Genomic DNA, 230,686 nt, shown 5'->3' with positions numbered 1-230,686 from the left:
AACCAGATGTTTCTGTATCTATAACTAGAAAAAAATCTTTCACTATCCCGAAAATATAACTTTATTACTCATGTTTTAAATAATTAAGAGATATAAAAAAATAGGTACAATTTTTAGTGTTATTGATGCTGATTTAATATTTAGCTATCATTCACAAAAAAAACATCTATGAATATAAAAGTATATCCAGGCAAGCCATACCCATTAGGAGCAACCTGGGATGGAAAAGGCGTTAATTTTACCTTATATGCTGACCATGCTACTGGTGTAGACCTATGTCTGTTTAACACTACAAAAGACGAGACAGAATCGGTAAAAATCAGGATAAAAGAAAGAACACATCAGATTTGGCATTGTTATGTACCCGATTTAAAACCAGGGCAACTTTATGGCTTTAGAGTTTATGGACCTTATGAACCAGCAAATGGACATCGGTTTAATCCACATAAATTATTGATAGACCCTTATGCCAAAGCTATTGCAGGCACTTTACAATGGCATAATGCTTTATTTGCCTATCAGGTAGGGCATGAGGACGAAGATTTCTCTTTTAGCGAGGAAGATAGTGCGCCTTATATTCCTAAAGCTGTGGTTATTGATTCTCATTTTGATTGGGAAGATGATACATCGCCAAATACCCCTATGCATAAATCTATCATTTACGAAACCCATGTAAAAGGTTTTACTATGCAACATCCGGATATACCGGAAGAAATAAAGGGTACTTACAAGGCTTTAGCACACCCAGCAACAATAGCTTATTTAAAAGATTTGGGTATTACCGCTGTAGAATTAATGCCGGTTCACCATTTCGTGAGCGATATGAATTTGCAAGACCAAGGTTTAAATAATTATTGGGGTTACAGTACCATAGGCTTTTTTGCGCCAGATGTAAGGTATTCATCATCAGGAGTATTGGGCCAGCAGGTACGCGAGTTTAAAGAAATGGTTAAGGCCTTACATAAGGCCGGTATAGAAGTAATTTTAGATGTGGTTTATAACCATACAGCAGAAGGAAACCATTTAGGGCCTACCTTATCTTTTAAAGGTATTGATAATTGTAGCTATTATAGGTTAACAGAAAATCCGAGGTTTTACATGGATTATACCGGAACTGGTAATACCTTAAATGCCCGTTTACCTAATGTTTTAAGGCTCATTATGGATAGTTTGCGCTATTGGATTACCGAAATGCATGTAGATGGCTTTAGGTTTGATTTAGCTTCTACGCTTGCCAGAGAACTTCACGAGGTACAGAAATTAAGTTCCTTTTTTGATATCATCCACCAAGATCCAATTATTTCGCAAGCTAAATTGATAGCAGAGCCTTGGGATGTTGGCGAAGGTGGTTATCAGGTGGGAAAATTTCCACCGGGTTGGGCCGAGTGGAATGGCAAGTATCGCGATTGTATCAGAGATTACTGGATAGGTGCTGATAGTATGTTGGGAGAGTTTGCAGATAGATTTACCGGAAGCTCAGACCTTTATCAGGACGATTACCGTAAGCCTACAGCCAGTATTAATTTCATAACCGCTCATGATGGTTTTACTTTAAATGATTTGGTTTCTTATAACGAGAAGCATAACGAAGCCAACGGAGAAAACAATCAGGATGGTGAAAGCCATAACCGATCTTGGAATTGTGGCGCAGAAGGCGATACAGATGATGAAGCTATCATCGCCCTAAGAAATCAGCAAAAAAGAAATTTCTTAACCACGCTATTTCTTTCGCAAGGCGTACCCATGATAGTTGCCGGAGACGAGTTTGGCAGAACCCAACAAGGAAATAACAATGCCTACTGCCAAGATAATGAGATTTCTTGGCTCAATTGGGAAAAAATGGATCATGAGCTACAGCAGTTTACCGCATCACTTATCAGGTTAAGAAAAGAACATCCTACTTTTTGCAGACGTAAATGGTTTCAAGGGATGCCCGTAAAAGGCGTAGGTTTAGAAGATATTGCTTGGTTTTTGCCAGAAGGTATAGAAATGGATGATGAGCATTGGCAACATGATTTTGCCCGTTCTTTGGCTGTTTATTTAAACGGAAAAGGCATCAGATCTTTAAATCAGCAAGGCGAAAAAATTATAGATGATGATTTTTATGTGATGTTTAATGCCCATCATGATACCATTATTTACCATTTACCGCCCGATAAGTATAGCAAAAAATGGTTAAAGGTTTTGGATACTTCTGAAGCTAAGTTTGATGAAGAAACAGTACTTCAATCAGAAGATGAAATTCCGGTAAAGGGCAGGTCGGTAGTTTTACTTAAAGCCGTATAAGTATGACGAAAGCTTGCAGAAAAATAGGCGTAAATTATTGCTACGGTACTACAAAGATTAATTTATGGTGCCCCAATGCAAACAAAGTATCGGTTCTAAAACCTAAGGATGAAACCATTATCCATTTAGAAAAGGCCGATTTTGGTTATTGGCAAAAAACTACAGATTTACTACAGCCAGAAGACGAATATTTTATACTGCTTGATGATAAAACTTTGCCAGACCCTACAGCTTTGCAGCAGCCTGATGTTCATCAAGCCTCAAAAGTAGCAAATTTACATGCTTTTGAATGGACAGATGAGCATTGGCAAATTCCAGCCATGCAAGATTTAATAATTTATGAGTTGCATGTTGGAACTTTCACACCAGAAGGAACTTTTGAAGCTATCATCCAAAAGCTAGATTATTTGCTTGATTTAGGTGTCAATGCCATAGAATTGATGCCTGTTGCCCAATTCCCCGGAAATAGAAATTGGGGTTATGATGGTGTTTTTCCTTTTGCCGTTCAAGATAGTTATGGTGCTTATACAGGTTTGCAAGAGCTGGTAAACGCCTGTCACGAAAAAGGTGTGGCCGTTATTTTAGATGTAGTATACAACCATTTAGGTCCGGAGGGGAATTATTTAAACGATTTTGGACCGTTTTTTACCGATAAATATCAAACCCCTTGGGGTAAAGCCATCAATTTTGATGATGCCCATTGCGATGCTGTACGTACTTTTTATATCGAAAATGTATTGCTATGGCTAAGAGATTTTCATATAGATGGCTTACGTTTAGATGCTGTACATGCCATTAAAGATTTTAGTGCTAGGCATATTTTGGCAGAAATTAAGGAGCATGTAGATGCCTTTAATCAGGAACATCAAAAAACACATTTCTTAATTGCCGAGTGCGATTTAAACGATAAAAGATATTTAGAACCTTTGAGCCAAAATGGTTTTGCGATGGATGCTCAATGGATAGATGAGTTTCATCATGCTTTACGGGTAAGTGCCGGAGGAGAGAAAAAAGGTTATTATGAAGATTTTGATGGGATTTCTTCTTTAGCTAAAGCCTATCAAGATGCTTTTGTTTTTGATGGCTTATACTCGCCACACCGCAAAAAGAAATTTGGTAGTAGTACAGTTGGATTGGCAGGAGAGCGCTTTGTGGTTTTCTCTCAAAACCACGATCAAGTGGGTAACCGTATGTTAGGAGAGCGTAGTAGCCAGCTTTTTAGTTTCGAGATGCAAAAACTCATGGCTGCCGCAGTTTTTATTTCGCCATATATCCCCATGCTGTTTATGGGCGAGGAATGGTCGGCAAGTTCTCCGTTTCAATACTTTATCAGCCATACGAATGAAGAGTTGATAAAGGCCGTACAGGAAGGTAGAAAGAAAGAATTTGCAGCATTTGTAAGCGAACAAGAAGTACCAGACCCGCAAGCTATCTCTACTTTTGAAGCTTCTAAACTCCGCTGGGACGAGCTAAACTTACCGCAGCATAAAACCATGTTGGCCTACTATAAAGCCCTCATACAGCTTCGTAAAACGCACCCAGTATTTAAAAATACCCAAAGAACAGGTTTAAAAGCTTACGCTGATGAAACGCAGCAAATGCTTTACATCAGCAGAAGTAGTGAAGATGTAAAGGTGTTATGCGTCCTCAATTTTTCAGCTAGGCAACAAAGCATTCAGAATTCAAAAATTCAAGCTTATGAATTGATTTTTGATTCTGCCGATGAAAAATGGGCTGGTCATCCTGTTGAGAAGGATGAAATTAGCCCTACAGCTGTTAAAATCTATCAATCCAAGTCATAAAAAACGCAACGCTACCTATGAAATATCCTGCTCAAACTTATCGTCTACAGTTCAACCATCAATTTACCTTCCAACAGCTTAAAGAAGTGTTAAGCTATTTTAAAAGGATGGGGGTTGATACGTTGTATGCTTCGCCTATTTTTAAAGCTGTAAAAGAAAGCGTACATGGTTATGATGTGGTAAATCCACATCAGATAAATCCAGAAATAGGCTCTTTATCAGAATTAAAGACTATCCAAAACTTCTTGAAAAAGAACCAGATGATGTGGTTGCAAGATATTGTACCTAATCACATGGCTTTTCATCCGGATAACGAGTGGCTGATGGACGTTTTAGAGAAAGGAAGCAAATCTAGGTTTAGAAGTTTTTTTGATAATCCATTTAGCTCTAATTTCTTCAACGGAAAACTGATGGTGCCTTTTTTAGGCAGACCATTGCAAGAAGTTATCAAGAAACAAGAGCTGCAGTTAATTTATAAAATGGGTAGGTTTTATTTTCAATATTTTGATGCCTGTTACCCACTTAATTTAGCCTCTTATAAAAGTTTAATCAAATATGTAAAGCTAGATAAACTGCTACAACAGCTAGAAGGTTTAGAGGACATTAAAAATAAAGAAGCCTTTGCTAAAGCTTGGGAAAATTTTATTCAGGAAAGTCATAAAAAACTAAAAGATAAGAAGATACAGGTTTTACTAAATCAAACACTTCAAGATATTAATCAATCGCAAACCTTATTAAAAGCCATCATCAATAAGCAATATTACGAGTTTTGTTATTGGCAAGATACCAGTCAGCGTATCAATTACAGGCGTTTTTTTACCGTCAATGGCTTGCTTTGTTTAAACATTCAGGATGAGGTAGTTTTTAAATATTATCACCAGTTTATCAATAATCTTTTAGATCAAGATCTAATTCAAGCTTTACGTTTAGACCATATTGATGGTTTATATAACCCTACAAAATACCTGCAACAGCTTAAAAAGCTTGTTGGTGATAAATATATTGTCGCAGAGAAAATCCTTGAAAAAGGTGAAGAATTACCGACAGAATGGGAAATAGCAGGAACTAGCGGGTATGATTTTTTAGGTTTGGTGAATAACTTATTGACTTACAGTCCCGCAGAGGAAACATTTAATGCTTTATATCAAGAAATCATCCCTCAAGTAAAAAGTTTTGAAGAACAAGTACTGGAGAAGAAAGCTAATTTCTTATTCCAAAATATGCAGGGCGAATTGTATAACCTTTGCAAATACTTCCATACTTTAAAATTAGAAACAGATGCTAGTGCCGAAGATATCAAACAAGCCATTGCTTGGTTTTTGGTTTATATGCCTGTGTATAGGTTTTATGGGGATAGTTTTCCATTAGCAGAAGAAGAGTTTAAGCGTTTAAAAAGCATTTTCATCAGGCTTAAAGCCGATAAACCTAAACACCTTTTAGGGTTTAATACTTTAGAGGATGTTATTTTAAATAGGTCGCAAGAGCAGGAAGACAAGCAAATAAGAAGCACAGCAAGTTTGTTTTATAAGCGTTTAATGCAGTTTAGCGGCCCCTTAATGGCCAAAGGTGTAGAAGATACCTTGATGTATACCAATTTTAGGTTTATTGGGCATAATGAAGTGGGCGACCATCCCGAATGTTTTGGCATTTCTACCGCTTATTTTCATGAATGGATGCAAAAGCGACAAGCGCTGATGCCTTTAACTTTAAATACCACTTCTACCCATGATACCAAAAGGGGCGAAGATGCCCGGGCAAGGCTAAACGTTTTAACCCATTTACCCAATTTATGGATAGAAAAAATTAGGCAATGGCGTAAAATGAATCGCAATTTGGTACAGAAGTTTAAAATTGAGCCAAATGATGAGTATTTCATTTATCAAAATTTAGTGGGTAATTTCCCTATTTCTAGTAATATTTCAGACGATTTCTTGCCACGCTTTGAGGCCTATTTGATTAAAGCTTTAAGGGAAGGCAAAATACAATCAGACTGGAATAAACCCAACGAAAGCTATGAAAACAGTGTGAAGCAATTTGTGGCTGCGCTATTAAATCCAGAGCATCTGTTTATGGCAAGTTTTCAAGAATTTCATCAGAAAATAGCCCCTTATGGGGTTTATAATGCTTTGGTGCAATTGTTATTAAAATTTACTTGCCCCGGTGTGCCAGATGTTTACCAAGGCACAGAGCTTTGGGACTTTACTTTTGTAGACCCAGATAACAGACAACAGATAGATTTTAAGCTTAGAAATCAATATCTGGATGAGATACAAGAGCTTAAACCTCATCAAATCAAAGATTTATTAAATCATCCCAATGATGCTAAAATCAAATTATGGCTAACACAATTTTTGATTCATCAGCGTAAGCGAAAAAAAGAATTTTATGCCCATGCTAACTACCAAGCTGTAAGTATAGCAGGAAAGTTTAAAGAGCATTTAATTGCATTTAAAAGGGTGTTTAATGAGCAGGAAGTTTTGGTTGTTGCGGTATTGCATCCGGCATTGTTGTGCGAAAAACATCAGTGTAAACTAGAAGATATAGATTGGGGCGATACACAATTGCTTGACACCCAAAACAAGCCCTGGAGAAATTTAATAACAGAAGAACCCACTGAAGCTGTTTATGTTAAAGATGTTTTAAGCTATTTACCTTTTGCCATTTTAGAAAGTAAAAAGCAAAATCAGCGTTCTGCTGGGGTGCTTTTACATATCAGTTCTTTGCCTTCTGCCTATGGTATGGGCAATTTAGGCGAGCAAGCCTACCAGTTTATAGATTTTTTAAAACAGGCCCAACAGCGCTATTGGCAAATATTACCGCTAACACCTTTGGCAGCTTCAGAGTCTTTTTCGCCTTATAGCAGTTGGAGCAGTATGGCCGGTAATAATTTGTTTATAGCCTTAGAACCGCTAGTAGAAGAGGGCTATCTGCAACAAAAGGATTTAGATAAGGCTGCTATACATCCGGGAAACCGGGTAGATTATTTGCAAGTAGAAAAGCATAAAAAGTTACTGTTGAAAAAAGCTTGGCAGCAAGCTAAACAGCAATTACGACCTGCTTTTCAGCAATTTTGCCATCAAGAAAGCTATTGGTTAAATGATTATGCACTTTTTATGGCTTTACATCAGCAATATAAAAAGCCTTGGTACCAATGGCCTAGCGCTATAAAAAAGCGAGAATTGAAGGCTTTAACTGTAGAAACTGAAAAACACCAAGAAGCCATAACAGAAATTAAATGGCATCAATATCTGTTTGATTTGCAATGGCGACAGTTAAAAGCCTATGCCAAGCAAAATGATGTGGAAATTATTGGCGATTTACCTTTTTATGTCAACCATCAATCGGCAGATGTATGGGCGCAGCAAGATATTTTTGCTTTGGATGAAGAGGGGAAAATCAAAGGTATTGCAGGTGTACCGCCCGATTATTTTAATGAAGATGGTCAGCTTTGGGGCATGCCCGTTTTTAGGTGGGATGTTTTAAAAAAGCAAAATTACGATTGGTGGTTAAAACGCTTGCAAAAGAATATCCAATGGTTTGATGTTTTGAGACTAGACCATTTTAGGGCTTTTTATGATTATTGGGAAGTGCCAGCAGGTGCGCAAACAGCTAAAGATGGCACTTGGAAGGAGGGACCGGGAGCTGATTTTTTTGATTTTATTTTAAAACACTTTCCAGAAAAACCTTTTATAGCCGAGGATTTGGGCGATGTTAATCAAGGTGTTTTTCAACTAAGAGACCAATTTGAACTAGCTGGAATGAAAGTTTTACAGTTTTCTTTTGGGGATGATATGCCGCAATCTTTGCATATACCGCATCATCATCAAGAAAATTTCTTTGTTTATACAGGTACACATGATAATAATACCTTGCTGGGATGGTATAAAGAAGCCGGAAATAACATCAAAGCTAACCTGAATTTGTATTGCAACAAGAAAATAAGCCAGCATAATGTGGCTGAAGAAATCATCCGCATGGCCTATGCTTCGGTTTGTAAAACGGCCATCATCCCTTTACAGGATGTTTTAAATTTAGATGAACAAAGTAGGATGAACCTGCCCGGTACTACAGAACAAAATTGGTCTTTTAAGCTCGTGGGCGATGAATTAAAGCCTCAAATAGCTGCTAAATTGGCTGTGCTGACTAAAATATTTCATCGCAGTTAGCAGCCCTGATTAAATTTAATTGTCTTTTTCTTTAAATTTGATGTAGATTAAAGCCTATATGAATATTAAAGATATCACAGCTAAAGAAAGAAGTACCACTACAGAGCTCCTTGTGATTTTTATTAAGCTTGTTGTTTATGCTACTTTGGTATATTTTAATATCAACCAGCCAGAAATTTATGCTAAAGTGCCCATTATTGGTAAAGTAGCTTACTCTTTACTGATTGTTACGGGGGCAAGTTTCTCTATTTCGGTAGTACGTTTAATCATCATTTATTGGTATGTACGTAAAAATAACCTCAAGGCTAATATCAAAGACAATTTTATTTTAGGTATTAACCGCATTGTTTCGGTTTTAAATACAGTTTTCCTCATCATAGCCATTATGGTTTTTATGGGGATAGACCCTATCAAGTTTCTAACCAGCATTACCATTGTTGCGGCAGCTATTGCTTTGATATTTAAGGAGTATGTAACCAACATGATTAACGGCCTAATCATCATGTTTTCAGACCGTTTGTCTTTAGGAGATCATATCAAAGTATTAGATCAAGAAGGGAAGATTTTAGATATTACCTTAATCAATATCATCATCCAGAATGAAGATAACGATATGGTGCTGATACCTAACTCGGTTATTTTTACTTCTTTAATTGTTAACCAGTCGAAACAAAATATTAAAAAACTTACAGTAGAGTTTGAATTGGATGTTCACTTAAACCAAACCCCAGCAAGTTTAGAAGCATATCTAGAAAGTGTCATCAAACCATATGAAGATTATACCATGAAAGATGGTTTTTCTGTAAAAACCCTCGAAATCAGGAAAGATTATACCAAATTTAAAGTGCAAGTATTGCTCAATTACCACGACAGAGCCAAAGAAAAAGAAATCAGAAGAAAGCTAAATACGGCAGTGTTAGAGTTGAGAAGTGGAGTTTAGTTGGTTAGTTTGTAGTTGGTTAGTTTGTTAGACTGTATTATTGATTGATTTTTGAATGAGAGAATGAGTGATTTGAATCAGTTATCGGTTACCAGTTTCCAGTTGTGGGTGATAACTTTTCTGTTTTTGAATTTTGAATTTTTCCTTTTGAATTTTGAATCAGTTTCCAGTTCTTAATGATGACTTTTCTGTTTTTGAATTTTGAATTTTTCCTTTTGAATTTTTAATCAGTTTCCAGTTCTGGATGATGGCTTTCCTGTTTTTTAATTTTGAATTTTTCCTTTTGAATTTTTAATCTAATTAAGCTTTTCGCCTTTTGCTTTCCGCTTTAAGCCTTCAGCCTTCCTCCGTACCATGTTCGAGACTTGTTCGGGAAATAGCCCCATTTTGCCGAAGGTGTTACGAAGAAATCTGGGAGAAGCACCGAAGGAGACGTGGATAAAATACGGATAAAAGGTGGGGTATAGGTGGGCTATATGTGGACTTATATTAATAAAATTTTAGATTTTGCTGATTTTGTTTACTTTAGGTTAATCAAAACTATTGAAAAATTGGCAGAAAAAAAAGGATAATTTAATTTTCTGAAAAATTAGAAAACATTAATATTAAAAAATAAATTGATGATGAAAAGTTCTTTATACAATGCACAAGTACACTGTTGCAAACGGCTAAGGTTACATACTTTGCGCCATAGTAGGTATTCTTGTATAATTCAACTACAGCCTAAACTGCTATTTTAGGATAACATTACATGACTATGAAATTTCTAACATTTATAACATTATGGTTTTGTTTTAACAATGTTAAAGCAGAACAAGCCATTAAAAGTGAAAAATTAGCAACTAAAATTTCACAAGCAGCATCACCTATAGAGGTTTTGCCTGTTAGTTTATTAAGTTTTACATCAGAACGTAATTTAGAAACTGTTACCATAAAATGGTCAACTATAAGTGAGGCAAATAATAGCCATTTTATTGTACAGGCTTCAGAAGACGGTGTAATTTGGCATGATCTAGGCCAAGTAGCTAGTAGCGCTATTAATGCTAATTCTAATGAGCTTATAAATTATAGTTTTAGTATACCTATAAACGATATTTTTAAAGAAAGCATAGCTTTATTATTTTTTTTAGGATTAAGTTTTCGGAAAAACTTGAAGTTTTCGTTAATTATACTCGGTATTTTTCTTTTGGCAGCGTGTAATGATGAGGATGAAATAGCTAAAAAAAATGTGTTTGTCAGACTGGTTCAGGTTGATTACGATGGTCAGCAAAGTATTTCATCCGTTATTGTTGTCCCATAATCTTCATACATAATTATTTTGCTTGCCTAAATATTTAAAACAGGTAAAAATAGTTTTAAATGATAAGCGTTTTCATTTCTGCTTATTTAAGTAGGGCAGAAGCACACCATAATAAGGGTGCTTGACCATGATAATCTCCATTTACTTTTCTGGCGTTTAAATAACCAGCGGCATCTACTCTTTGACCCATGCCAGCACAAACATCCTGTATATTGCCTTGATTATCAATTTTATCCACCAAAGCTTTCCAAGCTTTTTGTGTTGCCGGAATGTATTTTGAAGGGTTTAACCAGCCATTTTTTACGCCTGTGATGAAGGCGAATGTAAACATACCTGATGATGATGTTTCTTCCCAAGCTTCAGGATAATCTACCAATTGATGCCATAAACCTTTTTCATCCTGATGAGATAATAGAGCAGTCATCATTTTCTGGTAACCATCCATTATTTTAGCATAATGTAAGTTGTTTTTGGGTAAATCTGTAAGTAGTTCTGTTATTCCAGCGGCCATCCATCCATTTCCCCTTCCCCAGAAAAATCGGCCTTTAGCACCATGAAAAAACAAGCCATTATCTTGCTGCAAAGAATCTAAATAAGCTATCATTTGAAGTGCCGCTCTTTCTAAATAAACAGGGTTTTTTGTAGCTCGGTAAGCTTGAGCTTGTAAAACAGATATCATATACATATCATCTATCCAATACCTGGTTTACTTACTCATGCCGTTGGGTAGCGGATTTCTCCATTGTATATCTGCCTTTTCTTTACCAAAGGCAAGTTTTTCTTTGTTTTTAGTTTGAATAGCTATTTCTAAAGGAATAATACCAAACACGTTATAGTCTACATGTTCTTTGCTAGGGATAATATCTTGATTTAGCATGAGTGTATCATACTTATCAATCAGTTGTTTTTGTAGGGATTTATTTTTAGTGATATGAGCAAAAGTTAAACTGCCATACCAAATACATACTTGTGCATAATGTATGGTAGTATCTTGTGGTGTTAGCATATTTGGTCGTGGTAGGAAATTACTAACTATTTTTAAGCCTACTTCTTTTGGGTGATAGCCTTTAGGCCATTCCTGAAGCGTAGATAATGGTTGTTGAGCTTGTACATGTACTACAAAGCTTAAAAAAATAAGTTGTAAAGCTAGTTTTTTCATGGTTATTGATTTGCCATTGGTTATGATTGGAAATATAAGATGAATGGCGGATTTTGTATTGTAACACTACTAGCAATGTATTAAGTTAAATTGGCAATAATTTTAGAGTTAGAATAGGATTAGAAAAGAGGTTTCTATTTTTAGAAAATAAAACAAAAAGCCTTAAAATCATACGATTTTAAGGCTTTTTATACTGGGCGGAGAGTGAGGGATTCGAACCCCCGGACCTGTTACAGTCAACAGTTTTCAAGACTGCCGCAATCGACCACTCTGCCAACTCTCCGCCGCAAAAGTACAAAAGCTATGGCTTTACACAAATTTAATTTTAACTATTTTTTAATGTATTGATAATCTTACAGATAAAGTCTAAAAATCGAAATTTAAACTTAGTGACAGATAGCACCTTCGCTTAAAACCGGACTTAAAAACGGAATATTTAAATTAGCACCTCTTAAAACAAGCCATAATCCCATCAAAAGCATAAACCAAGGAAGGGTATTGTTAATGGCTTTTCTTAAACTAGGTTTTGCGAAATTAAAACCTAAAGTGGCAATAAGCATTAATGGGAGGGTGCCTAAACCAAAGAAAAACATAAATAAAGCAGATTGTGTAGCGCTACTGGTGTTTAAGGCGGTAGCTAGAGCTAAGTAAACAAATCCGCAAGGCAAAAAGCCGTTTAGCATCCCAATTATAAAATGTCCGCTTCTAAATTTTATAGCTTTTATAATGAGTGACTGGACAGGGTTAAAACTAGAGAATTTACCGAAGCCAATTTTACTGTTTAACCTAGGGATAAGTTGTATCATAGCTGCCATCATGATTAAAGCACCGCTTATGATACTTAAACTTTGTTGGAAACCGGCAATCCACAATTGTTTACCTAATAAGCCTATTAATAAACCTAAGAAAGCATAAGAAATAGATCTGCCTAAATTATAGCTAAGTTTTTCTAGTACTAAAGTAGTTTTATTGGTGTTACCGGGTATGGCAAAAGCCAAAGGCCCACACATCCCTACACAATGCCAACTACCTAATAAACCTATAATAAAGGCTAGTTGTAAGTGGTTCATGGTAAGAATAAGTTTTCTTCATGCCAGTAGCTTTTATCTTGTTTTTGCCATCTGATGATAAGTTTCCATTCGCCTTTAGTTAAACTTGCTCTTGGTATTTGTACTTGCTTATCTTTTAAATCAAAGGTTTTGTCTAGAGCTTTGTCAGAAGGTCTTTTAAATTCTACAGTACCTGTGCTTAAACCTTTAAAGCTGATGTAAACAAAATCATCATTCACCTGTACTTTTGGTGTGGCTTGGTCTGTTACAACCTGCTTTTTCTGATCAAATTCTTTATCATAAGCCAAGCCTTTTTCATAATAGTCTTTATCGTAGCTATCGTCTGGTGCTTTAAACATCATCACTACAAGAAATATCACAAAGCTCATAAAAAGCCCCAATCCAATAACTAATCCTTTTCCCCAATTCATATTCTGAAATTAATTTACCGGTCCTAAAAAATTTGTTTTAATGGTGTATTGTTTCTCGTCACCACGATACACATCCAAACTGATATTGGTTTTACTTTCCTTTATCATGTTTGAAGGTACTAATAAAAAGAATGTTGTCTTACTAACGCTTTCTTTTTCTACATCATTTACGGCTTGTATCCATTTTATTTTGATTCGGTCATCAAGCGGTTTAATAGAAATATGAAGTTTTTCTGTTGTTTTATTGATGATTTCGGCATGATACAGGTTACTTACATAGCCTCCAGGTTGCTCTTGATAAAGCATACCTGCGGCTCTTAAAACGGTAATATCAATATCTTTTCTGCTCATGATGAAATAGGTAAGTACAGAAGCTAATAATAAAATAATCACAGAATAAGCTTTCATTCTTGAAGTAAACCTAGGGCTAGTTTGGTTTTTAATCATCTCTTCAGAATAAAAACCTATTAAGTTTCTAGGCTTGTGTATTTTATCCATCACTTGGTCGCAGGCATCAATACAAGCGGTACAGTTTACGCATTCTAATTGTGTTCCTTTTCTAATATCTATCCCGGTAGGACACACAGCTACGCATAAGTTACAATCCACACAGTCACCAAGATTTTCTTGTTTCTCTGCTTTTCTAATTCTTCCCCTTGGTTCGCCTCTTAAATAATTATAAGCAACTACCAAAGAGTTTTTATCTAGCATCACACCTTGTAAACGACCATAAGGACAAGCCACAATACAAACCAATTCTCTTACTTTGGTAAATACCAGGTAAAACACCAAAGTAAATATCCAAATACCAATAAAACCTACCAGGTGTTGGGCAGGAGGCTCAATCATGATTTGAATCAACTCATCGCTACCAATAATATAAGCTAAAAAAGTATTAGCTATGAGGAAGGATATTAATAGAAATAAGCTGTGCTTAATTGTTTTCTTGATGATTTTATCGCTAGTCCATGGCCCTTCATCTAGCTTTTTTCTTGCAGCAGGTTCTCCTTCTATCCAAATTTCAATTTTTCTGAAAACCATTTCCATAAAAATGGTTTGAGGACAAACCCAGCCACAAAACACCCTGCCAAAAGCAATGGTAAAAAGCACAATACACACCAAAAATAGGAGTGTGGCTAATACAAAAATGAAAAAGTCTTGCGGCCAAAAAACATGAGAGAATAGAATAAATTTTCTATCGATGATGTTGAAAAGCAGAAGTTGATGCCCTTGTATTTTGATATGTGGCGCAGCAAATAAAAATAAAAGAAGGAAATAGCTTAGATAGCTTCTGTATTTATACCATTTATCTTTCCTCACTAATGGATAAAGCCATCTTCTTTTTCCGGTTGCTTCTACAGTGCTATGATAAGTTATTTCTTCCATATTCATTTAATATTTTGAAGCCTTGTTTTTAGGTAGATGATGTAAGATTTACGATTTTAGAATCATCCTAAAATCGTAAATCTAAATGCTAAAAATCCTTAGGATTCTTTATCTCCTTGCGGTTCTTTCCCGTTAGGCGGATTGGTACCCCCTAAAGATTTGATGTAATTAGCAACATCAGAAATTTGTTTTGGTGTAAGCTGTTTCTCCCAAGAAACCATACCTTTTTCTGGTACACCATATTTAATGGTTTTAAATACGTTATTGATTTTGCCGCCATGTATCCAATACTCATCAGTAAGGTTTGGTCCAACAGTACCTTCGCCATTTGCACCATGGCATGCTACACAGTTTTTAGTGTAAATAGCTTTCCCTTCTGCAATAACACCAGCATCTGTACTTAATGCCACAGTATTTTCATCAACATTATTGGCAGATTGTGCTAAGAAAGCTGCTTTTGCAGTTTCTGCTTCTTTAACCTCAATAGCGTATTCTTCATCTTGTAACTTCCCTAAATTAAACACATGGAAGTTTAAGATGTACACAAAAGCAAAAGCAATAGTTGCATAAAAAAGGTACATAAACCATCCTGGTGTAGGGTTATCTAACTCTTGTATACCATCATAATCATGGTCTATCATCATGTCTTTTTCCTCCGATAGAGGTTTTAAAGACAGTACTTTTTGCCAGAAAGTTGGTTTAGCAGGTTTTTCTGCTTGAAGAACAAACTCATAATCGGGGTTATTTTGGGCAGCCGCTGCTTTTGCTTCTTCTGGTTTTAATAGTAAAGCAGCCATTACTCTAAAAGTTTTAAGTAGTACCAAACAAACGATACCAATTAAAACTAGCATAGCTAAAATGGCAACCAACGCTATATTATTCATCAACTCGCCAGTAGTGGCAAAGGTTGATTGTGCTATTAACAGCAACATCATGAGAACAAATATGGGTTTTATAAATTTCATGTTCTTGAGTATTAATCGTTATCAGATTCTAATGGAATGTTTTCCATATAGTTTACATGGCTCTTTTTCATTTTGATGAGCGCTATAGTAGCCCCAACAAAGAAGGTGAAAAAGATGAACAGCGATAATAGCATGTATATCTCGTTTCCGTTTAGATCATTCAATTGTTTAAACATGGCCGTATTTTTTAATTTTTAGCTTTAATATCTGTTCCTAATCTCTGTAAATAGGCAATAATGGCTACGATTTCTTTATTGCTACCTACCTTAATTTTGTCTTTAGCCAAGTTCTCGCTTATACCTTTAGCTTGTTTATCTAAATCTTGGTTAGCGATAAGCTCATAGCCATCAGGATAAGGAACACCTAGAGAACGCAGTGCTTTAATTTTAGATGCCGTTGTAGTAGTATCTAGCTCTTGGCTGATTAACCAATCATAAGCTGGCATAATACTACCTGGCGACATGGTTCTAGGGTCTAGCATGTGGTTGTAGTGCCAAGCATTGCTGTATTTACCACCTTGTCTGTGTAAATCTGGCCCGGTACGTTTAGAACCCCACAAGAATGGATGATCATAAACAAACTCACCAGCTTTGCTGTACTCGCCATAACGTTCTGTTTCAGATCTAAATGGTCTAATGGTTTGCGAGTGGCAGTTTACGCAACCCTCTCTGATGTATAAATCTCTACCTTGTACTTCTAAAGCTGTATATGGTTTTACAGAACTGATAGTTGGTACGTTAGAAGAGATAAAGAAAGTAGGAATCATCTCTACAACACCACCAATCAATATCACAATTAAGCTGAATACCAATAAAGCCATTGGCTTACGCTCTAATTTGCGGTGCCAGAATTCTTTTTTAGCTTCAGTTTCATCCATTTTAGGTAATGGTAAAGCCTCAGCAGCTTCGTTTTCTACCAATTTACCTAAAGTCATGGTTTTGTAGATGTTATATGCCATTACAATAACTCCGGCAAGGTACATGGTACCACCAATAGAGCGCATAATGTGCATTGGGATTATTCTTAAAGTAGTTTCTAAGAAATTTGGATATTTTAATAAACCTTCCGGCGTAAACTCTTTCCACATTAAACCTTGGGTGAAACCGGCCCAATACATCGGTATAGCATAAAATAAGATACCTAAAGTGCCAATCCAGAAGTGGAAAGAAGCTAATTTTTGCGAGTATAAACCGTTTTTATACATTCTAGGAATCATCCAATAGATTACACCAAATGTTAAAAATCCGTTCCAGCCTAAAGCACCCACGTGAACGTGTGCCACTATCCAGTCTGTAAAGTGTGCTACCGCATTTACTTCTTTTAAAGAAAGCATAGGGCCTTCAAATGTTGCCATACCATAAGCGGTAAGTGCAACCACCATAAATTTTAGGGTAACATCATCTCTAACTTTATCCCAAGCGCCACGTAGGGTTAGTAAACCGTTTATCATACCGCCCCAGCTTGGTGCAATAAGCATGATAGAGAAAACTACGCCTAAAGATTGCGCCCATCCTGGTAAAGAAGTATATAATAAGTGGTGTGGACCTGCCCAGATGTAAATAAATATTAAAGCCCAAAAGTGTAAAATACTTAAACGGTAAGAGTATACCGGTCTGTTAGCCATTTTAGGTAAGAAGTAATACATCATCCCTAAATAAGGTGTGGTTAAGAAAAATGCAACGGCATTGTGCCCATACCACCATTGTACCAAAGCATCTTGTACACCAGCAAATAAGTAATAGCTTTTAAAGGCAGAAATAGGTAGTTGGAAAGAGTTTACAATGTGTAAAACAGCAACTGTTACAAAAGTGGCTATGTAAAACCAGATAGCTACGTATAGGTGTCTTTCTCTTCTTTTGATGATGGTACCAAACATATTAATACCAAAAACCACCCAAATTAAAGTAATAGCAATATCAATAGGCCATTCTAGTTCTGCATATTCATGAGAACTGGTAAGTCCTAAAGGTAAAGTTATAACAGCCGAGACGATGATTAATTGCCATCCCCAAAAATGGATACGGCTTAAGACATCACTAAACATTCTGGCTTTTAATAACCTTTGTAAAGAGTAATAAACGCCCATGAAAATGGCATTGCCAACAAAGGCGAAAATTACCGCATTGGTGTGTAAAGGACGTACACGCCCAAAAGTGGTGTACTGCGAGTCTAGGTTGGCTGCCGGTGCATACAATTGTACGGCTACCAATAAACCAACCAACATACCAATAATACCCCAAACAATGGTGGCAATGGTAAAGTCTCTTACAATTTTGTTGTCGTAATAAAATTTATCTGGCTGCATAATTAAAGATTAGCTTTTTTGATGGTGTAAAATTACTTTGGCTCTAATGACAATAGAATGACTTTGCTTATTCATAAAAGTGAGCCATATCACATTTTTAGGTAAGTGCTATTTGGAATTTAAAATCTTATCAGAAATACAAGTATCTCCTGCGTTTCCCTCTCTTTCGGAGAGGGATTGAGGGTGAGGCTTATCGTCAGCGTCATCCATTAAAATTCTTATAGATGGCGTATATAAATCTGTATGCTGTCCGTTATTTTGTGCCCATAAAAAGGCAAGTAAAAAAACAATAGCTACCAAAACGCTGCAGCCTATTAAAAAGAAAATGGTACTCATGATAATTGGTGTTTTTTAGCCATGTAATGTGTTGCCAGGCTGGTGAATGATATAATGGTGACTGTACTTAAAGGCATTAAAATAGCTGCAAAAAGTGGCGATAATTGCCCAGTAACAGCTACGCTTAACCCTATAATGTTATAAGTAAGAGATATCCCAAAAGAAATATGAATAACTTTTACTGCCGATTTTGAAAATTTCAAGAATTGTGGCAGTAGGTGTAAAACCGAACCATCTAAAATTGCATCGCTACCAGGGGTGAAATTATTGATATGATCTGTTACGGCAATACCAGCATCACTTTGTTTCAATGCTCCAGAATCGTTTAGGCCATCACCAATCATCATCACTTTGGCTTTTTGTTCTTGTTTTTCTTTAATGAAATTGAGTTTGTCTTGCGGAGATTGCTTAAACTGCAAATGAAACGGACTCTTAAAATAAGATTGTAATACCTCGGCATCCTGGTTAGAATCACCAGATAATAAATAAGTATGATAATTTTTATTGATGTTGCTTAACAGCTGATTTAAATCTTTCCTGAACCTTTGTTTAAGTTCGAAAAAGCCTATATACTGCTCGCCAATTTTAATATGTACCTCAGGAAATTCTTGTTTAGCATCTTTTTGGCCTGTAACCAGTTGTCTGCTACCTATTAAAACTTCTTTACCATCATATATAGCAGAAATTCCTTTTCCAGTGAGTTCTTGATAATGGGAGATAGCCACCGCATTTCTGTGCCCTAAAAAAGAGCAAATTCTTCTGCTATGTGGGTGAGAAGAGTTTTTACAGGCAGCATAAATAATATCTTTTGTTATATGATTTAACTGCCCTTTAAAGATAACACCTTGATTTTCTGCTATACTTACCGTACCTGTTTTATCAAACACGATGGTATCTATGGCGGCTAATTGCTCAACCACATCGGTATTTTTAAGGTAGAATTTGTTTTTATCTAAGATGCTTAAGGCGGCCGACATGGTAAAAGGTGTGCTTAACGCCAATGCACATGGGCATGCAATAATCAATATCGCGGTAAAGGCAGATAATCCTGTACGCCAGTCTTGTGGTAGCCAAAATAATAAAGTGCCAAAAGCCAAAGCCAGCAATACAATACTGAAGTAATGGCTCACTTTAGTAGAGAAGGTTTTAATTTTAGTGGATTCTTGCTTTTGGAAAACCTCGTTATTCCACAATTTGGTTAAATAACTCTGCGAAACCGGTTTAATCACTTCTAATTCTAAAGCACTACCTGTTTGTCTGCCACCAGCATAAATAATCTCGCCCAAAGTTTTGCTTACAGGTAAAGATTCTCCGGTAACAAAACTAAAATCAATTAAGGCATCGCCTTTTAACAAAATAGCGTCAGCAGGTATTATTTCTTGGTTTTTGATGAGGATTCTATCTCCTTGAACTAATTTTTCAAGAGCTACAGATTTTTCACTTCCATCCTCATTTAAAACTTGTACCGCAACAGGGAAAAAAGAACGGTAATCTCTTTCAAAAGATAAATGATAATAGGTTTTTTGCTGCATAAACCTACCTATCAATAAGAAAAACACTAAACCTGTTAGGGTATCAGCAAAGCCATGACCGGTATTGAAAACATATTCTACAATGGTTCTAACAAAGAGTACAAGAATGCCTAGTGCTAGGGGGAAATCAATATTTAAAACACCAACTTTTAGGTTTTGCCAGGCATTAACAAAATAATCTTTACCTGAGTAAAAGAAAGCCGGAATACAGAATAAGATATTCAGTAAGCTAAAGAACTCGCCAAACTTAGCCTCCGTTTCTGATAAACCAAAATATGCCGGAAAGCTTAGTAACATCACATTACCAAAACAAAACCCAGCAACAGCAATTTTTTTAGAGAGGTTATCTGTTTGTCTGCTATTTTTTTTAACTACATCTTGTAAGCTAATTAAAGGCTCGTAGCCTATGCTGCTCATCAGCTCAACCAAAGCTCTTAGGCTAATTTGTTGAGGATTAAATTGGATATAAACTTGTTTTTTAAGAAAATCAACACGGTTTTCTAAAATACCGGGATGCAAGGTATACAAATGCTCTAATAACCAAATACAAGAACTGCAATGTATAGCAGGAACGTAAAGAGAGATGATGGTTTTTTGTTCATCGGTATAATCAATAAGCTGTTGGATAATTTCTGGTTCATCCAGATAAGCAAATTGTTTATTTCCTGATGCTTGAGTTTCACCAGGATGTTGGTTTAACTGATAATAATTACCTAGTTTACTTTTAGATAGGATGGTGTAAACACTTAAGCAACCTGTGCAACAAAAAGATTTCTCATCTTTTTGATGTTCTTCTGTATAACAATCATTACCACAATGGTAGCATGTAGTTCCGGTTAGTATAGCCATAAAACAAAACTGCTAATTTGGGGTGGGCAGGGAAATGATTTAATTGGTTAACAAAATATGATTATCGTCATATTTATACTGTTAAATTGGAGATGAGGTTTTAGCTGTTGTTAGATGATAGGGACAATGAAGCTTGACAAGCTAAGGTTTTAGCCTAAAAATAATTGAAATGTATTTCTATATTTGCAGCTATTGCCTCCGTAGTTTAATGGATAGAATGATGGTTTCCGGTACCATTGGTAGGGGTTCGAATCCCTTCGGGGGCACAGCTTTATTTTATAGGGATTGATTTTTGATTGATTGAAGGATTGATTTTTTAATTTTTCCTTTTGAATTTTCCTATTGATTGATTTTCCCGTTATTGCGATGAAAAACGAAGAAGCAATCTTTTTTTATTGATTGAAGGATTGATTTTTGAATGAGCGATTGAAGCCTTCAGCTTTTCGCCTTAAGCCTTAAGAGCTTTTCAACCCCTTCGGTACATACTGTTCCATCACTAAAATAGCCGAGCCTATTAATTCTGCATCAAAACCAATATCAGAAATGTAAATATCAGTATCTCTAGATAAACGCGGTATACAATGCTGGTTTAAAGCTTGCTGAATAGGAGGTAAGAGTAAATTTCCGGCTTTAACACCACGACCACTAATCACAATAGCTTTAGGATTGGTAATATGTATCAGGATGGATAAACCTTTACCAATTTTATAAGCAGCCTCAGAAATAAGTTCTATAGCGTATTGGTCACCTTGGTTGGCAACTTCCATTAAAGCATCAGCAGAAGCTAGTTTAGACTCTTCTTCCTGATATTTGAAATTAGATTTTCTACCGTCTTTTAAACCTTGTATTGCTTTTTCTGTAACAGCCAATAAAGAGGCTTCCACCTCTAAACAGCCCTGTTTACCGCAAGAGCATAAAACTCCATTTTCTGAGATGGGGATATGACTAAACTCTCCGGCAAACCCGTTTTCACCCCTAAAAAGTTGTCCGTTGATAATCATCCCTAAGCCAATTCCCCAGCTTAAATTTACAACCATCACGTTTTTGATAGCTTTTGCCAATCCAAATTTTAACTCAGAAAGTGCAATTAAACTCGAGTCGTTATCTATAAATACCGGTAAGCCAATAGCTTTACTAATTGGTTTGGTAATGCTTTTTTCTTTGTGAGTTAAGTAGGTGTAGTTGATACCTTCATGTGTATTTACAAAACCAGGCATTCCAATACCTACACCAATAATTTTTTCTCTATCAATACCCGATTTTTTGATGTGCGTATCTATAATTTCGGTAAGCTTTTCTAAAGCGTTTGGGTTATCTTTTAGTTTAAGGCTTACAAACTCAACCGGAGATACGTAATGATTGGCTAAATCTATAATACCAATTCTGGTTAAAAGCTGATCCATCGCAACTGTAACAATAAATAGCCTATCATGCTTAACCGCATACATTAATGGTCTGCGGCCACCGCTAGATGCTGCATAACCCTTTTCTACCACAAAGCCAGTTTCTATAAGATGGTTTAACGACTTGGTAACTAAGGGTATACTCTTATCAATTAAAGCGCTGAGGTCTGCACAAGATAATATCCCACCATAATACAATTGTTGTATAATGTCGAAATAGAGCTTAGCATTTTTCTTATTGGTATTAAACATTGCTGCAAATTTAGCTTTCTAAACTTATCTGGGCAATATAAAAATTTAACGATAAATTTTTATTAAAAGACCTAACTTTAAAAATATTTAATAATAATCTTAAATCTTTTTAATATTTTTTTTAAGTTTTCATTTCTTTTTTTATTTTTGGTATTATAAAGTTTCAATAAGCTCATGAAATTTTATATCATAAACTATTTAAAAAACAAGCATGATTTTAATTGCAGATAGTGGTTCTACAAAAACCAGTTGGTGTTATTTACAAAAAGATAAAAATCCTATTTATTTCAATACAGAAGGATTTAATCCATATTATGTTGATAGTAAATACATTGCAGATGCTATTTCTACCCATTTACCAGCTGATGTAAGAATAGAACAGGTTTCTGCCATCTATTTCTACGGGGCAGGTTGTAGCGCAGATAAAATCCCTGTTGTAGAACAAGCCTTAAAAGCTGTCTTTAAACATGCCGAAAATATAAGTGTACAGTCTGATTTATTAGCCGCAGCCCGTTCTGTTCTTGGTAATAAGCCTGGTTTTGTAGCTATTTTGGGTACAGGAACTAATAGCTGTTTATTTGATGGTGAAGACATGATTTATCAGGTAGATTCTCTAGGTTTTATTTTAGGTGATGAAGGTAGTGGGGCATACTTGGGTAAACAACTGCTTATAGCTTATTGCAGAGCTTTATTACCAAAAGATTTGCAAGAACTTTTTTGGGATACTTTTAAAATTACTGCCGATGAAGTAATCAATCAAATTTATACCAAACCTTTACCCAACAGGTTTAGTGCAAGTTTTAGTAGGTTTGTTGGCGAGCATATTACACATCCTTATATTATAGATTTAGTAAAAAATGCTTTTAGAGCTTTATTTACCAATATCATTTGTCATTACCCAGATTATCAGCAATATAGTTTTAATTGCGTAGGGTCTGTAGCACACAATTATTTACCTTTTTTAAGAGAGGTGGCTACCGAGTTTAATATGCCAGTAGGAAATATCATTAGAAACCCAATTGATGGGTTAATCAAATATCACGAAACTTTAATTAATAAAGATCAGGTTGTTTAGTTTGGAAAGCCATTGTTAATCCCCGGAGATGTTCTGGGGGTTGACTAATGGTTTCTTGCATCAATACTCTGCCCAATCAGTTGCACATTTTCTGCGCTTAAAACTTCTTTATACTGCTCTAACAAACGCCAACCCCCATTTTCTTTAACAATAGTCCCAATTTTAACAGCATTTAACGTAATGGTGTATATACCATTTTTTTCTTCCTTAGCTCGGCAAATATCATTATTGAAAATACCCGGCACTTGAAATAGCTCCATAAGTCACAAAGTTATCAATTATAGAAACACAAAGACTTTAATACATCATATTTTGGCATTAAAACTGTCATATTAAACATATTTATTTGAATATTGTTAAATCTGTATCATGAAAAAAGTAAGAACATTAGCTTGGCTAAACTTTATAGTTTACGTTTTGGCCTTTACCGTTTCTCAGTTATCGCAACTTAACCTTATTGGAAATGGTAATATGGGCGATATTTCTAAAAAATACGACACTGTTTTCACCCCAGCGGGCTTAACTTTTGCCATTTGGGGAATTATTTATCTAGGTTTATTCGCCTTCACGATTTATCATCTTAGACAAGCCTACCAAAAAGATATCCATGCAGAGCCCAATCAAGTAATACAAAAAATAGGTTATTGGTTTATCATTAATAATGCTGCAACTTTTATTTGGGTTTTTGTTTGGTTAAACGAATATATTGGTCTTGCTTTAGTGATGATGATTATACAGTTGATTTCATTAATAAAAATCAATATCCGTATCAATACATTTAACCCTGCTAAAAGCTTATCTTCTAGGTTGTTTACCCAAATCCCTTTAAGTATTTATTTCGCTTGGATTTGTATAGCAACCATCGCCAATACATCTGTTTTTTTATATAGCATCAATTGGGATGGAGGTGTTTCTGGCTCCTTATGGACTATTATCCTGATAGCTGTAGCTTCATTATTAGCTTTTTATATCATCCGCTTTAAGCGTAACCCTTATTTTGGTTTGGTAGTGATTTGGGCTTTTTATGGCATACAATTAAAAAGAACGCAGGTAAACCCAAGTTTGTATGAAAATGTTATTCAGGCTGCTTGGTTTGGCTTAGGTTTCGTAACAATTGCTGTTATCATTCAATTCATCAGTAACTATTATATATCCAAGAGAGAAAAACCTGCCGAATTGGTTTCTTAACACAGATGATAAGCTTATTTTCGTTGATAAATTTCTAAACTTTTAATGCTTAAAATAGCTTACGACTCTATTTATGCCCATCCTTTGCCAGAAGGACATCGTTTCCCGATGCTGAAATACGAGCTTATTCCGCTACAACTTGAGCATGAAGGTATCATCACGCAAGAGAATTTATACGCTCCCGATATTTTAGATGAAGAAATTGTACTCTTAACCCACGAAAAACAATACTGGGAAAAGCTTAAAAATTTATCATTAACCTATCAGGAAGAGAAAAGAACAGGTTTTCCGCTATCAGCACAATTGGTAGAAAGAGAATTGCGTATTGCCCAAGGTACTATTGATGGCTGTTTTTATGCTATTGAAAATGGCGTGGCTTTTAATGTTGCTGGTGGTACACACCATGCGGGCAGCAATTGGGGAGAAGGTTTTTGTTTGTTAAACGACCAAGCTATAGCAGCTAATTATCTTATACATAAGCAAATATCCAAATCTATTTTAATTGTTGATTTAGATGTTCATCAAGGCAATGGTACCGCTCAAATATTTCAAAATAATCCTCAGGTTTTTACTTTTTCTGTTCATGGCGATAAAAATTTCCCTTTCAGAAAAGAACAGTCTGATGTGGATGTTCCCTTGTCAGATGGGGTAGAAGACGATGAATATTTAGCTATGCTAGCTCAAAAATTAAATGAAGTATTTGATAAGGCTAAGCCCGATTTTGTTTTTTACCTTTCCGGAGTTGATGTTTTAGCTACCGATAAATTGGGTAAACTGGCTTTAAGTCCCGCAGCCTGCCAAAAAAGAGATGAAATGGTATTTAAAAAATGCTTAGCTCAACAGCTTCCTGTTCAGGTAAGTATGGGTGGAGGCTACTCGCCTAATATAAAAGATATTGTTGATGCCCACTGTAATACCTTTAAAGTGGCAAATGATTTATATTTTTAGGGCATGATTACATTTTTTGAATCCGATTTAGAACATATCTCTGTTCATAAAGTAGGAAATAAAGTGCAAGACGAATATTTTACCCTTTCTGATAGCACCTTACACATACAAGACGAGTTTCTGCTTAATTTATTGATGCAGTATTTCTTAAAACCTTTTGAAAAGGTAAATGAAGTATATCGTTTTATGCATTCTAGTGATTTAGCTTTAAATGAAATCTATCACTTTGCAAGTCAGATTTTTAAAGATACCACCAAGTTTCACGAAGTTAGTCAGCAAATTACCCGTCATTTATACGATATTTCAAACCATCCAAAAATAAAATCTGGCGAGGTTTACATTGCTTTGTTTCACGATGTACAAATAGAAGGAGAGCTTCATCAAGCTTTAGGTATCTTTAAATCAGAAACCAAAGAAACTTACATGAAGGTTTACCCTGATGCTGGCGGCTTTGCTTTAACCTACGAACAAGAGGCTATCAACATCCAAAAATTAGATAAAGGCTGTTTAATTTTAAATACCGATAAAGAAGAAGGCTATAAAGTGGTGGTGATAGACCAAACCAACAAAACACAAGAAGCCGCAGTGTATTGGAAAGATGATTTCCTGAAATTAAAAATCAGAAACGACAACTTTAACCAAACCAATAATTACCTAAGTTTATACAAGAACTTTGTTAACGAGAAAATAGACGAGCAATTTGAAGTATCAAAACCAGATAAGATTGATTTATTAAACAAATCCATCAAATACTTTAAAGAAAAAGAACAGTTTGATTTTAACGAGTTTTCTGAAGAAGTTATTGGAAACGAAACCGCTGCAACATCATTTAAAGCAATGGTTCAGAATTTTGAGCAAGAGTTTGATACCCCCATAGGAGAGCGCTTTGATATTTCTACACAAGCCGTAAAAAAGCAAAGTAGCGCCTATAAAACCGTTTTAAAGTTGGATAAAAACTTCCATGTTTATATCCATGGCGATAGACAATTGATAGAAAATGGCTTTGATGATAGCAAAGACATGAATTATTATAAAATTTATTATAAAGAAGAAAAATAGCTGATATTTAGCTTGATGATGGAATTAAGGAAAGTAACGGTCACCAGATATGTAACCCCTTTAAGAGAAGGAGGTTCTATGCCTGCTATTGCCGAAGCGGATGATGGTTTTCTCTACGTTTTAAAATTTAGAGGTGCTGGCCAAGGTACCAATGCTTTAATTGCCGAAGTAATAGGAGGGGAATTAGCCCGAAAATTGGGTTTTAAAATACCAGAGCTTGTTTTTGCAGATTTAGATGAAGCTTTTGGTCGTACCGAGCCCGATGAAGAAATTCAGGATTTACTAAAATTTAGTACCGGGTTAAACCTAGCTTTACATTACCTGTCTGGTTCTATCACCTACGACCCTGGTGTGTATCAGGTAGACCCTCTTTTGGCCTCAAAAATTGTTTGGTTAGATGCTTTCTTAATGAATATGGACCGTACCGCCAGAAATACCAATATGCTATGGTGGCACAAAGAGCTTTGGTTAATAGACCATGGTGCTTCTTTATATTTTCATCATTCTTGGGATAATTGGCAAGAGCAAGCAAAAAAGCCCTTTACGCTAATTAAAGACCATGTTTTATTAAAGCAAGCAACCAAGCTTGATGAAGTACATGCCATTTTTAAAACACAAATTACACCCAATATTTTAGAAGAAATTGTACAGCTTATTCCTGATGATTGGTTAAAAGGAACTTATTTTGATAGTCCGGAAGCTTATAGAGATGCTTATGTAGCATTTTTAACCAGTCGCTTAAATCATGCTGATCACTTTTTAGAAGCCGCCAAAAATGCAAGAGCGTAATTTATATGAATATGCGATTATTCGCCTTGTCCCTAAAGTAGAAAGAGAAGAATTTCTAAATATTGGGGTGGTATTGTATTGCGCTAAAAGCAAGTTCTTAAAAGCAGCTTTTTATGTTGATGAGAACCGATTAAAAGCCTTTGCATCAGCACTAGAAGTAAATGATTTAAAGCAACACCTTCATATTTTTGATTGTATTTGTAAAGGAGAAAATTGCAATTCGCCCATTGCCCAGTTGGATTTACCATCTCGTTTTAGATGGTTAACGGCCACCAGAAGCACTATTTTACAATGTTCTAAAGTACATCCGGGTTTAACCCAAAACCCTGAGGAAACTTTAAGCCAATTACTAGAGCAGTTTGTGAAATAACTAATTCATTTTTCCTTTTACATACAACGTTACCAAAGAAGCATGCTTAATGCCTAAAGTATTTCCCGGCTCAATCTTTAGCATATTGGCTAAATAAACATCCAAAATACCTTGGAAAACTTTTCTTTGAGCTTTTTCGGTATCCTCATCAAAAGTAGGGAAATCATACACCGTTAATTTACCCGATGTTTCTACAATAACCCTAAAAGCAAAATTAAATTCTTTATAAGCTTTGCTGATGTTTACCTCGTATTCTGGATATAAATAAGCATAAGATTTACTTTGCGATAAAGCTTTATCAAACGTACTGGTTTTCTCTACGCTAATATTTTTACTGATGGCTGTAAACTTTACAGGGTTACGGGCTGCAAATAAATAATTAGAATCTAGCGGATGTAAATTTGCTTGTTTAGCTCTTTCGGTAACAAATAAAGTATCTTGTTTACTTGGTTTTCTTAGTTCTGCAATAGTAGTTTTAAGCTTGTTTTTGATGTAATTATCTGCATAAAAAGTCATGTAAACATTAGAGCGTACATCGTTTTTAACACGTAAACTTTGTACTTCTAAACGCTGTAAAACAATACTATCTTTTGCTAAAGAAATTACACTAAACCATTCTTTAGCGAAATTATAATAGCTTTTATGATCGTGGTGAAGGTAAAAACCAACCATTTTATTCATGGTAGGACTAAAAACATCAACAGAATCTTGAGCTTGGAAAGCTAAAGTCCACTCGGGTTCTTGCTGAAAACCTATTTCATTAAAAGATAATCCGTTTTTAAATTCCCTTCTCACTTCATGGAAAACTATCCCTTTTAAGTCTTCAAAAGTAAGTTCAGAGTTATTAACCGTATTTTTATCAGATGAAGAGCAAGCCGTTAGCCATACACAAAAAACGATAAGTAAATAGGAGAGCGCTTTAATTTTTGATGTCATATAAATTTTTGGAAACGCAAAAATAAGATGTTTTTATATTTCTAACGAGTTTATGGTCAGTTATGGGTGGAGATTTTTATTTATTGAAGGATTGATTTTAGAATGAGTGATTGAAGCTTTCCGTCTTGGCTTTCCACTCAGAGGATTGATTTTTTCTTTTTCTTAACCACGGAGTTCACAGAGCACACAAAGCTGGTTGTAGATTTATAAAAGCCCTCTGCGAACTTTGTGTTCTCCGTGGTTAAAACAATTCTAAGTTTTTATAAGAAAGGATAGATTGAATAAGGGAAATAGTCAGTATTCTTATGATGATTGAAGCTTTCCGCTTTAAGCTTTTAGCCTTCTGCTTTTTTTGGTTGATTTTTGATGGATTGAATGATTGATTAAGAGATTTTTTTGTCATCGTAAGTTTGTAGAGAAATGTTTGGATAAGCGAAAACAGAATATAATTTTGTTCAGTTTAAAAAGATCCAGCAGAGAGAAGGAATAAGACTTTAGTTTGTCATTAGTCATCAAAGACACTTCGCAATGTTAGTCCCCTTCTCTCATCGCGATGAGGAACGAAGAAGCAATCTATTTATGATGATTTTTTATTTAAATATTTTGGGTTTAAATGCTATTTTATGAAAAATACCTATGTAATATAATGTAAATTTATGTGTGTTTTGTAGAAAATTCCCAGATGTAGAATTTTAATAATTTCACACATAGGCATAGACTGCATACTTTACGTCATTTCGGTGCTATAGGGAAAATTAATATAAGAGAATATGACATACGAAGATTTTATCAAGAAATTTAATAGGACAAATTTTTTAGACAAGTATTGGAGTTATTTCATCTCAATTGGAGCACTCGGAATTGGGCTATATTTTCTGTATCTACTCAATTTTACCGAATGGTATCAGCTTAAGAAAGTGACAACAAAAAATATTACGCCTCTTTGGGCTATATATGCCTTTTGCGGACTTTTCATATTCTTAGGACTTTATGGGTTTTGGATAATTCCGAAAAATTATGGAATAACTTATATAAAATCAGATTCTCCAATTGATAAGAAAGCTGAAATAATCAATCAACTAATCCATGATTTAAACTGAAGGAAGTTGAAAAAAAAGAACAATATCAACATTTTAAATATGTAGGACGTTTTTGGAGTAGTTTTAATATTTATATATTTTATGATATAAACAATTTCTACTTAAATGTTCAGCCAATAGATTTTGCAGATAAAAGTGGTTTCATCGACTTTGGAGTCTCAAAAAGAGTTACCCTAAAAATAAAAAAAACCATCTTAGCCCATGGTTGAAACCCTAGGCTTTTAAAACCCCAAACATGACCTATAAATAACTTGATAATGAAACATTTATCAAACCTTATCGTTTTTAAGATGTTATAAGTTTACATCATCAATAATAAAGGAAAGCATATCCTCCATATCATGAAAGCAAATTATTTAATAACGCTGGGTTTTTGTATCCTTTTGCTGAATAGCGTGAATGCCCAAAGTTTAATCATTCCTGCAAAAGGAAAACACATCATAAAAGATAAAGCTATTAATGAATTAAGGTTAGACTCTTTGGTGCTCAATAAAAAGTCATCCTTAGAAATACAGGGTAAAAAAGATTTTACCATTTATGCCAATCATATCATCTTGGCCGATAAAACTTTTATTACCGCACATGATGGAAAAAACAATGGTACAAATCTAAAGCTATCAGGCAAGTTTATTAAAATTGGTAAAACGGTTATAGATGTATCTGGCAGAACTTATGAAGTAGGAAATAAAACCGAAGCCAATGGAAATGGAGGTAATTTACTTATCCAATACAATCAGGATGGGTTAATACCTCAATCAGATAATAATAAAGAAAAAAATTACATCGAAACTTTGGCTAAAGGTGCTTCTACCAGTACAAACCCTTATGTTGATGTTCAAAATTTGTGGTACCGGGTAGCATTAGGCTCGGGTATGGGACGCTCGCCCATGGGTTTGCCTCAAGGAAAAGTTTATGATGCCAGTGAAGGTAGTCAAGGGAATATAGAAATTAAGCCATTAAATGAAAAATAATTTCTTTAATTATTTTATTTGTTAACTCGAATAATCAATTAAAAAAAAAAACAAAAAAAATCTGTTAAAATTTTATAAATATTTTGGTAATAATAAAAATGTTCCTACATTTGTAATGCCCTCCCAAAGGGCATGTTTTTCATAGGTAGATGTAGGGTCGAATACTTGTTATTCGGCCCTTTTTTATTTCAAACTAAATCTTAGCTTAGTCGTTTATATCATCATGAGAAAAAGAAAGATTGTTGTAGCCATTACCGGGGCTAGTGGAGCTATTTATGCAAAAATTTTGTTAGATAAATTAGTGAAACTGCAAGATCAAATAGCAGCTGCAGGTGTTGTGATGTCTGATAATGCAAAAGACGTTTGGCAATACGAGTTGGGTCATCAAGATTACCAAAACTATCCTTTTACGTTTTATTCTAAATCAGATTTCATGGCTCCCTTCGCATCTGGCTCTGCCAAATACGACACCATGATTATTGTGCCTTGCTCTATGGGTACGATGGGGCGCATTGCAACGGGAATTTCTAACGATTTAACTACCAGAGCTGCTGATGTTATCCTTAAAGAAAGAAGAAAATTAATCTTAGTTGCTCGTGATACACCTTTGAATCTTATCCATATTACCAATATGAAAACAGTAACAGAAGCAGGAGGTATCATCTGTCCGGCTATACCATCTTTTTATAGCAGACCCCAAACTATTGAAGAAGTAGCTTTAACCGTGGTTAACAGAATTATTGATTTAGCAGGTTTAGATGATGATACTTACCGCTGGGGAGAAAATCAAGCTTAATGCTGAGCTGATTTAAAATACCTTTCAACCAAAATTAGTATCTTTGCCGCCATTAATAGAGATGAATAAAAAAGTTGCTTTTTACACTTTAGGTTGTAAGTTAAACTATTCTGAAACTTCAACCATTGGCAGGCAGTTTAGTGCGGCTGGTTTTGATACGGTAGATTTTACCGATCAAGCTGATATATATATTATCAATACCTGTTCTGTAACAGAAAATGCCGATAAAAAGTGTAAGAAAGTAGTTAAGGAAGCTTTAAAGCACTCGCCATCTGCCTATATTGCTATTGTTGGCTGTTATGCACAACTAAAACCTCAGGAAATTGCCAATATAGAAGGTGTAGATGTGGTTTTAGGTGCTGCCGAGAAATTTCAGCTGATAGAGCATATTACCGATTTAACCAAGAAGCCCAAAGCAGAAATTTATAATAAACCTATACATGAAGCCACAAGCTTTGTATCGGCTTTTTCTATTGGCGACCGTACCCGTACTTTCTTAAAAGTACAAGATGGCTGCGATTATTCTTGTACTTTTTGTACTATTCCCTTAGCCCGTGGTGAAAGTAGAAGCGATACCATTGCCAATGTTGTGAAACAAGCAGAAGAAATTGCTGCTTCTGGTATTAAAGAAATTGTACTTACAGGTGTAAACTTGGGAGATTTTGGTATTCGTGACGGCAAAAGAGAAGACAAATTCTTTGATTTGGTTAAAGCTTTAGATGAAGTGGAAGGTATCAACCGTATTCGTATATCATCTATAGAACCTAATTTATTAAGTACTGAGATTATTGAGTTTGTAGCACAGTCTAGCAAATTTGTACCTCATTTCCATATCCCATTACAATCAGGCACCAATAAAATATTAGCTTTGATGAAAAGGCGTTACCGCCGAGAGCTGTATGCGGATAGGGTAGCTACCATAAAAAGTATCATGCCTAATTGCTGTATTGGTGTTGATGTTATTGTTGGTTTTCCCGGAGAAACTCGTCAGGATTTTTTAGATACCTATGAGTTTTTAAATCAATTAAACATATCATATTTACACGTTTTTACCTATTCTGAAAGAGAAAATACGCCTGCCGCAACTATGGAAGGTGCTGTGCCTATGCATGAAAGGGCAGAACGTAGTAAAATGCTCCACATCTTATCAGATAAAAAAAGAAGGGCTTTTTACGAAACCGAAGTGGGCAACATAGCTGAAGTTCTTTTTGAAGGAGATATTAAAGAAGGTTTTATGCATGGTTTTACCAGAAATTATGTAAAGGTAAAAGCCAAGTATGATCCTATTCTGGTAAATGAAATTAAAACTGTTAAGTTAGAACAAATCAGTGCCGATGGGGATATGGAAGTTGCTGAAGTTCAAGAAATTCTTACCCACTAAAAACCAAAATTATTTATGTTTCCTACGCTATCTTATCTTATCGAGTATTTAACAGGTGTAAATATTCCTTTGCCAATACAAACTTTTGGTTTTTTTGTTGCCTTAGCTTTTATGGCAGGGTATTGGGCTTTCTCAGAAGAGTTTAAAAGAAGAGAGAAATTAGGCGAGGTACATCCTTTTCAAAAAACGGTAGTTATAGGAAAAGGGCTTAGCACCAATGAAATTATCATGAACGGGATATTTGGCTTTTTAATAGGCTTTAAACTGGTATATGGTATTTTTAATTATGCTGAGTTTGTAAACAGTCCGCAAGACGTTTTATTATCTACTAAAGGGAATTTTGCTGCTGGGTTATTGATTGCCATTTTATTTATTTATTGGGCTTATACCGAGAATAAGAAACAAAAACTTGCTCAACCTAAAACAGTAGTTCAAACGGTTCATCCTCATGAATTAATGGGAACTTTAATTGCTTGGGCAGCTATTGCAGGAATTCTTGGAGCTAAAATTTTCGATAATCTAGAATATTGGGATCGCTTTATGCAAGATCCTATTCAAAACCTATTATCATTTAGTGGTTTAACTTTTTACGGTGGTTTAATTTGTGGTGGTGCAGCAGTGTTGTACATCGCTAATAAAAATGGTATTAAACCAGTTCACATGCTGGATATTGGCGGGCCGGGTATGATGTTAGCTTACGGCGTTGGGCGTTTAGGCTGTCAGTTATCTGGTGATGGAGACTGGGGTATAGAAAATTTGAGTGCTAAACCTAACTGGTTAACTTGGTTGCCAGACTGGGCTTGGGCTTCCAAATATCCACATAATGTGATTAACGAAGGTGTACCAATTGCCGGTTGCGAAGGTAAGTTTTGTTTCGAGTTGGCTAATCCAGTTTATCCTACACCATTGTATGAAGCTTTTATCTGCATCCTACTTTTTGCCTTTCTTTGGGCTATAAAAGATAGAATTAAAGCTCCGGGTTTGTTATTCTCTATTTACCTTATTTTAAATGGTATAGAGCGTTTTTTAATAGAAAGTATACGTGTAAACTCTAAATATGAAGTTGCCGGACTTTCCTTTACACAAGCCGAATTAATTTCCTCTATCATGATATTAGCAGGTATAGGAGGCATCATTTGGTCTTTTAAGAACTATAAATCGGGAAGGGCGGTAGCCTAATGCCTGTTTTATCAAAATCAGAAACTTTAAATGCTTTCTATCAACATAAAATGGTGCGTTTTTTCCTTTCAGCAGGGATAGCCACTGTTACCGATGTTTTGGTTTATTATACCATCATCAACTACATATTAAAGCATCAAAGCATACAATTTAACCAGTTTAGAGCAAGTGCACACGAGTTTACTTTAACCATTTCTTATTCGGTTGGTATTATTGTTAATTTCTTAATTACTAAATATACCGTATTTAATGAATCTAGCTTAAAAGCCCGAAAACAATTTATACGCTTTGCCACTATCGCTTTTATTGGATTTTTTGCCAATTATGCTTTATTAAGATTTTTTGTAGAGCTATGTGGTTTCTGGCCTACGGCTGGGCGTATCAGTTCTGCTTTAAGTTTAGGTTTTGCCAGTTATTACATCCATAAATTATTTACTTTTAAAGTTCGTACCCATGCTTAACTATCAGGAATTGTGTGTTGAAGTTATCCGTATTGCTAAAGAAGCCGGAGCTTTTATTAGAAAAGAATCAGATCTATTTCAATCATCAAAAATAGAATATAAAGGCACTAATGATATGGTTTCTTATGTGGATAAAACCTCTGAAGAAATGATTGTATCAGCTTTAGCTAAAGTTTTACCTGGTTCTGGTTTTATTGCCGAGGAAGGAGAACATCATGAAGCCGAAACTTTTAATTGGATTATAGACCCTTTAGATGGTACAACCAATTTCATCCACGGTATTCCGGCCTTTGCGGTAAGCATAGCTCTGCAAGAAGGAGACGAACTGGTTTTAGGTGTAGTTTATGAAATTGGTAAGGACGAATGCTTTTACGCTTGGAAGGGAAGCGCTGCTTTCTTAAATGGCAAAGAAATAAAAGTATCTACAAATACTAAAGTTGCCGATAGCTTACTGGCAACAGGTTTTCCTTATTATGATTTTACCCGCAAAGATGCTTATATGGCTTTATTTGGCGATTTAATACAAAGCTGCCACGGTTTAAGAAGAATAGGAGCTGCTTCTGTAGATTTGGTTTATACAGCTTGTGGTCGTTTTGATGCTTATTTTGAATATAATTTAAAACCTTGGGATATTGCTGCAGGGATGTTTATTGTACAACAAGCAGGTGGAGAAAATTTTGATTTTGAAGGTGGAAAAAATGCTTTAAAAAATTGCGATATTGTCTCCACAAACGGACACATATCACAAGAATTATTAACCACTATAAACAAGTATTTTAAATCATGAAGAAGAAAATTTTATTAGGCTTACTGGCTGTTTTGGTCATCATACAATTTATCAAACCAGAAAAAAATATAAGTACTACACCATCTGTTAACAGTATACATAATAAGTTTCCAGCTAATGAGGAAACCATGCAGATTTTAAAAACTGCTTGTAATGATTGCCATACCAATAATACCGTTTATCCTTGGTATGCTAATATACAGCCTGTTGCCTGGTGGTTAGATAGCCATGTAGATGATGGAAAAAGACATTTAAACTTTGATGAGTTTTTAACTTATAAGCTTAAAAAGCAAGATCATAAACTAGAAGAATTAATAGAGTCTCAGGAAGACCACTGGATGCCTTTAGATTCTTATACTTGGATACATCAAGATGCTAAATTGAATGAAACACAAAGGTTAGCATTGGTAAATTGGGCAAAAGAAACACGTTTAAAAATTCAAAGCGATCCTGCTTTTGCATTAGAGGAAAGTAAAAAATAAAGAACATGTTTAATGGCTTCTATAAAATATTCACCCACGTATCAATCGGCAAAAATTGTTGCTCCTAAAATATCAGAGCACTTTCTGCATCATATTGCTTTAGCTCATGATCAAGAGCCGCAAGATATAGCTACCATACCCAAGGTAAATATTATAGAAGCTATTATTGATGTATGCTTTTGGGCAAGTTTCAGAAGCGAGGAAGGCAAATACCCTCGTATTTCTTTAGCTTTTCTATCGCCAGAGCAAGCCTTGCACCCAGTTGTATTTCAAGAAAAATTAACTTTAAACGCTTATGTGCTTTCTAAACTAGCTCCGGGTATAGAAGGTGCGGGTATACATTTAGGTGTTTGGTTTCAAGATGGCGAACTTTTTGTTTGGGGCTCTACTACTTATATACCCGATTATTGTTTCGTATTAGATGTTTCTGAACCCGGTTTGCTGGTTATTAAGCATAAGAGGATTAATGGCTATGGAAAATTCACTAACGTAGTTATCCTCAAGGGCGATGAAATTAAAATCGTAAATGAAGAAAGTGGAATATTACCAGATAGTCCGCAGATTTTAAAATCACTTTTAGGTTTTACTGCACCTTATTTAAGAAATGATACTACCAATATTCTTATCCAATTAGCAGTTTTTATGCGTTCTCATGGTAGAGGAGGTACTTTGCTATTAACACCTTCTGATGATGAACAGTGGAAACAATCATTAATATCACCTTTTCGCTATCAATTAAATCCACCATTTGAAGGTTTAGCTAATTTAATTTTAAAGGATGGCAGTAACATCAGCGAAAGCTTATGGATAAGTAAGTTAAAAAAAGAGGTTGACCATATTGCTGGTTTTACAGCTATTGATGGCGCAACCATCATGAATGATAAGTATGAATTATTAGCTTTTGGTGTTAAAATTGGTAAACGCGAAGGAAACAGTAGTGTAAAAAAAGTAGCTTTTATTGAACCTGTAATCGGGGGAGAGGCCTCTCTAATAGATATTGCCCAACTAGGTGGAACCAGACATCTTTCTTCCGCTCAATTTGTTTATGATAATCATGATTGCATTGCTTTGGTTGCATCACAAGATGGCCATTTTACGGTATTATCTTGGTCTATAACGATGAAATGCGTACAAGCCCATCGCATAGAAACTCTACTTTTTTAAACTCTTTTTGGTCGAGCTTTCATTAGTTGTTTCAAAAACAGAAACAGGTTTATTAGCCTTTTCAGTATTTCTTTTCACTAGTAAATCTCTCTTAGCTTTCTGCTTTTTCCAATCTTTCCTGTTAGCTTGTGGTTCATCAAAAGTCATAGCTTAAATTTTAGTATGTTTAAAAATGAGTAAGTTAACGGTTAATACTGCTGTACCTAATAAAAACTGAAAGACATCACCAAAAGGTAATATTTTCAAAGAAATTATCCAGCTAGCAATACTTAAAATAGATAAAACATACAGCAAACTGGTGTACAAAACATGATGTTTGTCTTTACTCATTTCTTCACTTAAACTATGCTGATGCTTAGCAAAGTTTGTTTGCAGTGCGTTTTTACTTTTTAGGACTTTTACATTACCGATGATATTGATTTTCATGATGCTAAAATTTTAGTAGACTATTTATGATAATCGATAACTGTACCAAAAAATCTGTTTTTTAGGTTTTTAAGAAAATATATTAAAATGATGATTTAAAACACGTTTAGTATACGGTTTTTATAAATTTTCATCCTCAATGATGAATTGTTTTAAAAAAAAATAGTACAGTAATTAATTTCCTATTATCTTCGTGGCGTTATGGTTCTCGTTTTAGAACGAGATTAAAAGGGAATGAAGTGTAATTCTTCAACTGTCCCGCAGCTGTAAGCTCTTTAAGACTGCTTCTAAATTTTGCCACTGGTTTGATACTTAAAACTGGGAAGGCTGGAAGCAGAGAGTAAGTCAGAAGACCTGCCTAACGATTAAAAATTCATAGCTTTCGGGGATTGAAGCGTTTGAATGCGAGTACTACCACAAGGTATTTCCATTTCAAAACCAATTTTCTGTTTGCTGTGGGCTAAAACTCACAACAAAATGAAAAGAAAAAACATTTACGTTGCAGCAAGCCTAGGGCTTGTTCAACTGGCATTAGCAGATGCCCGGCTTTATGCGCAATCGCAAAAGCCCAGTTCTTTAAACGAGGTAGTTGTTACGGCTTCTCGTTCTCCAAAAAAAATCAGTGATATTGGTAAAATGGTTAGGGTAATCTCTAGAGAAGAAATAGAACGCTCACAAGGCAGAACATTACCAGAATTGCTAAACACTGTACCCGGTTTAAACGTTACAGGTAGCGGTAGTGCTTTAGGAGAAGTAAAATCAGTTTATTTAAGAGGAGCTTCTTCTGCCAATACGCTTATTTTAATAGACGGTATTCCAGTGAATGATGCTTCTGGAATTTCTGGTGAGTACAACTTAGCCGCAATTGCCATAGACCAAATCGAAAGAATAGAAGTATTAAAAGGTGCAAGCTCTACCTTATATGGCTCAGATGCAGTTGCTGGTGTGATCAATGTCATCACTAAAAAAGGAGAGGGTAAGCTTAAAACAAATGCCTTGTTAAGTGGTGGTACTTACAATACTTATAAACAAGCTGTTGGTCTTAATGGTAATATCAATAAAACAGCAGTAGCATTTAATTTTTCTAATTTAGATAGTAAAGGATTTTCATCGGCCCAGCCTTTAAACACACCTTCTCCATTCGAGAAAGACAAATTTAGTCAGCAAGGTTTAAGTCTTAATTTATCACAATATCTCAATAGCACAGTAAAAATATTAGGTGGTTTACAACTTAATAATAATAAATCTGGTTTAGATGGTGGAGCTTTTCAAGACAATACCAACTATAACTACAATAAAGTAGCTTTATTAGGAAATATTGGTGTTAATGTAGCTTTAAGAAAAGGTAATTTAAGCTTAATAGCTAGCCAAAATAATGTATCTAATAAGTTTGATAATAATGGCGCTAATAGTTATTATAAAGGTAGTATTACCAATATAGAAAGTATATTCTCATACAAAGTGAATAACTTTTTAGATTTAACATCAGGGGCTAATTATAAATACAGTGCTACCGACCAATTTAGTGGTTTTGGTGCACCACTTACTGCCGGAAATGCTAATAACAATATCGCTAGTCTTTTTACCTCTCTATTCTTTAACGTAAAAGATGTTTTTAGGATGGAGCTAGGCGGTAGGTACAATAACCATAGCGCTTTTGGAGATAATTTTACTTATACTTTTAATCCTTCTGTATTACTATTCAATAGTGTTAAGGTTTATGGTAATATTTCTTCTGCTTTTAGAGTACCAAGTTTATATCAGTTAACCTCACCAGAATATTCAAACCCAGCGGGATTAGCACCAGAAACATCTTTTAACTATGAGGCTGGCTTTAGTACAGATTTATTCCAGAATAAATTAAACATCAATACCAGCGTCTTTTTCAGAGAGATTGATGATGTGATTGATTTTGGTTCTAGAGCAGATGGTAGCTTTGGTTATTTAAATCAGAACCAGCAAAATGATGAAGGTATAGAAACCGAAATTGGTTTTAAACCCCATAATAATTTAAGTATTAGCGCATTTTATGCTTATGTATATGGTAGGGTAGTTAAATCTCCGGGTACGCCGGGGGCTTTTAATCTTTCTAGAAGACCAGTAAATTCATCAGGCGCTAATGTGAGCTATAACTTGAACAAAAACCTAAGCTTTAGCCTATTGTACAAATGGACAGATAGTAGAAGAGATATTTATTACGATACCAATTTTAACGAACAAAATGTAGTTTTAACATCGTATCATAAGTTTGATGCCTATGTACAGTATAAAGCAAAGAAAAATATTACGCTTTTTGCAGATGTAAAAAATCTCTTTGATGCCAGATATAATGATTTTGCAGGCTATAATACCATGGGTACAAACTTTAATGCAGGTATAAGCTTTCTTTTTCAATAAGATTTAATAAATTTACCATCATAAATTATAATGTATGTCTTTAAATAAAATAAACGTAAGAAACTGGGTATTGGTAATGATGATTCTTGCCGCAGCTGCTACAAGATTTTTAAGTTTAGGCGAACAAACTGCTTGGTCTAATTTTACACCCGTAGGTGCAATTGCCATGTTTGGTGGTACTTATTTCACCAATAAATACAAAGCTTATTTAGTTCCTCTAATTACTTTGTTCATCAGTGATTTGTTTGTGACTTATTCTTATACAGGCGAATTTACTTTGTTTTATGATGGCTTTGTTTGGGTTTATATCTGCTTTGTAGCGATGGTATTTATTGGTAGCTTAATTAAAACAGTTAATGTAAATACTGTTTTATTAGGTTCATTAGCTGGTGTTTTAATTCATTGGTTAGTTACTGATATTGAACCTTGGTTAGGTGGTACTTTATACAATAAAGACATTACAGGTTATTACCAATCTTTAATTGCAGCAATTCCTTTTGAGAAAAACCTATTGTTAGGAAACTTAGTGTTTGGTGCAGTTTTATATGGTGGTTTTGAATTAGCAAAATCTAAATTCACGATTTTAAAAAGTCAAAAAGAATTGGCATACTAATGCCAAATGGTATACCTTAAAGAGGTTGTCTAAATAATCGTATTTGTCACATTGAGCGGAGTCGAAATGTACTCTGAATTACTCAAAAAAGGCTTCGACTCCGCTCAGCCTGACAAAAAATGATGTTGTAAGACAACCTCTTTTTTTATGTTTAAAATTCAAGAACTATCATGATTTACTATATATCTGGGGGTGCCCGTTCTGGGAAAAGTAGTTATGCACAAAATCTTGCTTTATCTTTAACCAATAGGCCTGTTTATTTGGCTACAGCCCGTAATTGGGATAAAGATTTTGAAAAACGTATCATCAGGCATCAACAAGATCGAGATGAGCGCTGGGAGAATATAGAAGAAGAGAAATATCCCGCTAAAATTGATTTTACAGGCAAAGTAGTAGTTATAGATTGTGTAACCTTATGGCTTACCAATTTTTTTGTTGATACTAAATACGATGTAGAAGCATCTTTAGAACAAATAAAACAAGCTTTTGATGATTTAACACAACAAGAGGCTACTTTTATCGTCATCTCTAATGAATTAGGAATGGGCTTACATGCCGATACAGAATCCGGAAGGAAGTTTACCGATTTACAAGGTTGGTGTAATCAATACATTGCTAGAAAAGCGGATAAAGCTATCTTTATGGTGTCAGGTTTACCACTTATGCTAAAGTAAATTGCCTTATGAAAAAGAAAATCATTGTTTTAACAGGTGCCGGTATCAGTGCAGAAAGTGGTTTAAAAACCTTTAGAGATGCTGATGGCTTATGGGAAGGTTATGCTATAGAAGATGTTGCTACGCCAGAAGCTTGGCAAAGAAACCCTGCTTTAGTACAGCAGTTTTATAATGAAAGGAGGAGGAGTGTTTTAGCTGCTCAGCCTAATGCGGCTCATCTCGCTTTGAAAAAATTAGAAGAAAAGTTTAATGTTTTAATCATTACCCAAAATATTGATGATTTACATGAGCGAGCAGGTTCTTCAAATATGATGCATTTACATGGAGAAATTGTTTATGCCCGTTCTTCACAAAACCCGGCCTTGCTTTATAAACTAGACAAGCCAGATATAGAAATGGGAGAGTTGTGCAAGTTAGGCAGTCAGTTACGTCCGCATGTAGTGTGGTTTGGCGAGGCTGTACCTATGATTACCAAGGCTATGCATGAAATGCCTTTGGCAGATATGGTTATCCTAATTGGCAGCTCATTAGCGGTGTATCCAGCTGCTGGTTTATTAGAGCTTGCTCGTAAGGAGGTGCCTGTTTATGTGGTAGATCCTAAAATACCAGAAGTTAGAATCTCTAATCCATTGATTAAAATAGAAGAGAAAGCTAGTCTTGCTGTTCCTCTTTTAGTTGAAAAACTGCTGAAACATGAATAGGAAACCTTGTATTTTCAATTGGAGCGGCGGTAAAGACTCGGCTTTAGCTTTATATTATCTTTTGCAAAACCCAGATTATGAGGTTAAATACTTGGTAACTACTGTAAATGATAGTCTGAATCGTATTTCTATGCATGGAGTGCGAGAATCGCTTTTACTAAAACAAGCAGAAAGTTTAGGTATTCCATTATATCAAATTAGATTACCAGAAATGCCCGGTATGAAAGAATATGATGAAATCATGCATCAAAATTTAACCATCCTGAAAGAAGAAGGAATTACACATGCTGTTTTTGGAGATATTTTTTTAGAGGATTTAAAAGCTTACCGCGAATCGAAATTACAAGAAGTAGGGATGGAGGCCGTATTTCCACTGTGGAAGAAAGATACTAAAACGTTAATTCAAGACTTCTTGAATTTAGGTTTTAAAACTGTAATAGCTTGTACCCAAGAAAATTTAGGAGCTTATGCAGGGAAAGTTATTGATATAGCTTTCATAAACAGTTTGCCAGAAAATATAGACCCATGCGGAGAAAACGGAGAATTCCATACTTTTGTGTTTGAAGGCCCGATATTTAAAAACGCTATTACTTATACTTTAGGCGAGAAAGTTTTTAAAAGCTATCCAACACCCAAAAACGAAGACGATGTATGCTTCACTAAAGACGACAAACCCAAAAACCTAGGCTTCTGGTATGTTGATTTGGTGGGGTAGATGTACTAGTTTGTTAGGGGGGTAGTTGGTTAGTTTATTAGTAGGTTAGTTAGAGGGTTTAGTTCATTGGTTCACTGGATTATTAGGGCCTATAAAATTGTATAATCATTGGTTCACTAGGTTATTAGGACCTATAAAATTGTATAATCATTGGTTCACTAGTTGATTAGGACCTATAAAATTGTATAATTAGTCTTAAAAACAAAAATTGCTTAAACTCTACAGAATTTAAGCAATTTGAATTTTTATTTTTGAATTTTTACTTTATTAAGCACTTTTGAATTTTCACTTTTGAATTTTGAATTTTCAATTAAATATACCCTAGAATCTTCAAAACTTGTTTACTGTTTTGCTCTTCGCCAAAAACCTCGTAGTTAAAAGTTTCGTCTCTATTTCTTCTGATGATAACATGCTTAGGAGAAGGTAATAAGCAATGGTGTATACCTCCATAGCCACTTAATACTTCTTGATAAGCCCCCGTATGGAAGAAACCTAAATACTGTACTTTACGTGTTTTAGGCATGAAAACGCTGTTCATGTGTGCTTCTTGGTTGTAATAATCTTGTCCGTCGCAAGTAATACCACCCAAGTTAACACGTTCATATTCAGCATCCCAATTATTAATAGGTAATAAAATATAACGCTGATTTAAAGCCCAAACATCAGGAAGATTGGTAATGAAAGAACCATCAAGCATTAACCACTTTTCACGGTCGTTTTGCTGTTTTCTACCTAGTACTTTGTATAAAATACCCGAAGCCTCGGCACAAGTATATTTACCAAATTCGGTAATAATATCTGGTTCCATTACTTCATGCTCGGCACAAATTTCTTTAATACGTTTTACAATCTCGTTAATCATGTATTCATAATCGAAATCAAAAACTAAAGAATCTTTAAATGGCATACCACCACCAATATCTAAAGTATCTAATTCTGGATTGATTTTCTTAAACTTACAATATAAGGTAACGTATTTTTCTAACTCGTTCCAATAATAAGGTGTATCAGAAATACCAGAGTTAATAAAGAAATGCAGTAATTTAACTCTGAAATTAGGGTTTTTACTGATTTTTGAGTTATAAAAATCTATAACATCTTCTTGTCTTACTCCTAAACGTGAAGTATAAAACTGAGAATCTGGTTGCTCTTCTGCTGCAATTCTGATACCCAAATTACAAGGGATATCTAATTCAACCTCATCATCATATAAATTAAACTCTTCCTTATTATCCAGTACGGGGATGATATTTGTAAAACCATCATGCAGCATATCAATGATATATTGCTTGTATTGGAAAGTTTTAAAACCGTTGCAAATAACCGTAATATCCTTTTTTACAGCACCTTTTTTCTCCAAAGCATCAATCATAGGCATATCAAAAGCCGATGATGTTTCTAAGTGAATATCATTCTTTAAAGCTTCCTCTACAATATGTTTAAAATGCGAACTTTTAGTGCAATAGCAATATTTATAGCTACCACGATAATTGTTTTTAAGAATAGCAGTTTGAAATAGAATCTTGGCCTGCTGAATTTTTTTACTGATGATAGGTAAATAGGTGAAACGCAGGGGAGTACCGTACGTTTCAATCATCTCCATTAAGTTTAGATCATGAAAATATAATTCATCATCAATAATGTCAAAACCTTCTTGTGGAAAACCAACACTGAGGTCTAAGAATTCTTCGTAACTCTGCATTCTTTAGAATAAAATTTTCGCAAAAATGTAATTAAAAATCGAAAAAATGTTAGTCTTATTGTAATTTTAATTTGTTGTGCCTTTTGAGTGCTTATATAAGCGGTAAATGAACTTCAGCTATCATACAGCGGGCACTTCCTCCGCCATTTTTTTCAATGGTTTCTAAAGGTGCTTCCAAAATCTTAACAAACTGTTCTATTTGCTGTTTCTGATTGTTATTTAAACTTTTATAGGCACTTCTAGACATTACCAAAAAATGTTCTCCCTTCATGTTTTCTAGCTCTAGCATATTACCTGCAAATTGGTTCATTTGTGCTAAAGAAATGTCAATCAATAATTTCCCAGTTTTACTTAAACTATCTTTAATAAGTTGTTGCTCTTTTAAATCTTTAACAGCATCCATACAAACAATAGCAAATTTTGTAGCTACGCACATCATCACATTGGTATGATAAATAGCTAAACCTTGGCTGTCTTCTGCATGAAACATAAGAGCTTCAAAACCAATCTGTTTACAAAATTCATGTAAAACTTCTTGATGCGTTCTGGCTGATAAGCAAGCATAAGCTATTTTATTTTCACGGTCTAGCACCATGCTACCCGTACCTTCTAAAAATTTATGCTCTTTCTCGTAAAAGCTTAAATCTTTTATTTCACTAACTTGGTAATGTTCTCTTAAACTTTCAATTATATCTAATCTTCTCTCTTGTCTACGGTTTTCTGCCAACATGGGGTAAAGAAAAACCTGACCGTTTTCATGAAAAGAAATCCAGTTGTTGGGAAAGATAGCATCTGGTGTATGAGGTTCTAAAGTATCTTGTATGATATTGATATTGATTTGATTAGCTTTTAGTACTTCAACAAAAGCATCAAATTCTTGTAAAGCCTTTTCTTGTACATTTTCTTGTTCAGTTTGTACACGCTGGAAAGCATTACTAGCTACCGTTTGCTGGTTAAGGGCAAAGGCTACAGGTCTAATCATTAAAATTTGAGAAGTGGTTTGCATGATGTTTCTTATTGATCAATAATTAAATATCTGCTCTTAGTAAAGGCATACTCATACAATGGAAACCACCACGAGCTCTTGATAACTCTGCTGATGGCATGGTGATGAAAGTATCTGTTAAATCTTCTACCTGTAACTCGTTGTTTTCTAGCTTTTGCAGCAGTTTCTTTACAGGGATAACTTTAAATCCTTTTTGCTTAAAAGCCTCTAGGGTATGGTCGTTTCTATCATAACCCAAAACAACACCTTCTTTAATGGCAAGCAGGTTACAAGAATCTGTCCATTGTTCACGAGAATCATAAGGGAATTTCTCATTACCAGAATAAATAAATTCTACTTTTTCTGTTGATTTTAAATCGTTTACACTGATGTCTTGTAGTAAATCTTCAATACAAGCAAATTTTTTAGGGTACTGAATTTTACCTTTCACAAATTGCGTAATTTCAGCTTTTTCTGATACTTGTTCTTTTAATAAATGATCTATAGGTTCAGAGCCATCGCCACTAAAATCTGCTTTTCCAATAGCGTGTAAAATCACCCAAACATTGCGCTTAACCTGAGTAAACACAGTGTCTATATGCATAAAATCTCGCTTATGCGGAATTTTAACTACCGAAACTTTATCTACCACGTTCTTCTCAAATAGTATCTTTATAGCTTCATTAATACCACGAGCGGATGTTCTTTCGCTATGCCCAATAATTACATGGTTTTTGCTTACCACCATAACATCACCACCTTCTAGGGTGTTTTTTTCTATTTGCTCTTCACCAGGCCTCAAGAAATACTGCAAAGAATCAGGTATTTCAATAATGTTGGCTTTATAAGCTTTAAATAAAGGATGATTAAAGAAAATATATTTTGCTAAAAGAGCTTCTCTAGAACGAGCTTTTTTAGCAGGTTTATTAAGCAAAACAAAATTATTGATGGTGATACCAATATCCCTAGTAAAAATAAGATTTGGGATAGGCGCAAAAATCATGGTATCATCGTTTAAAGAACCAGAAATCATCACTTTAGCCAAATCCTCTGGCGATGTCTCTAATAACTCCTGCTGCAAAAGGTAATTACAGTCTTCTATAGCGCAAACGGCAGCTACAAGTTTCTTTTTGATATTTTCATCCCCCAAAATGTCTTGAAGTAGGACCTGTATTTCTATAACTTTGTCTGATTTATAAAAGTTAGCATGACCCGGTTTATAAAAGGCTCTGCTTTTATCGCCATCAATATCTTTAAGCTTACCTTTTATTTTTGATGGATCTAAGAAATACAAAAGTAGCTTTACGTAATAATCGTACTCGTCTTTTCTGATGGTATCTAAATGAACAATATCTTCAAACAACCAATCTTGCGCTTTAGAGGGTACTACACGCCCCAATCCACTATCAGGACTATGGATGAGTAATCTTTCTAAAGTTCCAATTTCTGAGCTTACCTGTAATCTAAAATCTGAGTTGAATAGCATAATTTTCATCTATATACCCAATTTAACAGATTTACCTCAAATTATGTGTTAAGCCTACATAAAATTTACAATAATAGGGTTCAACATCATCTAACATAAAACAATATCTTTGCAGGTATATGTCTTTACATCAAGAAGAAACCATTGTTGCACTAGCAACACCAGCAGGAATAGGGGCTATAGGCGTTATCAGGTTATCAGGACCAGAAGCTATTAGCATTACCAATAAAGTTTTTTATGGTAAAAATTTAGAAACCCAAGACTCGCATACCATACATTTTGGAACCATAAGAGATGAGGGTTTTATTATTGATGAAGTTTTAGTTTCGCTCTTTGTAGCTCCAAAATCATATACCAAAGAGAATGTGGTGGAGATTAGCTGCCATGGCTCAGATTATATCATTGCCAGCATCATTAAATTGATGATAAAAAATGGTGCGAGAGCAGCAAAAGCGGGCGAATTTACTTTAAGGGCTTTTTTAAATGGTGGCTTAGATTTGTCTCAGGCAGAAGCTGTTGCAGATTTAATTGCTTCAAGTTCAAAATCAGCACACCAGCTGGCTTTACAGCAGATGCGTGGTGGTTTTTCTAACGAGTTGAAGAATTTAAGAGAGCAACTCATTCATTTTGCATCTATGATAGAGCTGGAATTAGATTTTAGCGAAGAAGATGTAGAATTTGCAAACCGCGACCAGCTTAAACAACTTATTTTGGCTATTAATAAAGTTGTTTCAAGGTTGATACAATCATTTGAGATGGGTAACGTGATTAAAAACGGTGTACCCGTTGTAATTGCAGGAAAGCCCAACGTTGGAAAATCTACCTTGTTAAATGTTTTATTAAATGAAGAAAGAGCCATCGTTTCTGATATTGCTGGTACTACCAGAGATACCGTAGAAGACGAAATTACTTTGCAAGGTGTGCGTTTTAGATTTATTGATACCGCAGGGATAAGAGAAACAGCAGACATTATTGAAGCAAAAGGAGTAGAGCGCACTTTTGAGAAGATAAAATCATCAGCCATTGTGCTTTATCTGTTCGACCCAAGAGAGACATCCTTAACAGAATTAAAAGCTATTATTGATGATTTACAACAAGTTATCCAAGAAAATAATAGCAAGTTACTTTTGGTAGCCAATAAAATCGATGAAACACAGGTTAACGATGCCTTAAGTGGCTTTGAATCTTTAGGCGAGATTTTATATATCTCAGCAAAGGAAAAACACAATATTCAATTATTAGAAGATGAGCTTTTAAAAGCAGCAAACCTTAGTCAAATCAATAAAGATGAAGTGATTGTAAGCAACATCCGTCATTTAGAGGCTTTACAAAAAACAGAAGCATCCTTAAGCCGAGTTTTAAATGGTATAGATAACCCTGTAACTTCTGACTTTTTAGCTATGGATATTAAACAGGCTTTATACTATTTGGGTGAGATAACAGGCACTGTTACTACGGATGATTTGTTGGAGAATATATTTAGTAAGTTTTGTATAGGGAAGTAATTCACCTATTCTCGTTTGTTAACTGCTTGTTTTTCAATTGTTTGTTTATTTTTACTTGTTGCTTGTTTACTGTTTATTTAGTAAATTTGTTGCTATAATGCTGTTAAGCAACAATGTTTATATGACAATAAGCGTCTATTAATCTACAGCCTATAGAAAACATCGTACGCCACCAATTAGCTCCTCATATGTATAAAAAATTATTGAAGATAATTTACTTAAGGTAGAAGTGGCTTTGGCAGATTTAAAAAAAGCTCGGGAAGAAAGCTTGCAGACAGAACAAAAGTTTAAAGAAAAACTTAAAAATTATATCTGATAACATATAAATTACTGTTTAATCAATATTTTATATTTAATTGCATATAAATAACTTATTTTTGTTATTATTGTATGTAAAAGCATATAAAAATGAATCCTTTAGCAGACTTTGTTAAAAACAGACGTAAGCAATTAAAATGCACACAGGAGGAGTTTGCCGCAAAGGCAGGCGTAGCTCTTACCGTAATAAGAAAAATTGAACAAGGTAAAGAAAACCTTAGTTTGTCTAAAGTTAATCAAGTATTAAGAATGTTTGGGCAAGTTTTAGCTCCTGTAAATCAGAAACAAGCATGAGACAAGCTCTTGTAAAATATAACAATAGCAATGCAGGCATTTTAACAGAGCTAGACTCTGGCGAGTATGAATTTGTTTATGATGAAAAATATATTCAAAATCATGCTGATTTGTTTATCACTTTTCAAATGCCTGTAAGAACAAGTCCATACAAAAGTAAAAGGCTTTTTCCTTTTTTTGATGGCTTAATTCCAGAAGGTTGGTTATTAGCAATAGCGGCCGAAAGTTGGAAAATCAATAGAAACGATAGGATGGGCCTGCTGTTAGCGTGTTGCCAAAATACTATTGGTGCAGTAAGTGTTCATCCTGTAACTGAAAACCAAAATGCTTAAGTGTTTATATTGTTACCAGCCATTAGATACTAGCCACACAGCAGACTATCATCCTAAATGTATCAAAGCTTTTTATGGAACAAGTGGGGCACCAAGTTTACCATATCAATTACAGGATATGGAAATGCTGGCTAAACAAGCGGTAGAATTATCTATTACCGTACCTGGGGTACAGCCAAAACTATCATTAGCTTGGATAAAAGATACCTTAGAAAATGGGCATAAAGGCCGTTTAACCATTATGGATGCTTTAGAGGGACTGTATATTTTAAAACCACAAAATTCGCAGTATTCGCAAATGCCAGAAAACGAACATTTATCCATGAAATTGGCTGCATTATTTAAAATAGAAGTAGTGCCATCTACCCTCATTCGTTTAGCCTCTGGCCAATTGTGTTACCTAACCAAACGTATAGACCGTAAGAAAGACCATGCAAAAATACACATGATAGACTTTCTGCAAATTTTAGAACTAGAAGATAAGTATTTAGGTTCTATGGAAAATTTAGGTAAAACCATCGGAGAATTATCTGTAAATACCCTGATGGATAAGTTGCGCTTTTTTGAGCTAACGCTTTTTAACTTTATCATTGCTAATAACGATATGCACTTAAAAAACTTCTCTATGTGGCTTTCAGACATGGGTTGGGTGCTAGCGCCAGCTTATGATTTGTTAAACGTAAAACTTATTTTACCAAAAGATACTGATGAAACAGCCCTATTGTTAGGAGGTAAAAAGAAAAATTTTGATAAGGGCTATTTTGATAGGTTTGGCCATGTTTTGCAATTAAATAACAAACAAATTCATGCTGTTTATAAAAAGCTTGGTAGCTGGCTTCCAAAAGCCATCCAACTGATTGATGATTCTTTTTTAAACGATGAAAATAAAAAACAATATAAAGCCATTATTAGCCAACGTATAAAATATTTTAACACTGCTGTATGACCCAACAAGAACTAGAAAAATACCTTTAGGGTGCTGCAAAAGTATTGCATGGTACCATAGATACCGGAGATTATAAATAATACATTTTTCCGCTTTTATTATTTAAAAGAATATGCGATGTATATGATGAAGAATTTGAAAAAGCTTTAAAAAAGAGCCAAGGAGAATACTCAGTTTTTGTAGAACATCACCATTTCTTAGTAACCTCCAAGAAGCACATTGGAATATCGTAAGGAAAACTAATACCAACGTAGGTAGGGCTATACAAAGTGCCATGCGAGAAATAGAAAAAGCTAATCCCAATACTTTCTATAGTATTGATCCGGTAACCATACCGCTGCCTGTTTACGGAATACGGGCTTCGAAATCACATCCTGCAACATTTGCTTGTCCAAGCTAAGGTCAGGAACCAGTTTTTTTAATTTTGATTTTTTCATCGCAATTATTTGTTTCAAGTTATAAATAATTACCCTTATTCTTTAATTTTGATTGTTGCTGTATAGTGAGAGGCATTCCCTGGCGTTTACAAGCCAATAATGAAGATGAAATAATTATTGGTATTGGAGCATTTAAACCAGCAGACAAAGAAGAAAGATTTGTTGGTAGTGCCTTTTGTTTCGGAAAGTGATATGTCATATTAAACTTTCTCATCATCGTTTTTCATTATATTTGTTTTGATGGATACTACAACTTGGAAAATCTCTTATCCCGAAAAATTTATTGCAGAAATAGAACATTATCCTTCTGTACAACATAATCATCAAAATCAGCAAATACAAGCGCATACACAAGATTTACGTACCACTTTTCAATATGAGAAAATAGAAGAAGGGTGCTATTTATTTGTGGTAGATATGGAAGCTTTAGAAGCAACAAAAATTGCTATTTTAGGTGATCGTGAAGTAGAATACTTTTGCCTTTCTTATCAACTGATTAGGGGTGGGGTAAACAAAACACCTCATAAAGATAATTATCAACAATCTAAAGCCCTATCCTTACCCAGAATATGTAGTTTTTATAACAATGCGTTTGATTACGAGACTAATTTTGAGGAGAAAGCAGGTATTAGAGCCTTTATATTTTGCTTTAAGAAAGAATGGTTAATGCAACATATAGATTTGAGTAGTGTTGATAAGCAAGCTGGTTTTATGAAAGTATTGGCAAAAGAAATGGATGGCATAGCTTATTTTAACGATAGCTTTTATAAAGACACCTATGACGAGCTGAACCATGTTTTATCCAGTCATAAAAGATCACCAGTTTATAGCTTGGTAGTAAAAAAATTATCCATGGCACTGATAGCCGATTTCTTTAGTATCGTAACTGATCCTTTATCCGTTTTAAATGTACCTGCACAGCCAGAAGAATTTGATGGTATTGAAAATATCAAAGACTATATCCATAACCATTTCAGAAAGGGCTTCCCAGGTTTAGATTATTTGGCAGAATTAGGCAAAATGACAGTACCTACCATGCGCAGGCAGTTTAAAAGGCAAACTGGTAAAACCGCTTTTGATTATTTTAGAGAAGTACAAATGCGATATGCTTTTGAACTACTACAACAAGGCCACAGGGTTAAACAGGTAGCATATTTACTTAGTTTTAGTAATGCTTCTAATTTTAGCAGAACATTTAAAGAAGTGTATCGTTTGCCCCCAGCAGCTATAGTGAAATTAATTGATGAGTAGGATGTAGGTGTGTGTATTGAAAAATACATGTTAGCCAGTTGAAGAGTTTCTAAAATCATCAACTAATTCTAAACTAAAAAAGAAAAGTCGGAACTTTTTCAGAATATATCAGATGATGCTCCGACTTCTTTTTCACAGGTACATAATATAACAATTAGAGGTTAAAAACGCTTCATTTGATAGAATTATGGAGTTTAGATAACAGAAAAAAAAACTTATCTAAACCTTATTTAACCAATACTTTAATTTTAGCACCATTTTCTTGAAGTATTAAAAAATAAGCACCAGGATTTAACTTCTTGCTTAGCTTAAAAGTTGCATTTCCGTTTGAAAATGGGATATATCCTTTAAAAACTTCCCTTCCTAAAAGATCATACAGCATCAATACTTGATTACCCTCTAAACCGGCATAATTAATATTTATGGTATCATCAGTAATCGGATTTGGGTAAACCAAAAGTTCTTTTTGTGATAAACTTGCAAAAGTTATGGGTCTTATACCCAATACTTCTGTTTTACCATTTACATCCGTTTGGTTTAGTTGATAATAGCTTAAGCCATTAGATGGATTAAAGTCTATGGTTTCGTAAATAGCACCATTACCTTTAGATTGTACGACACTTAAAGTTTCAAATATTTTGCCATCTCTACTTTTTGAAACTGTAAAGTGGCTATTATGATGCTCTGTTGCCGTTTCCCACGTTAAATTAACCTGTTTATCAAATTTAACACTTGCCTTATAATCCTTAAGTTTTACAGGTAAAGTACCTAAAGGGAAGCTCTTGGCAAATGCGCCATTAAAAGAAGCGTAAGCTACCACAAGCTCGCTACCTGTAGAAATTATATTGGTGTAATTAGCTTGTTTTAGAGAGAAGCCAGCACTACCTACATTTTCCCAAATTGTTCCGTTAAACTTCTGAACAGTAGCTCTACCACCATTTGCGTTATCGCCATAAACCAAATAAGGTGTATTCCCATAAAACATGATATTGGTGTAGGATGCTGAACCAGGTGAAAATCCTGCAGTACCAACAAGTTCCCAAGAAGTACCATTAAACTTTTGAACGGTAGCTCTAAAAGAGTTAGCAGCATCTTGATAAGCTACATAAGGTGTTAAGCCATCAAAAGCTATACTGGTATATATAGCTTCCCCGGCAGAAAAACCAGCTGTACCTACAAGCTCCCAAGTGGTTCCATTAAATCTTTGTACAGTAGCCTTGCTTGAATTTGCACCGTCACCATATACAACATAAGGCTTATCATCAGAAAACGCCAAATTAACATAAAATGCTACACCAGCAGAGAAGCCAGCAGTACCTACTTGTTCCCAACTGGTACCATTAAACCTTTGTACAGTAATTTTATTGGAATTTGCCACATCTCGGTAAGCTACATAAGGAATATGATTATTGAAACTAATAGTTGTATATAAAACTCCTCCGGCAGAAAAACCCGCATTTCCAACAACTTCCCAAGTTGTACCATTAAATCTTTGTACGGTAGCTTTATTTGAGTTTGCAGCATCTTGATACACTACATAAGGTGTACTTCCATCAAATGTAATCTGATTATAAGCTACCTGACCAGCAGAAAAACCCGCATTACCTACAATTTCCCAAGAAGTACCATTATATTTTTTTACAGTTGCTTTATATTGATTCTCTTCATCACGATAAAACACAAACGGTGTGGTACCATCATGTCCCAAGCTCAAATACAGGGTTTGACCTGTAGTAAACCCATTGATAAGCCCTACAAATTCCCATGTATTACCCTCATATTTTTGTACAATAGCTTTGTTTGATAACCCCCCATCTTGATAGATAATATAAGGGGTATTTCCATTAAAAGCTATATGAGTCCTAGTTGAGTTACCAGCTGAAAAACCAGCATTACCTACCAATTCCCAAGTATTACCATTAAATTTCTGTACGGTTATCTTACTAGAATTTGCGCCATCACTGTAAATAATGTAAGGTGTACTACCGCTCATAGCTAAATTTATATGAAAAGCAGTATTGGTAGAAAAACCTACGTTACCAACCAGTTCCCAAGTGGTTCCATTAAATCTTTGTACTGTAGCTTTGTTTGAGTTTGCAGCATCTGTATAAGCTACATAAGGAGTAGTCCCATCAAATGCGATATTTGCATAAGAGGCCTGTCCGGCTGTAAAACCGTTTACGCCAACAAGTTCCCAGTCTGTTCCATTAAATCTTTTCAATGTTGCTTTAAAAGAATTTCCACCATCAGTATATAACAAATAAGGGATAGCATTATTAAATATAATGGTAGTATAAAGAGCCACACCGGTGGATACACCTGCAGTACCAACAACTTCCCATGCTGTGCCATTAAACTTTCTTACAGTGGCTTTATTACTATTACCTCCATCTCTATAGGCTACATAAGGTGTATTGTTATGGATAGCTAATGAAATATAATTGGCTGTTGATGAGGAGAAGCCAGCGGTACCCACTATTTCCCAAGAAGTACCATTAAATTTTTGAACAGTTGCTTTGTTGGAGTTTGCAGCATCTTGATAAGCTATGTAAGGAGTAGTACCCGCAAAAGCTAAACTAGTATAAACGAGTGTACCTGCTGAGAAGCCTGGTGCGCCTACAAACTCCCAGGATGTACCATTAAATCTCTTAACCGTTAGTCTACTGTTATTATCGGCATCTTGATAAGCTATGTAAGGTGTAGATCCATTAAAGACAAGATAGGGGAACGTGACACCTCCAAAACTAGCTTGATTAAAATCATCTGGTCCTAATGGCTGCCAAGTTTGGGCATTGAGGATGATTGTCCAAATGCTTAAACTAAATAAAAGTGTAATTTTTTTAAACATCATTTTTTGATAAGAATGGATTAGAAAATATGTAACACATGTTTTGCTCTGTATACATGCTTGGTGATATTTATTTCAACAACAAATTTACCGCTGACTACATAGCAGATATGATCAAAAAACAATCAAATATGACAATGAGGAACTAATTAAGCATGTACAGCCTAATATTAGAGTTTGTTTATATCTAGTATTAAAATCTTTATATAATACTCTTACTAAATCCATATTATTTCAAATATCTTTCCATAGTAAGTCCACGTTTTTATTATTTTTTGTGGACTTATACTTTTAATAATTATTAATTTATCTATTAATAATAAGAATTTAAAACAAACAATTCTTATATTTAGTCTTAAAATCTACGATATGGCCATTATTGATAAAAAAGGACGTATACACGGTAAAATAGGAAATCTGGTTTACCGCACCGTTGGTGATACTGAAATTGTACAAACCAAAGCAGCCAAAGTAAAGCAAACACTTTCTACCAAAGAGAGTGCTATGGAATTTGGTCTTGCCAGTAACTGTGGACGTATTTTAAGATCGGTGTTTTCTACATTTTGCTGCAATAGCGATGGTAAAATGATTAACCGACTGAATGTTACTTTGCTGAAATGTATTAAAGATAATTTAACTAAAGAACGTGGTAACCGCGATTTACATGATGGAAATTTAGAACATTTGCTGGGTTTTCAGTTTAATGCGCATTCTCCTATGAATATGGCTTTAGCTGTGCGTCCGCTTTGTTTTATGGAAGCAGGTAGGCTTAAAGTAAAGCTCCCAGAAATTAAAGAAAATACCCAATTACAGCAGTTGAAATATGGTAGACATGCGGTGTTACGCTTGATGTTGGTAGCTGTTAATTTTAGAGAAAACTATTATGAATACCTGCCTTTATGATTAAAAAAGCAAATGAGCTAAATTTGCAATTGATTGAAAATTAATATGTTATTAAAAACGTCAATGGTAACAAAGTAAAACATCTTACAATAAAAGTTTACAGCTTTCATGTGACCACCCAGCTATAATTCAACAAAGTAATAATAGTCTTAAATAACCATTTAATACCTTAAATTCATCTATTTATAGTCATATTAAATCAATACTATTTCCATAATAATTCCATAGTAAATCCACGTTTTTATTATTTTTTGTGGACTTATACTTTTAATAATTATTAATTTATCTATTAATGATAAGAATCTAAAACAAACAATTCTTATATTTAACCTTAAAATCTACGATATGGCAATTATTGATAAAAAAGGACGTATACACGGTAAAATAGGAAACCTCGTTTACCGCACCGTTGGTGATACTGAAATTGTACAAACCAAAGCAGCCAAAGTAAAACAAACACTTTCTACCAAAGAGAGTGCTATGGAATTTGGTCTTGCCAGTAACTGTGGACGTATTTTAAGATCGGTGTTTTCTACATTTTGCTGCAATAGCGATGGTAAAATGATTAACCGACTGAACGTTACTTTGCTGAAATGTATTAAAGATAATCTAACTAAAGAACGTGGTAACCGCGATTTACACGATGGAAATTTAGAACATTTGCTGGGTTTTCAGTTTAATGCGCATTCTCCTATGAATATGGCTTTAGCTGTGCGTCCGCTTTGTTTTATGGAAGCAGGTAGGCTTAAAGTAAAGCTCCCAGAAATTAAAGAAAATACCCAATTACAGCAGTTGAAATATGGTAGACATGCGGTGTTACGCTTGATGTTGGTAGCTGTTAATTTTAGAGAAAACTATTATGAATACTTAAGCTATCAGGATATTGACATTGCTAAAGGTGCTGTTATTCCAGAACAAGAATGGAATCCTGATGTGGTACTACCTCCTGGAAGTATCCTATTGGTTAGTGCATCTTTACATTATAGTGGTTTAACAGATGTAAGTGGCCAGGCGCAAAGCATCAACAGTAAAGATTTTAGTCCTGCCGAGCTTATTGGCGCTTTCCATATTTCCGAAGAAGAATCTACCCAGCTAGTAGAAACAGCAGAAGAGGAGCGTATGCGCTATCCTTTAGATAATTACCGCGGAGAAGAAATTTTAAAAGAAATAAATAAAAAGCGTGGTAAAAATAGCAGTTCGCCAGCCTTAAAACCTAAGACTGTAGTTGTAAAAGCTACGGATAAGAAAGAAACAGTTCCGGAAGTACCTATAGGTAAGGTGTTTTACCAAACGGAGTTGAATTTTGGGTGAGGGGGGCGGCTCTATGTTAAAACGCAGAGATTATATGTTTAAATTTTTAGTGGAGAAAACGCACCAGTTTTTTATGTTTAATGACGAAGGCAACGCAGCAGCCATTGACGAACCTGTTAAGGATTTTCCGCTTATTCATTTCTTAAAATTATCTGAATCAGAATTTTCAGGATTAAAAGATGCTCAGGATGAATAATTACGATAGCATTACATATAAAATTAATGGTTGTGCTATGAAGGTTCACAACCTACTTGGCAATGGCTTTCAGGAGGTCATTTACCAGCGATGCTTGGCAATCGAACTTGAAAGGGCTGGCTTAGGTTTTGCTCGTGAATTAGAGCAGGATATTTTTTACGATGGTATTCACGTAGGTACAAGAAGAGCAGATTTTATTGTTGAAAATGACATTATCGTTGAACTTAAAGCACTCATCAATTTGGAGGATGTACACTTAGCACAAGCCAAAAATTATTTAATAGCTTATAATAAGCCAATAGGACTTTTAATAAACTTTGGAAGTACGAGTTTGCAATTTAAAAAAGTGTTTAATTCTAAGTACAACCTGAATCCTGCTCATCCTAAAATCGAGTAAATCATGATTCAGACAAATTTTCTTTGTGTTATTTCAAACTTTGTTTTTGCACAGCAAAAGACTCTTCAAAAGGAAAAGTATACCAAAGATTTATTAACTCATAAATGGTTAATTAAAAAGGCAGTGCACAATGGAAAGACTGTGGTTATGCATAATAGTATTAAAGCTTATATGATATTTGCTAAATCGGGTATTTTAACTTTTATTGGTGGTGGCCAAGTGGAAGAACAAAGTTGGACTTATATACCAGCTAAAAGAATTATTAAGCTCAGAGATTTAAAAACTAAAGAAGATTTGGGGGATTTGGAAATTATTAAGGTTGATACTAAAGAGTTAGTTATATATAATAAACCAGATAATGATTTAATATATTTAGTAAGAGTTGATTAAGTAAATAAAATTGGAATATTTTTCTTCTTATAACTAACTCACCTATGCAACCTCATCTTCCCAGCTACCAGATTAACTGTCATTAAAATATCTTCTTCCAAATCTACTTTTAAAACCAAATCTTCTACACTGATAATTGCATCACCATTGATATCTGCATATTTGACGTCACCTATCTTGGGTGTTGGTTTGTGTATTGGAAGGTTATTAATTTCATCTAAAGACTGAAAAAGTCCGACATTAAAAAGTTGAGCAGCTGAGTTACCCATATACCAATCCGTATATCTTTCTTGGGGCACTAAGTAAATATAATAGATTTTATCCTTTCTTAGATTGATAAGTGTTTCTCCGTTAGAAGAGCTTACTATTGTACTTAGGGTTTGAAAGAATTCACCTTGATGCTGTAAAATATCAAACTTTATATTTCCAGCTGATCTATTATTAGGGTCTAGTACTTTAATATTTAAAGTAGCAGTTTTTAAGTCCTTTTTACATCCTGTAAATACAGTAAGTGTTAGACCTAACAAAATTGTTGAAAGGTAAAGGTTTGTTTTCATGGTAGATGATAATGTGTTATTTGTTTTTTAAGATTTCTATTTTCTCACGCTCACTGGCTAGTAATTTTTCATAAAGCTTCTTATTTTCTTCATAAACCTCAATTAATTTATCAATAGGATTAAAGGTAGGCTGAATATTTATAGCATTTATTGTTGAGGTATCATTACTTGTAAAAGTGTTAGAAATGATATTTAGAATTGTTTCTTCATTGAATTTTTTTAACCCTTCGGCAGTCACCCCTAAAGCCTTTGCAATCTTATCCAGCACTTCTTCTTCAATTTTCTCACTTTGCTCTAGTTTAGAAATGGCTTGTTGGCTGATGCCTAATTCCTGAGCTAAGGCTTCTTGTTTCATGCCTCTTAATTCGCGGATGCGAGAAATTTTTTGGCCGATGTGTAAAGTGTCTGTCATGTTATAAATTTATGCTTTTTAAGTAAATGTACGAAACAAGCAGATGATTGTAAAATACAATTTCTTATGGTTGGGTACATCAAGTAAGATAGAAAGATTTGGCTTAAATAAAATCCCTATCTTATGAATGATGAAAAAATATTAAAATATCCCGAGCTAACGCAAAAAGCTTGTATCATAGATGCAGAAAACCCAAAACTGGTAAAGCTAGAACTAGATTGCTTTTATTTAGACCACCCGGTGCCGCAAGCACAGGAGATGTTAGATAAAATGTATCAGGGCTGGCTTAAATACCGGGCTATACTCGGTGCAGATACAGATTGTGACCACTTAGAGGATATGTATTTTTACTATTACCGCTTAAACTGCCTGCTGGTTGCAGCTTATGTTACCATGAAAGAAGGTAAAGAAACTACCAAAGTTGTTTTAGATGATGTTATTGGTTTAAAAAAATGTCATCCAGCAGTAAGCACAGAACTGGCACCTGCAATAGAACTATTGATTAGGGTCATACAACCAGAAAAAGCATTTCTTTGGAAAAAACAACATAGTAATTCGAGTTTGAATGAAGAAATAGAAGTCCTCTTTGTTTTACAAGACCGTTTACAACAAAAGTTTGCCGATTTACAACCCCAACTAGATTTTATACATGCTGCACAAAGCCATTTACATTGTAGCTTATGTGTAAACGGAGCTTTGGTAGAAGCTTTTAAAACTTGTGATTTGCTTTATCTGAGTCATTGTCGCCCTGAGAATTTGATTTATGATTTATCTGGTAAACCTATGCCCAAGGTTTCTAGTATAGATTTATTAGAGCGGAAAGCAAAAAGTGAAAATGTATTTCGTTGGACTATTCAATTAGCGGACTCTTTTTATGTTCAATCTCAGGATTGCTTAGAAGATAGCCCTCGTTTAGCAGCCTTTTTACTACACCAATGTGCCGAGCATAGCTGCCGAGCACTAATTACTGCTTTTAGAGGTAAAGAGAAAAAAACGCATGATTTGTTTGCCTTAAATAAAGAACTGAAACAGATAGCACCCGAAATGTGTATGGTATTTCCTGTAGAGGATATAGAAGGACAGCGTTTGTTAGAACTTCTTAATCTTACTTATTGTCAATCCAGATATCAAGAAGATTTTGTTGTTTCTAGGGATGATTTAAAAATATTAAGCGAACGTGTAAGTAAATTACCAAAGTTGGCAAAGACAGCATTTAATAAAATGATGCTTTTGTTAGATGTAGCAGAGTAGGGGTATATGTAAATTGAGGTGAAAGCGAAAAGGGGGGAGAGATGATTGTCTTAGACTTTTATCTTGTATAACAGTCAATTCCTCCCAATCATGATTATCAACTCATCATAATAAGCGTAAGCAATTCTTCTTAAGAAATTTAAGAGTAAGATTTAAATTTAATACTTTAAACTAGGCCTTTAAGTGCCATCATCCACACGTTTAGCTGGTGTTGCACCCGTTTGCTTTTCTTTTTGGTTGCGTTCTTCATCATTTTTAGGTGCTAGTTTTTCTAATTGGTCTTCCTTTTTAGCGCCTTTTATGATGTCTGTTTCTCTTACTTTAATCTCTGTTTTTTGTTGGTCTTTAGCTTTGTTTTTCATAGTGATATATTTTTAGTTAGAAATACTTTGTTTGTTAATAGTTTGTTGGTTTAGTAAAGGAACATGCTAATCTCTTTATATCTTTTGGATTTTTAAATATTGTAGATAGTCTACAACATTATAGCTTGTATGGCTTTTACCATACAAGCTTTCGAAATAGGTAGATGTAGGGTTTTTAAAATTTATAAAATTTCTTTTTATAGTTTGGCTAAATCCGTACAGGTAAAAACAAATATGATGCAGAAGTAGAACCGGTAAATACGGTTTCTTTAGGGTGTAAATACCTGAATTTTATTTAGGATATTATTTTATACTTCTATAAAAGGTAAGCGGATGTTAAAAAAAATCTTTTTAACGATACCAAGGCTGATTTAACTAAAAATCTTTTAACAGTATTAATACTGTTTTCATTTATAAATCATTTCTACGGCACAAACTTTGGGCTTTTTATCATATCTAAAAAAATACTATTATGAAAACAGAACATGCTATCCATTCAGGTAAACATCAGCGTAAGCACAAAAAGGAATTTATTAATGTGAACAATGCAGAACGTCTAATTTCTCTTGCTGCGGGAGGTATGCTGTTGGCTAAACATTATAAACATCCCTTAGCAAACCCTATCAAAGTACTAACTGGGGCTTTTCTAGTTTACAGGGGTTTAAGTGGTAACTGCCCGCTGTATACAGGCTTAGATAAAAATAGTAATGAAACAAATGCCATTAATACAAGGGTTATTTTTACGGTAAATAAACCACGAGAAGAAGTTTATAGGTATTGGCGTCAGCTAGAAAACTTGCCTTTTTTTATGAGCCATTTACAACGTGTTGAACAAAAAAACGATGTAGAATCTGAATGGATAGCTAGAATACCTGGTGGTGTAGGCATTATTAAATGGAATGCAGAGATTGTTAAAGAAATACCTAATGAGCTCATTGGCTGGCAATCTATAGAAAACTCTACCATTAATAATGCTGGAAAGGTAGAGTTTTATGATGCTCCTAGGGGGCAAGGCACTGTTCTTAAAGTTATTTTTAGTTACCATCCGCCAGCAGGTGCTTTGGGCGAGGGAGTAGCTAAGCTTTTTAACCCGCTTTTTAAAACAATTTTAAAAGAAGACATCAGAGCTTTTAAACAAGTAATAGAGGCTGGAGAAGTAGCAACCATCAAGGGGCAACCATCAGGAAGAAAATAATATCATACGTAAAAACAATAATTTATGAAAGCTTTATGTTGGAATGGCGTACGCGATTTAAGGGTTGAACGCGTACCAGATCCTGAAATTTTAAATCCTAAAGATGCTATTGTAAAAGTTACCATGAGCTCTGTTTGTGGTTCTGATTTACACCTGATTAACGGTTTTGTACCCTCTATGAAGGCTGGTGATATTATTGGTCATGAGTTTATTGGCGAAGTAGTAGAAACAGGAGCAGGGGTAAAAAACTTAAAGAAAGGCGACCGTGTGGTGGTTATTTCTGTTATTGGTTGTGGCGAGTGCCAATATTGTAAAGAAGAAACATGGTCTTTGTGCGATAACTCTAACCCCAACGGTTTATTACAGGAAAAAATTTATCAATATCCAACAGCGGGTATATTTGGTTATTCGCATCTTTTTGGTGGTTATGCAGGTAGCCACGCCGAGTATATTCGTGTCCCTTTTGCAGATCATGGAGCTTTTAAAATCCCCGAAGATATTTCTGATGAAAAAGCTGTCTTTGTTTCTGATGGAGTGCCTACCGGATACATGGCCGCTGAGATGGCAGCTGTTAAACCCGGTGATATTGTAGCTGTTTGGGGCGCAGGTGGTGTTGGACAAATGGCTATGCAATGCGCTTATGCGATGGGCGCAGAAAGGGTAATTGCTATAGATAGGTTAGATTATCGTTTAGCCAATGCTGCAAGATATAGTGGTGCAGATATTATTAATTATGAAGATACCGATGTATTAGAGGAACTAAAAGAAGCTACAGGAGGCAGAGGACCTGATTGTTGTATTGATGCTGTAGGTATGGAGGCACATACCACTGGTATAGAGCATGTTTACGATAAAACTAAACAGTTTTTACGATTAGAATCTGATAGGGCTGCTGTTTTAAGACAAGCTATTGCTGCTTGCCGTAAAGGCGGGACAGTTTCTATAGTTGGGGTTTATGCTGGTTTGGTAGATAAAATTCCTATGGGGCTTTTCATGAATAAAGGTTTAACCATAAGAGGAGGGCAAATGCATGGACAAAAATATGTGCCTATGTTATTTGATTTAATAAGAAGAGAAATCATCAATCCAGAGTTTTTATTAACGCATCCTGTTTCTCTAGAGGCTGGCCAAAAAGCTTATGAAATGTTTAACGATAAAACCAATAAATGTATGCGAGCGGTTTTTAAACCTTTTAATTAACATTTAGCCCAACTACCTATGGATGATTTAATTGTGTTTTGCGTTACTTGCAATAGGCCTTTGCAAACAGCTATAACAGCTAGCCTAACAGGGATAGAACTGGTGCAACTATTTATTCCTTTTATACTATTAGGACTATTAACTGCTTTCTTGGGATACAAAGCTTTAGCTTTTGAGAATAATCCTAAAAAAGTTTTAAGTATAACTCCATTGGTAGCAACAGCCTGTGTTTTAGGTATTGGATTAGGAGGTTTTATAGATGGCATTGTATTTCATCAAATATTACAATGGCATGAAATGGTTTCTGCAAAAATTGTCCCACTAGACTTTACATCTAAAAGTGTGAATATGTTTTGGGACGGCATATTCAATGCATTTACTTTCTTTATTACATTTTTTGGTATCATTCTTTTACATAGGCTGTTACAACATAATACATTATTTAAACATCAGAATTTATTTATAGGAGGTTTGCTCTTAGGATGGGGATTCTTTAACCTTATTGAAGGGATATTAAATCATCATATTTTTAAATTCCACTCAGTAAAAGATTTTGATGTAAATCCTCAAATTTGGAATTTATCTTTCCTTGCTTTTTCTATCCTCATCATCGTATTAGGATGCTTTCTTATCTATAAAATTAAAAATCCATCTTATGAAAATTGGAGAACAAATACAGAAGATATTAAATAAAAATTACGAAGCATCTTCTAAAATACATATCCGTTACCAACAGTATGATTTGGTTTTTAAAACCGATAAAAAGGGTAGGCCGATCCTACTGTTTTTAGGTAAGATGGAGGATAAAGAGAACGTTAAAGGGGAAAGATTTGCTCGTCGGCTAAAAGAAGACGCATCAGGAAATATCATTAAAGACCACTGGGAGCATAAAGGAAAGGCTACATAATATTAAGTATTTATCACATTAAATACCGTATAAATAGCGGTTTTTGTGGCACTTACTTGGTACTATATAGTCAATAATCATTTACCATTAAAAATCAGAATTATGTTTTTTCACGACAAAAAATTACAGTATACTGTAAAGGTTGATAAGCCTGACCCTCAATTTGCCCGTTTGCTACAACAAGCTATAGGCGGTATAGAAGGCGAAATTAGGGTTTGCTTACAGTATCTTTTCCAGGCATGGGGCAACCGTGGCCCGCAAAAATACCGAGATATGTTATTGGAGACTGGTACAGAAGAGATTTCACATATAGAAATGCTTTGTACAGCAGTAGCCTTAAACCTTGAGGGTGCAAAAGGTAATATTATTGATGAGGTAGTATCAAGCAACCCTGTTGTTAAACAAATAATGGGAGGGATGGATCCTCGTCATTACCTATCAGCAGGTTTGGCGGCTATGGCAGCAGATAGTAACGGAGTCCCATTTAATGGTTCTTGGGTGGTTGCTAGTGGCAATTTAGCAGCGGATATGTATGCTAATGTAATGGCAGAATCAACCGGAAGATTATTGGCTACACGTTTATGGCAGTCTACTGAAGATTCTGGTATGAAAGACATGTTATCGTTTTTAATTGCAAGGGATACGATGCACCAGAACCAATGGCTAGCCGTTTTAGAAGATTTAGGAGGCTTAAAAGGTGTTCATCCTATTCCAAATAGCTTCCCACAGGATAAAGAAAATCTAGCTTTTAACTACGCCTTTGTTTCTACAAATATCAACAATCCGGAAGACCCGGGAGAACGCTGGACAATGGGGCAGTCTCCAGACGGTAAAGGTAGTTTCGAATTTATTAATGGTTTTCCAGAAGGAAACGAGCCTATATTAGCACCACCTATTGATGAAGCATACGCTCAAACAGAACAAAAAATTAAACCCAATGAGCATTTATAATTAAGCTCTATATCAAATATTTATCAATAAAATAAAAACACTATGAAAAAGTCATTTTTAACTTTAGCTGCATCAATGTTAATTGGAGGCAGCTTATTAACCGCCTGCGGTGGTAATAACAGAGATAAATCACCAGCAAACTCAGACCAGTATGACCAAGAAGATGGTATGGGCACAGCACCTTCTGGCGGTAATAGCTATCAGGATAGCTTAGACCATAATGCTGATACGATGCTGAATGATGATTCTGACACCAACACCACCACACGTTAAGTATCATGAATATAAGTAGGATATTACATGCTATTATTGATTATTTATCAGGTATTTTTCTATTGTTAGCACCATGGTTGTTTCAATTTGAACATGTGGTATCCGCCAGATTGATCGTCATCACAGTTGGATTAATGATTGTGATGATGTCTTTATTAACCAGGTATGAAGGCGGCTTTCAAAAAATCATCAGTATGAAAACACATTTGTTTATTGATGTAATTATAGGGGTGTTTTTAGCCGCATCGCCTTGGTTATTTAATTTTTATAGAGAAGTATTGGTTCCACCATTATTTATTGGAGGCTTAGGGATTTTATTTGGACTCTTTACAGAAAAAAAATCTCAGGAAGAAAAAGCTCAGGAAACTTTAGTTTTAGATAAGTATCGTTTTAGAAAATCAAGATCACGGAGGAGAAAGGTATAAGTGGACTTAATGGACTCAATTTTGCTTTGTATGATTCTAATTACTTATACTTTTGAAAAAGTTACTCCATCAACTTAGTATTAATCAGCAAGAGACAGATAATTATACTAATTTTAATAATTGTATTTTACATGATGAGGTTTTAGAACTGGTACCTCTTCCATGTCTTATCTTAAATAAGGATTTTAAGATTTTAAAGTATAATAAAGAAGTACCTAAATTGTTAGTTAAAGAAGATATTCATTTAAAGTATGTAGATTTTTTACATATACTCCATTTAAAAGAAACAGAAAACGAGCAAATTAAAAATGAACTTAAAAATTTGATATTGGATGAAGTATCTATCTTTTATTTCCAATTTAATGAAACAGAAAAAAAGTTTAAAGTACTTTTAAAAAAAGGTAAGATAGGCGACGACTTAATTTATTTTGTTAATATATATGAACAAAAGGCTGATACAAATTTAGTAAAAGACCAAGAATTAAACTGTATTCTAAAATCTTCTTTAACTGCAACATGGATCATTAATTTGGATGATTTTAGTTTCAAAATCCACAATTTTAGCAAAAACCTCTTTAAAAGTATTGAAACTGCATTTTTTTATCTAATAGAGGATTTTACTAGGTATATTTATCAAGACGACAGAGATACTGTGCAAATTGCAATAGTAGAAGCAGTAAAAAATAGAAAAGATCTAGATATAGAATTTAGAATCATAAATCAGCAAAATTATCCGGTCTACCTATCAATGCGAGGGCATTTAATAAAAAAGGAGAATCAACAGTATTATTTAGCAGGTTTTTTAATAGATATTACTGAAAAGAAAAGCTTACAAAAGCAAGCAGAAAACTTACGTTTAAATCAGCAACGTGTGGTTTTAGATGCGATTTATAGGGCTCAGGAGAAAGAACGAAAAAAAATAAGTGAGGTTTTACATGATAGTGTAAGTCAATTACTGTATGGTATTAGACTTAATATACAAAGTCTACAACTTTCTGGTCATAAAAATGAAGAGTTTAAAAATATTAACCAGTTGATAGACCAAGCTGTAAAAGAAACCCGAGCGATAGCTTATGAGTTGAAACCTTCTATTTTAATTGATTTTGGGTTTAGTATTGGGATTAAGGAGCTGGCAGAGCGTCTAAGTACCACAAATTTTAGTATTAAGGCTTACATTAATACGCTATCAGACCAGCTTCATCCTGAAATTCAATTATCGTTATTTAGAATCATACAAGAATTAATCAATAATTGTATTAAACATGCTAAAGCCACGTCTGCCGAGATTATTGTATTTACTGACAAAGAAAAAATTGATTTAATCGTTCATGACAATGGGAAAGGATTTGATACTAAACACCCTGAAACACTTAAAGGATCTGGAATAAAAGATATTAAAAGTAAAGTTTTTTTGTTGAACGGAGAACTCAATATCCAATCAAGAAAAGGAAAAGGTACACATATTGCTATTAAATTTATGATAGAAGATGCAGTAGCTGCATTATCAATTATTTAATAAAATATCCATTATGATAAACATTATACTTGCTGAAGATCATAACATTGTTAGAAATGGTATAAAGATACTATTAGAAAGAGATGCAGATTTAAGAGTTGTGGCAGAAACAGTAAACGGTAAAGAAGTATTGAAACTCCTACAAACCGATTTGATAGTAAATATTGTTGTAGCCGATATCAATATGCCGGAAATGGATGGTATAACTCTGGTGAAAATAATGAAACAAAAGTATCCTCATATTCCAATCATCATTCTTTCTATGTTAGATAATGAGCAATATATTATTGAAGCTTTTAAAGAAGGAGCATCAGGCTACTTATTTAAAAATATTAATGCTGATGAATTGATTTTCGCTTTAAAGTATGTTTGTAATGGTAACAAGTATATTTGTAATGAGCTTTCTTTGAGTCTTTTAGCGAAATTAATGAAGTTACCATCTCAAGATAAAAACCAGACTTTAAAGTATAGTTTTTCTGCCCGAGAGATAGAAATTTTACACCTGATGTCTGAAGGTTATACCAACAATGAAATGTCTGATAAGCTTTTCATTAGCAAAAGAACTATAGAAGGTTATAGACAAAATCTTCTTGATAGGACTAAGGTTAAAAATACGGCAGCACTTATCAAATATGCGGTTTTAAATGGTATAATAGACTAAATTTAAACGTATTTTTACGGTGCCTAATAGGTATTAACCCTTGCTAAATAGTTAATTAACCTGTGTACTTTAGTATTTTCCTGCAAGTATAAAGGTTTGATTACGTTGCAGGCTACCTATTTTGAAATTTATGCCTAAAGTATTAATCTTAGATGATGATCAAGATTTTCTTGATATTTTAAAATCTTATCTTCAAGACCAAGGTTTTGAAGTTATAGCTACTCCTTTCACAGATGACATCTTCACTCTTATTAAAGAACATCAACCTCAGCTCATCATTCTTGATTTTCTTATCAATGGACTTAACGGCGGTGAAATTTGCTCGGTTATTAAGAAAAATCCAACATCAGCTTTTATACCGGTAATACTTATATCTGCTTTTGATAGATTAATTTATTCTTTAGGTAATTATGGATATGATATATTCCTGTCTAAACCTTTCGATCTGGTTACTCTATTTAAACATGTGAAAAATCTTACTAGCTATGACCAAGTTTAATTTGCATAAAATATGGTATAGCCATATTTGGAATACAGAAAGAATGACGAATAAGAGTAATTTCAAAATGCTTTTGGTTCCTTTACTTTTATCAATACTAGCTATGTGGTTTAAGATCAGCTTTTTTAACCATTATTTTTTTGCAGTTCCATATTTAATGTTTATCTCAGTTATTTTAATTAGCGCATCTTATGGAGGTTGTAAATCTGCTTTTTTTGCGACCCTCATTACTTTTAGTATAGTTGTTTATTTATTGTTTTCTAACTCGTATTTACTAAAAGACCATTTTGAAATTATTGCTTTTCAAGCTGTTATCTTTTTACTAAATGGTCTGCTCATCAGTGCTCTAGTAAGGTATATTCAAATGATTTACAGCAAATTGTTGTTAAGTAAAGAAAAATATAGGAGTATGGTAGAACAGATAGAAGAAGGTTTCTTGATGTTAGATAGAGATGGCATCATTCTTTACAGCAGCCCGTCTGTAACTACATTTCTAGGTTATCAAGAGCAAGAGCTTAAAGGTAAATCTTTAGCTACACTACTTCACCAACAAGAGGTTAATGACTTTACCTTATTTCTGATGAAACTTATAGCACACAAAGGTAATTTCAAAAAGAAACAGTTTAGGTTTGTCACTATTGATAATACGCAAGTTTGGGCCGAATTAAGTATTTCTAACCTTTTACAAGAGGCTAACATAAAAGCATTGGTTCTACATTTTAGTAATGTTACAGATAGGTTAGAAAAAGAAAAACAGCAAGAAGATTTTATACACATGGCTACACATGAGTTAAAATCTCCTGTTACAGTATTGAAAGGTTACTTACAGTTACTAACACAGAAAATGAGTATAGATAAAAGTACATATATTGATTTTCTACAAATGCTAGCTAAAATGGATAGTCAGCTAAACAGACTTTTGGGTTTAATTACTGATATGCTAGAATCTACTCATATTAAAGCTGGAGAATTAAACTACCACTTTTCCTTATTTAATTTAACAGCTTGTGTGAAAGATTGCATAGAAGGTATAAAAGCAGCAAACCCACAATATCAATTTGTTTATAATCTTGCTAATGAGACTATTTTAATAGAAGGAGATAAAGACCGTATAGCACAGGTTATCATTAACTTTTTAACCAATGCCATTAAATACTCGCCTGGTAAATACGAAGTTCATATCCGGATGTTAAAGCAACTAGATGAAGTGAAAGTTTGTGTTCGGGATTTTGGTATTGGTATAGCTAAAGATAAGCAACAAGCAATTTTCGACCGCTTTTACCGTGTAGATACTTTACCTAAAAATACTTTTATGGGCTTAGGTTTAGGCTTATATATTGCAGCAGAAATAGTTTTAAAACATGGAGGTAAAATAGGTGTTGATAGCGATGTTGGTCGAGGCTCTGAATTTTGGTTTAGTTTACCCTTTATTAAATAAATTTAAATAGAAGGAGTAGAAACGTGTACTTGGGCTCTGGCTCTGCTCTTGGATGACAGTCAATTTCTCCATCATAAGGATAATTTACTCCTCAAAAATTATCATTGATACTTTTAAAGAATGATAATCATCTTATTCTCTACCCATACGGCAGACAATAAGATGATATTTTGTTAGTGGTGATGACCACCCTCGCCATGTACATGACCATGGTCTATTTCTTCTTGTGTTGCAGGTCTTACATCTTGGATAGTTCCGTTAAAATGTAACTCGTGACCAGCCATAGGGTGGTTTAAATCAACCAATACAGCATCCTCAACTACAGATACTACTCTGCCTTGAAATTGGTTGCCATTATTATCCTGTAAAGGTAAAACTGTACCTACTTCTGGCAAACCAGCTTGTGTAAACATATCTTTAGGTAAATTAGCAACTGCTGCTTCGTCATATTCTCCGTAAGCATCAACAGCATCTAAAGAAAATGCATAATTATCGCCAATGGCTAAGCCACTTAAGTGTTCTTCAAATTTTGGAAGCATCATACCAGCGCCATATAAAAAAACCAATGGTCTTTCTGTAGTTGCGCTTTCTACGTGTTTTTTTTCGCCTTCTTCTGTTACGTATAAATCATAGGTTAATGATACTACGTGATTGTTTTCAATTTTCATGCTGTTGTGTTTTTGAAATGATCAAAGCATTTCTATTTATATATTTGTTTAATTGCTTCTTCAACCTCGCTTAGGGGTAATTGGCAGGTTTTGTTTTCACAAACAAAAATTCTGGTGTCACCAATAAACTTGTCTTGTAGCAAAGGTAAGTTTCCTTTTTCGCCTCCTAAAATAATCTTATTAGGAATGTAATATTTTTCTAATTCTTTTCTTTTTTCTTCGAAATCTGAACCAGTAATTGCTATTTCGAAGCTTCCTTGAATCTCGTTTAACAATAAAGATGCCCAATTAGAATAAGCAGAAGCATAAGATTTTATGTGAGGCTCTACTGTTTTTAGCATGTGCTGATAGATATGCTGGTAATTTTGGCAATCGTAAAAAATAGCAAGTTTCTTAAAATTCCAGGCTAAAACCGAGTTTGAAGCCGGTATTACATTATCCATCACTTCATACTTTCTTGCTATTAAAGCTTCATCCTCATCAGAAGTATAAAAGAATAATCCTGATTCTTCATCATGGAAATGGGCGGTTACAAAATCACAAAGTTTCTTGGACTCTAGTAACCAGTTTTCATCAAAGGTAATTTCGTACACGCTTATGAAGGCTTCGGCTAATAGTGCATAATCATCTAAAAAAGCATTGATACTGGCTTTACCATCTTTATAAGTCCTATATAAGCCTCCGTTTTCTTTATATAAGTTTTTGATGATGAACTGAGCATTATTTAAAGCTAAACTTTTAAATTCTTCATCAGCGAAAGCTTTGTAAGCATCACATAAGCCTTTAATGGTTAAGGCATTCCATGAGGTTAAAATCTTATCATCTAAACCAGGTCTTACTCTGGTAGAACGTTGCTGAAACAAAATAGCTTTTGCCTGTTTTATCTTGCTATTAAAATCATCTATGGCTAAACCAAAATGCTTGGCTACATCTTCTTTTTCTTTCCTTATCCAAGGGTTATTGATTTCTTCTTCTTCCCAGTTTCCTTCTTCCGTAATTTCAAAGTAGGCGTTAAATAATTCGGCATCGGCACCTAAAAGCTCATCAATTTCTGTTTTATGCCAAGTGTAAAATTTACCTTCAACACCTTCACTATCGGCATCTAAGGCCGAGTAAAAGCCTCCTTCTGGCGATGTCATCTCTCTTTTTAACCATGCTACGGTTTCATAAACTACTTCTTTATAGCGTTCTTCTTTACACCATTTATAAGCATCGGCATATAAACTTAACAACTGTCCGTTATCATAAAGCATTTTTTCAAAATGGGGGATATGCCATTTTCCATCTACCGAGTAGCGAGCAAAACCACCGCCCAGATGATCATAAATACCACCTGCTGCCATTTTATCTAATGTTAACCTCACAATAACATGAGCAGCTTCGTCTTTAAGTAAATGGGCAACTTTCATCAAGAAGGCCCAGTTATTAGGCATTGGGAATTTTGGTGCTCTGTTGTGTCCGCCTTCAGAGAAATCAAAAAGTTTTTTCCAAGGTGTTAAAGCATCTTCTATATTTTTTAAGCTATAGGGTTGATGTTCTTTAACAATAGCCAATTTGTCTGCTTGTTGGATGCCTTCTGTTAACCTTACCGCATATTCAATGGCTTCATCTGGTTTAGTATCCCAGAAATGGGCTAAATTGGTTAATAAATTTTTCCAATCTTTTTTAGGGAAATATGTGCCGCCATAGATAGGACGTTGGTCTGGCAAGCAAAAACAATTTAATGGCCAACCGCCTCTGCCAGTCATCAATTGTACGGCATTCATGTAAATTTGGTCTATATCTGGCCTTTCTTCTCGGTCTATCTTAATACACACAAAAAAACGGTTCATCAGCTTTGCGACTTCTTCATCTTCAAAGCTTTCATGCTCCATAACATGGCACCAATGGCAAGCAGAGTAGCCAATACTTACCAAAAGTAGCTTGTTTTCTACTTTGGCTTTTGTTAAAGCTTCTTCTCCCCAAGGATACCAGTCTACAGGGTTATTGGCGTGTTGTAATAAATAAGGTGATGAGGAATGTATAAGTCTGTTTGGCATCGTACTGTTTTATTGAAATCGAATCAAAAATGAAACCATGTTTTAATACTTTGTAAAATAATATTTAAACGAATAATAAGAGGAGAAATATTTTAAAAATTACAATACATGGATGATGATTATTTTTTAGAGATTGTGAACTAATTGGCTATTGCGCTCAAGGCTTCCTAAGCCTAGCTGGATAGTAGCTTTTTCCTTTCCTGTAATGGAATCCGCACAAGTCTTTCCGGCCTCATAGGCGGCCAACCCTATTCACTTTTTTCTTGATAAAAAAGTGAACAAAAAACGAGGAACGAGTTCATGAATGCCTTAGAAAACCATAAACAAAAAATGAATAAATCAAGGCTGATGAATATTTGTTGTAAATCCTCCATAAATCTTTTATCCGCAAACGGGAGTCGTGGTAAAGTTTGTGCTTTGTTGAAAGTATTTACAACTAATTAGCTAATGCGCTCAAGGCTTTCTTACCCTAGCTGGATAGTAGCTTTTCCTTTGCTGTAATGGCATCCGCACAAGTCTTTCCGGCCTCATAGGTGGCCAACCCTAGCCACTTTTTTCTTGAAAAAAAAGTTGCCAAAAATTCAAGGCTGATGAATATTTGTCGTTTCGTCTAAATAAATCTTTATCCACAATCCTGAGTGGTGTGAAGGGGTTTGCATATTGAAAGCTTCTAAAACACCCGTCGGATTGTTTTCCGATAGTTATGTTATGAAAGTTTATACAAAAGATTTATTTGCCTCCACTTCCAAATCTTCATAGGCCGTCTTTCGTTCTTCGGAAAGGTTTGTTTAATATTATTGGAAGTTCCTAAATATCTGCTCTTTAGGGTGTTTATACTTTCTACTTCCAGAAAGGGACAAACATTCATAAAAAAACAGACCTTACCGAAGCACATGAGCAATCCTCCAGAGCCGGAAAAAATTCAAAAACAGAAGCAGAAACAAAAAGTTAGCACAACCAAGCCTATAGCGAATGCGGTTTTGAGTCAGAGTTTGCAGAAGCTATCAAAAACCACAACCGAGCAAAAATAAGCGCTCCCTGTTTTTGAATTGTGGGAAAGCCTAGTGCGACAAAGGCTCCTGTGGGATTGATCAGGACTTTTGGTTCCTTTTGGTCCCGCAAAAGGAACGAGCCTAGCCGGCGATAGAGACGGATGTTTAGTGTTTTTAGAGATTGTGAACTAATTAGCTGTTGCCCGCAAGTCTCTCTGCCCTCATAGGTCATCGATATAATCGAAAAACCAATTAAGCACTCGTTGCAAACGAGCGCAAGATGAATATCCCCAACATCTATATTTTAATAGCTTTTCTGAATCAATAAAGCACTTAAATCTACCTCATCGCCATTAAAAACATTCATATCAACTTTACCTTTAATACCATCTATATGGGCATTATCGGCATGTTGCCAAAAATGCCAAGCTGTTTCTGGTAATTTTAGCTTAGGCTGATAGTAATGAGCTATCCAAATGGTATAATCGCTAAACTTATCTTTTAAATTGTCTTCAAAGAATTTATAACCCGTATAAATGATAGGTTTAGTTTTGCTTTTGGCTTCAATTTCATTAAGAAACTCTTGTAAATTTAGTTGAAGTTCTAGTTTGCTTAATCCTCCGGTTTCTTCAATATCAATAACAGGGGGGAGGTCGCCGGCTTCTAAATTAACAGTTTGCAAAAAGAATTTGGCTTGCCACTTACCAGATTTTTTAGGTTTAAAATAATGATAAGCTCCTCTAATGATACCTGCTTCTTTACTTTCTCGCCAATTTCTTTGGAAATAACTATCTACCAAGGTAACACCCTCTGTAGCTTTGATAAACGCAAAGGATAGCTTTACGCTGTATGATTCCATTGCCACCACTTTTTCCCAATTAATCTTACCCTGATAGGAAGAAACATCTATACCATGAACATGGTACTTACGCGGAATACGGATACCAAACTCATCATGATGAGGATATTCATCAAAAATAAATAAGTCTTTAACCCATCTACCTGTAGAAACAGCTGTTCTAAAAAGTTTGCCATAATATAAAGGGGAAAACAATAAAAGAACAACCAAAGTAATGATAAACTTAAGTTTATGCTTTTGAGCAAAAGTCTTTTTGGTGCTTCTTTTCTTTCTGGTAACTGGCTTTTTAGTAGTTGTACGGCTTGTTGTTTTTCTTGCTGGTGGCATAAATTAGGCTACTTCTCTTAAATCAACTGCTACAACTCTAGAAACGCCTTGTTCTACCATGGTAACGCCATAAATAATATCTGTACTGGCAATGGTACGCTTGTTATGAGAAACTACAATAAACTGAGATTCGTTAGAAAACTTACGTATGATATTATTGAATTTATCAATATTAGTATCATCTAGCGGGGCATCAACCTCGTCAAAAATACAGAATGGTGCAGGTTTTAATAAGTAAAGCGAAAACAATAAAGCCGTAGCGGTTAAGGTTTTCTCACCTCCTGATAATTGATTGATAGACAATGGTCTTTTACCTTTTGGCCTAGCAATAATATCAATATCAGAATCTAAAGGCATATCCGGGTTGGTAAGAATTAAATCGCAGTTGTCTTCTTCATTAAATAAAGAGCGGAAAACACGCATAAAGTTTTCTCTTACATGAGTAAAAGCTACCATGAATTTCTCTTTCGCTGTATCGTCAATCTCTTTTATAGTTTGTAAAAGAGAAGCTTTTGCTTCAGATAAGTCTTTTTTCTGAGCCTGAATAAAAGTATAACGCTCTTCCATTTCTTTATAGGCTTCCATAGCCATGGGGTTGATAGCGCCAAATTCATCCAATTGTTTTTTGATTTTATCTACCTTTTCTTTGGTATCTTGTTCTTCGGCTCCTTCAGGGATTTCGGTATCTAATAAATCTTCAATTTCTATATTAAACTCTACCGATAAACGCTCTTTTAAAGCATTTAATTCTAGTTTGAGGTTGTTTTTCTGGTCTTTAATCTCCGTTAGTAAAACATCTATATTTTCTTTTTTTCTTCTAATTTCTGATAGCTGATTTTCTAAATCGTTAACCAAACCACGTACCGCATAATAGTCTTTTTCTGCTTCTTGAAGCGCTTTTTCCATTTCTTCTTTTTGGTTGTACATGGCAATAAGGTCTTCATCATCATGGTCTACAAACTGCAAAGTATCTTTAATGGTAAGCTTGGTTTCTTCTAGCTCGGCACTGTGTTTATTGATTCTGTTTTCCAGATTTTCTTGTTGCGATTCTCTATACTCTAAATCTTTATCTAAACTGCTAACTTTATTTTGCTGCTGGTGAAATTTGATGTTTTCAGCATTGAAAGCAGAAGAACGCATGGTTAAAACCTCGCTAAGCTCGTTAAAAGCCAATTGTTGTGCTATCAATTGCTCGTTTATGATTTGCTTTTGAGCTATCAACTCGGCAATTAAAGGCTGTTTTTCTAATAATTCTGAGGCAATATATTGCAGTTTTTGCTCTATATCTTGTTTTCTGTTCTGACTGTTTTCTATAAAGGATTGATATTGTTCTTGTTTGGTTTGCACCGATATCAACTCGTTTTGTAGAAGATTAATCTGAGCTGATAAGGTATTAATCTCCTGTATTTTAGTAGCAGCTTTAAGTGTTTGTACTTTTAAAGCGCCTTCTTCTATATGGTCTTTAAGTTTTTTAAGCTGTACTTCTGCCTCTTTAATTTCTTTATTGAGGTTTTCAAGATTTTTAGCCCTACCAATTCTTTTACCTTCAAATAAACCAACAGAACCACCTGAAAGGGTGTATTTACTCTTATTAAACTTTCCTGATTTTCCTATCAATACCATAGGAGAATTTAAAAGTTCAGCGTTTAAATCTTGCTCTCGGCTATCATCAACTAAAAAGACATGACTTAGCAAATGGTTGAATAGCTTTTTGTATTTCTTATCTGTTTCTGTAACAGATAATACGGGTATACCACCTTCTGGAGCTACTAATTCTTGCACTTCTTTATCTTCTAAATTATTTAATATAAAGAAGTTAGCTTTTCCTCTTGAAGAATTACTTAAAAGCTGTATAGCCTCAATTGCATCGCTATATTGCTCTACTACATAATGGTTCATCAAAGGCTCTAGAAAATTTTCTATGGCTACACGATACTCCTCATTACAAAAAAGAATATCAGAAAGTAGCGGAGCCTTTTTTGTCCATTGGGTATTCTTTCTTAAAAAGCGAATAGATTCTGGAAAGCCTTCCAAATTGTCAACCATACTTTTGGTAAGGTTATATTCATTTTGTTTGGCATCCAGCTTTCTGCTGATGCTGTTAAATTGTTCTTTATTATCGGCTAAAATAGCCTCTGTAGAAGCTAAATTTTCCTTTAATTCTTCTTCTAGCTCTTGTAAATGTTCTAGCTGATGTTTCTTACTCTCTAAACTTTCAGAAATATCGGCTATAGCCTTATTAAAATTAGATAATTCAATTTTTCTAGAGTCGGTATCGGCTATATTTCTACGTGTTTCTTGGTCTAAAGCTTCCTTTTGGATGTTTAAAATCTCAATATCTTTCTCTACCTGGTAAACCTGATTTTGCAAAGCATTAGATTGGTTTTGCATTTGGTCTAGCCCTTGTTTAGATGATTGCTGCTGTATACGTAATTCCTCTACCTCGGCTTTTAAAGCCTCTAATTTTGTGCTGATGCTTTGCAGATTTTGCTCTTCCTGTAATCTTTCCTCGTTTAAGCGTTTGATATTATAAAAAATGTGATTCAGTTGTGTTTTATCTTTCTCTAAATCATCATTAAGTTTACTCTCTTTGTCTTGTAAAAACTTAAGCTGTTCGTTTTTAATCTTTTTCTCGCTTTCGTATGCTCTAATTTTACTTACAAACTCGTTAGTAGCTTTTTGCTGAACAGATAAGTTTTTCTCTTTTGTAAGGTTGTTAAATTTATGTTTTTGGATGTCTGCATCCAACTGATCAGCTAAAGTATTGATACCTTGTTTAACTTCTAATTGCTCTTTTTCACGTTCATCTAATTGTGCTAACGAATCTCTAAAACCAATAATCCTGAAAGATGCCAATACAATGCTTAAAGCATGATATTGTTCTTTTAAACGATAATAACGTTCTGCTTTTTTAGCCTGATTTTCTAAGGTTTTAAGGTTTCTTTCAATCTCGAAAAGTAAATCTTCAACCCGACTTAAATCTGCTTCAGTATCTTTTAACTTATTAAAAGTTTGCTTTTTGCGGAGTTTATATTTGGATATTCCTGATGCTTCTTCAAATAAAGCTCTTCTTGAGTTTTCTTTGTTGGTAATGATTTCATCTATCATTTTTAACTCGATGATAGAGTAGGAGTCTGGCCCGATACCAGTATCTAAAAATAAATCGGTAATATCTTTTAGCCTACATTGTACATCGTTTAAACGATATTCTGATTCGCCCGTACGATAAAGTTTACGGGTTATGGTTACCTGCGAAAAGTCTGTCGGCAGGATGTTTTTGGTATTGTCAAAAGTTAAAGATACTTCAGCTAGGTTGGCTGGTTTTCTGGATTTTGTGCCGTTGAAGATGATGTTTTCCATTTTCTCTGATCGCAGCATTCTGGTACTTTGCTCGCCCAAAACCCATCTGATAGCATCTACCACGTTAGATTTACCACAACCATTTGGCCCTACAATAGCGGTTACGCCTTCATTAAAGTTGATGGTAATCTTATCTCCAAAACTCTTGAAACCCTTAATTTCTAATTTGTTTAACTGCATGCATTAATAAAAACAGTGTATCTTTTAATTCCTCAAAACTAATTAATTTCTTAATTTGCAGTATGGAAAACCTCATATACATTTTAGCACCTATCGCACTTTTTCTCTTTAAAGCTTACCAAAACTTCCAAAAAGAGCAAGAGAAGGCTAGAAAACGTAATTTAAGCATCCCAGAACAGCCAGAAATTACGGTTAAAGATGAGGTACAAACCCAACCTATGATAGAAGAGCGTACTGAGGCTACCGAGCTTAAACCTGATTATAAACTTTCTAAGCCAGAAAAATACGAAAAAGAACAGTATGAACGTATGGTTTATGAGCGATTAAAAACTCCAAATCAGAAACCTAAAGACTATTATAATCCAGAAATTCCTAGTGCAGAAGTTATGAAAGGCAGAGCTATACACGAAAAACACAAGCATGGTATCAGCCTGCCTAAACAAGAAGAACAAGAAAGCTACGACTTTGATTTAAGACAAGCCGTTATTAACGAAGCGATATTGAAAAGACCGTATTAGGTGGTTAGATGGTTGGTTAGTTTGTTAGGTGTTAGTTAGTTAGTTTGTTAGGGTCGTTATTTCGATGAAGAACGAAGAAGTAAGTTGTTTTTTAATTGATTGAAGGATTACATCTATCTAATTTAATGGTTTATTTTAAGGTTTTATCTAATATAATAGAATAAAAAATGAAGAATTTTCTTTTAAAAACCTTATTATTCATTTTATTTATTTCTTGTGGAAATCCTAACAGAAAGAATATAGATAAAGTTGAGGTAAAAGATACTATAAGCACTTTAGTAGCAGATGAAGAATTTGTCTATGATAGTGCTTATGTGATTAAAATTATAGGAAAAGATTCCTTCTATCATATAAGAGAGGGTTATAAGAAAAATTTATATTCGATATTGGAAATTTTGGATACAGCAAAAGGATTAAAATCAAGTTTGGATTCTTATAAATTTGAAATTGTTAATCAACAGATTGTAAATTCGAAAATCGATTATAAGCTTATTTTAAATGCAATACCTGAATCGCCGGCAGAATTTGCAATTTATGATTCTTGCTTTTACAAATCAGAACTTGTAAATAAAATCAATAATTTTGAAAGACTAGTTATTTTATCTTGTTATGATAGTGAGGATAATTTTGTTTATAAGCTTGATTTTTGTGTAAAATATACCAATATGTATGCTGTAATATACCGAGGATTAGTGCAAAATGAGGAGAGAGAAGGTGATGGATATTATTATCATGATCTTAATTCCATTATATGCAAAAACAGCGTATTCTTTTGTAAAAGAGTATGGCCAAAAGTTAGTAAGCTTGCAAAAATGAAAGGAGGAGATATATACGATTTATATGATTGTAGGTGTGTTAAAAAAGTATTAGATGAATATAAATCTTGTAATTAGTGTTATTTATATAATCTAGCTTACACTTATTTAATATTAGTGCAACGATTATATTGTTTGTTTAATACCTACTAAGCTTGCAAAGAACACAAAGCTGGGGGAGGACTTATTAACTAGTTGATTTTTGAATGATGAATTGTTTTAACTTTTCACTTAAAACTTTCAACTTCTCACTCTCCTCACTGCTTCGCTGCATTAAACAAAGCTTTTAGTTCTGTAGCATCATCAGGATTCATTTTTCCTGATAAGATAAGTCGTAACTGTCTGCGTCTTAAAGCGCCATCATAAAGTGCTTTTTCTTCATCAGATTCTGGAATTAACTCTGGAACAGGAACTGTTTTACCTTCATCATTTAAAGCTACGAAAGTATAATACGCTTCATTAGATTTGATACGTGTTCCTGACGGAATGTTTTCTGCCCAAACATCTAACCTAACTTCAACAGAAGTATGGAAAGCCCTTGTAACTTTGGCATTTATCGTTACCACATCGCCCAATTTTATAGGCTGCTTAAAAGAAACATTATCTACAGATGCGGTTACCACAATGTGGTTGCTATGTCTTTGTGCAGAAATTGCAGCCGCTATATCCATCCAATGTAATAAACGACCACCCATTAAATTGTTTAGGGTATTGGTGTCATTGGGTAATACCAACTCGTTCATGGTAATTAATGAATCTTTTGCTTTCTTGCCGCTCATATATTTTAGTTTGTTCTGGGTAATTGTCTGCTGTTTAATTCTCTAAAGGCTATTAATTCTTCAAATCTGGAAGCTGGGGCTCTATAATAAACCAATATTTGGTAATCATTCTCGGTTTCAAAAAAAGAACCATCAAAAGCGTTATCATTGATAATTTTAACGTCTTCTGTAGCCCAAGTGTATTTATAATCATAAACACCTTGTTTTAAAAGCATCGTTTTTGAAAATTGTTTGCTTTCAGGATTATAAATCAATCTGCTATCTGCATTTTTTTGGTAAGCATTAAACTGCCCAATGATGTAAGCATGCCCGTTTGCATCTGGCTCTTCGGCGTTTAAGGTAAAAGTTATGGCTGCATAATCACCAGCATAGTCATCACTATTACCATCCTGATTGATAATATAAAACTTGCCATTTTCATCAAACTGATAGGAATAGTTTGGCGTATTTAAAACAGCATCAGGAAATAATAAAATTCTGTATAAACTATCCAATACGATTTGCCCCACTCGTTCTGATTTAAACCTTAAACTTCTGGTATCAAACCTTCTAAATTCATTAGCGCCATCAAAATCATTGGTTAAATTATCTGCATAAACCAATAAGTTGTTTCTTACAAAAAGAGGTTTATTGATGGTTTTGATTAAATCTGTTCGGTTATTTTTTAAGGTAACGATTCTTATTTCCTGATAAGGATTTTGAATAGCCAAACCCGGATGCGCAACATTGATATTAATTTTCTGACGCTCATCTCTTTTAGCTACAATTGCAGATTGTGTAATTTCTGCTTGTACATTAACCTTTGCTTGTATAATATATAACCTTCTGCTGATGAGTATTTTACGCTGGTCGCCATCTTCATAAACTTTAAGTAAGTAATTACCAGATATTTTAGGGATGATACTGCTATTGGGCAAGCTTAACTCGTAATGCGTATAGCTAATAAAAGTACCAAAGGAATATCTAAAGTTATTAATACGCTCTTCGGTAAAGCTTTGTAAGTACTCAATAGGAGATAAGGACGAAGGTTTCCAATCAGCATCGCAATGTTCTAAGGTGTAAAACAAATTTCTACTTCCACCACGTAAATCATCAAACTTTAAAATAATTTGCTGACTGCTACCTAAATTTAATACCGGAAAGCTTTGGTCTTTCTCGGCATTAAAAAACTCTACACTTTTAATCTCAGGGATATAATTTTTATTATCATAAACCGTGGCAGATTCTGGCGTAGGAGCAACAAAAGCCCTAACTTTTTTAGGTTTCTTTTGCGCAAAAGAAGATAAACTTAATAGCGTTAAAAACAGATATATCAAACTCTTTCTCATACCATTAAGTTTATTTAATATTTAGCCTTCTAAAATTAAAATCTCATCAGCCAGTTGCTCCCAATGTAATTGTAAAGCACCTAACTGTTCTTTTAATTGATGATAACGCTCGTTAACCTCTTTTAATTTTTGAGGATTACTATAAACTTCTTCTTTGGCAATTTCAGCTTCAGCTTCTTTTACCAATTTATCTTGTGCTGCTACATCATCTTCAAGCTTTTGCAATTGCTGATTTAGCTTTTTCAGTTGTTTAGCTTTATCATCAGAAACTTGTGGCTTAGCTTCTTCTTTCTTGGCCTTTTCTACTTTAGCATGTTTGATGCCTCCACCCGGAACAATCTCTTTTGCTCTTCTGGCTTGCCATTCTTCATACTCGGCATAAGTACCCGGATATTCTTTAATTTGTTTATCCTCAATAAACCAAATTTTATTAGCCACATTGTCTAAGAAATACCTATCGTGAGAAACGGCTATAAAAGTACCTTCATATTGCTGTAAGGCTTGTATTAAGATGTTTACCGATTGTATATCTAGGTGGTTGGTAGGCTCATCCAGAATCAAGAAATTGGAGTCCGTAGTTAAGGATTTAGCCAAGGCAACCCTGGATTTTTCGCCTCCAGATAATACCCTAATTTTCTTAAATACATCATCACCTGTAAACAAAAAACATCCTAAAATAGAGCGTAACTCGGTATCAGAATGTTTAGGAGCAAAAGCCTGTAGCTCTTCTAAAATAGCATTATCTAAATGTAAAGATTCTAATTGGTGCTGTGCAAAGAAAGTTGTAGTTACATTATGCCCAGTTTCACATTTCCCGCTAAAAGCTTCTGTACCTGCAATCATCCTTAATAGGGTAGACTTACCTTTACCATTAGCTCCAATCAAAGCTATTTTATCACCTTTTTCTATAAGTGCTTCGGCATTGTCTAAAATATCTATCGTTGGATAACTTTTAGTAGCATTTTCTATTTTGATGACATGTCTGCCAGAAGGTTTAGAGAATTTAAACCTGAAATTTACCGTTGGATTATCATCATCAACATCTTCAACACGCTCCATTTTATCTAAAGCTTTCATTCTGGATTGCGCCATTTTTGCTTTAGATGCTTTAGCCTTAAAACGCTCTATCAAACGCTCTTCTTGCTTAATTTTGGCTTGTTGGTTTTTAAATTCGCCTTTCTGAATTTCTGCTCTAAGCGCTTTTTCTTCTAAATAAAACGAATAATTACCAGAATAAATAGTTAATTTTCCTTTACGGGATTCTACAATACGATTTACAATTCTATCTAAGAAATACCTATCGTGAGATACAATCACAATAGCCCCTTCAAAACCATTTAAATAAGTCTCTAACCATTTTATAGAAGGTAAATCCATGTGGTTGGTAGGCTCATCTAATAGCAAAATATCAGGATTTTGTAGCAGTATTTTTGCCAGCATGACACGCATACGCCAACCTCCAGAAAAGGTATTAAGCGGCCTATGCTGATCTTCTGTGCTGAAACCTAAACCAGCTAAAATCTCATTGGCTCTATACTCGATATTATAACCGTCTAAAGCTTCAAACTCTTGTTGTTTATCACTTAATTTATTGATGAGTTCATCAGAATAATCAGTCTCAATTTTTTTAAGTAACACTTCTATTTCATCATGCAGCTGGTTTTGGCGCTCAAAAGCTTCCATAGCCACATGTAAAATGGTATGATGAGAATCGTAAGAAAGTAAATCTTGATTAAGGTAACCTATTTTAATGTCTTTTGACATAGAAACGGTACCTTCCGAAGGAGAGTACTCGCCAACGATAATCTTTAAAAGTGTAGATTTTCCGGTTCCATTAGCACCAATTAAACCTATTTTTTCTCCTGGTTTGATATGCCAGTTAGCTTCTTCATATAAAGCTCTTGAACCTATACGGAAAGTTAAATTATTTATCGCAATCATTTGGGCGCAAAGGTACGCATTTTTAGATAGCTTTTATTTCAGATTTCTGTTACACTAACACTCGTAAAATTCTATAGGCAATCCATCAGGATCAGCAATAAATGTGAATCTTTTACCTGTAAACTCATCTGTCCTAATATCCTCTACCTTAATGTTTTGATGTTCTAAAGTTATCTTAACGCTATCTAAATTATCAACAGCGAAAGCCAAATATCTTAGTCCACAAGCTTCTGGGAATGATGGCCGAGTAAGAGGCTTTGGAAAAGAAAATAGTTCTATACAATAATCATCGCCTAAGGCTAGGTCTAATTTATAAGAATCTCTAGCCTCGCGGTATACTTCTCTTATAATTTGAAGTCCTAATGTTTGAGTGTAAAAATGCTTTGAGACAGCATAATCACTACAAATAATGGCAATATGATGTATCTTTTTAAGTGCTAACATCATCGAACTTTAATTATCTCTCAACATCAGCATATCTGCAAACTCTCTTAAAACAGATTTCCTTTCTTCATCAACAGCTATTTTATTTAAAGATGCTAAACCTTTCGCGGCATAGCTCTCCATTTCTTTTTTAGCAATTTCTTGAATGTTTAAGCTGTTATAAATAGCGGTAACAGCCGCTACTTTCTCTTGAGTATTAAAGTTTGTTTTATTTAACCAGTTTTGAAGCTCTTCTTTTTGTGCTCCTTGCGCAAGCTCTAAAGCTCTTATCAGTAAAAAGGTTTTTTTATTAGAAATGATATCTCCGCCTACTTGTTTTCCAAATTTCTCTGGGTCGCCATAAACATCTAAAATATCATCTTGAAGCTGAAAAGCAATTCCTAGTTTTTCGCCAAAATCATACAGTAACTCAGCATCATTTTCTGTGGCTTCGCCAATTAAAGCCCCAATTTTTAATGCTCCACCCAATAAAACAGCTGTCTTAAGTCTTATCATATTGATGTATTCATCAACTTTTACTTCCTGATAGTTTTCAAAGTTCATATCAATTTGCTGACCTTCACAAACACCAACGGCAGTATCATTAAATATCTTTAAAATATCTGGTAGGATAGCCGGTTTAACCTGCATGATGAGTTTATAAGCTTCTACCAGCATCACATCTCCAGAAAGAATAGCCACAGCCTCATTCCACTTAGCATGTACCGTAGGATTTCCTCTTCTCAAAGGTGCTTTATCCATGATATCATCATGCATTAAGGTGAAATTATGGAAAACCTCAATCGCTAAAGCTGGTTTAATGGCCTTTTCAACATCGCCTTTGAATAAGTCTGTAGCCATTAACAACAAAGCAGGTCTTAACCTTTTACCACCTAAATTCATGAGATAGCTGATAGGCTCATACAGTTCTGATGGGTTTACAGGATATTTTTGTTGAGCTATAGCTCTGGTGATTAATTGTTGAAGATTAGAAATGCTGTACATTTAACTGTAAAAGATAATGGATTAGGAAATTAACGTAAAGTCTATTTGTCTCTTGCTTAAATCTACTCTTTTCACTCTGATACTCACTTCATCACCCAACTGATAGATTTTCTTTTTTCTTTGCCCAATAATACAATAATTTTTCTCGTCTAAGGTATAGAAATCATCAGAAATATCTCTCAGTCTAATCATTCCCTCGCATTTATTCTCTTCAATTTCCACATACATTCCCCACTCAGTTACACCAGAAACTATCCCCAAATAGGTTTGCCCGATGTTATCTTGCAAAAATTCTGCTTGTTTATATTTGATAGAAGCTCTTTCTGCATCGGCAGCTTTTTTCTCCATTTGGGAAGCATGCTGACAAAGTTTTTCGTAATGTTCTGCACTGGCATTGGCACCACCGTCTAAATAATGTTGTAGTAAACGGTGCGACATTACGTCGGGGTAACGACGAATAGGAGAGGTGAAGTGCGTATAAAAATCAAAAGCTAAACCATAATGACTGCTACTTTTGGTGGTGTAAATAGCTTTCGCCATAGAACGTATGGCTAATTGAGTTAATACGTTTTGTTCTTTTTTACCTTCAATATCTGCCATTAATTTGTTTAAGGACCTGGCTGTATCTCGGTCTGATTTGGTAGAGATTTTATGCCCAAATTTTAAAGCAAACTGAGAGAAATTGGCTAAGCTTTCTGGTTTTGGCGAATCATGTGCCCGGTAAACAAAGGTTAATTTGTTTTTTCCTTTTCCTTTTTTAGCGATAAACTCGGCAACTCTTCTGTTGGCTAGCAACATAAAATCTTCGATAAGTTTATGCGCATCTTTACGTTCTTTGATATAAACACCAGTAGGCTTGCCTTTATCATCAAGTTTAAATTTAACTTCGGTAGATTCAAAACTGATAGCACCATGTTTAAACTTACGGTCTCTAAGTTTGTAAGCTAAATCATTTAAAATTAATATCTCATCAACAAAATCACCTGTTTTTTGCTCGATAATTTCTTGTACTTCTTCATAAGCAAAACGTCTGTCTGAGTAAATGACTGTTCTGCCAAACCATTCGTTCTGGATATTTGCTTCAGTATCTAATTCGAAAACAGCAGAAAAACATAGCTTTTCTTCTTTTGGTCGTAAAGAACATAAACCATTTGATAAACGCTCTGGCAACATTGGTATCACCCTGTCTACCAAATAAACAGAAGTTCCTCTATCAAAAGCTTCTTTATCTAATTCTGTTTCTGGTATGACATAATGAGAAACATCGGCAATATGAACACCTACCTCATAGTTTCCATTTTCTAATTGTCGGAAAGAGATAGCATCATCAAAATCTTTCGCATCAAAAGGGTCTATGGTAAAGGTGGTGATTTTTCTAAAATCTCTTCTTTTAGCTATCTCTTCTTTAGAAATCTGGTCTGATATAGCATTAGCTTCTTTTTCTACCACTTCAGGAAAAGCCAATGGGAAGCCATATTCTGCTAGAATGGCGTTCATTTCGGTGTCATTCTCACCTTGTTTTCCCAAAATACTTTTGATAATGCCTACTGGGTTTTTAGCGCCATCAGGCCAATCAACAATTCTTGCTAAAGCTTTTACACCGTTTCTGGCGCCATTTAAATCCTCTAAAGGGATAAAAATATCATGAAGCATTTTTCTATCATCAGGAATAAAAAACGCAAAATGCTGAGATACTTTTACCAAACCTGTAAATTCTAATTTGGCTCTGGTGATGATTTCTACCACTTCACCTTCTTTACGCTTGCCTTTTTTGCTGGCGTAAACATATAGTTTTACAATATCGCCATGTAAAGCAGTTCTTAACTTACGTGGAGCTATATAAATATCATTTTCAAAGGTATCATCAGGGATTAAAAATGCAGAGCCATCATTAGCCATATCAATTTTTCCAGTTACAAAAGTTTCTATCTCATGTAATTGATATTTGCCTTTCTCTTTTTCTATAAACAAACCTTCTTTAGTAACATCTTTAAGAACGTCGTATATAGTTTTTTTTGATTCTGGATCACTGATATTTAGTTTAGCCGCTACTTGTTTATAATTGAGAGGCTTATTACCGTTTTTTTCAAAAATATCAGTGATAAGCTGTGCAAGAACATGTTTGATGTTATTTTCTTTATGATTAGACATAATGTGATGTGTTTGTTTTAAATATAGTCTTAAAAGCTTAAAATGAGGATTAAGTTTTAAAGAATTTTTAGATTTTCATGAAAATTTCATTAATCAACATCATTAAGTGTGTGATATTTCAAAAAATCTACCATTGAAGTATTTATTAGGGTTTAAAATTAAGTGTTTTGCTCTAGTCGGGTTGCAGCTTCTTTCCTTTCTTGTAATGGCATTTTCGCACAAGGCTTTCCGGCCTCATGGGCGTCCAACCCTATTTACTTTTTTCTTGATAAAAAAGTAAACAAAAAATCAAGGCTGATGAATATTTGTTGTTTCGTCTAAATAAATCTTTAACTACAATCCTGAGTGGTGTGAATGGTTTTACTTGATGAAGGTTTCTACAACACCCGTCGGATTGTTTCCCGCCAGTGCATAATGAAAGTTTTTGCAAAAGATTTATTTGCCTACACTTCCAAATCTTCATAGGCCGTCTTTCGTTCTTCGGGAAAATGAGTTTTATATTAAAGGCAGCTCCTAAATATCTGCTCTTTAGGGTCTTTATACTTTATACTCCGTACTTTATACTTTTAAAATGTTTTAAATAGCCAGCATTTAGGTCTTTTTACTTTATACTTTTGACTTTTTACTTAAATAAAGCCTATAGCGCATGCGGTTTTGTGTTCGAGTTTTTACTAACTTTCAATAAGCATAAACGAGCAAAAATAAGCGCTCCCTGTTTTTGAGTGTGGGTAAGGGATGTGCGACAAAGGCTCCTGTGGGATTGATCAGGACTTTTGGTTCCTTTTGGTCCCGCAAAAGGAACGAGCCCCGCCGGCGATAGAGGCGGATAATTATTCTCATTAAAGATATTTGAATTAATGGGCTCGGAGCACAAGGCTTTCCGGCCTCATGGGCGGCCAACCCTAGGCACTTTTTTCTTGAAAAAAAAAGTGCCCCAAAATTCAAGGCTGATGAAGATTTGTTGTTTCGTCTAAATAAATCTTTATCCACAATCCTGAGTGGTGTGAAGGTTTTTGTATATTGAAAGCTACTACAACACCCGTCGGATTGTTTCTCGCCAGTGCATAATGAAAGTTTATGCAAAAGATTTATGGGTCTTTCCTGCCAAATCTTCATAGGCCGTCTTTCGTTCTTCGGAAAGTTTGGTTTAATATTATTGGAAGTTCCTAAATATCTGCTCTTTAGGCTCTTTATACTTTATACTCCGTACTTTATACTTTTATGGGTACACGGTAGGTTGCAAACGAGCGCAAGATAGTCTTTCTACTTTCTACTCTGTACTATCTACTTTCAAGACTTATAAACAAAAAACTCTCCTAAAAAGGAGAGTTTCAAATTTAAATTCTTCTGATATCAGCACCGAGTGCTCTTAATCGGGTATCAATATCTTGATAACCTCTTTCTATTTGTTCAATATTATAAATGGTAGATCTTCCTGATGCAGAAAGTGCTGCAATTAATAAAGAAACACCAGCTCTAATATCAGGTGAAGTCATTTCTATACCTTTTAACTGATATTTCTTATCTAAACCAATAACAGTCGCTCGGTGTGGGTCGCATAAAATAATTTGTGCACCCATGTCTATCAATTTATCTACAAAGAATAAACGACTCTCGAACATTTTCTGGTGAATCAATACCGAGCCTTTGGCTTGTGTAGCCACTACCAAAACGATAGAAAGTAAATCTGGTGTAAAGCCTGGCCAAGGGGCATCAGCAACGGTTAAAATAGAACCATCAATAAATGTATCTATTTCGTAACTTTCTTGAGCCGGTATAAAAATATCATCACCACGTAGTTCCATTTTGATACCTAACCTTTTGAAAACATCAGGAATGATACCTAACTCTTGGTAGCAAACATTTTTGATAGTAATTTCAGACGCTGTCATGGCAGCTAGACCAATAAAAGAGCCAATTTCTATCATATCTGGCAATAAACGGTGTTCTGTACCGCCTAAAGCTTCTACACCTTCTATGGTTAATAAATTAGAGCCAATACCCGTAATTTTCGCACCCATGCGATTAAGCATTTTACAAAGTTGTTGTAAATAAGGCTCGCAAGCTGCATTATAAATGGTAGTAGTTCCTTTTGCTAAAACTGCCGCCATCACAATATTGGCTGTTCCGGTTACAGATGCTTCATCCAATAAAATGAAAGTTCCTTTTAATTCTGTTGCATCAACATTAAAGAAATTGGTTTCTGCATTATAAATAAATTTAGCACCTAATTTTTCGAAACCTAAAAAGTGCGTATCCAAACGTCGTCTGCCAATTTTGTCTCCACCTGGTTTAGGAATCGCGGCTTTACCAAAACGGGCTAAAAGCGGACCTACAATCATAATAGAACCTCTTAAGCTGCCACCTTTTGCTTTAAAAGTTTGAGATTGAAAAAACTCTAGGTTGATATTGGCTGCTGTAAACTCGTAGGTATCTTTGGATAGTCTGTTAACTTCAACACCTAGGTCACCCAAAAGCTCAATAAGCTTATTTACATCTTTAATATCGGGTATGTTGCTTATGGTAACTTTTTCTGGTGTTAATAAAACAGCAGAAAGAATTTGCAATGCTTCATTTTTTGCTCCCTGGGGTATGATTTCGCCTTTTAAAGGTTTACCACCACGAATCTCAAATGCATTCATCATATAGAATTGGTTTTTTGATTTTGATTAGTTTGATCTTTTACCGCCACCATTGTTTTGGAAATTTCTAGGGCGGTTTTTGTTGTTGTTATTTTGGTTGTTATTATGTCTTTGGCCACCACCACCTCTGTTATTTTGGTTGTTGTTTTTCTGAGAGCGTCCATTATTGTTACTGCTTGATGGGGTGTTTTGTTTAACATCAACGCGGTTTAAAACAACCTGACTTAAGTCTAACTCTCCACCAGATAAATCATTTAAATCAGAAATGATTTGTTCATCAGCAACATGGTCTTTATTCCAAAGTACATAAGCCATTTTCATAAAATTAGCGATAGAATTTACCATGTGCTGTTTTTTCTCAGGCTCGGTAATTTCCTTTGCTCTTTTGATCATAAGCTCAATGGTTTTTCCGTAATGCTTAAACTTAATACGGTTTTGCGGATAGCTTAAAACTTCTGGTCTGAAATTGATACCCTCTTTAGTTGGAGTAGGATAAGGCGAATCTACATCTATCCTAAAACCTGAAATGATATGTAAGTGATCCCAAAGTTTGTGTTTAAAGTCTGGAACATCTCTTAAATGTGGGTTTAAAAAGCCCATCATATCTATCACCACTTGGGCGTATTTATTTCTTTCTTCTTTGGTTGGTAACTCGCAGATATATTCAACCATATTCTGCACATTTCTACCATACTCTGCCAAGATTAATTTATCTCTTGAAGTATTGTAATCAAATTTATTTTCAACAGTGTTATTCATTTTTGAATTATTAAAGCTAAATGGTGTAAGCTTTCTTTCTATACTGATAATGTTTTTTAATGTAATGATTAACCTATCCGTCTGATTATGAGATTGTAAAAATCAAAATAATTTAATAAGGCAGGTTAAAAAACAGTAAGTAATTTTAATTATGTAGCTAAAAGCCGCAATTTAAGAAAATAAATAAAATTGCAATGTTTTTTTATTTTCCTCTTTTGTACTAATTTTTAACAATTCTTAATTTCGCAAATTTTAAGAGCAGTTGTTTTTGCCCAATCTCCTTAAAGAAAATGGTTGCTTTAATATCTGGTTTGGTACCTTCTATTTGGATTACTTTTCCAAAACCAAAACGCTCGTGTTCTACTTCTTCTCCAACCTGTAGGTTAGAAGTATCATCTGGTGTAAAACCTACTGTTGGTACATGTGCTTTTGCTAATAAAGAAGTGGTTTTTACTTTACCTGTTACTGGCGGTTTAGGCTTAGAAAAATGGTCGCCACTATTATTGCTAGAAGTAGTTTTACTTTGCCATTGCGACCGTTCATTCTCAAAAAACGGATTCCCTGTTGGGGCTTTTTTAACAAAATCTAACTCCAGATATTTAGGATCTATCTCATCTAGAAACCTAGACGGCTCGCAATTAATTAAGCTACCAAATTTAAATCTGGAAGTTGCATAGCTGATATGCAATTTCTTTTCGGCCCGGGTAATGGCAACATAAAATAAGCGACGCTCTTCTTCTAAATCTGCCCTAGAGTTTAATGCCATTTGAGAAGGGAAAAGATTTTCTTCTAAGCCTACGATATAAACCTGAGGAAACTCTAAGCCTTTAGAAGAGTGGATGGTCATTAAAGAAACGGTATCCTTATTGTCTCCTTTATCGTTATCATCATTGGTAAGTAATGCTATATCTTGCATAAAAACATCCAGACCTTTATCTTCAATATCCTCACGCTCAGAAAACTCTTTAATACCATTCAACAATTCCTGGATATTTTCATATCGGCTTAAGCCTTCTACAGATTTATCATCATATAAATCTTTTAATAAACCAGAATGCTGGGCGATATGTAAAGCAGCATCATAGGCACTACTATTTTTTGCAACTGCAGCAAAACTTTTAATAGTAGTGGCAAAATTACTCACAGATAATGCTGCTCTATTATCAAGGTGTTGAGCAGCATCGCTAATAATTTCAAACATGGTTTGGTTTTGCTGATCTGCAGCTACAATAATTTTATCTATCGTAGTTTTTCCAATTCCCCTTGCCGGATAATTGATAACTCTTTTAAATGCCTCTTCATCACTTGGATTAAAAGTTAAGCGGAAATAAGCTATCAAATCTTTAATCTCTTTTCTTTGATAGAAAGATAAACCACCATAAATTTTATAAGGAATGCTGAGCTTCCTTAAAGCCTCTTCCATAGAACGAGACTGAGCGTTTGTTCTGTATAAAATGGCAAAATCGCTCCAGTTTAAAGCGTTATTGCTTCTTTCTTGTAGAATAGATTCGGCAACACTTTTACCTTCCTCATTATCAGAAAAAGAGCGGGTTATTTTTATTTTATCACCGATATCGTTCTCAGAGAAAACATTCTTATCTAACTGATTTTTATTATTTGCAATGATGCTATTGGCAACATTGACAATATTTTGCGTTGAGCGGTAGTTTTGCTCTAGCTTATAAATTTTAACATCTGGATAATCTTTTTGGAAATTTAGAATATTTTGGATGTTAGCACCTCTAAAACCATAAATGCTTTGGGCATCATCACCAACTACACATAAATTATAATTAACAGCCGCTAGTTTTTTTACAATCAGGTATTGTGAAAAATTGGTATCCTGATACTCATCTACCATTAAGTATTTAAACTTATGTTGATATTTATGCAAAACGTCCGGATGTTCTTTTAACAATACATTGGTTTTAAAGAGTAGGTCGTCAAAATCCATAGCTCCGGCTTTAAAGCAACGGGCAGCATAGGTTTCATAAACTTTACCCAACATGCCTCTGCCAGTAGAAAAATCTTCGGCTTGTATTTGCTCGTTCTGATTATATTCTGCGGCAGATATTAAATTGTTTTTGCACATAGAAATTCTTCCATACACAAAATTTGGGTTGTAAAGCTTATCATCAAGATTCATTTCTTTTAAGATAGCTTTGATTAAGCTTTTGCTATCATCGGTATCATAAATGGTAAAGTTATTAGGATAGCCTATTTTATGCGCTTCAACCCTAAGTATTTTGGCAAATACTGAGTGGAAGGTACCCATCCAGATGTTTTTAGCTTCGGCACCCACTACTTTCATGATACGCTCACGCATCTCTTTTGCCGCTTTGTTGGTAAAAGTAAGAACCAATATCTGAAACGGATCTACACCTTTTGATATTAAATGTGCAACACGATAAGTAATAACCCTTGTTTTACCAGAACCAGCACCAGCAACAATCATTACTGGGCCTTGTGTTTGTTCTACAGCTTGTCTTTGTGAAGTGTTTAATCCTTTTAAATAATCCAAATCGTCTCCTTTTAACAAGACGCTAAATTAAAGAATGCTTAGGAAATAATCTTCATGTTATAGCCTAAAGATTTCCACTATCTTGATTTGGATTTTTTAAACCATGTCTGGATGGGTCATGCAAAGCAATATTGATATCCATAATTTGTTCATCAATATCATCCACGCATTTTTTCATTTGTACGATACATTCCTTTTCCTCAATTAAATTATCCTGCGAAAGCATAATTAAACCTTTTAAAGTAGCAACAGGTCCACGTACTTGATGGGAGAGGTGGTAAGAATATTCGGAAAGTTTTTGATTTTTGCTGAGTAGATCTTTGGTACGCTCGGCAATGATTTCTTCTAATTTAAGATTAACCCTATCTAAATCTTCTTTCTGTCGAATAACTTCTTTATTTAAGGCTATAAGTTCTTGATTACTTTTTTCAGTTTTTCTTTTACTTCTAATGAGGATAAATATGATGATAGCAGAAAGAATAGAAACGATGATAGCAGCCATAAAGAGTATTCTGTTGTTTTTTTGGCGTTCTAAGCCAACCTCGTATTGTTTTTGAATTTCTGCATTTTTGATTTGTTCCTCGTTGAGCTTTACAATATTCGCTAAATTTTTTTGATATTCTATGCTATCTAATGAGTGAACTTCTTTTAAGTATTTTAAAGCTTGCTTATGGTTTTGTTTTGTTGATTCTAATTCATATAATAACATTTTGAAATCATAATTTGCTTTTTGATTATTGAGATTTTCTGATACACTTAAGCCATATTTAGCTACTTGTTCACATTCTAAAAATTTATTTAATTTTAAAAAAGCATGCCCGAGTAGTTCGTAAGATGTTAATGAGATGTTTTTTAAATTTTCCTTTTCTGAGATAGCTAAACTTGCTTTTGCATAATCAATCGTTTTATCATAATCATTCAAATAATAAGATACTGTGCCTAAATTTTGATAAGCAGAAGATAAGCCAATTTTATTATTAAGATTTTTAAAATAAATCATACCTTTAACTAAATATTGTTCCGCATCTTTATACTGCTTTTTTGTAATATAAAGAGTTCCAATATTCAAATTACACCCTGCTATTAAATCTTTTAATTCTATTTTGGTAGCGATTTCCAATGATTTTTTAAAATAAAATAAAGATTTCTTATAGTCAGTATTTAAAAACATACTACCTAAGTTGTTTAGGCATCTTGCGTGACCTTCTTTAAAATTATTTTTTTTAAATATTTCAAGTGCTTTATAGTAATAGAAGCTAGTGCTATCAATTGTATTTGATAAATAGCTATAATTTAAACCTTTGATTCTATAAGATTCTGCTATTCCTTTTTTGTAGTTAATTAAGGTTGCTAATTCAAAAGCTTTATTTGCAATTTTTATCCCTTCTAAAGGATTTGTAAATTTTAGTGATGAAGCTTCTTGATTAAACTTAATGACTTTTACTGAATCTTTAATATTTGCTCCATTAACTTTTAATAAAGAACAAAAGTTTAAGAAAAACAGTATAAGAAGTAATTGATAAAATTTCATTAAGTACAATTAGTTGAAAAGTAAATGTATCTATAAAAATTAAATTTTTTTTACAACAGTAAAAAAAAACATAATTTGTTTTTAAATAAAAACAATTAATTAATTAAATAATAAAATATTATAAAAGTTAAATTTTATTTCTTGTATTAAACACAAGTATATATATTTAAATATTATTAACATTTAAATATAGAAATTATGAAGAAATTATTCTTACTTTTTGTTGCGTCTTTAACGATTTTCGCAACTTCATGCAAAAAAGATGACATCAAGATAGAAAGCAAAGCAGAAAAGCCTATGATAATGCATGGAGCAACAAAACTTACAACTACTTACGGAGAATAATACCCCATACCATAAAGGGAATTGCCAAAATCTTGTAACAATTCCCTTTATAATTTACATCTCCAAATCATCATATTCAGATAATCTTATATTTGCATAAAAGCAATTTTATGCAAGAGATAAAAGAATATATAGAGCAACATAAACCTCGTTTTTTGGAGGAGTTATTTGCATTATTAAGATTTCCATCAGTAAGTGCAGACCCTAAATACAAAGGTGATGTATTAAAAACGGCTGAATTTGTAGCTTCTAAACTAGCTGAAGCTGGTGCTGATTTGGTAGAAGTTTGTCCTACGACAGGTTATCCTATTGTTTATGGCGAAAAGCTTATTGATAGCAGTTTGCCTACAGTTCTAGTTTACGGGCATTATGATGTTCAGCCTCCAGACCCTTTAGAGCTTTGGGAAACACCTCCTTTTGAACCAACGGTACGTGACGGTAAAATATATGCCCGTGGCGCTTGCGATGATAAAGGTCAGTTTTATATGCACATCAAAGCATTTGAAACGATGATGAACACCCAACAACTTCCTTGCAATATCAAATTTATGATTGAAGGGGAGGAAGAAGTAGGTTCTGATAATTTAGGACAATTTGTAAAAGATAATAAAGCCAGATTACAAGCCGACGTAGTGCTTATTTCTGATACTTCTATGATTAGCATGGAAAACCCATCTCTGGAAACAGGGTTAAGAGGTTTAGCCTACATGGAGGTTGAGGTTGTTGGACCTAACCGAGATTTACACTCTGGTGTTTATGGAGGTGCTGTTGCGAACCCCGCAACAATCCTTTGCCAAATGATTGCTTCTTTACACGATGAAAACAATCATGTTACCATACCCGGTTTTTATGATGGTGTTATAGAATTATCTGATGATGAAAAGAAAGCTTTAAATGCAGCTCCTTTTGATTTAGAAGAATACAAAAAAGATTTAGCTGTTGATGATGTTTGGGGAGAAAAAGGTTACAGCACTTTAGAGCGTACAGGCACCAGACCAACGCTAGAAGTAAATGGTATTTGGGGTGGTTACACAGGGCCAGGTGCTAAAACAGTTTTACCTTCTAAAGCTGAAGCTAAAATATCTATGCGACTTGTTCCTGGTCAAGATTGGCAAAGAATATCAGATTTATTCAAAAATCATTTCGAAAGTATTGCTCCAAAATCTGTTAAGGTAAAAGTAACGGCTCACCATGGTGGTATGCCTTACGTTACACCGGTTGATTCTGTAGCCTTTAAAGCAGCTTTCAAAGCTATAGAAGAATCTTTTGGTAAGGCACCTGTGCCAACAAGGGGCGGAGGTAGTATCCCAATTGTAGCTTTGTTTGAGCAAGAATTAAATATTAAAACCGTTTTGATGGGATTTGGCTTAGATAGCGATAACCTACATTCTCCTAATGAGAAGTATGATATTTATAACTATTATAAAGGCATAGAAACCATACCTTTATTCTTTAAGCATTTTGCAGATTTAAGCAAATAACTTATTGATATTGTCAAAGAGCTTATTTGTCAAATTGAACACCTAACTGTTCGGTTGGCAAGGAGTCGAAATGTAATCTAATAGGAATAAAGTTTCGACTCCATTCACCCAAAGCATCAATTGATGGATTGGGTATAGTCTCGTTTTTATTAAAGCATCTTTACCCGTAATTAAAATGTTCCGAGTCAAAATTAGATAGTTAAAAAAATTAATTAATTTTGCTTTAACTATGAAGGAACAATTGATAAATATTAATCTTAAAAAAACATTTAAGTTTATATTTATATCAGCTTTAAGTATATTTTTATCATCCTGTAAAGAAGAAGATCCAGAATTTGTATGTAACGGAGATTTTTTCTTGGAAAAAAGAGTGGTGCGAAACACACAAACCTTATACGCAAATAATTTTCCATCAGTTAAAAAATGCTTTAAGATATTGTCTGTTGAAAAAGCACACAACAATGGCACAAACATCATCATCAAAATCAAGGAGGTAGGAGAGGGAGCATTAGGACATTATATAGAGTTTAACATTAGCCCTAGTATAGCCAGTTCGTCGCCAGATGTTGATATTTACCAGTTAAGACCTCAAGATTTTACATTACACATCAAGCAGTTTTTATATAATCATGAAAATACTGGAAACAGTTTTAATCCATTATCAACATTAGCACTTAAAAGTAATGCTCATGATGATGTTAAAGCTGGTGCTCATAACTTTAATGTATTGCTTATTGATGAGAAAAATAAAACCCTAATTTTTAATTTAGATAAGATTGTAGGAGTAAGTGGTCTTGATTCTTATGTAGAATACACAGGTTTTAAGCCTATAGTCATTTCCATTCCAGAATAAAAAAAGAGGCTACTTTACAAAATCGTTTGTAAGGCAACCTCTATTGATGATATATCTTTTAAAGTTTCTTTATATAATCATACTTACTATAGCTGCTGTAAGTAAACAGGCTAAAGTACCACCTAGTAATGCTTTTAATCCTAGTTTAGACAAATTACTTCTTTGTCCGGGAGCTAAAGAACCAATACCACCTATTTGAATACCAATAGATGCGAAATTAGCAAAGCCACATAAAGCATAAGTAGTAATGATGATAGATCTAGGATCTGTCATGATACCAGAAGCCTTTAACTTAGCTAAAGAAGCGTAAGCATAAAATTCATTTAAAATGGTTTTTTCTCCTAAAAGCTGCCCAACATTTGTCATGTTCTGGCTATCAACACCAATTACCCAAGCTAAAGGTGCGAAAATATAACCTAGCATATATTGCAAACTTAAACCATCATATTTTCCACCACTGCTAGCTTTAATCATATCATTGATATTAAAAAAACTACCAATAAAATGAAAACAAATATAGTTAAGCAAGGCCATCAGTGCAGTAAAAACCAATAACATAGCGCCAACATTTACAGCAAGCTTTAAACCATCTGTGGTACCAATAGCTATAGCTTCTAACACATTAGAACCGTTCTTTTCATCCGATATTTTTAAATCTTTATTTACCTCTTCTTTTTCAGGTAATAATATTTTAGAAATTAGAATGGCAGCTGGAGAAGACATAACAGATGCGCATAATAAATGTGTTGCAAATTCTTGCTGCGCTTCTTTAGATTCTCCTCCTAAAAAGCCTACATAAGCAGCCAAAACCCCACCTGCAATAGTTGCCATGCCTCCAATCATCAGACATAACAATTCGGATTTTGTCATTTTTTCTATATATGGCTTAACCAATAAAGGAGCTTCTGTTTGCCCCAGAAAAATATTACCAGCAGAAGCTAAACTTTCAGCTCCCGAGAGCTTCATAAATCTGGATACCACCCAAGCAAAAACGTAAACTATTTTTTGTAAAATGCCCAAATAATAAAGTAGAGAAGTTAAGGCAGAGAAAAAAATAACTGTTGGTAAGACCTGAAAAGCAAAGATGTATCCAAAACTTTTAGTGTTACCTATTAAATCTCCGAATAAAAAAAGCGATCCTTCTTTTGTGAAGTCTAGTATAACCACAAAAACACTGGCAACAGAGTCAAAAAAAGATCTTATAAAAGGAACCTTTAAAACCCCTAATGCAAAAATAATTTGGATGAGCAGGCCAGCAGAAACAATTTTCCAGCTGATAGATTTTCTTGAGCTGCTAAATGCGATAGCAATGAAGAGGATAATCACTACGCCTAGCAAACCCCTTAAAACATTTTCCAGAATCGGACTCATAAAAGTTAATTAGTGTGGCAATGAAGATAAAAAAATTATGATGATTTTCTTTTATTTAATTCATCTCTAATTTTAGCTGCTTTTTCATAAGCTTCTTCGGCCAAAGCTTCCTGAAGTTTAGTTTGCAATTCTTCATTAGAAAAACCAGAAAATTTATCGCCAGAACTAGAAGAACTGCTAGTGACAGTGGTTAAAGGACCGTCTTCTGCAACGGGTTCTATATTGTCTAAAAACAAAAAGTCGTTACCTTCAATAACAATTCCTGCCGATGCTAATATAAATTCATAAGTATAAATGGGGCATTCAAACCTTACCGCTAGGGCGATTGCATCTGACGTTCTAGCATCAATTTCTAAAGTTTTTTTACCATCATTACAGATAAGTTTAGCGTAAAAAATACCTTCAACCAGGTTATAAATAATAACTTCTTGAATATTGATATGATAAGCATCCGCAAAAGATTTGAATAAATCATGCGTTAACGGACGACTAGGGGTCATTTTTTCAATTTCTATAGCAATAGCCTGAGCTTCAAATCCACCTATAATGATGGGTAGTCTTCTTCTTCCATTAACCTCGCCCAATACCAGGGCATAAGCCCCGGATTGAGTTTGACTATAGGATAATCCTATGATATCTAATTTTAATTTTTTCATTTAATTAGACAAACCTAGTTATTTGCTTTGAAAGATTTAAGCTCTTCAATCAATTTTGGTACAATTTCAAAAGCATCACCAACTATGCCATAATCTGCAACTTTGAAAAATGGTGCTTCTGGGTCTTTGTTAATCACCACAATAACTTTTGATGATGATACTCCGGCTAGGTGTTGTATAGCTCCAGAAATACCAATAGCTATATATAAATTAGGACTAATAGCTATTCCAGTTTGTCCAACGTGTTCAGAATGTGGTCTCCAATCCGCATCAGAAACAGGTTTAGAACAAGCTGTAGCAGCACCTAAAAGATTAGCCAATTCTTCAACCATACCCCAATTTTCAGGTCCTTTTAATCCTCTACCGGCAGAAACTACCAACTCGGCATCAGGTAAAGAAACTTTATCTGTTGCTCTCACAATATCCTTAATTAAAGCAGTTAAGTCTGTTGGTTTAACTGTAGCCGCAAAGTCTTCTATAACAGCCTGACTTCCTGTTTCTACAATTTTATAGGAGTTTGGAGTTAGCGAAATAACTTTTTTATCGGCATGAAGCTCTACATAAGCGAAAGCTTTATTGGAGAAAGCTGTTTTTTTAACGATAAACTTACCATCGTTTAGCTCTGGCAAAGAAATAGCACCATCTACCAAACCCGCATTTAATTTTACAGCTATACGAGGGGCTAAGCCTTTTCCGGAGAAAGAATTAGATAAAACCACCACAGAAGCAGCAGTTTTTTCTGCTGCCTCAGCAATAACCGAGGCATAAGCTTGGTTGATAAAGCTTTTTAAAGCATCCTGATTTACATTTAAAATTTTTGCAGCACCATAATTACCCAATTTTTGTAACTCATCTTGGGCAACATTACCTATAGAAACAGCTGTTAAGCTGGTATTTAATTGGTCTGCAATTGCTTTTGCATAAGATACGGCTTCAAAAATTGATTTTTTGAATTTGCCTTCTGCATTTTCTACATATACTAGAACTGACATCTTTTCTTAATTTTTTTTAGTGGATAGATTAAATAACTTTAGCTTCTGCGTGTAGTAAGTCTACCAATTTCTGCGGCTCTGAGGCATCAATCAAGGTAACTTGTCCGCGAGGCGCTGGTGTCTCAAATTTTACAATTTTAGAAGAAGTTTGTACCTCAACAGGCTCTAAAACTTGTAAAGGTTTTGTTCTGGCAGACATGATACCTCTCATGTTAGGGATTTTCCATTCTGCAACACCTTCGGCTGTACCGGCTACAAAAGGGAAGGGGATAGCTAATACTTCTTTACCGCCTTCAATTTCTCTCTCTACAATACCTTGATTGCCCTCAACACTTAATTTTTTAATGATAGATACTGATGGAATATCTAGTATCTCTGCTAGCATCGCTGGAACTTTTGCACCATTATAATCTATAGATTCTCTTCCTGCCAAGATTAAATCAAAATTTTGATCTTTAGCGTAAGCAGCAATTTGTGTGGCTACAAAAAAAGCATCGCTTGGCGTGGCATTTACCCTTACTGCATCATGGGCACCAATAGCTAAAGCTTTTCTGATGGTGGGTTCGGTAGAAGCATCACCAACGTGTATAACGGTAACGGTTCCTGCACCGTTATCTGTTAATTCTATAGCTCTGGCTAAAGCAATTTCATCATAAGGATTTAAAATAAATTGAACCCCGTTCTGGTTAAACTGTGTATCGTTATCACTAAAAGTTACTTTTGTAGTGGTATCGGGTACATGACTTATACAAACTAGTATTTTCATCTTTCTTATTTATTTTGGTGTAGATAATTGATTTTATATTTTTAGCGTATGATGATTTCAAAACTATATGTAGTTTTATCACCTCTTAAAACAAATTTAATGAATTAAGCCAAATTCTATCATGCCAATAAACAGATTAGAACGATTATTAGAATTCTTTAACAATGAGCCCAATGATCCCTTTCTAAAATACGCATTGGCAACAGAATATGTTAGGCTAAATAACGAAGATTTAGCTTTAAAGTTTTACCTTGATTTGGTGAACAACCACGAAGATTATGTAGGAACTTACTATCATTTAGGTAAGCTTTATGAAAGTCTAAATCAAAAAGAAGAAGCGCTTAAAACTTATGAGAAAGGTATACAGGTAGCTAGAAAAATTAAAGACCAACACGCTTTAAACGAACTTTTAGGCGTGTATAATAATTTACAAGACGAATTGTTTGATTGATATTTTGAGAAAAAGACACATTATTTTTTTAAGAGATGTAATAGGTTTTATGCTCACCTCTTTTGGTGGCCCGCAAGCGCATATAGCTATCCTTTTAAAAGAATTTGTACTTAAAAGAGCTTACCTCACAGAAGAGGAATTGTTAGAGCTGTATTCTCTTTCTCAGATTTTACCTGGGCCTGCCTCAACCCAAACCCTTATTGGGATAGCTTATAAAGTAGGGGGATACTATCTAGCTATTCTTACATTTTTTATTTGGGCATTACCTTCTGCCGGAATCATGTGTTTTCTGGCTATCAGCTACAAGAATTTATCTTTAAGCCAAGCATTTGTTAATATCAATCAATATATACAACCTATAGCTTTAGGGATAGTTGCCTTTGCAGCTTATTCTTTTGGTAAAAAAATCATCAAATCTAAAGTTACAGCCGCTTTAACCATAGGTGCTGTTATTTGTTCGCTTATCCTAAAAAATGCCTACGCTTTTCCTATCATGATTTTGATAGGAGGGATCATTACATCAGCCACAGAAACAAAAAAGGAAGAGAATGAATTGAGGGTAAGGCTCTTTTCTAATATCAATATTAAAAAAGTAATCTACTTTATTGGGGTATTACTTTTCTTTGGTTTATTAGGAGCTACTATCAACAGAACATCGCCTTTTAGCTTACCTGTAAGGTTATTTGAGAACTTTTACAGAAACGGCATACTAATTTTTGGAGGTGGAAATGTTCTTGTTCCTTTAATGTATACCGAGTTTGTGGAGATGAAACATTATTTAACCAGTAATGAATTTCTAAGTGGTTTTGCTATTCAGCAGGGTTTACCCGGACCCACTTTTTCTTTCACTTCTTTTCTTGGGGCCATGACATTAGCTAACAATGGTTACGGTATAACAGGGCAAATGATGGGGGCTTTTATAGCTGTTTTAGGCATCAATTTACCAGGAATCATCCTGATTTTATTTATAGTTCCCTTTTGGGATGATTTGAAAAAAATTACCCGAATTAAAAAATCCTTATCAGGCATAAACGCCGTTGGCGTAGGTTTTATGGTTGCTGCCTTTATCCTTTTAATTATTCCTATTGGTACAAGCTATACCTCTTTAATGATTGTTTTGTCAACCTTTTTATTGTTACAATTTACTAAAATAAAAACCCCATACTTGATATTAGCTGGGGTTCTTTTAGGTTGTATTCCTTTATTATTAAGTTAAAACGGAGGATCTTCATCATTATCCCAGTTTTTAGGTTTTAGGGTGATGCTTTCAAACTGTGTTGAAGGACTAATTCCTGAGAAGGGATCTATATTACTGCTATCTTTATTTCCCATCGTTCCAAATCCATCATCTAAATCAGCAAATTTCACATATTTACCAATAAATCTAAGTTGAACGGTTCCGGTTTCGCCATTTCTATGTTTAGCAATGATAACCTCACCAACACCAGCAGTAGAGTTACCATTTTCATCTTGTTCTAAACCGTAATATTCAGGTCGGTATAAGAATAACACCATATCCGCATCTTGCTCAATAGCACCAGATTCACGTAAATCTGATAGCATAGGTCTTTTAGAACCTCCCGGACGATTTTCTACAGCTCTACTTAACTGCGAAAGTGCAATTACCGGAACATTGAGTTCTTTAGCTACTTGTTTTAAAGCCCTGGAAATACTTGAAATCTCTTGCTCACGGTTACCACCACCTTTACCATCGGCTTTACCCTGCATCAATTGCAAGTAATCGATGATAATCATCTGGATATCGTATTGAGATTTTAATCGTCTACATTTAGCTCTAAACTCAAAAACGTTAAGTGCTGGGGTATCATCAATAATTAAAGGAGCCTCGCTCAAATTACCAATTTTAGAAGTTAGCTGATGCCATTCCCAATCTAACAAATTTCCCTTTCTGATTTTTTCTTGCTCTATTTCTGCTTCACCAGCAATTAAACGATTGGTTAACTGTACAGAAGACATCTCTAAAGAGAAAACTACAACTGGTTTATTAAATTGTACAGCAGCATTTCTGGCGCAACTTAAAACGAAAGCTGTTTTACCCATAGCCGGACGAGCAGCTATAATCACCAAATCAGATTTTTGCCAACCGTTAGTCATTCTATCTAAAGCCGTAAAACCAGAAGGAACACCGGTTAAAGAATCATCTTTATCTTTTAAAGATTCCAGAATTTTCAGAGATTCTTTAACAATATCATCCATTTTACGAGAATCTCTTCTCAGGTTGTTTTGAGCAATATCAAATAGGTTTTTCTCGGCATAATCTAAAAGTTCAAAAACATCGCTGGTATCTTCATAAGACTGGTTAATAATGTCTGTAGAAATTCTAATCAACTCTCTTTGAATAAATTTCTGGGAGATGATACGAGCGTGATATTCGATATTAGCTGCGGATGCAACGCGGTTAGTAAGTTCTGTAATATAATAGGCGCCACCAACCATTTCAATATCACCTTGTTTTCTAAGCTGAGCAGTAACAGTTAAAATATCAACAGGTGAGGATTGTGTAAATAAAGTTTGTATGGCTTCAAATATTTTCTGATGCGCATCTTTATAAAAAACATTAGGTTTTAAAATATCGATAACAGCAGAAAGCGCATCTTTCTCTAACATTAAAGCTCCTAAAACAGCTTCCTCAAGGTCTAAAGCTTGTGGTGGTAATTTACCTAAACCAGAAACCATAGAACTTAACCTGTTTCTTTTATCTTTCGATAGGGAAGATTTATTGGATTCGGCTTCTAAACTCATAACTACAAAAATATACAAAATTCCTGCATGATAAGTAAGAGTTCTTAACTATGCTAGCATAAGAAATTTAAAAACATCAAAATTGTAAGAGATTTACCATGAGTATTCCACAGCTACATGTTCATAAGCTGTTGATAAACAAAATAAAGCGCCTTTGAGATATCAACATGGGCTTGTTGATAAAAAGTAACACTGTTAGTTCTTAAAAACAACTTCTTCATAGAAGCGCTTTGAGCCTGTAAAAAAACGCTATCTTTACCACAATTATGGATAGAAATTTTCAAAGACAGCCAAAAGAATCTAATCAGATGATTTTTGGTATTAGAGCAGTTATTGAAGCTATAAAATCTGGTAAAGACATTGAGTCTTTATTTTTGCAAAGAGGTATAGCTGGCGGCTTGATGTCTGAATTGAAGACCATTTTAAGAGAATATGATATTCCTTCGCAACAAGTACCTGTAGAAAAATTAAACCGAATTACAGCAAAAAACCATCAAGGCGCTATCGCTTTTATTTCGCCTATTACTTATCAAAAAATTGAAGACATTATCCCCACTATTTTTGAAAATGGTGAAGTTCCTTTGATTCTTATTTTAGATGGTATCACTGATGTCAGGAATTTTGGTGCTATAGTGCGCACCGCAGAATGTTCTGGTGTGCATGCCATAGTGGTTCCTAAAAAAGGTTCGGCCCAAATTAATCCAGATGCGGTTAAAACATCAGCCGGAGCTTTGTATAAAGTACCTATTTGCCGACATGATAATTTGCTTAGCATTGCCAGGTTTTTAAAAGATTCTGGCTTACAAGTAGTCTCTTGTACCGAAAAAACAGATGATTTCATTTATAAACCCGATTATACCGCACCCACAGCTGTGATTATGGGAGCAGAAGATGAAGGTATCTCTTTCGATTTAATCAGAAATTCTGATTACCTAACCAAAATCCCGATGATGGGGGAGATAGAAAGTTTAAACGTTTCTGTATCTGCTGGAATTATTTTGTATGAAGTGGTAAGGCAGAGAATAGGGGTTTCTTCTTTATAAATTTTAACTGAACGAAGTTTAATAGTTACCACTATTATTTTTATAACGAATGCAGTGAAGCTATCTCTTCATACAGTGTTACCTGTATGCAGCATTACTGGTTGTTGAGCATGATGAAACCTTTCCTTTCAGGTCTTATTGAACAAAGTGAAAAATCTCACTATAAAAGTTTACAGCTTTCATGTGGCTCACCTTGCTTTTGGGTTGCTTCCTATCGTCAGCATGACTTGTTGGTGAGAGTAAGGGAGCCTTTCCCTTCAGTCTTGTTCAACAAAGTGAAACATCTCTCAATAAAAGTTTACAGCCTTCATGTGGCTCACCTTTCTTTTGGGTTGCTTCCTATCGTCAGCATGACTTGTTGTTGAGCGTGATGAAACCTTTTCCTTCAGTCTTGTTGAGGTCTAATACATTTCATATAAATCAATATGAAATGACGTGTTTAAGTATTTCGATAGTCCTGCCCAAGCATTAACGGCCGTTTACGCCCAATTCCGCCTTGGCGGTTGCGGCTTCTACAGGATTAGCCTTAGTAGAACCTTTAGAAGCAAGCGGCGCAGCGGAGAGTTTTTGGGTACTTTTTGCGGAAAAAAGTACCTTGACATGGCCGGTCAAGAGGCCGGAAAGCCAGTGGGTGAATGCTTAATTTTTAAACATTTATAAATAGCGTCAATGGTAACAAAATAAAACATCTCACAATAAAAGTTTACAGCTTTCATGTGGCTCACCTTGCTTTTGGGTTGCTTCCTATCGTCAGCATGACTTGTTGGTGAGCATGATGAAACCTTTCCCTTCAGTCTTGGTTTGTTGTGAGAAGAAATTTTAAAAGAAATAAATAAAAAGCGTGGTAAAAATAGCAGTTCGCCAGCCTTAAAACCTAAGGCTGTAGCCGTAAAAGCTACGGATAAAAAAGAAACAGTACCAGAAGTACCCATAGGTAAGGTGTTTTACCAATCGGAGTTGAATTTTGGGTGAGGGGGGAATGGAATGATTTAAAAAAGGAAAGTGGGATAAAATCGTAAATAAGTTACGTATTATTGTATTGGCTTACAAATAATATAAGTTTACGTTAAGTTTATGGAAGACATAAGATGGCAACAACGTTTCAACAATTATAACAGAGCTTTAGCAAAGCTTAGTAACAATATCCATTACATTAAAAATCAATTCGATCAATTGAATTTTGAAAATGATGAAGTTTATAAAGATATTGTTTTAAGTATAGAAGATATTTTTAAGCAAGGTTTAATTCAGAGTTTCAAGTTTACGCATGAATTAGCATGGAAAGTGATGCAAGATTTTGCGAAAGATCAAGGTCAGACAGAAATAAGAGGTAGTAAAGATGCTACACGTTATGCTGCCCAGGTAAATCTTATCACCGATGGTCATACTTGGATGGACATGATATTAAGCAGAAATGAATCTTCACATACTTACAATGAAGCTATTGCCAATGAGATATTTATAACTATTATCACAAAATATCATCCATTGTTACTAAGCTTTAAAGAAAAAATAGAAGAAATTAGAAGTGGACAACAAGGAAACTTACTATAAAAATCAAATTGGTTTATTAGAAAAAGATTTAGCTAAAATCTACCAAGTATTTTCTGCATTTCCAGCTGTAGAAAAAGTATGGCTTTATGGTTCTAGAGCAAAAGGAAATCATCAAGTATATTCAGATATTGATTTAGTTTTGGATGGCCAATCTTTAGATTTAAAAACTCAGCATCAAATAGAATGGGCTTTGGATGATTTATATTTACCTTATCATTTTGATGTTAGTCTGTTATCCAAAATAGAAAATTCAGAACTCCGCCAGCATATAGATAGGGTTGGGATTTTATTTTATGAAAAGGGGTGAGGTTGAACTAACAGGGTTGAATTTTGGGTGATGAGGAGATATTTTCATCAAAGAAGATAGTACTTAAAGATTAAAAGTTATGTATTATTGTATAAGCTTTAAATTTAAATGTTTAACAATCTAGTTATTTCTAATAGTTATAATAAGTGTTTGTTTATAAGCATAAATTAATTTAAATATTATCATTTTAATAACTGTTTCTTATATTTAGGATGTCTTAATTAGAAAAACATAATCTTATAAATTGACTATACAAGTAAAATCCAAAAAGCGAGTTACTGACCACGGGTAAGTATTTACTAACCAACGTGAAGTTAATGCTATGCTCAATTTTGTGAAACACGAAACAGAAAGAATTGAATCCCGTTTCTTAGAACCTGCTTGCGGTAATGGCAACTTTTTAGCAGAAGTTTTAAGACGTAAATTAGCAGTTGTGAACGGTAGATATAGTAAAAATCAAGTAGAATGGGAACGCTATTCTATAATGGCAGTTTCTAGCATATATGGGGTTGATATTTTAGAAGGCAACGCCCAAGAATGCCGAGACCGTTTACTTAGTATTTAGGCTCTGCTCAAAACTACAATTCAAATTAATCAAAAATGAGTAAAAGAGAAGCCATACAAATCTTTGAAGAAAAACAAGTACGCACTGTGTGGGATGGCAGGCAGGAGAAGTGGTATATTTCCATTATTGATGTGGTTGCAGTGCTTACGGAAAGTATTGACCCAAGTGCTTATTGGCGGAAACTAAAACAGCGGCTGAAAGCCGAAGGAAATGAAACCGTGACGAATTGTCACGGGTTGAAAATGCAAGCGGCTGATGGAAAAATGAGAATGACTGATGTAGCGGATACTGAGCAGCTTTTCCGATTGATACAATCTATACCTTCCCCAAAAGCAGAGCCATTTAAACTATGGTTGGCACAAGTGGCAAGTGAACGGCTTGATGAAATGCAAGACCCTGAATTGAGTATAGACCGAGCTTTGGAACAGTACCTAACATTGGGCTATTCTGAAAGTTGGATAAACCAAAGGCTTAAGAGTATTGAAATTCGCAAAGAACTCACGGATGAATGGAAAAATCGTGGACTGAAAGAAGGGCAACAATTTGCAACACTTACTGATATTATCACAAAGGCTTGGGCAGGTAAAAGCACCAAAGAATACAAAGTATTTAAAGGCTTAAAAAAGGAAAACCTGCGAGACAATATGACCAATACGGAACTCATTTTAAACATGCTTGCCGAAGCTTCAACCAAAGATATTTCACAGGCAACCAACCCAAAAGATTTTGAAGAAAGTAAAAAAGTAGCTAAACAAGGCGGCAATGTAGCCAAAGTAGCACTAAAAGAATTGGAATCGAAAACGGGTAAAAAAGTGGTGAGCCCACTTAATGCTAAAGCTGTGTTAGGAATTGATAAATCCAAAAAGAAGAAGGATGAGTAAAAAAAGCATTCTTTCCATCCCGCCCGTCTACTAATCCAACCATTTATGCTTATGAGTTGGTGGTTGTGTCTACGCACAAAGGTTTACTCAAAATTGGCTTTACCGACCGTGATGCGCAAACACGAATCAAAGATCAGTTAGGCACAGCAACTATTCCATACAAAATTGTATTTGAAGAATCGGCAATGAAGCGTGATGGCAGTTCTTTTACCGACCACGAAGTACACCGTTTGTTGAGAGAATGGAAAGTACTAAACGAAAACGGAGAATGGTTTAAATGCACCTTAAGCGATTTGCGTAGAGCTATTCATCAAATCAAAACAGGCGAAAAAACTATAAATAAAAATACAGGTGGAATCAAATCTAAAAATGAATGGGTACACGCTACTTTTTGGGATTGTATCATTTTTGACGAATACCATTTTGGAGCTTAGCGAGAAAATGCCAAAGACTTATTCGGTAAAGATTTAGAAGCCAAAAAAGAAATTGAAGAATATAAAAAGATTGAAAAAGAAGGGATTGCCGAAGAAGATAAGGCAGAACACTTAGAGAAGATTATCCCAATTAGTACCAATCACTATTTGTATTTGTCGGGCATTCCGTTTAGGGCAATTAGTCCTGCCGAGATTATTGGCGCTTTTCATATACCTAAAGAAGAGTCGGCCCAGCCAGTAGAAGCTGCAAAAGAGGAAGTTAAGCGCTATCCTTTAGATAATTACCGAGGACAGGAAATTCTAAGTGAAATTTCTAAAAGGAAAAGCAAAAATAGTAGCTCCCAAGCCTTAAAACCTAAAACCTTAATAGAAAAAACTCCCGATAAGAAAGAAACAGTACCAGAAGTACCCATAGGCAAGGTGTTTTATCAGACGGAGTTGAATTTTGGGTGATGGGGGAATGGAATGATTTTAAAAAAGGAAGTGGGTAAAATGGTAAAGAAGTTATGTATTATTGTATTGACTTATAAATTTCAACTTCTTAGATACTATATTTATAATTAAGCAATTAAAGAAAATAGAAGATATATTTTTGCCAAATTAATATTATTAGGTTAATTTCAGGCACTCAAGTATAATTTATATCGGACTTTGAAAGCTGATTTCGGGTTTGAGTAATTTATTATAAGACATTACTATATAGATGACTTCAATTGTTAACGAATCTCAAATAGAATACGGTTTTGTAGGAAAACTGCAAGATCTTAAATATAATTATCGTCCTGATATTCGTGACCGTCAATCGCTAGAGCAAAACTTTAGGCTCAAATTTGAAACCTTAAATCGGGTTAAACTCAGTAATGCCGAATTTGCTCGTTTGCGTGATGAAATTATCACATCAGATGTATTTCAGGCCTCAAAAATTCTGCGATAAAAGAATACTTTTACCCGTGAAGATGGTACACCACTACAATATACTTTGGTAGATATTAAAGACTGGTGTAAAAATGAATATGAAGTAATTAATCAGCTTAGGATAAATACAACTGATAGTAATCATCGTTATGATGTTATATTGCTTATAAATGGTGTTCCGGTTGTACAAATTGAATTAAAAACTTTAAACATTAGTCCGCGAAGGGCTATGCAACAAATTGTTGATTATAAAAATGATACAGGTAATGGCTATAGTAACTCCTTACTCTGCTTTATGCAGCTGTTTGTAGTAAGCAATAGAGCAGAAACCTATTATTTTTCTAATAATAAAAATCAGCATTTTACTTTTAATGCTGATGAACAATTTTTGCCTGTTTATCAATGGGCAAATGATGATAATACCAAGGTAAACAACCTTTATGACTTTGCAGAAAAGTTTTTAGCCAAGTGCACACTAGGCGAAATGATAAGCAGGTATATGGTGTTGGTAGAGAGTGAGCAAAAGTTGATGGTGATGCGCCCATATCAGATTTATGCGGTTAAAGCCATTGTTAAAGCTATTGAACAAAATAGGGGGAATGGTTATATCTGGCATACTACGGGTAGCGGTAAAACGCTTACTTCGTTTAAAGCATCTACGCTGTTAAAAGATAATGAGGACGTAGAGAAATGTTTGTTTGTGGTTGATAGAAAAGACTTAGATAGGCAAACCCGTGAAGAGTTTAACAAATTCCAAGAAGGTAGCGTAGAAGAAAACACCAATACCGATACGCTGGTACGTAGGATGTTATCCGAAAGTTATGCCGATAAAGTAATTGTAACCACCATACAAAAATTGGGCTTGGCTTTAGACCCCAACCATCGTAAAAACTATAAAGAACAATTAAAAGCCTTATCTAACAAACGCTTGGTTTTTATTTTTGATGAATGCCACCGTTCTCAGTTTGGCGAGAATCATAAAGCCATTAAAGAGTTTTTCCCGAAAGCACAGCTATTTGGCTTTACGGGAACACCCATTTTTGAGGACAATGCCACCTATAAAAGAATAGACGGACAACAAGCATCTTACTTAACTACAGAAGAAGTTTTTCAGCAGCGTTTACATGCCTATACCATTACCAATGCTATAGATGATAATAACGTATTACGTTTTCATATAGATTATTATAAAGGTGAAGGTGATCATCAGCCTAAAGCAAACGAAAGTATTGCCAAGCAAGCTGTGGTAGAAGCTATTTTTAATAAGCATGATGCAGCCACACATTACCGTAAATTTAATGCGGTTTTGGCAACGGCCTCTATTAACGATGCCATTGCTTATTATAATCTTTTTAAAGATTTGCAAGCTAATAAGGCGGCAATAGATGAAGATTACAGACCATTAAATATTGCCTGTGTGTTCTCTCCTCCGGCAGAGGGTAACCAGGATGTAAAACAAATACAGGAAGATTTACCTCAAGAGAAAGCAGATAACGAAGTTGCACCAGAAGAAAAGAAACTGGCGCTTAAAAATATCTTAAACGATTATAACCAACAGTACAAAACCAACCATACTTTAGCAGAATTTGATTTGTATTATCAAGATGTGCAACAACGCATTAAAGATCAAAAATATAGCAATGCAGATTATCCACATGCCAATAAAATAGATATTGTAATTGTAGTGGATATGTTGCTAACCGGTTTTGATTCTAAGTACTTAAATACTTTATACGTAGATAAAAACCTGAAATACCACGGTTTAATACAAGCTTTTTCCAGAACCAACAGGATTTTGAACGGAAGCAAGCCAGCAGGCCATATTCTAGATTTCCGTAATCAGCAAAACAATGTAGATGAAGCCATTGCCTTGTTTTGTGGCGAAGATACCAGCAAAGCCAAAGAAATTTGGTTGGTAGATGCTGCTCCGGTAGTTATTGAAAAGTTTGAAACAGCGGTTAAAGAATTAGAGCAATTTATGGCTTCCTGTGGTTTAGAAAACCGAGCAGAAGACGTTGCTAATTTAAAAGGTGATTTAGCCAGAGCAGAATTTATCAATTACTTTAAGGAAGTACAACGTTACAAAACCCAATTAGAGCAATACACAGATTTAGACGAAGCGGATAAAGCTAAAATAGAAGCCGTAATGCCAGAAGAAGAATTACGACCTTTTAAAATTGCTTATTTAGAGACTGCTAAACGTTTAAAAGAGCAGCAGGATAAAGATGGGGATAATTTACCCGAGGACTTACAGCAATTAGATTTTGAATTTGTGCTGTTTGCCTCTGCCGTGGTAGATTACGACTATATTATGGGCTTAATTGCCAAGTATACCGATACGAAACCTTCTAAGCAGAAGATGACGCAAGAGCAATTGATTAATCTCTTAAGCGCTAGCGCCAATTTAATGGATGACAAAGAAGATATTGCCGAATACATTAAATCTTTAACAGTAGGCAAACCCTTATCTGAGAAAGAAATACGGGAAGGTTTTGAAAACTTTAGGGAAGAAAAGGCTGCCAAAGAATTAGCCGTAATAGCCAATAAACATGGTATAGCCGTAAAGCCTTTAAAAACAATGGTAGATGGTGTGGTAGAACGTATGATATTTGACGGCGATGCCTTGAGCGATTTATTAGCACCTCTTGAATTGGGTTGGAAAGACAGAGCCAAAAAAGAAACTGCCCTGATGGAAGATTTAATACCACAATTGAAAAAACTGGCACAAGGTGGAGAAATAGCAGGATTATCAGCTTATGAATAAAGAGATAGAGAATAAATTGGTGCCTAGATTGAGGTTTCCTGAATTTAATGATGACTGGAATTTCATATCATTAAAAGAAATTACTGTACAAATAACTGAAAAAGTTGGCAAAAAAAAGTTAGAAACTGTTAGTATAACTGCTGGTAAAGGTTTTGTAACACAAAAGGAAAAATTTAGTAGAGACATTTCTGGTCATCAATACAAAAATTATATTTTGCTACAAAAGGGAGATTACTCATATAATAAGGGTGCTTCAAAGAAATTTCCCCAAGGATGCATTTATAAGTTAACAGAATTTGAGGAAGTAGCAGTACCTAATGCTTTTATCAGTTTTAAATTCATACCAAATGTCATAGGAGAATTTTTTAATGGCTACTTTGATAATAATTTTCATGGTTTACAACTTAAACGATTTATTACTAGTGGAGCAAGAATGGATGGTTTATTAAATATCAGTAATATTGATTTTTTCAGTATCATTTTTCCTACTCCCAAACAAAAATTAGAACAACAAAAAATAGCCGATTGTCTTTCTTCTTTAGATGATTTGATCCGTTTAGAAACTGAAAAGTTAGACACATTAAAAGATCATAAAAAAGGTTTGATGCAGCAATTGTTCCCTGCTGAGAGGGAGAAAGTTCCTAAGCTTCGTTTTCCAGAGTTTAAGGATAGCGGGGATTGGGAGGAGAGAACTCTTGGTGAAATTGGAAAATTTATAGGTGGTGGGACTCCTGATACATTAAATCCTGAATATTGGAATGGACATATACAATGGTTTACACCTACAGAAATAAAATCGGGTCGGCTGACTAGAAGTTCGAGAGCAATTACTAATAAAGGGCTTGTAAATTCATCAGCCAAAATATTACCAATAGGAACAATATTAATTACAACTAGAGCAACCGTTGGTGATATAGCTATTGCAGATAGAGAATGTACAACCAATCAGGGTTTTCAGTCACTTTTTGTCAACCAAGATCAGATTAATTTATTTTGGTATTATTGGTTATCAAAACACAGATATGAGCTAATTAGAAGAGCTAGTGGTTCAACTTTCTTAGAAATTGGTAAAAGTGAAATTGCTAGAATTAAAGCCTTATATCCAAAGAAATTAGAACAACAAAAAATAGCTAATTGTCTTTCTTCTTTAGATGAGCAAATATCCATACAAACTCAAAAAATAGAAGATTTGAAATTGCATAAAAAAGGGTTAATGCAAGGTTTATTTCCTCAAACAAATACTACCAACAATTAATGACAGCATCAAAACAACAAATAAATAAAACACTTTGGGCTTTTGCAAATGATTTGCGTGGTGCCAGGAATTAAACCTATAAGGTTTCCAAAACCTTACAGGTTTTTTGTACGAAGAATCTTAAAGTATAAAGTTTTGGAAACCTTATAGGTTTTTTGTACAAAGAAGAATCTTAAAAAGTTCTTAAAGATAAAATCATAACAAACAATGAAAAACAATTACCATCAGGCTTTACAACCTCATCAAACCTACCACTTGTTTTCAAGAGCCGTAGGTAAGGAAAAGTTGTTTTTAAAGGATGATAATTACACCTATTTTTTACAAAAACTAAAGCAACACACTCAACCCGTTGCTAATATGTATGCCTATTCATTATTGCCAAATCATTTTCATTTATTGATGAAAATAAAAGCAGAGGAAGAGATTATTCCACATTATGAGCAGGTTAAAAAAATAAAACATACATCTGATACTGATCTATCAGATTTTATTATGGAACGCTTTAGTAACTTTTTAAACGGCTATACCAAAGCATTCAATAAAATAAATCAAAGAAAAGGGGCTTTATTTACGGATTACCTAAAACGTAGTATCGTAAATACTGATGCAGACTTTAGTAGTTATCTTTGGTATATTCACAAAAATGCTGTTCATCATTCTATTACTCATCATATTGGCGAATGGAAACATGACAGCTACCATTCTTTGTTGAGTGATAAACCTACTTCTTTATTAAGAAAAGAAATAATGGATTGGTTTGGAGGAACCGAATTTTTTATTCAGTTTCATGAACAAAAAATCTTTCCTAAAAATATAATAGACTTGTAAAACAAAACCTATAAGGTTTGAAATAGATAGAAAAGAAACCTATAAGGTTTTCGAAACCTTATAGGTTTAACATACATCATTAAAAATGACTGCATTAGAACAACAACAATTAGGTAAAACACTTTGGGCAATTGCAGATGATTTGCGTGGTGCCATGAATGCAGATGATTTTCGTGATTATATGCTTTCGTTTCTGTTTTTACGCTACTTGTCAGAAAATTACGAGCAAGCAGCCAAAAAAGAATTAGGAAGTGATTATCCCATTTTAGAAGTTACCGATAAACGCTCTCCTTTAGCTGTATGGTATGAAGCTAACCAAGCAGATGTACCCGCATTTGAGCAGTTATTGCGTCGTAAAATACATTATGTTATAGAGCCGCAACACCTTTGGGCAAGCATAGCAGAAATGGCCCGTAAGCAAGACGGCGAATTGTTAACTACTTTACAACAAGGTTTCAAATACATTGAGAACGAATCTTTTGAAAGTACGTTTCAGGGCTTATTCTCTGAAATTAATTTAGATTCTGAGAAGTTAGGTAAAAACTATACAGAGCGTAATAAAAGACTTTGTACCATCATTCAAAAGATAGCAGAAGGTATAGGCAAATTCTCCTCAGATGCAGACACTTTAGGCGATGCTTATGAGTATTTGATTGGGCAATTTGCAGCAGGCTCAGGTAAAAAAGCAGGTGAGTTTTATACGCCACAACAATTATCAACCATTTTATCAAAAATTGTGGTTTTAGATAGTCAAGACCCATCATTAGGGGCAAAACCTAAAATAGATAGGGTTATAGACTTTGCCTGTGGTTCGGGTTCTCTATTGTTAAATGTTCGTGAGCAATTGCGTAAGACAGGCGGCAAAATAGGAAAGATATACGGTCAGGAATATAATATTACCACTTACAACTTAGCTAGGATGAATATGCTTTTACATGGTGTAAAAGATACCGAGTTTGCTATTCATCACGGTGATTCTTTAGCGAATGACTGGGATTTATTGAATGAGATGAATCCAGCAAAGAAAATAGAATTTGATGCTATTGTAGCTAATCCACCTTTTAGCTACCGTTGGGAGCCCAATGAAGTTATGGGAGAAGATTTCCGTTTTAAGAGCTTTGGGCTAGCGCCGAAGTCGGCAGCAGATTTTGCTTTTTTATTACATGGTTTCCACTTTTTAAGCGATAGCGGCACCATGGCAATTATATTGCCACATGGGGTATTATTTAGAGGAGGCGCAGAAGAACGTATCAGAACAAAGCTTCTAAAAGATAACCGTATTGATACGGTGATAGGTTTACCATCTAACTTATTCTTTTCTACAGGTATACCTGTGTGTATCATCGTACTTAAAAAATGTAAGAAGTTTGATGATGTACTATTTATTAATGCGGCAGAGCATTACGAAAAAGGAAAACGTCAGAATAGATTACGGGATGGCGAGGGAGATGAACCCAATGACATAGAGAAGATAGTTTCTACTTACCAATTTAGAACAGAGCAAGAGCGCTATTCTAGAAGAGTTTCTATGGAAGAAATAGAGCAGAATGCTTATAACCTTAATATATCTAGGTATGTAAGCACTTCTGTAGATGAAGAGGTAATTGATTTAGACGAAGTAAATGTTAAGTTGGTGGAAATTGAAAAATCTATAAAAGAAGCTCGGGATAAGCATAATAGTTTTTTGAGGGAGTTAGGATTGAAGGAGATATGAGGTAGAATCGGAATAAGAAATTATAAATGTATGTTCATTAACTGTTAATGAACATGAAATTTATTCATAATGCAATACGATAAACCGAATGGAGCAACTTATAGATGGAATTGTTAATAAAATAAATAAGGGTAGAATATCATGGGTAGGCATTAGCAAATCTTCTAATTAATATTGGTATGCACTCATCTGGGCTCGAACTTCAGACGGAAATATATGTTCTTAATTAAAGTAAAATATCTAGTCTTTAATATCAATAATATAAAACATGAAAACATCTCTCTTAACAGAATTAAAACAGATTTATGAGCTATCAAAGAATTGCCTTCATTCTTAAGCGTAAAGGTTAAGAGCATTTAAATATCATTAAAAAACCACATAATACTTTAAGAAAATCTATGCCTGATTTAGCAAAGCAATTTACAAAAGAACAGATTGAAGCTGCTTTAGAATATATAATAGAGAATAAGCCTATTCTAAGTCCTTCAACGCAATATAATTTGGTTTATAAGGGAAAAGAGTTTCCTCCAAAAGAAGTTATAAGAGTGGCTGCTAAATTATTCCAAATACCAAAATGGGAAACTATGACTTTAAATGGTGGCGATAACACCAATTTACCTTTAATAGAAATTGGATTTACAATAAATAAAAAAAATCATGATGTATTTGCTGGTCTTATAAAACAATATAAAGAACTTTTAAACAAAACTGGATTAAAAGAAGAGGTATACAAATGGGAGTTGGTGCAAAAATTTAAAGGTAGACCAAACCTTAACGTTCCCGACTTTAATGAAGAAATTAGAGGAATAGATTTTTCCAATTTAGTATATGGTGTTGGAATAGGTTGTATTAGACATTTGGCAATAGCTAAAACAGAAGAGTATCGCGAGTGTTTTAAAATACTTTTTGATGAAAAAATTGATTTAGCAGATAGAATGGCAAGATTTTCTAGTGAAGTTTTAACTTTATATAGGAGTATTGTACCGGATCCTAAACTTTCATCGCACCATGATGAAAGAACCATAGCTACTCTATTAACGCTACATAAGCCAGAAAAATATGCTTTTTTTAAGGACTCTTTTTATCAAGAACTTTGTAAAAGGCTCAAAATAAAACCGGCTAATAAAGGGGAGAAGTATATACATTATCTTTCTATAATTGATGATTTTGTAAATGGTTATATTAAACCTGATACAGAACTTTTAAACTTAGTAAAACTGGGATTAACTAAAAATTCCTACGAAGATCCAAATCATCTTATTCTAGTACAAGATATACTATATAGGATGCTTGATAAATACACTAGAACTTTTAGCAGTTTATTAGAAGAGCTTAACGACGAATTAAAAGTGGAAAATGAGGGCTCTACTTTTCAGCTATTAATGAGCACACAAGGAAAAGATAGGAAGAGAGCTTGGATTTGGATTTCTGATAAAGAGAATTTAATAACAGATACAATAGCCCATTATGAATTAGTTTATAATTTAAATGAAGGCACCTTAGAATTATTCCTACATTTTGAAGATGAGTCAAATTGTGAAATATTTTATAATGAAATAGGTGAAACTCTACCAAGTGAGTTAAAGTGGTTCAAATGGTTTTTTAAAAGTAAAAGTATTAAATATGGAGTGGTAATTGATTTTTTTAGTCAGTCTACAGTTTCAAAAATTATTGATGGGCTAAATTATATGGATGGAAGTATAGGAAATAAAATTAGAGAAATTGTAATGAGGCTAAACATGGAAAAAAATGGTAAATCCAATTTTAAAAGTCAACCCTTAAATCAAATTTTATACGGCCCTCCAGGTACGGGAAAAACTTATCATACTATAAATAAAGCATTATCCATCATAGAGGGGAAAGAGGAAAGGGATTTAGCAAAAGAGGAGCGTTCTGAAATAAAAAGTCGTTTTGATATTTATGTAAATTCTGGACAAATTGTTTTTATAACATTTCATCAAAGTATGGGGTATGAAGATTTTGTTGAAGGAATAAAACCAGATATTGAGGAAGATAAAGATGGGGTTCGTTCGGTAGTTTACGAAAAAAAGGATGGCATTTTTAAAAAATTATGTAATAAAGCCAGAATATTACCAATAGAATACACGGATGGTAAGAAATATTATTTTGAGGATGCTTGGAATGAATTAATTGCACAAGTGCAAAACTACCAAGAGATGGAAGTAGATTACGTATTGAATGTTTTAACTCCTAATAAAGGTCTCAAAATAACAGATATAACCAATAGTGGTAATTTGCGTTTAACCCCTAAGGGGAGCACTGGTAAAGAATATACGGTTTCTTTTAAACGCTTAAAAATCTTACAAAATGCGATACCAGATTTAACCAAAATTAAAAATATTGATAAAGAATTTAGAGCCATCATAGGCGGAATGAATTCAACCGCTTATTGGGCTACTTTAAATTTCATAAACAATTGGTTAGAAAAGGCAAATGGTAATAGAATATTAAAAGAACCAATAGAAAAAGCCAAGCCTCATGTTTTAATTATTGATGAAATTAATAGAGGTAATGTCTCACAAATATTTGGCGAATTAATCACTTTAATCGAAAATGATAAAAGAGCAGAGGAGGAGGAAGCTTTAGAAATTATTTTGCCATATTCTCATGAAAAGTTTTCTGTACCCAATAACGTCTATATTATAGGTACCATGAATACGGCTGATAGAAGTGTAGAGGCTTTAGATACTGCTTTAAGACGTCGTTTTTGTTTTGAAGAAATGTTGCCCAATCATGAACATAACCTTATTGGAATAGTTGATGGTATACATTTAGGTGATGTTTTAAAGAAAATTAATAAGCGTTTAGAAAAGTTGTTAAGTAGAGACCACACTATTGGTCATTCCTTTTTTATTAATGTTAATGATGAAGAGAAGCTTTATCACGTATTTTATGACAAGATTATCCCTCTTTTACAAGAATATTTTTTTGGCGATTATGGTAAAATAGGATTGGTTTTAGGTAGTGCATTTGTTAAAGGAATTTCTAAAAAAGATTCTTATGAAAATTTCTTCGCTTCTTTTGAATATGAAGATAAAGAGATGCTTTTTGAAAAGAAAGTATATAAGATTGAAAAATTTGAAAATGATATAGATTATTCTAATTTCCTGAATGCGGTAAAAAATATTTAATATGCCTATATTAAAAGTCTTTGAACATCAAACCATAATAAAAAATCAAAATTTATGGTTTTATATAGGTAAAGTTAAAGAACTAAAGCCTTTAGATGAAAAATACATTAATGCTTTATGGAAAATGTATGATGAAAACAAAAGACTTTTTTTTACTCCTAGCAGAGGCGGAATAAAATTCTGCGAATATGTAGGGGTAATTAAAGTATTAGATTTAACAATTGAAATACTACCTAAAGCAGATAATAATCAGAATTGGGACGACGAGGAAGAAAAAAATAAATGGCAAAGCATATTAATAGGTATGCTTAGGGTTTGCCATTCTTTAGATACACCAACTATCTCTGATGCAGCATTAAAGCTAAAAAGTAATTCAATTTTAGACTTATATATAGAGCGTTTTATTAAAGAGGTAAATTATTTGATTAATGCTGGCTTAATTAAAAAGTATAGGAAAGAAGAAGCTAACATAACAGCATTAAAAGGAAAATTACTTATCCAAAAACACATTATAAAGAACGTTGTGCATAAAGAACGTTTTTATGTTTCTCGCACAACATATGATAAAGACCATAAATGGCATCAAATACTATTTAAAGCCATTAAAATATTGCCTCTAATCTGCAATAACCAATATTTGGTTTCGCTTTGCTATCAATTGCAATTAAATTTTCCAGAAGTAAGAGATATTAAAGTTGATGCTTCTTTGTTTGATAATTTAGTTTACGACAGAAAATCTGAACCTTACAAGTCTGCTATACAAATTGCTAAACTATTGTTATTGAATTATCGTCCAGATGTAAGTTCAGGAGCTAGCCATTCGATTGCTATTTTATTTGATATGAATAAGCTTTGGGAAGAATATATCTATAGAATTTTGCAAAGGGAGAATAAAGGGAGGTTTATTATTCATAATCAGCGTTCTACCATTTTTTGGAATCATGGAAATACCAATAAAAGCTTAAAACCTGATATTGTTTTGCAAAAAGAGATAGGTAGAGACAAGTACGATAAACCTGAATACGAATACATTGTTATAGACACCAAATGGAAAAATCTTTATGATGATGTAAAGAACATATCTATGGATGATTTAAGACAAATGTTTGCATACCATTATTATTTTGATGCAGTAAGGTGTTATTTATTATATCCTGGAGAGGCAAAAGTAAGAGATAAGAAATTAGGAATATTTAATCCAAAAACTTTTTTTAAGGAAAGTTTAATTGATAATAAAAGATGTGGGGTGATTATATCTCAAGCATGGGTTAATGGAAATGAATCAAAAAGTTATTTAAATAAAGAGATTGCAGAAAACATCTTCGGTGAAATTGATGCATCTATGTAAATTAAAACATATGGATTTTTATTTAGAGCTTGGAAAGCATTTTCAGATTTTGATTGGCAAAATCAAAAATAATATCAACCGCACTTAAACAATAAAGTAATAGTTGTTGTTAAATGAGGACTTAACCTTTAAACTCAGTATCACAATCCTTACACTTGTAAACAGTTTTATAATAGATAGGTAATACCATAAATATAAAAGATACGAAAGCTGCTATAATACCTTTTGTATCTTTCATAGATTTATAACCAGAAATTAAATCAGACGAACCACAATTCGGGCAAATAACAACTTCATTGTCTTCATTCGTGTTTGGAGTGTCATCAATCTCCTTAAGAATTATTAAGGCTTTATCTAAATCTCTTTCGTCTATCCTTAATTTTATACCACCTATAGCTGTATTATATAGTGGATTTAGAGCAACGATGTTTTCATCAAAAATATAGCAATCTATATCTTCATTAATTAATCTGGATTTTAATAAATGAGCATCAATAGGGTTATCAAATTCTTTGAGTGTGATTAAAGCCATCTATATAAACTTATTCCCAAACTTCTGCTTAACATCTGCAACTACCTGCTTCACATGCTGCTCATTACTTCTTGGGCAAATTAATAAGGTGTTATTAGATTCTACCACGATATAATCATGTAAACCTTCTAAAATAACCAGTTTATCAGAGGGTACATTCACCATGCAGTTAGAAGAATCGTACATCATTACTTTTTCTGCATTGATGACAGCATTACCTACATAATCTTTTTCTGAAAGGTCGTAAACAGAAGCCCATGTACCTAAATCAGACCAGCCAAAATCTGCTGGCATCACATATACATTCTCTGCTTTTTCCATCACACCGTAATCAATAGAAATATTCACACATCTTTGGAAACCAGCTTGTATATATTCCTTTTCTCTAGGGGTATTGTAATGATTTTTGCCTTCATTAAAGATTTCAGCAATATCTGGTAAAAACTGGTCAAAAGATTTAGAAATAGCTTTTGCAGACCATACGAATATGCCGGCATTCCAAAGGAAATCGCCACTAGCTAAGAAAGTTTCAGCAATTTCAAGACTAGGTTTTTCTGTAAAGGTTTTAACCTTGTGTAAGTTTTCTTCTAAAGTTTGATCTGCATATTGGATATAGCCATAGCCCGTATCAGGTCTAGATGGTTTAATACCTAGGGTAATTAGACAGTCGTGTTTGCTAGCAATATCTAGCGCTTTATTAATAATCTCAACAAAATTTTCTGTATCCAAAATTAAATGATCTGATGGCGCAACAACAATATTGGCATCAGCATCAATCAATTTAATTTTTGCGGTACCATAAGCAATACAAGGTGCAGTATTACGCATAATAGGCTCGCAAATAATTTGATGATCTTCTAATTCAGGAAGGTGTTCCTTAACCAAATCAAAATAACTCTCATTGGTTAAAATAAAAATATTTTCTTTTGGTAATATCTTTAAAAATCTATCGTAGGTGTTTTGAATCAGGCTTTTACCAGTTCCCAAAATATCTAAAAACTGCTTAGGAAAAGTAGTTCTGCTTACTGGCCAAAAGCGACTTCCGATACCGCCAGCCATTATCAGTGCAAAATTCTTGCTCATTTTATATTATTCCTTCTTTAAGTAAGTCATGCAAATGTATTACTCCGTTATAATTGCCGTTTTGGGTTACTATAAGTTGGGTAATATTATACTGCTTCATTAATTTTAATGCGTTTACTGCTAATTCATCATTTGCTATTGTTTTGGGTTGAGCATTCATGATGTCTTTGGCAGATAACTCTTCAAAGTAAGTGAATTTTTCCATCATTCTTCGCAAATCTCCATCAGTAATTACACCTTTTAAGTCATTTTCTAATGTTACAGCTACTACGCCTAGTCTTTTTTTCGTGATTTCTAAAATAACATCTCTAATACTAGCGTCAGGGTGAACTTCTGGTTTTTCATTTAAACTGGATAAATCTTGTACTTTAAGGTATAATCGTTTTCCTAAAGACCCTCCAGGATGGTATTTTGCAAAATCTGCACTGGTAAAAGCTCTGCACTCTAATAAGGCTACAGCCAAAGCATCGCCCATGGCTAATTGAGCAGTAGTACTTGTAGTAGGGGCTAAATTATGCGGACAAGCCTCTGTTTCTATCGTAACATCTAAGATATAATCAGATTGTTGTGCTAAATAAGAGTTGATATCGCCTACAATGCAGGCCAATTTGGTGTCAGCTTGCTTCAATAGCGGAATTAAAACTTTTATTTCTGCTGTATGACCACTTTTTGATAAGCAAATAACCAAATCATCCTTTTGTATAATGCCTAAATCACCATGGATAGCATCTGCTGCATGCATAAATATCGCTGGGGTTCCGGTAGAATTAAAGGTGGCTACTATCTTTTGGGCAATGATAGCACTTTTTCCTACTCCAGTAATAATAACTCGGCCTTTAAGGTTTAATATCTCCTCAACAAGATGATAAAAATCATGATTTAATTTAGATGATAGGTTTAGAATTGCCTGTGATTCAGTTACTAAGGTTCTTTTAGCTATATCAAGAATTTCTTGAGGTGATTTCAAAATGAAAAAAGTTTAAATTTTAATACTATATAATCACAAAAATATGTTATTTTGATGTTTAAAATTAGCATAGGTTAATTTTTCCTTAAAAAATGCAGATTAAAAAATCATTAATTGATAATTTACAAACGTTTTTTGGCTTTGATAATTTCAAAGGAGACCAGGAAGCTATCATAACCAGTATCTTAGAAAAGAAGGATACCTTTGTTATTATGCCTACTGGAGGCGGTAAATCTATCTGTTACCAATTACCAGCGCTCATGAGCGAAGGTACAGCAATTGTAATCTCTCCATTGATTGCCTTGATGAAAAATCAGGTAGACCAATTAAGGGCTTTTGGAGGTTATGATAGTATTGCCCACTTTTTAAATTCATCATTAACCAAAACAGAAATCACAAAAGTTAAAGAAGATGTAACTGCTGGGCAAACCAAACTGCTATATGTTGCACCAGAATCTTTAACAAAACAAGAAAATATAGATTTTTTAAAGTCTATAACGGTTTCTTTTGTAGCTGTAGATGAAGCCCATTGTATATCAGAATGGGGACATGATTTTAGACCTGAGTACAGAAAAATCCGCCAGGTCATTAATAATATCAGAGAAAATATACCTGTTATTGCGTTAACTGCAACAGCAACGCCAAAAGTACAGCATGATATTCAGAAGAATTTGCAGATGACTAAGGCAAATATCTTCAAATCGTCTTTTAACCGCCCCAACTTATACTATGAAGTAAAACCTAAATCTGATGTTTTAAAGGAAATCATCAGGTATGTAAAAAGTAATTTAGGGAAATCTGGTATTGTTTATTGTTTAAGTCGTAAAAAGGTTGAGGAAGTTGCTAATGCCTTAGAAATTAACGGTGTTAAATCTCTGCCATACCATGCTGGTTTAGACCCTAAAGTAAGAGCCGATACACAAGATAAATTCTTGATGGAAGATGTTGATGTAATTGTGGCTACCATTGCATTTGGGATGGGGATAGACAAACCAGATGTGAGGTATGTTATTCATCATGATATTCCTAAAAGTATGGAGGGCTACTACCAGGAAACGGGTAGGGCAGGTAGAGATGGTGGCGAAGGACATTGTATAGCTTTCTATTCTGATAAAGATGTAGAGAAGTTAGCAAAGTTTATGAAAGATAAGCCTGTTTCTGAAAGAGAAATAGGTACGCAAATACTAAAAGAAGTTATAGATTATTCTGAATCTGCCGTTTGTAGAAGAAAACAAATTCTACATTATTTTGGAGAAAACTTTAACGAGGCAGGTTGTAATAACATGTGCGATAACTGCCGGGCTCAAAAGCAGTTTTTTAATGCAGAAGAGCACCTCGGTAAGGTTTTAAATATGATACAGGAATTTGGCGAAAAGTTTGACGACCATTATATCATCAATGTGTTAATGGGACAAGAAACTGCACAAATTCAGTCTTATAAGCATCATCAATCCCCACATTTTGGCTCAGGAAAAGCAGAGGGCTTGTTTCTATGGAAATCTGTTTTAAGACAAGCTGTTTTAAATAATTTCTTAGCTAAAGATGTAGACAACTTTGGTTTATTGAGGTTAACCAAAAATGGTCAATCTTATCTTACCAATCCTTATGCTTTAAGGTTTGTAATGAATAGACCAATGGATATCCCTGATAAGGATGATGATTCATCTGTACAGCATGGTAGTAGCGCTTTAGATACGCAGCTTTTGCAGATGCTAAAAGATTTAAGGAAGAAAATTGCTAAGCAAAAAAATCTTCCTCCTTTTGTGATCTTCCAAGACCCATCTTTAGAAGAAATGTGTACACATTATCCAATCAATATGGATGAGTTGAAACATATTTCTGGTGTTGGTAATGGGAAGGCGCTTAAATTTGGAACTCCATTTATAGAGCTTATCAAGAAATATGTTGAAGATAACGATATAGACCGCCCAATAGATTTTGTTGTGAAAACAACAGCTAATAAATCTGCTTTAAAGGTTTCTATTATCCAAAATATTGATAGACAAATTTCTTTAGAGGATATAGCAGCTTCTAAAGGTATTACTTACGAAGAAATACTGAAAGAGGTAGAATCTATCGTAAGCTCTGGCACCAAACTTAATTTGAATTACTTTATTGATGAGGTTATTGATGAAGACAGGCAAGATGAGGTATTTGATTACTTTAAAACTGCCGAAGTAGATTCTATTGATAAAGCTTTGGAAGAATTAGGTTCTGATGATTATAACCGCGAAGAAATACAATTAATGAGAATCAAGTTTATGTCTGAGTTAGGAAACTAAAGCATAAACTTATACAAACATGATGAATCTAGATAAATTAAAACACACTAACAGCAACAATTTCTTCTTAATGGCTGGCCCTTGCGCTATAGAAGGCGAAGACATAGCATTAAGAATAGCTGAAAGAATTGTTGAGATTACCGATAAGTTACAAATACCTTATATTTTTAAAGGCTCTTTTAAAAAAGCAAACCGCTCTAGGGTTGATTCTTTTACAGGTATTGGTGATGAAAAAGCATTGAAAATACTAGAAAAAGTTTCTCAAACTTTTGATGTACCAACCGTTACTGATATTCACGAAAGTAAAGATGCTGCTATGGCTGCAGCTTATGTAGATGTTTTGCAAATTCCTGCTTTTTTATGCCGACAAACAGATTTATTGATAGCTGCTGCACAAACTGGTAAGTATGTAAATGTTAAGAAAGGGCAGTTTTTATCTGCTGGATCCATGAAGTTTGCGGTAGATAAAATTAAAGATGCCGGAAATAACAATGTTATCTTAACAGATAGAGGCAATACCTTTGGCTACCAAGACTTAATAGTAGATTTTAGAGGCATACCAGAAATGAGAAGCTTTGATGTTCCTGTGGTGATGGATTGTACACATTCTTTGCAACAGCCTAATCAAACATCAGGTGTTACAGGTGGTAAGCCAGCTTTAATAGAAACCATTGCTAAAGCTGCTATTGCTGTGGGTGCTGATGGACTTTTTATAGAAACGCATCCTGATCCTAAAAATGCAAAATCTGATGGTGCAAATATGTTACAATTAGACTTGTTAGAAGATTTACTAAAGAAATTAATCAGAATTAGAGAAGCTATTATTTAATAGTTTCTCTGATTTCTGTAATCACAAACTCGGTTCTTCTATTGCTGGCTCTTCCTTCTGGTGTTAGGTTATCAGCTATCGGGTTTGATTCTCCATAACCCTTATATTTAATCCTATTTTCATTAATTCCAGCTTCTAAAAGATAGCTATAAACAGATTTGGACCTGTTCTGAGACAATAATAAATTAGACTGATTATCTCCAATATCATCTGTAAAACCTCTAATTTCTATCACCACTTTAGGGTTTTCTGTTAAAAACTCTATTAGTTTTTCAAGTTCTACTTTAGACTCTGTTTTGATGTTAAACTTATTAGAGTCAAAGAAGATGTTTCTTAAAATAACTTTATTACCTATAGCAATTTTATGAAGAGGAACATCTAAAACGACAGGTTCTCCTGGTTTATGATGCTCTACAGAAAAGCTTTCAGAATAAAATAAATAGCCTTTTTTAGATACGTTTAAACTATAAAGTTTATCATTGGGTAGGGTAGCCATAAACGTTCCATCTACTTTATTGGCATAAGAAGCGTAAAGAGAATTTTCTGTTTTTAAATCAATAATATCAACCACAGCATCTAAAGGTTGCTTGCTTTCTGCATCATAAACTTTACCCTTTACATAATTAACTGTTTTAGGCTTTAAGGCATTAGGCAAATCAAAAGAATATATATCAAAGCCACCAAAACCATTAAAATTATTAGAAGAGAAAAATGCTTTTGTTCCAGAAGCATTAATAGTTAAGCCACTTTCCTCTCCGTAAGTATTAATGGGATAACCTAAATTTTGTGCATCAGACCAATTTCCATCTTTATCTAAACGAGAGATAAAAATATCTTTATTACCTAAACCTATCCAACCGTTAGATGAAAAATATAAAGTTTCATTATCTGGATGAATAAAGGGCGATTGCTCATCAAAAGGCGTGTTTATTTTAGGCCCTAAATTGATAGGGTTACCCCATTTTCCTTCGTCGGTAAGTTCACTTTTCCAGATATCATAACTTCCAAAACCATCATCACGGTCGCTTACAAAATATAAGGTTCTACCATCTGCAGAAATAGAGGGTTGAGATTCCCAGCCTTTTGTATTGATAGGATTTCCTAAATTGATAGGCTTACTCCAGCCGTCGCCCTCTCTTTGTGAGACATAAATATCGCATCTACCTAAGCCATCTGGCCTATTACAACCAGTAAAAAAAAGAAATTGCCCATCTGGCGAGATACATTGAGCACCCTCGTTATAATTAGGCGTATTGATATTGGTACTTAAATAAGTAGCCTTTTCCCATTTTGAGTTTTTCTTTTTCGAGATGTAAAAGTCCTCGTTATTATTGATCTGCCGGGTAAAAATCAAGGTATTTTCATCAGTTGTTAAGGCAGCTAAATACTCTTGATCGGCGGTATTGATATTTGGACCTAAGTTTTCTGGTTTAAAAGAAACCGGATTTTTAAGGGCTAGCAAAGCAAAATCACAATCTTTGAGATATTTATTTGTTAGATAAAGTCTTTTTTCCTGAGGTTTAGCTTTGGAAAGATAACTATTGAGATGGCTTATCGCTTCCTGGTAATCTCCGGTTTTGATTTCACACTCGGCCAAGTAGAAATATCTTTCTGGGGCAAAATCTGGATTTATAGCAAATGCCTTTCTGTAAGTAAGTTTGGCATTTACTAAATCAAAAGTTACTCTGTAAACATCAGCTAATAGCAAATAAGCTTCAATAAATTCATCATCCTGTTTAACAGCATAGTTTAACTCAACTTTTGCTTCTGAAAAGCGATTTAAATCTAAGAAGTAACTGGCTTTCTCATAACTTCTGATAGCAGTTTTGTCTTTGGATGAATACTTATCCTGTCCGAAGCATAATATACTTATGCTTAATAATAATAAACAGGATAAAAATCTCATCAGTATAATTTAAGTTCAGTTAACTAAATTATGTATTATTAGGGGATATTCAAATATTTATGCGTTTGTAAAGATATTTCCCATTTAGGGTTATTCTTAACATAATCTATAATCAGAGGAAGCATTTCATTAGCCTTAGACCATTCTGGTTGTAAATACAGTTTACAATTGGGGCCAACCAACAAAGCATGTTCCTCAGCCCAGGCAAAATCACTTTTGTTAAAAACAATAATCTTAAGTTCATTAGCAAATTGAGCTATAGATGGGTTAGGGGCTTTAAATTTTTTTGGAGATAAGCAAATCCAATCCCAACTGCCAGATAATGGGTAGGCACCAGAAGTTTCAATAAAAGTTAAAATGTTATTTTCTTTTAACTTGTTTGTCAAATAATCAAGATTATACAACAAGGGCTCTCCACCAGTAATTACAACAGCTTTACCCGGATATTGAGTAGCATTTTTAACAATCTCATCACTAGGTGTAAGTGGATGTAAATCAGCATCCCAGCTTTCTTTTACATCACACCAATGGCAACCCACATCGCAGCCACCTAATCTAATAAAGTAGGCCGCCTTACCGGTATTAAATCCTTCGCCTTGTATGGTGTAAAACTCTTCCATTAAAGGAAGTAAAGTGCCGTCTTCTGGGATAAAATTCTTCAAGCTAATCTTTTTAATTTTGCAAAGATAATGCTATTTTGCTTAAAAATCCTGTTTTTATAGCGCAGAAACTAATGATGCAGTGGATTAAAGTTTTGGATAACCTTCCGGAAAATGATGGTATGATACAGATTAAGCTTTATGGTAAGAAAATTAGTATTGCATATAATCAAAATACATATTATGCTTTTGCATCAACATGCCCGCATGCTGGTGCTGATTTAAGCAGAGGTTGGTGCAAAGAAGGTTATATCATTTGTCCAGTACATCGTTATGGGTATTGCTTAAAAACAGGAAAAGGAAAAGCAGGACAAGGTGATTATCTCAGAACTTATCCCTTAAAAATCGAAGCTCATGGCGTTTTTATACAGATAAAAAAACCTTGGTGGATGATATGGTGATTAATCTTCAAGAATTTTTCCACAGGAAGAAGCAATTACATCTAATTTATTAACTTCGCAGTTATGCTTTTACATAAGCATTTTCTTTTATAGAATATTTTAAATATGGCCGAAGAAACTGATAATCAAAACGAAAACCAACACGACAAAATTATACCTATTAATATAGAGGAGGAAATGAAGTCCGCATACATTGATTATTCAATGTCTGTTATCGTTTCCAGAGCTTTACCTGACGTAAGAGACGGCTTAAAACCGGTTCATAGAAGGGTATTATTTGGTATGTTAGACTTAGGTTTGGCAAGTAACAAACCTTACAAAAAATCTGCCCGTATTGTGGGTGAGGTATTAGGTAAGTATCACCCACATGGTGATGCATCTGTTTATGATACCATGGTGCGTATGGCACAGCCTTGGTCTTTGCGCTACCCTTTGGTAGATGGACAGGGTAACTTTGGTTCGGTAGATGGCGACTCGCCAGCAGCGATGCGTTATACCGAGGCTCGTTTCAAAAAAATGGCTGAGGAGTTATTGGCAGATATCAATAAAGATACCATTGATTTTCGCTTAAACTTTGACGACTCTTTAGAAGAACCAACGGTTTTACCTTCAAAATTCCCTAACCTTTTGGTTAACGGATCATCGGGTATTGCTGTTGGTATGGCAACAAATATGCCTCCACATAATTTAAGTGAAATTGTTGATGCAACAGCCGCTTTGATTGATAATAAAGATATCGAGATAAGTGAGTTGATGAAGCATGTTAAAGCTCCAGATTTTCCTACCGGAGGATTTATTTATGGTTATGAAGGCGTAAGAGAAGCTTTTGAAACTGGTAGAGGTAGGGTGATGATGCGTGGTAGAGCAGAAATTGAAACTTTTGGTAACGAAAGAGAGCGTATCATTGTTACAGAAATTCCTTATCAAGTTAATAAGGCAATGATGATTGAGCGTACTGCCGATCTTGTTAACGAGAAAAAAATAGAAGGTATTTCTGAAATTAGAGATGAGTCTGACAGAGATGGTATGCGTATCGTTTACGAAATTAAACGCGATTCAAATGCCGCTATCGTACTTAATAATCTTTATAAATATACCGCTTTACAAACCTCATTTAGCGTTAACAATATTGCTTTAGTTAATGGCCGACCAATGCTTTTAAATCTTAAAGATTTAATAAGACATTTTGTTGACCACAGGCATGAAGTAGTTATTAGAAGAACCAAGTTTGAGCTTAATGAGGCACAAAAAAGAGCCCATATCTTAGAAGGTTTATTAATTGCTTTAGATCATTTAGACGAGGTTATTAAATTAATCAGAAGCTCTCAAACACCTGATGATGCCCGTGAAGGTTTAATCAGTCAGTTTGGTTTAACAGACATTCAGGCAAGAGCTATCTTAGACATGACGCTGCGCCGTTTAACAGGTCTTGAAAGAGATAAGATTAAAGAGGAGTATGCTGAGCTGATGAAATTAATTGAGCGTTTACAAGCTATTTTAGCTGATGAAGGCTTAAGAATGCAAATTATTAAGGATGAATTAACCGAGCTAAAAGAAAAATACGGCGACGAAAGAAGAACAGAAGTTGTACACTCTGCAGCCGAACTTTTAACAGAAGATTTCATTGAGGATGAGGATGTTGTAATTACCATCTCAAGAGAAGGTTACATTAAAAGAACTCCTTTAACCGAATACAGAACACAGGGTAGAGGCGGTAAAGGTTCTATAGGTTCTACTTCAAGAGATGAAGATTTTATTGAGCATATTTTCATCGCATCTAACCATAATTATTTATTATTCTTTACAGATAAAGGTAAATGTTACTGGTTAAGAGTATTTGAAATTCCGGAGGGAACAAGAATAAGCAAAGGAAGAGCGCTTCAAAACATCATTAATATTGAAAAAGAAGAAAAGATAAGAGCTTATATTAAGGTTGTTAACCTTAAAGATCAAGATTATCTGGAAAACAATTTCATTATTATGTGTACCAAGAAGGGTACCATTAAGAAAACTACGCTTCAAGCTTACAGTCGCCCAAGAACTAATGGTATAAATGCTATTAATATCAATGATGGTGATGAACTACTAGAAGCAAACTTAACTACTGGTAATTCAGAAATCATCATGGCTTTACGTTCTGGTAGAGCAATCAGATTTAATGAATCTACGGTAAGACCAATGGGCAGAACTGCTACTGGTGTAAGAGGTTTAAGACTAGCTCATGATAAAGATGAGGTAGTAGGTATGATTAGTATTGATTCGCCAGAAGCAACCATTTTAGTAGTTTCTGAAAAAGGATACGGTAAACGAACAGATTTAGAAGATTACAGAGTAACCAACCGTGGTGGTAAAGGAGTTAAAACCATTAAAGTAACCGATAAAACTGGTGAACTTGTAGCAATAAAAGATGTTACCGATAAAGATGATTTAATGATTATCAATAAATCGGGTATCGTTATTAGAATTGCGATGAGTCATTTAAGAGTTATGGGAAGAGCTACACAAGGGGTAAGACTGATCAATCTGAAAGCTAATGATGAAATTGCGTCTGTTGCTAAAGTTGAACATGATGAAACAGCAGAAGAGAATACTGATGCAATTGTAACCGATATTGAGGTTATTGAAGCTGACCTTTCTGATGAGGATATAGACGAGGATGATGACGATGCAATTGAAGACGAAGGAGAAGAAACAACAGAATAAATAAAATAATTAATCGTTTAACACATACAATTAATCGTAAAATGAAAAAACTATTATCGAGCCTTATAGCATTAAGTTTTTGTACAGTTGCTATGGCTCAAAAAGCTGAAATTAGTGCCGCCAAAAATACTTATGCCATTTTTGAAGTAGGTATGCAAACAAAAGCTTCTGTAAAAAAGCAATTAGAAACCTTAAATACTGCCAAAGCATCTATTGATAAGGCTACAGTACACGAAAAAACTTTAAATTCTCCAGAAGCTTGGTCATACAAAGCTTTAATTTATTCTGCCATAGCAGTAACTGACACTGTCAATATGAGTAATGCTGATGCAGCATTTAAAACAGCACAGGAAGCTATCGCAAAAGCTAAAGAATTAGATAAAGAAGGAAAAGAGAAAAACAATATTGATAATTCTGAAAGAAATCTTTCTATTGTGATGCAAAACAGAGGCGTTTCTGCATTTAATAAAAAGGATTATAAAACAGCTTATACTTCATTTAAGTATATATCAGATGTAATGCCAAAGGATTCGTTATATAGCATGTATACAGCTATTGCGGCTAATAGCGCACAAATGACAGATGAAGCTATCAAGTATTACAACAAAACTTTGGAGCTAAATACAAAGAATCCTGCTTTATATCAAGAATTAGGTAGGTTGTATATGGGTAAAGCCGATACTGCTAATGCTTTAAAGGTTATAGAAGCTGGTAGAGCACTTCATCCAAACAATTTAAACTTAATTTATGATGAGTTAAATGTGTATTTAGCAAGAGGTCAAGCAAGTAAACAAATTTCAAAAATTGAGAGTGCTATTGCTCAAGAGCCTAAAAATAAAACCTTACATTTTGTTGCGGGTGTAGCTTATTCCTCTAATAAACAATTTGATAAAGCAGAGGAAGCTTACAACAAAGCTTTAGAAATAGACCCTTCTTATGCTGATGCAGTATATAACCTTGCCGTTATTTATATTGATAAAGGGAATGCTTTTATTAACCAAGCTAATGCCTTACCTAATACCAAAAGCAATGAGGCAAAATATAATGCGTTAAAAGGACAGTTTAATGCTCAATTAACTAAAGCATTGCCTTTATTAGAGAAAGCCAGAGAGTTAAACCCTAAGGACAGAAACGTAGCTAAAGCTTTAAGAGAAGTTTATGTTAAATTGAATAAGTTAGACAAAGCTGCTGAGTTGAAAAAGCAATTAGACCAGATGTAATCAACATCGTTTCTTTCAAAAATTATAACAATAGCTTGCAATTTGCAAGCTATTTGTTTTTATAGGGTTATTTTCTAGAAAAATATCATCAATTTGGCTTTTAATTACAATTTAATTTGGATTGATTTTGAGATTAACGTAATTTTCGCCCAATTATGTTTACACAAAGACCTCAACTAAATTCAAAAGAGACAGTATTTAAAAACGAAATCACCACAAAATTCGAACTGTACAATAGTCTTTTTCTTACTTTACCATTTTATCGTGTAAAAAATACGGGTTTAGCACTTCCTTATTTCTTTGCCCATTGCGAGAATGGGGTAGAAGAAAAGCAAAGACCAGATGATATTATTGAATCTTTCTTCGCCAAGCAAAAAGGGATAACAGACCAGCATGAGATTACAGACTTACTTTTTAGGTTTATACAATACATAGAAAGGCAAGTTGTACTTTTTGATGCTGTAGAAGATGCAGCATTTGTAAAAACAAGGTCTAATGAAGATTTAAGCTCTTTAAGCAGCTTAATGAGTAGTGCTTTAGAAGATGAAGAATTGTATAAACGTATTCAGGATTGTTTAAGAGAGTTTAAATTAAGATTAGTTTTAACAGCGCATCCAACTCAGTTTTATCCAGGTCCGGTATTAAGTATCATGACAGATTTAACCGAGGCTATCAAAAATAATGATGTAAATGCTATCAACCTTCTTTTACAACAACTGGGTAAAACGCCTTTCTTTAAAAAGAAAAAGCCAACTCCGGTTGATGAAGCTATTAGTTTAAATTGGTATCTAGAGAATATACTTTACCAAACAGCATCAGATGTACATAATAACCTAGAGGAAGTTTTTAAACTTAATTTAGGAAACCATAGTTTAATAGAATTAGGTTTTTGGCCTGGAGGCGATAGAGATGGTAATCCTTTTGTTACCGCCGAAACAACTAAGCAGGTTTCTGTTTTCTTAAGACAAGCACTTTTTAGATGTTATTATAGGGATTTTAAAAAACTTAAACGCAGAATAACTTTTAACGGTACCGAGCAATATTTGCTAGAGTTAGAAGAACTTATTTACAATAACGCTTATCAACAAAATACGTTTTGCTCAAATATTAAAGAAACTCTTTTAAGTAATTTAAGAAAGGTAAAAGAGGTTTTAATCAATCATCACGATAGTTTATTTATTGAGCTTGTAGATGATATGATTTGGAAAGTAAAGCTTTTTGGTTGTCATTTTGCCTCTCTAGATATTAGACAAGATAGCCGCATTTTAAGAACTTTATTTAAAGAATGTATCGAATCAGAAGAGTTGAAGGGGCTTTTGCCAGAAAATTATTTTGATTTAAGCGAAGAAGAAAAAATAGCTGCTATACCTTTAAACGAAGCAGACTTTACCAATTATGCTTCTTTTGCCGAATTAAGTAAAGATGCTTTAGACGTTATCCGTTTAATTAAACAAATGCAAGCAGATAACGGAAAGAGAGCTTGCCATAGGTTTATCATTAGTAATTGCCAAAAAGCATCTGATATTCTACAACTTAAACAACTATTTTTATGGAGTGGTTGGAAAGCGGAAGAATTGGATGTAGACTTTGTTCCACTTTTTGAAACTATAGATGATTTAAAATTTGCTAACCATGTGATGGAAAGTTTATATACCCATCCTATTTATAGTAAACATCTAGAAATCAGAAAAAAACGTCAGGTTATTATGCTTGGTTTTTCTGATAGTACCAAGGATGGGGGCTATTTAATGGCAAACTATTCTATTTTCTATGCAAAATCTAGCTTAACGGCTGTTTCTAGAAAGTATGATATTGATTTAGCCTTTTTTGATGGTAGAGGAGGACCTCCGGCAAGAGGTGGAGGTAAAACACATAAATTCTATGCTTCTTTTGGTAAAGATATTGCGAATAAGCAAATCCAAATGACAGTGCAAGGGCAAACCATAAGTTCGCATTATGGAACTTATGAGAGCTCTACCAATAACATGGAGCAGTTGATTCATGCTGGTATTAACTCTGCACTAGAAAAACAAAGCAGCAATACCATGAATGATGATGAGAAATTACTTTTCTCTCAAATGGCAGATATAAGTTATCATGCGTTTATGGATTTGAGAAAACATCCTTTATTCTTGAAATTTATGGAGGTACAAACTCCATTAAAAATGCTATCTCAAATCAATATCAGTAGTAGACCAGTAAAAAGAAACTCTGATGCAGAATTGAAATTAGAAGATTTAAGAGCTATTAGCTTTGTTACCTCATGGAGTCAAGCTAAATTAAACATCCCAGGTTTCTATGGTGTTGGTACAGCTTTAAAAGCTTTGAAAGAATCTGGACAATGGGAACAAGTAAAAAGCTTGTATAAAAATGCTGGTTTCTTTAAAACGGTTGTAGATAATTGTATGATGTCTATGAGTAAAGCTGATTTTAGATTAACCGAGTATTTATCTGAAGATGCTACATTTGGCGAGTTCTGGAAAGGTATGAAGGCGGAGTTTGACCTTACCCAAAATTTACTATTAGAACTATCTAATACAGAAACTTTGATGGAAAATTATCCGACAGATAAGCGCTCTATCTCTCTTAGAGAAAAAATTGTGTTGCCTTTAGTTATCATCCAAAGATATGCTATTATCAAATCCTTATCTGATGATGTATCTGATGAAAGAAAGCAAATTTATAATAAGCTTATTTTGAGAACCCTTTATGGTATAGTAAACGCAGCTAGAAACTCTGCATAATATAAAATTAGGATAATCAAAGCCTTCTGCACAAGCAGAGGGCTTTTTTTATGATTTCTTCTTTGGAATAGTAATTGTTTTTAAAATCAAAACAAATACTATGAGATCTATCTGGAATGGCACCATTGCCTTTGGTTTAGTAAATATTCCTATCAAGCTCTACTCGGCTATAGATAATAGCACTTTAGATTTAGATATGTTGGATAGTCGAGACCACGCTCGCATCCGGTTTTTACGGGTTAATGAAAAGACAAAGAAAGAAGTTCCGTATGAAAAAATTGTTAAAGGTTTTTTCTTGAAAGATGATTATGTCATTTTAGAAGATCAGGATTTTGAAGATGCAAGTCCTGAAAAGACCAAAACTATTGATATACAAACTTTTGTAAGAGCATCAGAAATTAACCCAATGCTGTTTGAAACTTCGTATTATGCCGAGGCCACTAAACAAGGACAAAAAGCTTACGCTTTACTTCTCAATGCCTTAAAGAAGACTAAGATGGCAGGGGTGGGGCAGTTTGTATTAAGACAAAAGGAGAATTTATGCATCATACATCCGCAAGATAATGTTATTGTAATTTCCAGAATACGCTTTGCTCAAGAAATAAAAGACACATCAGAAATTAACACTCCTGATGATTTAAAAATCCCTAAAAAAGAACTAGATGTAGCTTTAGCTTTAATTAAACAATATACTGCCGATTTTAATATCGATAAATATAAAGACACTTATACCGCAGAACTTTTAAAAATTATAAAAGCAAAAGCTAAAGGAAAACGACCAACTATCAAAAAATTAAAACCTACAAAAGCCAAAAGTGATGATTTGTACGAGCAATTATTAGAAAGTTTGAATAAGAAAGGAGCATAAAATGTCTTTAACAAAGTATCAGCAAAAAAGAAATTTTGAGCAAACTACAGAACCAAAATCACAAAAAAAAACGACTAGAAAAACATTAAGTTTTGTGGTACAAAGGCATCATGCATCGCACTTACATTATGATTTTAGATTAGAGATAGATGGTGTTTTAAAAAGTTGGGCCGTTCCTAAAGGTCCGTCGTTAAACCCCAAAGATAAACGTTTAGCCATGATGGTTGAAGACCATCCTTACGATTATAAAAACTTTGAAGGTGAAATTCCGAAAGGAAATTATGGTGCTGGTACCGTTTATATTTTTGATGAAGGCAATTATCAATCTTTATCAAAAACAAGAAAAGACGATGAAAAAGAGTTAAAAAAAGGCTTAGCTACAGGTAGCTTAAAATTTAAACTGAATGGTAAAATTCTTAAAGGAGAATTTGCTTTGGTTAAGCTTAAAAACTCAGAACAAGATGCTTGGCTTCTGATTAAACATCAAGATGAATTTTCTGTAAACAAGAGTTTTAATATCGAAAATCTTATCCTTAAAGAGGTTATAAAAGCAGGAAAGGATTTTAAAAAACAGAAGCCAGAAAAGAAACATCAGCCAAAAGAAAAACAAAAAAAAGTTCAAGAGCATGGCTATTCGCCCATGTTAACCAAATTGTCAAATCATATTTTTAATGATAAAAATTGGCTTTTCGAAAGAAAAATTGATGGTTACAGAATTATTGCTAGCACAGGAGAAAAGATTACATTAACCTCAAGAAATGGTATTGATTATACATCAAAATATCAACAAATCAGTAATCATCTGAAAGAAATTAAGGTTGATGCGATTTTAGATGGTGAAATTGTTGCAGAGAATAAAGATGATGTTCATCAGTTTCAATGGTTACAACATTTTGATACAAATGATAAAGGACTTACGCTTAAATTTTATGTGTTTGATATTTTAAAACTCAACGGAAATGAACTTTTAGATATGCCTCTTTTAAAAAGAAAAAAGCTTTTAAAAGTATTGCTAGAGAAGTATAAAGCTGAAAATATTGTATTTAACGATTATATTTTAGCTGATGGCGAAAAGCTTTTTGAAGAAGCCAAAAAGCAAAAATGGGAGGGAGTTATTGCCAAAAGAGTTGATGATGAATATTATCCTGGTAAAAGAACAGACTCTTGGCTGAAAATTAAATTGAGTAATAGCCAAGAAGCTATTATTTGTGGCTTTACACAACCTGCTGGAAGTAGAAAGTATTTTGGAGCTTTAGTTTTAGGAATGTATGGTGATAACCAGAAGCTCAGTTATATAGGTAATTGCGGAACAGGTTTTAATGATAAAACATTGAAAAGTCTTCATCAACAAATGGAAGATATTATTACTTCAGAAAAGCCTTTTGCAGATCCAGTAAATATGGAAAGTAAGGTAACTTGGGTTAAACCTCAAATGATTTGTGAAGTAACTTATACGGAATGGACAATGGATCATCATCTAAGACATCCGGTTTTTAAAGGCTTAAGACCAGATAAAAATATGGAAGAGGTAAAAGAAGAAAAGATTTCTAGAACTGAGGAAACTAAAACTTTTGGAACTAAAAAGGTAAAATTGACCAATTTAGATAAATATTATTGGCCAAAGGAAAAAATTACTAAAGGAGAATTGTTAAATTATTATGAGCATATTGCCGACTATATTCTACCTTATCTGAAAGATAAACCACTTTCTTTAAACAGGCATCCAAATGGGATAACTAAACCTGGTTTTTATCAAAAGGATGTAGATTTAAAGCAAATTCCTAAATGGGCCAAAACGGCCCAAATACACTCAGAAAGTAATAATAAAGAGATAGATTATCTTATTTGTAATGATAAGGCATCTTTATTATACATGGTTAATTTAGGTTGTATAGAGATAAATCCATGGTTAAGCACTTACAAGAAACCAGAAAATCCAGAGTATTTAGTTATAGATCTTGATCCTGATAAAAATGAATTTAAAGAGGTTGTACAAGTAGCTTTAGCGGTTAAAGAGATGTTAGACAGCTTAAAAGTTAACAGTTATATCAAAACATCTGGCTCCAGTGGCTTACATATTTTTATTTATTTGGCTGCCAAATATGATTTTAAAATTGTTAGAAATTTTGCCGAATTTATAGCACAAAAAGCGCATGAAAAAACATCAGAAATTACCAGTCTAGAAAGAAGCCCCTCTAAAAGAAAAAATTTAATTTATATAGATTACTTGCAAAACAGAAGAGGACAAACCATTGCAGCACCATATTCTGTAAGACCTAAACCTAATGCAACGGTTTCTTTTCCATTAAGTTGGGATGAAGTAGATGAAAACTTAGATATGAAGGATTTCCATTTTAAAAACGTTTTAGCACTTTTAAAAGACAGAGAAGACCCTTGGAAGGATATGAAAAATCAAAAAATAGACATTTTAAAGACACTCAAAACCCTTAAATAGTTGTTTTTTTATTATATTTTGCGATATGAGGTTTTTATTTACTTTAATTACTATAATTTTAATATCCTTTAACTGCCATAGCTTAGCAATAGATAAGCAAAAGCAATCTTTATTGCTTAAAAACGATTGCTTTTCAGTAAAAAGTTATTTTAAGAAGTATGTAAAAGCTAATAAATTACTCACATCAGACATTAATCAGGAAAACCAATTTATTTTAAGAAAAAACGCCAGGCTAACAGCCAATTTTAACAGGTCTGGTTTTAACTTAAACTTTGAAAATAATGATAATTATATCCTTCATAAAAGTTTAATAACCTCAATATCAAAACATTATTATATATCCCAGCTATTATTTCCATTTCATAGTTTTCTGGAAAAGCTTTCTTAAAGCTAATGAACTCTATTAAATCAAAATAATACGATATATAATTTATGATACACTTACCAAATCTCATTACCGATTTAGGACTTATACTCGGCGCAGCAGCCATTATTACGCTCATATTTAAATACCTAAAACAACCTTTAGTTTTAGGATACCTCATTGCAGGCTTTTTAGTAGGTCCGCATTTTACCTTATTTCCAACCATTGTAGAAACCGAAAACGTAACCGTATGGGCAGAAATAGGGGTAATTATTCTCCTATTTAGTTTAGGATTAGAATTTAGCTTTAAAAAATTGATAAAAGTAGGAGGCTCGGCCTCTATAACTGCTGTAACAGAAGTAGTGGTGATGCTTTTGTTGGGTTATTTTACAGGCAAAGCTTTCGGTTGGTCTACCATGGATAGTATTTTTCTAGGCGGTATACTTTCTATATCATCTACAACCATTATTATTAGAGCATTTGAAGAACTAGGAGTAAAGGGACAAAAGTTTGCAGGCTTAGTATTTGGAGTACTTGTGGTAGAAGATTTAGTAGCTGTGGTACTCTTAGTTTTGCTTTCTACATTAGCTGTTAGTCAACAATTTGCGGGCTCAGAAATGTTGTTTTCTATCTTAAAACTAATTTTCTTTTTAGTGATTTGGTTTGTGTTGGGCATATTCTTTTTACCAAGTTTTTTAAAGAAAATTAAACCTTTGATAAGCGAAGAAATGTTACTTATTATTTCTTTGGCTTTATGTTTTTTAATGGTGATTGCAGCAACAAAAGTTGGTTTTTCTCCGGCATTAGGAGCCTTTATCATGGGGTCTATATTGGCAGAAACCAGTCAGGGAAAAAAAATAGAACATTTAGTAATGCCTATTAAAGACCTTTTTGGGGCAGTATTTTTTGTTTCTGTTGGGATGTTGATAGACCCAGCCATGTTGGTTGAACATGCTTTACCTGTTGTAATAATTGTTTTAGTAACTATCGTAGGGAAAATATTTAGTTCATCAATAGGCGCTTTAGTATCTGGGCAACCTTTAAAAACATCTGTACAAACCGGCTTCAGCTTAGCACAAATAGGAGAGTTTTCATTTATTATTGCCACACTAGGGGTTACTTTAAATGTAACTAGTTCTTTTTTATATCCAATTGCGGTAGCAGTATCAGCAATAAGTACTTTCACAACACCATATCTTATAAAATTATCTTTCCCATTTTATAATTGGCTTAATAAGGTTTTACCGTCAAAATGGATAGAAAATTTAAACAGATATAGCTCTGCTACACAAAGTGTTACAACCGTTTCTAATTGGCAATTATTTGTTAAATCATATACAGCTAATACCTTAATACACTTTAGTATAAGTTTAGCAATCATCTTAATATCGTCTAATTATTTAAGTCCGTTTATTCAAGGTAAAACAGAAAATGCAGTTTGGGGCAATATTATATCTTTAGTGATAACCATGCTTATTTTATCACCCTTTTTATATGCTTTAACCTTTAGAAATTTATATAGTGGGGTAGTAGTAGAGTTAAAAAACGAACGTTTGTATCGTAATTTGGTGGTAGTAATGCGTTTATTTAGACTTTTATTGTCTGCTGCTTTAATCATTACCTTATTAAATAATTTGCTTTCTGTAGAAGTAGCGCTATATGCAGCCTTAATCATTATCGTAGTATTACTAATTTTCTGGAAGCAGGTTCAGAAAGTATATCTAAAATTAGAAATGCTTTTCTTAAAAAATTATAACGATGAAGAACTTCATCCAAAAAAAGAGCAAGAAATTTTAGCTCCATGGGATGCTCACTTTACAGAAATAGAGGTTAAGCCAGAATCTCCAGCTGTTGGAAAAACTTTGATGGAGTTAAAGTGGAGAGAAAGAGCCGGTATAAATGTAGCAATGATTAACAGAGGAAGTTTAACTATTCATTCTCCAGAGAGTAATACCATTATTTATCCGGGCGATATTTTAAACATTATAGGTACAGATGCACAAATTAGAAAGTTGAACTCTATCATCAGGCCAGACAAAAAAATGCTAGAGCAACAAGACCATTATCAGCCTAAATTACATAAGTTATTGGTTAGGAAGAATTCATTCTTAGAAGGTAAATCTTTAAAAGAATCAAAAATTAAAGATTTAACAGACGGAATTGTTGTAGGTATAGAAAGAAACGCAGAACGTATTGTTAATCCAGAATCTAACTGGGTTTTCCAAGAAAATGATATGGTTTGGATTGTGGGAGATAGTTCTAAAATACAATCAACTTTATAGATATAAATACTTCCCTTAAAGGGAGGTTATTTTATTACTTAACATAATGTTAATTATAAGTCATTTTTTTATAAAAGATTATAAAGCATAAAACTGCTAAATTTTAATATATTTCAACAAGAATAAAACCTTTAAAAAAACTTCTCTAATCTAAAGTAATTCTCTTTTTATTTCTTCAATAACATCTTGATGTTTGAAAGTCATACCTGCTTGTATATCATCTTTAGCTTTTTTAATACTCTCTTTAAGTTCATGTATATAAGCTTCTTCAGGGTTAAGTATAATAGCAATTTTTAAAGCTTCGTCTGGTGTAAATGTTCCACCTTTCATTTTTCTATAAAATGTTGCGGGCTTTATTCCAGTTTCTCTAATAATGTAATCTATTTTGAATGGAGATTTTTGAACTAACTCACCTAAAGTATTTAGAATAGTTTTATATCTTACAATTTCAGCTATCATATTTGATAATTATTACCGCATTTTATAATAAAAATAAGATATAAACATGATAAAAACAAGTACTTAGAATAATTATCTTCTAAAAGTTCTTATCCAAAGCTCTTCAACTTTTATACGAGCCCAATCTGTTTTTCTTAGGAATTTCAAACTAGAATTTACACTTGGATGCTCATTAAAACATTTAATCTTAATTTTTAATCCAAGTGCTGGCCATCCATAAAATTCAACCAAATCATTTAGAATAGCTTCTAAGGTTCTGCCATGTAATGGATTGTTTGGTTGCTTCTCCATTTCTTTAAATGCTAATCTTTTCGAAATAAATATTTAGCTCTTTTTCTAAAGCTGTAATTTTTTCTAATTCTGATGGCGCTACAAATGCTAAAGAAAGTCCTTTGTTTCCAGCTCTAGCAGTTCTCCCGCTTCTGTGTGTAAAATATTCTAATTGCTCTGGTAATTGATAATGAATAACATAGGATAAATTACTTACGTCGATTCCTCTGGCAGAAATATCTGTTGCTATTAAAACCTGTAATCTTTCGCTTTTAAAAGCTCTCATTACTTTTTCACGATCTCTTTGACCTAAATCTCCGTGTATGGCCTCAACCTTTAAATTTTTGGCTAATAATTGCTTGGCAAGTGTTTGCGCACCAGCCTTTGTTTTACAAAATACAATACCACGTTTACCGTCATTATTTTTAATGAAACTCTGTAAAAGATTAGGCTTGTCTTTGATATCGCAAATCACATATTGATGTTCGATGGCTGTATTCATCACATCTTTATGGTCTACTTCAATTTTATAAGCATCATCAGCCATATAATCATTTATAATTTGCTTAATAGCTAATGGTATGGTTGCAGAAAAAAGCCAAATATTTCTATCTATTTGTGCAGTATGACTTAAGATTTTATCAATATCTTGCTTAAAACCCATGCTTAACATTTCATCAGCCTCGTCTAAAACAATAGTTTTAACTTCCATTAAATCAACCGCTTTACGCTCTAATAAATCTATTAAGCGACCTGGTGTAGCTACCAAAATTTGTGTTGGGCGTTTTAATCTACCTATTTGAATATCAATTTTTTCGCCACCATAAACGGCTTCAACAAAGATCTTTTTACTTAGGTATTTGGTGAATTTAAAAAGCTGTTTAGCTATTTGTTGTCCTAATTCTCTGGTTGGACAAATGATTACGGCTTGAATGCTTTTTTGTTCTGGATTTACCAATTCTAATAATGGCAAACCAAAGGCCGCTGTTTTACCTGTTCCGGTTTGTGCCTGGCCTATAAAATCTGTTTTACCTTTTAATAAAACCGGAATAGCTTGGGTTTGGATAACCGTTGGGGTATTTATATTTAATTCATCAAGAGCCTTGATAAGCTCTTGATGAATTCCTAAATCTTTAAAATTGTTCAAAATATGGATAATTAAGCTGACAAAGTTAAGCTTATTTATAGGGATATGCTATTTTAAGACATATTCTATACCTCCGGCAAGGTGTTTTAAAAATAATTCGTCTTGAAAATCTTCAATAGTATGCCCTAAACCGGTATAAAAAACCTTTCCACCATCAAATTCATGATACCAAGCCATCGGATGAAAATCAGGCATTTTACCTCCTGTATAGCTCTTTTCATCAACACTCATAATCACTTTAACATCTTTATTAAAGTCTTTAAAATTATACCATTCGTCTGTATGCATCCAAGGGTTTGGTAAACCCTTTGTTGCCGGATGATTCGCATCTAAAATATCAAGTTTTGCTTCTTGTACTTTTGGATGACCTGCAAAAAAGCCTCCTACTAGCTTACCGTACCAAGGCCAATCATAATTACAGTCTGTAGCTGCGTGTACACCGACAAAGCCTCCTCCTCTATTGATATATTTTTTGAAAGCGGCTTTCTGAGCATCGTTAAATAATGATTTTCCTGTTGGGTTTAAAAATAACAATGCTTTAAATTGCTTTAAGTTTTTATCTGTAAAATCTTCTGGATTTTCTGAATGTATAATGGTGTAGCCTTTTTCTTTTCCAATTTTTTTGATAGCTTCTAACCCAGGTTCAATACTCTTATGCCTAAATCCTTTAGTACATGAAAATACTAAAATTTTAATTTCTCTTTTTTTTATCATAAAACTGCTTAACGATAATAAAATCGCGGCAATGGTTAGGCTAATAAATAAATTTTTCATGAATAAGGGTTATTGGTTTATGACCACAAAGGAATAAAAACTTCTTTAATTTAATTGTATTTAATAAATATAAATCATTAAACAATTTATAAATTGCATATATGCTACTTCAGAAGCCTTTAGATGATTTTAGAAATTTCTTATATACTCAGTATTTTTCTGATGGTATCAAGATAACAATTGGGGTGCTTCTCCCCTCTTTAATTTTTGCTCAGTTTAACCTCTTAGAGATAGGGATAAATCTTTCATTAGGTGCTGTTTGTTGTAGTATTGCAGACACACCAGGGCCTTGGCTGCATAGAAGAAACGCCATGCTGATAACAAATTTTTTGGTGTTTTTGGTTGCTCTTGTAACCTCTATCATTAATCAAAACCCGGTTTTAGTTGGCATAGAAATACTTATTTTCTGCTTCATTTTTTCTATGTTTTATGTTTATGGAGCAAGAGCATCATCTGTAGGTACTGCAGCCCTATTAATTATGGTTTTAAACGTTGCCAACCACGAAACTACCCTAAACTCTTATGAACATGCAGGTTTGGTTTTAACAGGTGGAATATGGTATTTTTTATTAAGTGCCTTATTTTCATTTGTAAGACCATTTAGGTATGCAAGACAAACCTTAGGTGAATGTGTACAAGAAGTTGCAGGCTATTTGAGGTTAAGAGCCGATTTTTATAATGACAAAATACCTGTAGAAGACATTTTCAAAGCTTTAGTTGACAAACAAGTTCTTGTACATGAAATACAAGATAATGTAAGAGAGATACTGTTTAAAACTAGAAAACTCGTTAATGAATCAACAAGTGATGGAAGACTGCTTATCATGATTTTTGTTGATATAGTTGATTTATTTGAACAAACCATGGCTACCCATCATGACTATAAAATCATCAGGAAACGTTATAAAAATCATGATATATTACCTGCTTACGCTTTATTGATTCATAAACTAGCATCAGAAATAGAGTATATTGGTTTTTGTTTGATTCATCAGGTAAAACCAAGAAAACATGCTGTAAAAATTGAAGATTTAGATAAGCTTAAGAAGCAGCTAGATGAATTAGAAAAAGCAGGTATATCTGTTTTGGTTTTAAAGAAAATACTGGTAAATCTTAGACATATTTTTTCTAAAACCAATACCATTTTTGGTTATTTTGATAAGGATAACTTTATTAAGCAAGCTAAATCTGGCTCAACAGATCATGATAAATTTGTTAGTCACCAAAGTTTTGATTTTAAGCTTCTTAGAAATAACCTCAACTTAAAATCTGGCAATTTCAGGTATGCTCTTAGGGTTTCTTTGGTTGTTTTTACAGGTTATTTAGTAGGTTTCTTATTGCCAGTTGGACATCATAGTTATTGGATTATTTTAACCATACTGGTGATTTTAAAACCTGGCTTTAGCACTACCAAGCAAAGAAATTTTGAAAGGGTAATTGGAACCATTATAGGAGGTGTTACAGGAGCCTTAATTATTTATTTTATCAAAGATGAAACTGCTAGGTTTGTTTTAATGGTTGTATTCATGCTGATTACCTATAGCTTACAAAGGGTAAACTATTTCATCAGTGTGTTGTTCATGACACCTTTTATTCTCATCTTATTTAGCTTTATCAGCTCCACTATTAACGAAAGCTTGGCGGTAGAAAGAATTATTGATACCCTTATTGGTTCTGGTATTGCCTTTTTATCTAGCTATTTAGTTTTACCTAGTTGGGAGTCGTATCAGTTTAAGAATTATATGCTGGATATGCTGAAAGCCAATCAGAAGTATTTGGATGCTATTTTTAGAAGGTTTAATCCTCAAAATCAAATTAATATTACTGAGTATAAATTAGCTAGAAAGGAAGTTTATGTGAATACAGCTAATTTAGCTGCTGCTTTTCAAAGAATGTTGAACGAGCCTAAAACCAAGCAACACAAAGCCGTTTTAGATGTACATAAATTTGTAGTGTTAAACCATATTTTATCCTCTTACCTTGCAAATTTATCAACCAGTTTACAAGATTCTCAAATGATGTTTAATGCTGATCAGCAGAAGCTTTTTAGGAAATCTCAGTATTATTTAAAGCTTGCTATAGAATGGTTATCTGAAACTACACACGAGCAAGAATTTGTGCATGTTTTTGAGGGTGTAACAGAAACCAATGAGGATTTAGCTACAGAACAATTAGAACTTATCGTTAAAGTTTCTGCTGATATATTGAAAATTACAGAGAAGATTTAGTGTTTTGCTGTTAAACAGGGAATTTTTCTGTAAGGTATTTCCAGTATCTTTTAGGTACGTGTTGAATATGTAAACGCGAATTTTTTCTAGCTTGGATGGTAGTTTTCTTAAAATAAGTTTGCCATAAATGTTGATATAATTTTTCGTCTTTAACCAACATTTCTAAACCCTCTTGTTTGTTTAAATGGTTAGCAAATTTCATTTCTACCAATTCAACCTTGTGTAAATCGTAATAAATACCATAGGTTCTTTTTTGGTCAAAAATCATCCACTTTTGGTCTTGATAACGGTCTTTAAAATGTTTTGCAATAACAGGTAAAACATTAAAATCTGGCTCTATTTCGGCATAATAAATATTATCTAGGGTTAACCTAAAACGTACAAAAGCTTCCATCCTATGCTTCTCGCGATGTACCATTTGCGCATATTGAGATAATTTTAAAACAGATGGATGAGAAAAGTCCTGTATAATATTTCGTTTTGGGTTATTTAAAGCATATTGAACAACCGCCCACAAATGCGTTTCTAAATCTTCATCTTCTGATAAAAAAGTATAAAGCATCCGGTGTAAACCTAAATCCCCAATGAGTGATTTTAATTTTTGATACACTCTTTCTGCTTTAGGAGCTTGTGTAAATACTTTTCTTGTTTGGGCAAAAAGCTGCTCGGTTTGTAAAGCTTCTTTAACTATTTTAACTTGTTTCAATTTGAATTCGTAAGCCTCAAAAACTGCAGTTAAAAAGCCTTCAAAAGTATGGTCGTACAATAAAATATTCATCAGAATAAAGCTAACTGAGCGTTGTATTGGTCTTGATATTTACTTTTAGTATTACCTAATATAAATTGCTTTAAATTACTGTTATTTAAAAACTTAAGATTTCCAAAATGTAGTCCGTAAGAAATAAAATATTTGGCTCTGTTTAATGCTACGCCTAGTTTTTTTAGATGAGTTTCATTTAGATGACTAAAGCGTCTGGCTTCAATAATTTTCCAAGCAGATTTAACCCCAATACCAGGTACTCTTAAAATCATCTCGAAATCTGCTTTTTGAATATCTATTGGAAATACATGCTGATTTCTTAACGCCCAACTTAATTTAGGATCAACATCTAAATCTAAAAAGGGCAAGTTAGGATCTAATATTTCATCGGCTTTAAAGCCATAAAACCTCATTAACCAATCTGCTTGATAAAGCCTATTTTCTCTCACCATAGGCACTTTACTTTGCAGAGAAGGTAAACGAGCATCATCGGCTATGGGAACATAGCCAGAATAGTAAACCCTTTTCAATTGGTAATTTTTGTAAAAAGAATCGGCGGTTTGGATAATTTCTAAATCGTTTTCTTGTGTAGCGCCAATAATGAGTTGTGTACTTTGCCCAGCGGGAGCAAATTTAGGTGTGTTTCTGAAAAGCTTTTTCTCTTCTTTAAAAACAATGATTTCGTTTTTGACATAATTCATGGGTTTAATCATGTCTTCCCTATTTTTATCCGGAGCTAAAAGTTTTAGTCCCTTTTCTGTAGGAAGTTCTAGATTAATACTCAATCTATCAGCATAAAGTCCGGCTTCTTTCATCAACTCGTCTGATGCGCCAGGGATACTTTTTAAATGAATATAACCATTGAAATTTTCTTCTAAACGGAGCTTTTTAGCTACTAAAACTAATCGCTCCATCGTAAAATCAGCATCTTTAAAAATACCTGAGCTTAAGAATAAACCTTCTATATAATTTCTTCTATAAAAGTTTATGGTTAAATCAACCACTTCTTGTACGGTAAAAGCGGCTCTTTTAATATCATTACTTTTACGAGTTACGCAATAAGCGCAATCATAAATACAATGGTTGGTCAATAAAATTTTGAGTAAAGAAACGCATCTCCCATCTTCTGTATAAGAATGGCAAATACCCATTCCTGTAGAATTTCCTAAACCTTTGTTTTGATTATTTCTTTTAGCACCACTGGATGAGCAGGAAACATCATATTTAGCTGCATCAGCCAGGATTTCTAGTTTTTCTGTTATCCTATCAAAATTCATATTCAAATTTACTAAAATTATTAGTAAATTTTAAACTAAAATTTTTAGTTTTATTTCTGAATTCTGATGGTGTATTCTTTGATAGTTTCTTTTGGTTGCCCCAATTCATCCCAAGTAAATTGAGATACAAATTTCTCATCGTACTTATTAAGCGCTTCTAGAATATGATAGATGTAATTAATTTTATTAGAAAATTTACCCATAAATTTTAAAACACCTATTGGAGTTTTAAATACGTTTAAACGTTTCTTTTTATAGTTATCAATAAAAATTCTTACGGCTTCTTCTGGATAATATGCCTCAGGACCTTGAATATTATATTCTCTATTTTCATCGGTTAAAACCTCAAAAGATTTAGCTACTTGTTTTCCATAATCGGAACCAGAAATCCAATACATTTTGGCTTCGGCTTTGCCAGCTAAATTCATTTGGTTGCCGTTCATAAACCCACCTTTATCGAAGTTCTCCATGAAGCTGCTTGGATAAAAAATGGTATAAGGAATTTTGCTGCTTTTAAGGATTTGAACAGCTTTTTGTTTAACATCAAAAACCCACCAATTGAAATTATTTTGTCCTTGATAATCTTTAACTAAAGAAGATAAATAAGCAATTCTTTGGATGTTGTTTTCTTTTGCGGCTTCTATTAAATTTAACAAACCAGTTGTTTCTGGCATGAAATCTTTAGGTTTAGCGTGTTGCGGTATATGAAGATTTAGGTAAATAGCCTCCTGCCCTTTTAAGGCTAGAGATAAGGTGGTTCTTGAAGCTAAATCGGCAAAAACGATATTAGCTTGAGGAAATAACTCTTTAGCTTTTTTAATATTTCTAGCTAAAATGGTTACCTCAAAACCAGCCTTTATCAACTCATCTGCAACTGGTTTCCCTAGCATACCAGTAGCACCCAACACTGCTATTTTCTTCATAAAGCTATTTCGTTTAACACATTTTGAACGCGTAATTCCATGGTTTCTAAGTTAGCATAACCTTTAGCTATCATATAAAATTTAAGTTCGCCAGTTCTGATAAATGCTGCTGGATAGCCTGTTACTTTTAATTGTCTGGCTAAGGCAAAATCGTAATAGGCAGCTTGTTTATATTCTTCCTGATTAAGTTTGCTTATAAAATCTTGAACCGGAATTTGATATTTTTCAGCTAAATGAATATAACTATCATCTTTACTTAAATCTAAACCATGAACATAAATGGCAGATTGTAAATCGTGAGCAAATAAAATAGCTTTTTCTGGAAAATAAGATTTAAAAACAGATAGTGCTATGGCCGGTTTTTCAGAACTTAAGAATAAATCTCCTTTCTGTAATTCGGCCAAGAAAGCTTCTCCAAACATAACTCCTGTAGTGTTTTCAACATCTTTATAAGCCGTTTTAATGTAAGGGGCCACATCATTAATAGTACCTTCACGTTCGCCCATCATCATGCCACCAGATAAAACTTCGAAATCAAATTTATCAGCATAATTTTCAAAAAGACTTTTCATAACTGGGCTAAATCCGTAACACCAGCCACAAATGGCATCGTAAACGTAAATGATAGAAGGCTTCTTATTTTCCATAAAACAAAGCTAAAAGAAAGCTTTTTTAAAAGTGTTTATGGATAGTCAAATTAGGCTTTGAATTATAAAGGCATCGTCATTTTTAAAATTGGATAACTTTGATTTTTGTAAGTGATGCTAAAATCATTATCAACAAACTGAAAACCATATTTAAGATAACATTGGGCTGCTACTTTATTGGTAGATAGTAAATATAAATCCATACGTTTAATGCTAAGCTCAAGTTTAGCTTTTTCTATCAATAATGATATCAATTGCTTACCTAAACCTTTACCCCTTCGTTGGCTTTCGCCGATGAGTAAATGTCCTAAACGGGCAGAATCATCTTTCTGCGGAATTACTTCACCATAAGCTAGAGGCTGATTTTCATCATCAATACCTAAATAAATAAGCCTTTCGGGATATTTCTTTATATAGGTTTCCATTTGTGCTGCAGTAAGTGGATATTGAAAAGCTATACCTGCAAATTTCAGAAGTGTATCTTCATCTTTAATCCAATTTATTAAAATTGGGATATGTTGTTCTTCAAAAGCTATGAGTTTCATCTTTAAACAAAAAAGGACAATCTTTTTCGATTGTCCTGATTAAGAATTTAATCTTTTATTTTATGCAGTAACTTCTTCTGCTTTTTGATTTGGTTTTCCGTTTTTAAAAGCTTTTCTAGGTGTTAAACCTAAAAGCTCAAACATAGCCATATCATCTTTAAAATCTGGATTTGGTGTAGTTAATAATTTATCACCAGCAAAAATAGAATTTGCTCCTGCCATAAAGCATAAAGCTTGTTCTATGGTACTCATTTCTGTTCTTCCTGCTGATAATCTTACACAAGTTTTTGGCATGATGATACGAGCGGTAGCTATCATACGAATCATATCCCAAATTGGAACACGAGGTTGATTTTCTAGAGGCGTTCCCTTTACCGGTACTAAAGCATTCACCGGAACAGATTCTGGATGTTGTGGCATATTGGCCAAAACACGTAGCATAGAAACCCTATCATTAACAGTTTCTCCTAAACCTATAATTCCGCCACTGCAAACCGTTAATTTTGCTTTACGAACGTTTTCTATGGTTTGTAAACGATCATCATAAGTACGTGTACTGATGATTCTTTTATAATCTTCCTCAGAAGTATCTAAATTATGGTTGTAGGCATATAAACCAGCATCAGCAAGTCTTTGTGCTTGGTCTGCATTTAACATCCCTAAAGTACAGCAAACTTCCATATCCATCTCGTTTACGGCTTTTACCATATCAATAACCTTATCAAAATCGCGGTTATCACGCACTTCTCTCCAAGCTGCACCCATACATAAACGAGAAGCACCACCTTCTTTAGCTTTTTTAGCTGCATCCAATACTTCGTCTACTTTCATCATCGCATGTACATCAACATCTGTATGATAACGAGCAGCTTGTGGGCAATAAGAACAATCTTCTGGACAACCGCCAGTTTTTATGGATATTAAAGAGCTTATTTGCACTTCTGAATAGTCTTTATTAGCTCTGTGGATGGTAGCGGCTTCGTAAACTAAATCTAAAAATGGTCTATTATAAATCTCTAGAATTTCTTCTTTTGTCCAGTTATGTTTTGTTTGCATGATTTGTAATTTTTTGAGCATTAACTATTGCTAAAATAGCATAGCCAAATTTGCTACAATTATAATAATAATTTTGAGGCTAAGCCTAATAAAAGCAAGAATCCGAAAACATCTGTAAAGGTGGTAATGATGATGGAAGAAGCAATCGCGGGATCTATTCCAACCCGTTTAAGGACTAATGGAATAGTAGAGCCTGCTAAGCCAGCAATGATTAAGTTGCCTGCCATTGCAATAAAAATCACCAAACCTAACATAGGATTTGAATCATAAAAAAAAGCTACTAAAAACAATACTAAACCTATAACAGCACCATTTACCAATCCAACTGTAAATTCCTTTATTACAGTATTATATGCTTGGTTATCTGATAAATCACTTAAAGTAATTCTCCTTACTGTAACAGCTAAAGCTTGAGTAGCTGTATTACCTCCCATACCGGCAATAATTGTCATGTATGCAGGTAAGATAATTAAATGATTTATGGTAGGTTCAAAATATCTAATTACTGATGATGCTAAAAAAGCGGTAACCAGATTGAGGAGTAACCAAGGTAACCTAGATTTTACAGCCGCTTGCCAGTTACCACTTAATTCTTCATCCTCAGATACCCCGGATATTTTTAACATATCCTCGGTATTTTCTTCTTCTAAAACGTCAATAACATCATCAAAGGTAACTCTTCCCAAAAGTTTCATATCATCATCCACTACCGGGATACTGGTAAGATTGTATTGAGAAATCAAATCGGCAACCTCTTCTTGGTCTACCTGGGCTTTAACATAGATAAAGTCTTCATTAATTAAATCGGCAACTTTAACACTTGCTTTTGCTTTGATAAGATTTTTAAGAGATATAATACCTTTTAGCGTATCAGCTTCATCAACAACATAAACGGTATAAAATTCTTCTATTTCTTCACTTTGTTGGATAATTTCATCAATAGCCTGCTTTTTAGACATATTTGCATATATCTTGATGAGCTGGGTATTCATCAAACCACCGGCAGAATCTTCTTTATAACTTAATAAGTTACGAATGTTTGATGCGTCTTCGGTATCTAAATCTTGAAGAATTTCTTTTTGATCTTCTTCATCCAACTGGGCGATGATATCTGTTGCATCATCATAATCAAGTTCTTCAACAATTTCTTGCCTACGTTCTGGATCTAGCTCTAGTAAAAGTTCTTCGGGGTGAGCCTCAAAATCCATTTCAGAGATTACTTCTGAGGCACTTTCTGCTGGCAATAAATTGATGATTCGCTTTTGCGATTCTAAAGGAATTTTACTGAAAAGGATAGCAATTTCTGATGCGTGATATTCTCCTAAAAGCTTTATTAACTCCTCCTCATTGCCCTCTAAAGCTTGTTTTAATTTTAAAACGTCGGTTTTATCAATTTCAAATGATTGCATCTTTGCTAATTTAAGCTAAAAATCCCCAATTCGATATTTTAATCTTTAAACCACCCCTTTTTACCGAAATACCATAATTGCCCAATCACTATAAGCAGCATCACTAAACATACCACGATATAACCGTTTGGCATGTATAATTCGGGCATATTGTAAGGTAATATTTCGCCTGTTTTAGGGTCTTGATAAGAAAAATTCATTCCGTATACACCCACAATAAAAGTTAAAGGAATAAATAATGATGAAATGATGGTTAAAAATTTCATCACTTCATTCATTTTGTTGCTCATTAAAGACAAATAAACATCCATTAAACTTATGGAGGTTTCTTTATAAGATTCTATCAAATCTACAATCTGAACGCTGTGGTCATAAGCATCTTTAAAGAAAACCGCAACTTCTGGATGAATGATATGGGATGGCTTTTTTAGAATTTCTATTAATTTATCTCTTTCAGGCCAGGCAGCTCGCCTCATGGCTATCATGATTTTCTTAACACCTAAAATTCTGTACATTAATAGTTTATGAGGTCTTTGATAAAGATGTTCTTCAACAATTTCCAACTCATCTCCTAACCTATTTACAATGGTAAAATAATGGTCTATAACAGTATCCATTAAAGCGTAAAGCAAATAAGAAGGACCTAAAGAGCGTAAATTACCACCTGCTTTTGTTTTCAATCTTACTCTAACTGGTTCTAAAACATCTTGATAATCTTCTTGAAAGGTTATTAAAGTATCTTTAAAAATCAGGAAAGATAATTGTTCATTACGCATCACCAAACCGCTATCTAGCTCAAGCATTCTGCTAGTGATGAACATATAATCATCATAATCATCGCATTTTGGTCTTTGGTAAGTATTAACTATATCCTCCATTACCAAAGCATTAATATTGTAATGTTGCTGAATTTGATTTAAAACTTCTTGCGAACCCAAGCCTTTAATATCTATCCAATAAAAGTTATTAGGGTGTTCTTTTATAAATTCTAAAGCTTCGTTTATATGAAATGTTTCAAGTTCTTTGATATGAGTTTCATGATAAGCATAAACCACAATTTTACTAGCTAAAGCGTTTTCTGTAATTACAAAAGTACCTGGTACTTCGCCGGGTTTACTTCTACGCTGTTTAGCTTTGATATTGAAAAATTGTTGTGTTTTTACCATGTTTAAAGATATTTTAAAGCCTGCGGACCTTGATTAAATAATAAATCAACGATACTTAAATTAGGTATAAAATTGTATTTATCTTCAAAAACCTGATAATATTTTTTAGGTTGATAGCTACTTATTATTTTAGGATGAATAGTGCCCCTAAAATCTTTTAGGTGTGGATATTCAGTCTGGTAAATTTTAGTAAAATTTAAAGCTATGTTTTGCTTCAAGAGCTTTAATATGGTATTTAAAAGCTCTAAATTATAATCAAACAGAAAATCATATCTCTGATGATAAAACGGAGCAAACGCATCTTCATAAAACTCAAAATAAGCAGAACTTCTGTAAGATGCTTGTAAACTCATCCAATGGATGCGTTGCCAATTGGCATCATAACTAATTTTAACATCCTTTACACAAGTATGTAATTTAGCACCCTTTACTACCGGAACCGTAATACTTAAAGCACCATTAGCACCATAAATACTTGCTCTATTTCTATAAGTTTGTTTAGGGAAATGCTCATTTTTATCAATTAAAATTGTTTCGTTTTTAAAGTTTAGTAACTCTTTAAAAAATTCTACAGGTGGTAAATAAAGTAAAGGAAATATTGCACCAGATTCCATTTCAAAATATTTATGTTTGCAATTAAAACCAACGAAAATAATGATAAATAAATGGCTTTCTTATGTAGCTGCGTTTTTTTTGTACTTAGTTTCTTTGCTGCCTTTAAGAGTGCTATATCTTTTGTCTGATTTTGCCTTTATCATTATTTTTCATGTTATTAAATACAGAAGAAAGGTAGTTAGAGAGAATCTAATAAACTCATTTCCAGAAAAAAGTGCAGAAGAAATTAATGGAATTGAAAAAAGATTTTTCAGTTATTTGGCTGATTTAATTTTTGAAACCATTAAAATGCTTTCTGTATCAAAAGAAGAGCTTTTTAGACGTTTTACTTTTACCAATACAGATTTAGTAAGAAATTTTGAAGACCAAAATAAGAGTTATTTATTTGCCGTTGGACATTATGGAAATTGGGAATGGTGTACTATTGTTACGCCTTTAATTGTTAAAAGTAAACCGCTTATTATTTATAAACCATTAAACAATAACGTTTTTAATGAGGTTTTTAAAAGGGCGAGAGAAAAAAGTGGAACAGTAATGGTGCGTATGAAAATGACTTTACGTGAGATGGCTCGTTTTAAAAATCAGCTAACAGTTACTGTTTTTGCCGCCGACCAAACGCCTGCTTTAGCAGACCCACATGAGTGGATAAAATTCTTAAACCAGCCTACGGCAATTTTTATGGGGATAGAAAAAATAGCTCGTTCTACAAACTACCCTGTTATTTTCTGTGATGTTGATAGAGTTAAAAGAGGTTATTATGCTTGCGATTTTAAATTGGTTCATGATAACCCAGCCACTACCACAGATAAAGAGATTACCTTAAAACATGCTAGAATTTTAGAGGACAGGATAAAACAAAAACCAGAATTTTGGCTTTGGTCTCATAAACGCTGGAAATTTAAACCAGCTGCAAATACAATTATTCATGAATTATCCTAAAGTTGCCGTTGTTATTTTAAACTGGAATGGAGAAAAGCATTTAGCAAATTTTCTTCCTTCGGTATTTAATAGTACTTATCCTAACATGGAAATTATTATTGGTGATAACGCATCAACAGATAATTCTTTAGACTTTCTTAAGAATAATTTTCCTTTAGTAAAAGTCATCGTTAATTATAAAAATTATGGTTTTGCAGATGGTTATAATCAAGTATTAAAACAAATAGAAACCGATTATTTTGTACTCTTAAACTCTGATGTTGAAGTTACGCCAAACTGGATAGAACCGGTAATTAAGATGATGGAAGCTGATGATAAAATAGCTATAGCGCAACCTAAAATACGGTCTTATTATAACAGAAATAGCTTTGAATATGCAGGTGCTGCCGGAGGTTTTATAGATACTTTTGCTTACCCTTTTTGTAGAGGTAGAATATTTGATACCATAGAGAAAGATTATGGCCAATATGATGATGAAAAAGAAATATTTTGGGCTTCTGGATGTGCTTTATTTATTAAAGCTAATATCTGGAAAGAAATAGGTGGCTTAGACGAACATTTCTTTGCTCACATGGAAGAAATTGATTTGTGTTGGAGAGCAAAAAACAAAGGATATAAAGTTATGTATTGTGGCTTTTCTACAGTTTACCACGTTGGTGGAGGAACTTTACAAGCAGAAAGCCCATACAAAACCTATTTAAATTTTAGAAACAATCTCTATCTCATTAAAAAGAACGAGCCTATTTCTCGTTCTATATTTTTAATTCCTTTTAGATTTTGCTTGGATTTTTTGGCACTTATCAAATTTTTGCTTGATAAAAAAGCAGATAATGCCTGGGCTATTTCTAAGGCGCATAGGCATTTTATAAGTGCTTTATTTGAAGGAAAAATCAAAAACAGCTACATCTCTCCACAACAAAACCTTGCTGGTAAATATCAAAATAGCATTGTTTTTGATTATTTTGTGAGAGGTAAAAAACTCTTCAAAGAAATCTGGAAATAACTATAAAAAGCTTTTTAGAGCTAATTCATAAGACATCAACCCAAAACCTGTTATGATACCTTTACAGTTTTTTGCCATCATGCTATGATGTCTAAACTCTTCACGAGCGTAAACATTAGAAATATGAACCTCAACAACAGGAGTTTTTATACCAGCAATAGCATCTGCAATAGCAACAGAAGTATGCGTATAAGCTCCAGCATTTAATACGATGCCATCATAATCAAAACCAATCTCATGCAGTTTATTAATGATTTCGCCTTCTACATTACTTTGGTAATAGCTTAACTCAACATCAGGATATTTAGCCAAAAGCTGTTTGTAAAAGCTTTCAAAACCTTCGCTACCATAAATTCCTGGTTCGCGTTTGCCTAATAAATTTAAATTTGGTCCGTTGATAATTTGTATCTTCATCACTTCAAACTTATCATTAAAAATTCAAAAGATAAAGTGGAATGGCAATCATTTAAAAAAGGATTTAAATCTTTTTTGAAGTTAGAGAAATCCCTATCAGAAAATTCTGTTCAGGCTTACATACGCGATGTAGAAAAGCTGGTTCAGTTTTTAGAGATGAAAAGCCCATCGGTTTCTTTATTAAAAGCTGAACCTCAAGACTTAAGAGATTTCATTAAATGGATTACCGAGTTAGGAATGTTAGCTACTACACAGGCTAGAATTATTAGTGGCATTAAGGCCTTTTACAAGTACTTAATCTTAGAAGATTTATTAGAAATAGACCCTTCTGCATTATTAGAAACTCCAAAAACAAGAAGAAAACTGCCAGAGGTTTTAAGTGTTCATGAAATAAATTTATTACTCGATGGTTTAGATTTATCAAAACCAGAAAACACCAGAAATAAGGCTATGTTAGAGATTTTGTATGGCTCAGGACTTCGTGTTAGTGAGTTGGTAAACCTCAAATTATCAGACTTATATTTGGATTTAGAATTTATAAAAATCAAAGGAAAAGGTAATAAAGAAAGGTTAGTGCCTATTGGAAGTTCTGCTTTAAAATATCTTCAAATATATTCAGATACCGTTAGAAATCATCTGGATATAAAAAAAGGTCATGAGGATTTTATATTCCTAAACAAAAGAGGCACAAAGCTATCCAGAGTGATGATTTTTATGATTATTAAAGATTTGGCAAAAGCTGTAGGTATTAACAAAACTATTAGTCCGCATACGTTTAGACATTCTTTTGCTACGCATTTGATAGAAGGTGGTGCAGACTTAAGAGCTATACAAGAAATGTTAGGTCATGAAAGCATCACTACAACAGAAATTTATACCCATCTAGATAGAGACTTTTTAAAACAAACCATTACACAATATCACCCAAGAAGTTGAGCTTTTATAAAACGATTGTTATTGTTTAAATCTTTGATAATTTGAGCTTTAAAGCCTTTTTTCTGGATAAGTTCTTGTGTTTCTACTGCTAAATTTTGATTAATCTCAAAAAACAATAATCCGTTTGGATAAAGATTTTTTAGTGCAAAATCAGCTATTTTATCATAAAAAATCAAGGGGGCATCATCTTCAACAAATAAAGCTAAATGTGTCTCAAAGTTTACTACATTATCATGCATATTTTGCTTTTCTGATAGTGCAATATAAGGCGGATTACTAACAATAATATGAAATTTAGGATAATCATCAGCTTTTAAAGCCAAAGCGTTATCTTTTTTAAAGTGTACCTCTACCCCATTCTCTTTAGCATTTGTGTAAGCAATTTTTAAAGCTTCTTCGCTTATATCAATAGCATGAACTTGAGCGGTTTTTAAGTTCTTTTTTAAGGATATTGCTATGCAGCCACTACCGGTTCCTACATCTAAAATTTCTTGATTTGATGTTCTTCCGCATTCTTGAAGCATCATGTAAACCAATTCTTCGGTTTCTGGACGTGGAATAAGCACATGTTCATTCACTTTAAATTTCAAGTTGTAAAAATAGGTGTAACCCAAAACTTGTTGAAGCGGTTGTTTTAGTGCTAGTTTTGTTAAATAATCTTCAAATAATTCTTTTTGTTGTAGCTCGGGTAAATGTGCTAAATCTTCGCTTATCCACTTAAAAAGAGCATTTATTTCATTTTTTTCATAAATGTTCTTAAGTGCTTCCTCATAATCGACTTTAATAGCTTGCTTCTTTAACATGAATTTCTTTAAAAAGTGGCAAAGTAAATAAAAATGTAGAACCTTCTCCTTTTTTACTTTTTATTTTAAAATCGCCATTGTTTTTTTTAATAAATTCTTGACTAAGGCTTAAACCTAAACCGGTACCTTTTTCTTCGTTTAATCCTTTAGTTGTGTAAAAGTTACATTTTAGTATTTCTTTAATCTCTTTTTCTGTTAAGCCTATACCAGTATCGGTTATAGAAATTTCTGCAAAACCATCATTCTTTGCACATAAAACTTCAATCTTACCTTTATTCTGTGTAAATTTTAATGCGTTATTAATCAGATTTCTAATTATAATCTTAGTCATCTCTTTATCGGCAAATAATTTAAAATCTTCCTGAACATCTATTTTTATGTAAAGATCTTTTTTAATAATATTATTTCGCTCTAAGGCAATATTATCTTCTATAATAGGAAGTATATAAAATGCTGTTTTCTGAATTTTTTCCTCTCGCATTTGACTTCTTGACCATACCAAAAGATTATCTAATAGGTTTGAGGTTGAATTAAATTGATATTTTAACTCCGCTATTAAGATTTTAGATTCTTGCTCGTTTAATAAATTATCATCTAACAAATTTAAAGTGCCTTTTAGAGATAATAATGGCCCTCTTACGTCATGAGAAATAATAGAGAAGAATTTATTTTTCAGGTTATTTAAATCTTCCAATTCTTTCTTTTGCTTAATAATTTCTTCGTTCTGTTCTTTCAATATCTTATTATTTATTTTGGCTTTTTTACCGCTTTTATATAGCCTAAATGATAGAAACAGTGCTGTTAAGGAAAAAATAAGAATGGTATATATTAAGAAATTTCTACTTTCTATTTTGAGTTCTTTATTTAGATTTTGCAACTTCAAATCTTGATTTTCTAAATGCAAACTATCTAATATAGTTACAACGGGCTGATTTCTGGGTATGCTTATTTCAGCAAATAACTTACTGTTTTTAACATTCCAAACGTTAAAAAAACTGATTAAAAAAATAAATATTAAGATGGTATATTTTTTAATGGTCATTAAATTGTATTAAATATTTTTAAATAAAAGCCTAAAAGACTAATTACTATCTTTGATACGTGACTAAAGACGAAATAGTTATACAAAGAGCATTAGAATTAGCAAAATTAGGTGCCGGATACGTAAGTCCTAACCCTATGGTAGGTGCTGTAATTGTGTACCAAGGCAAAATTATAGGCGAAGGTTATCATCAAAAATATGGCGAAGCACATGCTGAAGTAAATGCTATTAAAGATGTATTTTTAAAATATCAAAACGCTTCAGAAATACTAAAACAGGCAACTATTTATGTGACCTTAGAGCCTTGTGCGCATTTTGGTAAAACCCCACCCTGTTCTGATTTAATTATTCAACATCAAATACCAAAAGTGGTTATAGGTTGTAAAGACCCTTATAATAGAGTTAATGGTAAAGGAATAGAGAAGTTAAAAAATGCAGGTATAGAAGTTATATCAGGTATTTTAGAAAAGGAATGTTTGCAACTTAATAAACGTTTTTTTACCCGAGTTGAGAAGCAAAGACCTTATATCATCTTAAAGTGGGCCCAAACATTAAATGGCTTTTTTGCTACCAAAGATGGTTCGCAGAAATGGATAAGTGGTAAAGAAGCTAAAATGCTGGTACACCAGTGGAGAAGCGAAGAAGATTGTGTATTGGTAGGAAAAAAAACTGCTGAAATTGATAATCCACAATTAAATGTAAGATTAGTAAGCGGAAGAAATCCTAAAAGAGCAGTTATCGATAGGGATTTAAAATTGGATGAAAAGCTCCACCTTTTTGATAATTCTATAGAAACTTTTGTATTTAATAAAGAACTTACAACTATAAAAGACCAATTAAAATACATCAGCATAGAAGATTTTGACTATTTTTTGCCTCAGTATTTACTTTATCAGTTGTATTTACAAGATATACAATCTGTTATTATAGAAGGTGGAATTAAAACTTTACAAATGTTTATTGCTGCTGGTTTATGGGATGAAGCTAGAATTTTCATCTCTCCTATCACATGGGAAGATGGTTTAAAAGCACCTGAAATTAATGGTATTCAAGAAAGCTTAACCGATATTGGCAAAGATAAATTATTAACGCTTACACCTCAACATCCATGATATATTTAGCTATTGCTATTTTATGTAGCGTTACCGTAAGTATCAACTTAAAATTACTGAGAAGATATTACACAAATGCTTATCAAGCCATTGTTTTTAATTACCCAACAGCCGCATTGTTGTGTTTTTTGTTTTTCAAACCCGATTTAAGTATCATTCCTACCATACCAGATTTTACGCTTTACTGTATCACATCAGTTTTGTTATTATCTATTTTTTATTTTATAAGTAAAAGCATAGCCACTTCTGGTATCATTATAACCGTAATAGCACAACGCTTATCATTGGCTTTACCAATAATTGCATCGTTTTTATTATTTAATGAACAATTAACTCCTATAAAAATTATTGGTCTTACCATTGGTTTTATGGCTATTTTAGCTTCTAAGCCCGATGGTAAATTTTCTTTAAAGGATTTGAAATTTTGGTTTCCTATTATTGTTTTTTTAGGAACTGGAATTATTGATATTCTTTTTAATTTTTTAACCAAAATTGAGGGAATAAGCTTTACAAGCTCTTTATTTTATGTTTTCTCTATTGCTACTATTCTGGCTTTTAGTAGTTTGGCTTACCAGAAAATAAATGGAACTTTAAAATTTCAAACCCGAGCTGCCTTAGCAGGTATTGTTTTAGGTTTTTTAAATTTTGGTTCTATCTACTTTTATATTTTTGCGCTTCAGATAGAAAAAAATCGCCCCTCTGTTGTATATGCTGCATTAGATATAGGTGTTATAATTTTAGGTTCTTTAGCAGGTTTAATTTTATTTAAAGAACGCCTCAATGTACTTAATAAGATAGGTTTATTTTTAGCTATTATATCGATCATAATTCTCACGTTTTCTTAATGTTTTTTGAGGATACATACCAAACTATACAAGCACCATCCGAAGGTATTTTTAGAGATAAAGGAAGCAAGTTTATAGCCTATGCTCATCCCTTTTTAAAAGAAAATGATTTAAAAACCATTATTGCTGATTTAAAAACAGCACATCCAAAAGCCAGACATCATTGTTATGCTTACAGGCTTACACCGGATAAAAATATTTATAGAGTTAATGATGATGGAGAACCCTCTGGTACTGCCGGTCGGCCTATTTTAAATGTTTTACTTTCTAAAGAGCTCACCAATATTTTAGTAGTGGTTGTAAGGTATTTTGGAGGTACTTTATTAGGTGTGCCAGGCTTAATAAACGCTTATAAGACAGCTACAGAAGATGCGATTTTAAATGCTCAAATCATAAAAAAAACTGTAAATGATGTTTATGAATTAAAGTTTAATTATTTATTGATGAATGACGTCATGAAAATCATCAAAGAAGATAGACTAGAAATCTTGAGCCAAGAATTTGATTTACATGTAATTATAAACCTTAGTATTAGAAAAGTCGAGCTCAACAAAATCTTATCAAAATTTGAAAGCTTAAGAGATATACAAATGAAATTTTTATACACTATATAATCTCTGCAATCTCCTCAATATCAATAATATATTTGTTTTGTATTAAAAAATCAAAAAGTGGTTTTGCTTCTGGCGATACTTCAACATTTTTGGTAGTAACCGTAGTTTTATTTTTAATATCGCGGTAAGGATAGGTTAAAAGTTTTACATTTCTACTAAACAAATCGCTGATATAAGCTAATAACTCATTCGTGTAATTTTCGCCATAATACTCTGATTTAAAAATGTGTTGTAAATTAGAAATATTGGTAGTAATACCTACACTTTTAGGCTTAGCCAAGGCTAAATATTTTGCTAATTTATTATGCCTATTAAAATTAGATACAATAACATAATGACCTTTTTCAGAAATTTCTCTGGCTCTTTTAGCTACTCTTTTTAATAAATCTTCGTCACTTTTATCAGCATGCTCCATCAAATTATTCAAAGTAAGCTCGGCAAGGGTAACCAGCTCTGTATCAACAATATCTAAAGTAGATTTGTACTGATTAACTGCATGACTAAAAAGATTAAAATCTGGCAATACTTTTTGGTTAAAGCGAGTACGCAAAATCATGATATGCTTTTTATACATCAAATCTTTAGCTTGTTTTGCTTTAGCATGATGATCAAAAATAGCTGCGCTAGAAAAGCCTTTTTGTATCAAATATAAGTTTACCAAAATATCATCCAAAAACTCAAATACAGGACCTTTTAAGCTAATCAAATCAATTTCTACCGAGCCCTGCGATAAGTTATCAGCCAAAGATTCTATCATAGCCTTTGGATTATGATAAAGATGGAAAGCTGCATAAACTAAATTTACGCCTAAAATTCCTAAAACATTTTGTTGCAAACTGGCATCACTATCTAATAAGCGCACATGAAAAATAATTTCATGCGGCGGACCGTAGGGTTCTAATTGAAATTTTATGCCCAGCCAACCATGCGGATCGTTAGTTTTATTATAATTGAGTGTAGTTACTGTATTTGCAAAAGCGAAAAAAGTTTTGGTTTGATATTTATCTCCAAACAATCTATCGCCCAAGAGTTTAAATTCATAATCAAGCATTTTTATTAATCTTGATTTAGATACGTACCTTCCGGATTCTTCCTGACCGTAAATTTCATTACTAAAAGTCATATCGTAAGCAGACATGGTTTTGGCAATGGTACCAGATGCGGCACCAGCTGTAAAGAAGTTTCTAGCTACTTCTTGTCCGGCTCCAATTTCTGCAAAAGTACCGTATATATTTGGGTCAAGATTAATTGTTAAGGCTTTTCGGCGGGTATCCAGAATTTCTAAACTCATGTCCAAATTTAGTAAATAATGTTGATTTTGAAGTAAAAAAGCAATCCCGTTTCTGTTAACAAAAACGGGATGCCAATCAAAAAAACTAAACCTAAAAACTATGATTAACTTATTGCAATTTCTCTGGATTGTATTTTAGCCTCTTCTTTTTTACCAATAGTTACCTGTAATATACCATCTTCGTATTTAGCATCAATCTTAGCAAAATCTACTGTTTCTGGTAAAGTAAATGATCTTGCAAAAGCGTTATAACTGAATTCTTTTCTGGTAACTTTTCTATTTTCACTTTCTGTCTCGGTGGCTTTTTCTCCAGAAATTTTCAAAATATTTTTTTCCAATTGAAGCTTAAAATTTTCCTTTTTTAAACCTGGCGCTGCAACTTCAATGGTGTAAGACTCTTCGTTTTCAAAAATATTAACAGCCGGAACCTTATTTAATGTACTGTCATTATAATAATTGTCTCTAAAAAAGCTGTCAAATAAATCATTAAAAGGCGAATAGTTTCTTACACTGTTTTTTTCGTTGTTAAATTTTACTAAAGTCATTTTTATATCCTCCTTATAAATTATTTTAAATTTGTTTACGTTTAAAGATGAATCAACTCTAATACCAATGGTGATTTTGAGTTCAAAACAAGACTTTTTGTCGTTATTAAATTAATTTTACTGACTTTATTGCAGTCATATATGAAAATAGAAGAAAATATTACAGCTTTTAATTATAAAACTCCTATCCCTATCAGATTTGCGGATATGGATATGTTTGGCCATGCTAACAATGCTGTTTACCTTACTTATTTTGAACAAGCTAGGTCTGCTTATTGGAAAGATGTTATAGAATGGGATTGGAAAGCAACCGGAATTATATTGGTAAAATCAGAAGTAGAGTACTTAAAACCTATACTTTTGGAAGATAAAATAACAGCTTGTGTAAAAACCACCAGAGTTGGTAATACTAGTTTTGATATTGCTTATTTGCTTTACGCGGAAGAAGAAGATCAGTTTATTTTAAAAACAATTGGCAAAACTACACAAGTAGCTATTGACTATCAAACGGGTAAACCTATAGCTATTCCACAAGCAGAAAAAGCTAAAATGATTGCTTATGACAACCCAGAAATATAATGTTTATAGAAAATTTTGAGGTTAGAGATTATGAATGCGATTTACAAGGAATTGTAAATAACGCCGTTTATCAAAATTATTTAGAACATACCCGACATCAATTTTTAAAGCATAAAGGTTTAGATTTTGAAAAGCTACATCAGCAACATATAGACCCTGTAGTTTATCGTATAGAGATAGACTATAAAAAACCGTTAAAAAGCGGTGATAAATTTTATGTGAGTTTAAGTTTAGAGCGTGATGGAAATCTAAGATTCATCTTCTATCAAAATATTTATAAAGCAGATATATTGATAGCAAAAGCTAAGGTTGTAGTAGTTTTTACCTCATTTGGCAAACCTATAATTGCACCCAAAGAGGTTATAAATCACCTGGATATTTAACATACAAAATGTAAAAAACACCAGGTATTTATGATATTCTTGTTTGATGATAAAAAAACATCAAATTCTGTATGGTTTTTAAAGATAAAAACCTGCCCTAAGTGCTATTCTTTGATAATTATTTCTAGTTTTTAGATTTTGTTGTACAGTGCCATAACGTTGGTCTCGGTAACCAATACTAATCATCACACCTGCATTATTGCTTAAGCCAATTTTAAGTCCAATACCTGCGGCAAACACTGTTCCTCCTTCATAAGAAACACCAGTAATGGTATTTTTAGTTCCGTTAAAGCCATAGCCAAAGTCAGTAAAATAAAATGGTACAAATTGTTTACCTGCTCTAAAATCGCCACGAATAGTACCTATTACCGGGAAAAACGTTTGTGTAGCATATAAATCTATACCAGCACCTAATCCGGTAAATAAAAACTGATTGAACTTATAACCATTAATAGTTTGAAAAGAAAAAGCAGAGGTGTTTACATTAAGTTCACCCGTGTTCTGTGAAGCTAATGGCCCTAGCTCTGTAAAATGTCCAAATCCTTTTTGCTTGATATTAAAAACTGGAGGAATTTCTTCTTCTGTAATTTCTTTAATTTCATTAGCTTCAAAAACATATAGATTTCTATCTACCGATTGAATACTTATTTTGTCTTGTTCTTTGCTGATGATTTTACCACGAATTACCCATCCATTAAGTAAATAAATAACATCTTCCTTTTTCTGTGCTAAGCTTTGGAGACTAAGTAAAACAATAAAAATGGTAGAAAATAGTTGAAGCTTCATAATTGATAATGAGAGAAATAATTAGTTTCCGGCCCAGGTTTTAAATGCAGCTACCCTTTCTCTACTCACTATAAAATCATTTACTGCATTACCACTATTTAGGGTAAGTTTTAATCTTCTGTTAGTATAAAGTTTAATATCTTTAATAGCATCAATTCTGGCAATAACTTGCCTATTAAGTCTAAAAAATTCTTTTTCGTTTAAAAGCTCCATCAAGCTATCTAAAGTATAGTCTATTGGGAAAGCTTTCCCGTCTTTAGTGTATAAGTAAACAGATTTATCATCAGACAAAAAATAAGCCACATGGTTTACATCAACAAAAAACATTTTATTACCTATTTTAATCAGAAAGCGGTTTTTATATGTTGATGCTGGAATATCTAATAAATTTTGTTGTGCGGTTAGGGTGGCGTTTGTATAAGTTTCAAGTTTATGGAGCGCTTGCTTGAGACTTTTAAGCGTTACTGGTTTTAATAAATAATCGATACTAAATAATTCGAAAGCTTTTAAAGCATAATTTTCATAAGCGGTTGTAAATATTACTGGACATGTAATTTCTACATCATGGCTAATATTAAAACTTAAACCATCAGACAACTGGATATCCATAAAAATACAATTTGGCATTGGATGATGTTTAAGCCATAAAACTGCACTTTCTACACTATCACAGGTCTCGGGTTTTTCTATATGAGGATAATGCTGAGATAATAAATTAACTAATCTTTCTGCTGCAAGTGGTTCATCTTCAATGATTAAAAACTTCATAGTTTTCTACTTTTAAAACAGGTAATGTTATTTCAAAATAATCATCCTGGTTTTTCACAGTAATTTCCTTTCCACAGATTATTTTATATTGTTGATTGATGCTTTTTAAACCTATCTGACTAGAGTTTTCTAGAATTTTCTTAGGCTGATAATTGTTTCGCACCATCAATATGTTATTTTCTATAACAATATCTATGATAAGTGGTTTTGATGAAGATGCAATATTGTGTTTTATTGCGTTTTCTATTAAAATTTGAAGGGTTGCAGGTACGATATAGGTGTTTTCTAAGTGATGTTTATCAAAAGAAATATGAAACTTTATAGCTTCTGCAAAGCGTTTTTTTAACAGAAAAATATACAAATCCATCACTTTAAGTTCGTCTTGAAGACTTACCAGTTCTTTTTCCTGATTTTTTAAGATATAACGATAAACTTCAGAGAAACTCTCTATAAACTGATTGGCTTCTTCGCTTTTATTCATGATAAGAGAGGCCAATACATTAAGATTATTGAATAAAAAATGAGGATTGATTTGTGTTTTAATTTGCTGTAGCTGAGCTTGGATTTTTGCTCTTTTCAACTCCTCTGCTTCTAATTGTTTAGCTCTTAATTGCTTAAAGAAATATACGATGGAGTTAATACAATGTAAGAATAAATTGATTCTAAAAGCAAGTAAGAGGGTTAATTTAATTTCTGTTTGGATTTCTGTAAGTTGATAGCCTGAATACCAAACACCAGCTATCGCAATTACAGCAATTGCCGAAATAAGCGTTAGTGGTAAACTGATGATGAATAAAATAGTTAGGAATTTAACAGCCGATTGGGTTTTAAAATAGCGCTTTAAAGTTTGCTCTGCCAATCTGCTTAACTCCCAAACAAAAAATACAATAAGCAAAAACGAAAGTATTAAGGCTTCTGATGAAGCCTTAACTTGATAATGATTGAAAAAGTCTGTAAAATAAGTATTGATGTAAGAATAAAATCCTAAAGCTAAAATAATCAGATACCTATATTTTAAACTAAACATATTAGAAATTTCTTACATCAATACTATGAATTTTTCTTGATTAATTAACTTGCTGGTAACAATACTTGATCTATTACATGTACCACACCATTGGTAGTAATGATGTCTGCTGCAGTGATATTAGATGGAGTTGCATTACCAACACCTTTAACTTTTGCTCCTCCAGATAAAGTTATGGTTACCCTACCGCCATTTAAGGTAGCAGGTGTAGCACCTTCCGTTAAATCTGTAGACAATACTCTTCCCTGAACAACATGATAAGTTAAAATACTTGTTAAAGTAGCTGGATCAGCCTGTTGGATAGCGGCAACTGTTGCAAAGTTTGCATTAATAAAAGCTTGATTTGTTGGTGCAAATACAGTTAGTGGTCCTGCTGCTGATAATGCTTCTGCTACATTGGTAGTCCCTTCACTAGCTCTTAATACTGCAGCTACTAAATAACTTAAATTAGCATTGCCTTGTGCTGCTTGCACAATGTTGCCTACTGCTGGCATTAAAACTTTATTAATTACATGGATAATACCATTAGAAGCTTGTACATCTGCTTGCACTACTTGTGCGCCATTTACAAAAACTCCTCTTTGATCTTTAGTAACAAAAACATCTGTCTCTGCTAAAGTTTCTACTGGAGTGTTTGCAGCCGTAGGAATAGCAGAGGAAGTAATTCCACTTCCTACTACGTGATAAGTTAAAATAGAAACTAAAGTTTCTTTTGATAATGCAGAAACTGCTGCCTCATTTGCAAAACCTGCTGCAATAAAAGCATCATTGGTTGGTGCAAATACAGTTAAAGGTCCTCTTCCGCTTAAAGCTTCTACGAGCTCTGCTTTTACAACCGCAGCTTCTAAGAAACTAAAGTTAGGATTGTTTACCACCAATTGTACAATATTATTTTGTACCGGTGCAGGGTCATCGTCTTTTTTACATCCCGTAAAAGAAACTGTTACTAGAATTAGGCTGGCTATGATGCCTAATTTCATCCATTTTTGTGTTGTTGTGCTTTTCATGATTTTCATTTTTTTAGTTATGATGAAATAACTTAAAAGCCGAAAATTAGATTTGCTTAACCTACTGAAGACGCCATTTTAATGGATGAATTGTACATATTTAAAATCCAAATGTTTTTAAAAATTCCCTTCGGATAGATGTTTGTTTATCCGAAGGGAGAAAATTACAAAGCTTTTAACCAAGCTTCGGCCATAAGTTTTGCACCAGCTAAAGATGGATGAACACCATCATAAGTCCAGTAAACGCCGGGGGCAGTTTTTTGTGCTTCATCAAAAACTTTTTGATACGGGATAAAAACAGCTTGAAATTCTTCCGCTATTTCTTTAGCTGCCTTTCTATATTCATCAAAAGCCGGATACCAAGATTCATCAACAGCTTTAATACCTTTAACCGCAAATGGTTCTCCTATAATCAATTTAACGTTGGGTAAGCTCTCTTTTGTTCTGTTTAATAAAGCTCTAAAATCCTTTTTATAGGTTTCTATAGTGCCATCATGTTTACCATTGTGCTTATGCCAATAGTCGTTAACACCAATTAAAATACTCAAAACCTGAGGTTTTAGCTCTAAACAATCCTTATCCCATCTTTCTGCTAATTGGTACACTTTATTTCCGCTGATACCCTTATTGTAAATTTTAAGTCCTTTATCTGGATGTTTTAAAAGCATTTCTGCTGCTGCTTGTACGGCATAACCTCCGCCTAGGCTATTAGGTGTGTTAAAATTTAAATCATCCTTTTTTCTACCAGCATCTGTAATAGAATCTCCTTGAAAAAGGATAACATCTCCTTTTTGGAGTTTTATACCTGAGGCTTTGGGCATAGCCGCCTGCACAATTTCTGGAATACTTAAAGCTAAAACACCTGCCATAGAGGTGCCTTTTAAAAATGCTCTTCTTTTTATCATGGGGTTTATGATTGATTTTATATCTACTAGTATTGTTTTAGACTTTCTATTTAAATTATCTGATGCTATTTCTTAGCAAACTTGTATGGCTTGAAATTTATCTTTTACTGAAATACAATTTTATATTTTAGTAAAATACAAAATCAGATTATTTTCTTTAAAACCATCTTATAATGCTGTATACCAGCCTCCTCAAAAATATCACCTACCGTTTGAAAGTCAAATTTCTGATATAAACCCATAGCTGTTATTTGTGCATGTAAATAAACATACTCAGCATCTTTGGGCAAATCTGCCAAAACAGTTTTAAGCATAGCCTGCGCTACTCCTTTACCTCTACAAGATTTTAATACAGCAAAACGCTCTAATTTATAGCCTTTATCTGTTTTTCGCCATCTGCAAGCACCTGCCGGCTTACTCTCTAAAAAAGCTAAAAAATGATGAGAAACATCTTCATTTTCCCATTCTAGCTCTGGCGGACAGTTTTGTTCTACTACAAAAACTTCTTTTCTAATAGCAAAAACTTTATCTAGTTCTTCTTGGGCGGTAACCTTCTTAACTTCTATCATACCTTAAACTTATCTTATTCTGGCATTTTAAGCAAATAAAAAAGGGTAGAATTTCTTCTACCCTCTCCTCTTATTTTATGTTTATTAAAGTTTTGAATTTGCGTCTAAGCAATTTAAATCTTCAAATGCCGCGGTTAAACGCTTTACAAATTGCTCTTCACCTTTTCTTAACCAAACTCTTGGATCGTAATATTTTTTGTTTGGAGAATCATCACCTTCAGGGTTACCAATTTGACCTTGTAAGTAACCTTCTTTTCCTTTGTAGTAGTTTAAAATACCTTCCCAGAATGCCCATTGCATATCTGTATCAATATTCATTTTGATAGCACCGTAAGAAATAGCTTCTCTAATTTCTTCTTGTGAAGAACCAGAACCACCATGGAATACAAAGTTGATAGGTTTCTCTGCATCTAAACCAAACTTTTGTTTAACATACTCTTGAGAGTTATGTAATATTACAGGCTGTAGTTTTACGTTTCCTGGCTTATAAACACCATGTACGTTACCAAACGCTGCTGCAACAGTAAATCTATGGCTTATTTTGCTTAACTCCTCGTAAGCGTAAGAAACTTCTTCTGGCTGGGTATATAGTTTTGATGAATCTACATCAGAATTATCAACACCATCTTCTTCACCACCGGTTACACCTAATTCTATTTCTAATGTCATCCCCATTTTGCTCATGCGCTCTAAATAGGTTTTGCAAATTTCTATGTTTTCTTCAATAGATTCTTCAGATAAATCTATCATGTGTGAAGAAAATAATGGTTTACCATGTTGAGCATAAAATTTCTCTCCAGCATCTAACAATCCATCTAGCCAAGGTAATAATTTCTTAGCGCAATGGTCGGTATGCAAAATAACGGCAACACCATAATGCTCTGCTAATAAATGTACGTGTTGTGCAGCAGAAACACCACCTAAGATACATGCTTGTAATTTATCATTATCAAGAGATTTACCTGCGTAAAATTGCGCTCCTCCGTTAGATAGTTGCACAATAACTGGCGAATTAACAGCTTTAGCTGTTTCCATTACAGCGTTAATAGAATTTGTACCAATCACATTAACAGCAGGTAAAGCAAACTGATGTTTTTTTGCGGCTTCAAATAATTCTTGAACTTGCTCTCCGGTAATTACCCCTTTAAAATCTTTTAAACTCATTTCTATTTCAATTTTTCTAAGACTCGAAGTTAAAAAAATTTATTAAACCGGCTGAATACTTATTGAAAATAAGCCTTTTGTAATTTCTATACTCACTAAAAAACATTAGAGGTTAAGTATTCATCAATTTTTTGTTTATTTGCATTCTCACTTTTTTAAAAGAATGGCTTGGTTTAAAAGAAGTACAAAAGGAATATTTACCTCTACAGAGGATAAAAAAGAAGCACCAGATGGCGTATGGAATAAGTGCCCTAATTGTAAAAAAGCACTCCATTACTCTGAGCAGGTTGAGCATAAATACGTTTGCCAGTATTGTAATTATCATTTAAGAGTAGGTTCTAAAGAGTATTTTGAGATTTTCTTTGATGATAATGCTTTTGCAGAGTTATTTGGCAATTTAACCTCTGGAGATCCACTTAATTTTACAGATACGAAATCATATAAAGACAGATTAGTTGAAAGTTACAAGAAAACTGGATTAAAAGACGCTATAAGAGCCGCACATGGCAAAATAGACGGCCAAGATTTAGTAATTGCTTGTATGGATTTCAACTTTATTGGAGGCTCTATGGGCTCTGTAGTAGGAGAAAAAATTGCTAGATCTATAGATTATTGTATCGAGCACAAAATCCCTTTCCTGATGATTTCTAAATCAGGCGGAGCAAGAATGATGGAAGCGGCATTCTCTTTAATGCAAATGGCTAAAACATCAGCAAAACTGGCTTTATTAAGCAAGGCAAAAATCCCTTACATTTCTTTATTAACAGACCCTACAACAGGTGGTGTAACTGCTTCTTATGCGATGCTTGGCGATATTAACATTGCAGAACCAGGGGCTTTAATCGGCTTTGCAGGCCCAAGAGTTATTAAAGAAACTATCAAAAAAGACTTACCAAAAGGTTTCCAAACATCTGAATTTGTTTTAGAGCATGGTTTCCTAGATTTTATTGTTGATAGAAGAGAAATCAAAAACAAACTCTCTACTTTCATCAGAATCATGAATAACTAAACAAAAAGAGCCGATTTTAAATCGGCTCTTTTTGTTTTACAGCTCTTGATAAGCGGCATTTATACTTCGCTCTATTCCTTGCCCCTGCCACTCTTCTGCACCGGGTATAACTTTCACTTTAGAAATATCTTCTAAACTTTTACCTGCTTTTTTCTCTTTAGCAACATATTCTAAAAGCTTTTCTAGATAATTTTGATGGGCTTTAATATCTTCTTGTGTTCCAATAATCTTTTGTGGCTCTAAAGCATGACCAAAAATATATTGCGTTTTTGCGTCGAAGGTATCCATAGCTTTATCCAAAACCTTAATCCAATTTTGGATATCTGCTCCTGCTGATTTATCGATATAAGGAAATCTTCTATTAAAAACTAAATCCCCGGTATGTACAGTATTTTGATTTTCAAAATGCACAAATGAATCTCCATTGGTATGCCCAGCTCCAAAATAATGGAGCTTGATATTTTCCTTATCTAATTTATAATTCCACGTGGTTTGAAAAGTTTTATCCGGTGCTAAAATCACGCTTTCTTTACCAGCTTTTTTAGCTTCTTCTGATACTCTAATTTGGTTTTTAGCAGAGTTTTCATGTGCCACCACATGTTTCACCAATCCTTTAAAAGCGATATTACCACTACTATGGTCGGCATGATGGTGTGTATTAATCAATAATTGAAAAGGAGTTTCATCATATCTTTTCCTCAACTCATCTATTAAATGTTGGGCCGGATTTGGAAACTGAGAGTCGACCACTACTATTCCACTCTTAGATTTTAAAAATGCAATAGTACCGCCTTGCTCTGTAAAAATACCTAAGTTATCGCTCAACATCCTGATTTGATAATCGGCCATACCTAACCAAGAAGCCCAAACTTTCCCTGGTATTTGTGAAGCTGCTACTGCTAAAGTTCCAGTTTTAATAAAATCTCTTCTTTTCATACGCTTAATAGTTTACAAGCATACTACAGTTGAGCAGGATAAAATGTTCTCAAAAAAAAGAGGCTACTTGTTGTAGACTCTATGATATTTAAAATGTCCCAGGTTCTTTATCAGGACCGATATGCCCTTTATGCGCTCTTGATTTGTTTGCTGGCGATACTGTAAACGTATCCTTACTATCTACAACAGGGTCTGGATTGTTATCTTTTATATCCTCATGCCCTTCTTTTAACAGCTCATCTTTTAACTTTAGCTCTTTTTCTTTCAGCTCGTTTAGCTTTTCTACTTTACTTTCCATAACATCATGTTTTAATTAATAGATTTTATACAGGACGTTAAAACAAATAGCTTGCCAGTAGATTTATAGCTTATATACTTCTTTAACCTTTTCTACCACATAATCAATCTCTTCTTTGGTATTAAGTTTCGAGAAAGAGAACCTAACTGATGGTCGGTTAGCATCTGCACCTATAGCTGTAAGTACATGAGAGCCAATATCTGTTCCGGATGAACATGCACTACCACCAGATGCCGAAATACCATTGATATCTAAATTAAATAAAAGCATATCTGCCATATCCATTTCAGGAAAGCAAACACTTAAAACAGTGTACAAGCTTTTATCAGGCGCTGTTTCTCCATTAAAATGGATATTTGGGATAACTGCTTTTAACTGTTCCATCATATATGTTTTGAGCGATTGAATATATTCTTGATGCTCTTTCATGTGCTCATGAGCTATAGAAAGCGCTTTAGATAAACCTGCTATACCATAAACATTTTCTGTTCCGCCACGCATATTACGCTCTTGCGAACCACCATAAATCATAGGATTTATTTTGATAGATGGATTTACATATAAAAAACCTACTCCTTTAGGGCCATGTAACTTATGAGCAGAACATACTACAAAATGTACTTTTAACTTACTTACATCAAAAGCATAGTGCCCCATGGTTTGCACTGTATCGCAATGAAAGATAGCGCCATATTGCTCACAGAGTTCACCAACCTTTTCAATATCAGTAATGGTAGCAATCTCGTTATTAGCATGCATTAAAGACACTAAAGATTTATCAGCTTTGCTTAATAGCTCTTCTAAATGAGTAAAATCGATATTTCCTTTGCTATCAATTTCCACATAAGAAAGTTTTATTTTACCTGTTTTCTCTAGCATCTCTAAAGTATGACCAACAGCATGATGCTCTATTTTTGAAGTGATGGCATGAGTAATTCCTAAATCCTGAATAGCAGAACGTATAGCCGTATTATCAGCCTCGGTACCTCCGGAAGTAAAAAATATATTTGCCGGAGCAGTATGAAGCAAGTTGGCTACGTTTTTCCTTGCCTTCTCCACAATAGTTCTTACTTCCCTACCATGCGCATGTATAGAAGACGGGTTGCCATAACTTTGCTCCATCACATCCATCATTGCTTGCATCACCTCTTTATCTAAAGGCGTAGTTGCGGCATTATCTAAATATACACGAGTCATTTCTTTATTGAGTGATTACTTATTTATTGATTGAGTGATTTTTGATTGAGTGAATATTTATTGAATGATTGATTGAGTTTTGATTGATTAAATATTTATTGAATGATTGATTGAGTTTTGATTGAATCACAAATTGTTTAGTTCTAGATTTAAAAATATCCGCAAATTCAGATTTACTTATTCTTTCCATTTATTAATCCTAATGAGTTATTCAATATACCCAATCTATCATTCAAAAATCAATCAACATTACTTCAATATCTCCTTAATATCTGCAATAATCTTATTTGCTAAGTTATCGGCAACAGTTTCAGAATCTCCTTCAGAATAAATTCTGATGATAGGTTCTGTATTAGATCTACGTAGATGTACCCACTGTTTATCAAACTCTATTTTTAAACCATCTATAGTAGAATAAGGCTGATTTTTATATTTCTCTTCAACTTGTTTTAGCAAGTTATCGATATCCATTTCTGGTGTAAGCGTGATTTTATTTTTTGAAATGAAATAAGAAGGATAGCTCTTTCTCAACAAAGAAATAGATTTACCATATTTAGCTAAATGTGTTAAAAACAAAGCAATTCCAACTAAAGCATCTCTTCCGTAATGTAATTCAGGATAAATAATTCCACCATTTCCTTCGCCACCTATCACTGCGTTTTCTGCTTTCATCAGGTTTACAACATTTACCTCACCTACCGCAGAAGCTTTATAAACACCACCAGCAGCTTCTGTAACATCTCTTAGCGCTCTTGTAGAAGACAAATTAGAAACGGTATTTCCTGGATTATTTTTTAAGATATAATCAGCAACAGCTACCAACGTATATTCCTCGCCAAACATAGAACCATCTTCACAAACAAAACATAGTCTATCAACATCAGGGTCTACAACAATACCTAAATCGGCTCTGTTTTGTACCACTACTTTAGAAATCTCTGTTAAATTTTCTGGTAATGGTTCTGGGTTATGAGGGAAATGCCCATCTGGCGTACAATAAAGTTCGTAAACAGTTTCTACTCCTAGAGCCTTCAACAATGCAGGAACAAAAATACCTCCAGTAGAATTAACGGCATCTACTGCAATTTTGAAATTAGCTTTTTTAATAGCTTCAACATCAACCAAAGGCAATGCTAAAATCTTATCAATATGCTTTTGAAGATAAGAATCGTCGAATTTAACCGTACCTAAATCATTTACATCAGCAAAGCTTAAAGCGTCACTTTCTGCAATTTCTAAAACCTTTTTACCTTCTTCATCATTGATAAACTCACCTTTATGGTTTAATAATTTTAAGGCATTCCACTGTTTTGGATTGTGGCTAGCAGTTAAAATAATACCTCCACCTGCTTGTTCATCCGGTACGGCAATTTCTACCGTTGGGGTAGTAGATAAACCTAAATCTATAACATCAATACCCAAACCTTGTAAAGTACCTACCACAAGGTTTCTCACCATCTCGCCAGAAATACGAGCATCTCTTCCTACTACAATTTTCTTATTTCCACCTTGTTGTATTACCCAACTACCAAAAGCAGCTGTAAATTTCACCACATCAAACGGGGTTAAAGCGTCTCCAGCCTTACCACCTATAGTACCTCTTATTCCTGAGATTGATTTTATTAAAGTCACGATCGTATATTTTGGGCAAAAATAAACATAAGCATTTGCAATTCTTAATATTGGGGATAAAAACAAATTGAAAGCTTAATTAGCTATATTTGCAACAATTCTAATATTGATATTTATGCCGAAAAAGTGGTTTCAAAATTGGTTTAACTCGCCTTTCTATCATATTCTTTACAAACAAAGAGACGATGAAGAGGCAGAACTTTTTATTGATAACCTTTGTACTTTGCTAAAACCTGCCAAAGACTCAAGAATGTTAGACATTGCTTGTGGAAGAGGCCGGCATGCCATTTATCTGAACAAAAAAGGCTTTGACGTTACCGGGATAGACCTTTCTATTGCCAATATAAAATACGCACACTCTTTTGAAAATAGTCGCTTGCACTTTTTAGTGCATGATATGCGCCATCTATTTTACATCAATTACTTTGATTTTGCTTTTAACCTATTTACCAGCTTTGGTTATTTTGAGACAGAAAAAGAGCATGTAAATGCGCTTAAAAGTTTCTGTAAATCGCTTAAAGCGGATGGAAAATTAGTTTTTGATTATATGAACAGTCAGAAAATCATCAATAAACTAGTTTTAAGAGAAATTAAAGATGTTGACGGTATAGAGTTTCATATCAGCAGAACGGTTAAAGATGATAAAATCATCAAAACCATAGATTTTGAGCATCATGCTAAACCATACTCTTTTAAAGAAGAAGTAAGAGATTTTAAACTTTCAGATTTTGAAAGGATGTTTAAACTGGCCGGCTTAGAAATATCTCATACCTTTGGCGATTATCAGTTAAATAAGTTTGACATCAATCAATCTGATAGACTTATTTTTGTTTGTAAAAAAATATGATAGAACAGCTTGTACAACTAGATCATCAGTTATTTTTTGCCATTAATAAAGGCTTAAGTAATCCGGTATTTGATTTTCTGATGCCAATTTTGCGTAATAAATATACTTGGATTCCACTTTATTTAGCTATTATATTTTTTGCTACCAAATGGTATAAAATGAAAGGCTTGTACTTGGTTATTTTCTTAGCCATTACAGTTTCTATCGCAGATTTTGGAAGTGCCAGTATTTTAAAATCTGCTTTCAAAAGAGTAAGGCCTTGCAATAATATAGAGCTTAAAGAACAAGTTATCAGTCGGGTTCCTTGTGGTTCTGGATTAAGCTTCCCTTCTACACATGCTACTGACCATTTTGCTATAGCTTTATTTCTGATTACCATATTTAGAAAACGCTGGAAATATACCCTTGCAACTGGTCTTATTTGGGCTGCTTCTATAGCTATAGCACAAGTTTATGTAGGAGTACATTTTCCTATAGATATTACTGCTGGCGCTTTATTAGGTTCTTTTATTGGTTTTGGTATAGCTAAATTATATCAAAAATATTTTGCTCTTTCTACGCAATCATGAATTATTTAATCATCCTTATCCTTACCACTGGGGCAATTATTGGCGGCTTTGCGGTATTCTTTGTTAAAAAAGATCATCCGCAAAGACTTAAACTTATTTTAGCTTTTAGTGGCGCTTATTTATTTGCTATAACTGTTTTACACCTTTTACCAGATGTTTATCAAGGTCATAACCATGAGGTTGGTTTATTTATTTTAGGAGGTTTTATCTTACAGATATTGTTAGAGCAATTTTCTGATGGTATAGAGCATGGGCATATCCATAAACACAGCCATCAAAAAAGCTTTCCTTGGGGCATCATGTTGAGTTTAAGTTTACATGCTTTTTTGGAAGGAATGCCCATTGCAGCGGCCAATAATCAAGAATTGGTTTTAGGAATTGCAATTCACCATATACCGGCTGCTTTTGCACTTGGAAGTGTTTTATTAAGCAACCACATTAGTAAACAAACAACCTCTATTTTGCTGGTTATTTTTGCTTTAATGTCGCCTTTTGGTTATTTATTTAGCTTTTCTCTTAAAAATGGAGCTTTCTTGGGCGAGTATTATTCTTCTATTATGGGTATTGTAATTGGTATATTTTTACATATCTCTACTACCATATTATTTGAATCTACGGTAGATCATCGTTTTACTTTAAAAAAGACTTTAGCGGTATCTTTAGGGATTATATTGGCTTTAGTGGGTTACTTTTTACACTAAGTTTACCCTCTAAACTTATCTAATAAATCGCTTAATTGCTTTGCTTCTTCTTCTGAAAGATTGTTTTTCAAAATATTGATGACATGAGTTTCCATTTGAATGGTTTCCAACAACTTAAGTCCTTTATCTGTAATGATGATATCAACCGCTCTCCTATCTTTTTTATTGATAGAGCGTTTAACCAGTTCTTTCTGAACCAAACGATCAACTATACGAGAGGCGTCAGACATTTTATCTAACATACGTTCTTTTAATAAGTTTATAGTGGCTGGATTAGGAAGTTGTCCCCTTAAAATTCTAAGAACATTATACTGTTGCGGAGTAATATTAGATTTATCTAATTCGCTTTTTAAATGATTGCTTAACCAACCATGTGTGTAAAGAATATTCACGATAGCTTTATTGTAAAAACTATCAAAACCTTTGCTAAATATCTCTTTTTCTAATTCCATAATTTAAGCAAGTTTACTTCTTTATATTTTTATCAGTCTTTTCCTTTTTATAAGACCAAGGGCAATGTTTACATCCGTTTTTACAGCAATAGCCACGCTTTAAATGATAAGCTTCTGTAAATACAAAATTACCATCTTTGTTAATATAATAATCAATATTTTCTACCAACATTAAAGCAACTTAACTACTAAATCCTTTTTAAAATATTGTTTAAGTGCCATACCATCACCATGTAAAGTCCAAATTTCTTTAGGTTTAACCTCTTTTATGGTATACAAAATATCGTTCCAATCTACATGGTCAGAAATATATAAAGCAGCATCATTACCTTTTTGTAAATATTTCCACCCGGATGCAAATACTCTGGCTACTCCTTTAGCTCTTATATAACTATTAAAAGTTAATGGTGGCACTAAATATACTTGTTGTAACTGATTTTGTTTTAAACTTTTTCTATTATATAATTGATATTTGCCTAATTGATATCCAGAAGCTTCGTAAAGCTGGTGTATTGGATAAATAGCGTAATGTACATGAACTTCTTTTTGCGGGCAAAACTGGTTTATTAAACTTGTAATTCTTTGTGCTTTACCTAAACCGTACACTCCAAGAATGATATTTTGTTCTATTTCATTTAACTTTTTTATCTCATCCTCTACGTTTGGATGTTGTATTTCTGGATTTGCGAAGGTTGTTTCGGTAATCAAAACATCGGCTTTAACCAATTCGGCTGGCTCGCAAGTAGCGTCTTCTTGTAACTTATAATCTCCAGTGTATAAATAAGAGCAGCCTAGATATTCCATTTTCACCATAGCAGAACCTAAAATATGCCCAGCTGGATAAAAAGTTAGCTTCACATCCTTAATAAAAAATTCTTGATAATAATGGATAATATTAAAGTCTTTAGCAGCTTGTTTTTTATAACGAAGCTCCATTAACTTTCTTGTAAATGAAGTACAATATACGTTATGGTTATTAGCCTTTGCGTGGTCACCATGTGCGTGAGAAATGACAGCATGTTGTACTGGCAATTGTGGATCTAAATAAAAATCGGCGTATCGGCAATAAATTCCCTCTGGTTTAAGGACTAAAAAATCATCTATAATCATTTCTGTTGAGCTAAAAGCACCAATTGATGATGTAATTTTAAAACCTGTGGTATGATATGTAATTCCTCATTATTAAGGATAAAAAAATCAGCCAGCTTTTGTTTTTCCTCTTCTGGAAGTTGCTTTTCAATGCGCTCTAAAACCTTTTCTCTACTAGTTTGGTCTCTTTCCATTACCCTTTTGATACGTAACTCAACCGACGAAGAAACTAAAATATTAGAATCATTGTCCAAATAAGATTTGCTTTCAAAAAGTAAAGCTGCTTCTTTTAAAACATAAGGTGCGCTTTGTTTCTCGCTCCAAAGTAAAAAAGCATCTTTTACAGCGGGATGAATGATAGCGTTTAAAGCGTTTAATTTTTCATTATCCTTAAAAACAATATCGGCTATGTATTTTCTATTTAGGCTAGTATCCGGAAAATAGGCAGAATCTCCAAATAAATTAACTATAGCTTGTTTAACAGCTAAATCACTCAACATCAATTCTTTGCCTACTGTATCAGCATAAAAAACAGGGATTCCTAAAAGTTCAAACAATTTACATATTGTGGTTTTACCACTACCAATACCGCCTGTAATGCCTACTTTCATCATTATTTAAGAATCATAAAATCTACCTGTTGCGGCATTACCTGACTTATCTTAACATAAGCATTTTTATTCTTGATAACAATCGGGAGCTTACTAGCTCCAGATTTCCTCCATAAGCTTAAATCAGCGGTTACATTAAAATCTTCTTCATTAATATCAGCATAATAAGAAAGGGCTACCATTACCGTAAGGGTAACCTTTTCAGGAATAATTTTAACCTGATGATATTCTGGGTTATTAACTACTCTAACTGGTATAGTGATAACTTTTTCCGTAAACTCTTCTACAGGTAACTGCATTTCTACAGAAAGCGGGAATAAGCTAATATTAGGTTCTAAAGGTTGTTTTAAATTTACTTTTGCAGCTAAAGAAGCATCTACATTTTTCTTTCTGAAGGTATCTGTTTCCCAATAACTAATACGCTGCAATTGTTCTAAAGGACCTGTTATGGTTATATAAGCTGGCTTTAATTGGATATCTTTTGATTGTCCAAACTGTTTTTTATAATTGACATCAGCAATAAACTTCACAGGTACCCGCTTAACTTTCCGAGTTGTAAAATCAAAGAAAAGGGTATCTGGCTGTACGCTGATGATTCTCTGTAAAGATGAAAATTGCTGGTTTATAGCTGGTAATTGCTCAGTAAAAGTTACGAAATGCTGCTTTTGTAATGAAGCTAAATCTACTTTAATCTCTTTAGAGCCTACCCCTATTCTATTAAATAAAAGCTGCCAACCAGTACCCTGTACATTTAGTATAACAGTATCAGACTGTAAAGGATAAAAAGCTTTGTTTTGAGGAAGATTTTTAAAGGTTACCAACGTTTTAAGCTGATAATCGTACTTAAGAGATAAAGAGTAAAACATCCAGGCGGTAACAGCTAAAAGTAAACAAGTAAAAAATATACTTATTCTTTTACGCTCTGCTGCAGATAACCGGATGATTGCCATAGATTAAAAATTAAGGCTATTTGTTTATTTACAACAAAAATGCCGTTTCGAATATATCAAAACGGTACCTTTAATTTATTTTTTTGATTAGCTATTTAAGCTTTTAGAAGATTCTAAAGAAACTGCCGCTTTTTCAAATCTAATTTTGCCACCACCTTCTGTTTCTAAAACAATGGTAGTTTCATTTAAATCAACAATTCTACCGTGTATACCAGCAGTAGTAATTACTTTATCTCCTTTTTTTAATTCAGCAACAAACTTTTTATGGTCTTTAGCTTTTTTCATTTGTGGTCTTATCATGAAAAAATAGAAAACCACTACGATTAATAGCATCGGAAGGAATTGCATTACCCCGCTACCTGCTTGTAATAAAACAAAATTTAACATATCTATCATTTAATTTATTGAGTTACTTCTCCTATAAGGTGTATTTGTGTAGTATTTGGAACTGTATTAGCCAAAATGGTTACCACTTTATCTTGTAAACCAACTTTACCTGCACTATCAAATACTACCGTAATTTTTGCAGTACCGCCTACTGCAATTGGCTCTTTTGGCCATTCTGGCACCGTACAACCACAAGTTGCACTCGCATTTAAAATAATTAATGGCGCTTCTCCAGTATTTTCAAATATAAAATCATGAGATACCTTCTCGCCGTCTTTTATCTTACCAAAATCATAAGTTCCTTCTTCAAAAGTAATAGCTGCCGCACCATCTGTTGATACGTTTGTGGTATCGGTACTATTAGCATCACTTTTTGTTGAACCATTATTGCTACATCCTGTGAAAAGAAAAATAGCAACGCCTAGTACTAAAAAACATTTTCTCATATCGCTTCTTAATTTAAACCTCTTCCGTATTTTCTTATTTTATTTTGGGAGCTCAATTCCTCAAATATTTTGTCTAAAATACCATTTATGAATGAATTACTCTTAGGTGTACTAAATTCTTTTGCTATTTCTAGATATTCATTGATGGTAACCTTAACCGGGATACTTGAGAAATATATCATTTCTGCTATAGCCATTTTCATGATGATAACATCCATCATGGCAATCCTATCTGCTTCCCAATTTTTAGTTTTACCAGCAATAAGCCCCTGAAAAGTGCTTTCGTTAGCAACAGTTTTATGAAATAAATCTGTGATAAACTCTTTATCCTCTGCCCAATTAGAACTAATTTGTGCTAATTTATGGTCTCCTTCTAAAGAAGAAAAATTCTTTAATGTTTTAGCTATCATGGCTTGTAAAACATCTTGATCTACTTGCCAATTGATATGCTTTTCTTCTAAGGCAGATTGCGCTAAAGAAGATTTTAAGATGATTTTCTTGAAAATAAATTTGATGATGTCTTTATCTGTATGTAAATCTTGGCCATCTGCCTTGATATATTCTTGATATTCTGTTGAGGCTTTTAAAGACGCAAATAAAGAACGAGCAAGTTCTGGATCAAAATCCCATGAAGTTTTGTACTTTTTTATAGCTTGTTGATAATCTTCAGACTCTAATAAAAGTTTTATAAATAGGTTGTTTAAAATTTTAAGATTCGGATTTAAATCCTCCTCCGAAGGCAAATGTTTATTAGCCCTTTCTATTGCATCAATATCTGCATATTGCACAACATCATTAATTAAAGCTAACAAGCCAATATACATTTCATAAACTTTATCTACACTTGCCAATAAGTTTTTCTCTTGCAGCCTGTAATCTGTAGATTCGGTTTGTTGAAACGCATACAGCGTTTGCATTACTTTTACTCTTAAATGCCTTCTATTTAACATATTTTAAAGAACGATCTGGTTTTTAAAAAACCTAATTTGTATATGGGTATAATTAATTTGATGATTTTATCTTTCTAATATCTGCAATTCTCTTTTCTGCTATTTTATTAGCAGCTAAATAAGTTGGAATTTCTTCTTGTTTTGATTTTCTTAACACTTCTCTGGTTGCCTCGTAAATATTTTCTGCCAATTGCATGGTTCTTTTTCTAGAGTAACCTTCTAATTCAGAGTAGCAGTTGATTAAACCTCCAGCATTAATTAAATAATCTGGCGCATATAAGATGCCTTTTTCTAAAAGTAGTTGCCCATCAGCTTTTTCGTCTGCTAATTGGTTATTGGCAGAACCAGCTATAATAGCACATTTCATTTTAGCTATAGTTTCTGAGTTTACGGTAGAACCCAAAGCGCAAGGTGCGTAAATATCAAAATCTATATCAAATAAACGACTGTTGTTTACCGCTTCTGCACCGTATTGACGAGCTACTTTAATTAATCGCTCTTCATTGATATCACTTACATAAACTTTAGCGTTTTCTGCTCTTAAAAGACTTACCAGATTTTCGCCTACATGTCCTGTTCCTTGTACGGCAACAGTTCTTCCAGCTAAAGAATCTGTCCCAAACATTTCTTTAACACAAGCTTTTATCCCCATGAAAACACCTTTTGCTGTAACTGGAGATAAATCGCCATTGCCCCCCATTACTTCCGGTATACCGGTTACATATTTAGTTTCCATACGGATGTATTCCATGTCTTTAGGACTGGTTCCTACATCTTGTGTAGTAATAAAAGCTCCATTTAAGTTTTGGATGAAACGTCCAAATCTGCGCATCATCACTTCGGTTTTGTCTTTTCTGCTATCGCCAATAATAACTGCTTTGCCCCCACCTAAATTTAAGCCGGTGATAGCCGCTTTATAAGTCATGGCTTGTGATAAGCGCAAAACATCATTTAAAGCTTCTGCTTCTGTAGCGTAATCCCACATTCTGGTACCACCAAGAGCAGGACCTAATACAGTATTATGTATAGCGATAATAGCCTTTAAGCCAGTTTCTTCATCATTACAAAATACAACTTGCTGGTGACTTAATAACCCTAATTGGCTAAATACGGAACTTTCTTCTAAACGAACAGATGACATAAAATCAATATAATTGAACCCGAAGATCTTTGACAAAAGTAGCTGTTTTTTTTGAATTTTATATACAGTAACAGCTAAGACCGTAACAATTTTAATGAATAGCTCTTTTTGTACCTTGTTTTAAAAACTGAATGTGATAACCAAAATAATGCTGTAACTTTGATGAAATCCATGAAAGAATTAGCTTATCTCAATAAATTTTTCTTTAAGTACCGCTGGAAACTTATACCAGGTATTATATTTGTCATCATCTCTAATTTTTTTGCTGTTGTACCTGCTCAAATTATTCGTCTAGCATTAGACTTGGTAAATGAAAATATTGCCTTGTACAGATTATTTTTCGGTTTCAATAGGCAAGAAATCATCTACGATTTATTTGGTACTAGCCTACTGTTTTTTGGTCTATTGGTGCTATTGATGGCTTTAACACGTGGTATTTTCTTGTTTTTCATGAGACAGACTATTATTCTTACCTCAAGACATATAGAGTACGATTTAAAAAACGACATCTATAATCAATATCAAAAGCTGGATATGGCTTTCTTCAGGAAAAACAATACTGGTGATTTAATGAACCGAGTTACCGAGGATGTGAGTAGAGTAAGAATGTACGTAGGTCCGGCTATTATGTACGCTATCAACACTACAGTACTTTTTGCACTCATCATTATAGCTATGGTAGGTGTAAACCTAAAATTGGCTTTATATTGCTTAGCTCCCTTACCAATATTAGCTATTGCTATTTATTATGTAAATAGCATCATCAACTTAAAAAGCGAGAAAATACAGGAACGCTTAAGCGATTTATCTTCTTACGTACAAGAATCTTTTGCAGGCATTAGGGTAATTAAATCTTATGGTAGAGAGGAACAGATAAGAGCAGGTTTTGCAGAGGAAAGTGAAAGTTATAAAACAGAATCTTTATCCTTAGTTAGGGTACAAGCTTTGTTTTATCCTTTTATGTTATTGATGATTGGCTTAAGTACCATTATAACCGTTTACATGGGGGGTATTGAGGTTATGCAAGGAAAAATTACAGCTGGTAATATTGCGGAATTTATCATCTATGTAAACCAGTTAACCTTTCCGGTGATGTCTTTAGGATGGGTAACTTCTTTAATTCAAAGAGCAGCAGCATCACAAAAAAGAATTAATAATTTTTTAAGTATAAAGCCAGATATTTATAGTGAATCTGAAGCTATTACAAAAAAAATCACAGGTGATATAACCTTTAAAAATGTGAGTTTTACCTATCCAGATACCGGTATAAAAGCTTTAAAAAATATAAGCTTTGAAGTAAAATCTGGAGAAATGCTAGCTGTAATTGGCAAAACCGGCTCGGGTAAATCTACATTGGCCAATCTTTTATTGAGGATGTATGATATCGATAAAGGAGAAATTTTAATTGACGGTACTCCTATTCATCAATTAAATTTAGAAAACTATCGTAGACAAGTTGGTTTTGTACCGCAAGAAGTTTTCTTGTTTTCTGATACGATTGCCCGTAATATTGCCTTCAGTTTAGACAAAATGGATATGTCTAAAGTAGAACAAGCTGCTAAAGATGCTGCTGTTTACCATAATATAATGGAGTTTGACCAGCAATTTGAAACCTTTATTGGCGAACGTGGTATCACATTATCAGGAGGACAAAAACAACGCGTTTCTATAGCTAGGGCTATTATAAACTCGCCACAAATACTCATTTTTGATGATAGCTTATCTGCTGTTGATACCAAAACAGAAGAAACTATTTTAAATAATTTAGGTAAGATTATGCACCATAAAACCAGTGTTATGATTGCGCACAGGGTATCTACCATTAAAAATGCCGATAAAATAATTGTTTTAGAAGATGGTGAGATTGCAGAAATTGGCAATCATGAAAGTTTATTGGCTAAAAAAGGCTCGTATTATGATTTATACGAGAAGCAACTACTAGAAGAAGAACAGGTTAGTTAATTTTTAACGAATTTGCATTAACAATTATTTGGAACTTTAGTTTTTTCTTTCTTTATTTAACCAATCAAAACTAAAAACTTGACAACAGCAATGGGAGATTACGAAAACAAAGAGAGAGAAGAGGTTTTTTCTAAAAAAGTAAGGGCAGGAAAAAGAACTTATTTTTTTGATGTAAAATCAACAAGATCAAATGATTATTACATTACTGTAACCGAAAGCAAAAAAAGACTAGAAGACGGCGTATTTGTAAAACATAAGATTTTTTTATATAAAGAAGATTTTGAAAAATTTGCTGAAGGTCTTGCTGAAACTGTAGATTATATAAAAGCACACCAAGAAGTTGTAGAAAAAAGATATGAGTACAATCCTGACGGTGCTCCGCAAAAAGTAGATGATGATTTCTCTTTTGAAATTTAATAACTACTTATAGATGATATAAAGCCATGAATAATCTTCATGGCTTTTTTTATGATATTTTTTTTGAAAACTTAAAACAATAGTAATTTTAAATTATTATGTATACATTTGATACAATTAATAACAATTACAATGAACAATGGAACAGTAAAGTTCTTTAACTCAACCAAAGGATTTGGTTTTATTAAAGAAGATGGAACGAGCAAAGAATATTTTGTACACGTTTCAGGTCTGATTGACGAAATCAGAGAAAATGACGAAGTTACTTTCGACCTACAGGACGGAAAAAAAGGATTAAATGCAGTGAATGTTAAACTTGCTTAATTGCAGGTCTCTTAATATAGATCACATTTAAAGTCATCAAAGCCCTCGTTTTTTTAGAAACGAGGGCTTTTTTGTTTACTAAAAAGCTTAAATATCTATTAAAATTAATTAAATAATATAAAGCTTTAAAATTTAATCAAATATTAAATTTATTAAAAATTAGTTTTACATTTTTATTTTTATTATATTTGCTTCAATTAAAAATTATAACATGAATAATGGAACAGTAAAGTTCTTTAATTCTACCAAAGGTTTTGGTTTTATTAAAGAAGACGGAACAAACAATGAGTATTTTGTACACGTTTCGGGTCTGGTAGATGATATCAGAGAAAATGACGAAGTAACTTTCGACCTTCAAAATGGTAAAAAAGGATTAAATGCTGCTAATGTAAGACTTGCTTAATTGCAGCTTTTTATATAATTAAACATTTAAAGTCATTACAAAGCCATCGCAATAATTGCGATGGCTTTTTGCTTTAGCACCCTTTATATTTCTTATTTGATATTATTTCATTGTTTTTATTCTTCTAGTATGTTTATTAATAATAAACATCACTATATCTTAAAATACTGGTTATTAAGCTATTTTAAGCACCAAAGTCTACCCTCTTTTCAGATATAAATTTCTTATATTTTTATTTGTATTTAATCTAAATAATATATACGTTTGCCGCATTATTTATAATTAATCTAATTTAATCTGGCGTATATGAAATTGCGTTTTACTTTTCTATCCCTCCTACTTTTGTTAACAACTATAGTATTTGCACAGAAAGCATCTTTAAGTGGTAAAGTTGTTGACCATAATGAACAAGCAATTATTGGGGCTAACATCGTTTTAAAAGGAACGGTTAGAGCTGCACAAACCAACAATAAAGGAGAATATGTGATTAAAGGACTTGAAAAAGGAGCTTACACGATTATGGTAAGTTTTATAGGTATGCAAAATAAAACTTTTGAAGTTAATTTATCAGATAACCAAAACAGTACTGTTAATTTCAAACTTGATGATGATGGGATCTCTTTAAACGAAGTTGAGGTATCTACTAGAAAAGGAATAAAAGGCAATGAAACTCTTCCGGATGTTACAGATTTCAGAATCAATGCAGCAAAGAAAAGCGAATTGATTAAGTTAGATAATATCAATGCTAATTTAGCGATGAATAACAGTCGCCAAATTTTTGGTCGTACACCCGGTATTTCTGTTTGGGAAAATGATGGTTCTGGTATACAATTAGGTGTTGCTTCACGTGGTTTAAGCCCTAATAGGTCTTGGGAATTTAACGTAAGAATGGACGGATATGATATTACACCAGACCCAATGGGTTATCCTGAAGCTTACTATACTCCTCCAATGGAAGTTGTAGACCGTATCGAAATTATTCGTGGTGCATCATCATTACAATATGGACCTCAGTTTGGTGGCTTAATGAATTTTGTATTACGTAAACCAGATATTTCTACTCGCTTAACATTTGAATCTCAAAATACAGTGGGCAGTAATGGTTTACTCAGTACCTTTAACTATATCGGTGGTACTGTTGGTCGTTTAAGCTACACCGCATACTACCAAAAACGTAGAGGTGATGGATGGAGAGACAATGGCTTTTTTGATACAGACCACGCACATTTTGAATTAAGCTACGCAGTTTCTAAAAAGTTTAAAATAGGCACAGAGATTACTTATATGACTACTAAAAGTCAGCAACCTGGTGGTTTAACTGATGTACAGTTTAATCAAGATGCTCGTCAGAGTAATAGAAGTAGAAACTGGTTTAGTACGCCTTGGTTGGTTCCATCGCTTCATGCAGAATATGTATTTAACGAAAAAACTAAACTCAGCTGGAAAGCTTTTGGAACTATTGCAGAGCGTAATAGTGTTGGTATTGTAAGTGCCATCACTACGCCAGATAATTTAGGCACCAGACAAGTAGACCGTGATTATTACACCACTTACGGTTCCGAGTTACGTTTATTAACAGCCTATAAAGCATTAGGCTTAAATAACACTTTAGCGGCAGGTGTAAGATATTTTAATGGACATATAGACCGTAAGCAACAAGGGGTTGGTACAGCTGGTACAGATATGGATTTTAACTTATCGAGCGGCGTTTACCCTCGCGACCTTGATTTTGCTAACGTGAACTCAGCAGCTTTTGTAGAAAATATTTTTCATATTACTGATAAATTCCTAGTTACAGGTGGTGTACGCTTAGAAAATATTAGCTCTACTATAGAGGGGCAGTTTAATGCAACAACTAACTTATCCCCTAGCACTCGTAAGCGTAATTTCTTACTTTTTGGTGCAGGTGCTGAGTATAAAATTACACCAACAACTAAATTTTACTCAAACATTTCGCAAGCCTATCGTCCTGTATTAATTTCTGATTTAACACCACCAGCTACTACAGATGTAATAGATCCTAATTTGCAAGATGCCAGAGGTTACAATTTTGATTTTGGTTACCGTGGTCAAGTAAGTAATTTCTTAAATTTTGATATTGACTATTTCTATTTAAGCTATGATGATCGTATTGGAACAATTACACAATCAAATGCCAGCTTGCAAAACTTCCAATTCCGTACAAATTTAGGTAAATCAGTAAGTAAAGGCTTCGAAGCTTATATAGAAGTAGACCCTGTTACTGCTATTTTTAAAAGCTCTAAAATAGGTTATGTAAGCTTATTTGCCTCATTAGCCTATATTGATGCTACTTATCAAGATTTCAAAACTACCTCGGTAAACAACGGTCAAATTATAGAAAGTAATTTAGCAGGAAAAAGAGTAGAAAATGCTCCAAGAAGTATCAATCGCTTTGGTGCTACTTACAGCTTAAAAGGTTTCTCTATGACTTGGCAATTAAGTCAAATTGGTAAGGCTTACGCCGATGCTTCTAATACTGAAGCACCAAACGCTGCTGCTACAACGGGTTTAATTCCTGCTTACAGCGTACAAGATTTATCTGCAAGCTATAAATTTTTAAAACATTATAACATTAAAGCAGGTGTTAATAATTTAACAGATGAACGTTATTTTACGCGTAGAGCTGGTGGTTATCCAGGTCCTGGTATTATGCCTGCTGATGGCCGTATTGCCTATCTTTCTTTAGGAGTGAAATTCTAATTCAATCATATATTATTTTTTAGCCTCGGGAGTTTTCTCGAGGCTTTTTTTTTAAAATAATGGTTTAGCACTTGTGTAATTATTACCTTTAATAAGCTATATTAGAAATGCTTATCAGCATGTTTCAAACAGCAATAATTAAATTGGATAACAATATATTTAAGCAGATTTAAATGAATATCAAAACACTAGTACTTATTATAATTAATAGTTTGATTGTATTGGTGATAGGTTTGTTATCTTTTTCGTTTTACGAACAGTTTTCAAGTGTTTTAAATGATCGTATTTTAATGCAATTAAATTCAATTGAAACCTTAGAAAGTGTCCAAATAGAAAATTATATAAAGTCTGAATGGAAAAGTTTTGAATTGTCTGAAAATTATAACGAAGATATTGATAGTGCTAATTTGATGCTTTCAGACAGTATCAAAAAAATTGATGGTATACATGACTTTACACCTTATCATAAACATAAAAAAACAACAATAGGTTTTGTGTTAAATTCTAATAAGGGTAGAAAAATCAAAATACTAGATTTTAGAAATATACAAAATATTCTTCTAGAACGAACAGGTATGGGTGAGAGTGGAGAGACCTATCTTGTTGGCGAAGATTTTCGGATGCGCTCTGAATCTCGGTTTTTTCCTAATAAAAAAACTAGCGATATTTCAGTAAAAACACAAGGGGTAATGAGTGCATTAAAAGGTATTAATGGAAGAGGAATTTTTAATGATTATAGAGGTATACCAGTTTACAGTGTATATAGTCTTATTAAAATTTCTAATTTAAAAATGGTTATCCTCTCAGAAATTGACGTAAGTGAGGTTGCTAAGCCTTTAGAAAAATTAAAGTTGAGACTTATGACCTTAACTCTCGTTATTTTTTTAGTAGCTGTTACCCTATCTCTTTTTCTAACAAAAATTATTGTTGACCCAATAAAAAACATGCAAAACAGCCTAAAAGTTATGGCTAAAGGCAACTATGATCAAACTATTGCATATAAAAAAAGTAGCAATGAAATAAAAGAAATGTTTGATGCGCTATCTAACCTAAAAGCTTCTTTACAAGGCGCCGTAAAGTTTTCTTATGAAATTGGCAACATGAATTTAGAAACCAAATATCAACCTAGTAGCGCCAACGATGTTCTCGGAAAAAGCCTTGTAACCATGAGAAATAAGCTCATTGACTATAAAAATAAAGAAGATGATAGCAGGATCATGGCAAAACGATTATTGGTAAACGGATTGGAGAACGAAAGACGCAGACTTTCAAGAGAACTACATGATGGCTTAGGACCTTATTTGACTTCGTTAAAGCATTACATAGAAAATAATGTTAAAAATGAATTGAAGAAGACTGAAATGAAAAAAATAGTAGATGATGCCATTTCTGAAATCAGATTGATGTCTAACGCATTAATGCCTGCTTCAATTGATGATTTTGGAATTGGAGTAACACTTACTAACTATATAGAAAACCTGAATAAATCAACCAGTATAAACATTGAGTATGAAGATTTAACCAAACAAGAAAATTCAAACATTTCTAGTCATCAAGGTATTAATCTCTTTAGAATAAGCCAAGAGCTCATCAATAACTCTTTAAAACATGCTAAAGCGAAAAACATCCGAATTACACTTTCAGAATTTGATGAATTTATTTCGCTTTTTTATTTTGATGATGGAATTGGTTTTGATATGAATACCGTTAAACTAGGCTCTGGAATTATTAACATCAAAGAGCGTGTAGAAATTTGCAACGGCAATATTTTAATCAATGCTTTACCTGGAAATACAACTTTTGAAATTGAATTACCAATTGAATGATGAATGAAATTAAATTAATAATAGCTGATGATCATGAGCTTTTTAGGATTGGGCTTGCAGAGTTACTTAAAAAGCATGACGATATTAAAATTATTAAAAGTGTTGCCGATGGTGTTGAATTAATGGAAATACTCAATAGCCAAATTCAAGTGGATATAGTTCTGTTAGATCTTACTATGCCGAATATGGATGGTTTTCAGGTTTTAAGAGAAATAAAAAACTTAAACTCTAATATAAAACCTATAGTAATTTCTATGCACAGTGTTGGTAACTACATTGCAAAATGTGCCAAAATGGGTGCATACGGTTACTTATTAAAAAATACTGACGAGTCTGAATTGGTGTTTGCCATTAGAAATGTTTACAAAGGAAAGAAACATTTTAGCTCAGAAATTTCTGAAAAAATGATAAACTTTATGTCTACTCAAAGCATTAGTGAAAATGTATTATCAAATAAAGAAAACGAAATTTTAGGATTAATTTCTAAAGGTTTAACCACAAAAGAAATTGCTGCTAAATTATTTGTTAGCACACGTACAATAGAAACCCATCGCACTAGTATTCTGAAAAAATTTGAGGTAAAAAACACTGCCGAGCTTATTAAAAAAGCTACAGAAATAAATTTGATTTAATTTACTTCATCAAATTTATCCGTATAAATACGGATAAAAATAGCGTAAATTCTTATAATACTAAAATTATACTGCTGCCTATATCTTTATATAGAACATAAAAATTAAGGTTATGAAAAAGACAGTTTTAATTTTAGGTCTATTTGCCTTCTCATTTGGGGCATTGGCGCAAGATAAAAGTGAAGTAAAACAAAGCGATTTAAAAGGTCCAGAATATAAAAATTTTAAATCTTGGATGCATAAAGCTGTGCCAACAAATGTACAGTCAGCTTCTACTGCAACAGAACTTCAAGGACCGGCGTATAAAAATCAACGTTTTAACAGAAATACTCAGAAAACTGAAATGGCAACTGTAGCCACTATCGGTAGCGAGCAACAAAAACTAAAAGGGGCAGAGTACAAAAACTACAGTTCTCATAAAAGAGCAAACTAATAGTAACACTAAGGTTACCATTTATCAAAACTATACCATAAATGGGGGAATTTTAAAAATTCCCCCATTTTCTTACAATTATAGTGGAATTCCTCGTTATCAAAACTTAAGATAGAATTACTTGTAATTAAGTTTAAGAAATTCCTCCTAGTTTTTTGTCTTTTAAATTTATTAAATTATATTTAAAGTATGACAGACACAGCTACCCTTATTCTACTTTCGATATTTATATTTTACAATATTACTGTATTTAGTACTTTTATGTATAGGAAATTTATTCTTAAACAAAAAGTTTCTCTTTTTAAAGACTTACCTTTTTTCTTTTAAGTTTTTTTATAAATTTAAAACTACTACAAAATCGAATGTTTATTTATTTTAAATAGCATCTGCCTGATAAATTAATTCAACTAACGAATTTTTAATCTCAGCTTTTATAGGTGGATTTAGCTTCTTTATTTGAATGTTGATATGCTCTAAAAACGGATAGGTTGCTACAATATCATTTAAAATACCATGGGCAACATGTTCTAATAATTTAGCCTCTTTAGAAAAATGATGTTTAGCAATATCATAAAGTTTACTATAATCAACCGTATGTTCTAAATTATCTGTATCCTGTTGATGCTGAACGGTATAGCTTACATAAGCAGAAAATAAAAAGTTATTCTTTAAGATTCTTTCTTCCTCAAAAAAACCTATCGGAGCATTAAATTTCACTTCTTCTAATGCAATTTTTCTTTTGATCACAGACATGTTATAAATATGGATGAAAAACTAATGATATCAAAGGGAACAAATAAAATATTGTTTTGTTAAATTTAACAAAAGCCAATACCATGAACCAAAAATCTTCAAAAACCGATTTATACCAACATCCAGATTATTACTTAATGGATGAATTGCTTAGTGATGAGCATAAATTAATTAGAAATACTGTTAGAGATTGGGTAAAAAAAGAAGTTAGCCCAATTATTGAAGACTATGCCCAAAAAGCACAATTTCCTAAACACTTAATTGGCGGAATGGCAGATTTAGGTGTATTTGGGCCAACTATTCCTCAAGATTATGGCGGTGCTGGTTTAGATTATATTGCCTATGGTATTATGATGCAAGAAATAGAACGTGGAGATTCTGGCTTACGCTCTACAGCTTCTGTTCAAGGTTCTTTGGTCATGTATCCTATTTATGCTTTTGGCTCGGAAGAACAAAAATTAAAATACCTACCCAAATTAGCTACTGGTGAGCTTATGGGATGTTTTGGTTTAACCGAACCTAATCATGGTTCTGACCCTGGCGGAATGGAAACTCATATTCAAGATCAAGGAGACCATTATTTACTTAATGGTGCTAAAATGTGGATTTCTAATGCTCCTTTCGCCGATGTAGCTGTTGTTTGGGCTAAAGACGACACACAAACTATAAGAGGAGTAATTGTAGAACGTGGCATGGAAGGATTTAGCACACCAGAAACACACAGAAAATGGTCTTTAAGAGCATCTGCTACTGGAGAACTTATTTTTCAGGATGTTAAAATCCCAAAAGAAAATATTTTACCTCATATACAAGGCTTAAAAGGGCCTTTAAGTTGTTTAAATCAAGCTAGATTTGGTATTGCCTGGGGTGCTTTAGGTGCAGCTATGGATTGTTATGACACTGCTCTTAAGTATGCTAAAGAAAGAAAACAGTTTGGTAAACCTTTGGCTGGCTTTCAGTTGCAACAAAAAAAATTAGCGGAAATGATTACTGAAATAACCAAAGCCCAACTTTTAGTGTGGCGTTTAGGAGTTCTAAAAAATGAGAACAGAGCCACTCCTGCTCAAATTTCTATGGCTAAAAGAAATTCGGTAGAAACAGCTTTAAATATTGCCAGAGAAGCTAGGCAAATGCTAGGCGGTATGGGCATAACCGGAGATTTCTCTATCATGCGCCACATGATGAATTTAGAAAGTGTTATTACTTATGAAGGTACTCATGACATACATCTATTAATAACAGGTTTAGATGTAACAGGTGAGAATGCTTTTACGTAATACCTTAAACTAAACTATGAAAACATTTAAATTACTGATTTCACTTATTGTTCTCGCTATAAGTTTACCATCATGTGTTACGTATTTAACTCCCTCAATGACTGGAGATAACAATATAGGATATTTACCACGTCCGTTCTCTAAAGATGCTATTAAGCATCAGAATTTTATTTCTGCAGAATACAGTTCAAGTAGTGCACCAAGTGGAGATTTAAATTTCAATCTAGGAATGCTAAATATTAGCAAAGGTCATACTCTAAAACATATTAACTTTGGTTATGGCGCATTTGTTTTCTTAGGTAACGCCAATTATGAGAATGACTCTACCATATCAAAATCAGATTCTGATAATCCTATAAATAATTTTAACAAGTTTTTATACGGTGGCGGATTAAGAACAACTATAGGTTTTCATGTTACAGAAATAAAGAATTTAGATTTTAGGATATTAAATTGGGAGAACGCATTTTCCATTGAAAAAGGCGATTACACAAATTACAGAAAAGAAATTTACCGATCCACATTAAGTTATCCAGTTTATGTTTCAAATTTTGATAAATTCTTTACTACGGGTTTATCATCAGAGATTTTATGGAATCCAAATTTTTTAAACAAAAACTTACAAATAGGTTTACGCCTTTTTGTTGGAATAACATCAGGCCTAAATAAGAGCTTTATCAACAAAGACACAAATCAAACTGATCCTGATATGGATTATAGAGCTGTAAGTTTTAACTCCTTTATCAAGTACAAAAAAATTTTTAGCACTTTACAAATAGGAGCAGAACATAATCTTGGAGCCAAAATTGCTTTGGGTTATTCTTTTTAAAACACCAATACTATGAACAAATCATTAGGAATTATTTTAACCATCATTGGCATTGTGATGCTGGTTTGGGGTGGCTTTTCTTATACTAAACAAGAAAAAGTCATAGATGCAGGACCTATACAGGTTTCAGCAGATAAAAAAGAGACTGTTAATTGGCCTCCTTATGTGGGCGGAGTAGTTTTAATTGCCGGTATTGTTTTATTAGTTACAGCTAAGAAAACCTAATCTTAACAAGATGATAAAGGTTTACATAACCGAATTTTATTCTAATTTTGAGCAGAGATTTAAATATTTCTGCTTTTTTTATTTATAAAATGAAAGATTATAAAAAATATTACCTTATTCCTGCAACGCCAGAAGAAGTTTATTTGGCCCTTACCAACCCTTTAAGCATTAAACTTTGGACAGGTGCTGAAGCAGAAATGAGTACTAGTCCGGGTACAGAATTTTCTTTATTTGATGGTGATATCGTAGGAAAAAATCTAGAGTTCGTTGAAAATCAAAAAATTGTACAAGAATGGTATTTTGATGGACAAGAAGAAAAATCAATCGTAACCATTAAACTACACGAGCATAAAAAAGGCACCTCTGTAGAATTATTACACACCAATATCCCGACAGAAAGCTACGAAGAATTTGTTGATGGCTGGGATAGCTCTTATTTTGGAGAGTTATTAGAGTTTTTTGAAGAATAATCAAAAGGTAAATACTTTGATTTAACTTCCTCTTTTAAAGTCGGAATATTTTCATTTAGAGCCTCTCCGTTTAAAACTCTTTCATAGTATTTAAGATATTGATTAGCCATAAAAGTTGCTGAAAATAAATCTTTAGCTCTTTCGTGGCATTTGAAACTATCAAAATCATCTGCCTTTTTCAGTGCATAAGCTAAATCTTCTGCTGATGTATTTAAAACCCCTGTTTCTTTGCTCACTAGTTCTGGAATGGCACCATAAGGAGTCGCAAAAACTGGGCATCCAAAATACATACTTTCTATAATGGCTAAGCCAAAAGGCTCATCCCATAAAACAGGGAAAATAAGCCCTTTAGATTTCTGTAAATAATTTGATTTCACTAAATTATCAACCATACCTCTAAACCTTACATGGGTATCAAAGGTAAAACGCCAACCCATTTTAAAGTTAAATCTGTATCCACCTAAAACTTCTAATTTTTCATTTGCTTTTTTAGTAATCTCAATAGCTCCTTTTATATTTTTAACCTTCCATGCTGCGTTAGCTAAGAAATGAAAATATGTTCGCTTAATATTAAAATTAGGTTTTGGATAATTATCCCAATCTAAACCATTATAGACAAAAGCATTAGATTGATGCCTTTCTCCATGGTTTTTACTGATAAAAACACATTGTTTATCTAAGGTATGTCCATAGCCAGGGTTTACATGAATGGTAATTAAATAAGGTTTTTGTGGCTTTGGATGTACAATATCATGGCAATGTACTAAGTCTACATCATCAGGAATTTGCTGGTTTATATCAACCGAAGGATTGTAATGAATAACTTTAGCAAAATCGCAATAAGAACCGCTCTTCACCAAGTAGGTAATTTGATAACCTTGTTGATGAAGAGCTTTTCCTAGATCCCAAATTACCCTTTCGATTCCACCATATTGTATAGCAGGAATTTTTACGGGGCAATAAATAAGAATGTGTAACTTTTTATGCTTCAGTGTAAACATGTCTGATATCAGGCCTCAAATTATAAGCAGAAGCCATAACCTCGCCATAAGCGCCAGCTGTTCTTAATGCAATTAAATCTCTTCTTTTAGTTTCAGGTAAAACAACTTCTTTTCCAAAACAGTCAGACGATTCGCAAATTGGCCCAACAACATCGTAATTAATAAATTTTGATTCTTGATTTTTGATTTCAGAATTATCTAATTGTTGTGAAATGTTTTCTATTTTATGATATGCCTGATACAAAGCCGGGCGCATTAATTCTGTCATACCTGCATCTACAATAGCAAAGTTCTTTTTAATACCATGTTTTACATATAAAACACTAGTAATTAAGCTACTACATTGCGCAACTAAAGCTCTACCTAATTCAAAATGAACTTCTTGATAAGGTTTTATCTCCAAGAAATCTTTAAAAATTTGAAAATAGCTATTAAAATCTGCGATAGAGTTTTCATCTGGTTGATGATAATCTACACCTAAACCACCGCCAACATTTAAAACTTTTACAGGCATACCACGCTCTTCAAACCAAGACTGAACTTCATTAACCTTTACACAAAGGCTTTTGAAAACGTTCATATCTGTAATTTGAGAACCCACATGAAAATGTATACCTAAAAATTCTAAATGGCTACATTTTTTTAATGTTTCGGAAACATCAGCAAGCTCCCAAGCATTAATACCAAATTTATTTTCATCTAAACCTGTGGTAATGTAATGGTGGGTATGCGCATCTACATTAGGGTTTACACGAATAGCAACCGAGGCTTTTTTACCTTTCTTAGCAGCTAATTCATTTATAACCTCTAACTCTTGAATAGATTCTACATTGAAACAAAAAATATCATTATCTAATGCATAGTTTATCTCTCTATCTGATTTTCCTACACCTGCAAAAACAACTTTTTCAGCATTAAAACCTGTTTCAATTGCTTTTTTAACCTCGCCACCAGAAACACAATCTGCACCTAAACCAGCATCTTTAATAAGCTGTAAAACACGGTTATTAAAATTAGCTTTTAATGCAAAATGTATATGAAAATGGTGCGATGCAGAAGCCTCTTTACATGCTGTTAAAGTGTCTTTCAACAACTTTAAATCGTAATAGTAAAAAGGTGTCTCTTTATCTTTAAATGAATCTACTAATTGGGCATTAAACATTTGCCTTACCATCTGCACTATATTATTCAAATAAACGATTGTGTAAACTTCTTAAAGCTTCTACCTTATCTTCGGTTTTAACCAATAAAGAGATATTGTAGTTACTTCCACCGTAAGAAATCATCCTTAATGGGATGTGTTTTAAAGATTCAAAAACTCTTGAAGCAAAACCATGGGTATCAGCTCCCATATCCCCTACTATACAAATGATAGATTGGTTTACATCAACTTCAACAGTTCCAAAATCACTTAATTCTTTGGTGATTTCTCCTAAATATTTAGTTTCATCAATAGTAACAGAAACTGCCACTTCTGATGTTGTAATCATATCAATTGGCGTTTTATAACGCTCAAAAACTTCAAAAACTCTCCTCAAAAAACCATAAGCTAATAGCATTCTGCTAGATTGTATTTTAATAGCTGTAATACCATCTTTTGCTGCAATAGATTTGATTTTACCTTTTTCACTTTCAGAACTTATTAATGTACCAAAAGCTTTAGGTTCCATTGTATTTAACAACCTAACTGGTATTTTGTAGCGTTGCGCAGGGAAAACCGATTGTGGGTGTAAAATTTTAGCACCAAAATAAGCTAGCTCAGCAGCCTCATCAAAAGATAAACGAGCAATAGGCTTAGTACCTTTTACAATACGAGGGTCGTTGTTGTGCATTCCGTCAATATCTGTCCAAATTTGAACTTCTTCTGAACGTATACCGGCACCAATTAAAGAAGCTGTATAATCACTTCCTCCTCTTCTTAAATTATCGATCTCACCAAAAGAATTTCTACAGATGTAACCTTGTGTAATAAACAGGTTGATAGAAGGATTTTCATCTAAAAGTGGTGTAAGTTTTTCTGTGATAAAATCAACAATAGGCTCATTGTCTTCATCAATCTTCATGAATTCTAAAGCTGGTAACAACACAGATGGAACACCAATTTCCTCTAAGTAAATATGGTATAAGGTTGTTGATAAAAGCTCGCCTTGTGCTAAAACAACTTTTTCTTCAATAGCTGTAAATAAATCATGCGAAAAAGCATCTAATAAATCAAAATGAGAATCAATTACTTCTTTACCTTTACCTAAAAATTCGTCTTTTTGAAATAGTTCTTTAATGAAAACCTCATACTTATCCTTTAAAGCCTTTACAAGTTCCTTAGCCTTGGCCTTATCAGACGCAAGATAAGCTTGAGATATTTCTACCAAGCTATTAGTTGTACCAGAAACTGCAGATAGTACGACTATCTGTCTTTCAGACGGATTGATGATGTCTAAAAGTTTTTTCATTCTTTCAGGGCTTCCTACAGATGTACCTCCGAACTTTAGAACTTTCATTTTTATACTATTTATATGATTTTTAATTCAGGAGCTAAAAATAGATAAAAGCTTGGTATTATCAGGAACGAATAAAATAAAATTGTACGATTTTTGATTAATTGTAAGAATTTACATTAATAATTATAATTTTATCCATCCTATTTTTTCTTTACAAAAAGTTTTCAAACATGCAGCAATTAGAACAATCTGTCCAATCTAAAATTAACACTTGGTTACAAGGAAGTTACGATGCCGAAACCAAGCAAAAAATCCAAAGTTTATTAGATGAAAAATCTTTTACAGAATTAACCGATTCCTTTTATAAAGATCTTGAATTTGGTACCGGAGGCTTACGTGGTATTATGGGGCCAGGTTCTAATCGTATAAATAAATATACCATTGGAGCAGCAACGCAAGGTTTAGCCAACTATTTAATCAAAAAATATCCAGGCGAAACTATAAAAGTTGCTATTGCTCATGATAGTCGTAACAATTCTGATTACTTCGCCAAAATTACTGCCGAGGTTTTATCTGCTAATGATATTCATGTTTATTTCTTTAAAGCTTTAAGACCAACACCTGAACTTTCTTTTGCTGTAAGAGAATTGGGTTGCAAAAGTGGTGTGATGTTAACTGCATCTCATAACCCTAAAGAATATAACGGTTATAAAGCTTATGGTGCAGATGGTGGGCAGTTTGTAGCTCCTGATGATAAAATGGTGATGGATGAAGTAGCAAAAATTACCAATATAGACGATGTTAAATTTACGGTCAAGCCTGATAATATTTCCTACATAGGCGAAGAAATTGATGAGAGCTACTTAAGCAAAATAGTTTCCTTATCGGTTTCGCCTGATGCTATTAAACGTCAGCATGATTTAAAAATCGTTTTCTCTCCTATTCATGGTACGGGTATCACCTTAGTACCTCCTGCTTTAGAGAGATTTGGCTTTACCAATATTACTTTGGTTGAGCAACAGGTTAAACCCGATGGAAATTTCCCTACCGTTATTTATCCAAACCCTGAGGAAAAAGAAGCCTTAACTTTAGCATTACAAAAAGCCAAAGAAGTTGATGCTGATTTGGTTTTAGCAACAGACCCTGATGCAGACCGTGTAGGTATTGCTGTTAAAAACCACGATGGTGAGTTTGAACTTTTAAATGGTAACCAAACCGGCTGTTTACTGGTTAATTATATGCTTGAGGCATGGGAAAAAGAAGGAAAATTTACCGGTAAAGAATACGTAATTAAAACCATTGTTACTTCTTACCTAATAGATAAAATTGCTGCTTCTAAAAATGTAACCTGCTACAATACCTTAACTGGTTTTAAATTTATTGGTCAGATTATGACACAATTACAAGGTAAAGAAACTTTTATTGTAGGTGGCGAGGAAAGTTACGGCTATCTAGTTGGAGAATTTGTTAGAGATAAAGATGCAGTAATTTCTTGTGCATTTATTGCAGAAATGACTGCTTTTTACAAAGATAAAGGAAGCAGCTTGTACGATGCTTTGATAGATATGTATGTGAAATACGGTTTCTATAAAGAGAAGTTAGTATCTATCACGAAGAAAGGTAAAACCGGTGCCGAAGAAATTGTAGCTATGATGGAGCGTTTTAGAAATAATCCGCCACAAAGTTTAGGTGGCTCTAAAGTGGTTACTTTAAAGGATTATACTTTAAGAAAAGAAACTGATTTAAATTCGGGTATCATTAAACAAATAGATTTACCAAAATCTGATGTTTTACAGTTTGTTACCGAGGATGGCTGTATCATTTCTGCTCGCCCATCTGGTACAGAACCAAAAATTAAATTCTATTGCAGTGTAAACACACCTTTAGCAAATAAGGAAGCATTTAAAGAAACTGATGCTTTGTTAGATGAAAAAATCAATCAGATTATGGCTGATTTAGGAGTTTAAAATCATAAAGCCCGTTTAAAGCGGGCTTTTTTTATATACTATTTTTGAAATACAAATTATCGTGTGAATCAGCGATAATTAAAAATATCGCACAAATACACGATAATTAAAAATATCGCATAATTAAGCGATAATTACTATATTGCATACTATGATGCAAGCAATTTTAACCGGAGATATCATCAGCTCGAGAAAAGTTGATTCTGAAATATGGCTCAATAGTTTAAAAGCGCTGTTTGGGCAATATGGAGTACAGCCTAAAGACTGGGAAATTTACCGTGGAGATAGTTTCCAAATTAAAACAGAACCTGTATTTGCACTTAAATTGGCTTATATTATCAAAGCTAATGTTAAAAAGTTAAGCCAATTAGATGCAAGAATTGGTATTGGTATTGGAGACATAAATTATCAAAGCGATAAGCTATCAGAATCTAATGGTGACGCTTTTATTTTTGCTGGCGAATGTTTTGATAGCTTAAAAACAAATACTTTAGCAATAAAAACTACATGGCCACAGTTTGATTTAACCATAAACACCATGTTAGAAATTTTTGCGCTTACCGCTGATGGTTGGACATCAACATCGGCAGAAATGATATTGAAGGCTTTACAACATCCGGAGCTTAATCAGCAACAGCTTGCTGCTGCGTTAAATAAAAAAAGCCAAAGTGCTATAAGTGCGGGCTTAAAAAGAGGTGGTTATGATGAATTGCTAAAACTGCTGAATTATTATCAGCAACAGCTAAAAAACCTATGTTAACATTATTATTGCAACTGCTATTAGCTCATCTTATTGGCGATTTTGTTCTGCAACCCAACAAATGGGTTGAACATAAAAAGTCGTTCAAAATAAAATCAAAATATCTTTATTCCCACGCAGCCATCCATTTAATGCTTTTGTTATTGATAACAGCATTTAAAACGCAATATCTATTGGGTGTTATGGCAATTGTAATCAGTCATTTAGTTATTGATATACTTAAAATTTACGTAGAGAAACCCAAATACAGCAAAGCATACTTTTTTACAGACCAGTTTTTACACTTCCTTGTTATAGCAGTGGTTGTTTATGCTTATTATCCTTACGAGGTAAATCTCCAATATCTACAAACACCCCAATTTTTATTAATGGTTACAGCTTTACTAAGCGTGAGTTATGTAAGTGCCATTGTTTTAAGGGTTTTATTAACACAATGGAGTGTTCAAATTAAGCAAGAAACATCAGAACTTATTCAACACAATAGTAACCATGCAGGTAAGTATATAGGTATTTTAGAGCGCTTATTTATCTTCTTTTTTGTAGTGATAAACTTTTGGGAAGGTATTGGTTTTCTGCTTGCAGCTAAATCTATTTTTAGGTTTGGCGATTTAAAAGATGCTAAGGACATTAAGCTTACAGAATATATCTTGATAGGAACTTTACTAAGCTTTGGAATGGGTATTTTATGTGCCGAACTTTATTTAGCTGTTTTAAAAATCTTATAAAAGCGCATCAATAGCTTGGGCTAAAGCTTTATCTTTTTCTGTAACGATATTTCCTTCATCATGGGTTTGAAGCCAAATTTCAACCTTATTATAGGTGTTTTTCCATGTGGGATGATGCTGGGCTTCTTCTGCTAAAACAGCAACTTTTTTCATAAAAGCAAAAGCTTCAGCAAAATCTTTAAAGCTGAAGCTTTTGTAAAGGGTATTATTTTCTTCTTTCCAGTTCATATTATTTAACCTGCGACCAGATTTCGTAAATTTTTTCTCCTTTAGAGCTTAAACCACTGTGGTGCCAGTCGCCATTTTCTAGTTTGCCATCAAAACTTAATGATGCACCTACCCTATTATTATCTCTAGAGAAAAACTTAATTGTTTCTACATATTTACCATCTTTAAAAGTATAAGAACCTCCACCAGTACCATTAAACAACTTAACAGCAGGGTCTATAGCTAACCATTGGAACTTACTTCCTGTTAATATTTTATAGGTAACTCTGGTACCTGTTTGGTGTATAGGTACAACTTTACCATCGGGCTGCATTCTGGACGTTATGCGCCAAACGCCAGCTAAAGGCGCCTTACCATCATCAACTCTTTTAAATTTTAGAATCTTACTGCCAGGCATTAAAGTAAGTTCATCATTTAAGAAAGTATAAGGCAAATGTGTTTTTTTGCCCACAGCATCGGCATTAAGATTATGAACAAGCATATTAATTACCAATTCTTTTTCTGTACGCTCAAAAGTACCTCCATGTAAATTTATAAACTCGTTATCCTTATAAATGGTATGGAAAATAAAGTCATGCTCTATCAATAATAAATGGTTGGTATCACCATCTTTTAAGTGCCAAGCACCTTTTAATTGGGCTAGTAAATCTTGTGTAGTCATCATCATCAATAAAAGTAAAAAGATTTTAAAAATACGAAGAGGCTTTTTCATATGCGTATTATTTTTCCTTAAATCTAAGAATTATATAGTGTATTTTCTTTGGTTTGATGATACTAAATTTATATTTGCAGCATGTTTCAACGCATTATAGCATATCTATTAATCTGTACTATTATTTCTACTCATTTTAGTAAGATATATGTGTTTGCAGGTTTTGAGTTGAACAAAAATTATATTGCTGCACAACTTTGTGAAAACAAAAATAAGCCGCAATTACAATGTTTTGGGAAATGTTTTTTGAAGAAGAAACTAGAACAAGCAGAAAAAAAGCAAGCACAACAGGAAAGGCAAAATCAGAAAAACCTCTTTCAAGAAATTGCTACCGTTAACAATCATGATTTTTGCTTTAAAACTAGCCTACTTTCAGAAATTAACACCCCAGTTCAACTCCACTACAATTTAGTAAGAGCATTTCCTATTTTTCACCCTCCGGCTTAAGCCTGTAATAATTTTATTTAACATCATCCCAAGCGTTTGGATGATATTTTTTTATTGCAGACTTAAATAAAATCACATGAAATTTTATTTGATAATGGTTTGGTACATCCTCGCCATTGTAAACACTTATGCACAAGATATAAGTGGAATTGTATATGAGGAGTTTACAAAAACTCCCATCAGCGGAGCTATCATTAAAGTTGAAAACCAGAATTTGGTAAGTTTAACCGATGCTTCCGGAGCTTTTCTTATTAAAAGCTCAAAAGACAGTACAAACTTATTTATAACAGCTTTAGGTTATGAAAACCAAGAATTTATTGTAAAAACAAATCAAGCTATTTATATCGCTTTAAAGCAAAGCTCTAGTAATTTAAATGAAGTTGTAGTTACAGCAAATAGAGAAGCAAGCTTAAGAAGCCAAACTCCAATGGCTATTAGTAAATTATCGGCAAAGCTTATTGATGAAACAAAGGCTAGTCAGGTTTTTGAAATCATTAATAAAACATCAGGAGTTATTATGCCGAGTTATAATAACGAGCAACATGGCATGTCTATTAGACAGCCTATGGGCACAAGTGCTTATTATTTATATCTGGAAGATGGTGTACCTATAAGACCTTTAGGTGTTTTTAACCATAATGCTTTATTGGAAGTTAACCAATTTGCTATCAATAGTATTGAAGTTGTAAAAGGACCTGTTTCCTCTATTTACGGACCCGAAGCTGTGGGTGGGGCTATTAATTTTATTATGCAAAGGCCTACCCCCGTACCTACTGCAAAAGTGGGCGTTCAGTTTGATAATTGGGGATTTAGGCGGATACAATTTGGAGCCGGAGCTCAACTAAAAAAGTTTGGCTTTTATATTGGAGGCTTAAGCAGTAAACAAACCAATTCTTGGATGGCTAGCTCTGATTATGATAAAACATCAGTAAATGCAAGATTAGAGTACAATTTCAATAGCAAAACCCGCCTCATAGGAAACTTTATCTACGGCACTTATTATTCGCAAATGGCCGGAAGTGTGGATAGCGCCATGTTTTACAGTAGAAATTATGTAAGTACATCAGATTTTACTTATAGAAAATCTGATGCTTACCGTTCTCGCTTAACCCTAGAACATGATTGGAATAGCCATTCTAAATCTTTCATTACGTTATTTCAAAGAAATAATAAGCATGGGCAAAATCCAAGTTATGCCATTAGGTGGAACCCTGTATCAAGTGCAACAAACGACCCAACAAAAGCCAGAGGAGAAATTAATTCTAATGATTTTGAGAGTTATGGTTTTATAGCCCAACATAGCCAAAAGTTTGATTTTTTAAACTCGCAACTTCTTACTGGTGCGGTTTTAGACTTAACAGATAACACGTATTGGTCTTATTTAATTGATTTAAATGCGCAACTAGACCCAAGTAATAGGTTTGTAGAAAAGTATAGTATAGCCAGAGAAAGACCTGATATTCCTATAGCTAATTACAATGGAGACATTAAAAATTATGCTGCTTACTTACAATATGATTTTGAGCCTGTCAATAAACTACGCTTTTCTGTTGGTGGCAGATATGATGTGATGGATTTAGATTATATCAACAACGTAAATATTACTTCAGGGAACATCACTTACCAACGGTTTACGCCTAAAATTGGTTTAACTTATGAGATTGATAAAAACAAGGGCGTTTATGCTAATTTTTCTCAAGGCTTTTCGCCGCCATCTCTAACTTCTATTTTCAGGCCAAGACCAAATAGTAATCCAGTTGAGTTTTATACCAATTTAAGCCCTGCTTACTTTAATAATTATGAATTGGGAGGATGGATCTCTTTCCTTAATCATAAAATTTATTTGGATGTTACGGCTTACCAAATGGATGGTAGAAATGAGTTGTTAAGTATCCGACAAGCAGATAATTCTTTTGATTTTCAATCGGCAGGAAAAACCTTACACCGTGGTTTAGAATTTGGATTTAATGCTAAACCAAGCGAAGAATACTGGTTTAGATTTGGAGGTACAAGCGCCATCCATCGTTTTGAAGATTTTAAAATTAGTGATAGACCAAATGACCCACTTCAAAATCTGGCTGGATTTGACATGCCAAGCTCGCCACGTTGGACATGGAATAGCGAATTTTCTTATTATCCTAAATGGTTTAAAAATTTCAGAACATCTGTAGAATGGCAATACTTATCATCGTGGTATCAAAACCAAATTAATACGGTAAAGTATGAAGGTTATCATTTATTAAATTATAGAGTTGGCTATAAATGGAAAGCTATTGAGCTTTATGCTAATATCATGAATATTACTGATGAGTTATTTGCCAACTCGGTAACTAGAGGTAATAACCTTACTGATAGAAGCACCTTTAATCCTGGCGCTCCAAGAAGTTATGTAATGGGAATTCAATACAATTTTACGGGTAAGAATAAAATTAATTAACTAAAAGAGCTTGCTTTGAATTTAAAGTTAGCTCTTTTTTAGCATCATAAAAATGAAAAAATACATCAAACAAAACATCTATAAATGGCACAAGATTATAGGTTTAACAACCATTATACCTGTAATTTTTTGGACATTATCTGGTCTTATGCATCCATTTATGGCACATTGGTTTAAACCCACTTTGCCAAAAGAAAAACTAGAGATTAGCGTAATAGATACTACAAAGATAAAATACAGTTTTCAAGAAGTTTTAAAAGCACATCAAATACACCGATTTTTAAACTTTCGCATAGTTTCTTTCAAGGGTAGTTCCTATTATCAAGTTAAAAGCATCGATAAAAAAATAAGATATTTTGATACGGCAACTAGTAAAGAACTCTTACAGGGTGATAAGCGTTACGCTACACATTTAGCCCAATATTATTTAGCAGATACAGCTATTAAGCCTTCAAATATCAGCCTACAAACTGCTTTTAGCCAAGACTATAAATACATCAACCGGCTTTTACCAGTTTGGAAATTATCTTTTGATAAAAATGGTGGTACAGATTTATTTATTGAAACCACCAGTGGTCGTTTAGCTACTTTTAATAATCAAAACCGTAAAAATTTCCTCTCAATTTTTGATTTATTTCATAACTGGTCTTTTTTAGATGCTATAAGCAATAACCAAATACGCATTACAGTAATGATGATTTGCTTAAGCATCATCATATTATCAGCGCTAAGCGGTATTTTGATTTACGGATTTATATGGGGAAAATTTAAAACAAAACCTACAAATAGTAAAAGTATTTTAAAAAAATACCATAGGCAAATTGGTATAGCAACTGCCTTTGTAACCTTAACTTTTGCTGCTAGTGGTGCTTATCATGCCAGCAAAAAATGGAATCCAGATAGAGAAACAGGATTAAAACATGAACCCATTATTAAAGCAGAACACCTTAAAAAAGACTTTTTAAAGCTTAATTTACGTGGGGAAAGACTTTCCAATATCGCGATTGTTGTTTTAAGAAAAGATACTTTATATCAAGTTGTATACAATAAAACAGAAGACGAGCCTCAAGAAATTTTATATTTTAATGCAAAAGCCGGTAAAGAAATTGTAAATGCTGATGTTGAATATGCTAAATATTTAGTTAAAAAGTTTACTACAAGTCTACAACAAGAGGATATTATTTTACCAGATTGCTGTTTAAAAACTGATGAAGACAATAGTTTATTTGAAGCAAAACTATTAAATACTAAAACACTGCATTCTTTTTCAAGAGATTACGGTTTTGTATTTAAAAGACTGCCTGTTGTGCAATTAGATTATGATACTCCAGACCAAGACACCTATTTTATTGATACCCAATTTTCAACTTTAGCTTCACATGTAACTAATGATGATAGAACCGAAGGTTATAGTTTTGCCATATTTCATAAATTCTTATTTATGGACTGGGCTGGCAAAAACATTAGAGATTTAACTATGTTAATTTCAGCACTAGGCGTATTAATCGTAAGTTTGTTTGGCCTAGCTATATTTATTAAAAAATAACCCCTTTTAAGATGATAAACAGTTTAAAATTTTTAACTCTAGTAGCTTTGTTAAGTATTTTTGCTTGTAATAATGATAAAGAAGAGCAACAAAAGCTTCAAAAAGTAGTGATAGATAAACATGATGTTCTAATGGCCAAGATGGATTCTTTAACAGAAAACCAACTAAGATTAGATAGTATTACGCTGAAATACAAAAAAATTAAAGTAGAAAATCCAAATCTTGATAGCAATACACTTATAGCTCAAATTGATAGTGCTAAAAACTTATTAAGCAATGCCGATGAAGCTATGATGAACTGGATGCAACAGTTTAATCCAGATTATACAGGAAAATCAAGTACAGAAATTTTTGATTATCTAAGAAAACAGGAACAAAAAATAGATTCTGTAAAAACGCTATTTGATAAATCATTAGCACATAGCAACGCCCTTATTCAACAATATAAATAACATGAAAACCAATATTTTATTAGTTATTTCCTTTTTATTCTTAGCGATAAGTTCTTGCAAGCAAAATACTGCTAAACTGCCCATTTTAGGTCATCGCGAGTTGGCTGCAAACGGAAAAGACACGATTTACCAAACCATACCGGATTTTAATTTATTGAATCAAGACAGTGTTTACATTAACAATGATTCTTTAAAGGATAAAATTTACGTAGCTGATTTTTTCTTTACCTCATGCCCTTCGATATGCCCAATCATGAAAAAACAATTATTGCGTATTCATGATAAGTATAAAGATAATCACCAAGTAGCTATAGTTTCTCATACCATAGACCCAAAACATGATAGTGTACCTGTTTTAAAAAAATATGCAGATAAACTCGGCGTAGGCAGCAACAAATGGCACTTTTTATATGGAGCTAGAGATGTTATTTACAATATGGCTCGTAATGGTTATATGAATTATGCAGATAGAGATTCTTTAGCACCAGGAGGCATCAGCCACTCTGGCTACTTTATTTTGGTTGATAAAAACAAGCATATTAGAGGTGCTTATGATGGTACAGATGAAAAGCAAGTAAGTCAATTGATGGATGATATGGATGTTTTATTAGCCGAGTATAAATGAGAGCAAAAATTATAAGCTTGATATTTAGTTTACTGATTATCTGCATTTTTTTAAGTGCTTGTAGCGAGGAGGAAGTGAAATATCAACGCTATTATGCAGATGGTTCTCAAATTTATCAGGTACATTGTCAAAACTGCCACATGAAAGACGGTAGCGGTTTAGTAAATGTTATCCCTCCATTAACAGATAGTACTTTTTTAAAAGAAAACCGAAAAGATTTGGCTTGCTACATTGTTTATGGTTTAGCAGATACTATTGTGGTAAACGGTGTAACTTACCAAACGCCAATGCCAGCAGAAAAGCATTTAGCAGCTATTGATATTGCTAAGGTTTTAACTTACATCACCAACTCGTTTGGTAATAAACAAGGTATTTATGATGTTAAGGAAGTAGAAAAAAACATCAATAACTGCAAGTAAAAGGTTATCTTTACAGGGCAAATCGCTCTATCGCTGTTCCGATTAATATCGGGATGGAGGAAAGTCCGGGCAACACAGAGCATCCTGCTTCTTAACGGGAAGGCGCCCCATAAAGGTGACAGAAAGTGCTACAGAAAATAAACTACTTCCGTTTAACGGGAGAAAAGGTGAAAACGTGAGGTAAGAGCTCACGACTTTGTATGGCGACATACATCGTGGTAAACCTCAGGAGTTGAAAGACCAAATAAACCTTAACCGTCGGGGCTGCTCGTTCCGCTGCGCTTGTCGCTATTAAGGAGGGTAGGTCGTTAGATCATAATAGCAATATTATGGCAAGATAAATGATAGAGAATCCTGAAATCCGAAGCAATTTGGATCAGGATGACAGAACCCGGCTTATAGATTTGCTTTTATAACTAATTTCTGATAGTCCTGCTTCCAACGCAGGACTTTTTTTATGCACAATTGTATAGATTAGTATACATTTTAAACCCAAACGTTAAATACTTGTATGGCAAAAATTTTAATTATTGATGATGAAAGAGCTATCAGAAATACACTAAGAGAAATTTTAGAGTATGAAGATTTTGAAATTGAAGATGTAGACAATGGCGTTGACGGTTTAGACCTTATCAAAAGAAAGAATTATGATTTAGTTCTTTGTGATATTAAGATGAATAGAATGGACGGAATGGAAGTACTGTCTGCAGGTTTAGAAATAAGACCTGATTTACCTTTCATCATGATATCAGGACATGGAACGGTAGAAACTGCTGTTGAAGCTTCTAAAAAAGGTGCCTTTGATTTTATCTCCAAACCACCAGATTTAAATCGTTTATTAATTACCGTAAGAAATGCTTTAGATAGAGGTTCTTTGGTTACAGAAACCAAAGTATTAAAGCAAAAAGTAAGTAAAACCAAAACGAGAGAAATTTTAGGCGAATCTCCAAGTATTAGTAAAATTAAAGAAACGATAGAAAGAGTTGCTCCTACAGAAGCTCGTGTTTTGGTAACCGGTGCCAATGGAAGCGGTAAAGAACTAGTAGCAAGATGGTTACACGAGAAATCTAACCGGGCTCAAGGTCCTATGGTAGAGGTTAACTGTGCTGCTATCCCATCAGAATTAATAGAATCCGAATTGTTTGGACACGAAAAGGGTTCATTTACATCGGCTGTAAAACAACGTATCGGAAAGTTTGAACAAGCTAATGGGGGTACGCTATTTTTAGATGAAATTGGCGACATGAGTGCATCTGCGCAAGCAAAAGTTTTAAGAGCTTTACAAGAAAGCAAAATTACCAGAGTAGGCGGTGAAAAAGAAATAGATGTTAATGTAAGAGTTGTTGCAGCTACCAATAAAGATTTACTTAAAGAAATTGAAGCCGGTAATTTTAGGATGGACCTTTACCATCGATTAAATGTTATACATATCCATGTACCACCTTTGGCAGAAAGAAAAAGTGATATTCCATTATTATCTGAAACTTTCTGTGAAGAAATTTGCAATGATTATGGGATGCCGGTGAAAAAAATATCAGCTGGAGCTTATGAAGCTCTAAAAAATTTACCTTGGACAGGTAATATACGCGAACTTAGAAATGTTATAGAACGCTTAATTATTTTAAGCGATAAAACCATTACTGAGGATGATGTTAAGGCTTTTTCTAATCCTAGTGGTAGTATTTATGCACCTGATACAACCCATAAATCATCAGGAATAAATTTTGATGAATTTGCAAACTTTCAGGATTATAAAGATTATGCAGAGAAAGAATATATCAAATTTAAGCTAGAAAAAAACAATTGGAACGTTTCTAAAACAGCTGAGGATATTGATATTCAAAGAAGTCATCTTTACTCTAAAATAGAGAAATTTGGTTTAAAAAGAGGTGATTAAATAAGAAACCCAAGCAGATATATCACATCTAAAGATAGCATTCCCTTAGAATTAAGCTCTTTGTGAATTGGTGATATTTGAAAGAGAGGCGAACTTTTGGAAGTTCGCCTCTCTTAATTAAACCGGTTTTAAGCCATTCAACAGGCTTATGAAACGTTTGTGGGATATGGGGAATAAGATACGTATCTGAAACGCTTAAAATTCATGATTCTTACGAGATAGTTTCAACCCATCCATCAAAAAATCCCATAACTTAGTGTTGTGAAATTTTATTCTCATGACAGCTTCTCACTGCTTTTAATCAAAAAAATCATAAGTTTTTTTTATGATAAACATATAAAGTATAAATAATAATTTATGAATTATAAGTTTCAATTTTGGAGTATTAAAAACTTTAAAAATGAGGCAAAAACGCTACAATATCCAAAAATTATTAGCTCCTACCCTTTTCGCTATCATGGGGATATTAATTGTTGTAAGTTTTATATCAGATTATTTATTGAGCAAATTGGGAATAGGACTAGCCATTATCATATTAGTTTGGCTCACCAAAAATCAAACAGAATTAAATTTATATCTATCAACAAAAAAACTTCTAGACAGTAAAAATGATGATTCAGCGTTTAAAAACGCTTTTGGAGATAATTTAGATTGGGGTTTTAATAGTGATGATGATGAAAAACCAACAAATAACTTTATCCAAAAATCCACAAAAAATCATAGAAAAAAAGTGTTATTGAAAAATATGGTTGATTATAATTATAAAAAAAATAACCCTGAACAGTATGGTTTAGAAATAGCACAGCTTGAAAATAACGAAAGCTATAGCATTGCGAATAAAGGAATTTTCCCTAATTAAACCTCATATAATGGACTTCCATCTTTTAATTGACAATTTAACAAACCCTGCTCTTTTATTTTTTATTCTTGGTATAATAGCTGTAAGACTTAAAAGCGATTTAGCCATACCAGACCAAACATCAAAATTTATTTCTCTTTATTTATTATTCTCTATTGGTTTTAAAGGCGGACAAGAATTAGCGCATAGCGAGTTTTCCATGTCGATTATTTACGCTATCATTTTCGGAATTTGTACTGCCACTGCTATACCTTTTTACACCTTCTTTATCTTAAAGAAAAAGCTTTCTGTTTATAATGCTGGGGCAATTGCTGCTGCTTACGGATCGGTAAGTGCTGTTACTTTTGTTACAGCAGTTTCTTTCTTAGAAATACAAAACATAGGCTTTAATGGACATATGGTTGCTGTAATGGCGCTTATGGAAGCTCCGGCTATTATTATAGGTGTTATTTTGATAAGGATTTTTGCTAAAAACGACCCTATGAAACCACAACAAAGCCTTAGCCAAATTATTAAACACTCTTTTACTAACGGTAGTGTACTGCTTATTTTAGGAAGTTTAATCATTGGACTTTTGGCAAGTGATGAGCAAGCTATGGGTATTAAACCTTTTACTACCGATATTTTTAAAGGTTTTCTAGCAATATTCTTACTTGATATGGGAATTGTTAGCGGTAAAAAGCTACAAGATTTCTTAAACAGCGGTAAATTTACCGTGGTTTTTGCTACTGTAACACCTTTAGTAAACGGATTAATTGTAGCTTACTTAAGTAGAATCATTACCCATGAACCTGGTGATAGATTTATTATGGCTGTTTTAGCTGCCAGTGCTTCTTATATAGCTGTACCAGCTGCCATGAAAATTGCTGTACCTAAAGCCAACCCAGGTATTTTCATCCCAATGGCTTTAGCCGTAACCTTCCCTGTAAATATTACCATTGGTATGCCTGTTTATTTAGCGGTGATATTATGTAGTTAATTAGTTGGTTTGGGGTATTAGATACTTAGGTGATTAGTTCGGATAGCTACGGGGAGTTAGGTGACTAAGCGGATGATACATATAAAAAATGAGTTGTTAGTTTTAACGATGATTTTAAAACTAACAACTCATCACTTTTAACTCTCAACTTTTAACGCCCACTTCGCCTCGCTTCCATCCAAAAAATAAGATGATGATAAAGCAAAAGAAAGGAATAAGATAACCTATTTGTATATTATCTCCATTATAATCTATTACTGTACCCATTAAATAAGGTAAAATAGCACCACCAACAATAGACATTATAAGCCAAGATGAACCGGATTTTGTTTCTTCTCCAAGATTGGTAATACCTAAAGAAAAAATGGTTGGAAACATAATAGACATTAAAAAACCAATGATTCCTAAAGCGTAAATCACGAAAATACCTTGCGTAGTAACAGCTAACAAACACATCAGCGCTGCTAAAACCGCATATAAGGACAATAATTTACGTGGTGTAGTATATTTTAAAAAGAAAGTACCTACAAACCTACCAGCCATAAATAAGAAGCCATAAATGGTTAAATAGTAAGCTGCTGATTTTTCATCTAAACCTGCTCCTTGCTGCGCCATTCTGATAAAAAAGCTGGTTACACATACTTGCGCACCTACATAAAAGAATTGTGCTATAACCGCCCATCTTAAATGGCGATGTTTTAGGACTGCAAAAAATCCGGTTTTGGCTTTTTCTTCTTTACTTGGCTTTATTTCTGGGAAATGGATAAAATAAAACAAAACAGCAACCAGAATTACGATGATACCTAATACCAAATAAGGAGTTTTAACTGCTGCTGCTTCAGAAAATAAATAGCTCATTTTTTCGCTCTCTGGCATATCCGCTAGCTGCGCTGCTGTATATTCTTTTCCAGATAATATAAAGTTTGCGCCAATAATAGGCGCTACCATAGCTGTCAAACCGTTAAATGATGCAGCTAAGTTTAATCGGGTTGTTGCCCCCTCTGGCTTACCTAAGATGGTGGCATAAGGGTTTGCTGCTGTTTCTAAAACGGTTAAACCGCAACCAATAATAAACAATGCAATTAAGAAAATACTGTATGATAGCGTATTGGCAGCCGGAATAAACAAAAATGCTCCCATTGCAAATACCAATAAACCTATAATCATACTGGCTTTATAGCCAAATTTTCTAAGCATCATTCCGGCGGGAATAGCCATTAAAAAATAAGCTAAGAAAATTGAGGTATCTATTAAAGTAGACTGTCTGTTATTTAGCTGACAAGCTTTTTTTAAGTGCGGAATCAAGATAGAATCCAAATTATGAGCCATGCCCCATAAAAAAAACAAACATACTATTAAGATAAAAGGCAATACATAGTTTTGTTTTGACCCTTTGCTTTGGTTTAATACCGATGGCTGATTTACTGAGTTCGTATTCATATCAAACAGATTTTCTTTTTACCAATAAGATATGATCACACACCAAAACTACCTCACCATGTTGGTTAATAACCTCTACATGTTCTGTAACGTTACCATATTCGGGCTTTTTAGCATCAGATTTGGCAGAAATGGTAATTTCTGAATGGATGGTATCGCCAATAAAAACAGGCTTAATAAATCTTAACCTATCATAACCTTTAGACATCGCCTCAGGGTTTATTTCCGAAGCTGTTAAGCCAATACCAATGCTAAATATCATGGAACCATGCGCAATACGCTGCTTAAAAGGCTGTGTCTTACACCATTCTGCATCCATATGGTGCGGAAAAAAATCTCCGGTATGCCCTGCATGAACTACAAAATCTGTCTCGGTAATGGTTCTACCTAAGGTTACTCTTTTCTCTTCTAATTGGTAATCCTCAAAAAAAATCGACTTAAAATACATATTTAGTTGGTTAGTTGTTAGGTGGTTAGGTATTAGTTGGTTAGTTTGTTAGTTATTAGTTTGTTAGACAATAAGTGCTTTAGGTGATTAGGGGCTTTTATTCTCCACTCAGGACTTTAGACAGTGTTCATCCGTCAACGGTACACAGACTCCTTACTTTAAACTCACCTCGTAAGCTTTCTCTACCAGCATCATGGTTTGAAAAACGTCTTCTACGCTAGTGGGTAAAACCTTAGTTTCTCCGTTTTTATAGCGCATGAGGCTAGACATGGTACCAATAAAAGCATCGGGAAACCAAGAACCTTCTAAATTGATACTTTTCCATTCGGGTGCTTTTTCGTCCTCTAATAAGCAATATTCAAAAACATCGGGTACACCATTAGGATAATCCATTAATAAACCCATTTTAGCTTTTATAGCTCCTTTAGTACCTTCCCATTTAATAAAACTTTCTTGATGATGTGGGCCAAAAGCATGGTCGTGGTTGGTATTGATAACTGAGTGTAACGTATCGCCATAATCCAAAATAATGGTAGAACGAGATGAGGATAACTTCTTTGCAGGATGTTTTAAAGTTTTAGCTAAAACACCTTTAGGATTGCCTAAAAAAGACCGCATTAAATCTATATAATGAATGCTATGGTATTGGATTTCTAAACGTGGATGCACCATCACATGCGGAAATAACTCCCAAGGTGTTTCTACGGTTACCCTTACCTCCATATCGTATAAATCGCCTAAGAAACCTTTTTCTATAAGATATCTGGCTGCACTTACATAAGGTGCAAAACGCAACTGACAGTTGATGGCCGCTACCAAATTCTTCTTTCTACAAACTTCTAGGATATCTTGTGTTTGCTGGATATCATCGCCCATAGGCTTTTGTATCAGAACAGCGCTACCGTCTGGCAATTGCTCTAAGATACTGATATAACTTTCGGGCATGGTTGTAATATCATAAACCGCATTTGAAGGCGCTTTAGCTACTGCATCAGCAACAGAATCATAAACATTAGGAAGATGAAAATCTTGCGCAACCTGCACCGCTCTTTCCCTGGTACGATTGGTAATTCCTACAACCTCAAAACCTGCTTTTTTATAGGCAGGTAAATGGGCATCTTTTACAATTCCGCCTGCACCAATCATAATAATGGGCAACTTTTTTTGAGGTAAAATAGGATGATATTGAATATCCATATCTATTAAATATTTTATTTAATCAAATACTATAAAGTATTGATATTATTTATTTTATACTGAGCATCTTTTAGCAAATCACCTACATCATCAGTAGTTGAACATGCTTTCACAACCAACTCATCTATAAGGCTTGCAATGGCCGACCAATGTTTGCTTTGTGGCAATGTTTTAGCATGTTTATGCAACTCTTCTAACTTATGATAATAAGGAATGATACGATTAACATCAGCATCTTGCCAGGTAGATTTTCTACAGCCAATACCCCCTTCTAAAGTGAGTAATTTATCTTGCTGAGCTTGGGTTGCATACTTCACAAAAGCCAATGCTATATCTTGGTGTTTACTTCCTGTACCAACGGCATACATCCAATAAACATTTAAAGAACAAGCTTCTCCGTTGCCAGCTTTGGGTAAGCCTGCTACATCAACCTTACCTTTAACCTTTGAGCTTTCTGAAACTTCACAAACAGCCGCAAAACCAAACCAATTCACCATCATGGCTACTTCGCCACGGGCAAAAGCCTCACCTGCTTGTACAGATTCATATTGCGCTGATTGCGGATGTATTGCTTGATGATTATTTAATAAATCTCTATAAAATATTAAACCATCAGCAGCTTCTGGAGTGTTAATTTGGATATTTCCATCTGCGTCAAGCAATTCACCTCCTCGACTCCATAGTTGTAAACAAAAATCAAAAACGGTATTATGTCCATCAGGAAAAGCTGCTACCACAGTACCGTATAAACTATCCTCAGGTCTTAGGAAAAACTCCGCTACTTCTATAAAATCATCCCAGCTTAGGGGCACTTTTAAATCCTTACCATACAAGTCTTTAAATTTTTGCTGCTCTTGCGGAGATTCAAATAAATCTTTACGATATATTAAGCACTCAGGTCCATCATGAAAAGGCAAACCCAATAATTTACCATCAAACTGTTGAATATCCAATAAAGAGTTACTCCAGGCGGCAAGCTCTTGCTTATTTAGAGCAGGTTTAATATCTGCTATAGCATTAGCTGTATAGGCTTCTAATAACCAATCGGTTACTAAATGGGCTGCATCCCAGTTTCCATTTTTTAAGCCTTCATTAGTGATTAATTCATGATGCAATTCGGGTAAGTCCATTGCTATAAACTCGGCCTCAAGCTTACAACCTGTTGCTACGCAAAAGCTTTCCCAAATCTTTTGCATACTGCGCTCAAAAGGTTCAAACTTTCTTACCGCAAACCTAAACTTGTTTATATTACTCATTTGATAACTCTTTTATAATCTTAGCATTATCTTGCCCTAATGCAGGTGACGCTTTCGCTGATGTTAATAGCTGACCATCAATACGAATAGGGCAACGCGTGGTTTTATAAGAGAAACCATCTAACATGGTAACCTCTTGTAGCATCTCTAAAGCTTTAAAACCATCATGAGCCATTAACTTATCCCAGGTTAAAACATCGGCACACCAAATATCTGCTGGCTCTAGTACAGATAGCCATTTTTCTGTTGTATCTGTCTTCAAATGCGAGGCTAAAACCGCTTTTATTTCATCTCTCTTATCAAAAGCCTCCGCAGTTTCTTGATAGGCTAGCAAGGCATCGCAGCTTAATAAATTACCTAAAACTGGTATTTGCCCCATAGCTAAAGCTAACCAACCGTTTTGGGTTTGATATATCCCGTAAGGAGCGCCTAAATAAGCATGTGCATTGTTACTAGCTGTTCTTTGTGGTAACTGTCCGCCATCTCTATTAAAAGTAGTAATAGCTTCAAACTGGAAATCAAAAGCGGTTTCTAGCATACTTACCTGTACCAAAGCACCCAAGCCACTTATAGCCTTCTTTACCAAACAAGCCAATAAACCATTTGCTAAGTTTGCCCCCGCCAGCATATCTATGATAGATAAACCCATAGGAACAGGACCATCATCAGCATCGCCACTTAACCAAGTTAAACCACTTAAAGATTGTAAAAGTAAATCTTGTCCCGGGTTACCTTTCCAAATACCATCGGTACCGTAACCCGATATTTCACCATAAACCACCTGCGGGTTTTGAGCTTTTACGCTTTCATAATCAAAACCTAGTCTTTCCATAACGCCAGGTCTGAAATTATGCATCACCACATCGGCTTTGCGTATTAATTTCCAAATCCACTCGCGGTCTTTTTCATCTTTGATATCTACAGCAAAGCTTTCTTTGTTTCTGTTAATAGCATGAAAAACAGAAGATTCTCCGTTTAAAATAACGTTAGAAGTATATAAATGCCTGCAAATATCTCCTGTTTCTGGTCGTTCTATTTTAATAACCCGAGCACCTAAATCGGCCAAGCGCAAACTTGCTGACGGACCAGAAAGAAACTGACTAAAGTCTACAACTAAATAATCTTTTAAAGGCATCATAAGTTAAATTCCTGATTTATAGCTACTGTATGCGCACCAGCTTTAGGAGCTGCTTTTGCTGAAAATAATTTTTGACGATTGATTTGGATGGGACTTCTTGTACTTGTAAGCTGTGTACCATCAGGCAGGTTAAGCTGCTGTTGCATATCCAGAATCTTATAAGCTTCGTGGTTTAGAATTTCCTGATAATTATAAACTCTTGAACACCATATTTTTTGCTCTTCAAGGATAAATATCCAAGCATCGGTTTCTTTTTTAATGAGCTGCTGGGCTATTAAAGTATTGATTTCATCTCGCTTAGTAAACCAATCTTCTTTTTTGCTGTAGGCTGATAAATCTATACCTAAAACCTCGCCTAAATGCAATAAATTACCCATAGCTAAAGTAATGTAGCTATCGGCAGTTTGGTATATCCCGTAAGGAGCGCTTAAATAGGCGTGTCCATTTCCTTTAACCGAGCTTCTATCAGGGAGTTTTCCTCCATCATTTAAATAACTGGTTAAAACTTCAAATTGCACATCTAGGATAGATTCCATCAGGCTAACTTCTACCAAAGCACCTGTTTGGGTTTTAGCTCTCCTGATTAAAGCTGCCAAAATACCTTGGCATAAATGAGCACCACAAACCATATCGGCGACAGCCAAACCAAAGGGAACAGGGCCTTTTTGTTTTGTACCAGAAAGCCAGGTTAAACCTGATAAAGACTGGATTAATAAATCTTGTCCCGGTTTGTTTGCCCAAGGACCTTTATTGCCATAACCCGTTACTATGGCGTAGATAACTTTAGGATTAAGCTTTTTTACCTGCTCATAATCTAAACCTATTTTCTCCATCACCCCCGGACGAAAGTTATGGGTAATGATATCTGCCTGCTGAATAAGCTTTTTGATGCGCTCTAAATCTTCAGGATTTTTCAAATCGGCGGCGTAAGACTCTTTATTGCGGTTTATGGTATGAAAAACTAAGCTATCACCATCTATAAATAGATTCTTAATAGCAATTTGCCTGCCCGCCTCGCCTTTTACGGGGCGTTCTATTTTGATGACACGAGCACCTAAATCGGCCAGTTTTAAACCAGCCGATGGCGCTGCCATAAACTGTGCAAATTCTAACACCAATAAGCCTTCTAGTGGTTTCATATTAAGCCTTCTCTAGATTTTTAGATTGGATATATAACTCGTTTAAAGCATCTAAAACAGCTTTTTCATTGCCACCGTTTAACAAATAATTTCTAACAATATCACCGGCATGGTCTTGAAAATACATATGCCCTTGGTAACGTGACCTTAAATAAGCCCTTTGTAAGGTTGGCAAGGTATTTTTAAAATATTGATGAGATGCATTGTTGGTATGCTCACTTTCCCAAGCTTTTAAATGCCCAGGCTGCCCTCCATTATCAAAAAATAAAAATTCTTGTGTATTTGGTTGAGCTGTAAACTCGGCATATTTAACCGCTTCATGGATGTATTTTGATGATGATGAAACAGCCAAGCCCGTACCCCCTAAAGAAGTAATTAAATGACCATAATCTTCTAAATTTACTGTATCATGAAAATGAAGTAAGTTGGCTGCATAACCATTTCTTGAATAGTTAGAATAACCATAAGCAAAAGGACAATAAGCTATTTGATTGGTATTTACCATGGTTTCATAAACCTGAATAGGGTTTTTATCAAAGAAAGAACGGTCTATCCTATCACTTAAGCTTTTAAATAACTGTAGAGCCTTAGTACCTGTTTCTGCGCTAATTACAACATCGTCTTGTAGGCATGGTTTTTCACCCAGCGTTGCACAAAAACCATAAAAAGCCATCAATACATCAATAGGAATAAGTGCACAAGCTACCAAACCTTTATCGGCTAAAGCCAAAACATCATCAAAAGTTTCAGGCAAGCTTAAACCTTGCTGCGCTAATAAATCTGGTCTGCTTGATGCTACGGGCGTTGCTGCATCTATAGCTAAAGCCCATTGCTTGCCATTAAAATTATAGCTTTCGTGAGAGCGGCCAACCGAATTTTCCTCTTGGTCTTTGATGAAGGCAGCTGGCAAATAATCATCTAAAGGAAGGATAGATTTTGTACCCGCAGCAAAGCCCGCCCATGGATGATCTATCACCAATAAATCGTATTTTTCTGCCAGCTGTTGGATAGACATATCTGCAAATTGCTGTAAAGAACGTTTTTCCCAAATGATATCTACATCGGGATAAAGTTCTGTAAAACGTTGGGCTGTGGCTACAACAGATGTAAAGCCTCTGCTATGGTTCCAAGTTATTCCTTTTAATATTTTCTTTGTGGACATGTTTATTTCTTAAATTTCTTGAAGACGAGTTAGAAAATTAACTTCTTAGCTAAGGCGCCTTCTTTTTCTTTTAATACTGTTGTTGGATATAAGTAAAAGCTATATTGATAATTTTTAGCCTTGTTTTGATATTTCGCTAAAGGCTGAGAAACATCAGACCAGGTATCATTACCACCTACACCCATTTGTATCAAATCGATATTTAAGGTGATAAAACCAGCGTCTTTTAGCTTATGCCAATGTTTGGTTTCTGATATATTTTTCTCTGTAAAAGGCCAAGCGCTCATGCTTAGTAAACTATCGGCTACAACCATTAAGCCTTGCCCCTTGTTGTTATTGAGGAACATCCAACGAACATCTGTTCTGTTACCGTTTTCTTGTGGATATACATAAGGCTCCATAAATTGAGCTAAAGGCTGACTATAAATGGCTGCATCAAAACCGTAGCGTCTATCAACATAATTTTCTAATTCACCACGGCCATACCATTTTATTTGGCTATAATCACGAGCGGTTGCCGTTTGCATACCAATTTTTGGGATGTTAGGTAGTGATGGATGCGCTTCTAAAGCATAATCTACTTTAATAACACCATCGCCATTGATGCTGTATAAAACGTTTACTTTTGCGCTATCCTGAATTAAGCTATAAGTACTTTTTATTTTAATGATATTACTTATTGTTTGATCTAAACTGGTAGCTGTTAATTTAATATCGCTATCATACCAAGGTTTAAGTTTTTTTGTTGGTTTCCAACCACGACGGTCGTTATCGGTTTGTGGGCGAGTAAAATCTGGCAGTAAAGCTTGGAAAATTTGTTCTTTACCTGCTATCACATAAGAAACTAAAGCCCCATTAGCTTTATTAAATTTAGCTATGAACGTTTTACCATGCAGTTCAAACTCGTGTGGGCTTTCTTTAACGGTGATGTTGGCATAATTTCTTTTATACTTTCTATGCTCGGCCAATCCTGTTAAAGCAAACTGGTTACTAGCTATTTCATGACCTTTTTTTGCCCAAAGCTCATCTTTAGTAAGGGTAAAATGTATATCAGCTAAATACTCACTACCTGCTTTAAAACTTGGTAAATATTTAGCTATACTGATTTCTGTTTCTTTCCCTGCTTCCAGATTCAAATTTGGCAAAAGCTTATTGGCTATGATTTCGCCATCTTCTCTGATGATAAGGTTAATAGTGTAATCTATTAATGATTTACTAGCATGACGATTTTGGACTTTTAAAACACCTTTTTTTGTATCTATTAAAGTTGTTTCTACAGGCTGGTAAATTCTTTTACATTCATAAATGGCGGCTTTTGGTCTTCCGGTAGCATCAACAATGCCGTTTAAACTAAAGTTTCCACTATGATTTTTCTCTCCAAAATCACCGCCATAAGCTAAAAATTCAACTCCTGTAGAATCTTTTTTATATAAGCCTTGGTCTTTATAATCCCAGATAAAACCACCTATTAAACGTGGGTGACTTCTAAAGATATCCCAAAACTCTTTCATATTACCTGTAGAATTTCCCATAGAGTGCGAGTATTCTACAAAAAGTATTGGTCTTTTGTCTCCGTTTTGCTGATTAAGCAAAAGCTCTGGGGTATAAACTCCCGGATAAAACCTGCTGACCATATCTACATAATACTGGTCTACGGGGTTTTGTAATCGGTGCGAATGGTCGTTAGTTTTAGGATAACGCGGATCGCCCAGTTCTATATAACCTTCCTCCGCATGGCTACCCATAGCAGGTTCGTAATGCACTGGTCTGGTAATATCAAAATCATGCAGCCAGGCAGCCATAGCAGCGGTATTTGGGCCTCTGCCAGCTTCATTTCCTAAACTCCAGATGATGATTGAAGGATGATTTTTATCGCGGTAAGCCATTCTGGTAACACGTTCTAAATGTGCAGCTGCCCAAGCTGGGTCATTGGCCAATTTACCGCCCAAACCATGAGTTTCGTAATTGGCTTCATCCATCACTAAGATGCCATACTCATCACACAATTCGTAAAAATAAGGGTCGTTTGGATAGTGACTTGTTCTGATGGCATTAAAATTAAACTGCTTCAATTGTAAAACATCTCTCTTAATATCATCACGCGTAAGCGCTTTACCCCTTCTTGGGTCGTGGTCATGACGGTTTACCCCATACAAATAAGTTTCTTTACCATTAATTAGCAATTTGCTATTAGTTTTAGAAAACTCCACACTTCTAAAACCTACTTTGCAGCTTTTAGCCTCCAAGAGCTTACCATTTTTATCAAGCAAAGAAATCACTAAAGTGTATAAATGAGGCGTTTCATCACTCCATTTCAATGGATTTTTAACTTCGGCTTCTAGCAAACCAAATTTCACGTTATCTAAACGTGGGTAAGATTCGTTAATGATAGACTCGGCACTGCGCTCTAAAGCTTTGCTAAATACAGGCTGCTTTTGCTGATTGTATAATTGTGCTTTTACGATATAACCATCAGGGGCAACACCGGTAAAATTATCTAAACGCGGTCTTAAGCTAAATTTAGCATCTTGGTAGTTTTTATCCAGTTTAACTTGATAATGAAAATCCGCAATGCGTATTTTAGGCTCTGCCAGAAGCATCACCTCGCGTTGTATACCGCTCATTCTCCAATGGTCTTGATCTTCCAGATAAGCACCATCGCTCCAGCGGATAACTTGTACTGAAATGATATTCTCTCCACTTTGCAAATAAGGTGTGGCATTAAATTCTGATGGCAGACAACTATCCTCGGCATAACCTAAAAATTTACCATTTAGCCACACTTTAAAAGCAGAACTTACCCCACCAAAATGTAAGGTAATGTTCATGTCTTGCCAATGTTGTGGTAAGGTGAAAGTCTTTTGGAAAGAGCCTACAGCATTATAATCTCTAGGCACACGTGGCGGGTCTACCGGACGAAATGGATAAACCGCACTTTTATAAATCGGGATATCATAACCTTTTAGTTCCCAGTTTGATGGAACTTCTATTTTATCCCAGTTTTTAACCCTTTGTTTGTAAAAATCCTGAGGAGCATCGGCAGGTTTATAAGCAAATTTAAAATCCCATTCCCCGTTAAGTAGCAACATTCTGGACTTTTCTCTTTTACCTTCTAAAGCATCGGCTTCGGTGGCATAAGAATAAGCAGTAGCCCTAGCAGCATCGCGGTTGATACTGGTAATTTCTGGCTGCTCCCAAGGTTCGGCATTAAAGATACCCGGCACAGGCGGAACAGTAGCTGGCAAACCATCAACTGTTTGTGCTTGCGCTTGATAAAAAGCAAAAGCAGACAAGCCAAAAGCTAAAGAAACTCGCTTGATAAGCTTATGACATATAATGTGTTTTTGATAATTCATTTTTGATTTTTATACCTGTCTTAAGTACTCGTCTTTAAATTTGAAGCCCCATCCCGGTGTGTTATGCGGTGTAGCCATGCCGTCTTTTATCTCTAAAGGATGATCAATAAGCGTGTCTATCCAATCGAAAGACTCGGCGCCAGCCCCATTAGAAATGGTACATAGTAAAGGGATATCGTAATCTTTATAATAATGTGGCAAAACGCTTACATTAAAACTTGCCGCAAGTGCAGCACTATTTCTCCAAGCTTCTACCCCACCTAATCTTAAAATATCAGGCTGCCAAATATCAATGGCATTTCTTTGTAAAAGTTCTCTTAAAGGTGTTAAAGAGTACTCACGCTCTCCCATAGCAATAGAAATACCTGCTTGATTTCTCAACAACTCAAAACCTTGATAATCATCATGTAAAATTGGCTCTTCAAACCAATTGATATGCAGGTTTTTAGCAGCTTGTGCTAGTTGTAAAGCATTGGCTACATTCATCCCTTGGTTGGCATCCATCATGATATTGATTTCGTTACCAACGGCTTCTCTTACTAATCTTAAGCGTTCTAAATCTTCTTTCCAATCGGGTTTACCTACTTTTATTTTAACGGCTTTAAAACCTCTATTTTTGTATTGGGTAACTTCATCAATCAATTCATCGGGGCTGTAAGAAATCCAACCGCCACTACCATAAATAGGGATTTCTCTTTTTGATGCTCCTAAAACTTTCCAAACTGGCTGACCTAATATTTTAGCCCAAGCATCCCACATGGCAATATTAAAAGCGCCTTGTGCCCATCGGTTTAAGCCCTCCATACCAAAATATTCATTGGCATGGTTTAGCTTATCAAAAACCTTTACAGTATCATAAACCTCCTCGCCAATAAGCAGCTCTCCGGCATCTTTTAAAGCTCCAATAATGGCTTGAGGGTTGTATTGAAAGCTCAACAAATACGACTCGCCAATGGTACCATCTTTAAGACGGATACGTAAAACGATAAAAGAAATCTCTGTTAAAGTGTGTGTAGCATCTGCTATGGGCTTTTCTAGTTTAGCTTTAGCTGTAAAAACAGCATAGCTTTTAATGGAATGCATGCTAGATTATAATTTGTATTTAATGATATATTCTTTGTTGGATGGAATGCTTAACTCGTAATAGTTTTGCCCAATTTGCTTAACGCTGATGCCTTTCGCTTGAGGTTTGGTTTCACTTTTCAGACGTAAAGTTCCGGTACCGCTATCTGCCTTAATTTTAATTTCTGATGTTGAACAGTATAAACTGATATCGCCATTTGGTGTAGGTACTGTACCTTGCATCCATTGTAAGCCGCCCAGATGCGGTTCTACCAAATATTGCTGATAACCAGCTGTTAAGGGCTTTACACCTAAATAATATTTACCTAAAAGGTAAACCGGACTAGCACCCCAAGAGTGGCAAAGGCTTTTACCAAACTCTCGGCCGTACATGGCATAATGCTCTGTATCTTTTTTACTAGGATTATACTCTTCCCAAAATGAGGTAGCGCCTAATTTTAGCATGCCGCCCCAATAGTTTTTCATCTCTTTCATCACATAATCATGCTCGCCCATAGCACATAAAGCTTCAAGCTCGTAAAAACGCATATAAGGCGTCATGATTTTCTGGATTTTATCATTTAGCAAAACATTCTTCTTTACCCCTTCTTTTTGTTGAGCGTTTAAATAATCAAAGAAAATAGCAAACATATTTGCATAGCGAGTTACATTTTCAGTTTGCTTGCCATCTATCCTGCTGTGTACAATAGCTTGTTTATCCGCGTTCCAATAGCTATTGAAAAACTTGGTTTTAAGCTGCGCTGCTTCATTTTTATAATATGCTGATGCCTTATCATCGGCTGCTAAATCTGCACATAAAGCGATGGTTTCTAAACTTCTGCATAAAAGCAATTGCTCAAAACTTACTTCACCTTGTTTGCTTAAACCATCGGCCCAGTCTATAAAAATCCAATCGCCGGAAAGACCCTGCATAAAGCCGTTTTGGTTTCTACGCTGTAAGCAAAAATCCATTAAGCTTTTCATTTTAGGATAAACTAAGTTGATAAATTGCTTATCGCCCGTGTATTGATAATAATCTTGAATGCTTAAGAACCAATAGAAAGTATAATCCATAATGGTATTGATATGGCTGGTAACAGGGTCTTTACCTCTTAAAGCTAATATGGTTCTTCTTACGCTGGCTTCATCAAAAGCCAGATAGTAATTCATTAAATAACTTTGGTAAGCATCGCCACTCCATATCCATCGGTCACGTTTGATGCCATCAATAAAAAATTCACGTGTGGTAAGCTCCATGGTGTATTTAGAAACTTGCCATATTTTGTTCAACTCGGCATCAGACGAAGTAAAAGTTCCTCTATCTTTCACCGGTAAATATTCATAAAGCATAGAAACAGAGTCGAGTTTCACGCCTGCATCCGTTTCTACCTGTACATATCTGAAAGCTTTGGAGAGTTGCAAGGTAGAATCCTGAGCTTTGGACAAATTAACATCTACAAAATCAAAGGTTTCGCATTTTAGCGAACTTAAAGCTTCTTCTTTAGACTCGCCATAATAAATTCTTAACTGCCCATTTCCTTTTAAACCATGTAGTTTGATAAATCCGAAAGTTTCCTCTCCAAAATCTATCAATCTTGAAGCACCTTTAACATCTGTTTTAATAGCATATTTAGGTTTAGTACTTAGCTTAAAAGTTGAAGGTTTTTGATTGGGCGAATTGAAATTCCATGTCCCTGCATTTACATAGGTTGTACCAGAAGCATCAGAAGCTTTTCCTGTTTCATCTATCCATTCTTTATCCTCAAAAGTTGCTAACCAAGAAGCGTCAGTTTTTACAGTTTTTCCATTGATGTAAATAGCCGGAACTTTATCCTGTGCATAAACTTTGATATTGATTTTCTGCTTTCCGGCAGCTAATTGTAGCTTTTTAGGATAACCAGAAAGCATTTTTCCATTGATTTTAACATTGTACTGTCCTTCAGTAAATAACTCTATTTCTTCTGGCTGCGTAAGGTTAAACTCTTTATGAAATTCTACCAAAACATAATGACTATCCATACGCCAGAACGGTGGAAAGAAAGTACCACGCTCTGTTCTTCTGTTTTGCATTTGGTTGCTTAACCAAACTTCAAAATCTCCGGGATACCATATCCAAGTGGCTTGTGTAGTTTTATTTTGTGCTTGTACTTTAGAACTGAATAGAAAGCCATTTAATAAGCACATACATGCGAAACAGCTTAATAAAAGTCTTTTGTAGAAAATTTGCATAGCTTTTAATATAAAAAGGTGTTAACCAAACATTTAACACACTTTAGGTTTATTAGTAAAGCTATCAACTAAAGCAAATGCTTTTCTGCACTATTTTTTCAAGCTATTGTATGATGTTAGCATGAGGGTTTTTAAAGTAAAAAGTTCAAAACTTATAAATTCAAAAGGAAAAATTAAAAATTCAAAACCCAATCAATCTTCTGAGCTGAAAGCTTAATTAATTAATCAATCATTCAATCAATCTTCTGAGCTGAAAGCTTAACGCAAAAGGCGAAAAGCTTAATTAATCAATCATTCAATCAATCAAAAATCAATCAATCTTCTGAGCTGAAAGCTTAACGCAAAAGGCGAAAAGCTTAATTAATCAATCATTCAATCAATCAAAAATCAATCAATATTATAAAAAAACAACTCTTACTCTAAAATCTCACTAACATGCTTTTTAATATTGATACAAATGGCATCAAGAGGTAAATCATTGGCATCTGTACCAAAAGGATTTTCTATTTCTTCTGCAATAAGCTCTAAACTAGCAAAAGCATATAAAATAAAAACCACTACCGGGATGATATAATAGCCCAAACTAAAAACCCAACCGAAGGGCAAAGTCATCACAAAAAAGAAAATAAACTTCTTGATAAAAACACTGTAAGAAAAAGGTATTGGTGTATTTTTAATTCTTTCACAAGCACCGCAAATATCGGTAAAAGACATCGCCTCGCTGTTCAAAATCAATAATTGCTCTGCTGAAAGTTTCTGCTCTTGATGCAATTTAAAGAGCTTATCATACATGGCATGAGCAATTTGATTGGGTAAATGCTTCTCTTTATGTAAGTCTAACACGGGGTCTATCTCGTGGTAATCTTCATTCTCTCTTAAATGGCTTTTAAGAGCAAAAGCATAATTAGGAATCATGTTATTAAAAAACTTCCTATCATCAGCAGCTAAAAAAGCTTTTAATTTGATGGCAAAATTTCTAGAATTATTGGTTAAAGCTCCCCACTGTTTTCTGCCTTCCCACCACCTATCATAAGCCGTATTCGTTCTAAAAACCAATAAAAGCGAAATTACAAAACCCAACATACTGTGCATCAGGCTTAAATTTTTCACATGACTACTTTCTGATAGTTGCCAATATTCTAATTCTAAGTAAGCTACCAAACCAGCATATACGCTAACAGCCAACATAAGCGGTAAAAGCTTTCTAAAAGTATCTGCTTTATGTATCTGAAAAATAAAAGTGAACCACTCTTTAGGGTTATAATTAATCATGTAATAGGTTTATATGATGTTGTTATAATAAGTTGATGATTTTCTCTAGCCACAATTTATCTAGCTCATCAAATGCGGCTAAAGTATCGCTATCTACATCTAAAACAC

Annotated in this window: 218 protein-coding genes, 2 tRNA genes, 1 other RNA gene, 1 pseudogene and 1 riboswitch (2 of these 223 only partly in view); of the genes and pseudogenes, 117 read left to right on the top strand and 105 right to left on the bottom strand. The window is 33.8% G+C overall.

Features of this window, described 5'->3' with window-relative positions; genetic code table 11:
- Positions 1 to 43, bottom strand: partial view of a 3'-5' exonuclease gene (locus tag H510_RS19010; RefSeq protein ID WP_081659290.1) — the 5' portion only. 620 nt of this gene lie to the left of the window's left edge; the window shows 43 of its 663 coding nt (coding positions 1–43); it begins with the start codon at positions 41 to 43; its stop codon lies beyond the left edge, outside the window.
- A 125-nt stretch (positions 44 to 168) separates the two neighbouring features.
- Here H510_RS19010 and glgX point away from each other — a divergent pair, with 125 nt between their 5' ends.
- The 5 genes from glgX to H510_RS0114310 all read left to right on the top strand — a co-directional run bounded on the left by glgX (position 169) and on the right by H510_RS0114310 (position 10,494).
- On the top strand, positions 169 to 2,286 hold the full coding sequence (glgX, locus tag H510_RS0114330) for a glycogen debranching protein GlgX (protein WP_026904947.1): 2,118 nt from the start codon (positions 169 to 171) through the stop codon (positions 2,284 to 2,286).
- Positions 2,287 to 2,288: 2 nt separating this feature from the next.
- The gene (treZ, locus tag H510_RS0114325) at positions 2,289 to 4,088 is read left to right on the top strand and encodes a malto-oligosyltrehalose trehalohydrolase (RefSeq protein WP_026904946.1); all 1,800 of its coding nucleotides are present in this window, start codon (positions 2,289 to 2,291) and stop codon (positions 4,086 to 4,088) included.
- A gap of 17 nt (positions 4,089 to 4,105) precedes the next feature.
- Positions 4,106 to 8,254: a malto-oligosyltrehalose synthase gene (gene treY / locus H510_RS0114320; RefSeq protein WP_026904945.1), complete on the top strand. Its 4,149-nt coding sequence runs from the start codon at positions 4,106 to 4,108 to the stop codon at positions 8,252 to 8,254.
- A gap of 58 nt (positions 8,255 to 8,312) precedes the next feature.
- Entirely contained in the window at positions 8,313 to 9,194 is an 882-nt protein-coding gene (locus tag H510_RS0114315) for a mechanosensitive ion channel family protein (protein WP_026904944.1), read from the top strand.
- Between the two features lie 757 nt (positions 9,195 to 9,951).
- Positions 9,952 to 10,494 (top strand): hypothetical protein, encoded by a 543-nt coding sequence (locus H510_RS0114310; protein WP_026904943.1) that lies wholly within the window; start codon positions 9,952 to 9,954, stop codon positions 10,492 to 10,494.
- 82 nt (positions 10,495 to 10,576) lie between these two features.
- Here H510_RS0114310 and H510_RS20170 read toward each other — a convergent pair whose 3' ends face one another.
- The 11 genes from H510_RS20170 to H510_RS0114265 all read right to left on the bottom strand — a co-directional run bounded on the left by H510_RS20170 (position 10,577) and on the right by H510_RS0114265 (position 20,506).
- Positions 10,577 to 11,188 (bottom strand): glycoside hydrolase family 88/105 protein, encoded by a 612-nt coding sequence (locus tag H510_RS20170; protein WP_281168256.1) that lies wholly within the window; start codon positions 11,186 to 11,188, stop codon positions 10,577 to 10,579.
- A 12-nt stretch (positions 11,189 to 11,200) separates the two neighbouring features.
- A complete protein-coding gene (locus H510_RS20165; RefSeq protein WP_051291249.1) occupies positions 11,201 to 11,653 on the bottom strand; it encodes a glycoside hydrolase family 88 protein in 453 nt (150 codons plus the stop codon).
- 198 nt (positions 11,654 to 11,851) lie between these two features.
- A tRNA-Ser gene (locus H510_RS0114300) sits at positions 11,852 to 11,936 on the bottom strand.
- A 103-nt stretch (positions 11,937 to 12,039) separates the two neighbouring features.
- On the bottom strand, positions 12,040 to 12,723 hold the full coding sequence (locus H510_RS0114295) for a sulfite exporter TauE/SafE family protein (RefSeq protein ID WP_026904942.1): 684 nt from the start codon (positions 12,721 to 12,723) through the stop codon (positions 12,040 to 12,042).
- The gene (locus H510_RS0114290) at positions 12,720 to 13,133 is read right to left on the bottom strand and encodes a FixH family protein (protein ID WP_026904941.1); all 414 of its coding nucleotides are present in this window, start codon (positions 13,131 to 13,133) and stop codon (positions 12,720 to 12,722) included. Before H510_RS0114290 ends, H510_RS0114295 begins: the two co-directional genes overlap by 4 nt.
- Positions 13,134 to 13,142: 9 nt before the next feature.
- On the bottom strand, positions 13,143 to 14,519 hold the full coding sequence (ccoG, locus tag H510_RS0114285; RefSeq protein WP_155977983.1) for a cytochrome c oxidase accessory protein CcoG: 1,377 nt from the start codon (positions 14,517 to 14,519) through the stop codon (positions 13,143 to 13,145).
- A 98-nt stretch (positions 14,520 to 14,617) separates the two neighbouring features.
- Entirely contained in the window at positions 14,618 to 15,484 is an 867-nt protein-coding gene (locus tag H510_RS0114280) for a cbb3-type cytochrome c oxidase N-terminal domain-containing protein (protein ID WP_026904939.1), read from the bottom strand.
- An 11-nt stretch (positions 15,485 to 15,495) separates the two neighbouring features.
- Entirely contained in the window at positions 15,496 to 15,660 is a 165-nt protein-coding gene (locus H510_RS20325; protein WP_169449321.1) for a hypothetical protein, read from the bottom strand.
- An 11-nt stretch (positions 15,661 to 15,671) separates the two neighbouring features.
- Positions 15,672 to 17,789: a cytochrome-c oxidase, cbb3-type subunit I gene (gene ccoN / locus H510_RS0114275; RefSeq protein WP_036692973.1), complete on the bottom strand. Its 2,118-nt coding sequence runs from the start codon at positions 17,787 to 17,789 to the stop codon at positions 15,672 to 15,674.
- 108 nt (positions 17,790 to 17,897) lie between these two features.
- Complete coding sequence (gene ccoS / locus H510_RS19660) at positions 17,898 to 18,125, bottom strand: cbb3-type cytochrome oxidase assembly protein CcoS (protein ID WP_051291247.1); 228 nt, start codon at positions 18,123 to 18,125, stop codon at positions 17,898 to 17,900.
- On the bottom strand, positions 18,122 to 20,506 hold the full coding sequence (locus H510_RS0114265) for a heavy metal translocating P-type ATPase (RefSeq protein ID WP_026904937.1): 2,385 nt from the start codon (positions 20,504 to 20,506) through the stop codon (positions 18,122 to 18,124). The genes ccoS and H510_RS0114265 overlap by 4 nt, the downstream gene beginning before the upstream one ends.
- A gap of 194 nt (positions 20,507 to 20,700) precedes the next feature.
- Between H510_RS0114265 and H510_RS0114260 the strand changes: the two genes are divergently transcribed.
- Positions 20,701 to 20,772, top strand: a tRNA-Arg gene (locus H510_RS0114260).
- Positions 20,773 to 20,961: 189 nt separating this feature from the next.
- Here H510_RS0114260 and H510_RS0114255 read toward each other — a convergent pair.
- On the bottom strand, positions 20,962 to 22,161 hold the full coding sequence (locus H510_RS0114255; protein ID WP_026904936.1) for an ROK family transcriptional regulator: 1,200 nt from the start codon (positions 22,159 to 22,161) through the stop codon (positions 20,962 to 20,964).
- A 211-nt stretch (positions 22,162 to 22,372) separates the two neighbouring features.
- Here H510_RS0114255 and H510_RS0114245 point away from each other — a divergent pair, with 211 nt between their 5' ends.
- Positions 22,373 to 23,236 carry an N-acetylglucosamine kinase gene (locus H510_RS0114245; protein WP_026904935.1) on the top strand — a complete coding sequence of 288 codons (864 nt, stop codon included), beginning with the start codon at positions 22,373 to 22,375 and terminating at the stop codon, positions 23,234 to 23,236.
- 44 nt (positions 23,237 to 23,280) lie between these two features.
- On the opposite strand, the gene H510_RS0114240 is transcribed toward H510_RS0114245, so the two are convergent.
- Complete coding sequence (locus tag H510_RS0114240; RefSeq protein ID WP_026904934.1) at positions 23,281 to 23,496, bottom strand: hypothetical protein; 216 nt, start codon at positions 23,494 to 23,496, stop codon at positions 23,281 to 23,283.
- A gap of 109 nt (positions 23,497 to 23,605) precedes the next feature.
- On the opposite strand from H510_RS0114240, the gene H510_RS0114235 reads away from it, so the two are divergent.
- The 5 genes from H510_RS0114235 to H510_RS0114215 are packed head-to-tail and all read left to right on the top strand — an operon-like array spanning position 23,606 to position 27,590.
- On the top strand, positions 23,606 to 24,424 hold the full coding sequence (locus tag H510_RS0114235; RefSeq protein ID WP_026904933.1) for a hypothetical protein: 819 nt from the start codon (positions 23,606 to 23,608) through the stop codon (positions 24,422 to 24,424).
- Between the two features lie 45 nt (positions 24,425 to 24,469).
- The gene (locus tag H510_RS0114230) at positions 24,470 to 25,372 is read left to right on the top strand and encodes a histone deacetylase family protein (protein ID WP_026904932.1); all 903 of its coding nucleotides are present in this window, start codon (positions 24,470 to 24,472) and stop codon (positions 25,370 to 25,372) included.
- Between the two features lie 3 nt (positions 25,373 to 25,375).
- A complete protein-coding gene (locus H510_RS0114225) occupies positions 25,376 to 26,431 on the top strand; it encodes a nucleoid-associated protein (protein ID WP_026904931.1) in 1,056 nt (351 codons plus the stop codon).
- 15 nt (positions 26,432 to 26,446) lie between these two features.
- Complete coding sequence (locus H510_RS0114220) at positions 26,447 to 27,220, top strand: HipA family kinase (protein ID WP_036692962.1); 774 nt, start codon at positions 26,447 to 26,449, stop codon at positions 27,218 to 27,220.
- Positions 27,207 to 27,590: a DUF3037 domain-containing protein gene (locus H510_RS0114215; protein WP_026904929.1), complete on the top strand. Its 384-nt coding sequence runs from the start codon at positions 27,207 to 27,209 to the stop codon at positions 27,588 to 27,590. Before H510_RS0114220 ends, H510_RS0114215 begins: the two co-directional genes overlap by 14 nt.
- On the opposite strand, the gene H510_RS0114210 is transcribed toward H510_RS0114215, so the two are convergent.
- Positions 27,591 to 28,526, bottom strand: coding sequence for a hypothetical protein (locus tag H510_RS0114210; RefSeq protein ID WP_051291245.1), 936 nt, complete (start codon positions 28,524 to 28,526; stop codon positions 27,591 to 27,593).
- A gap of 770 nt (positions 28,527 to 29,296) precedes the next feature.
- On the opposite strand from H510_RS0114210, the gene H510_RS0114205 reads away from it, so the two are divergent.
- The 9 genes from H510_RS0114205 (at position 29,297) to H510_RS0114165 (ending at position 36,847) form a co-directional block, all read left to right on the top strand.
- Positions 29,297 to 29,626 (top strand): hypothetical protein, encoded by a 330-nt coding sequence (locus H510_RS0114205; protein WP_026904927.1) that lies wholly within the window; start codon positions 29,297 to 29,299, stop codon positions 29,624 to 29,626.
- A 341-nt stretch (positions 29,627 to 29,967) separates the two neighbouring features.
- Positions 29,968 to 30,597 (top strand): hypothetical protein, encoded by a 630-nt coding sequence (locus H510_RS0114200; RefSeq protein ID WP_026904926.1) that lies wholly within the window; start codon positions 29,968 to 29,970, stop codon positions 30,595 to 30,597.
- 223 nt (positions 30,598 to 30,820) lie between these two features.
- Positions 30,821 to 31,393 carry a UbiX family flavin prenyltransferase gene (locus H510_RS0114195; protein ID WP_026904925.1) on the top strand — a complete coding sequence of 191 codons (573 nt, stop codon included), beginning with the start codon at positions 30,821 to 30,823 and terminating at the stop codon, positions 31,391 to 31,393.
- Positions 31,394 to 31,454: 61 nt separating this feature from the next.
- Entirely contained in the window at positions 31,455 to 32,774 is a 1,320-nt protein-coding gene (gene mtaB / locus H510_RS0114190) for a tRNA (N(6)-L-threonylcarbamoyladenosine(37)-C(2))-methylthiotransferase MtaB (protein WP_026904924.1), read from the top strand.
- 15 nt (positions 32,775 to 32,789) lie between these two features.
- Positions 32,790 to 33,953 (top strand): prolipoprotein diacylglyceryl transferase, encoded by a 1,164-nt coding sequence (locus H510_RS0114185; RefSeq protein WP_026904923.1) that lies wholly within the window; start codon positions 32,790 to 32,792, stop codon positions 33,951 to 33,953.
- Positions 33,953 to 34,414 carry a GtrA family protein gene (locus H510_RS18995; protein WP_036692959.1) on the top strand — a complete coding sequence of 154 codons (462 nt, stop codon included), beginning with the start codon at positions 33,953 to 33,955 and terminating at the stop codon, positions 34,412 to 34,414. Before H510_RS0114185 ends, H510_RS18995 begins: the two co-directional genes overlap by 1 nt.
- The gene (locus H510_RS0114175; protein ID WP_026904922.1) at positions 34,407 to 35,201 is read left to right on the top strand and encodes an inositol monophosphatase family protein; all 795 of its coding nucleotides are present in this window, start codon (positions 34,407 to 34,409) and stop codon (positions 35,199 to 35,201) included. Before H510_RS18995 ends, H510_RS0114175 begins: the two co-directional genes overlap by 8 nt.
- Positions 35,198 to 35,683, top strand: a complete 486-nt coding sequence (locus H510_RS0114170) for a heme-binding domain-containing protein (protein ID WP_026904921.1) — start codon at positions 35,198 to 35,200, stop codon at positions 35,681 to 35,683. Before H510_RS0114175 ends, H510_RS0114170 begins: the two co-directional genes overlap by 4 nt.
- Before the next feature lie 12 nt (positions 35,684 to 35,695).
- A complete protein-coding gene (locus tag H510_RS0114165; protein WP_342662631.1) occupies positions 35,696 to 36,847 on the top strand; it encodes a putative sensor domain DACNV-containing protein in 1,152 nt (383 codons plus the stop codon).
- Here H510_RS0114165 and H510_RS20160 read toward each other — a convergent pair.
- Together H510_RS20160 and H510_RS0114155 are read right to left on the bottom strand one after the other, a co-directional pair.
- Entirely contained in the window at positions 36,836 to 36,994 is a 159-nt protein-coding gene (locus tag H510_RS20160) for a hypothetical protein (protein WP_155977981.1), read from the bottom strand. The genes H510_RS0114165 and H510_RS20160 overlap by 12 nt on opposite strands.
- Positions 36,995 to 36,997: 3 nt before the next feature.
- Positions 36,998 to 37,273, bottom strand: coding sequence for a hypothetical protein (locus tag H510_RS0114155; protein ID WP_026904919.1), 276 nt, complete (start codon positions 37,271 to 37,273; stop codon positions 36,998 to 37,000).
- A 184-nt stretch (positions 37,274 to 37,457) separates the two neighbouring features.
- Positions 37,458 to 37,649, top strand: a riboswitch (cobalamin riboswitch).
- Positions 37,650 to 37,750: 101 nt separating this feature from the next.
- Between H510_RS0114155 and H510_RS0114150 the strand changes: the two genes are divergently transcribed.
- The 5 genes from H510_RS0114150 (at position 37,751) to H510_RS0114130 (ending at position 42,373) form a co-directional block, all read left to right on the top strand.
- Positions 37,751 to 39,670: a TonB-dependent receptor plug domain-containing protein gene (locus H510_RS0114150; protein ID WP_026904918.1), complete on the top strand. Its 1,920-nt coding sequence runs from the start codon at positions 37,751 to 37,753 to the stop codon at positions 39,668 to 39,670.
- 34 nt (positions 39,671 to 39,704) lie between these two features.
- Positions 39,705 to 40,283, top strand: a complete 579-nt coding sequence (locus H510_RS0114145) for a DUF6580 family putative transport protein (RefSeq protein ID WP_026904917.1) — start codon at positions 39,705 to 39,707, stop codon at positions 40,281 to 40,283.
- Between the two features lie 170 nt (positions 40,284 to 40,453).
- Complete coding sequence (locus H510_RS0114140) at positions 40,454 to 40,957, top strand: bifunctional adenosylcobinamide kinase/adenosylcobinamide-phosphate guanylyltransferase (protein WP_026904916.1); 504 nt, start codon at positions 40,454 to 40,456, stop codon at positions 40,955 to 40,957.
- 8 nt (positions 40,958 to 40,965) lie between these two features.
- Positions 40,966 to 41,658, top strand: coding sequence for an SIR2 family NAD-dependent protein deacylase (locus H510_RS0114135; protein ID WP_026904915.1), 693 nt, complete (start codon positions 40,966 to 40,968; stop codon positions 41,656 to 41,658).
- Entirely contained in the window at positions 41,651 to 42,373 is a 723-nt protein-coding gene (locus tag H510_RS0114130; protein WP_026904914.1) for a Dph6-related ATP pyrophosphatase, read from the top strand. The genes H510_RS0114135 and H510_RS0114130 overlap by 8 nt, the downstream gene beginning before the upstream one ends.
- A 310-nt stretch (positions 42,374 to 42,683) precedes the next feature.
- Here the strand turns inward: H510_RS0114130 and H510_RS0114125 are convergent, their stop codons facing one another.
- The 3 genes from H510_RS0114125 to H510_RS0114115 form a co-directional block, all read right to left on the bottom strand.
- Entirely contained in the window at positions 42,684 to 44,075 is a 1,392-nt protein-coding gene (locus tag H510_RS0114125) for an arginine decarboxylase (RefSeq protein WP_026904913.1), read from the bottom strand.
- Positions 44,076 to 44,166: 91 nt separating this feature from the next.
- Positions 44,167 to 45,081, bottom strand: coding sequence for a citrulline utilization hydrolase CtlX (gene ctlX / locus H510_RS0114120; protein WP_036692957.1), 915 nt, complete (start codon positions 45,079 to 45,081; stop codon positions 44,167 to 44,169).
- Between the two features lie 22 nt (positions 45,082 to 45,103).
- A complete protein-coding gene (locus H510_RS0114115) occupies positions 45,104 to 46,555 on the bottom strand; it encodes an arginine deiminase family protein (RefSeq protein WP_036692955.1) in 1,452 nt (483 codons plus the stop codon).
- A gap of 110 nt (positions 46,556 to 46,665) precedes the next feature.
- Here H510_RS0114115 and mnmE point away from each other — a divergent pair, with 110 nt between their 5' ends.
- The 5 genes from mnmE to H510_RS0114075 all read left to right on the top strand — a co-directional run bounded on the left by mnmE (position 46,666) and on the right by H510_RS0114075 (position 51,629).
- Entirely contained in the window at positions 46,666 to 48,051 is a 1,386-nt protein-coding gene (gene mnmE / locus H510_RS0114110; protein ID WP_026904910.1) for a tRNA uridine-5-carboxymethylaminomethyl(34) synthesis GTPase MnmE, read from the top strand.
- Between the two features lie 408 nt (positions 48,052 to 48,459).
- On the top strand, positions 48,460 to 48,663 hold the full coding sequence (locus H510_RS0114100) for a helix-turn-helix domain-containing protein (protein ID WP_026904909.1): 204 nt from the start codon (positions 48,460 to 48,462) through the stop codon (positions 48,661 to 48,663).
- Positions 48,660 to 48,995, top strand: coding sequence for a HipA N-terminal domain-containing protein (locus H510_RS0114095; protein WP_026904908.1), 336 nt, complete (start codon positions 48,660 to 48,662; stop codon positions 48,993 to 48,995). The genes H510_RS0114100 and H510_RS0114095 overlap by 4 nt, the downstream gene beginning before the upstream one ends.
- Positions 48,988 to 49,941 (top strand): HipA domain-containing protein, encoded by a 954-nt coding sequence (locus tag H510_RS18990; protein ID WP_026904907.1) that lies wholly within the window; start codon positions 48,988 to 48,990, stop codon positions 49,939 to 49,941. The genes H510_RS0114095 and H510_RS18990 overlap by 8 nt, the downstream gene beginning before the upstream one ends.
- A 677-nt stretch (positions 49,942 to 50,618) precedes the next feature.
- A complete protein-coding gene (locus tag H510_RS0114075) occupies positions 50,619 to 51,629 on the top strand; it encodes a helix-turn-helix domain-containing protein (RefSeq protein WP_026904906.1) in 1,011 nt (336 codons plus the stop codon).
- 226 nt (positions 51,630 to 51,855) lie between these two features.
- Here the strand turns inward: H510_RS0114075 and H510_RS19655 are convergent, their stop codons facing one another.
- A complete protein-coding gene (locus H510_RS19655) occupies positions 51,856 to 54,480 on the bottom strand; it encodes a T9SS type A sorting domain-containing protein (protein WP_081659288.1) in 2,625 nt (874 codons plus the stop codon).
- 366 nt (positions 54,481 to 54,846) lie between these two features.
- On the opposite strand from H510_RS19655, the gene H510_RS0114065 reads away from it, so the two are divergent.
- The 5 genes from H510_RS0114065 to H510_RS0114045 all read left to right on the top strand — a co-directional run bounded on the left by H510_RS0114065 (position 54,847) and on the right by H510_RS0114045 (position 57,674).
- A complete protein-coding gene (locus H510_RS0114065; RefSeq protein WP_026904904.1) occupies positions 54,847 to 55,380 on the top strand; it encodes a hypothetical protein in 534 nt (177 codons plus the stop codon).
- A gap of 345 nt (positions 55,381 to 55,725) precedes the next feature.
- Positions 55,726 to 56,691 (top strand): hypothetical protein, encoded by a 966-nt coding sequence (locus H510_RS0114060; protein ID WP_026904903.1) that lies wholly within the window; start codon positions 55,726 to 55,728, stop codon positions 56,689 to 56,691.
- A gap of 34 nt (positions 56,692 to 56,725) precedes the next feature.
- Positions 56,726 to 56,887 carry a hypothetical protein gene (locus H510_RS0114055; protein WP_211226586.1) on the top strand — a complete coding sequence of 54 codons (162 nt, stop codon included), beginning with the start codon at positions 56,726 to 56,728 and terminating at the stop codon, positions 56,885 to 56,887.
- Positions 56,880 to 57,284 carry a GxxExxY protein gene (locus H510_RS0114050; protein ID WP_036692953.1) on the top strand — a complete coding sequence of 135 codons (405 nt, stop codon included), beginning with the start codon at positions 56,880 to 56,882 and terminating at the stop codon, positions 57,282 to 57,284. The genes H510_RS0114055 and H510_RS0114050 overlap by 8 nt, the downstream gene beginning before the upstream one ends.
- Before the next feature lie 3 nt (positions 57,285 to 57,287).
- Entirely contained in the window at positions 57,288 to 57,674 is a 387-nt protein-coding gene (locus tag H510_RS0114045; RefSeq protein WP_026904900.1) for a hypothetical protein, read from the top strand.
- Between the two features lie 38 nt (positions 57,675 to 57,712).
- On the opposite strand, the gene H510_RS0114040 is transcribed toward H510_RS0114045, so the two are convergent.
- Positions 57,713 to 58,231 carry a hypothetical protein gene (locus H510_RS0114040; protein ID WP_026904899.1) on the bottom strand — a complete coding sequence of 173 codons (519 nt, stop codon included), beginning with the start codon at positions 58,229 to 58,231 and terminating at the stop codon, positions 57,713 to 57,715.
- 16 nt (positions 58,232 to 58,247) lie between these two features.
- Positions 58,248 to 58,643 carry a helix-turn-helix domain-containing protein gene (locus H510_RS0114035; RefSeq protein WP_026904898.1) on the bottom strand — a complete coding sequence of 132 codons (396 nt, stop codon included), beginning with the start codon at positions 58,641 to 58,643 and terminating at the stop codon, positions 58,248 to 58,250.
- Positions 58,644 to 58,766: 123 nt separating this feature from the next.
- Between H510_RS0114035 and H510_RS0114030 the strand changes: the two genes are divergently transcribed.
- Positions 58,767 to 59,894, top strand: a complete 1,128-nt coding sequence (locus H510_RS0114030) for a HEPN domain-containing protein (protein WP_026904897.1) — start codon at positions 58,767 to 58,769, stop codon at positions 59,892 to 59,894.
- A gap of 179 nt (positions 59,895 to 60,073) precedes the next feature.
- On the opposite strand, the gene H510_RS0114025 is transcribed toward H510_RS0114030, so the two are convergent.
- A complete protein-coding gene (locus H510_RS0114025) occupies positions 60,074 to 60,256 on the bottom strand; it encodes a hypothetical protein (RefSeq protein ID WP_026904896.1) in 183 nt (60 codons plus the stop codon).
- Between the two features lie 472 nt (positions 60,257 to 60,728).
- Here H510_RS0114025 and H510_RS18980 point away from each other — a divergent pair, with 472 nt between their 5' ends.
- The 11 genes from H510_RS18980 to H510_RS19650 all read left to right on the top strand — a co-directional run bounded on the left by H510_RS18980 (position 60,729) and on the right by H510_RS19650 (position 69,321).
- Positions 60,729 to 61,451: an SRPBCC family protein gene (locus H510_RS18980; protein WP_051291243.1), complete on the top strand. Its 723-nt coding sequence runs from the start codon at positions 60,729 to 60,731 to the stop codon at positions 61,449 to 61,451.
- A gap of 24 nt (positions 61,452 to 61,475) precedes the next feature.
- Entirely contained in the window at positions 61,476 to 62,651 is a 1,176-nt protein-coding gene (locus H510_RS0114010; protein ID WP_026904895.1) for a zinc-dependent alcohol dehydrogenase, read from the top strand.
- Positions 62,652 to 62,669: 18 nt separating this feature from the next.
- The gene (locus H510_RS0114005; protein WP_051291241.1) at positions 62,670 to 63,344 is read left to right on the top strand and encodes a DUF2243 domain-containing protein; all 675 of its coding nucleotides are present in this window, start codon (positions 62,670 to 62,672) and stop codon (positions 63,342 to 63,344) included.
- Positions 63,307 to 63,558, top strand: a complete 252-nt coding sequence (locus H510_RS0114000; protein WP_026904893.1) for a hypothetical protein — start codon at positions 63,307 to 63,309, stop codon at positions 63,556 to 63,558. The genes H510_RS0114005 and H510_RS0114000 overlap by 38 nt, the downstream gene beginning before the upstream one ends.
- A 102-nt stretch (positions 63,559 to 63,660) precedes the next feature.
- Positions 63,661 to 64,509, top strand: a complete 849-nt coding sequence (locus H510_RS0113995) for a manganese catalase family protein (protein ID WP_026904892.1) — start codon at positions 63,661 to 63,663, stop codon at positions 64,507 to 64,509.
- A 42-nt stretch (positions 64,510 to 64,551) separates the two neighbouring features.
- The gene (locus tag H510_RS0113990; RefSeq protein ID WP_026904891.1) at positions 64,552 to 64,782 is read left to right on the top strand and encodes a putative periplasmic lipoprotein; all 231 of its coding nucleotides are present in this window, start codon (positions 64,552 to 64,554) and stop codon (positions 64,780 to 64,782) included.
- 5 nt (positions 64,783 to 64,787) lie between these two features.
- Positions 64,788 to 65,207: an SPW repeat domain-containing protein gene (locus tag H510_RS18975; protein ID WP_211226585.1), complete on the top strand. Its 420-nt coding sequence runs from the start codon at positions 64,788 to 64,790 to the stop codon at positions 65,205 to 65,207.
- Between the two features lie 52 nt (positions 65,208 to 65,259).
- Positions 65,260 to 66,723 (top strand): sensor histidine kinase, encoded by a 1,464-nt coding sequence (locus H510_RS0113980; protein ID WP_026904890.1) that lies wholly within the window; start codon positions 65,260 to 65,262, stop codon positions 66,721 to 66,723.
- A 13-nt stretch (positions 66,724 to 66,736) separates the two neighbouring features.
- Positions 66,737 to 67,384: a response regulator transcription factor gene (locus H510_RS0113975; RefSeq protein ID WP_026904889.1), complete on the top strand. Its 648-nt coding sequence runs from the start codon at positions 66,737 to 66,739 to the stop codon at positions 67,382 to 67,384.
- Between the two features lie 130 nt (positions 67,385 to 67,514).
- Positions 67,515 to 67,883: a response regulator gene (locus tag H510_RS18970; protein WP_051291239.1), complete on the top strand. Its 369-nt coding sequence runs from the start codon at positions 67,515 to 67,517 to the stop codon at positions 67,881 to 67,883.
- A complete protein-coding gene (locus tag H510_RS19650; RefSeq protein WP_051291237.1) occupies positions 67,870 to 69,321 on the top strand; it encodes a sensor histidine kinase in 1,452 nt (483 codons plus the stop codon). Before H510_RS18970 ends, H510_RS19650 begins: the two co-directional genes overlap by 14 nt.
- 173 nt (positions 69,322 to 69,494) lie before the next feature.
- Here H510_RS19650 and H510_RS0113960 read toward each other — a convergent pair whose 3' ends face one another.
- From H510_RS0113960 to smc, 4 genes are all read right to left on the bottom strand, one after another.
- Positions 69,495 to 69,989 carry an FKBP-type peptidyl-prolyl cis-trans isomerase gene (locus tag H510_RS0113960; protein WP_026904888.1) on the bottom strand — a complete coding sequence of 165 codons (495 nt, stop codon included), beginning with the start codon at positions 69,987 to 69,989 and terminating at the stop codon, positions 69,495 to 69,497.
- Positions 69,990 to 70,021: 32 nt separating this feature from the next.
- Entirely contained in the window at positions 70,022 to 72,028 is a 2,007-nt protein-coding gene (locus tag H510_RS0113955; RefSeq protein WP_026904887.1) for a thioredoxin domain-containing protein, read from the bottom strand.
- A gap of 1,296 nt (positions 72,029 to 73,324) precedes the next feature.
- Positions 73,325 to 74,206: a glycoside hydrolase family 25 protein gene (locus H510_RS0113945; protein ID WP_026904885.1), complete on the bottom strand. Its 882-nt coding sequence runs from the start codon at positions 74,204 to 74,206 to the stop codon at positions 73,325 to 73,327.
- A 3-nt stretch (positions 74,207 to 74,209) separates the two neighbouring features.
- Positions 74,210 to 77,746 carry a chromosome segregation protein SMC gene (gene smc / locus H510_RS0113940; RefSeq protein ID WP_026904884.1) on the bottom strand — a complete coding sequence of 1,179 codons (3,537 nt, stop codon included), beginning with the start codon at positions 77,744 to 77,746 and terminating at the stop codon, positions 74,210 to 74,212.
- Between the two features lie 62 nt (positions 77,747 to 77,808).
- On the opposite strand from smc, the gene H510_RS0113935 reads away from it, so the two are divergent.
- Positions 77,809 to 78,264 carry a hypothetical protein gene (locus tag H510_RS0113935; protein ID WP_026904883.1) on the top strand — a complete coding sequence of 152 codons (456 nt, stop codon included), beginning with the start codon at positions 77,809 to 77,811 and terminating at the stop codon, positions 78,262 to 78,264.
- Between the two features lie 167 nt (positions 78,265 to 78,431).
- A complete protein-coding gene (locus H510_RS0113930) occupies positions 78,432 to 79,157 on the top strand; it encodes a hypothetical protein (protein WP_026904882.1) in 726 nt (241 codons plus the stop codon).
- A gap of 179 nt (positions 79,158 to 79,336) precedes the next feature.
- Here the strand turns inward: H510_RS0113930 and H510_RS0113925 are convergent, their stop codons facing one another.
- The 10 genes from H510_RS0113925 to H510_RS0113880 all read right to left on the bottom strand — a co-directional run bounded on the left by H510_RS0113925 (position 79,337) and on the right by H510_RS0113880 (position 94,159).
- Entirely contained in the window at positions 79,337 to 79,858 is a 522-nt protein-coding gene (locus H510_RS0113925) for an acyl-CoA thioesterase (protein WP_026904881.1), read from the bottom strand.
- A gap of 5 nt (positions 79,859 to 79,863) precedes the next feature.
- On the bottom strand, positions 79,864 to 81,186 hold the full coding sequence (locus tag H510_RS0113920; protein WP_026904880.1) for a type IX secretion system plug protein: 1,323 nt from the start codon (positions 81,184 to 81,186) through the stop codon (positions 79,864 to 79,866).
- A gap of 21 nt (positions 81,187 to 81,207) precedes the next feature.
- Positions 81,208 to 83,127 carry a ribosomal protection-like ABC-F family protein gene (abc-f, locus tag H510_RS0113915; protein ID WP_026904879.1) on the bottom strand — a complete coding sequence of 640 codons (1,920 nt, stop codon included), beginning with the start codon at positions 83,125 to 83,127 and terminating at the stop codon, positions 81,208 to 81,210.
- Positions 83,128 to 83,181: 54 nt separating this feature from the next.
- A complete protein-coding gene (gloA2, locus tag H510_RS0113910) occupies positions 83,182 to 83,574 on the bottom strand; it encodes an SMU1112c/YaeR family gloxylase I-like metalloprotein (protein ID WP_245584838.1) in 393 nt (130 codons plus the stop codon).
- A gap of 6 nt (positions 83,575 to 83,580) precedes the next feature.
- Complete coding sequence (locus tag H510_RS0113905) at positions 83,581 to 84,555, bottom strand: polyprenyl synthetase family protein (protein WP_026904877.1); 975 nt, start codon at positions 84,553 to 84,555, stop codon at positions 83,581 to 83,583.
- Positions 84,556 to 84,576: 21 nt separating this feature from the next.
- Positions 84,577 to 86,706: a ribonuclease R gene (rnr, locus tag H510_RS0113900; RefSeq protein ID WP_026904876.1), complete on the bottom strand. Its 2,130-nt coding sequence runs from the start codon at positions 86,704 to 86,706 to the stop codon at positions 84,577 to 84,579.
- 1,337 nt (positions 86,707 to 88,043) lie between these two features.
- On the bottom strand, positions 88,044 to 89,348 hold the full coding sequence (murA, locus tag H510_RS0113895) for a UDP-N-acetylglucosamine 1-carboxyvinyltransferase (RefSeq protein WP_026904875.1): 1,305 nt from the start codon (positions 89,346 to 89,348) through the stop codon (positions 88,044 to 88,046).
- 27 nt (positions 89,349 to 89,375) lie between these two features.
- Positions 89,376 to 90,107: a DUF4290 domain-containing protein gene (locus tag H510_RS0113890; RefSeq protein ID WP_026904874.1), complete on the bottom strand. Its 732-nt coding sequence runs from the start codon at positions 90,105 to 90,107 to the stop codon at positions 89,376 to 89,378.
- Between the two features lie 220 nt (positions 90,108 to 90,327).
- Entirely contained in the window at positions 90,328 to 92,628 is a 2,301-nt protein-coding gene (locus H510_RS0113885) for an ATP-dependent helicase (RefSeq protein ID WP_026904873.1), read from the bottom strand.
- Between the two features lie 64 nt (positions 92,629 to 92,692).
- Entirely contained in the window at positions 92,693 to 94,159 is a 1,467-nt protein-coding gene (locus tag H510_RS0113880) for a tetratricopeptide repeat protein (protein ID WP_026904872.1), read from the bottom strand.
- Between the two features lie 198 nt (positions 94,160 to 94,357).
- On the opposite strand from H510_RS0113880, the gene H510_RS20155 reads away from it, so the two are divergent.
- The 3 genes from H510_RS20155 (at position 94,358) to H510_RS0113865 (ending at position 96,838) form a co-directional block, all read left to right on the top strand.
- Positions 94,358 to 94,504 carry a hypothetical protein gene (locus H510_RS20155; protein WP_155977979.1) on the top strand — a complete coding sequence of 49 codons (147 nt, stop codon included), beginning with the start codon at positions 94,358 to 94,360 and terminating at the stop codon, positions 94,502 to 94,504.
- 110 nt (positions 94,505 to 94,614) lie between these two features.
- Positions 94,615 to 95,985 (top strand): dipeptidase, encoded by a 1,371-nt coding sequence (locus tag H510_RS0113870; protein ID WP_026904871.1) that lies wholly within the window; start codon positions 94,615 to 94,617, stop codon positions 95,983 to 95,985.
- A gap of 229 nt (positions 95,986 to 96,214) precedes the next feature.
- Positions 96,215 to 96,838: a hypothetical protein gene (locus H510_RS0113865; protein WP_026904870.1), complete on the top strand. Its 624-nt coding sequence runs from the start codon at positions 96,215 to 96,217 to the stop codon at positions 96,836 to 96,838.
- A gap of 69 nt (positions 96,839 to 96,907) precedes the next feature.
- Here H510_RS0113865 and H510_RS0113860 read toward each other — a convergent pair whose 3' ends face one another.
- From H510_RS0113860 to H510_RS0113845, 4 genes are read right to left on the bottom strand one after another with little or no spacing between them, the layout of a single operon-like run.
- Entirely contained in the window at positions 96,908 to 98,209 is a 1,302-nt protein-coding gene (locus tag H510_RS0113860) for a NupC/NupG family nucleoside CNT transporter (protein WP_026904869.1), read from the bottom strand.
- 35 nt (positions 98,210 to 98,244) lie between these two features.
- Positions 98,245 to 98,865 (bottom strand): bifunctional nuclease family protein, encoded by a 621-nt coding sequence (locus H510_RS0113855; RefSeq protein ID WP_026904868.1) that lies wholly within the window; start codon positions 98,863 to 98,865, stop codon positions 98,245 to 98,247.
- Positions 98,866 to 98,879: 14 nt separating this feature from the next.
- A complete protein-coding gene (locus H510_RS0113850; protein WP_026904867.1) occupies positions 98,880 to 99,857 on the bottom strand; it encodes an electron transfer flavoprotein subunit alpha/FixB family protein in 978 nt (325 codons plus the stop codon).
- A gap of 28 nt (positions 99,858 to 99,885) precedes the next feature.
- Positions 99,886 to 100,623 carry an electron transfer flavoprotein subunit beta/FixA family protein gene (locus H510_RS0113845; RefSeq protein WP_026904866.1) on the bottom strand — a complete coding sequence of 246 codons (738 nt, stop codon included), beginning with the start codon at positions 100,621 to 100,623 and terminating at the stop codon, positions 99,886 to 99,888.
- A gap of 121 nt (positions 100,624 to 100,744) precedes the next feature.
- Here H510_RS0113845 and H510_RS0113840 point away from each other — a divergent pair, with 121 nt between their 5' ends.
- Positions 100,745 to 101,074 carry a tetratricopeptide repeat protein gene (locus tag H510_RS0113840; protein ID WP_026904865.1) on the top strand — a complete coding sequence of 110 codons (330 nt, stop codon included), beginning with the start codon at positions 100,745 to 100,747 and terminating at the stop codon, positions 101,072 to 101,074.
- A 4-nt stretch (positions 101,075 to 101,078) separates the two neighbouring features.
- Entirely contained in the window at positions 101,079 to 102,290 is a 1,212-nt protein-coding gene (chrA, locus tag H510_RS0113835; protein ID WP_036692997.1) for a chromate efflux transporter, read from the top strand.
- Here chrA and dnaB read toward each other — a convergent pair.
- Positions 102,287 to 103,837 (bottom strand): replicative DNA helicase, encoded by a 1,551-nt coding sequence (gene dnaB / locus H510_RS0113830; RefSeq protein ID WP_026904863.1) that lies wholly within the window; start codon positions 103,835 to 103,837, stop codon positions 102,287 to 102,289. The genes chrA and dnaB overlap by 4 nt on opposite strands.
- Before the next feature lie 266 nt (positions 103,838 to 104,103).
- Here dnaB and rlmB point away from each other — a divergent pair, with 266 nt between their 5' ends.
- The gene (gene rlmB / locus H510_RS0113820; protein WP_036692950.1) at positions 104,104 to 104,880 is read left to right on the top strand and encodes a 23S rRNA (guanosine(2251)-2'-O)-methyltransferase RlmB; all 777 of its coding nucleotides are present in this window, start codon (positions 104,104 to 104,106) and stop codon (positions 104,878 to 104,880) included.
- A gap of 608 nt (positions 104,881 to 105,488) precedes the next feature.
- Here the strand turns inward: rlmB and H510_RS0113810 are convergent.
- Entirely contained in the window at positions 105,489 to 105,812 is a 324-nt protein-coding gene (locus H510_RS0113810; RefSeq protein ID WP_026904861.1) for a hypothetical protein, read from the bottom strand.
- Between the two features lie 142 nt (positions 105,813 to 105,954).
- On the opposite strand from H510_RS0113810, the gene H510_RS0113805 reads away from it, so the two are divergent.
- The 14 genes and pseudogenes from H510_RS0113805 to H510_RS18950 all read left to right on the top strand — a co-directional run bounded on the left by H510_RS0113805 (position 105,955) and on the right by H510_RS18950 (position 120,597).
- The gene (locus H510_RS0113805) at positions 105,955 to 106,434 is read left to right on the top strand and encodes a nucleotidyltransferase substrate binding protein (protein ID WP_026904860.1); all 480 of its coding nucleotides are present in this window, start codon (positions 105,955 to 105,957) and stop codon (positions 106,432 to 106,434) included.
- Positions 106,409 to 106,741 carry a nucleotidyltransferase domain-containing protein gene (locus H510_RS0113800; RefSeq protein WP_081659287.1) on the top strand — a complete coding sequence of 111 codons (333 nt, stop codon included), beginning with the start codon at positions 106,409 to 106,411 and terminating at the stop codon, positions 106,739 to 106,741. Before H510_RS0113805 ends, H510_RS0113800 begins: the two co-directional genes overlap by 26 nt.
- A 334-nt stretch (positions 106,742 to 107,075) precedes the next feature.
- Positions 107,076 to 107,306, top strand: coding sequence for a hypothetical protein (locus H510_RS18960; RefSeq protein WP_211226584.1), 231 nt, complete (start codon positions 107,076 to 107,078; stop codon positions 107,304 to 107,306).
- A 35-nt stretch (positions 107,307 to 107,341) separates the two neighbouring features.
- Positions 107,342 to 108,187, top strand: a complete 846-nt coding sequence (locus H510_RS0113790; protein WP_026904858.1) for a BRO-N domain-containing protein — start codon at positions 107,342 to 107,344, stop codon at positions 108,185 to 108,187.
- 65 nt (positions 108,188 to 108,252) lie between these two features.
- Positions 108,253 to 108,621 (top strand): GIY-YIG nuclease family protein, encoded by a 369-nt coding sequence (locus H510_RS20430; protein ID WP_211226583.1) that lies wholly within the window; start codon positions 108,253 to 108,255, stop codon positions 108,619 to 108,621.
- A 153-nt stretch (positions 108,622 to 108,774) separates the two neighbouring features.
- A complete protein-coding gene (locus H510_RS20425) occupies positions 108,775 to 109,074 on the top strand; it encodes a hypothetical protein (RefSeq protein WP_026904856.1) in 300 nt (99 codons plus the stop codon).
- A gap of 250 nt (positions 109,075 to 109,324) precedes the next feature.
- On the top strand, positions 109,325 to 109,555 hold the full coding sequence (locus H510_RS20420) for a PDDEXK family nuclease (protein WP_211226582.1): 231 nt from the start codon (positions 109,325 to 109,327) through the stop codon (positions 109,553 to 109,555).
- A 21-nt stretch (positions 109,556 to 109,576) separates the two neighbouring features.
- A pseudogene (locus tag H510_RS18955) lies at positions 109,577 to 111,412 on the top strand (type I restriction endonuclease subunit R); the annotation flags it as partial.
- Positions 111,407 to 112,300 (top strand): type I restriction endonuclease subunit R, EcoR124 family, encoded by an 894-nt coding sequence (locus H510_RS20565; protein ID WP_281168255.1) that lies wholly within the window; start codon positions 111,407 to 111,409, stop codon positions 112,298 to 112,300. The pseudogene H510_RS18955 and the gene H510_RS20565, both read left to right, overlap by 6 nt.
- Positions 112,293 to 113,555, top strand: a complete 1,263-nt coding sequence (locus H510_RS0113770) for a restriction endonuclease subunit S (RefSeq protein ID WP_026904855.1) — start codon at positions 112,293 to 112,295, stop codon at positions 113,553 to 113,555. The genes H510_RS20565 and H510_RS0113770 overlap by 8 nt, the downstream gene beginning before the upstream one ends.
- A gap of 207 nt (positions 113,556 to 113,762) precedes the next feature.
- Positions 113,763 to 114,383, top strand: coding sequence for a hypothetical protein (locus H510_RS0113765; protein WP_026904854.1), 621 nt, complete (start codon positions 113,763 to 113,765; stop codon positions 114,381 to 114,383).
- 85 nt (positions 114,384 to 114,468) lie between these two features.
- A complete protein-coding gene (locus H510_RS0113760; protein WP_026904853.1) occupies positions 114,469 to 116,097 on the top strand; it encodes a type I restriction-modification system subunit M in 1,629 nt (542 codons plus the stop codon).
- A 398-nt stretch (positions 116,098 to 116,495) separates the two neighbouring features.
- Positions 116,496 to 119,249, top strand: coding sequence for an McrB family protein (locus tag H510_RS19645; RefSeq protein ID WP_051291234.1), 2,754 nt, complete (start codon positions 116,496 to 116,498; stop codon positions 119,247 to 119,249).
- 1 nt (position 119,250) lies between these two features.
- Positions 119,251 to 120,597 (top strand): McrC family protein, encoded by a 1,347-nt coding sequence (locus H510_RS18950; protein WP_051291232.1) that lies wholly within the window; start codon positions 119,251 to 119,253, stop codon positions 120,595 to 120,597.
- A gap of 121 nt (positions 120,598 to 120,718) precedes the next feature.
- Here the strand turns inward: H510_RS18950 and H510_RS0113745 are convergent, their stop codons facing one another.
- From H510_RS0113745 to H510_RS0113735, 3 genes are read right to left on the bottom strand one after another with little or no spacing between them, the layout of a single operon-like run.
- A complete protein-coding gene (locus H510_RS0113745) occupies positions 120,719 to 121,129 on the bottom strand; it encodes a putative signal transducing protein (RefSeq protein ID WP_026904851.1) in 411 nt (136 codons plus the stop codon).
- Positions 121,130 to 122,212 (bottom strand): mannose-1-phosphate guanylyltransferase, encoded by a 1,083-nt coding sequence (locus H510_RS0113740; protein WP_026904850.1) that lies wholly within the window; start codon positions 122,210 to 122,212, stop codon positions 121,130 to 121,132.
- A 1-nt stretch (position 122,213) separates the two neighbouring features.
- On the bottom strand, positions 122,214 to 123,179 hold the full coding sequence (locus H510_RS0113735; protein ID WP_026904849.1) for a KpsF/GutQ family sugar-phosphate isomerase: 966 nt from the start codon (positions 123,177 to 123,179) through the stop codon (positions 122,214 to 122,216).
- Positions 123,180 to 123,271: 92 nt separating this feature from the next.
- Between H510_RS0113735 and recQ the strand changes: the two genes are divergently transcribed.
- Together recQ and kdsA are read left to right on the top strand one after the other, a co-directional pair.
- Positions 123,272 to 125,461 carry a DNA helicase RecQ gene (recQ, locus tag H510_RS0113730; RefSeq protein ID WP_026904848.1) on the top strand — a complete coding sequence of 730 codons (2,190 nt, stop codon included), beginning with the start codon at positions 123,272 to 123,274 and terminating at the stop codon, positions 125,459 to 125,461.
- Between the two features lie 22 nt (positions 125,462 to 125,483).
- Positions 125,484 to 126,290, top strand: a complete 807-nt coding sequence (gene kdsA, locus H510_RS0113725; protein WP_425413807.1) for a 3-deoxy-8-phosphooctulonate synthase — start codon at positions 125,484 to 125,486, stop codon at positions 126,288 to 126,290.
- Here the strand turns inward: kdsA and H510_RS0113720 are convergent.
- Both H510_RS0113720 and H510_RS0113715 read right to left on the bottom strand, forming a co-directional pair.
- Positions 126,283 to 128,196 (bottom strand): OmpA family protein, encoded by a 1,914-nt coding sequence (locus tag H510_RS0113720; protein ID WP_026904846.1) that lies wholly within the window; start codon positions 128,194 to 128,196, stop codon positions 126,283 to 126,285. The genes kdsA and H510_RS0113720 overlap by 8 nt on opposite strands.
- 38 nt (positions 128,197 to 128,234) lie before the next feature.
- Positions 128,235 to 128,858, bottom strand: a complete 624-nt coding sequence (locus H510_RS0113715) for a 7-carboxy-7-deazaguanine synthase QueE (RefSeq protein WP_026904845.1) — start codon at positions 128,856 to 128,858, stop codon at positions 128,235 to 128,237.
- Positions 128,859 to 128,929: 71 nt separating this feature from the next.
- Between H510_RS0113715 and H510_RS0113710 the strand changes: the two genes are divergently transcribed.
- The 7 genes from H510_RS0113710 to H510_RS0113675 all read left to right on the top strand — a co-directional run bounded on the left by H510_RS0113710 (position 128,930) and on the right by H510_RS0113675 (position 141,892).
- A complete protein-coding gene (locus tag H510_RS0113710; RefSeq protein ID WP_051291230.1) occupies positions 128,930 to 129,256 on the top strand; it encodes a Rieske (2Fe-2S) protein in 327 nt (108 codons plus the stop codon).
- A gap of 105 nt (positions 129,257 to 129,361) precedes the next feature.
- Entirely contained in the window at positions 129,362 to 131,959 is a 2,598-nt protein-coding gene (gene gyrA / locus H510_RS0113705; RefSeq protein WP_026904843.1) for a DNA gyrase subunit A, read from the top strand.
- A gap of 41 nt (positions 131,960 to 132,000) precedes the next feature.
- Complete coding sequence (locus tag H510_RS0113700) at positions 132,001 to 133,179, top strand: tetratricopeptide repeat protein (RefSeq protein WP_026904842.1); 1,179 nt, start codon at positions 132,001 to 132,003, stop codon at positions 133,177 to 133,179.
- Positions 133,180 to 133,334: 155 nt separating this feature from the next.
- Complete coding sequence (locus H510_RS0113695) at positions 133,335 to 135,923, top strand: phosphoenolpyruvate carboxylase (protein ID WP_026904841.1); 2,589 nt, start codon at positions 133,335 to 133,337, stop codon at positions 135,921 to 135,923.
- Between the two features lie 100 nt (positions 135,924 to 136,023).
- Positions 136,024 to 136,791, top strand: coding sequence for a non-homologous end joining protein Ku (gene ku, locus H510_RS0113690; RefSeq protein ID WP_026904840.1), 768 nt, complete (start codon positions 136,024 to 136,026; stop codon positions 136,789 to 136,791).
- Position 136,792: 1 nt separating this feature from the next.
- The gene (gene ligD / locus H510_RS0113685; RefSeq protein WP_026904839.1) at positions 136,793 to 139,246 is read left to right on the top strand and encodes a DNA ligase D; all 2,454 of its coding nucleotides are present in this window, start codon (positions 136,793 to 136,795) and stop codon (positions 139,244 to 139,246) included.
- A 432-nt stretch (positions 139,247 to 139,678) separates the two neighbouring features.
- On the top strand, positions 139,679 to 141,892 hold the full coding sequence (locus H510_RS0113675) for a monovalent cation:proton antiporter family protein (protein ID WP_026904837.1): 2,214 nt from the start codon (positions 139,679 to 139,681) through the stop codon (positions 141,890 to 141,892).
- Positions 141,893 to 142,042: 150 nt separating this feature from the next.
- Here H510_RS0113675 and H510_RS0113670 read toward each other — a convergent pair whose 3' ends face one another.
- The 4 genes from H510_RS0113670 to H510_RS0113655 all read right to left on the bottom strand — a co-directional run bounded on the left by H510_RS0113670 (position 142,043) and on the right by H510_RS0113655 (position 144,542).
- Positions 142,043 to 142,351, bottom strand: a complete 309-nt coding sequence (locus tag H510_RS0113670; protein WP_026904836.1) for a hypothetical protein — start codon at positions 142,349 to 142,351, stop codon at positions 142,043 to 142,045.
- 72 nt (positions 142,352 to 142,423) lie between these two features.
- Positions 142,424 to 142,642, bottom strand: coding sequence for a VF530 family protein (locus H510_RS0113665; protein ID WP_026904835.1), 219 nt, complete (start codon positions 142,640 to 142,642; stop codon positions 142,424 to 142,426).
- Between the two features lie 4 nt (positions 142,643 to 142,646).
- Positions 142,647 to 143,768: a DEAD/DEAH box helicase gene (locus H510_RS0113660; RefSeq protein ID WP_026904834.1), complete on the bottom strand. Its 1,122-nt coding sequence runs from the start codon at positions 143,766 to 143,768 to the stop codon at positions 142,647 to 142,649.
- A 48-nt stretch (positions 143,769 to 143,816) separates the two neighbouring features.
- Entirely contained in the window at positions 143,817 to 144,542 is a 726-nt protein-coding gene (locus H510_RS0113655; protein WP_026904833.1) for a ThuA domain-containing protein, read from the bottom strand.
- 101 nt (positions 144,543 to 144,643) lie between these two features.
- Between H510_RS0113655 and H510_RS0113650 the strand changes: the two genes are divergently transcribed.
- A complete protein-coding gene (locus H510_RS0113650) occupies positions 144,644 to 146,770 on the top strand; it encodes an FUSC family protein (protein WP_026904832.1) in 2,127 nt (708 codons plus the stop codon).
- A gap of 10 nt (positions 146,771 to 146,780) precedes the next feature.
- Here the strand turns inward: H510_RS0113650 and H510_RS0113645 are convergent, their stop codons facing one another.
- The 9 genes from H510_RS0113645 to H510_RS0113605 all read right to left on the bottom strand — a co-directional run bounded on the left by H510_RS0113645 (position 146,781) and on the right by H510_RS0113605 (position 155,167).
- Positions 146,781 to 147,548, bottom strand: coding sequence for a TIGR03915 family putative DNA repair protein (locus tag H510_RS0113645; RefSeq protein ID WP_036692946.1), 768 nt, complete (start codon positions 147,546 to 147,548; stop codon positions 146,781 to 146,783).
- Positions 147,548 to 148,807, bottom strand: coding sequence for a putative DNA modification/repair radical SAM protein (locus H510_RS0113640; RefSeq protein ID WP_026904830.1), 1,260 nt, complete (start codon positions 148,805 to 148,807; stop codon positions 147,548 to 147,550). The genes H510_RS0113645 and H510_RS0113640 overlap by 1 nt, the downstream gene beginning before the upstream one ends.
- Positions 148,808 to 148,857: 50 nt before the next feature.
- Entirely contained in the window at positions 148,858 to 149,730 is an 873-nt protein-coding gene (locus tag H510_RS0113635) for an SDR family oxidoreductase (protein WP_026904829.1), read from the bottom strand.
- Positions 149,727 to 150,377 carry a DsbA family protein gene (locus H510_RS0113630; RefSeq protein ID WP_026904828.1) on the bottom strand — a complete coding sequence of 217 codons (651 nt, stop codon included), beginning with the start codon at positions 150,375 to 150,377 and terminating at the stop codon, positions 149,727 to 149,729. Before H510_RS0113630 ends, H510_RS0113635 begins: the two co-directional genes overlap by 4 nt.
- A 62-nt stretch (positions 150,378 to 150,439) precedes the next feature.
- Positions 150,440 to 150,922: a GNAT family N-acetyltransferase gene (locus tag H510_RS0113625; RefSeq protein WP_026904827.1), complete on the bottom strand. Its 483-nt coding sequence runs from the start codon at positions 150,920 to 150,922 to the stop codon at positions 150,440 to 150,442.
- 60 nt (positions 150,923 to 150,982) lie between these two features.
- On the bottom strand, positions 150,983 to 151,978 hold the full coding sequence (bioB, locus tag H510_RS0113620; protein ID WP_425413805.1) for a biotin synthase BioB: 996 nt from the start codon (positions 151,976 to 151,978) through the stop codon (positions 150,983 to 150,985).
- A 59-nt stretch (positions 151,979 to 152,037) separates the two neighbouring features.
- A complete protein-coding gene (mgtE, locus tag H510_RS0113615) occupies positions 152,038 to 153,387 on the bottom strand; it encodes a magnesium transporter (RefSeq protein WP_026904825.1) in 1,350 nt (449 codons plus the stop codon).
- A gap of 38 nt (positions 153,388 to 153,425) precedes the next feature.
- Entirely contained in the window at positions 153,426 to 154,553 is a 1,128-nt protein-coding gene (corA, locus tag H510_RS0113610) for a magnesium/cobalt transporter CorA (RefSeq protein ID WP_026904824.1), read from the bottom strand.
- 2 nt (positions 154,554 to 154,555) lie between these two features.
- A complete protein-coding gene (locus H510_RS0113605; RefSeq protein ID WP_026904823.1) occupies positions 154,556 to 155,167 on the bottom strand; it encodes a WbqC family protein in 612 nt (203 codons plus the stop codon).
- A 40-nt stretch (positions 155,168 to 155,207) separates the two neighbouring features.
- Here H510_RS0113605 and H510_RS0113600 point away from each other — a divergent pair, with 40 nt between their 5' ends.
- Entirely contained in the window at positions 155,208 to 156,107 is a 900-nt protein-coding gene (locus H510_RS0113600; protein ID WP_026904822.1) for a lysophospholipid acyltransferase family protein, read from the top strand.
- Positions 156,094 to 157,110, top strand: coding sequence for a glycosyltransferase family 2 protein (locus H510_RS0113595; RefSeq protein WP_026904821.1), 1,017 nt, complete (start codon positions 156,094 to 156,096; stop codon positions 157,108 to 157,110). Before H510_RS0113600 ends, H510_RS0113595 begins: the two co-directional genes overlap by 14 nt.
- Here H510_RS0113595 and aroQ read toward each other — a convergent pair whose 3' ends face one another.
- Positions 157,111 to 157,524, bottom strand: a complete 414-nt coding sequence (gene aroQ / locus H510_RS0113590) for a type II 3-dehydroquinate dehydratase (RefSeq protein ID WP_026904820.1) — start codon at positions 157,522 to 157,524, stop codon at positions 157,111 to 157,113.
- A gap of 36 nt (positions 157,525 to 157,560) precedes the next feature.
- On the opposite strand from aroQ, the gene xerD reads away from it, so the two are divergent.
- A complete protein-coding gene (gene xerD / locus H510_RS0113585) occupies positions 157,561 to 158,460 on the top strand; it encodes a site-specific tyrosine recombinase XerD (RefSeq protein WP_026904819.1) in 900 nt (299 codons plus the stop codon).
- Here the strand turns inward: xerD and prmC are convergent.
- Both prmC and H510_RS0113575 read right to left on the bottom strand, forming a co-directional pair.
- Complete coding sequence (prmC, locus tag H510_RS0113580) at positions 158,445 to 159,263, bottom strand: peptide chain release factor N(5)-glutamine methyltransferase (protein WP_026904818.1); 819 nt, start codon at positions 159,261 to 159,263, stop codon at positions 158,445 to 158,447. The genes xerD and prmC overlap by 16 nt on opposite strands.
- Positions 159,241 to 160,305, bottom strand: a complete 1,065-nt coding sequence (locus tag H510_RS0113575; protein ID WP_026904817.1) for a sensor histidine kinase — start codon at positions 160,303 to 160,305, stop codon at positions 159,241 to 159,243. Before H510_RS0113575 ends, prmC begins: the two co-directional genes overlap by 23 nt.
- A 59-nt stretch (positions 160,306 to 160,364) precedes the next feature.
- On the opposite strand from H510_RS0113575, the gene ribD reads away from it, so the two are divergent.
- From ribD to H510_RS0113560, 3 genes are read left to right on the top strand one after another with little or no spacing between them, the layout of a single operon-like run.
- Positions 160,365 to 161,417 carry a bifunctional diaminohydroxyphosphoribosylaminopyrimidine deaminase/5-amino-6-(5-phosphoribosylamino)uracil reductase RibD gene (ribD, locus tag H510_RS0113570; protein ID WP_026904816.1) on the top strand — a complete coding sequence of 351 codons (1,053 nt, stop codon included), beginning with the start codon at positions 160,365 to 160,367 and terminating at the stop codon, positions 161,415 to 161,417.
- Entirely contained in the window at positions 161,414 to 162,262 is an 849-nt protein-coding gene (locus H510_RS0113565; RefSeq protein WP_026904815.1) for a DMT family transporter, read from the top strand. Before ribD ends, H510_RS0113565 begins: the two co-directional genes overlap by 4 nt.
- Positions 162,262 to 162,876, top strand: a complete 615-nt coding sequence (locus H510_RS0113560) for an IMPACT family protein (RefSeq protein ID WP_026904814.1) — start codon at positions 162,262 to 162,264, stop codon at positions 162,874 to 162,876. Before H510_RS0113565 ends, H510_RS0113560 begins: the two co-directional genes overlap by 1 nt.
- Here H510_RS0113560 and H510_RS0113555 read toward each other — a convergent pair.
- Both H510_RS0113555 and H510_RS0113550 read right to left on the bottom strand, forming a co-directional pair.
- A complete protein-coding gene (locus tag H510_RS0113555) occupies positions 162,869 to 164,167 on the bottom strand; it encodes a hypothetical protein (protein WP_026904813.1) in 1,299 nt (432 codons plus the stop codon). The genes H510_RS0113560 and H510_RS0113555 overlap by 8 nt on opposite strands.
- A gap of 104 nt (positions 164,168 to 164,271) precedes the next feature.
- Positions 164,272 to 164,712 carry an Hsp20/alpha crystallin family protein gene (locus tag H510_RS0113550; RefSeq protein ID WP_026904812.1) on the bottom strand — a complete coding sequence of 147 codons (441 nt, stop codon included), beginning with the start codon at positions 164,710 to 164,712 and terminating at the stop codon, positions 164,272 to 164,274.
- Positions 164,713 to 164,853: 141 nt separating this feature from the next.
- On the opposite strand from H510_RS0113550, the gene H510_RS0113545 reads away from it, so the two are divergent.
- Complete coding sequence (locus tag H510_RS0113545) at positions 164,854 to 165,291, top strand: acyl-CoA thioesterase (RefSeq protein WP_036692935.1); 438 nt, start codon at positions 164,854 to 164,856, stop codon at positions 165,289 to 165,291.
- Entirely contained in the window at positions 165,291 to 165,674 is a 384-nt protein-coding gene (locus H510_RS0113540) for an acyl-CoA thioesterase (RefSeq protein WP_036692932.1), read from the top strand. The genes H510_RS0113545 and H510_RS0113540 overlap by 1 nt, the downstream gene beginning before the upstream one ends.
- Before the next feature lie 78 nt (positions 165,675 to 165,752).
- On the opposite strand, the gene H510_RS0113535 is transcribed toward H510_RS0113540, so the two are convergent.
- From H510_RS0113535 to fbaA, 7 genes are all read right to left on the bottom strand, one after another.
- Positions 165,753 to 166,460 carry a hypothetical protein gene (locus H510_RS0113535; RefSeq protein WP_051291228.1) on the bottom strand — a complete coding sequence of 236 codons (708 nt, stop codon included), beginning with the start codon at positions 166,458 to 166,460 and terminating at the stop codon, positions 165,753 to 165,755.
- 21 nt (positions 166,461 to 166,481) lie between these two features.
- Positions 166,482 to 167,228, bottom strand: a complete 747-nt coding sequence (locus H510_RS0113530; protein WP_026904808.1) for a LytR/AlgR family response regulator transcription factor — start codon at positions 167,226 to 167,228, stop codon at positions 166,482 to 166,484.
- Positions 167,209 to 168,255, bottom strand: coding sequence for a sensor histidine kinase (locus H510_RS18945; RefSeq protein WP_051291227.1), 1,047 nt, complete (start codon positions 168,253 to 168,255; stop codon positions 167,209 to 167,211). The genes H510_RS0113530 and H510_RS18945 overlap by 20 nt, the downstream gene beginning before the upstream one ends.
- Before the next feature lie 44 nt (positions 168,256 to 168,299).
- Complete coding sequence (locus H510_RS0113520; protein ID WP_081659294.1) at positions 168,300 to 169,262, bottom strand: fasciclin domain-containing protein; 963 nt, start codon at positions 169,260 to 169,262, stop codon at positions 168,300 to 168,302.
- A gap of 164 nt (positions 169,263 to 169,426) precedes the next feature.
- Entirely contained in the window at positions 169,427 to 170,167 is a 741-nt protein-coding gene (locus H510_RS0113515) for an SGNH/GDSL hydrolase family protein (RefSeq protein WP_026904806.1), read from the bottom strand.
- Positions 170,168 to 170,310: 143 nt separating this feature from the next.
- Positions 170,311 to 170,736, bottom strand: a complete 426-nt coding sequence (locus H510_RS0113510) for a GNAT family N-acetyltransferase (protein ID WP_026904805.1) — start codon at positions 170,734 to 170,736, stop codon at positions 170,311 to 170,313.
- Between the two features lie 84 nt (positions 170,737 to 170,820).
- Complete coding sequence (gene fbaA / locus H510_RS0113505) at positions 170,821 to 171,900, bottom strand: class II fructose-bisphosphate aldolase (protein ID WP_026904804.1); 1,080 nt, start codon at positions 171,898 to 171,900, stop codon at positions 170,821 to 170,823.
- Between the two features lie 163 nt (positions 171,901 to 172,063).
- Here fbaA and accD point away from each other — a divergent pair, with 163 nt between their 5' ends.
- Entirely contained in the window at positions 172,064 to 172,909 is an 846-nt protein-coding gene (accD, locus tag H510_RS0113500; protein WP_026904803.1) for an acetyl-CoA carboxylase, carboxyltransferase subunit beta, read from the top strand.
- A 36-nt stretch (positions 172,910 to 172,945) separates the two neighbouring features.
- Here accD and H510_RS0113495 read toward each other — a convergent pair whose 3' ends face one another.
- The 4 genes from H510_RS0113495 to glmM all read right to left on the bottom strand — a co-directional run bounded on the left by H510_RS0113495 (position 172,946) and on the right by glmM (position 176,972).
- The gene (locus tag H510_RS0113495) at positions 172,946 to 173,845 is read right to left on the bottom strand and encodes an MBL fold metallo-hydrolase (RefSeq protein WP_026904802.1); all 900 of its coding nucleotides are present in this window, start codon (positions 173,843 to 173,845) and stop codon (positions 172,946 to 172,948) included.
- Between the two features lie 88 nt (positions 173,846 to 173,933).
- Positions 173,934 to 174,143, bottom strand: coding sequence for a hypothetical protein (locus H510_RS0113490; RefSeq protein ID WP_026904801.1), 210 nt, complete (start codon positions 174,141 to 174,143; stop codon positions 173,934 to 173,936).
- Positions 174,144 to 174,206: 63 nt separating this feature from the next.
- On the bottom strand, positions 174,207 to 175,340 hold the full coding sequence (locus H510_RS0113485) for a cysteine desulfurase family protein (RefSeq protein ID WP_026904800.1): 1,134 nt from the start codon (positions 175,338 to 175,340) through the stop codon (positions 174,207 to 174,209).
- Positions 175,341 to 175,589: 249 nt separating this feature from the next.
- Positions 175,590 to 176,972 (bottom strand): phosphoglucosamine mutase, encoded by a 1,383-nt coding sequence (gene glmM, locus H510_RS0113480; protein WP_026904799.1) that lies wholly within the window; start codon positions 176,970 to 176,972, stop codon positions 175,590 to 175,592.
- Between the two features lie 115 nt (positions 176,973 to 177,087).
- Here glmM and H510_RS0113475 point away from each other — a divergent pair, with 115 nt between their 5' ends.
- The 3 genes from H510_RS0113475 to H510_RS0113465 are packed head-to-tail and all read left to right on the top strand — an operon-like array spanning position 177,088 to position 179,089.
- A complete protein-coding gene (locus tag H510_RS0113475; protein ID WP_026904798.1) occupies positions 177,088 to 177,819 on the top strand; it encodes an SAM-dependent methyltransferase in 732 nt (243 codons plus the stop codon).
- A complete protein-coding gene (locus tag H510_RS0113470) occupies positions 177,816 to 178,388 on the top strand; it encodes a phosphatase PAP2 family protein (protein ID WP_026904797.1) in 573 nt (190 codons plus the stop codon). Before H510_RS0113475 ends, H510_RS0113470 begins: the two co-directional genes overlap by 4 nt.
- Positions 178,385 to 179,089, top strand: coding sequence for a ZIP family metal transporter (locus H510_RS0113465; protein WP_026904796.1), 705 nt, complete (start codon positions 178,385 to 178,387; stop codon positions 179,087 to 179,089). Before H510_RS0113470 ends, H510_RS0113465 begins: the two co-directional genes overlap by 4 nt.
- A 2-nt stretch (positions 179,090 to 179,091) precedes the next feature.
- On the opposite strand, the gene H510_RS0113460 is transcribed toward H510_RS0113465, so the two are convergent.
- From H510_RS0113460 to H510_RS0113420, 9 genes are all read right to left on the bottom strand, one after another.
- Entirely contained in the window at positions 179,092 to 179,541 is a 450-nt protein-coding gene (locus H510_RS0113460) for a MarR family winged helix-turn-helix transcriptional regulator (RefSeq protein ID WP_026904795.1), read from the bottom strand.
- A gap of 13 nt (positions 179,542 to 179,554) precedes the next feature.
- On the bottom strand, positions 179,555 to 179,713 hold the full coding sequence (locus H510_RS20265) for a C1orf53 family protein (protein WP_162143082.1): 159 nt from the start codon (positions 179,711 to 179,713) through the stop codon (positions 179,555 to 179,557).
- A complete protein-coding gene (locus H510_RS0113450; protein WP_026904794.1) occupies positions 179,713 to 180,651 on the bottom strand; it encodes an MBL fold metallo-hydrolase in 939 nt (312 codons plus the stop codon). The genes H510_RS20265 and H510_RS0113450 overlap by 1 nt, the downstream gene beginning before the upstream one ends.
- On the bottom strand, positions 180,648 to 181,244 hold the full coding sequence (gene coaE / locus H510_RS0113445; protein WP_026904793.1) for a dephospho-CoA kinase: 597 nt from the start codon (positions 181,242 to 181,244) through the stop codon (positions 180,648 to 180,650). The genes H510_RS0113450 and coaE overlap by 4 nt, the downstream gene beginning before the upstream one ends.
- The gene (locus H510_RS0113440; protein ID WP_026904792.1) at positions 181,244 to 182,191 is read right to left on the bottom strand and encodes a YbbR-like domain-containing protein; all 948 of its coding nucleotides are present in this window, start codon (positions 182,189 to 182,191) and stop codon (positions 181,244 to 181,246) included. The genes coaE and H510_RS0113440 overlap by 1 nt, the downstream gene beginning before the upstream one ends.
- Positions 182,192 to 182,278: 87 nt before the next feature.
- Positions 182,279 to 182,578 carry a preprotein translocase subunit YajC gene (gene yajC, locus H510_RS0113435; RefSeq protein ID WP_026904791.1) on the bottom strand — a complete coding sequence of 100 codons (300 nt, stop codon included), beginning with the start codon at positions 182,576 to 182,578 and terminating at the stop codon, positions 182,279 to 182,281.
- 14 nt (positions 182,579 to 182,592) lie between these two features.
- A complete protein-coding gene (locus H510_RS0113430; protein ID WP_026904790.1) occupies positions 182,593 to 183,024 on the bottom strand; it encodes a DUF1573 domain-containing protein in 432 nt (143 codons plus the stop codon).
- A gap of 8 nt (positions 183,025 to 183,032) precedes the next feature.
- Positions 183,033 to 183,974 carry a transcription antitermination factor NusB gene (gene nusB, locus H510_RS0113425; RefSeq protein ID WP_026904789.1) on the bottom strand — a complete coding sequence of 314 codons (942 nt, stop codon included), beginning with the start codon at positions 183,972 to 183,974 and terminating at the stop codon, positions 183,033 to 183,035.
- 52 nt (positions 183,975 to 184,026) lie between these two features.
- Complete coding sequence (locus H510_RS0113420; RefSeq protein ID WP_026904788.1) at positions 184,027 to 185,115, bottom strand: Glu/Leu/Phe/Val family dehydrogenase; 1,089 nt, start codon at positions 185,113 to 185,115, stop codon at positions 184,027 to 184,029.
- A gap of 171 nt (positions 185,116 to 185,286) precedes the next feature.
- On the opposite strand from H510_RS0113420, the gene H510_RS0113415 reads away from it, so the two are divergent.
- The 8 genes from H510_RS0113415 to H510_RS0113380 all read left to right on the top strand — a co-directional run bounded on the left by H510_RS0113415 (position 185,287) and on the right by H510_RS0113380 (position 193,833).
- Positions 185,287 to 187,077 (top strand): ABC transporter ATP-binding protein, encoded by a 1,791-nt coding sequence (locus tag H510_RS0113415; RefSeq protein WP_026904787.1) that lies wholly within the window; start codon positions 185,287 to 185,289, stop codon positions 187,075 to 187,077.
- A 90-nt stretch (positions 187,078 to 187,167) separates the two neighbouring features.
- Positions 187,168 to 187,494: a DUF3276 family protein gene (locus tag H510_RS0113410; protein ID WP_026904786.1), complete on the top strand. Its 327-nt coding sequence runs from the start codon at positions 187,168 to 187,170 to the stop codon at positions 187,492 to 187,494.
- 132 nt (positions 187,495 to 187,626) lie between these two features.
- Positions 187,627 to 187,818, top strand: a complete 192-nt coding sequence (locus H510_RS0113405) for a cold-shock protein (protein ID WP_026904785.1) — start codon at positions 187,627 to 187,629, stop codon at positions 187,816 to 187,818.
- Positions 187,819 to 188,029: 211 nt separating this feature from the next.
- Positions 188,030 to 188,221 (top strand): cold-shock protein, encoded by a 192-nt coding sequence (locus H510_RS0113400; protein ID WP_026904784.1) that lies wholly within the window; start codon positions 188,030 to 188,032, stop codon positions 188,219 to 188,221.
- A 306-nt stretch (positions 188,222 to 188,527) separates the two neighbouring features.
- A complete protein-coding gene (locus H510_RS0113395) occupies positions 188,528 to 190,942 on the top strand; it encodes a TonB-dependent receptor (protein WP_026904783.1) in 2,415 nt (804 codons plus the stop codon).
- A gap of 173 nt (positions 190,943 to 191,115) precedes the next feature.
- Positions 191,116 to 192,768 (top strand): sensor histidine kinase, encoded by a 1,653-nt coding sequence (locus H510_RS0113390; RefSeq protein WP_026904782.1) that lies wholly within the window; start codon positions 191,116 to 191,118, stop codon positions 192,766 to 192,768.
- Positions 192,765 to 193,400: a response regulator gene (locus tag H510_RS0113385; RefSeq protein ID WP_211226580.1), complete on the top strand. Its 636-nt coding sequence runs from the start codon at positions 192,765 to 192,767 to the stop codon at positions 193,398 to 193,400. The genes H510_RS0113390 and H510_RS0113385 overlap by 4 nt, the downstream gene beginning before the upstream one ends.
- Before the next feature lie 112 nt (positions 193,401 to 193,512).
- Positions 193,513 to 193,833 (top strand): hypothetical protein, encoded by a 321-nt coding sequence (locus H510_RS0113380; protein WP_026904780.1) that lies wholly within the window; start codon positions 193,513 to 193,515, stop codon positions 193,831 to 193,833.
- Between the two features lie 375 nt (positions 193,834 to 194,208).
- On the opposite strand, the gene folB is transcribed toward H510_RS0113380, so the two are convergent.
- The gene (gene folB / locus H510_RS0113375) at positions 194,209 to 194,586 is read right to left on the bottom strand and encodes a dihydroneopterin aldolase (RefSeq protein ID WP_036692927.1); all 378 of its coding nucleotides are present in this window, start codon (positions 194,584 to 194,586) and stop codon (positions 194,209 to 194,211) included.
- An 83-nt stretch (positions 194,587 to 194,669) separates the two neighbouring features.
- Between folB and H510_RS0113370 the strand changes: the two genes are divergently transcribed.
- From H510_RS0113370 to H510_RS0113355, 4 genes are all read left to right on the top strand, one after another.
- Positions 194,670 to 195,863, top strand: coding sequence for an acyl-CoA dehydrogenase family protein (locus tag H510_RS0113370; protein WP_026904778.1), 1,194 nt, complete (start codon positions 194,670 to 194,672; stop codon positions 195,861 to 195,863).
- Between the two features lie 16 nt (positions 195,864 to 195,879).
- Positions 195,880 to 196,692, top strand: coding sequence for a hypothetical protein (locus H510_RS0113365; RefSeq protein ID WP_162143081.1), 813 nt, complete (start codon positions 195,880 to 195,882; stop codon positions 196,690 to 196,692).
- A 12-nt stretch (positions 196,693 to 196,704) separates the two neighbouring features.
- Positions 196,705 to 196,917 (top strand): hypothetical protein, encoded by a 213-nt coding sequence (locus H510_RS0113360; RefSeq protein WP_026904776.1) that lies wholly within the window; start codon positions 196,705 to 196,707, stop codon positions 196,915 to 196,917.
- An 89-nt stretch (positions 196,918 to 197,006) separates the two neighbouring features.
- A complete protein-coding gene (locus H510_RS0113355; protein ID WP_026904775.1) occupies positions 197,007 to 197,387 on the top strand; it encodes an SRPBCC domain-containing protein in 381 nt (126 codons plus the stop codon).
- Here H510_RS0113355 and H510_RS0113350 read toward each other — a convergent pair.
- From H510_RS0113350 to H510_RS0113340, 3 genes are read right to left on the bottom strand one after another with little or no spacing between them, the layout of a single operon-like run.
- Positions 197,351 to 198,388: a glycosyltransferase gene (locus H510_RS0113350; RefSeq protein ID WP_036692924.1), complete on the bottom strand. Its 1,038-nt coding sequence runs from the start codon at positions 198,386 to 198,388 to the stop codon at positions 197,351 to 197,353. The genes H510_RS0113355 and H510_RS0113350 overlap by 37 nt on opposite strands.
- On the bottom strand, positions 198,369 to 199,550 hold the full coding sequence (gene lysA, locus H510_RS0113345; protein WP_026904773.1) for a diaminopimelate decarboxylase: 1,182 nt from the start codon (positions 199,548 to 199,550) through the stop codon (positions 198,369 to 198,371). The genes H510_RS0113350 and lysA overlap by 20 nt, the downstream gene beginning before the upstream one ends.
- A 22-nt stretch (positions 199,551 to 199,572) precedes the next feature.
- A complete protein-coding gene (locus tag H510_RS0113340; protein ID WP_026904772.1) occupies positions 199,573 to 200,886 on the bottom strand; it encodes an aspartate kinase in 1,314 nt (437 codons plus the stop codon).
- A gap of 170 nt (positions 200,887 to 201,056) precedes the next feature.
- Here H510_RS0113340 and H510_RS0113335 point away from each other — a divergent pair, with 170 nt between their 5' ends.
- From H510_RS0113335 to H510_RS0113325, 3 genes are all read left to right on the top strand, one after another.
- Positions 201,057 to 202,793, top strand: a complete 1,737-nt coding sequence (locus tag H510_RS0113335; protein WP_026904771.1) for a phospho-sugar mutase — start codon at positions 201,057 to 201,059, stop codon at positions 202,791 to 202,793.
- A gap of 151 nt (positions 202,794 to 202,944) precedes the next feature.
- Positions 202,945 to 203,553, top strand: a complete 609-nt coding sequence (locus tag H510_RS0113330) for a hypothetical protein (RefSeq protein WP_211226579.1) — start codon at positions 202,945 to 202,947, stop codon at positions 203,551 to 203,553.
- On the top strand, positions 203,547 to 204,278 hold the full coding sequence (locus H510_RS0113325) for a DUF3307 domain-containing protein (RefSeq protein ID WP_026904769.1): 732 nt from the start codon (positions 203,547 to 203,549) through the stop codon (positions 204,276 to 204,278). The genes H510_RS0113330 and H510_RS0113325 overlap by 7 nt, the downstream gene beginning before the upstream one ends.
- On the opposite strand, the gene H510_RS0113320 is transcribed toward H510_RS0113325, so the two are convergent.
- Complete coding sequence (locus H510_RS0113320) at positions 204,273 to 204,506, bottom strand: 4a-hydroxytetrahydrobiopterin dehydratase (protein WP_026904768.1); 234 nt, start codon at positions 204,504 to 204,506, stop codon at positions 204,273 to 204,275. The genes H510_RS0113325 and H510_RS0113320 overlap by 6 nt on opposite strands.
- A gap of 1 nt (position 204,507) precedes the next feature.
- Complete coding sequence (locus H510_RS0113315; RefSeq protein WP_026904767.1) at positions 204,508 to 205,218, bottom strand: hypothetical protein; 711 nt, start codon at positions 205,216 to 205,218, stop codon at positions 204,508 to 204,510.
- A gap of 81 nt (positions 205,219 to 205,299) precedes the next feature.
- On the opposite strand from H510_RS0113315, the gene H510_RS18940 reads away from it, so the two are divergent.
- The 10 genes from H510_RS18940 (at position 205,300) to H510_RS0113265 (ending at position 214,879) form a co-directional block, all read left to right on the top strand.
- Entirely contained in the window at positions 205,300 to 205,665 is a 366-nt protein-coding gene (locus H510_RS18940) for a hypothetical protein (RefSeq protein WP_051291226.1), read from the top strand.
- A 76-nt stretch (positions 205,666 to 205,741) separates the two neighbouring features.
- The gene (locus tag H510_RS0113305; protein WP_026904766.1) at positions 205,742 to 208,102 is read left to right on the top strand and encodes a TonB-dependent receptor; all 2,361 of its coding nucleotides are present in this window, start codon (positions 205,742 to 205,744) and stop codon (positions 208,100 to 208,102) included.
- A gap of 52 nt (positions 208,103 to 208,154) precedes the next feature.
- On the top strand, positions 208,155 to 209,648 hold the full coding sequence (locus H510_RS0113295; RefSeq protein WP_051291223.1) for a PepSY domain-containing protein: 1,494 nt from the start codon (positions 208,155 to 208,157) through the stop codon (positions 209,646 to 209,648).
- A gap of 11 nt (positions 209,649 to 209,659) precedes the next feature.
- The gene (locus H510_RS0113290; RefSeq protein WP_026904764.1) at positions 209,660 to 210,100 is read left to right on the top strand and encodes a hypothetical protein; all 441 of its coding nucleotides are present in this window, start codon (positions 209,660 to 209,662) and stop codon (positions 210,098 to 210,100) included.
- Between the two features lies 1 nt (position 210,101).
- Complete coding sequence (locus tag H510_RS0113285) at positions 210,102 to 210,725, top strand: SCO family protein (RefSeq protein ID WP_026904763.1); 624 nt, start codon at positions 210,102 to 210,104, stop codon at positions 210,723 to 210,725.
- On the top strand, positions 210,722 to 211,144 hold the full coding sequence (locus tag H510_RS0113280) for a c-type cytochrome (RefSeq protein ID WP_026904762.1): 423 nt from the start codon (positions 210,722 to 210,724) through the stop codon (positions 211,142 to 211,144). The genes H510_RS0113285 and H510_RS0113280 overlap by 4 nt, the downstream gene beginning before the upstream one ends.
- 14 nt (positions 211,145 to 211,158) lie before the next feature.
- An RNA gene (gene rnpB / locus H510_RS19680) (RNase P RNA component class A) lies at positions 211,159 to 211,559 on the top strand.
- 96 nt (positions 211,560 to 211,655) lie between these two features.
- Positions 211,656 to 213,041, top strand: coding sequence for a sigma-54-dependent transcriptional regulator (locus H510_RS0113275; RefSeq protein ID WP_026904761.1), 1,386 nt, complete (start codon positions 211,656 to 211,658; stop codon positions 213,039 to 213,041).
- Between the two features lie 400 nt (positions 213,042 to 213,441).
- Positions 213,442 to 213,900: a hypothetical protein gene (locus H510_RS0113270; protein ID WP_026904760.1), complete on the top strand. Its 459-nt coding sequence runs from the start codon at positions 213,442 to 213,444 to the stop codon at positions 213,898 to 213,900.
- 10 nt (positions 213,901 to 213,910) lie between these two features.
- Positions 213,911 to 214,879 carry a sodium-dependent bicarbonate transport family permease gene (locus tag H510_RS0113265; RefSeq protein ID WP_026904759.1) on the top strand — a complete coding sequence of 323 codons (969 nt, stop codon included), beginning with the start codon at positions 213,911 to 213,913 and terminating at the stop codon, positions 214,877 to 214,879.
- Positions 214,880 to 215,023: 144 nt separating this feature from the next.
- Here the strand turns inward: H510_RS0113265 and fucP are convergent, their stop codons facing one another.
- The 12 genes from fucP to H510_RS0113200 form a co-directional block, all read right to left on the bottom strand.
- Positions 215,024 to 216,319 (bottom strand): L-fucose:H+ symporter permease, encoded by a 1,296-nt coding sequence (gene fucP / locus H510_RS0113260; RefSeq protein ID WP_026904758.1) that lies wholly within the window; start codon positions 216,317 to 216,319, stop codon positions 215,024 to 215,026.
- 1 nt (position 216,320) lies between these two features.
- Complete coding sequence (locus H510_RS0113255) at positions 216,321 to 216,767, bottom strand: MaoC/PaaZ C-terminal domain-containing protein (protein WP_026904757.1); 447 nt, start codon at positions 216,765 to 216,767, stop codon at positions 216,321 to 216,323.
- 153 nt (positions 216,768 to 216,920) lie between these two features.
- The gene (locus H510_RS0113250) at positions 216,921 to 217,964 is read right to left on the bottom strand and encodes a Gfo/Idh/MocA family protein (protein ID WP_036692919.1); all 1,044 of its coding nucleotides are present in this window, start codon (positions 217,962 to 217,964) and stop codon (positions 216,921 to 216,923) included.
- Between the two features lie 29 nt (positions 217,965 to 217,993).
- The gene (locus H510_RS0113245; protein WP_026904755.1) at positions 217,994 to 219,220 is read right to left on the bottom strand and encodes an extracellular solute-binding protein; all 1,227 of its coding nucleotides are present in this window, start codon (positions 219,218 to 219,220) and stop codon (positions 217,994 to 217,996) included.
- On the bottom strand, positions 219,213 to 220,358 hold the full coding sequence (locus H510_RS0113240; protein WP_026904754.1) for a CaiB/BaiF CoA transferase family protein: 1,146 nt from the start codon (positions 220,356 to 220,358) through the stop codon (positions 219,213 to 219,215). Before H510_RS0113240 ends, H510_RS0113245 begins: the two co-directional genes overlap by 8 nt.
- Complete coding sequence (locus H510_RS0113235; protein WP_026904753.1) at positions 220,355 to 221,497, bottom strand: CaiB/BaiF CoA transferase family protein; 1,143 nt, start codon at positions 221,495 to 221,497, stop codon at positions 220,355 to 220,357. The genes H510_RS0113240 and H510_RS0113235 overlap by 4 nt, the downstream gene beginning before the upstream one ends.
- Position 221,498: 1 nt before the next feature.
- Positions 221,499 to 222,659, bottom strand: a complete 1,161-nt coding sequence (locus H510_RS0113230; protein ID WP_026904752.1) for an ABC transporter substrate-binding protein — start codon at positions 222,657 to 222,659, stop codon at positions 221,499 to 221,501.
- 29 nt (positions 222,660 to 222,688) lie between these two features.
- On the bottom strand, positions 222,689 to 226,015 hold the full coding sequence (locus H510_RS18935) for a glycoside hydrolase family 2 TIM barrel-domain containing protein (RefSeq protein ID WP_081659284.1): 3,327 nt from the start codon (positions 226,013 to 226,015) through the stop codon (positions 222,689 to 222,691).
- Between the two features lie 9 nt (positions 226,016 to 226,024).
- Positions 226,025 to 227,098 carry a mandelate racemase/muconate lactonizing enzyme family protein gene (locus H510_RS0113220; RefSeq protein WP_026904751.1) on the bottom strand — a complete coding sequence of 358 codons (1,074 nt, stop codon included), beginning with the start codon at positions 227,096 to 227,098 and terminating at the stop codon, positions 226,025 to 226,027.
- A 6-nt stretch (positions 227,099 to 227,104) separates the two neighbouring features.
- Positions 227,105 to 229,306 (bottom strand): alpha-L-rhamnosidase-related protein, encoded by a 2,202-nt coding sequence (locus H510_RS0113215; protein ID WP_026904750.1) that lies wholly within the window; start codon positions 229,304 to 229,306, stop codon positions 227,105 to 227,107.
- A gap of 414 nt (positions 229,307 to 229,720) precedes the next feature.
- Entirely contained in the window at positions 229,721 to 230,578 is an 858-nt protein-coding gene (locus tag H510_RS0113205; RefSeq protein ID WP_026904749.1) for a bestrophin family protein, read from the bottom strand.
- Positions 230,579 to 230,600: 22 nt separating this feature from the next.
- Positions 230,601 to 230,686, bottom strand: the end of a protein-coding gene (locus H510_RS0113200) for a GAF domain-containing protein (protein WP_026904748.1). It continues 382 nt past the right edge of the window; 86 of the gene's 468 nt are visible here — the last part of the coding sequence; its start codon lies off the right edge, out of view — the gene reads right to left on this strand; its stop codon occupies positions 230,601 to 230,603.

The sequence above is a fragment of the Pedobacter glucosidilyticus DSM 23534 genome (genome assembly GCF_000425145.1).
Lineage (GTDB): Bacteria > Bacteroidota > Bacteroidia > Sphingobacteriales > Sphingobacteriaceae > Pseudopedobacter > Pseudopedobacter glucosidilyticus.
This window is presented reverse-complemented; position numbering and strand designations above follow the sequence as displayed.

What these genes read in the sequence shown, in the direction of transcription:
- H510_RS0113360 (WP_026904776.1), top strand. Translation starts at nt 196,705, where the DNA reads ATGAACAAATCATTAGGAATTATTTTAACCATCATTGGCATTGTGATG.
- yajC (WP_026904791.1), bottom strand. Translation starts at nt 182,578, where the DNA reads ATGTTAAATTTTGTTTTATTACAAGCAGGTAGCGGGGTAATGCAATTC.
- H510_RS0113415 (WP_026904787.1), top strand. Translation starts at nt 185,287, where the DNA reads ATGAAAGAATTAGCTTATCTCAATAAATTTTTCTTTAAGTACCGCTGG.
- H510_RS0113840 (WP_026904865.1), top strand. Translation starts at nt 100,745, where the DNA reads ATGCCAATAAACAGATTAGAACGATTATTAGAATTCTTTAACAATGAG.
- H510_RS0113335 (WP_026904771.1), top strand. Translation starts at nt 201,057, where the DNA reads ATGCAGCAATTAGAACAATCTGTCCAATCTAAAATTAACACTTGGTTA.
- H510_RS18935 (WP_081659284.1), bottom strand. Translation starts at nt 226,015, where the DNA reads ATGAATTATCAAAAACACATTATATGTCATAAGCTTATCAAGCGAGTT.
- H510_RS0113475 (WP_026904798.1), top strand. Translation starts at nt 177,088, where the DNA reads ATGCCGAAAAAGTGGTTTCAAAATTGGTTTAACTCGCCTTTCTATCAT.
- H510_RS0113995 (WP_026904892.1), top strand. Translation starts at nt 63,661, where the DNA reads ATGTTTTTTCACGACAAAAAATTACAGTATACTGTAAAGGTTGATAAG.
- H510_RS0113440 (WP_026904792.1), bottom strand. Translation starts at nt 182,191, where the DNA reads ATGGCAATCATCCGGTTATCTGCAGCAGAGCGTAAAAGAATAAGTATA.
- H510_RS0113560 (WP_026904814.1), top strand. Translation starts at nt 162,262, where the DNA reads ATGTTTTTTGAGGATACATACCAAACTATACAAGCACCATCCGAAGGT.
- H510_RS0113575 (WP_026904817.1), bottom strand. Translation starts at nt 160,305, where the DNA reads ATGACCATTAAAAAATATACCATCTTAATATTTATTTTTTTAATCAGT.
- H510_RS0113790 (WP_026904858.1), top strand. Translation starts at nt 107,342, where the DNA reads ATGAGTAAAAGAGAAGCCATACAAATCTTTGAAGAAAAACAAGTACGC.
- abc-f (WP_026904879.1), bottom strand. Translation starts at nt 83,127, where the DNA reads ATGATTGCGATAAATAATTTAACTTTCCGTATAGGTTCAAGAGCTTTA.
- H510_RS0113635 (WP_026904829.1), bottom strand. Translation starts at nt 149,730, where the DNA reads ATGAAGAAAATAGCAGTGTTGGGTGCTACTGGTATGCTAGGGAAACCA.
- H510_RS0114205 (WP_026904927.1), top strand. Translation starts at nt 29,297, where the DNA reads ATGACATACGAAGATTTTATCAAGAAATTTAATAGGACAAATTTTTTA.
- H510_RS0113865 (WP_026904870.1), top strand. Translation starts at nt 96,215, where the DNA reads ATGAAGGAACAATTGATAAATATTAATCTTAAAAAAACATTTAAGTTT.
- H510_RS18995 (WP_036692959.1), top strand. Translation starts at nt 33,953, where the DNA reads ATGCCTGTTTTATCAAAATCAGAAACTTTAAATGCTTTCTATCAACAT.
- H510_RS0113540 (WP_036692932.1), top strand. Translation starts at nt 165,291, where the DNA reads ATGTTTATAGAAAATTTTGAGGTTAGAGATTATGAATGCGATTTACAA.
- coaE (WP_026904793.1), bottom strand. Translation starts at nt 181,244, where the DNA reads ATGATGAAAGTAGGCATTACAGGCGGTATTGGTAGTGGTAAAACCACA.
- H510_RS0113665 (WP_026904835.1), bottom strand. Translation starts at nt 142,642, where the DNA reads ATGGAGAAGCAACCAAACAATCCATTACATGGCAGAACCTTAGAAGCT.
- H510_RS0113955 (WP_026904887.1), bottom strand. Translation starts at nt 72,028, where the DNA reads ATGCCAAACAGACTTATACATTCCTCATCACCTTATTTATTACAACAC.
- H510_RS0113485 (WP_026904800.1), bottom strand. Translation starts at nt 175,340, where the DNA reads ATGACTCGTGTATATTTAGATAATGCCGCAACTACGCCTTTAGATAAA.
- folB (WP_036692927.1), bottom strand. Translation starts at nt 194,586, where the DNA reads ATGTCTGTGATCAAAAGAAAAATTGCATTAGAAGAAGTGAAATTTAAT.
- H510_RS0114200 (WP_026904926.1), top strand. Translation starts at nt 29,968, where the DNA reads ATGAAAGCAAATTATTTAATAACGCTGGGTTTTTGTATCCTTTTGCTG.
- H510_RS0114235 (WP_026904933.1), top strand. Translation starts at nt 23,606, where the DNA reads ATGAAAAAAGTAAGAACATTAGCTTGGCTAAACTTTATAGTTTACGTT.
- H510_RS18940 (WP_051291226.1), top strand. Translation starts at nt 205,300, where the DNA reads ATGTTTCAACGCATTATAGCATATCTATTAATCTGTACTATTATTTCT.
- H510_RS0114210 (WP_051291245.1), bottom strand. Translation starts at nt 28,526, where the DNA reads ATGACATCAAAAATTAAAGCGCTCTCCTATTTACTTATCGTTTTTTGT.
- ccoN (WP_036692973.1), bottom strand. Translation starts at nt 17,789, where the DNA reads ATGCAGCCAGATAAATTTTATTACGACAACAAAATTGTAAGAGACTTT.
- H510_RS0114195 (WP_026904925.1), top strand. Translation starts at nt 30,821, where the DNA reads ATGAGAAAAAGAAAGATTGTTGTAGCCATTACCGGGGCTAGTGGAGCT.
- H510_RS0113880 (WP_026904872.1), bottom strand. Translation starts at nt 94,159, where the DNA reads ATGAAATTTTATCAATTACTTCTTATACTGTTTTTCTTAAACTTTTGT.
- H510_RS0113430 (WP_026904790.1), bottom strand. Translation starts at nt 183,024, where the DNA reads ATGAGAAAATGTTTTTTAGTACTAGGCGTTGCTATTTTTCTTTTCACA.
- H510_RS0113370 (WP_026904778.1), top strand. Translation starts at nt 194,670, where the DNA reads ATGAACCAAAAATCTTCAAAAACCGATTTATACCAACATCCAGATTAT.
- H510_RS0114075 (WP_026904906.1), top strand. Translation starts at nt 50,619, where the DNA reads ATGGATACTACAACTTGGAAAATCTCTTATCCCGAAAAATTTATTGCA.
- H510_RS0113275 (WP_026904761.1), top strand. Translation starts at nt 211,656, where the DNA reads ATGGCAAAAATTTTAATTATTGATGATGAAAGAGCTATCAGAAATACA.
- H510_RS0114145 (WP_026904917.1), top strand. Translation starts at nt 39,705, where the DNA reads ATGTCTTTAAATAAAATAAACGTAAGAAACTGGGTATTGGTAATGATG.
- H510_RS0114115 (WP_036692955.1), bottom strand. Translation starts at nt 46,555, where the DNA reads ATGAAAATTATGCTATTCAACTCAGATTTTAGATTACAGGTAAGCTCA.
- H510_RS0114140 (WP_026904916.1), top strand. Translation starts at nt 40,454, where the DNA reads ATGATTTACTATATATCTGGGGGTGCCCGTTCTGGGAAAAGTAGTTAT.
- H510_RS0114255 (WP_026904936.1), bottom strand. Translation starts at nt 22,161, where the DNA reads ATGTTTAATACCAATAAGAAAAATGCTAAGCTCTATTTCGACATTATA.
- mtaB (WP_026904924.1), top strand. Translation starts at nt 31,455, where the DNA reads ATGAATAAAAAAGTTGCTTTTTACACTTTAGGTTGTAAGTTAAACTAT.
- H510_RS0113550 (WP_026904812.1), bottom strand. Translation starts at nt 164,712, where the DNA reads ATGACTTTAGTAAAATTTAACAACGAAAAAAACAGTGTAAGAAACTAT.
- H510_RS0113695 (WP_026904841.1), top strand. Translation starts at nt 133,335, where the DNA reads ATGTTTACACAAAGACCTCAACTAAATTCAAAAGAGACAGTATTTAAA.
- H510_RS0114130 (WP_026904914.1), top strand. Translation starts at nt 41,651, where the DNA reads ATGAATAGGAAACCTTGTATTTTCAATTGGAGCGGCGGTAAAGACTCG.
- H510_RS0114215 (WP_026904929.1), top strand. Translation starts at nt 27,207, where the DNA reads ATGCAAGAGCGTAATTTATATGAATATGCGATTATTCGCCTTGTCCCT.
- H510_RS0113250 (WP_036692919.1), bottom strand. Translation starts at nt 217,964, where the DNA reads ATGGATATTCAATATCATCCTATTTTACCTCAAAAAAAGTTGCCCATT.
- H510_RS0113265 (WP_026904759.1), top strand. Translation starts at nt 213,911, where the DNA reads ATGGACTTCCATCTTTTAATTGACAATTTAACAAACCCTGCTCTTTTA.
- treY (WP_026904945.1), top strand. Translation starts at nt 4,106, where the DNA reads ATGAAATATCCTGCTCAAACTTATCGTCTACAGTTCAACCATCAATTT.
- H510_RS19650 (WP_051291237.1), top strand. Translation starts at nt 67,870, where the DNA reads ATGACCAAGTTTAATTTGCATAAAATATGGTATAGCCATATTTGGAAT.
- H510_RS0113645 (WP_036692946.1), bottom strand. Translation starts at nt 147,548, where the DNA reads ATGAATATTTTATTGTACGACCATACTTTTGAAGGCTTTTTAACTGCA.
- H510_RS0113945 (WP_026904885.1), bottom strand. Translation starts at nt 74,206, where the DNA reads ATGCCACCAGCAAGAAAAACAACAAGCCGTACAACTACTAAAAAGCCA.
- H510_RS0113765 (WP_026904854.1), top strand. Translation starts at nt 113,763, where the DNA reads ATGAAAAACAATTACCATCAGGCTTTACAACCTCATCAAACCTACCAC.
- H510_RS20325 (WP_169449321.1), bottom strand. Translation starts at nt 15,660, where the DNA reads ATGTTTAAACAATTGAATGATCTAAACGGAAACGAGATATACATGCTA.
- H510_RS0113220 (WP_026904751.1), bottom strand. Translation starts at nt 227,098, where the DNA reads ATGCATTCCATTAAAAGCTATGCTGTTTTTACAGCTAAAGCTAAACTA.
- H510_RS0114010 (WP_026904895.1), top strand. Translation starts at nt 61,476, where the DNA reads ATGAAAGCTTTATGTTGGAATGGCGTACGCGATTTAAGGGTTGAACGC.
- fucP (WP_026904758.1), bottom strand. Translation starts at nt 216,319, where the DNA reads ATGAATACGAACTCAGTAAATCAGCCATCGGTATTAAACCAAAGCAAA.
- kdsA (WP_425413807.1), top strand. Translation starts at nt 125,484, where the DNA reads ATGAATCTAGATAAATTAAAACACACTAACAGCAACAATTTCTTCTTA.
- H510_RS0113640 (WP_026904830.1), bottom strand. Translation starts at nt 148,807, where the DNA reads ATGAATTTTGATAGGATAACAGAAAAACTAGAAATCCTGGCTGATGCA.
- H510_RS0113245 (WP_026904755.1), bottom strand. Translation starts at nt 219,220, where the DNA reads ATGAGTAATATAAACAAGTTTAGGTTTGCGGTAAGAAAGTTTGAACCT.
- H510_RS20160 (WP_155977981.1), bottom strand. Translation starts at nt 36,994, where the DNA reads ATGACTTTTGATGAACCACAAGCTAACAGGAAAGATTGGAAAAAGCAG.
- H510_RS0114050 (WP_036692953.1), top strand. Translation starts at nt 56,880, where the DNA reads ATGAATAATTACGATAGCATTACATATAAAATTAATGGTTGTGCTATG.
- H510_RS0113350 (WP_036692924.1), bottom strand. Translation starts at nt 198,388, where the DNA reads ATGTTTACACTGAAGCATAAAAAGTTACACATTCTTATTTATTGCCCC.
- mgtE (WP_026904825.1), bottom strand. Translation starts at nt 153,387, where the DNA reads ATGCAATCATTTGAAATTGATAAAACCGACGTTTTAAAATTAAAACAA.
- H510_RS0113605 (WP_026904823.1), bottom strand. Translation starts at nt 155,167, where the DNA reads ATGGAATCTGGTGCAATATTTCCTTTACTTTATTTACCACCTGTAGAA.
- murA (WP_026904875.1), bottom strand. Translation starts at nt 89,348, where the DNA reads ATGAATGCATTTGAGATTCGTGGTGGTAAACCTTTAAAAGGCGAAATC.
- H510_RS0114175 (WP_026904922.1), top strand. Translation starts at nt 34,407, where the DNA reads ATGCTTAACTATCAGGAATTGTGTGTTGAAGTTATCCGTATTGCTAAA.
- ku (WP_026904840.1), top strand. Translation starts at nt 136,024, where the DNA reads ATGAGATCTATCTGGAATGGCACCATTGCCTTTGGTTTAGTAAATATT.
- H510_RS0113410 (WP_026904786.1), top strand. Translation starts at nt 187,168, where the DNA reads ATGGGAGATTACGAAAACAAAGAGAGAGAAGAGGTTTTTTCTAAAAAA.
- H510_RS0114280 (WP_026904939.1), bottom strand. Translation starts at nt 15,484, where the DNA reads ATGAAATTTATAAAACCCATATTTGTTCTCATGATGTTGCTGTTAATA.
- H510_RS0113215 (WP_026904750.1), bottom strand. Translation starts at nt 229,306, where the DNA reads ATGCAAATTTTCTACAAAAGACTTTTATTAAGCTGTTTCGCATGTATG.
- H510_RS0113385 (WP_211226580.1), top strand. Translation starts at nt 192,765, where the DNA reads ATGATGAATGAAATTAAATTAATAATAGCTGATGATCATGAGCTTTTT.
- H510_RS0114315 (WP_026904944.1), top strand. Translation starts at nt 8,313, where the DNA reads ATGAATATTAAAGATATCACAGCTAAAGAAAGAAGTACCACTACAGAG.
- H510_RS0114230 (WP_026904932.1), top strand. Translation starts at nt 24,470, where the DNA reads ATGCTTAAAATAGCTTACGACTCTATTTATGCCCATCCTTTGCCAGAA.
- ccoG (WP_155977983.1), bottom strand. Translation starts at nt 14,519, where the DNA reads ATGGAAGAAATAACTTATCATAGCACTGTAGAAGCAACCGGAAAAAGA.
- H510_RS18950 (WP_051291232.1), top strand. Translation starts at nt 119,251, where the DNA reads ATGCCTATATTAAAAGTCTTTGAACATCAAACCATAATAAAAAATCAA.
- H510_RS0113470 (WP_026904797.1), top strand. Translation starts at nt 177,816, where the DNA reads ATGATAGAACAGCTTGTACAACTAGATCATCAGTTATTTTTTGCCATT.
- H510_RS0114310 (WP_026904943.1), top strand. Translation starts at nt 9,952, where the DNA reads ATGAAATTTCTAACATTTATAACATTATGGTTTTGTTTTAACAATGTT.
- H510_RS0113390 (WP_026904782.1), top strand. Translation starts at nt 191,116, where the DNA reads ATGAATATCAAAACACTAGTACTTATTATAATTAATAGTTTGATTGTA.
- ligD (WP_026904839.1), top strand. Translation starts at nt 136,793, where the DNA reads ATGTCTTTAACAAAGTATCAGCAAAAAAGAAATTTTGAGCAAACTACA.
- H510_RS0114240 (WP_026904934.1), bottom strand. Translation starts at nt 23,496, where the DNA reads ATGGAGCTATTTCAAGTGCCGGGTATTTTCAATAATGATATTTGCCGA.
- H510_RS20265 (WP_162143082.1), bottom strand. Translation starts at nt 179,713, where the DNA reads ATGTTGGTAGAAAATATTGATTATTATATTAACAAAGATGGTAATTTT.
- H510_RS0113285 (WP_026904763.1), top strand. Translation starts at nt 210,102, where the DNA reads ATGAAAACCAATATTTTATTAGTTATTTCCTTTTTATTCTTAGCGATA.
- H510_RS0113600 (WP_026904822.1), top strand. Translation starts at nt 155,208, where the DNA reads ATGATAAATAAATGGCTTTCTTATGTAGCTGCGTTTTTTTTGTACTTA.
- H510_RS0114100 (WP_026904909.1), top strand. Translation starts at nt 48,460, where the DNA reads ATGAATCCTTTAGCAGACTTTGTTAAAAACAGACGTAAGCAATTAAAA.
- H510_RS0114150 (WP_026904918.1), top strand. Translation starts at nt 37,751, where the DNA reads ATGAAAAGAAAAAACATTTACGTTGCAGCAAGCCTAGGGCTTGTTCAA.
- H510_RS0114065 (WP_026904904.1), top strand. Translation starts at nt 54,847, where the DNA reads ATGGCCATTATTGATAAAAAAGGACGTATACACGGTAAAATAGGAAAT.
- H510_RS0113240 (WP_026904754.1), bottom strand. Translation starts at nt 220,358, where the DNA reads ATGATGCCTTTAAAAGATTATTTAGTTGTAGACTTTAGTCAGTTTCTT.
- H510_RS0113855 (WP_026904868.1), bottom strand. Translation starts at nt 98,865, where the DNA reads ATGAAAAAATTAAAATTAGATATCATAGGATTATCCTATAGTCAAACT.
- rlmB (WP_036692950.1), top strand. Translation starts at nt 104,104, where the DNA reads ATGGATAGAAATTTTCAAAGACAGCCAAAAGAATCTAATCAGATGATT.
- H510_RS0113565 (WP_026904815.1), top strand. Translation starts at nt 161,414, where the DNA reads ATGATATATTTAGCTATTGCTATTTTATGTAGCGTTACCGTAAGTATC.
- dnaB (WP_026904863.1), bottom strand. Translation starts at nt 103,837, where the DNA reads ATGAGTTTAGAAGCCGAATCCAATAAATCTTCCCTATCGAAAGATAAA.
- H510_RS0114170 (WP_026904921.1), top strand. Translation starts at nt 35,198, where the DNA reads ATGAAGAAGAAAATTTTATTAGGCTTACTGGCTGTTTTGGTCATCATA.
- H510_RS20165 (WP_051291249.1), bottom strand. Translation starts at nt 11,653, where the DNA reads ATGAAAAAACTAGCTTTACAACTTATTTTTTTAAGCTTTGTAGTACAT.
- H510_RS0113405 (WP_026904785.1), top strand. Translation starts at nt 187,627, where the DNA reads ATGAACAATGGAACAGTAAAGTTCTTTAACTCAACCAAAGGATTTGGT.
- rnr (WP_026904876.1), bottom strand. Translation starts at nt 86,706, where the DNA reads ATGTCTAATCATAAAGAAAATAACATCAAACATGTTCTTGCACAGCTT.
- H510_RS0113280 (WP_026904762.1), top strand. Translation starts at nt 210,722, where the DNA reads ATGAGAGCAAAAATTATAAGCTTGATATTTAGTTTACTGATTATCTGC.
- H510_RS0113230 (WP_026904752.1), bottom strand. Translation starts at nt 222,659, where the DNA reads ATGTCCACAAAGAAAATATTAAAAGGAATAACTTGGAACCATAGCAGA.
- nusB (WP_026904789.1), bottom strand. Translation starts at nt 183,974, where the DNA reads ATGTTAAATAGAAGGCATTTAAGAGTAAAAGTAATGCAAACGCTGTAT.
- H510_RS0114040 (WP_026904899.1), bottom strand. Translation starts at nt 58,231, where the DNA reads ATGAAAACAAACCTTTACCTTTCAACAATTTTGTTAGGTCTAACACTT.
- H510_RS0113365 (WP_162143081.1), top strand. Translation starts at nt 195,880, where the DNA reads ATGAAAACATTTAAATTACTGATTTCACTTATTGTTCTCGCTATAAGT.
- H510_RS0113205 (WP_026904749.1), bottom strand. Translation starts at nt 230,578, where the DNA reads ATGATTAATTATAACCCTAAAGAGTGGTTCACTTTTATTTTTCAGATA.
- H510_RS0113625 (WP_026904827.1), bottom strand. Translation starts at nt 150,922, where the DNA reads ATGAAACTCATAGCTTTTGAAGAACAACATATCCCAATTTTAATAAAT.
- H510_RS0114060 (WP_026904903.1), top strand. Translation starts at nt 55,726, where the DNA reads ATGGCAATTATTGATAAAAAAGGACGTATACACGGTAAAATAGGAAAC.
- H510_RS0113380 (WP_026904780.1), top strand. Translation starts at nt 193,513, where the DNA reads ATGAAAAAGACAGTTTTAATTTTAGGTCTATTTGCCTTCTCATTTGGG.
- H510_RS0114135 (WP_026904915.1), top strand. Translation starts at nt 40,966, where the DNA reads ATGAAAAAGAAAATCATTGTTTTAACAGGTGCCGGTATCAGTGCAGAA.
- H510_RS0114025 (WP_026904896.1), bottom strand. Translation starts at nt 60,256, where the DNA reads ATGAAAAACAAAGCTAAAGACCAACAAAAAACAGAGATTAAAGTAAGA.
- H510_RS0113810 (WP_026904861.1), bottom strand. Translation starts at nt 105,812, where the DNA reads ATGGGTACTTCTGGTACTGTTTCTTTTTTATCCGTAGCTTTTACGGCT.
- smc (WP_026904884.1), bottom strand. Translation starts at nt 77,746, where the DNA reads ATGCAGTTAAACAAATTAGAAATTAAGGGTTTCAAGAGTTTTGGAGAT.
- H510_RS0113270 (WP_026904760.1), top strand. Translation starts at nt 213,442, where the DNA reads ATGAGGCAAAAACGCTACAATATCCAAAAATTATTAGCTCCTACCCTT.
- H510_RS0113530 (WP_026904808.1), bottom strand. Translation starts at nt 167,228, where the DNA reads ATGAAGTTTTTAATCATTGAAGATGAACCACTTGCAGCAGAAAGATTA.
- corA (WP_026904824.1), bottom strand. Translation starts at nt 154,553, where the DNA reads ATGGTAAAAACACAACAATTTTTCAATATCAAAGCTAAACAGCGTAGA.
- H510_RS0113290 (WP_026904764.1), top strand. Translation starts at nt 209,660, where the DNA reads ATGATAAACAGTTTAAAATTTTTAACTCTAGTAGCTTTGTTAAGTATT.
- H510_RS0113870 (WP_026904871.1), top strand. Translation starts at nt 94,615, where the DNA reads ATGCAAGAGATAAAAGAATATATAGAGCAACATAAACCTCGTTTTTTG.
- H510_RS0113935 (WP_026904883.1), top strand. Translation starts at nt 77,809, where the DNA reads ATGGAAAACCTCATATACATTTTAGCACCTATCGCACTTTTTCTCTTT.
- H510_RS0113675 (WP_026904837.1), top strand. Translation starts at nt 139,679, where the DNA reads ATGATACACTTACCAAATCTCATTACCGATTTAGGACTTATACTCGGC.
- H510_RS0114265 (WP_026904937.1), bottom strand. Translation starts at nt 20,506, where the DNA reads ATGGCTATACTAACCGGAACTACATGCTACCATTGTGGTAATGATTGT.
- H510_RS0113760 (WP_026904853.1), top strand. Translation starts at nt 114,469, where the DNA reads ATGACTGCATTAGAACAACAACAATTAGGTAAAACACTTTGGGCAATT.
- treZ (WP_026904946.1), top strand. Translation starts at nt 2,289, where the DNA reads ATGACGAAAGCTTGCAGAAAAATAGGCGTAAATTATTGCTACGGTACT.
- gloA2 (WP_245584838.1), bottom strand. Translation starts at nt 83,574, where the DNA reads ATGATGTTAGCACTTAAAAAGATACATCATATTGCCATTATTTGTAGT.
- bioB (WP_425413805.1), bottom strand. Translation starts at nt 151,978, where the DNA reads ATGCAAACAAAACATAACTGGACAAAAGAAGAAATTCTAGAGATTTAT.
- H510_RS18970 (WP_051291239.1), top strand. Translation starts at nt 67,515, where the DNA reads ATGCCTAAAGTATTAATCTTAGATGATGATCAAGATTTTCTTGATATT.
- H510_RS18975 (WP_211226585.1), top strand. Translation starts at nt 64,788, where the DNA reads ATGAATATAAGTAGGATATTACATGCTATTATTGATTATTTATCAGGT.
- H510_RS0113305 (WP_026904766.1), top strand. Translation starts at nt 205,742, where the DNA reads ATGAAATTTTATTTGATAATGGTTTGGTACATCCTCGCCATTGTAAAC.
- H510_RS0113420 (WP_026904788.1), bottom strand. Translation starts at nt 185,115, where the DNA reads ATGTCATCTGTTCGTTTAGAAGAAAGTTCCGTATTTAGCCAATTAGGG.
- prmC (WP_026904818.1), bottom strand. Translation starts at nt 159,263, where the DNA reads ATGTTAAAGAAGCAAGCTATTAAAGTCGATTATGAGGAAGCACTTAAG.
- H510_RS0113740 (WP_026904850.1), bottom strand. Translation starts at nt 122,212, where the DNA reads ATGAGCAAGAATTTTGCACTGATAATGGCTGGCGGTATCGGAAGTCGC.
- H510_RS0113850 (WP_026904867.1), bottom strand. Translation starts at nt 99,857, where the DNA reads ATGTCAGTTCTAGTATATGTAGAAAATGCAGAAGGCAAATTCAAAAAA.
- H510_RS0113340 (WP_026904772.1), bottom strand. Translation starts at nt 200,886, where the DNA reads ATGAAAGTTCTAAAGTTCGGAGGTACATCTGTAGGAAGCCCTGAAAGA.
- H510_RS0113400 (WP_026904784.1), top strand. Translation starts at nt 188,030, where the DNA reads ATGAATAATGGAACAGTAAAGTTCTTTAATTCTACCAAAGGTTTTGGT.
- ctlX (WP_036692957.1), bottom strand. Translation starts at nt 45,081, where the DNA reads ATGCAAACCACTTCTCAAATTTTAATGATTAGACCTGTAGCCTTTGCC.
- H510_RS0113235 (WP_026904753.1), bottom strand. Translation starts at nt 221,497, where the DNA reads ATGAAACCACTAGAAGGCTTATTGGTGTTAGAATTTGCACAGTTTATG.
- H510_RS0113860 (WP_026904869.1), bottom strand. Translation starts at nt 98,209, where the DNA reads ATGAGTCCGATTCTGGAAAATGTTTTAAGGGGTTTGCTAGGCGTAGTG.
- fbaA (WP_026904804.1), bottom strand. Translation starts at nt 171,900, where the DNA reads ATGAGTTTAAAAGATTTTAAAGGGGTAATTACCGGAGAGCAAGTTCAA.
- H510_RS0113315 (WP_026904767.1), bottom strand. Translation starts at nt 205,218, where the DNA reads ATGAAAAAGCCTCTTCGTATTTTTAAAATCTTTTTACTTTTATTGATG.
- H510_RS0114155 (WP_026904919.1), bottom strand. Translation starts at nt 37,273, where the DNA reads ATGAAAATCAATATCATCGGTAATGTAAAAGTCCTAAAAAGTAAAAAC.
- H510_RS0113930 (WP_026904882.1), top strand. Translation starts at nt 78,432, where the DNA reads ATGAAGAATTTTCTTTTAAAAACCTTATTATTCATTTTATTTATTTCT.
- H510_RS0113925 (WP_026904881.1), bottom strand. Translation starts at nt 79,858, where the DNA reads ATGAGCGGCAAGAAAGCAAAAGATTCATTAATTACCATGAACGAGTTG.
- H510_RS0113330 (WP_211226579.1), top strand. Translation starts at nt 202,945, where the DNA reads ATGATGCAAGCAATTTTAACCGGAGATATCATCAGCTCGAGAAAAGTT.
- H510_RS0113555 (WP_026904813.1), bottom strand. Translation starts at nt 164,167, where the DNA reads ATGAGTTTAGAAATTCTGGATACCCGCCGAAAAGCCTTAACAATTAAT.
- H510_RS18980 (WP_051291243.1), top strand. Translation starts at nt 60,729, where the DNA reads ATGAAAACAGAACATGCTATCCATTCAGGTAAACATCAGCGTAAGCAC.
- H510_RS0113655 (WP_026904833.1), bottom strand. Translation starts at nt 144,542, where the DNA reads ATGAAAAATTTATTTATTAGCCTAACCATTGCCGCGATTTTATTATCG.
- H510_RS0114000 (WP_026904893.1), top strand. Translation starts at nt 63,307, where the DNA reads ATGAAAATTGGAGAACAAATACAGAAGATATTAAATAAAAATTACGAA.
- H510_RS18945 (WP_051291227.1), bottom strand. Translation starts at nt 168,255, where the DNA reads ATGTTTAGTTTAAAATATAGGTATCTGATTATTTTAGCTTTAGGATTT.
- H510_RS0113890 (WP_026904874.1), bottom strand. Translation starts at nt 90,107, where the DNA reads ATGAATAACACTGTTGAAAATAAATTTGATTACAATACTTCAAGAGAT.
- H510_RS0113905 (WP_026904877.1), bottom strand. Translation starts at nt 84,555, where the DNA reads ATGTACAGCATTTCTAATCTTCAACAATTAATCACCAGAGCTATAGCT.
- gyrA (WP_026904843.1), top strand. Translation starts at nt 129,362, where the DNA reads ATGGCCGAAGAAACTGATAATCAAAACGAAAACCAACACGACAAAATT.
- H510_RS0113700 (WP_026904842.1), top strand. Translation starts at nt 132,001, where the DNA reads ATGAAAAAACTATTATCGAGCCTTATAGCATTAAGTTTTTGTACAGTT.
- H510_RS0113720 (WP_026904846.1), bottom strand. Translation starts at nt 128,196, where the DNA reads ATGAGATTTTTATCCTGTTTATTATTATTAAGCATAAGTATATTATGC.
- H510_RS0113920 (WP_026904880.1), bottom strand. Translation starts at nt 81,186, where the DNA reads ATGAGAAAGAGTTTGATATATCTGTTTTTAACGCTATTAAGTTTATCT.
- H510_RS0113460 (WP_026904795.1), bottom strand. Translation starts at nt 179,541, where the DNA reads ATGGAATTAGAAAAAGAGATATTTAGCAAAGGTTTTGATAGTTTTTAC.
- H510_RS0113770 (WP_026904855.1), top strand. Translation starts at nt 112,293, where the DNA reads ATGAATAAAGAGATAGAGAATAAATTGGTGCCTAGATTGAGGTTTCCT.
- H510_RS0113630 (WP_026904828.1), bottom strand. Translation starts at nt 150,377, where the DNA reads ATGGAAAATAAGAAGCCTTCTATCATTTACGTTTACGATGCCATTTGT.
- H510_RS0113515 (WP_026904806.1), bottom strand. Translation starts at nt 170,167, where the DNA reads ATGATAAAAAGAAGAGCATTTTTAAAAGGCACCTCTATGGCAGGTGTT.
- H510_RS0113650 (WP_026904832.1), top strand. Translation starts at nt 144,644, where the DNA reads ATGCTACTTCAGAAGCCTTTAGATGATTTTAGAAATTTCTTATATACT.
- H510_RS0113355 (WP_026904775.1), top strand. Translation starts at nt 197,007, where the DNA reads ATGAAAGATTATAAAAAATATTACCTTATTCCTGCAACGCCAGAAGAA.
- H510_RS0114035 (WP_026904898.1), bottom strand. Translation starts at nt 58,643, where the DNA reads ATGACAGACACTTTACACATCGGCCAAAAAATTTCTCGCATCCGCGAA.
- H510_RS0113465 (WP_026904796.1), top strand. Translation starts at nt 178,385, where the DNA reads ATGAATTATTTAATCATCCTTATCCTTACCACTGGGGCAATTATTGGC.
- H510_RS0114095 (WP_026904908.1), top strand. Translation starts at nt 48,660, where the DNA reads ATGAGACAAGCTCTTGTAAAATATAACAATAGCAATGCAGGCATTTTA.
- H510_RS0114220 (WP_036692962.1), top strand. Translation starts at nt 26,447, where the DNA reads ATGATGGAATTAAGGAAAGTAACGGTCACCAGATATGTAACCCCTTTA.
- H510_RS0113710 (WP_051291230.1), top strand. Translation starts at nt 128,930, where the DNA reads ATGATGCAGTGGATTAAAGTTTTGGATAACCTTCCGGAAAATGATGGT.
- H510_RS0113805 (WP_026904860.1), top strand. Translation starts at nt 105,955, where the DNA reads ATGGAAGACATAAGATGGCAACAACGTTTCAACAATTATAACAGAGCT.
- H510_RS0113670 (WP_026904836.1), bottom strand. Translation starts at nt 142,351, where the DNA reads ATGATAGCTGAAATTGTAAGATATAAAACTATTCTAAATACTTTAGGT.
- H510_RS0113510 (WP_026904805.1), bottom strand. Translation starts at nt 170,736, where the DNA reads ATGATAGAAGTTAAGAAGGTTACCGCCCAAGAAGAACTAGATAAAGTT.
- H510_RS0113520 (WP_081659294.1), bottom strand. Translation starts at nt 169,262, where the DNA reads ATGAAAAGCACAACAACACAAAAATGGATGAAATTAGGCATCATAGCC.
- H510_RS0113845 (WP_026904866.1), bottom strand. Translation starts at nt 100,623, where the DNA reads ATGAAAATACTAGTTTGTATAAGTCATGTACCCGATACCACTACAAAA.
- H510_RS20420 (WP_211226582.1), top strand. Translation starts at nt 109,325, where the DNA reads ATGACTTCAATTGTTAACGAATCTCAAATAGAATACGGTTTTGTAGGA.
- H510_RS0114225 (WP_026904931.1), top strand. Translation starts at nt 25,376, where the DNA reads ATGATTACATTTTTTGAATCCGATTTAGAACATATCTCTGTTCATAAA.
- H510_RS0113395 (WP_026904783.1), top strand. Translation starts at nt 188,528, where the DNA reads ATGAAATTGCGTTTTACTTTTCTATCCCTCCTACTTTTGTTAACAACT.
- glgX (WP_026904947.1), top strand. Translation starts at nt 169, where the DNA reads ATGAATATAAAAGTATATCCAGGCAAGCCATACCCATTAGGAGCAACC.
- H510_RS0114005 (WP_051291241.1), top strand. Translation starts at nt 62,670, where the DNA reads ATGGATGATTTAATTGTGTTTTGCGTTACTTGCAATAGGCCTTTGCAA.
- H510_RS0114245 (WP_026904935.1), top strand. Translation starts at nt 22,373, where the DNA reads ATGATTTTAATTGCAGATAGTGGTTCTACAAAAACCAGTTGGTGTTAT.
- H510_RS0113975 (WP_026904889.1), top strand. Translation starts at nt 66,737, where the DNA reads ATGATAAACATTATACTTGCTGAAGATCATAACATTGTTAGAAATGGT.
- H510_RS0113490 (WP_026904801.1), bottom strand. Translation starts at nt 174,143, where the DNA reads ATGGAAAGTAAAGTAGAAAAGCTAAACGAGCTGAAAGAAAAAGAGCTA.
- H510_RS0113595 (WP_026904821.1), top strand. Translation starts at nt 156,094, where the DNA reads ATGAATTATCCTAAAGTTGCCGTTGTTATTTTAAACTGGAATGGAGAA.
- H510_RS19645 (WP_051291234.1), top strand. Translation starts at nt 116,496, where the DNA reads ATGCCTGATTTAGCAAAGCAATTTACAAAAGAACAGATTGAAGCTGCT.
- H510_RS18990 (WP_026904907.1), top strand. Translation starts at nt 48,988, where the DNA reads ATGCTTAAGTGTTTATATTGTTACCAGCCATTAGATACTAGCCACACA.
- H510_RS0114185 (WP_026904923.1), top strand. Translation starts at nt 32,790, where the DNA reads ATGTTTCCTACGCTATCTTATCTTATCGAGTATTTAACAGGTGTAAAT.
- H510_RS0113960 (WP_026904888.1), bottom strand. Translation starts at nt 69,989, where the DNA reads ATGAAAATTGAAAACAATCACGTAGTATCATTAACCTATGATTTATAC.
- accD (WP_026904803.1), top strand. Translation starts at nt 172,064, where the DNA reads ATGGCTTGGTTTAAAAGAAGTACAAAAGGAATATTTACCTCTACAGAG.
- H510_RS0114030 (WP_026904897.1), top strand. Translation starts at nt 58,767, where the DNA reads ATGAATGATGAAAAAATATTAAAATATCCCGAGCTAACGCAAAAAGCT.
- recQ (WP_026904848.1), top strand. Translation starts at nt 123,272, where the DNA reads ATGCAGATTAAAAAATCATTAATTGATAATTTACAAACGTTTTTTGGC.
- mnmE (WP_026904910.1), top strand. Translation starts at nt 46,666, where the DNA reads ATGTCTTTACATCAAGAAGAAACCATTGTTGCACTAGCAACACCAGCA.
- H510_RS0114165 (WP_342662631.1), top strand. Translation starts at nt 35,696, where the DNA reads ATGGCTTCTATAAAATATTCACCCACGTATCAATCGGCAAAAATTGTT.
- H510_RS0113295 (WP_051291223.1), top strand. Translation starts at nt 208,155, where the DNA reads ATGAAAAAATACATCAAACAAAACATCTATAAATGGCACAAGATTATA.
- aroQ (WP_026904820.1), bottom strand. Translation starts at nt 157,524, where the DNA reads ATGAAGATACAAATTATCAACGGACCAAATTTAAATTTATTAGGCAAA.
- H510_RS0113495 (WP_026904802.1), bottom strand. Translation starts at nt 173,845, where the DNA reads ATGAAAAGAAGAGATTTTATTAAAACTGGAACTTTAGCAGTAGCAGCT.
- H510_RS0113545 (WP_036692935.1), top strand. Translation starts at nt 164,854, where the DNA reads ATGAAAATAGAAGAAAATATTACAGCTTTTAATTATAAAACTCCTATC.
- lysA (WP_026904773.1), bottom strand. Translation starts at nt 199,550, where the DNA reads ATGTTTAATGCCCAATTAGTAGATTCATTTAAAGATAAAGAGACACCT.
- H510_RS0114055 (WP_211226586.1), top strand. Translation starts at nt 56,726, where the DNA reads ATGTTTAAATTTTTAGTGGAGAAAACGCACCAGTTTTTTATGTTTAAT.
- H510_RS0113325 (WP_026904769.1), top strand. Translation starts at nt 203,547, where the DNA reads ATGTTAACATTATTATTGCAACTGCTATTAGCTCATCTTATTGGCGAT.
- H510_RS0113745 (WP_026904851.1), bottom strand. Translation starts at nt 121,129, where the DNA reads ATGGCTTTAATCACACTCAAAGAATTTGATAACCCTATTGATGCTCAT.
- H510_RS0113990 (WP_026904891.1), top strand. Translation starts at nt 64,552, where the DNA reads ATGAAAAAGTCATTTTTAACTTTAGCTGCATCAATGTTAATTGGAGGC.
- H510_RS0113535 (WP_051291228.1), bottom strand. Translation starts at nt 166,460, where the DNA reads ATGAAGCTTCAACTATTTTCTACCATTTTTATTGTTTTACTTAGTCTC.
- H510_RS0113450 (WP_026904794.1), bottom strand. Translation starts at nt 180,651, where the DNA reads ATGATTATAGATGATTTTTTAGTCCTTAAACCAGAGGGAATTTATTGC.
- H510_RS0113320 (WP_026904768.1), bottom strand. Translation starts at nt 204,506, where the DNA reads ATGAACTGGAAAGAAGAAAATAATACCCTTTACAAAAGCTTCAGCTTT.
- H510_RS20155 (WP_155977979.1), top strand. Translation starts at nt 94,358, where the DNA reads ATGAAGAAATTATTCTTACTTTTTGTTGCGTCTTTAACGATTTTCGCA.
- H510_RS0114295 (WP_026904942.1), bottom strand. Translation starts at nt 12,723, where the DNA reads ATGAACCACTTACAACTAGCCTTTATTATAGGTTTATTAGGTAGTTGG.
- H510_RS0114125 (WP_026904913.1), bottom strand. Translation starts at nt 44,075, where the DNA reads ATGCAGAGTTACGAAGAATTCTTAGACCTCAGTGTTGGTTTTCCACAA.
- H510_RS0114045 (WP_026904900.1), top strand. Translation starts at nt 57,288, where the DNA reads ATGATTCAGACAAATTTTCTTTGTGTTATTTCAAACTTTGTTTTTGCA.
- H510_RS0114290 (WP_026904941.1), bottom strand. Translation starts at nt 13,133, where the DNA reads ATGAATTGGGGAAAAGGATTAGTTATTGGATTGGGGCTTTTTATGAGC.
- ccoS (WP_051291247.1), bottom strand. Translation starts at nt 18,125, where the DNA reads ATGAGTACCATTTTCTTTTTAATAGGCTGCAGCGTTTTGGTAGCTATT.
- H510_RS0113255 (WP_026904757.1), bottom strand. Translation starts at nt 216,767, where the DNA reads ATGTATTTTAAGTCGATTTTTTTTGAGGATTACCAATTAGAAGAGAAA.
- H510_RS19655 (WP_081659288.1), bottom strand. Translation starts at nt 54,480, where the DNA reads ATGATGTTTAAAAAAATTACACTTTTATTTAGTTTAAGCATTTGGACA.